Raw genomic sequence first — 230,686 nt, forward strand, 5'->3', positions numbered from 1 at the left:
CTGACCACCGTGCACCAGGACATCAAGGCGAAGGGGCGGGCCGCCGCCGCGGCCCTCACCGCCGCGATCGCCACGGCGCGCGCCGACGAGGTGCCCCCGCTGGAACACATCGTCCTCCCCGCCGGGTTGGTGGTCCGGGAGAGCACCGCGCCGCCGGCCGCCTGACGGAACCGGCCGCTCCGGCGGGGCGGGCCGGCCGCCTCCGGCATGACGGGCCGGCCGCCTCCGGCACGATGGGCCGGCCGCCTCCGGCACGATGGGCCGGCCGCCTCCGGTGCGGCGTGCCGTGGATCACACCGGAGGGCATCCCCGGTGCGCGGCCCGGCCCGGCGGCGAGATTCGATCCCGGTCGGCCGCCGGCGATCCGCGTTCGACACGATCGGGAGCTAGCTTAGGTGCGTGACGGAACTTTCCCAGGTCCCACCGACCCCGCCGGCCGGACTGCCCGGCACCCTCGGCGAGCTGCGTGCCGCAGGGCACCGCTACCGGACGGTCAAGCAGGAGCTCCGGGACAACCTGCTGGACCGGCTCCGGTCCGGGCAGCCGCGTTTCCCCGGCATCGTCGGCTACGACGAGACCGTGCTGCCGGAGGTGGAGCGGGCCCTGCTGGCCGGGCACGACATGGTGCTGCTCGGCGAGCGCGGCCAGGGCAAGACCCGGCTCATCCGGGCCCTCGGCCAACTCCTCGACGAGTGGACCCCGGTGATCCGGAGCTCCGAGCTGAACGAGCACCCGATGCACCCGCTCACCCCGGCGTCCCGCCGGGCGGTCGCCGACGTCGGCGACGAGCTGCCGATCGGCTGGCTGCACCGGTCGATGCGGTACGGCGAGAAGCTCGCCACCCCGGACACCAGCGTCGGCGACCTGATCGGTGACGTGGACCCGATCCGGGTGGCCCAGGGGCGTACGCTCGGCGACCCGGACACGATCCACTTCGGGCTGGTACCCCGGACCAACCGGGGCATCTTCGCGGTCAACGAACTGCCCGACCTGGCCGAGCGGATCCAGGTGGCGCTGCTCAACGTGCTGGAGGAACGGGACATCCAGGTACGCGGCTACCAGCTCCGGCTGCCGCTGGACCTGCTGCTGGTGGCGAGCGCCAACCCCGAGGACTACACCAACCGGGGTCGGATCATCACGCCGCTCAAGGACCGGTTCGGCGCCGAGATCCGGACCCACTACCCGCTCGACCTGGACCTCGAGCTGGACCTGATCCGGCAGGAGGCGGCACTGGTCGCGGCCGTGCCGGAGCACGTGCTGGAGGTGCTGGCCCGGTTTGCCCGGGCGGTGCGGGAGTCCCCGGCCGTCGACCCCCGCTCCGGGGTCTCGGCCCGGTTCGCCATCGCCGCCGCCGAGACCGTCTCGGCCGCGGCGCTGCGCCGGGCCGGGCTGCTCGGCGTGGCCGGCCCGGACGGGCAGCCGGCCGCCCCGGCCGACACCGAGCCGGTGGCCCGGGTCGGCGACGCGGTCTCGGTGACCAGCACCCTGCGCGGCAAGGTCGAGTTCGAGAGCGGCGAGGAGGGCCGGGAGATCGAGATCCTCGGTCACCTGCTCCGGACCGCCACCGCCGAGACCTTCCGGGCCCGGCTGGCCGGACTCGACGTCTCCGGCTTCACCGCGCTGGTCGCCGACGGCGCGATCGTCGAGACCGGCGAGCTGGTCGGCCCGACCGAGCTGCTCCGGCAGGTCGGCACGGTGCCGGGGCTGGCCAAGGCGCTGGACCGGCTCGGGCTCGGCGACGCCCCCACCCCGGCCGAGGCGGCGGCCGGCATCGAGTTCGTCCTCGAAGGACTGCACCTGACCCGCCGGCTGGCCAAGGACGTGACCGACGACGGCCGTACCCGCTACGGCGGCCGCAGCCCCGACGGCGGCGGCCGGCACCCGGGAGGCGGCGGTCGCGATCCCGGTGGCCGCTCGGACCGCGACGACGACCGGGCCTGAGCGTGGCCGGCGGAAACCGTTTCCGGTACGGCTCCTGGCGCGGCGGCCCCGACCCGCTCGCCCCGCCGTACGACGTCCGGGCCGCCGTCGACTCGGTCGGCGCGGAGGTGCTGGGCGGCGGCAGCCTGCGCGAGGCGCTGCGCAACCTGCTGCGGCGCGGGCCGGAGGGCCGGGGTGGCCTGAACGACCTGGTCGCGCGGGCCCGGCGGATGCGCCGGGAGGCGCTGCGCCGGGGCGACCTGGACGGCACGGTGACCCGGGCGCAGGCCCTGCTCGACCAGGCGCTCGCCGCCGAGCGGGACGAGCTGCGCGGCCGGGACGACGACGATGCCCGGTTCGCCGAGGCGGTCCTGGACAACCTTCCCTCCTCGACCGCGCGTGCGGTCGAGGAACTCTCCGGCTATCAGTGGGCCAGCGACGAGGCCCGCGCCGCCTACCAGCAGATCCTCGACGGCCTGCGCCGGGACGTGCTGGAGCAGCGGTTCACCGGGCTGCGCGACGCGATGCGCGGCGCCGCCGACCCGGGCGCGCAGCGGCAGCTCGCCGAGATGCTGCGCGACCTGAACGACCTGCTGGCCCGGCACGACCGGGGCGAGGAGACCACCGACGCGTTCGCCGAGTTCATGCGGCGGCACGGCCAGTTCTTCCCGGAGAATCCGGAGACGGTGGAGGAGCTGGTCGACGTGCTGGCCCGCCGGGCCGCCGCCGGGGAGCGGCTGATGCGCTCGCTCTCACCGGCCCAGCGGGAGGAGCTCTCCCGGCTGATGGAGTCCTCGCTCGGCCCCGAGCTGGCCGGGCAGCTCTCGGCGCTCGACGCCAACCTGCGCTCGCTCCGTCCCGACCTGGCCTGGGACCGCCGGGAGCGGGTCCGGGGCGACCAGCCGCTCGGCTACGGCGAGGCGGCCGGGGCGCTCGGCGAGATCGCCGACCTGGACGACCTGCTGGACCAGCTCGGCCAGGAGCATCCGGGGGCGACCCTGGACGACATCGACGTCGACTCGGTCCAGCGGAACCTGGGCCGGGACGCCGCCGACGACGTACGCCGGCTGCGGGAGCTGGAGCGGGAGCTGCGCCGGCAGGGCTGGGTGACCCGGGGCGCCGACGGGCTGACCCTGAGCCCGAAGGCGCTGCGCCGGCTCGGTGGCACGGCCCTGCGCCGGATCTTCGCCGAACTGGCCGCCGGCCGGCAGGGACAGCACGACCTCCGCTCGGCCGGCGCTGCCGGTGAGGTCACCGGCGCCTCCCGCCCCTGGGCGTACGGGGACGAGCAGCCGCTGGACGTGGTGCGTACGGTGGCCCGGGCGGTCCGGCGCGGCGGTGCCGGGGTGCCGGTGGCGCTGGCGGTCGACGACTTCGAGGTGGTGGAGACCGAGCGGCGCGCGTCGGCGGCGGTGGCGCTCTGCGTCGACCTCTCCTTCTCGATGATCTCCGAGGGGCGCTGGGGGCCGATGAAGCAGACCGCGCTGGCCCTGTCGCACCTGGTCGCCACGCGGTTTCCGCAGGACGCGCTGCAGATCGTCGGCTTCGGCCGGGAGGCGATGCCGCTGACCCAGCAGGAGTTGGCCGGGGTGGAGCCGGACATGGTGCAGGGCACCAACCTGCAACACGCGCTGATGCTGGCCGGCCGGCACCTGCGCCGGCATCCCGGCTCCGAGCCGGTGGTGCTGGTGGTGACCGACGGCGAGCCGACCGCGCACCTCGATCCGGAGTACGGCGGCGGGGTCTTCAACTGGCCGCCGCTGCCGGAGACGATCCAGGCGACGGTGGCCGAGGTGGACAAGCTGACCCGGTACGGCGCGACGATGAACCTCTTCATGCTCGGCGAGGACCCCGGGCTGCGCCGGTTCGTCGACGCGGTGGCCCGGCGCAGCGGCGGTCGGGTCTTCACGCCCGACCTGGACGACCTCGGCGAGTACGTCGTCTCCGACTACCTGCGGACCCGACGCGGCCGACGCGGTCGCTGACCCGGTAGCCGGCCTGGGAGCGTTCCCATACTCCGGGACATGACGATCTAGGGATAGTCGGCAGCATTACCGTCCTGTTAACCGATGGGAGTGAATATGCTGCGACGTCAATCCTTGGGGCGGCTCTGCCTGGCCGGCGCGGCCGCCGTACTCGCTCCGCTCGTCGCGTCCGGCACGACGCAGGCGGCCGGCACGGCGCCCGTACCCGACAGTGTCGCCGTGGCGGCGGTGCCGCCGCTGGACCAGCTCACCGTCAGCACCACCCAGGTCGCCTTCGGCCTGCAACGCCCGACCGCCATCACCGCCCCCGACGACGGCAGCGGCCGGCTGCTGATCGCCGAGAAGCAGGGGACGATCCGGGTCTACCACCCGGAGACCGGGCTGGCGGCCGACCCGCTGCTCGACATCCGGGACCGGGTCGACACCTCCGGCAACGAGCGCGGCCTGCTCGGCCTGGTCACCACGGCGGACTTCGCCCAGACCCGCACCCTCTACGTCACCTACACCGCCCTGCCGGAGGGGACCGTCACGCTCTCCCGGTTCACCCTGGACACGGCAGGCCAGTCCCCGGTCCCGCCCGGCGGCGAGCAGGTCGTGCTGACCCAGCCGCACGCCGAGTACTCCAACCACAACGGCGGGCACGTCGCGTTCGGCCCCGACGGCTATCTCTACTGGAGCATCGGTGACGGCGGCGGCTCCGACGACGTCCTCGACTCGGGGCAGAACCTGGACACCCTGCTCGGCAAGATCCTCCGGCTCGACGTGAGCCGGTCCTGCGACGGGCGGCCGTACTGCGTACCGGCCGACAACCCGTTCGTCGGCACCGCGAACGCCCGGCCGGAGATCTGGGCGTACGGGCTGCGCAACCCGTGGAAGTTCTCGCACGACCTCGGCGGGGACGGCTCGCTCTGGATCGCCGACGTCGGCCAGGGCACCTTCGAGGAGATCGACCACCTCGGGGCGGCGCAGGCCGGCGCCAACCTCGGCTGGTCCTGCCGGGAGGGGCCGCAGGTCTTCAACCCCGACCGCTGCCAGGCCGGCGCGGAGTACGTCGAGCCGGTCTACTCGTACCGCACCTCCACCGACGGCTGCGCCGTGATCGGCGGGTACGTCTACCGGGGCGAGGAGTACGCCGACATCGCCACCGGCACCTACCTGGCCACCGACTACTGCTCCGGCACGGCGTTCGTGGTCCGGCCGCCGGCCGGCCCCGGCGGGGCGTACCAGACGCGGGCGCTGACCGAGCTGACCATCCAGCCGACCAGCCTCGGCCAGGACGCCAACGGTGAGCTGTACCTGGTGAACGACCTGCCGGGCCAGCTGCACCGGATCGAGTTCGGCAGCACCGCGACCCCGCCGGCCACCTGCCGGATCAGCTACCGGGTCGACCAGCAGTGGGGGACCGGCTTCAACGCCACGGTCACCGTCACCAACATCGGCGTCCAGCCGGTCAGCGGCTGGACGGTCGGCTGGACCTTCCCGGCCGCCCAGCGCGCGAACACCTTCTGGAACGCCACCGGCAGCCAGCAGGGCGCGGTCGTCACCGCCCGAAACGCCAACTGGAACGCCGACATCCCGCCCGGCGGCACGGTCCAGTTCGGCTTCCTCGCCTCGAACACCGGCGCCAACCCGGCGCCGACCGCCTTCACCCTCAACGGCAACACCTGCGCCTGAGGTGTTAGGAAGGGCCCCCGCTACAACAGAAAACGATAAGCGGGGGCCCTTCCTTACGCTTCGGCCGTCGGCAGGTTGACGGAGTATTGTCGGCAACCCGACAGATCACTACTTATTGTTACGACATCATTACTCTATGAATGGTGGTGCGCTAACCCTGGTGGTCTCCGGGCCGGTCCCCGGCAGCGAACGCGGCGACGCCGAATCGGCCTCCGCACTGGCCCGGGAGCTGCACACCCGGACGATCCTGCACGTCGCCCGGCCCGGCGCGGACGACTCGCCGGCTGCAGCCCGCTCAGGTCTCGCCGACCCGGCCGGTGACATCGGGCCCGGCCCGCTCGGCCGCAAGGGTGGCGGCGCCGGGACCATGGCCGAACTGGTCGTGACCGGTCTCTTCTCGGCCACCACCGTCGCCGCGCTCGCCCAGGTCGCGGTCGCCTTCGTCGAGCGGGGTGCCGCCCGGCGGATCGTCCTGCGGGACGGCCGGCGCAGCCTGACGATCAGCGCGCCCCGCGAGGAGACCGAGCAGATGGTTGTCGAGTGGCTCGGCGTACCACCGACACAGAGCGGCGCCGGGTCCGGTGCCGACTAGCCCGCCGGCCGGCCGTTACGCGCTGCTCGTCGCCGTCGGCGAGTACGACGACCCGTCGCTGGACCAGCTTCGGGCCCCCGAGCAGGACGTCGAGCGGCTGGCGGCGGTGCTGGAGGACCCGTCGGTGGGGAACTTCACCGTCCGTACGTTGCAGGACCCGGCCGACCACGAGGTACGCCGGGAGATCGAGGACCTGCTCACCGACCGGGTCAACGACGACCTGGTGCTGCTCTACTTCTCCTGTCACGGCATCGTCGACCCGTTCCACAGGTTGTACTTCGCGGCCGCCAACACAGACCGGACCAGGCCGGCCAGCACCGCGATCTCACGCTCCTTCGTCAACGAGCAACTGGAGGCGTGCCGCGCCGCCGCGAAGGTCCTGGTCCTGGACTGCTGCTTCGCCGGTGCGTTCGCCGAGGGCTTCAAGGGAGCGCCGCAGGGTGCGCTGGACGGCCAGGTCGGCCGCGGGTACGTGGTGATCAGCGCCTGCGACAGCTACGAGTACGCCTTCGAGTCCGACGGCCTGGTCGAGTCCGCGCCGCGCGGCTCGATCTTCACCGACGTCCTGTTGGAGGGGCTGGCGACCGGCGGTGCCGACCTGGACGGCGACGGGCGGGTCGGGGTCGACGAGCTGTTCCGGTACGTCCACGACGGGGTGGTCCGGCGCCGGCCGGACCAGAAGCCGAAGTGGAGCGCGTACAACGCCGAGCCGCACATCTACCTGGCGAGCGTGCCGGCGGCGCCACACCTGCCGCGCGACCGCGAGGCGGTGCCGGGGGCGGTGGCCAAGGCGGCGGGGGAGGCGGCGCCCCGGCCCACCAACCACAACCGGCACCAGGCGGTCGTCGCCCGTGGCTTCCGGGCCGGCGCAGACCTGGTGCGGCGCACCTTCGGCCCGCTCGGCCGGCGGGTGCTGGTGGAGGACGCCTCGGGGGCGTACCACGAGCTGTCGGACGCCGCCGGTGTGGTGCGGCTCTTCACCGCGTACGACACCCGGGACGCGATCGGCACCAGCTATGTCCGGGAGCTGGTGGAGGGGGTACGGCACCGGGTCGGCGACGGCGCGACCACCACCGTGGTGCTGGCCCAGGCCATGATGGACGGCGCCACGGCGGCGCTGCGGGCCGGTGCGAACCCGGTGGCGCTGTGCCGGGGGATCGAGGCGGCGGCCCTGGCGGTCCTCGCCGAGCTGGCCGACCTGGCGGTGCCGGTCGAGACGAAGGAACAGCTCAGGATGGTCGCCACCATCGCCTCCGGCGACGAGGTGATCGGCGACCTGCTGGCCACCGCGATGGAACGGGTCGGCAAGGACGGTGTGGTGATCGTCGAGGAGAGCAACCTCTTCGGTCTCGAACTCGAGCTCACCCGGGGCACCCGGGTCCCGGCCGGGCATGTCTCGCCGTACTTCGTGACGGACTCGGAGGGAGCCGAGGCGGTGCTGGACGATCCGTCGATCCTCATCGTGGACCAGCGGCTCTCCGCCGTACCGGAGTTGCAGCCGCTGCTGGACGAGGTCGGCAGGTCGGGCCGGCCGCTCGCGGTCTTCGCCCGGGACGTCCGGGACGCCGCCCTCACCGCGCTGATCGTCGGCAAGATGCGGCACACCCTCGACTCCGTCGCCGTCCGGCTGCCCTGGGCGGACGAGGAGCGGTGCACCGTCATGGCCGACCTGGCGCTGCTGACCGGCGCGCAGGTGGTCGGCGAGGCCGAGGGTGGACTCGCGGCGGCCACGGCCCGGGTACTGGGCGGCGCCCGCAAGGTGATCACCACGCGCCGGGACACCACCGTGGTGGACGGGGCGGGCGATCCGGAGCTCGCCCGGCGCCGGGTGCAGGGGCTGCGGGTCGAGCTGGCCCGGCTCGGGGGAGAGCACGGCCGGGAGGTGCTGCGGGAGCGGCTGGCCCGGCTGGGCGGCGGGGTCGCGGTGATCAGGGTCGGCGAGTCGACCGAGGGACAGTTGAAGAAGCGCAAGCGGCAGATCGACGACGCGGTACGCAACGCGAAGGCGACGGTCGAGTGGGGACTCGTCCCCGGTGGCGGCGCGGCGCTGCTCACCGTGGCCGGTCGGATCGGTGGCCGGCTCTCCGGCGGCGGTGACGAGGCGCTCGGCTACGCGGTGGTCGTCGACGCGCTGGCCGCGCCCTACGAGGAGTTGCTCCGCAACGCCGGACGGAACCCGGTGGACGGGCCGGCCGATCTGCGCCGCCGGGGCCCGGGAATCACCTTCGACGTGGTCGCCGGCGAGTACGTCGTCGCGCTGGACGCCGGGATCGTCGATGCGGCCGCGACGCTGCGCCAGGCCGTCACCGCCGCGGCCGGGGTGGTGACCCGCTACCTGATGATCGGTTGATCAATCCCGTGATTTGTGGATCGCTTGGTCGGTGGGTCGGGCTGGCGGGTAGCCGGCGCCGGGAAGTCCCGACGCCGGCCCCAGCCCATGCTGCTACGTGGTGCCGCCGACGTGCAGCAGGTCAGCGAGCCTCTCGGCTACCGGTGCCGCCTCCAGGTGCAGCCACGACACGTTCAACCTGTCGTCACCGAGCACGGCGAGCAGGATGTCGTCGCTCACCCCGTACACCGTGAAGTAGCCCTGGTGGCTGTGTACCGTCAGTTCGCGCAGCGGACCCTGCTGGAGGGTCATCCCGCACTGCCGGCCGAGCCCGAAGGTGGTCGCCGCGAGCGCGGCGAGATCCAACGGCTCGGGGCCGGCGGTGAGATCGTGCCCCAGCAGTTTCCCGTCGATCCTCGCCAGCACGGCACCCCGTACGCCGGGCACCCGGTCCCGGAGCGCACTCAGCTCGGCGTGCAGTGCCGACTGTCCGGTGCCGCCCGGCTGTCCGGTGCCGGCGCGGTCCGGCGGCCGGCCGGCGGGGCCGGATCGGTCGAGCGCTTCCTCCGGCAGGATCTCCTCACCGCCGCTGTCGAGGCGTGCGCCGGGATGGCGGCGGGGCAGCGGGGTGTCGGACGGCTCCCCGCCAGCCCTCTGGAACTGGGTCACGGTCAGCACCGGTCCTCGATCTCTTGTGCGTGACGCACGACGGATGCGAGGTGGACGTGGGGGCAGGCCGGAGCAACGCGACGGAACGGATTCTCGCCCGCGCGGGAACTGAGCGACCGGATCAGGTGGTGGTTCGCCACTGACAGCGCCTCCATTCTGGGTGTGAACGTCACTGCCCGTAGTGCCGTCATGGCGGGACGGCGTGTCAGGGCTGCGGCCGGTCTGACGCGCGAGTGCTCCTGCGGAAAAGAGGGTCGCATGCCGGGGTGCAAGTTGCATCTCGCGAGACAGGTATTTGTCTGTGCAGCTAACTTACTGTTGACCCGTCCGCGATGGAACAGGGCGATACGACCGATGTTGCGGCCCATGGCCGGTCGTTCTGCGCACCACACCACTGCGCACAGTGACCGAAACTGAGTGTGACTGCACGTGGCGTCTGCAAACCACAAATGCACGTGCGCTTCCCAGGTCATTGCTGGGACGCCTGTGGACGGCACCGGGACGCTGTGTCAGAGTGCAAGGTAGGGACATTTACGAATTCAACTGCCTGATGCGCTGACTGCGGGGAGAAGCGCGGTGCTGTCCATCATCGCCGGACGTGGAACGGTTGAGCGACGTTGATACCGCTCGGAGCGGGGGCGCTGCTCGAGTACCGGGTGACCGACGCGATGTCGGTCTGTGCCGGCGTGGTGCGCGTGGCCAGGTTCTTCTTCGCCCTCACCGACCCCGACCCGCCGACGTGCTGGCACTGGCAGGCGAACGCCCGGGACGACAACGGCCTGGTGGGGGCGACCGACGGCGCGGTACTGGTCCGCACCGGCTGCGGCGGCGGCTGGGTCAACCTCACCGTGGAGCTGCACGCCGAACGGCCGACGGTCGAGACGGCCGGCTGGGACGACGCGGTCGAGGTCTCCTACCGGACCCTCGTCGGCCAGTCACACGTCAGGTCGGCCCGGGGAGGCGGCACCGACTTTCCCCGGATCAGCTTCCGGGGGCCGGGCAGTTACCGGATCCGGGTGCATGCCCGGGGGCGGCAGCTTCCGGTGGGCCGGACCGCGGGTGACCGGGCGGAGGAGTATCTGCTCCAGGTCTGGCCCGCTCCGGCCGGGCGTACCCAGATTCTCCGGAGAGCCGAGGACTGACCGCCGGGCTTTCGTCACGGCATGCGCCGGATTGGGCGCACGGCGGCTTCCGTGCCGGGCCCGTGCCGGATCCGGGATTGCCGGACGGATTGTCCGACGGTGCGGCTCGGGCGTGCGACATGCTTCGCCTGTCGGTCCGCCGCGCGACCCGACGCCCGGTGGGCCGCCCTCCACCGGGCGTGGCGGCGGACCGGCGGGGCCGGCCGGCGTCGCGGTGCCGCCGACGGCCGACCCCGCAGAGGCCCCGGGGCGGGCGTCCGCAGTCCGGCCGTTACCTTCCCCCGTAGCTGGCGGTCGGCCCAGCCCGCCCCGGTGCCAACGTCCCGAGCCAACTCCTCGGCCCGAGCCGACTCCTCGGCGGAATGCCACGAACGGCCACTGCCATCCGGCTGATCACACGTCCTGAAGGGGCCGCGGCAGGGGCGTGAACGTCTGGCGGGCCCGTAGGGTCACCGAGAGGTCAAGGTTTGGTTATTGAGGATATCCAGCGGGTCCGTGCGTGCTATACGGTGACCGGGTGAGAGTTGAGCGGCACTGGTGGAACGGCGATCGGGGTCCGCGCTCACGGCGCGACGTCTACATTCGTACGGATGGGCAGCGATGGGAAGTCGAGGCCCAGGTCGGGGGCGCCCAAGGGCGCTCGAAGGTGCAGCAGTGTCCCGGTGAGGCCTCCGCGCGCATTCTCGCGGACGCCTGGCTCGGTGGGCGCTCGGGCTGGCGCGAGATGGTGCTCTGAGTCGACCGCCGTCCGGGCCGGTCGCGCAGAGCTGTCTCGCGGCTCCGTTTCGGGAATTCACGAGGCAGTGCCGAGCCGGGGGTCTGAGTGATCCCTCGGCGCGCGGTTGTGCGCCCGTTCCGGCGGCCTGAGATCTGGTCGGACTTGTGGTGCCGTTACCGGAAGCGGTTCCGGCACCCAAGGCACTTTCCGCGATCTGCCAAAGAGTCGTGATCTGATACCCACTTTGGTTGCGCCGAGTTACTATTTAAACACTCATGGTGATCAATGTCTTGATGACGATCAGCGGGGTGAGGTTCGTGGCGCGGGACCTTGGCGGGCGATCGGACGGTAACGGGCGGCGGATCGGGGATCTCGACCGCAGCCTGCTGCTGCACTGCCGGACCAATCAGGTCACCCAGGCGGCCGCGGCGGCCGATCGGGCCGGTGCCGGCCTGGTCGTCACCGTCGACCGCGGCAACCTGCGCGGCTGCCTGGGGCGGGCCCGGCACCTGCTGGAGGTGGACCACTACCGGCGTCCGGTGCTGCTCGACGCGGCCCGGTATGCCGGCGACGGCCGGCTGCCCGCGGCGGCCCCCTTCGACCAGCGGTGGATCGACTGCCAGCGGGACCTCGGGCTGCCGGTGCTGACCGACTCCGGCTATCTGGCCCGCGACGACACCGCCGGCCTGGCGGGGATCCTCGAACGGGCCGCCCGGCTCGGCGACGCCATCGCACTTCTGCCGCTGCACCCCTGCTGGCTGGCCGACCGGATAGCCCGGCAGATCCTCATCCGCTACGTGTCGGCGGTCGGCGTGCCCGTCGCGGTCGTCGCCGAGGAGCCGGCGAACCCGTTCAGCCCGGACGACATCGTGCCCGGCCTGCTCGAGCTCCTCGGCTGCGGCGTGCCGGTACTCGTGCTCCGCGCCGATCTGCCGGCGCTCGGTGCGCTCTGCTCCGGCGCGACCGCCGTGGCGATCGGCACCGAGCCGACGCTCCGCCGCCTCGGCCCGCGCCGGCCCGCCGGATACCGGCCCCCGGCCGTGCTCTCCCGCTCGTCGGTGCTGGTCCGGCAGTGCCTGTCGTACGCCTCGATGGAGGAGATCGAGGCCACCATGCGCCGGCATCCCGACATCGGCCTGTGGCACTGCGACTGCGCCACCTGTGCGGGACGGAACCTGAGCTGGCTGGTGAACCGGCCCGACGCCGAGCGGGGCGGCACGGCGTTCCGGCACTCCGTCGACGTCCTGCACGACCTGCGCGCGGAGCTGACCGGGGCGACCGTACCGCTCAACGAGTGGAGCTGGCGGGCCCGCTGCGCCGCCGCCGCGTCCCGACGGCGGCAGGTCGGTTGGGATCTCGTGCCGATGCTGGACCACTGGCAGGCGGCGATCGCCCCGCCGACCGCCACCCGGCCGCCCACCCCGCGCCGGGCCGGCACCGCGATCCGGTTCTCCCGGTCGACGAAACCCCGCTCGGCGGCCTGATCGGGGTCGCCGACCCCGCCCTCAGGCCAGCGCCATCCGGGCCCAACGGCTCGGGCTCAGCGTCAACACCCGGAACGGGCAGTTGCGGTCGGTCAGCAGCGTGTACGCCTCGATCGCCCGCTCGGCGGCGTCCTGCGCCTGCTCCGCGGGAGTCATGCCCCGGCCACGGTTGCGGAACAGCGCGCCGTAGAAGGCGGAGCAGAAGACCCCGCTCTCGTGCCAGCCGATCTGTGCCGAGGTGCCGATGTAGGTGACCTCGTCCTGGAGGCAGTCCCGCACCGCCTTCTGCCAGGCGCCGGTGCCGGTCCGGCAGCCGTCGGCGAGGATCGCGTGCGCCGAGATCCCCCGGCCCCGGGCCGCCGCCTCCTCGCCCAGCGCCTCCAGCGAGATCTTGGTCCGGCCGTCGCTGCTGGCGAAGGTGGGTGTGCTGCTGTGGTCGCCGTGCGCCATCACGTGCAGGACGTCGCAGGAGGCGGTGAACGCGGTCAGCACGGTGTCCGGGTCGCGGGACCGGACGAAGTCGATGTCGACGATCGGCTGCTGGTGCTCGGCGTTGATGTTCTGCAACGTGGACTGCACGAACGTCATCGCCGCGTCGAACGACGAGTCGAGCCCGATGTCCAGCAGGCTCACCCGCTTCGCCCTCATCACCATGGCGAACCTCCCCCGGATGCGATCATCCACGCTACCTCCGACACGCCAGCCCACCAGCGCGGCGTAACCCCACCCCGGCGGCACCCCATGCCGATGGCACCCCACCCCGGCGGCGGTGCGACCGGCGCTCAGTCGACAAGCGCGGCGTAGACGAGTTGGCGCAGCTCCGGGCGGAGCGGATGGGTGCTGGACGGGACGAGCTGGGCGAAGAGCAGCGCGGTGACCTCGTCGACCGGGTCGATCCAGAAGGCCGTACTCGCCACGCCGCCCCAGTAGAACTCGCCCGGGTTGCTCGGCGTCCGGCTCGGCACCGGATCCTGCACCACCGCGAACCCGAGCCCGAAGCCGATCCCGTCGAGCGTCGTCTCGGCGAACCCGCCGGTCGAGAGCTTCCCCAGGTCCTGACCCTCCGGCAGGTGGTTACGGGTCATGAACCTGACCGTACGCGGCCCGAGCAGCCGTGCCCCGTCCAGCTCGCCGCCGCGGAGCAGGCACTGGGTGAACCGGTGGTAGTCGGCCGCGGTGGAGAGCAGGCCACCGCCCCCGGAGAGCAGGGCCGGCTCCTTCAGCGCGAACGAGCCGATCTCGTCGTACCGGAGGGCCCGGCCGGTCACCGGATCCGGCGCGTAGCAGGCGGCGAGCCGGTCGGCGTCGGTGCCCTCGGCCCACCAGACGGTGTCGGTCATGCCGAGCGGGCCGAAGATGCGCTCGGCGAAGAAGTCGTCAAGGGACTGGCCGGAGACCACCTCGATCAGCCGGCCGAGCACGTCGGTGGCGACCGAGTAGCCCCAGGCCGTGCCGGGCTGGAAGAGCAGCGGCAGCCGGGCCAGCCCGGCGGTGGCGGTGGCGAGGTCGAAGTGCGGCGGCGGATAGAGCTCGAACCCCGCCGCCCGGTAGAGCCCGTCGACCACGGAGGTCTGCAGGAAGCCGTAGGTCAGCCCGGCGGTGTGGGTGAGCAGGTGCCAGACCCTGATCGGCTCGACCGCCGGCACCGTGTACGGCTTCGCCGCCGACCCCCGGTCGTAGACCCGGACGTCGGCGAACTCCGGCAGCCAGCGGCCGATCTCGTCGGTGAGCTGGAGCCGCCCCTCCTCCCAGAGCATCATCGCGGCGACCGAGGTGACCGGTTTGGTCATCGAGTAGATCCGCCAGAGGGTGTCGGACTCGACCGGCAGCCCGGCCTCCCGATCCCGCATCCCGTACGTCGAGGCGTGCGCGATCTCGCCGCGCCGGGTCACCACGATCTGCCAACCGGCCAGCAGACCCGCGTCGACGTACCGGGCGAAGTGGGTGTCGACCCGGGCCAGCCGCACCGGGTCGAAGCCGACCTGATCAGGGTCGACGTTGCGCTGGAGGCTCATTCGCGGAACCCTACTGCGGCTGCGGAAAGCGCGGCAACGTCCCCCCGGGCCGGCATGCACGAAGGCGTCAGACCGTCCGGCCCTGACCCGCCCGGCGCCAGTACTGCCGCCGGCCCTCCTCCCGGACCACCACGCCGAGCCGGGCCAGCTCGGTCCGCAGCTCGACCGCGTCCGCCCTGTCGTTCCTGTCCAGCGCCCGTTGCCTGGCCCTGAGCAGCGGGTTCGCCCCGGGAGGCAGGTCCGGGCCTCCGTCGGTCCAACGCCGGTACTCGGCCCGGAACGGGTCGCCGTCGGCGTACCACCGGTAGCCGTACGCCTCGAAGGCGGCCCGGAGCCGGTCGGCCGGCAGGTCGGACGACTCCCGGACCAGCTCCTCGGCGGCCGGCCCGAGCAGGACGAGCCGGCTGCCGTCCCGGAACGCCCCGGTGATCCCGTCCCGGGCGATCCGGCGGGTGACGTCGTCCCGGACCAGGGTCACGCCCTCCCCGGCGACGGTGACGGTCAGCCGCTCGGCGGCGGCGACCGCGGCGACGAGCAGGCCGCCGAGCGCGCCGAGGAGCAGCGCACCCCCGGTGGCCCATGGCTCGTCGACCGCGTCGATCAGCCTGAACGGGCCGCGCATCGGCATCCAGCGCAGTGCCGCCACCCAGCCCGCCGAGGACCGCACCAGCCAGAGAAGCGCGGCGCCGAGCACCGGGAAGAGGAGCCAGACCAGCACCACCAGCCCGGCCGGCTCGGCGACCACGATCGCCCCGCCGGGCCCCGCCCCGCCGGCCGGCCGGGACGGGTCGGGGGGTGGGGGTGTTCCGGCGGGCACCTCAGGAGACCTCGCGGCGGAGTGTGCGGACCAGGCCGCCGACCAGCGGCGCCAGCACCCAGACCCCGACCGAGACGCCGAGCCGCGCCCACTCGCCGGCGCCGAGCTCGCCGGCGTCCGGCGGCTCGACCAGGGCGGCGGTGGTGATCCCGGTGTCCAACCACTCGGCGGCGCGGTGCAGCCGCTCGATCGTGCCGCCAAGGGTGGACCAGGCGATCGGCAGCACCAGGGAGAGCACGATCGCCAGCGGAGTGCTCTGGAACAGCAGACCGAACGCGATGCCCAGGGCCACGTTGACCATCTGGAAGACCGCCGCGCCGACGAACACCAGCGGGTCGGTGGCCCAGCTCCCGCCCTCGCCGGTGAGCCCGGCGAGCACGGTGCCGAGCGCCGCCGTCGCCGCGCTGGCGAGTACCGAGAGCAGCGCCGCGACCATCCCGGCGCCGAGCTTGGCGACCACCACCCGGTGCCGCCGCGGCACGAGGGCGAAGGTGGCCAGCGCGGTGCGCTGGGAAAACTCGCTGGTCACCAGCAGGATGCCGAGGACCGGCAGCAGGATCCCGACCGGAAACTGGGCGAGCGCGAAGAGGTTGCCGAACTGCTGGTCACCGTCGGGAGCGACGATCAGTATCACGGTGACGATCGCCGCCGCCACCAGGCCGATCGTGATCAGCAGCCAGTAGCCGGCCCGGGTGTCGGTGAGCTTACGCAGCTCGACCAGGGTCAGCCGGAGCAGCGTCGGGCGCTCATCGACGCGGTCGTCGGCCGGATCGTGTCGGCGGTCGCGGCTCGGTCGAGCCGGTGCGGAGGTACCGGCGGTCATGTCACGGCCTCGCGGACGGAGTCGCCAGCGGTCAGGGACAGGAAGATCTGTTCCAGGCCGGCGCTCTCCGCCGGCCGCAACTCCAGCAGCGGCACGCCGTCGTCGGCGGCGGTCTGCCCGACGGAGCCGGGCTCGGCCCCCACCAGCAGCCCGCCGTCGGTACCCGCCCGCACCGGCAGCCCGGCCCGGCCCAGCGCCGCCCGCAGCGCCTCCAGGTCGCGCGCCCGGACCAGCGTGCCCGTGCCGGCCAGCAGTTCCTCCCTGCTGCCCTGCGCGACCACCCGGCCGGCGCCGATCACCACCAGCCGGTCGGCCACCGCCTCGACCTCGCGGAGCAGGTGCGAGGAGAGCAGCACGGTGCCGCCCCGGTCGGCGAAGTCGCGCAGCAGGCCGCGCATCCAGTAGATGCCCTCCGGGTCGAGGCCGTTCGCCGGCTCGTCCAGGATCAGCACCCGGGGGTCGCCGAGCAGCGCCTGCGCCAGGCCGAGCCGCTGACGCATGCCCCACGAGTACGCCCGGACCCGCCGCCGGGCCGCGACCGCGTTCAGCCCGACCTGGTCGAGGCACTCGTCGACCCGCCGCCGGGGCACCCCCATCGTGTCGGCCGAGACGCGTAACGTCTCCCGTCCGGTCCGCCCCGGATGCTGGGCGCCGGCGTCGAGCAGCAGCCCGACCCGCCGGCCCGGATTCGGCAGCCGCCGGTAGTCGACGCCCTCCACCCTGGCGACGCCGCCGGTCGGTCGGGTGAAGCCACAGATCATCCGCATCGTGGTGGACTTGCCGGCCCCGTTGGAGCCGAGGAACCCGGTCACCGTGCCCGGTTCGCAGTCGAAGGAGACGTCGTCGACCACGGTGTGCCGGCCGTACCGTTTCGTCAGGTGCTCGACGCTGATCATGCGGTAGAGCCTGCCCGGGCCGGCCGGTCCGGCGCTGCGGCCCGCAGGCCATGCCCGCCGACCATCGGCCAGTTTCCGGCGTCGACTTTGGTTGGTATCCGGCCCGGTCGCCGCTTCGTACAGTTGACCGATGACCGGTGTGCTGGCGCGGCCTGAGCATCCCTGGCTGCTGCCGGCCACCCTGACCGCCGATCCGGCCGTCGACCGGCGCCGCCCCCGCCGGTCGACCCGGGACTGGATCGTCGACACGCTCTGCTTCCTGATCGCCTTCGGCTATGCCCTCGTCGCCTTCTGGGACGTGCTGCGCCCGCAGCCGACGCTGGTGGCGGACCGGGCCGACTCGGAGCTGGCGGTCGCCGTCGACGCGGTGATCACCACCGGGCTCTGCCTCGGGCTCTGGGCACGCCGCCGCTGGCCGGTGGCGCTGGCCGTCGCGGCGCTGCCGGTGGCGCTCTTATCCACCCCGTCCGGGATCGCCACGCTGGTCATCCTGCTGACCCTGGTGGTGCACCGCCCGTTGTCGGTCGCGGGTCCGCTGGTCGTGGCGCATCTCGGGGTCGCGGTGCTCTACGAGTACCGGAATCCGGACCCGGACGGCGGGCCGTGGGTCGGGATCCTCCTCAGCCTGGTCCTGACCGCCTCCGTCCTCGCCTGGGGGATGTTCATCCGGGCCCGGCGGCAGCTCGTGCTCTCCTGGCGGGACCGGGCATACCGGGCCGAGGCCGAGCAGCGGCTGCGGGTCGAGGCGGCCCGGCGGCTGGAGCGGACCCGGATCGCCGGCGAGATGCACGACGTACTCGCGCACCGGATCTCCCTGCTCAGCCTGCACGCCGGGGCGCTGGAGTTCCGGCCCGACGCGCCGCCGGAGGAGATCGCCCGGGCCGCCGGCGTGATCCGGACCAGCGCCCACCAGGCACTGCAGGACCTGCGCGAGGTGATCGGCGTGCTCCGCGAGGACCCGCCCGAGTCGGGGACACCACCGGAGACCGGGACACCACCGGAGACCGGGGCGGGGCAGCGGACCGGGGGGCCGGAGCGGCCGGCGGAGGGGGCGCCGGTCTCCGCCCGCTGGGGTTCGGGTGACCGGACCTACCCGCCGGATCCGCCGTACCCGCCGGTGCCGGTCCCGTCGACCGGGCACGCCGCCGGGCCGGGCGCCGTGTCGCTTGGCGGGCCGGGCGCCGTGTCGGTGGGCGGGCCGGGTGCCGTGTCGGCCGCGCCGGGGCCGCCGCCGAGGGCACCCGAGCGGCCGCAGCCGACCCTGGACGACCTGCCCGCGCTGGTGGCCGAGTCGCGGGAGGCGGGCATGCGGGTCGACCTGCGGACCGAGTTGACCGGTACGGGCGTCGCGCCGGCCGGGGTGGGGCGGGGCGCGTACCGGATCGTGCAGGAGGGGCTGACCAACGCCCGCAAGCACGCTCCGGGGACCGTCGTCACGGTCACTGCCCGGGGGCGGCCCGGACTCGGGCTCACCCTCGAGGTGCGCAACCGGTGGCCGGTCGGCCAGCCGCCCGGTCCCGGCATCCCGGGCGCCGGTACCGGGCTGGTCGGGCTCACCGAGCGGACCGCCCTGCTCGGCGGGTGGCTGGAGCACGGGCGTACCGAATCGGGGGACTTCCGGCTCGCGGCCTGGCTCCCGTGGCCGGCGGCGTGAGCGGCCCGGCCGCCGGCACCGAGCCGGTACGGGTGCTGATCGTCGACGACGACGCGCTGGTCCGGGCCGGGCTGTCGATGATCCTCGGCGGCGTGCCGGAGCTGCGGGTGGTGGGCGAGGTGGCGGACGGCACCGAGGTGCTGCCGGCGGTCGCCGCGCACCGCCCCGATGTCGTGCTGATGGACATCCGGATGCCCCGGATGGACGGGCTGGCCGCCACCGAGGCGCTGCGTCGGCTGCCACACCCGCCCGAGGTGCTGGTGCTGACCACCTTCGACGTCGACGAGTACGTGCTCCGTGCACTGCGGGCCGGGGCGAGCGGCTTCCTGCTCAAGGACACCCCGCCGGCCGAGATCGTCGCGGCGGTCGGCCGGGTCGCGGCCGGCGAGGCGACGCTCTCCCCGACGGTCACCCGCAAGCTCATCGCGCAGGTGACCGGCTCGGGTACCTCGGGCCGGCGGGACGCCGACCTCCGGCGGGACCGCGCGGTACGCCTGCTCGGCGGGCTCAGCGACCGGGAGCGGGAGGTCGCGGTCGCCATCGGCCAGGGCTGGTCCAACGCCGAGATCTCCGCCGCGCTCTTCATGAGCGTGGCCACCGTGAAGGCGTACGTCTCCCGGCTGCTGACGAAGCTGGGGTCGACCAACAGGGTCCAGGTGGCCCTGCTCGTGCACGACGCCGAGCTGCTCTGAGGCGGAGCCGGGCCTCGGACTCCCCGCTGCCCGGTGCGCCGCCGCCCGGTGCCCTGCCGCCTGCCGCCGGGCTCCCTGCCGCCGTGCCCCCTGCCGCCGGGCTCCCTGCGCCCGGTGGCCCTGCCGCCTGCGTCCGGTGCCGGGCGGCTCCGGCGGTCAACGCTCGCGCAGACGCAGCGCGTCCAGGCCGCTGGTGTCCACGACCGGGCCGCTCTCGCGCATCCGTTCGGCGACCTGGTGCCACCGCCCGGCCTGCCGGACGCAGATGTCCTGCGTCTCGTCGCCGCGCAGCGGCTCGCCCCGCAGCTCCATCCCGGCCAGCCGTCGCCGGGCGCGCAGGCTGCCGTCTCCGGCGTGCTCCGCGAGGGTCTGGTGGATGGCGTTGAGCCTGCGGTCGACCAGCGCGATGTTGTGCCGGGCCAGCCGCTCGATGTTCTCCTCGGCCCGGCTGCCGTCCCCGACCAGCCGTTCCGAGCCGGCCAGGCAGAGGTCGTCGTAGCGCGGGATCGACGGCGGGAACCGGGCCTCGGCGATCCGGACCGGGTCGACCGCCGCACGCAGCAACCGGATGAACTCGGCCCGGTCGCGCCAGTAACGGGCGTGGTCGAGGGCGATCCGGCCGAGGACGTCCCAGGTCTCCGCGTCCAGGTCGAGCCAGCGGATGAGCTGGTGCGGGTCGGCGGTCTGCGGCGGCAGGGCCCGGTCGTGCCAGGTCTGTTCGAGCAGGACGGCGCCCTGGCAGAGCAGTTCCTTGGCGTACGCCGACATCCGGGAGTTGATCACCTTGTCCGGGCGGGGGAGCACCACCCCGAGGCTCGGATACACCTCCTCCTCGAAGTATCCGAAGTCCTGCAACCGGCGCAGCGGGGCCAGGTCGGGCTCGCTGCTCAGGATCCACCGCCGCAACCGGTCGGCGGCGACCCCGCTCTCGGTGCAGGCCAGCGCGGCCCGGAGCTGCTCCACGGCCTTCGCCACCAGCGGCGCCACCGGCGGTGGCAGCGGATGCGGGCTGGCTTCCACGGGATGGTCCGGCCCCGAGTGGCCGTCGCCGCCGGGCGCGGACGGTGCCGTGATCGGCCAGCGGTACCAGCGGGGTGGATGGGCGGCCAGCGGCAGCGCGTCGGTGATCAGCCGGCGGCCCCGCCACAGTGCCCGGCCGGCCGCCGAGAGGTGTGCCGGTGCGGGCCGCTCCGGTTCCGGGAAGTACCCCTTCAGCGCGAAGCCGTAGGTGCAGGCGGCGTTGTAGAACTCGAAGGAGCCGGGTGGCGGTGCGGGCCAGCGGCGGCGCTGGGCCCGCCGGATCGCCCGGTCCAGCAGGACGCCGCCGCAGGGCCACTCCCGGCTCAGCGGCCCGGCCCGGATGCGCGGACCGCGCCGCCACCAGCCGGCCAGGCAGCCGCCGTCGTCGAACGGCCCGACCGGCGGGACCCGCCCGGCGCGGTGCAGGGGTTGCCAGCCGGCGGCAGCCCAGTCGTGCCACGCCCTCGCCAGCCGCAGCGGCGCCCAGACGTCCCGGAGCAGCAGCAGCGCCGAGCGGGTCACCTCGGAGCGGCTGGTCCGGACGAACCAGGCGAGCACGCTGTCCTCGCGCAGCCGGTACAGCTCCTGCGCCGCCGCGATCTGGAACACCACCTGGGTCGCCTCCGGAAACCCCCGCAGCACCCGGCGCAGCCACTCCCTGGCGGACTGCTCGCCGGGAGCGTCGGCAAAGGTCACCACCACCGGCCAGTACCGGTCCACGAAGGCCTTCTCCAGGCGTTGCCGCATCTGCCGGCGTACCTTCTCCCGGTCGCCGACGCCGTCGGACCTGAACCACTGGTGCACGGTGCGCTCGGTGTAGGCGAGGGTGCAGGCGTACTGGTAGCGCAGCCGGATCGAGTCGGGCCGGCGGCGCAGGTGGCGGAGCGTGCCGAGCAGGTGCCGGCGCGGGTCGCGGAGCCGGTCGGTGCGGGTGGTCCAGACGTGGTCGTCGTACCAGCCGCCCTGCTCGCGCAGGACCAGCGCCGACTGGTACGTGTCGAGCGCGTCCAGGAAGAGCCCCATCTCCTCCTGCACGCTCGCCACCATCACCCGCAGGTCCGCGTTGAACGGGTCGAGCCTGAGTGCCTCGGCGTAGTAGCGCAGCGCCTCGTCGAACTGCCGCCGGTCCTGCAGCTCCTTGCCCTTGTCGTAGGCGGCGAAGAGCGCCGCCGGCAGCTCCCGGCCGCACCAGTTCCGCCACGGCGCGGCCCGGCCCAGCCGGGTCACCGGCAGGATCGTCGCCAGCACCCAGTACGCGGCCCGCCGGGTCGCCTCCTCCCAGGTGTTGCCCCACTGGGTGGTCATCGCGCTCCGGCCGCCGCCCAGGAAGGAGGTGACGGTGGCGGAGACGCCGTAGCGGGGTTCCTGGGCCCGGACCTGGAGCACACCCGTCACCCGGTAGCCGATCCTCGGCCAGAGCCGGGGAAGCATCTGGAGCAGCAGAACCAGCGGGTTGCCGCTGCGCGGGTCCACCCCGCCGGCGACGTCGAGGAAGGTCTCCGGCGGCGGGTCGGCCGGTCCGGCGTACGGGGGGTAGATGTGCGTCTCGGAGAGCCGCTGGCAGAACTGGCTCCGGAGGTCGTCGACCGGGCCACTGTGGTCGGGGGTGGCATCGGTGAACTCCTGCACGTCGACGGGGCCGGGACGGTAGGCGAGACGGACCCGGCGCCGGTGCCGCCAGGCGGCGAAACAGATCAGGGCCAGTGCCACCAGGCCGAGGCGCTGCCGGGCCGGGTGCGCCCCGTCGCCGCCGAGCAGGACGGCGATCCCGTCCAGCGGGCTGAGCAGCCAGGTGTCGGGGCGGCCGGCCCGCAGGTGGGTGCGGCCGACCCAGATCAGCGCGGCGAGCAGGGCGAGGCTGGCGACGATCTGCGCGGCGAGCGCCCGTCCGGGTCGGGGCACCGGCAGCGCGGCGGGCGCGGCCCGGGACTCTCTGCCGATCCGCCGGGGCGTTGGCTGCTCCCACTGCGCGGACCGTTGGATACCGTGCGACGTTCTTCGTGCTCGATGAGGCATCTCGGCCACCGCTGGATCCGCTGGATCGGCTCGCTCCCCGCCCGCAGCTCCAGGCTACGGAGCGTAATATCGCCACCGGACCGAAATGCCGGATTTCCCAGCCCAAGGTGCAAGGAAGGGCCCCCGCATATCGCTTTCTGTTGTAGAAGGGCCCCTTCCTAACTCACCTGGGAGAGCTGGCCGGGTGGGCTGGCGTAGCGGGAGCGCATGGCGGGGCCGGCGGCGGGGCCGGCGGCGAAGACGAAGTCGTCGCCGTCGAGGCGGCGGCCGGTGAGCCGGTCCACCACCACCGGGTCGGCCTCGACGCCGGTGGCCCGGTCCACCAGGATCATGCTGCGCTCCTCGGGCCGGAGCCGGGAGTTGCCCCAGGCGGCGAGCGTGACGACGACCGGGCGGAGGCTGCGGCCGAACTCGGTGAGGAGGTACTCGTAGCGGTCCGGGCGGGTCTGGTAGCGGCGGCGTTCGAGCAGCCCGTGCTCGGTCAGGGTCTTCAGTCGGCTGGTCAGGATGCTGGACGAGATGTTCAGGTTGGCCTGGAACTGGTCGAATCGGGTGTAACCGTCGAAAGCATCGTGCAGGATCAGCAGGGTCCACCACTCGCCGACGTGTCCGAGCGCCGTGGAGAGCGGGCACTCCCGGTCCTCGAGTCTGATCTTGCCGGCCACCGCGTCTCCTCCCGTCGGGCCCGTTCCCGAGTCGGTGCTAAGGTCGAAGCCACTTGCTTCTAGTTCGAAAGTAACCCGAGGAGGCCGATCATGACCAGTACCACTTCGACTCCCGAGATCATCCGCCGATACTTCGAGTACGCCTCGCGGCCGGACGCCGAGGCGTACTTCGGGTTGTTCGCGGACGACGCCGTGGTGGAGGACGAGGGAAAGGTCTATCGCGGCATCGCCGAGATCCGGCGCTGGCGGAGAGAGGTGCCACTGGTCAGCTACGAGATCACCGATGTGGAGGAGACCCCGGCCGGCACGGTGGTGACCGCCACCATCACCGGGGACTTCCCGGGCAGCCCTTTCGCCGGCCTCCGCTTCCGGTTCGAGGAGTACGAGGACGCGGCGATCCGGCGGCTCCGCATCGCCCCCTGACCCGCGCTATCCCCTCGTCGCGATCCTGCGGACCCGCTGGCACCGGCTCCGACCGGGGTGGTGCCGCGGTGCGGCCAGCGCAGGGTGAGGTCGGGCCGCCGGCACCGGTGGCCGCCCGCGCCGTCGGCTACGCCTCGTCGTGCAGCGCCGCCGCCTGGCTCTGCCGGGGCAGCCGACGGGTGGCGGCGACCGCCTCGGCGAGGTCGTCCACGGTCCGCCAGACGGCGGGGTCGACCCAGTAACCGGAATGCCGGGCCGCCACCGGGGCCGGCTGGCCGTGGATGTACCAGGTGCTGACCGGGTCCGGCAGTTCCACGTCGATTTCGGCCGGCTCCCGCCCGGCCGGGAATACCCGGCCGCCGATGTAGTCGGTCCGGTAGTAGAAGTTCCGCCAGGCGTGCAGCGCCACCCCGGGGGCGCCGCCGGTCGGGGTGAGCCGGCCGAGCACCCGTTCCCCGAAGTACGCGGGAAAGGCCCAGCCGTACAGCGTGGACAGCGGTGAGCCGAAGGTGACCAGGGCGACCACGTCGCCGTCCGGCCGGTTCTGCCGTTGCAGCAGCGCGGCGGCGGCGAGCACCGTGCCCTGACTGTGCGCGGCCAGCACCACCCGCCCGCCGCTGTCGTGGATCCGGCAGAGCCGCTGCTGCAACTCGGGGACGGCCCGTTCGGCGTACGAGGGCGGGGCCAGCGGATGGTAGGCGCGCGGCCAGAAGGTGAGTACGTCCCAGAGCACACCGATCCGACGCCGGCTGTGCAGGTTTCGCCAGCCCCTGCGGAGTACCAGAATGATCATGGCCGGGATGGTGGCCGCCAGATAGCTGCCGACGGTGATCGTCCACTGTGTTCCCCAGGGGAGGATGCCGAAGGCCCAGTACCGGACCTGGAGCACCACCAGCAGGATGGCGCAGAGCACGGCGATGGCGGTGAGCAGCTTGTCGACGTCGCGGGGCAGCCGGGCGAAGCGCCGGGCGCGGGCGATCCGGGCCTCCCAGCCCCGGCCGAGCATGCTCCGCCAGACCCGGAGGACCCCCCGCCCACCCGGGGCTCCCGCGACCACGGTGCTGCGCTGCCAGCCCGGCTCGGTCTCCGGTCGCGGCGAGTGCTCGCGGTACCAGGCCCGGATCCGCTCCCGCTGCACCCGGTCCGCTCCGGCCCGCCAGTAGCGGACCAGTTCGTAGCCGGCGAAGACCAGGATCAGGCCCAGCGGCACCAGGGTCAGATAGGGCACCAGCCGGCCGACGACCGGATAGAGGTAGATCTCGGCCCGCTCGGTCGGCCCGGCCGGCAGGTGCACGCGGGTCGACACCTCGGCCGTGATGCCGGCGATCCGGGTCATCATGCTGACCAGCACGACGTTGAGCGCGAAGACGCTCAGGGCGAGCGCCACGAACGGGCCGAAGACCACGAACGTGCCCCGGCGCCAGCCGCCCGGCACCACCGCCGCGAGCACCAGCAGCAGCGTGCCGGAGACCCCGCCGAGGGTCAGCCCCGCCACCTCCCGCATCCCCGGCAGATAGCCGAACGCCTGCCGGTACGCCGGTTGCCCGACCGCGAACCAGCCGGCGCAACAGACTGCCGCGACCGCCGCGACCAGCAGTACGGCCGGCACGGCGACCGGGCAGCGCTCTGCGGCGACGAAGGCCGCGGCCCCGAGCAGCACCAGTACGGCAAGGGCCAGCGCGACCTGGGCCAGGGCGGGGGTGTGCACCGGGGCGCCGGCGACGCGTGCCGATTCCCGTACGGTGTGCCCGAGGACGATCGCGACGAAGGCGAGCCCGGCGGCGATGTGCAGGTGACCCTGTTCGAGAGCGCCGCGCCGGCCGTCCCAGAAACCCGGATCGGCGAGGCCGATGCCGCACCGAGCCGCCCGTCTCCGCCCCGACCCGCCGCGGCCCGCCGCCCCCGCGAGATCGGCCGGCCCGGTCAGGTCTGCTGCTGCGAGGTCTGCTGCCCCTGCGAGGTCTGCTGCCCCTGCGAGGTCTGCTGCCCGGGTCGGTCCGGCCGGCTCGGTGAGGTCAGGGCTGACCCGCTCCCCGGCCGATCCGCGGGGCCCGTTCGCGGCCGGCGGGGCCAGAGGGCTGGTCGACTCGTAGCGGGCGATGGTGCGCAGCGCCAGCACCGCCAGCAGGATGACCATGGCGAGCGGTAGCAGCGTGCCGGCGAGGATCCGCCGGGCCGGATGGTCGGCGAGCAGCGGGTGGTGCAGGAGGCGTACCGGCCAGGCGTCGTCGGCACAGCCGGGCTGCCCGCCGCACTGGTAGCCGAGCAGCTCCATCCCGGTCATCGCCACGATGAGCAGGAGGTTGAGGGTGAGCCCGAGGGCCGCCCAGCGGACCGCCGCCCGGTGCAGCCGGAACAGCACCGGCCGCTGGTGGGTACGCGGGCTGCACATCCAGCCGGCCACGTTCGCCAGTGCGAACGGGAAGAGCAGCAGCCAGAGCACCCGGGCGCCGCTGCGCGAGGTCAACCCGCCCCACGAGTACGCCTCGACGTGCCGGCCCGGCAGGTCGGCGGTCCGGTAGAAGCCGGCGATCCGGTCACCGGAGACGTGCTGCGGGGCCGCGTCGCCGAGCAGGTCCTCCGGCGTCGTGCCACCCACCCCGTGCAGCCGGAGCTCGGTCACTCCCGTCAGGTCGGCGGCCGGCGGGACGAGCCCGGACGGGCGCGGCACCGGGGAGGTGTCGTGGCGTTGCAGCGGCATGGCGTACCCCTCTGGTCGCTCTGGGGTCCGCGGCAGATGGTGGTCCCGCCCGTCGGCTCGGCTGCGGCGCTGGCGGGACACCCGGAACGGGGTTCGGATCCTGGCACGACGGGTTCGGATCCTGGCACGTCATCGTGCTTTGCCCTGGTCAACGCGCCCGGTCCGGGCGACGACACGGCCCGCCGTCATCCCGATCGGGTGCAGCGGCACGGCCGGGCGTGCCCGCCTCCGGCCGGGCGTGCCCGCCTCCGGCCGGTGCGGCGGTGCGGCGGTGCGGCGGTGCGGACTACCTACACTGGGTCTCATGCCGATGCGGGGAGAGCTCGTCGAGATCGGGTCCGAGGCGGAGCTGCGCGAGTTGCTCGGCGAGCCGATCCCGAGGGCGGTGACCAAGGAACGGGTACGGCTGCACGAGATCGACCGCGAGTGGCTGGCCGCCTCGCCGTTCTGCCTGGTGGCCACGGCCGACGCGGCGGGCAACTGTGACGTCTCTCCCAAGGGGGACCCGCCCGGTTTCACGCTGGTCCTCGACGACACCACCATCGCCCTGCCGGAACGGCCGGGTAACCGGCGGGCGGACGGTTTCCGCAACATCCTGGCGAACCCGCACGTCGGACTGATCTACCTCATTCCGGGCCGGGGCGAGACGCTGCGGATCAACGGCCGGGCCCGGCTGGTGCGCGAGGCGCCCTTCTTCGACCAGATGGTGGTCAAGGGGCACCGTCCGGTCCTGGCCCTGGTCGTCGAGATCGAGCAGATCTTCTTCCACTGCGCCAAGGCGTTCATGCGCTCCGCGCTGTGGCGCCCGGAGACCTGGGATCCGGAGGTGCTGCCACCGCAGCCCCAGATCGTCAAGCGGGTCCAGCAGACCGAGGAGACGCTGGAGGAGTTGGAGCGCTACTACGGTGCCGACTACGCCCGCCGGCTCTACCAGGGCTGAGCCCCGCCCGATCAGGAGAGCAGTCGCGCCACCGGCAGCCGGCGGATCGAGGCGTCCAGCACCTGCGCGGTGTGCGCCAGCCCGATCCGCCCGCCGCCGACCCGGGGCAGTGCGGCGGTGATCTGCATCAGGCAGCCGGGGTTGGCGGTGACCAGCAGTTCCGCCCCGGTGGCCAGGACGTCCCGGGCCTTCCGCTCGCCGAGCCGGGCCGCCGGCTCAGGATTCAGGATGTTCCATATCCCGGCCGAGCCGCAGCAGAGCTCCGGGTCGGCGATCTCCCGCAACTCCAGGTCGGGAATGGCGCGCAGCAGCTCCCGGGGCTGGTTGCGGACACCCTGGGCGTGCCCGAGGTGGCAGGCGTCGTGATAGGCGACGCTGACCGGCAACGGATGCCGCCGGGCGACCGGACCGAGTTCGACAAGGATTTCGGAGAGGTCGCGGACCCGGGCGGCGAAGTCGGCGGCCCGGCCGGCGTACTCCGGGTCGTCGGCGAGCAGGTCGCCGTATTCCTTGAGTGACGAGCCACAGCCGGCGGCGTTGACCACGAAGTAGTCGATGCCGGTGCCGGCGAAGGCGTCGAGCAGTTCCCTGGCGAACCGGCGGGCCTCCGCCTCGCGTCCGTTGTGCACGCTGAGCGCGCCGCAGCAGCCCTGCCGTGCCGGGTCGAGTACCACCTCGCAGCCCTCGGCGGCCAGCACCCGGGCGGTCGCCGCGTTCACCCCGGGGAAGAATGCGCTCTGCACGCAGCCGGTGAGCATCCCGACCACCGCCCGGCGCCGCCCGTACGCCGGCACCCGGTCGGGCGGTTTCGGTGCCCGGGTCAGCCGTGGGGCCAGCGACTCCAGGGCGGCGAGCGTCGGCGCCAGCCGGGCCAGCAGCCCGGTCCGGGCGACCAGTGCCCGCAAACCGCTGGCCTGGTACGCCCGCAGCGGCCCGCGCAGCAGCCGCAGCCGCCCCGGATAGGGGAAGAGCGCGAAGATCGCTGCCCGTAGTGCCCGCTCCCGGGCCGGCCGGCGGTGCCGGCGCTCCACCTGCTGCCGGGTGCGCTCGATCAGGGTGTCGTAGCGCACCCCGGAGGGGCAGGCGGTGACACAGGACATGCAGCCGAGGCAGGCGTCGAAGTGCCCGACCATCTCCTCGGTCAGCGGTTCCCCCTCCAGCCCCTGCCGGATCAGGTGGATCCGTCCCCGGGGCGAGTCCATCTCCTCGCCCCACAACACGTACGTCGGGCAGGTCGGCAGGCAGAATCCGCAGTGGACGCAATCGGCGACCAGCTCGGCCGGCGGCGGCCGGTGCCCGTCGAACGCCGGCCCGGCCACCGGTCCGCCGGATGCCGGGTCGCCGGATGCCGGGTCGCCGGATGCCGGGCCGCCGGACGCTGGGCCGCCGGACGCCGGGCCGCCGGACGCCGGGTCGCCGGACGCCGGGTCGCCGGGGGTCGAGTCGCCGGGTGCCGGGCCGAGCAGCCCGAGCACGTCCCGGGGTGCGCGGGCCGGTCGCGTGCCGCCCGGCTTCGGCAACTCTGGCGACGGCATCAGATTCCTCCCACGAAGCGTCCGGGCGCCAGCCGCCCGTCGGGATCGAACTGCGCCTTGACCCGGCGCATCAGTTCAAGCCCTTCCACCGGGCCCCACAGGTCGACCCGGTCCCGCACCGGCCCGGGGGCGGTCAGCACCACGGCGTGCCCGCCGGCCTCGGTGGCCGCGCCGCGCAGTTCCTCGACGACCCGGGCCACCCGGTCCGGACGGGCCGCCGCCGGCAGGCCGGCGTAGAGGACGCCGGTGCCGGCAGAGCCGCGTACCCCGATCGGCATCTCGTGCCGGTCGGCCGCCGCCCGGGCGGCGGCCAGCAGGTCCGGTACGCCGGAGAGCACCCCGGTCAGCTTGAGCCCGGTGTCGCCGGGCAGCCACGGATACCGCCCCCACCAGGGCGGCGCCGCCCCGGTGCACACCGCGCCGGCTCCGAGCAGCCGGGCGGCGGCCGCGGCCCGGCCGGCGACCCCGGCGGGGGTGCCCTCCAGCAGCAGCACGGTCTCGTGACCGCCGCCGGGCGGCGCGTCGACCTCCAGCGCGGTCGGTACCAGTTGCGCCCGGAGGACTGTGGCGAGCAGCCGGCCGACCCGCTGGGCGCCGCCGCTCCCGGGATCCACGGTGCGGCACCGGACGTACGCCCGGGCGGCCGGCACCGGGTGCAGCCGGAAGACGCACTCGGTGACCAGGCCGAGGGTGCCGTACGCCCCGGTCACCAGCTTGCCGAGGTCGTAGCCGGCGACGTTCTTCACCACCTTGCCCCCGGCGTGCGCCACCACCCCGTCGGCGCGGACCATGGTGACCCCGATCAGCAGGTCCCGGGCCGTGCCGTAGAGCATCCGGCGTGGTCCGCTCCCGTTCACCGCGACGGCGCCGCCGACCGTCCCGCCGAGTGGGTCGTCCAGCCCGAGCTGCTGGCCGGCGGGGGCGAGCCTCCGTTGGAGTCCGGCGATCGGGGTGCCGGCCCGGACCACCACGATGAGGTCACCGGCGGCGTGCTCGACCACGCCCGCCAGCCGCCGGGTCTGCACGATCAGGTCGAGGGTGCGCGGCGGGTTGCCCCAGTCCGACCTGCTGCCGCCGCCCTGGAAGACCACACTGAGCCCGAGCTCGGCGGCGGCCCGGAGCAGCGCCGCCGCCTGCCCGGTCGAGGCGGGCGCGCCGACGAACCGGGCCGGTACGCCGCCGACCACGTCCGCCGGCCCGGCCAGGCGCACCGACCCGGCCACGTCCGCCGGCCCGGCCAGGCGCACCGACCCGGCCACGTCCGTCGGCCCGGTCGGGCGCACCGACCCGGCCACGTCCGTCGGCCCGGTCGGGCGCACCGGCCCGGCCACGTCCGCCGGCCCGGCTAGCTCCGTCGGCCCGGCTACGTCCACCGCCTCGGAATCGGCGGCGCCGGAGGTCTCCGCGATCGCGGCCCGCAGCGCGTCGAGCTGTGCGGTGGTCGTGTCGGCGGGCTGCGGCATGGCTCAGAACACCTCCGCGAGGCCGGCCTCCTGGAGCGGATGCGCACCCCTGTGCCGGCCGGGCACCTCGCCGCAGAGCCGGGGAGTGGGGAAGATCTTGCCGGGGTTGGCCAGCGAGCGCGGGTCGAAGGCGCAGCGCAGCAGCTGCATCGTCTCCAGATCGTCGTCGGTGTACATCCGGGGCAGGTACTTCGCCTTGTCCATCCCGACACCGTGCTCCCCGGTGATCGACCCGCCGTACGCGACGCAGAGGTCGAGGATGGCGCCGGAGAGTTCCTCGGCCCGCTCCGCCTCCCCCTCGACGGCGTCGTCGAAGAGGACCAGCGGATGCAGGTTGCCGTCCCCGGCGTGGAAGACGTTCGCCACCCGGATGCCCCGCTCGGCCGCGAGCTCGCCGATCCGGCGCAACACCTCCGGCAGCGCCGTCCGGGGGATCACACCGTCCTGCACGATGTAGTCCGGGCTGATCCGGCCGACCGCCGCAAAGGCCGACTTGCGGCCCTTCCAGAAGAGCGCCCGCTCGGCGTCGTCGGCGGCGATCCGGATCTCGAACGCGGCATTGTCCCGGCAGAGCCGTTCGACCTCGGCGAACTGCGCCTCCACCTCGACGGCGGGGCCGTCCAGCTCGACGATCAGCACCGCGCCCGCGCCGGCCGGATAGTCGCAGTGCACCGCCGCCTCGGCCGCCTCGATGGCGAGCGCGTCCATCATCTCCACCGCCGCCGGCACCACCCCGGCCGCGATGATCGCCGAGGTCGCCGCACCGGCGGCGTCCGTGCCGGGAAAGGCGGCGAGCAGCGTACGCACCGACTCCGGCAGCCGGACCAGCCGCACGGTGACCTCGGTGGCGATCCCGAGCGTCCCCTCCGAGCCGACGAACGCGCCGACCAGGTCGTAGCCGGGGCTGTCCGGCGCCGGACCGCCGAGCCGGACCAGGTCGCCGTCCGGGGTGACCAGCTCCAGCCCGAGCACGTGGTGGGTGGTGAAGCCGTACTTGAGGCAGTGCGCGCCGCCGGAGTTCTCCGCCACGTTCCCGCCGATGGAGCAGATCTGCTGGCTGGACGGGTCGGGCGCGTAGTAGTAGCCGTGCGGGGCGGCGGCCCGGGTGACCGCCAGGTTGATCACGCCAGGCTCCACCACGGCCCGCTCGTCGGCCGGAGCGACCTCCCGGATGGCGCGCAGCCGGGAGGTGACGATCAGCACCCCGTCGGGGTGCGGCAGGGCACCGCCGGAGAGCCCGGTGCCGGATCCCCGGGCCACGAAGGGCACCCCGGCCGCCGCGCAGGCCCGGACCACCAGGGCGCACTCCCGCGCGCTGTGCGGCAGCACCACCAGCGCCGGCACCACCCGGTACTGCGCCAGCCCGTCGCACTCGTAGGTGCGCAACCGGGCCCGGTCGTCGATCACCTGCTCGGCGCCGAGCGCGCCGCGCAGCTCGCCGGCCAGTCTCTCGATCGTCGCTGTGGCCATCGCCGACCTCCGGTTCCGCCTGGCGCGGTCGATCCTGAAGCGGGGCAGTGCTCAGAGCAGCGGGCAGTGCTCAGGGCATTCGTTCGTAGGCGGGCAGGGTGAGGAAGTCGACGAAGTCGTCGGCGACCGCGACCTCCATGAACAGGGCGCGGGCCTCGGCGTACCGGCCGGGGTCGTCGCCGAGCCCGCCGACCTCCTCGTCGGCGATCCGTTCGACGAGCTCCCGGGTCACCCGGGCACCGGTGTCGAGCGTGACGTCGTTGTGCAGCCACTGCCAGACCTGGGACCGGGAGATCTCGGCGGTGGCGGCGTCCTCCATCAGGTTGAAGATGGCGACCGCGCCGGAGCCGGCCAGCCAACTCGCCAGGTACTGGATCCCGACGCTGACGTCGTTGCGCAGCCCCGCCTCGGTCGGCGCGCCGGGGGTGGCGGCGACGTCGAGCAGGTCGGCGGCGGTCACCCGTACCTCGTCGCGGGTCCGGTCGAGCTGGTGCGGCCGGTCGCCGAGCACACCGTCGAAGACCTCCCGGCAGACCGGCACCAGGTCGGGGTGGGCGACCCAGGAGCCGTCGAAGCCGTCGTCCGCCTCCCTGGTCTTGTCGTCCCGGACCTTTGCCAGCGCCGTCTCGTTGACCTGCGGGTCGCGCCGGCTCGGGATGAACGCCGCCATCCCGCCGATCGCGTGTGCGCCGCGCCGGTGACAGGTCCGGACCAGCAACTCGGTGTACGCCCGCAGGAACGGCGCGGTCATCGTCACCGCGTTGCGGTCCGGCAGCAGGAACTCGCTGCCCCGGGTGCGGAACTTCTTGATCACGCTGAACATGTAGTCCCAGCGGCCGGCGTTCAGCCCGGCGGAGTGCTCGCGCAGCTCGTAGAGGATCTCGTCCATCTCGAACGCGGCCGGGATGGTCTCGATCAGCACGGTGGCCCGGATGGTGCCGCGCGGGATGCCCAGCCACTCCTGGGCGGCGCCGAAGACGTCGTTCCAGAGCCGCGCCTCCAGGTGGCTCTCCAGCTTCGGCAGGTAGAAGTAGGGCCCGGAGCCGGCGTCGAGCTGCGGCCGGGCGCAGTGGAAGAAGTAGAGGCCGAAGTCGACAAGGGCACCGGCGATGCGCTCGCCGTCGACCAGAATGTGCTTCTCCGGCAGGTGCCAGCCGCGCGGCCGGACCACGATGGTCGCCAGGTCGCCGTCGCGCAGCCGGTAGTGCCTCCCCTCCGGCGTACGCAGCTCCAGTTTGCCGGCGATCGCGTCCCGGAGGTTGAGCTGCCCCTCGACGACGTTGCGCCAGAGCGGGGTGTTGGCATCCTCGAAGTCGGCGAGCCAGACCTTCGCACCGGAGTTGAGCGCGTTGATGGTCATCTTGGCGTCCGTCGGGCCGGTGATCTCGACCCGCCGGTCGACCAGCCCGGGTGCCGGCTCGGCGACCCGCCACTCGCCGGAGCGGATTTCGGTGGTCTCGGGGAGGAAGTCGAGGGTGCCGCCGGCGGCCAGCGCCGCCGCCCGCTCGGCGCGCCGGGCCAGCAGGTCCCGGCGGCGGCCGTCGAACGACCGGTGCAGCCGGGCCAGGAAGTCGAGCGCCCCGGGCGTGAGTATCTCCTCGTAGCGGTCGCTCCGCGTCCCGGTGACCTGGACGCCCTGCGGCAGGTTCATCGCCGACCTCCTCGTGGGTGATCTCCTCAGGGTACGGCGCGCGGGGCCGTCCGGCCCGTTACGACCGACCGGTACACCGGGGCGCCCCGGGTCTCCGGCCGCTCGCTCAGCGGATCGCGCCACCGTTGGCCCGGCAGGTGTCCCGGACGTGCCAGAAGTCGCTCAGGTAGTCGTCGTGGATGCCCCGGCCCATGACCCGCAGCATTGCCTCGTCGGCCTGGCGCAGGGCCGAGACGTTGTAGTTGTGGCTGCCGGTGAAGACCCGGGGCACGATGTCGTCGTCGTACGCGCCGTCGATCAGCATGTACTTGTTGTGCGTGCGGATGTCCCGGCCCGGCCCGACGTTGTAGTTGCACCTGGTGAGCTGGACGTTGCTGCCCAGCGCATTGAGCACGCCGCTGTTGGCCTCGCTGTAGACGACGTCGACCCAGCAGCCGGCGTTGCGCAGCGCGGTGAGCCGCCTGGCCACCTCGGGCCGGTTGAACGAGTACATGTTGACCCGTACGTCGGTCTGCCGCCGGGTGCCGTTGTCGTCGTAGGAGCAGGAGTGCACGGTGTCGAGGACGCTGACGATGGTGTCGGTGGCCGGGTCGCCGACCGGCTGGCCGGAGCGCTCCCGCCGGGGGAAGAAGTAGGCCCGGTAGGTCGAGCCGGTCGGGGTGCCCCGGTAGTAGTTGTTGTTCCCGCCCGAGGTGTGCCGGTAGGACCGCAGGTCCGCGAAGTAGCTCCGGTACGCCTGGTACGTCGTGGCGTCGCTGAAGGTCAACCCGTTGTTGTACGCCTCGTTCGCGTCCCACCAGCCCAGGTTGGCCGAGCCCTGGAAGACCACGTTGGAGACGGTCGAGCCGTTGTTCAGCACGATGCTCGAGGCGGTCAGGAACTTGTTGTGGTTGTACGCCGTCACCGAGGAGTCGGTGTAGTCGATCCGCCGGGTGCCGATGCAGCCCCGGTCGGCGCCGGGGAACTGGTCGGAGCAGTGCACGATGTAGGAGGCGGCGGTGTCGTCGTTGCCGAGCACCGGCAGCAGCCGCTGGTACGGCCGCTGGCTGACCTGCTCGTGGTCGAGGATGATTTTGACGCGTACCCCGCGCTGGTGCGCGTTCAGCAGGCGTCCGGGCAGATCCGGCGTGCTGGCCGAGTCGGTGACGTCGGTGACGCCGAACCCGAACCAGGACATCTGGATCTCGCCGCCGGCCGGCACCCGGTCGATGATCCGGGCGAGCTGGATGAAGATCGCGTTCTGCTGCGCGGCCGACCCCGTCGGCCGGTTGAAGACCGCGTCGTTCATCGTCGGATCCGGCTCGGCGGCGCCGGCCGGACCGCCACCGCCCACCGCCGGTACGCCGAGCGTGCCGGCGGCGAGCATGAAGACGAGTGCCGAACGTGCGACCGATCGCGGCGAAAATCTACACATCCGCATGGCTAGATGATGCCATCCCGGTGTGACCGACGGAACCTCCGTTTCCGGAAGGGATCCGCCGCCGCCCGGAGTTGACCCGGAGGTGAGCGCTCGGGACGTCGACGTGGTGGTGAGTCCGGACGTCGACGTGGTCTCGGGTCGGGACGTCGACGTGGTGGTGATCGGCGCCGGTCAGGCGGGGCTCTCCGCCGGCTACTTCCTCGGCCGGGCCGGATTCGCCCCGGAGACCGGCTACCTGCTGCTCGACGGCGGCGCCGGGCCGGGCGGTGCGTGGCGGGACCGATGGCCGACGCTGCGGATGTCCGCCGTGCACGGCGTGCACGACCTGCCCGGCCGGCCGCTCGGCGAGGTCGACCCCGACCGGCCCGCCGCCGAGGTGGTCTCCGACTACTTCGCCGCGTACGAACGGGAGTTCGCTCTCCCGGTGCGCCGCCCGGTCAACGTGACCTCGGTGCACGACCTGCCCGACGGCCGGCTCGCGGTGCGCACCGACGCCGGGCGGTGGCGTACCCGGGCACTGGTCAACGCGACCGGCACCTGGCGGCAGCCGTTCTGGCCCTACTACTCCGGGCAGGAGACGTTCGCCGGCCGGCAACTGCACACCGCCGACTACCGGCACCCGGCGGAGTTCGCGGGCCGCCGGGTGGTGGTGGTCGGCGGCGGCACCTCCGCGCTCCAGTTGCTGGACGAGGTCGCCGCGGTGGCCGCCGAGACCCGCTGGGTGACCCGGCGCCCACCGGAGATCGCCGACGGCGCGTACACCCCGGAGTGGGGCCGGGCCGCGGTGGCCCGGGTCGACGCCCGGGTCCGGGCCGGCCTGCCACCGACCAGCGTCGTCGCCGCCACCGGTCTGATGTGGACACCGCAGCTGCGCCGGATGCGGGCCGAGGGTCTGCTGCGCCGGCTGCCGATGTTCGACCGGATCACTCCCGACGGGGTCGTCTGGCCCGACGGCAGCGGATTCGCCGCCGACGTCATCCTCTGGTGCACCGGTTTCCGGGCCGTGCTCGGCCACCTCGCCCCGCTCAAGCTGCGCGCCCCCGGTGGCGGCATCCTGATGGACGGCACCCGGGTCGTCGCCGACGAGCGGATCCACCTGATCGGTTACGGGCCGTCGGCCAGCACGATCGGCGCCAACCGGGCCGCCCGCGCCGCCGTACACGATCTTGCAAGGAAGGGCCCCCGCTTATCGTTTTCTGTTGTAGCGGGGGCCCTTCCTAACACCTCAAGCGCCGAGCGTGGCGCATAGCACGCCCCGCCGGGCGGCTCACCGGATTTGACGAATGAGGGTGGAAGCGGCAACGTAGGGCAAGTACGGCCCGTCGCGCCAGGTCGATGACCGCTGGGTGCGGCGGATACCGGCCGTACCCAGGCGTCAGCCCGGTCCGCCCACACGTGGACCAGACGAGTGGGCTGGCTACATGACCGATGGCCGCCGTGATGTCCGAAGGCCCCAGCTGGCCTGACACGGGTGCCCGGTGTACGCCCGCCGGATGGGCGCACGGGCCGCACACGAAAATCCACGAGGAGTCTCCATGCTCACCATGACCGAGAACGCCGTACTCGTGATCCGGGACCTGACCGCGCAGCAGGAGGTGCCGGACGGAGCCGGCCTGCGCATCGCCAGCGACCTCAACGCCGGGTCGCTCAACCTCTCCCTGGCCGCGAGCCCGGCCCAGGGCGACCAGGTGGTGGACAGCGACGGGGCGCGGGTCTTCCTCGACCCGCAGGCCGCGCAGATCCTCGACGACAAGTCGCTGGACGCCGCGGTCGACGCGCAGGGCGCGGTGCAGTTCGGCTTCGCGGAACAGGGCCCGACGGCCACCGTCTGACCCACACCCGCAGGCACGCCCGGCACCGGGCCGCCCACCGGATGGGAATGACCGAGGGCGGCCCGCTCCCGGTCCGGTACAGTCCAGCCGTGCATCGCTGCTTTCCGATCACCCCGCCCCCGTGCTCCTGAGCGGGGCGACAACCCCGGCGTGTCGTGCCGATCCGGCCGACGCGCCGTCCCCTACTGGGTGATCCCGGGCTCGTCCCGCTTCCGCGACCGATTCCCCCTCTCGTCGCAGGAGCGCGAACCCTCATGCACACCTCCACTGCACCGCTGGCCGCCGCGCGCCGCCGCTCCGGTGCCGGTCTCTGGTTTCTGATCATCTCTGGCACCTTGTGGAGCACCGGCGGAGTGACCGGCACCCTGCTCCGGCAGGACACCGGGCTCTCCCCGACCGCGGTGGCCGGCTACCGGCTCGCCGTCGGTGGGGCCCTGATCGTGGGCCTGCTCGCCGTCGCCGGGCGCCGGCCGCCGCGCGGCCGGGCGGCCTGGCGCCGGATCGCCTGGTACGCCGTACTGGCCGCCGTCTACCAGGCCTGCTATTTCGGCGCGGTGTCGTTGACCTCGGTCAGCCTCGCCACGCTCGTCACCATCGGCGCCGCACCGATGCTCGTCCTCGCCGTGGAGGCGGTCACCGGCCGGCGCCGGCCGGACCGCTCGACGGCCGCGACCTGCGCACTGGCGGTCGGCGGGCTGGTCGCGCTGGTCGGACTGCCGGCCGGCGGCTTCGGGCCGCTCGCGGTGCTCTCCAGCACGCTGCTGGCGCTCGTCTCCGCGGCCGGGTTCGCCGCGATCACCCTGCTCGGCGCCAGACCCGTGTCCGGACTGGACGACCTCGCCGGTGTCGGGTACGCCTTCACCGTCGGCGGGCTGTTGCTGGTCCCGGTGGCCGCCGGTACGGGCGGGCTCGGCTTCGACCCGGCTCCGGCCGCCCTCGGCCTGCTGGTCGCGCTCGGGACCGGGCCGACCGCGCTGGCGTACCTGCTCTACTTCCGGGGGCTGCGTACCGTCCGGCCCGGCACCGCCGCGCTGCTGGCGCTGCTGGAGCCGCTGGTCGGTGCGGTACTCGCCGCACTGCTGCTCGGTGACCGGCTCGGCCCGGTAGGCGTGTGCGGCGCGGTGCTCCTCGGCGTGGCGGTGGCGCGGGCCGCCCGGCCTAGCCGCGCCGGCCTAGCCGCCGATCCGGCCCAGCTGCGCGGTCGGGCGTCCGTCGGTCCGGCCTAGTTGCGCGGTCGGGCGTCCGTCGGTCCGGCCTAGTTGCGCGGTCGGGCGTCCGTCGGTCCGGCCTAGTTGCGCGGTCGGGCGTCCGCCGACCCGTTCCCTGCCCGCGACCGGTCGGGCAGGGAACGGACAGGCACCACCCGATGCCGCCGGCCGCCGATCGGGCCGTCTTCCGGGGTGGTGGACCGGGTCGGGTCGGTGAGCCGGACCAGTTCCGGCAGGACCAGGCCGAGCGGGGCGTCGACGGTGAGTTCCGCGTAGTCGTCGCCTCTGGTCGGACCCTGGTTGACGATCACCACGGGGATGTCGAGCCTGGCCGCCCGGATCACGAACCGGCGGCCGGACATCACGGTCAGGGAGGAGCCGAGCACCAGCAGCAGGCGCGCCCGCTCGACCAGATCGAAGCAGGCTCGGACCCGGTCCGCCGGCACGGACTCGCCGAAGAAGACGACGTCCGGCTTGAGCATGCCGCCGCGACACGCCTGGCAGTCCACGGTCCGGAAGTCGTCGACGACCGCGTCCGGCAGCTCGACGTCGCCGTCCGGGTTGAGGGCGTCGGAGCGGGCGGCGAACCGGGGATTGGCGGCCCGCAGTCGGCGGTCCAGCGCCTCCCGGTCGGTGATGTCACCGCAGCCGAGGCAGATCACCCGGGCGAGGCTGCCGTGCAGCTCGATCACGGAGCCGGCGCCGCCCGCCTGGTGGAGCCCGTCGACGTTCTGGGTGAGGATCCCGGCCAGCAGGCCGCGCCGATCGAGCTCGGCGACGGCCCGGTGCCCGGCGTTCGGGGTGGCCCGGGCGATGGTGCGCCAGCCGAGGTGGCTGCGCGCCCAGTACCGGCGCCGGGCCAGCGGATCGCCGACGAACGTCTGGTACGTCATCGGGGTGTGCCGGCGCAGCGCCCCACTCGGTCCCCGGTAGTCGGGAATGCCCGATTCAGTCGAGATGCCGGCGCCGCTGAGCACCACGACCTGACCGCCGGTCAGGAGGTGCGCCAGCGGGGCGTACGCGTCGGCGTTCCGGTTCTCCACCCGTCCATGCTGCCTCGTGGCCCGCCGCAGCGGCGAACCGGCCGGATCACCGCACGATCGTGCACCCGGTGCCGGGGGCGACGGTGAAGTCGCCCGGCGCGGTGAAGGTGCCGGTCCATCGGCCGGAGAAGTCGAAACTCTGCGCGGCCGGCGGATTCGCCGGTGTCCCGTCCCAGGGGAGCGAGGTGATGCTGGCCCGGGTGCCGCTGCGGACGACCGTCGCGTTCCAGACCTGCGTGATGTAGACGTTCTGCGCGATGCTGAACCGTACCGTCCAGTGCGGCACCGGTGTGGGGCCGGACCAGACGAGTGTGCCGTGCACCGAATAGCTGCCGTACTGGTTGACGGCGATGGCGACGGTGCAGCGCCAACCGGGGGGTGCCGGCTCGATCGGCGGGGTGCTGAAGGTGAGCGGCTCCGACAACGGGCTCATCGTGTAGCCCGAGTCGACCAACGCGGCGGCGCGTACCGCCACCGTGTATTCGGTGCCGGGGGTGAGCGCGGTGAAGGTGACGGTGTTGAACGGCATCGAGGAGAAGCCCTGCCACTCGCCGTCGACCAGCCGCAGCATCGAATACCGGAAGACCGGGCCGTCCGGGCGCGTCCAGGTCAGGGTGGCGCCGGTCGGGGTGATGCCGGTGGCCACCGGCCGCCCGGGTGGTGGAAGCGGGATCAGCGGGTCGGCCTGCGCGGGCACGGCCGGCAGGACCAGCAGGGCCACGGCGAGGGTGGCGGTGTGCAGGAGGGCGGGCAGCTTGCGTCCGGGCATGGCGAGACCTTTCTGAGCGTACGACTGCTCCAGCGCCCGGACCCAATTGACAACTATCAAACTCTTCCCGCCCCGTGCTGTCCAGGGTCGTTGTCCTCGATCGGACAGACGTACTAAGTGTGGTCAAACGTTGACGGAGAGTAATGTCGACTGCGGGTAGGTACCGCCCCCGGGGCTCACCACCACTCGCCGTGGCCACGCCCCGCGATCCCTCGTCCACACGGGCCGAAACAACCGGTCCGAGCAGCAAGGAGCACCACCATGTCCGAGAAGAGCGAGGCCCCGCAAACGGCGGTCGAGGAACAGCCACCCGCCGCCGTCAACGAGCTGCCCGCCGAGGGCATCGAGACGGACGGTGTGGACGTCGCGGCCGTGCCCGCCACCGCCGCCGGACTGCCGGCCACCGCCCAGGGCCACTTCGCCGTGGTGAACGCGAACGGAACGCTCGCCCGGGGCTTCGGGGTGGTCTCGTCCTCCCGCATAACCACCGGCCAGTACCAGGTGGTCTTCATCCAGCCCGTGGCCCGGTCGGCCTTCATCGCCACCCTCGGCCTGACCGGCAGCGTCGGCGGATCACCACCCGGCGAGATCGCCGTGGTCGGCCGGGCCGGCAACCCGGCCGGGGTCTTCGTGCAGACCTGGAACAGTTCCGGCGTGCCCGCCGACCGCTCGTTCCACCTGCACGTCTCGTCCTGAGTCGTACTCACCCGGGGCCCGGCCGGCGCGCCACCGGCCGGGCCCCGGAGGGCCGGGCGGCACCGCCTGGCCCCGGTCCCCGCGGCGCGGCCCGGCGCCGCGGGGACCGACCATCCCGACGGACCTGGGCGCGGCGACCGACCTGAGCGCGACGACCCGACGACAGCGGGCGGCGGCGACCCGACACGAGCCGGGCGGCGGCGACCCGACACGAGCCGGGCGGCGGCGACCCGACAACAGCGCGTGGCGACCTGACGAGAGCGGGCGGCGGCGACCCGACACGAGCGCGTAGCGGCCGGCAAGAGCGCGTGGCGGCCGGCAAGAGCGCGTGGCGCCGGCAAGAGCGCGTGGCGGCCGGCAAGAGCGCGCGGCGCCGCCGGTGAAAGTGGCGTCGCCGCGCTCTGGCCGTCTCCCGTCCGCGCAGCCCAACGGCGGTACGCCAGCGGGGACCTGGCTCGGCCGGCCGGCCGTCGTGGCCGTTCCGGCTAGTTGTGGGGTTTCCCACCGGGCCCGAAAGCAAACCCGACACGGCGTCCGGCCCTGGTAAGGCGCCCCGCCGCGTCCCGACGGGCCCAAGGGTCACTCAGGTCACAGTCAGCGGGGAATCATTGCCCCGGATTCGGGGTAAGAATTCGGTCATGGAGCACTTCACCATCGCCACCGTCGCACAGGAGAGCCCGGACTTCCGCCGGGTGCTGTGGACCGGCAAGCACACCCAGTTGGTCATCATGACGATCCCGCCGGGCGGCGAGATCGGCGAAGAGGTCCACGAGGACATCGACCAGATCCTCACGTTCGTCAGCGGCACCGGCGAGGCCCGGGTCAGTGGCCAGACCCGTCAGGTGGCCCAGGGTGACCTGGTGGTCGTGCCGGCCGGGCGGAAGCACAACTTCGTCAACACCGGCCCCAACCCGCTGGTGCTCTACACCATCTACGGCCCCCCGGAGCACGCGGACCACGCGGTGCACCACACCAAGGAGGAGGCCGACGCGATGGAGGAGGCCGGCAGGGACGAGCCGCCGACCGGCTGACCGGCGCTATCGCGGTTGATCCGCGAGAAGGTCCAGGGTGAGCGCGGCGGTCCAACTGAACGCCGGGGAGCCGATCCCGGCGCCGGTTCCGGGATGGAAGTACTCGTAGTACCCGGAGTGCCGGACCAGGTGGAGCAGGGCCGAGCGGAGCGTCTCGGCCAGCCGCTCCTGGCCGTGCGTCCGCAGCCCGAGGCGGAGCAACCAGTTGACGTTGAACCAGACCGGGCCGCGCCAGTACCGCAACGGGTCGAAGTCGGCGGCCGACCGGTCGTAGCTCGGCACCGGCATGCCGGCGTCGATCCCGAACCGGGCCGACCCGATCGCGGAGACCACGCCGGCCACCTGCGCCGCCGGCAGCTCGGGCAGGACCAACGGCAGCAGACCGTTGACGCACCGGGCCGCGCCGCGCCGCCCGGTGCGGACGTCCAGGGCGTGGAACATGCCGGTGGCCGGGTCGAAGAGCCGTTCCGCGAGCTGCCGGGTGATGGCGCGCGCCCGCTCCCGGTGCGGCGCCGGGTCGGCGCCGACAACCTCGGCGATCCGGGCCAGCGTCACCTCGGCCATGCCGCGCAGCGCGTTGAAGCCGGGGCACTCGACCAGGAACGGATGCCGCGCCCCGAGTTCCGCGTCCCGGTAGCCCCCGTCCCGGTAGGACAGCGCGATGCTCAGGTAACGGGCGTAGTCGTCGTCGGTCGGGCGGTGCTCCGAGGAGACCACCTGGATGTCCCGCCGGGCGTACCGGTGCAGCACCTCGACCGCCAGCGGTACGGCGGCGAGCGCCTCGTCCCAGGCCGGGCTGTTGTCGAGCCCGGACTCCCACGGGTGCACGATGGCGGCGAGGCCGGCCCCACCGACGTCCCGGCAGGTGGTCAGGTATTCCTGTTGGGCGACGAGGCGCGGATAGAGCCAGCGCAACTCCTCGGCGGCCGCCTCGCCCGGCGTACGCCGGTAGACCGCCCAGGCGCCGACGGCATGCACGGGCGGCTGGACGATCCCGCTGCTCGGCCTGCCCGACCCGACGCCGTTACCCGGCCACCCGCCTCCCCCAGCCGGCGTCCCGCCCCCGCCAGCCGGCGTCCCGGCCGCGCGGCCCGGACCCGCACCGTTGCCGTCCTCCGCTACCGGACCCGTGGCGTACGGGGTGCCACCGGTCCAGAAGGACGGGCCAGGAAAGTAGTCGCGTTCGGTGATCCCGGGATCGAAGACGATGTGCGGGACCCGCCCGTCCGGCCACTGCGCCTCGAAGAGGCTGCGCAGGTCCCGCCAGGCCCGCTCCGGCGCGACATGCGCCAGCCCGATGCCGATGAAGCCGGCGTCCCAACTCCACTGGTGCGGATAGAGGGTGCGCGAGGGCACCGTGTGGGTCCCGGTCCAGTTGGCGTCCAGGATCGCGGCGGCACCGCGCCACGTCTGCGCGTCGGCGTCGCCGAGCTGGCGTGGCAGGTCGGGGGACTCCGTCGATCCGGTCGCCCGGACGTGCTTCGCGGCGTGAGACATAACCAGTCAACGCCTACTGCCGGCGCACCGTCGTTGTCAAATTTCGGTCCGTCCTGCGGCCTGCCCGATCCGCCCCGCGACCTGCCCGCGGCCGTTCATCCGGCCACCGGCAGGCTGTCCACGTCGACGGTTTCCGGATATTTCAGCCCGGCGCCGGTGTTGAGCACCACCACCCGCTCGTCGGAGCGGAGCCAGCCGCCGGCCCGCAGATGCCTTACCGCGCTGAGGCAGGCGGCCCCCTCCGGGCAGAGCAGCAGCCCTTCCTGCGCGCCGAAGTCGTGCAGGTCGGCGAGGATCGCCTCGTCGTCGACGGCGATCGCCGTGCCGGCGGTGTCCCGGAGCGCGTCCAGGATCAGCTCGTCGCCGAGCGGCGCGGGCACGTTGATGCCGAAGGCGAGGGTCCAGGCATCGGCCCACGGCTCGGCGCGGCGTGCCCCGGCGCCGAAGGCGCGCACGATCGGGGCGCAGCCGGTGGACTGTACGGCGACGAGCCGGGGGAGGGTCTCGCCGATCCACCCGAGTTCCCGCATCTCGTGCAGCGCCTTGTGGATGCCGATCAGCCCCACCCCACCCCCGGTCGGATAGACGATCACGTCGGGCACCTGCCAGCCGAGCTGCTCGACGATCTCGTACCCCATGGTCTTCTTTCCCTCCAGCCGGTAGGGCTCCCGGAGGGTGCCGACGTCGAAGATCCCGCCCTCCGGCGAGCCGGCCGAGGCGGCGATCAGCTTGCCGGCGTACCGGCCGGCGTCGCTGATCAACCCGTCGATCAGGTACAGCTCCGCGCCGGCGGCCAGGCACTCCCGGCGGGTGATGGTCGGCGCGCCGAGTGGCATGGCGATGGTCGCCCGCAGCCTGGCCCGGGCGGCGTAGCTGGCCCAGGCGGCACCCGCGTTTCCGTTGGTGGGCATGGCCACGTGCCGGATGCCCAACTCACGGGCGCGGGAGACCCCCACCGCCGCGCCCCGGGCCTTGAACGAGCCGGTCGGCATCAGCCCCTCGTCCTTCACCAGCAGCCCGGGTACGCCGACCGATTCGCCGTACCGTGCCGCCGGCAGCATCGGGCTCCACCCCTCGCCGAACGTGGTGACGTGCCGGTCGTCGGCGATCGGCAGCAGTTCCCGGTAGCGCCAGAGATCGGCCGGGCGTCCCGCCAGCGCGGCCGGGCTCACCGCGTCGCGTACCCGCGTCAGGTCGTAGCGGGCCAGCAGGGGCGAGCCGCACGAGCAGAGGTTCTGCGGGCGGTCCGCGTCGTAGGTGCTGTCGCAGCGCGGGCAGTGCAGGTGCGTCAGGTACACCGGGCGGCCTCCGATCGGTCCCTCCCATGATCCCGGCCGGGCCACCCCCTCGCGCGGCAAACTCCGGCCGATCGGGTCACTCTTTCGGGCCCCTGCCGTCCCGCACCGGGCCCGCTCCGCCCGGTCGGGACGCCGCCGGGCGGCGGACCCGCCCCGCCGCCCCGCCGGTCGCCACCCCCGCCCGGCCCGCCGGCCCGGGTCGTCCGGAACAGCACGTAGCGCCCGGAGACCCGCCCGCCACGCGCGTGGTGCTGCTGGATCACGAACCGGCCCCCGGGCTGCCCGCCGGCCGGTGCCGGCGTAGGCTCCCGGGCCGCCCGGCTGCGGCACCGGCTCGGGGGTACGCGCCGTCGCGTCTGCGCCGGTACTCGTCCAGCGGATCCGACATGCCGTTCATTCTCCGCCCACCCGCCGCCGGAAGCCGGATTCCGGGATGCATGGGTGCCGCCGTACCCGGGTAGAAGCCTGACATGACGTCTGCGATCGACCAGCCCACCGTCCAGCTGCCCAGCGAGGTCCGGATGCCGATGCTCGGCTTCGGCACCTGGCAACTCAGCGGCCGGCGCGCGTACGAGGCCGTCCGGGAGGCGCTCGACGTCGGCTACCGGCATCTCGACACCGCCACCATGTACGGCAACGAGGACGAGGTGGGCCGGGCGATCCGGGACAGCGGGCTCTCCCGGCAGGACGTCTTCGTCACCACGAAGCTGCCGCCGGAGCGGGCCGGTCGGGAGCGGGAGACCATCGCGGCCAGCCTGGCGGCGCTCGGCACCGACTACGTCGACCTCTGGCTGATCCACTGGCCACCCGGACGCGACCGGGCCAGCATCGCGAGCTGGCGGGAGCTGCTCGCCGTCCGGGACGAGGGGTTGGCCCGGGCGGTCGGGGTGAGCAACTACGACACCGGCCAGCTCGACATGCTCGTCGAGGCGACCGAGGAGGCCCCGGCGGTGAACCAGATCCGCTGGGGTCCGGCGCTCCACGACCCGCGCCGGCTCGACGAGCACCGGGAGCGGGGCGTGGTGCTGGAGGGATACAGCCCGTTGAAGACCACCGACCTGCACGATCCCGTGCTGGCGGAGATCGCCCGGGACCACGGGGTGAGTACGGGTCAGGTGGTGCTGCGCTGGCACATCGAGCACGGGGTGGTGGTGATCCCGAAGTCGGGGACCCCGTCGCGGATCAGGGAGAACTTCGATGTGTTCGGCTTCTCGCTGAGCGAGGGCGAGCTGCGCCAGCTCGACGCGATGGGCCGGTGACTTCGGCGCGTACCGGGATGGGCCGGTGACCCCGACGCGTACCCGGGGACGCTGAGCCGGCCGGCACCCGCTCTCCGGTACGCCGCCTCGGGTCGTCCGGTCGCCGACGGTTACCCTGGCCGGCAACCGCCGTCGGGCGTCGCCCGCGCGTCCGGCCCGCGCGTGCCGCTCCGGCCGGACCGCGGGCCGTCGGGGACCCCGGGCGGCGCCAGAGGAGGTGCGGGGTGTACGACCAGTTGTTCGGCGGAGGCTTCGGCCAGCCCGGGCCGGGAGAGGGCGGACCGGCCGACGGCGGACCGGAGCCGGACTTCGCCACCTGGCTGCTCTATCTCGACCGGGCCGAGGATCCGGCCTGGCTCGCCGGCCTGGCCCGCTGGTGGCACGACGAGACGTGCCGGTTGCTGCTGCCGTTCGTGCGTCCGGCCGGCGCCGCCGCGCCGTCGACCTCGCTGACCGCGTTCGAGCAGGACGCGACCGGACGGGGCCGGCGCCGCCGGCCAGGTCGGTGGGTGGACGGGCTGACCGCCGACTGTGCCCAGCTCTCGGCCCGGTGGTTCGATGCCGCGCCGGGTGCGATCGCCTCGGAGCTGGACGTCTTCCTCGACCGGTTCGCCGGGCGGCGGCACGTCCGGCTACAGATCTCGATCGGCTTCGAGGGGCGGTCCGGAGGGCTGCCACTGGTCCTGCCGGCGCTTGTGGAACTGGCCCGGCTGGTCGGCGACGCCACCGATCCGGCGTACGGCGAGATCGTGGTGAATGCCGGCCTGGTCGCTCCGGCGACGATGCTGGACGCCACCCTGGGCCGCTCGGCGGAGGAGTCCGCCGAGCAGAGCCGGGGTCACCTGCGTGGCTACGAGTGGGTGACGGTCTGCCCCCGGGAACTCGCCGCCGGACTGGGCGGGGCGGACCGGCTGCGGGCGTCCGGCGCGTTCGCCGAGGTACGCCCGCTGTCGCACGGCGGTCTGCTGCTCCGGGCGACCGACGATCCCGCCGACTACCGGGCGGACCGGGTCAGGGGTGCGTTCCGGGCCCTGGCTCCGGTGCTGCCCCCCGGGCTGCCGGGCGCCCTGCCCACGGTGCCGCCGGCCGGGTCGGCGGTGCTGTCGGCGGTGCCCGGGGTGCTCGCCGGCGACCCCGGCGGGCACGACCTGAGCCGGGTGGTCTTCGCCGATCCCCGGACCCTCGACCGGCACCTTCCCGGCCAGCGCCTCAGCCTCGGTCCCGGCCTGGCCGGTCGCTGACCGGGCTCCTGCCACCGGGGCGGTGGCAGGAGCCCGTGAATCGTCGGGCCGGAGCCCCTGATCGTCCAGCTCGGGGTCAGGCCCGGCTGCAGGCCGAGCCGTTCAGGCTGAACGAGGTCGGCGACGCGTACGTGCCGTTGAACGTGCCCTGGTAGCCGAAGGAGGCCGTGCCGCCGGGCGCGATGGTGCCGTTCCAGCTGATGTTCCGGGCGGTCACCGTGGAGCCGCTCTGCGAGACGGTCGCGTTCCAGGTGTTGGTGACCTGCTGCCCGGAGGGCAGGTTGTAGGTGAGTGTCCAGCCGTTGATCGCGCTGGAGCCGGTGTTGGTGATGGTCACCGACGCGGTGAAGCCGTTGTTCCAGGAGTTCGCCGTGTAGGCGACCCGGCAGGAGCTGCCGCCCGGCGGGTTGGTCGGCGGGTTGGTCGGCTGGCCCGTGGGCGGGTTGGTCGGCTGGCCGGTCGGTTGCGGGTTGCCGCCGCCGTTGACCGAGGCGGAGAAAGAGTTCACGGCGAGACCGGTGCCGCCCTGCCACGGCTCGAAGCCGGCCTGGATGCTGGTCAGGTACCACGAGTTCGTGATCGCACCGCGGTTGCGCACGTCGTTGATGAAGTCCAGCACGCTGAAGCTCCAGCTGGTGATCGGCGACGGTGCGAGGTACGACACCACGTTGTTGCCGCCGTTGTTGCCGCGCCACACGTCCCAGGTGCGCCCGGCGACGGTGGCGGTGCCGACCGAGGAGCCGATCGGCTGGATCGAGCCCTGCCGGTTGAACCAGATCATGATCTCCATCTGGTTGACGCCGTCCCGCTTGGGCGTGGGGTCGAGCCAGATGTCGTAGGAGGCGTTGTAGGTGGCGCCGCTCACGTAGGTGTAGTTGATGCTGCTGTTCGCGCTGCTGATCTGGCTCACCTGCATCGGCAGGTTGGTGCCGGGCGAGCAGTTGGTGTAGTGGCAGCCGAGGAAGACCGAGGGGTACGACACCGGAGCGCCGCTGGTGTTGCCCTGGCCGTCCTGGCGGGTGACGGAGAAGCCGGTGTCGGTGACGTTGATGCACTGCTGGGCGGTGGTGCCCCAGCGGTTGTTCTGCACCACGTACCGGCCCTGGATGGTGGTCGAGCCGTACTGCTCGCAGATCTGGACGTCGGCCTGGGCGGGGCCGGCGGTGGTGAGTACGGCGATCGTGCCGGTGACGAGCAGACCGGCGAGCGCCGCGAAGACGGGGACGGGACGTCTCATGATGCTCCTTGGGCGTGGTGGGTGTCCGTGGAGTGGTGCGGGTGCCGCGAGGTGTCGGGCGTGCGGCGGGTGATGCCGGGGGGAGCGCTCCCATGGCAGCTAGAGACACATTTACATGCTTCAAAACGGAACGCAACTCCGGCGGCAGCCGGCCGGACCCTTCGTGCCGATCGGGCGGGTTATGGCGGTTGAGTGGTCGGGCTGAACGGCGTACCGGAATCGGGCCGGATCGGTGACCGCCGCGACCGGCCGGCGGCGACCGGCCGGCACGGGCCCCCGGGTCAGGCGCCGGCGAGCAGGGTGCGGGCGGCCCGGACCTGGCGGACGGCGCCGTGCAGCGCCGCGACGATCCGCTGCTCGCTCTCCCCGTCGAGCCGGGTGGCCGGCACGGAGAGGCTGATCGCGTCCACCGCCGGGGAGAGCAGCGGCACCGCCATCGCGAAGCAGACGATGCCGTCGGTGTTCTCCTCGCGGTCGACCGCGTAGCCCCGGTCGCGCACCGTGGCCAGCTCCGCGTGCAGCAGCTCCGGGTCGGTGATCGTGTTGCGGGTGAGCGCCGGCAGTGGCCAGCTCAACAGTCGGTCGACCGCCTCGTCGGCGCGCTGCGCCAGCAGTGCCTTGCCGAGCGCGGTCGCGTGTGCCGGCAGGTGACGGCCGATGGCGCTGTACAGCCGCAACCGGTGCACCGACTCGCGTTTGGCCAGATAGACCACGTGCGGGCCGTCCAGCCGGCCCAGGTGCACCGTCTCGCCGAACTGGCCGGCCAGGTCGTCGAGGACCCCGGCGAGCAGGCCGGTGGCGTCGTCCGCCTCCAGGTAGGCGGCGCCCACCTGGAGCGCCCGGACACCCAGGCCGAACCGGGTGCCGGTGGCGTCGGTCTCCACCCAGCCGCGCTGGATCAGCGTGCGCAGCAGGCCGTGCAGGCTGCTCTTCGGGATGCCGAGCGCGCGGGCCAGCTCGACCAGGGAGCGGCGCCGTGGCGAGTCGGCCAGCGCCTCCAGTACGTCGAGGGTGCGGCCGGCGGACTTCACCGGCTGGAACGCCTCGACCGCGGCCCCGGTCGTGCCCGTCGTCATGGCGGCCACTCTAGCCGCCTTGACAGCATCGCGGAGCGCAGTAGGGTCAGCTATGTGACCAGCGTTCAAGATGATGAACAAATCGGTGGCGTGACGGAGACGATCGCCGCGACCCGGATTCTGCCGGTCGTGGTCCTCGAGGATGCGGCGTCGGCGTCGGCGCTGGCCGCCGCGCTCACCGAGGGCGGCCTGCGGGCGATCGAGGTGACCTTCCGGACGGCGGCCGCCGCCGACGCCATCCGGGCGATGGCGCAGCGCCCGGACCTGCTGGTCGGCGCCGGGACGGTGCTGACCCCGGCCCAGGTCGACGAGGCCGCCGACGCGGGCGCCCGGTTCGTGGTCAGTCCCGGCTTCTCGCCGGCCGTGGTCCGGCACTGCCAGGAGCGCGGGCTGCCGGTCTTCCCCGGCGCCGCCACGGCCACCGAGATCCAGATGGCGCTGGACGCCGGGCTCGACACGGTCAAGTTCTTCCCCGCCGAGCAGCTCGGCGGGGCGGGCATGGTCAGGGCGCTGGCCGCACCGTTCCGCTCGGTCCGGTTCATCCCGACCGGCGGGGTCAACACCGGCAACCTCGGCGACTACCTGGCGCTGCCCGCCGTGCTCGCGGTCGGCGGCACCTGGATGGTCGCCCCCGCCCTGCTCGCCGCGGGCCGGTGGGACGAGGTGACCCGGCTGACCGCCGCCGCCGTCGCGGCCAGCCGCGCCGCCGGCTGAGCCCCGCACCGCACCGCGGTCCCGTCCCGTGGTCCGGCCCCGGCCCCGGCCCCGGCCCCGGCCCCGGCCGCCCGGCTCCGGCCCGACCCCGTCGCCGTCATCTGAAAGGTCCGCCCCATGTTGACGCTCCGCCCCGCCGACGACTGCCGCTTCGACCTCGTCTCGCTCGGCGAGGTGATGCTCCGGCTCGACCCGGGTGAGGGCCGGGTCCGCACGGCACGCAGCTTCCGGGCCTGGGAGGGCGGCGGTGAATACAACGTCGCACGCGGGCTGCGCCGGTGCTTCGGGCTGCGTACCGCGCTGGTCAGCGCGTTCGCCGACAACGAGGTGGGGCGGCTGCTGGAGGACCTGATCCTCACCGGCGGCGTGGACACCAGCTTCGTGAAGTGGCTGCCGTACGACGGGATCGGCCGGACCGTGCGCAACGGGCTCAACTTCACCGAGCGGGGTTTCGGCGTACGCGGTGCCGTCGGCACCTCCGACCGTGGGCACACCGCCGCCAGTCAACTGCGGCCGGAGGACGTCGACTGGGAGCACCTCTTCGGCACGCTGGGCGTGCGGTGGCTGCACACCGGGGGCATCTACGCCGCCCTGTCGGAGGTGGCCCCGGAGACGATCGAGGCGGCGATGACCGCCGCCCGCCGGCACGGCACGGTCATCTCGTACGACCTCAACTACCGGCCCAGCCTCTGGAAGGCGGTCGGCGGCCAGGACCGGGCGCAGGAGGTCAACCGGCGGCTGGCCCGGTACGTGGACGTCATGATCGGCAACGAGGAGGACTTCACCGCCTCGCTCGGCTTCGAGGTGCCCGACACCGACGAGGCCCTCGCCGAGCTGGAGGTGGCGAACTTCCAGCGGATGATCGAGGCGGTCACCAGGGAGTACGACAACTTCCGGGTGGTGGCGACCACGCTGCGCACCGTACGCAGTGCCACCGTCAACGACTGGGGAGCGATCGCCTGGTCCGCCGGGAGCGGCTTCGTCCAGGCGACGCACCGCCCCGGGCTGGAGATCCTCGACCGGGTCGGCGGTGGCGACAGCTTCGCCTCCGGGCTGATCTACCAGCTGCTCACCGGCGGCGACCTGGCCACCGCCGTGGAGTACGGCGCGGCACACGGCGCGCTCGCCATGACCACCCCGGGTGACACCTCGATGGCGAGCCTGAAGGAGGTCGAGGCCCTCGTCCGGGGAGCCGGCGCCCGGGTCCAGCGCTGAGCCGCCGGCCAACCCGGCGACCCGGCATCCTCCGGCGGCCGGGGTCCCCCGGCTCCCGGGTCACCTTGGTCGATCTTGTGGCCGATGCCGGTGACCTGGCCGTGACGGGGGCGCATCCGATCGGATCTTCCGCTGAGGGAATCGCGCGGAGTAGTCTCTTGCCTTCAACGCGTGTCGATCCCTCCGGAGGCGTCAGTTGGCCGGATCCAACCTGCGCATTCTCGTCGTCGGCGCGGGGATCGCCGGCCTGGCGGTTGCGCGTACCCTCCGGCTCGCCGGCTTCCGTCCGGAGGTGACCGAGCGGTCGTCCGGAGGCGGCGACACCGACATCGGCATCTACCTGCCCGGCAACGCCGAACGGGCGCTCCGGGAGATCGGGTTGGCCGATCCGGTGCGACCGCTCGGCCAGGTCATCCGGCGGCAGCGCTTCGCCGACGCGCGCGGCTACGAACTCTGCGAGGTCGACCTCGGCAGGCTCTGGGCGGGCGTCGGCGAGTGCCGGGCGCTGCCCCGCTCCGACCTGCACCGGGTGCTGCTCAGTGGCGCCGGCGGCGAGGTGCGGTACGACACCCAGGTGCGCGGCCTGGACCTCACCCGGGACGCCGTCACGGTCACCTTCGCCGACGGGCGGCAGGCCGAGTACGACCTGGTGGTCGGCGCCGACGGCCGACGCTCCGCGGTACGCGCGCTGGCCGCCCTCGGCGGCCCGGCCCGCCCCGCCGGGCAGGTCGTCTACCGCAGCATCGTGACCGGTGGCCCGCTGCTGGCCGACTGGACCGGGCTGCTCGGCGAGCGGGCCGCGTTCGTCGCGGTGCCGATGGGGGCCGGGCGGCTGCACTGCTACGCCGACGAGGTGGGCACGGCGCTGCCGGCCGACCCGCTGGCCCGGGTACGCGAGCGCTTCGGCGGGTACGGCGGCCCGGTCCCGGCCATCCTGGACGCGATGGACCAGGTGCAGGTGACCCGCACCGACGAGGTGCAGTTGGGCTGCTGGTCCCGGGGCCGGGTGGTGCTGGTCGGCGACGCGGCGCACGCCACCGGGCCGACGCTGGCCCAGGGCGCCGCGATGGCCCTGGAGGACGCGCTGGTGCTGGCCCGGGCGCTGGACCGGTCGGCGACCGTGCCCGAGGCGCTGGAGAGCTACGAGAGCCGGCGCCGCCCCCGGATCAAGTGGGTGGTGGACCGGACCCGCGACCGGGACCGGACCCGGGACGTGCCGCCGCCGTTGCGCGACCCGGTGCTGCGGGACCGGGGCAACCGGATCTTCCAGGAGCACTACCGGCTCCTGGTCGCCCCGGCCTGAGCGGTCGGGAATCGGGGTGCCGGGCGGCCGGGCCGGGCGGCGCGGACGGGTCGGGCGTACCCGACGCGGGACCCCCCGCCGCCGGGGACTATTCTGCCTGCGAGGTACGGCTCGCAGATCAACAGCGCGTGCCGAGTGGGACTAACGAGAACCGGAGGCCACTCGTGACCACCGTCGCACCCAAGCCGATCGTGACCCGGCCCTGGCCGGTCCACCAGCCGGTCAAGGGCTCGGCACTCACGCGGCTGCTGCGTACGACGGACGCGAAGCAGATCGGGATCATGTATATGGTCACGGCGTTCGCGTTCTTCATGATCGGTGGCCTGATGGCGCTGCTCATGCGTGCCGAGCTGGCCCGGCCGGGGCTCCAGTTCCTCTCGGCGGAGCAGTACAACCAGCTCTTCACCATGCACGGCACGATCATGCTGCTCTTCTTCGCGACGCCGATCGTCTTCGCGTTCGCGAACTTCGTGGTGCCGATCCAGATCGGCGCGCCGGACGTGTCGTTCCCCCGGCTGAACAGCTTCGCGTACTGGCTCTATCTCTTCGGCGGGACGCTGGCGCTGGGCGGCTTCTTCACCCCGGGCGGGGCGGCCGACTTCGGCTGGTTCGCGTACACCCCGCTGAGCAACATCGAGCACTCGCCCGGGGTCGGCGCGAACATGTGGATCGTCGGCCTGGCCATCTCCGGTCTGGGCACGATCCTCGGTGGTGTCAACATGATCACCACTATCCTCACGCTGCGGGCGCCCGGCATGACGATGTTCCGGATGCCGATCTTCACCTGGAACATCCTGGTCACCAGCCTCCTGGTGATCATGGTCTTCCCGCTGCTGGCCGCGGCCCTCTTCGCGCTCGCCGCCGACCGGATCCTCGGCGCGCACGTCTTCGACGCCGAGACCGGCGGCCCGCTGCTCTGGCAGCACCTCTTCTGGTTCTTCGGCCACCCCGAGGTCTACATCGTCGCGCTGCCGTTCTTCGGCATCATCAGCGAGGTCATCCCGGTCTTCTCCCGCAAGCCGATCTTCGGCTACAAGGGTCTGGTCGGCGCCACCATCGCGATCGCGGCGCTCTCGATGAGCGTCTGGGCGCACCACATGTTCGCCACCGGCCAGGTGCTGCTGCCGTTCTTCTCGTTCCTGAGCTTCCTGATCGCGGTCCCGACCGGCATGAAGTTCTTCAACTGGATCGGCACGATGTGGCGCGGCCAGCTCAGCTTCGAGACGCCGATGCTCTGGTCGATCGGCTTCCTGGTCACCTTCCTCTTCGGCGGCCTCACCGGCGTGCTGCTGGCCAGCCCGCCGCTCGACTTCCACGTCTCCGACTCCTACTTCGTGGTGGCGCACTTCCACTACGTGCTCTTCGGCACCATCGTCTTCGCCGTCTACGCCGGCATCTACTTCTGGTTTCCGAAGATGTTCGGCCGGATGCTGGACGAGCGCCTCGGCAAGGTGCACTTCTGGCTGACCTTCATCGGCTTCCACACCACGTTCCTGGTGCAGCACTGGCTCGGCGCGGAGGGCTTCCCCCGGCGGTACGCCGACTACCAGCCGATGGACGGCTTCACCACGCTGAACACGATCTCCACGATCGGCTCCTTCGTCACCGGCATCTCGACCCTGCCGTTCCTCTACAACGTCTGGAAGTCGTACAAGTCCGGCCCGGTGGTCGAGGTCGCCGACCCGTGGGGGCACGGCAACTCGCTGGAGTGGGCGACCAGCTCGCCGCCGCCGCTGCGCAACTTCGACCGGATGCCCCGGATCCGCTCCGAGCGGCCGGCGTTCGACGCCAAGTTCCCGGAGCTGGCGGCCGGCGGACAGTCGCTGGCAGGGCCGCCGGAGGGTGGCGCGAGGCCGCTCACCAGCGAGTCCGACCACGGCGCCAGCTACACCGAGGACGCCGCCAGCAACATCGACCAGCGGTAGCGGTCCCACGACGGTCACGCGCGGTCGGTGCTCAGTGCACGCTCCGGGCCGAGGGCGGAGCCGACCACGACCGCCGCCCGGCGGCGGCGCAGCTCGACCGGGAGGACGGCGAGCGCCAGGAGGACGCCGACCAGGCCGGTGGCGGCGAACCCCCAGGCTGGCGCGGAGGCGTCGATCACCGCACCGGCCAGCGGCGCGCCGAGGGCGATGCCGACGGTGATGGCCGAGTTCTGTAGTCCCATCGCCTCGCCCCTGGCCCCGGACGGCACAAGCTGGCTCACCGCGTGGGAGCTCGACGCGAGAGCCGGCGCGCAGAGCAGCCCGGCCGGCAGCAGGGCGAGACCGAGCGACCACCACTGCGCACCGCCGAGCCCGACCGGGATCGTGCAGACGCCCAGCAGCAGCACGATCGCCAGCGGTGGCACCGGCCGGGTCACCATGCCGTACATGAAGCCACCGACCATGGAACAGAGGGCCCAGACCGCCAGCACCACACCGGTCCAGTGCACCTGGTCGGCGGCGCGGAGCACCGCCACCACGGCCACGTCGGTGCCGCCGAGCACCAGGGTGGCGGCGGCGCTGACCACCAGTAGCCCGACCAGCCGGGGAGTCAGCCACTCCCGGCGGGGCGGCGCCCCGGACGGCGCGGCGGTCGTCCCCCGCCCGTCCCGGACCGGCGCCGCGGCCGGAACCCGTTCGTCCCGGACCGGCGCCGCGGCCGGAACCCGTTCGTCCCGGGCCGGCGCGGCGGCCGGAGCCCGCTCGTCCCGGACCGGCGGGTCGAGCCGGAGCAGGGCCAGCCCGGAGAGCGTGATCCCGGCGCCGACGACGAGCAGGGTGGCCTGCGGCGACACGCTGGTCGCCAGCAGCACCGCCACCGCCGGCCCGATCATGAAGGAGAGCTCCAACCCCATCGAGTCGAGCGCGTACGCCGGCCGGCGCTGCTGCTCCGGCACGAGCGCCGCGATCGACTGCCGGATCACGGAGAAGACCGGCAGGGTCAGCAGGCCACCGAGCAACGCCCCGGCCAGCAGCACCGGGTACGGCATGAGCGGCGCGCCGAACCAGAAGGCCGCCTCGGCGAGGGTGGTGAGCACGAGCACCGGCCGCAGCCCCCGGCGGTCGATCAGCCGGCCCAGGATCGGCGCGCCGAGCGCGGAGCCGACCGTCATCGCCGCACTGGCCAGCCCGGCCGCCGCGTAACCGTGCCCGAGCCGCGCCACCACGTAGAGGGTGAGCGCCAGCAGCGTCATGGTCTTCGGGACCCGGATCAGCAGGGCGAGCAGCATCAGGGGCCGGACGCCGGGCAGCGCCAGTGCCTCCCGGTAGGGCGTGAGCTTCATCAGGGTGTTACACCTCCCCGACCATCCTGCCGGCCCGATGCGACATCCCCGATCAAATTACCGGCTCAGCCGGCGCCGACCCGGGGCGTCCCGCGCAGGGTCACCCCGGCCTCGCGGAGCATCTCCAGCGCCGCATCGGTCGTGCCGGCGTCGACCCCGGCGGTCAGGTCGAGCAGCACCGTGGTGGCGAAGCCCTCCCGGGCGGCGTCCAGCGCGGTCGCCCGTACGCAGTGGTCGGTCGCGATCCCGACCACCTCGACGCTCTCCACGTCGTGCCGGCGGAGCCAGCCCGCCAGACCCTCGGCGCCCTCGGCGTCCTCGGTGCTGCCCTCGAACCCGGAGTACGCCGCCGCCCACTCGCCCTTGCGGAACACCGCCTCGACCCGGTCGGTGGAGAGATCGGGGTGGAACTCGGCGCCATCGGTGCCGGCGACGCAGTGCCGGGGCCAGGAGTCGGCGTAGTCGGGCCGGTCGGCGAAGTGCGACCCGGGATCGATGTGGAAGTCCTTGGTTGCCACCACGTGCTCCCACCGGCCCGGCTCGGCGGCGAGCAGCCGGGTGATCCCGGCCGCCACCGCGCCGCCGCCGGCCACGGCGAGGGAGCCGCCCTCGCAGAAGTCGTTCTGCACGTCGACGATGATCAGTGCTCGGCTCACTCTGCCACCTCTCCTCCACCGGTTGGGCGGGGGCCCTTCCTCTACAGAATGCGATAAGCGGGGGCCCTTCCTCACCCCTGTATCGTGACCGGGATGGTCGGGTCACCGGCGGAGAGCTTGAGGCCCTCCCAGGGGATGGAGATCAGGCACTGGCGCAGATGCTCGCGTGACTCGGCCAGGGTCGGCAGCGGCTCCGGCTCGCCACCGGTGACGTACCGTCGCTGCAACGCCCGATCTCCGGGTCGCGGCTCCGGCTCACCCTGCGAGACCACGACCTCCTCGGTGGCGGTGCCGCTCGGCTTGTGCCGCCGGACGGCCACCTTGCGCCCGCCCACCGTCGCCTTGTGCTCGGAGCGCTTGACCACGGAACGGCCGTCCACCTCGACAAGCTTGTAGACCAGGCCGGCGGTCGGGGCGCCGGAACCGGTCACCACCGCGGTGCCGGCGCCGTACATGTCCACCGGCTCGGCGGCGAGCGCCGCGATGGCGTACTCGTCTAGGTCACCGGAAACGATGATCTTGGTGTCGGTGGCACCGAGCGAGTCGAGGAGTTCCCGCGAGTGCTGGGCCAGCACCGAGAGATCGCCGGAGTCGATCCGCACCGCCCGCAGGTCGGGCCCGGCGACGGCGATCGCGTTCCGGATGCCCTGCGCGATGTCGTACGTGTCGACCAGCAGGGTGGTGCTCTTGCCCAGCGCCGCGACCTGCGAGGCGAACGCGGCGGACTCGTCGTCGTGCAGCAGCGTGAAGGCGTGCGCGGCGGTGCCGGCGGTCGGTATCCCGTAGCGCGCCCCGGCGGCCAGGTTGGAGGTGTAGCCGAACCCGGCCAGGTAGGCGGCGCGGGCAGCGGCCACCGCCGCCTCCTCGTTGGCCCGCCGCGAGCCCATCTCGATCAGCGTACGGCCACGGGCCGCGGTCACCATCCGGGCCGCCGCCGCCGCGACCGCCGAGTCGTGGTTGAGCACCGACAGCGTCAGCGTCTCCAGGAGTACGCACTCGGCGAAGGTGCCCGAGACGGTCAGGATCGGCGAGCCGGGGAAGTAGAGCTCGCCCTCGCGGTAACCGACGATGTCGCCCCGGAAGCGGTAGTTCGACAGCCACTCGGCGGTCGGCTCGTCGACCACCCCGCTGTCCCGGAGGAAGGCCACCTCGGCGGCGCCGAAGCGGAAGTCCGCGACCAGCTCGACCAGCCGGGCGGTGCCGGCGACCACGCCGTAGCGGCGGCCGGTCGGCAACCGGCGGGTGAAGACCTCGAAGACGCAGTGCCGGTCGGCGGTGCCGTCCCGGAGGGCGGCGCCGAGCATGGTCAGCTCGTAGTGGTCGGTGAGCAGCGCGGGGCGTGAACTGTGCACCAGGCCAGCCTAAGCGTGCCGCCGCGCCGCCGTCTCGGGTCGTCCGTCACTCCGCACCGGCCCGCCGCTGGCGGTCGGCGTTCCCTCCGCCGCCGGTCTGCGTTCTCCTCCACCACCGGTCGGCGTCACCGCCATGTCCGGTCGGCGTCACCGCCATGTCCGGTCGGCGTCACCGCCATGTCCGGTCGGCGTTACCGCCATGATCGGTCAGCGTTCGGCCTCGCCGTCCGGTTCGGGAATGGCCTTCAGCGCGGGCCAGAGTTCGCCGCGACCGGCCACGCCGAGCTTGTTGTAGACCCGCTGGAGGTGGTTTTCCACCGTCCGGGTGGAGATGTAGAGCTGCTCCGCGATGTTCCGGCTGGCCAGGCCCCGGGCAGCCAGCCTGGCGATCTGCCGTTCCCGCTCGGTCAGCGCCGGTTGGCGCACCGACAGGGCCGGCGTACGCAGCACGTCGCAGCGCCGCAGCAGCGCGGCGAGCCGCAGGTTCGCGTCGTGCGACCGGTTCGACCGGGCCGCCCGCAGCCGGAGCACCGCCCGGCTGGTCGCCTCTGCGGCGAAGACGTTGAGGTCGAGTTCGGCGAAACTCTCCGCGACGGCGAGCAGTTGGTCGCCGGAGTGCGCGTACTCGGCACGGGCGTGCCGGGCCAGCAGCGCCGGCAGCGGACCGTCCACGGTCTCGCCCAGCTCGGTGAGCCGCTGCGCCACCGTTCGTCGCCGGCCGGTGACGGTCGGCTCGCCGATCTCGATGTCGGCCCGGCCGAGCCGGACGAGGTCGTGCAGGGCCAGTACCTCGTGCCCGGCGAAGCCGTCCGCCTGCAGCCGGTCCACCAGGTCGCGGAGGGTGGCGACGGCGGTGGCATGGTCGCCGGTGGCGGCCTGCACGGTGGCCCGGGCCTGTTCGAGCCAGGGATACAGCACCGCCATCACGGCGCTCTGCGCGCGGTCCGACTCGGCCATCGCCCCGGCCGCGGAGTCGATGTCGCCGCGCATCGCCGCCGCCTGGGCCCGCTCCGCGTGTGCCAGCCCGGCGAAGACCCGACTGGTGGCGAGGACCGCGCAGGCGCCGAGGCTGGTCCGCAGCGCCTCGCCGGTCTGGCCGCGCAGCCGGGCCGCCTGGGCACGCAGGATCGAGAGGTAGCCGGAGCCGAGCCGGAAGTCGCCCGCGTCGGCCAGGTCGGCGAACTCGGCGGCGACGATGGCGTCGATGCCGGCCAGGTCGCCGGCGAGCGTCAACCGGGTGCCCCGGGCCAGTTCGAGGGCGAGTTGCAGGTAGGGCATCTCGCCGCGCCACTGTGCGGCCTCGGCCGCGACCCCCTCGACGGCCCGGCCGCTGAGCGCCAGCTCGCCCCGGGCGGCCTGGAGGTGCGCGATGGTGCACCGGGCCAGGCTGCGCGCGGCCACCGTGGCGGCCGGCCGGTCCAGCACCGAGCGGCTCAGCCGCAGCGCCTCGGCACACTCCAGCCGGTGCAGTCGCATGATCGCCTCGAAGGCGACCACCCGCGCCCGGTCGGCGGGATCGGCCAGCCGTTCCGCGTCCGCCGCGATCTCGGCCACCGTGGACTCGCGGTTGAGGCCCCAGTACGACACCATGCCGCGTACGGTGAGCCATCGGCTGCGCCGCTCGTCGGAGGTGATCTGGTCGGCGACCGAGTCCAGCACCTGGATCGCCTCCTCGGCCTGGTCACCGAACATCAACAGGGTGGCCAGCAACTCGGCGGCCTGGTAGCCGCCACCGGTCTCCAGCGCGGCCCGGGCCAGCCGGCCGGCGAGCGGCACGTCGAACTGGCTGAACGCCTGCGCGCCCGCGCGGAGCAGCAGGGCAGGATCCTGTGCGGTCCCCGAGTCGAGCCGCCACACGGCGACCCGGAGCAGGTCGTCGCGGCGCCGGGTGCCGGCCTGCTCGACCAGGTCGGCGAGGTGGGCGTTGAGCCGGCGGGCGCGGGTGACCGGGCATCGCCGCCGGACAACCTCGCCGTAGAGCGGGTGGCCGAGCCGGACGTCCGAGCGGCGGTCATGGGTGACGACCTGGATCAGGCCGCGTTCCTCGGCGGTTTCCACGCTGGAGCTGTCGGTCGCCCGGTGCAGCAGGGTCAGCCCGATCGGCTCGCCCATCGCGACCAGTTCGACCACCGCGCGTACGCCCGGGTCGAGTTGGCCGATCCGGGTGTCGATCAGGTCGTCCAGGGTGGGCGAAAGGTGACTGCGCCCGGTCCACCGCCAGACACCGTAGGTCCGGTTCAGTTCCCGGCTGGCGTGCGCGGCGATGACCAGCTCCCGGAGCATCAGCGCGTTTCCGGCGGAGAGCCGGTGCAGCCGCTCCGCCGACGGCGCGTCGATCGGATCGCCCAGCATGGCGGTGAGCAGGTCGTTGCTGTCCCGCACGGTCAACGGGGCCAGCTCGGCATGGTCGACCAGGTCGTCCGTCCACAGCGCGCGGATCGGTAGCGGCACCGGCTCGCCGCTGCGCAGCGTGCCGAGCACGGTGGCGTTGTCGGAGCGGGCGATCAGGTAGACCAGGGCGGCCGAGGAGGGGTCGAGCAGGTGGGCGTCGTCGATGCCGATCACGATCCGCCGGCCCGCCGCCTGCTGGTGCAGCGCGTCGACGGCCCAGCGCATGATCCCGGGCGGGGCGAGGCCGACCGGCTGGTCGGCCGGAAGCACCTGGGCGAGCCCGCCGAACGGAATGCCGGCGGTCGCGATGTTGGCGGAGGCGGACCAGACGGCGCAGCCGAGCGCGGGCAACTCCGCCAGGGCCTCGCAGAGCAGTCGGCTCTTCCCGACTCCGGCCGTGCCGCTGAAGAAGATGCCGCGGCTCCCCGGACCGGTGGCGGCACTCAGCAACCGGTTGAGTTCATCCGTTCGGCCAACGAAGCTCCACCGCCCCATCGGGGCAGCATATAGACCGTTTGCCGACCGCGCGCGCCTGGTGACTGAATGAATTTGAGTAGCTGGCCGAGCATCCATGAGTATCGTCGATCCTCGTAGCGTGTGGATATCGACACGTAGCGTTCCCATATCCGGCGGGACCTCAGTGGAGTCGCACCGGTGAAGTCGTACCGGTCGAGCCGCCGCCAGCGGGTCCGGCCGGGGCGTTGCGGTCATCCGGGAGGTCCGGAGCGTTCCGGTCACACGGGAGGTACAGACGGCGATGGAGTTTCGCTCGCTGCCCGCCGTCGGGGCGTCCGGGCCGCCCGGCGACCGGACGACCCGACGCCGGGCGGGCGGGGAGCCGGCGCTGGTCGAGTCCACGCCCGACGAACCCCTCGCGGTCGTCACGGTGGGGCCCTCCGCCCGGGACCGCCGGGCCGTTCTCGCCGGGCTGCTCGGGGTCGCGGCGCCGTCCCTGCGGGTGCCGGACGGCAGCTTTCTGGTGATCGACTATGCGTCCACCCCCGGTGGCGCGGCCTACGTGCCCGGCCTTCGGTCCGGTCGGGAATTCCGGCCGGAGCCGGTCGGTGCCGGCCCCGCTCTGGCCCGCCCGCCACGGCGGGTCGAGCTGACCCTGCCCGATCCACTGCTGCGCCACTTCTGCCTGGTCGACGCGCCCGACACCGGGACCCTCGGCGTGGCCGGCGTGCGGGTGGTCCGGGACGCCGTGCGCCGAGGCGGCGCGCTGCTCTACGTGCTGCCCGACGACCAACCGGTGGCCGCCGCCGACCTGGACCTGCTGGCCGAGGTGGCGGACGAGGCCGCGATCTTCCTCGTCGGCACCCCGGGCACCGGCGGCTCGCCGGTCGGCCGTGCGCCCGCCGGGGGTGATCCGGCCGGGCCCGATCCCGCCGGGTGGGAGACGGACATCCTCCCGTCCGCCGTCGAGGATCTCGCTACCGCCTGTGGCGATCTCGCCTGCGCCTCCGGCGGCCTCGGCTGCACCCGCGGCGACCTCGGCTCGACCCGCGGCGATCTCGGCTGCGCCTGCGGCGATCTCGGCTGCGCCTGCGGCGATCTCGGCTCGACCTGCGGCGGCCTCGGCTGCGCCTGCGGCGAGGGCGGTGAGCCGTCGGTCGGCTGGGTCGAGGATCGCCGTGCCGCCCTGGTCGCCGCGGTGCCCGGCCTCGCCGGAGTGCGGTGGCTCGACCTGGATCCGGCCGCCGCCGACACCGCCTACCTGCGCCAGGCCATGAAGGACTGGGCCGGCACGGAGGGGCTGCGCCGGGCCAGCCTGAGCCCGCCGGTCGCGCCCGGTGCCACCCGGACGGTCCCGGTCGCCCCGGCCGCGCACGCCGCCGACTGGGCGGAGCGGTTGGACCGGCGCGCCCGGGGTCTCGCGCACCGGCTCCGCCGGGACATCGCGCTGGAGATGGCCAACATCCACCTGCGCTGCGTGCGCGAGGTGGTCAGCGGTGCCGGCGTGCCGAGCCTGCCGGCGCTGCTGGACCGGGAGGTGGAGGCGCTGTCGCTGGAGGTGGTCGCCGCCTGCGACGCCGGGGTCGACAAGATCCTCGTCGAGTCGCTCGGCCTGGTCCTCGGCAGCGCTCCGGACGAGGGCGTACGGCTGCGTGCCGCTGCCGCCGTCGGCTGGGGCCTCGCCGACGACCGGAGGGCCCGGGACTTCGACCGGGTGTTGCTGATCCGGGAGACCGGCGAGGTCGAGACGGTCTACGGGCTCGGCGCGGTCGGTGCGCTCGCCGGTTATCCGGGCGGCTCCGGCGGCAGCATCCTGCCCCCGCTCGGAGTGGGCCTCTCCGGCGGCTGTTACCAGTACTGGCGGAACCCGGCCTGGGCGGACCCGACCCGGGCCCGGTCCTGGTTGCGTCGGGCGCTGCGCGAGACCGAGGTGGAGCTGTGCCGCGAGGTGTCCCGGCGGTTCGAGGCGATCGCCTGCTCCCTGACGGGCGTGCTCGCCGACGCGATCCGGCACGGCCGGCTGCTCGCCTGATCACCGCCGGTTCGTATCCGGGCGGCGTTCCGGTTCCTCGCAACTCCTTCGTCGGTGGCACGATGGGGGGCATGGCGGCTCCACAGGTGGCACCGGTCGACGCGCCGGAGACCGACGACGTGCCGGTCGCCGACCGGGCATGGGTGACGATCGTCTGGGACGACCCGGTCAACCTGATGTCGTACGTCACCTGGGTGTTCCAGAAACTCTTCGGCTACAGCCACGAGAAGGCCGAGAAACTGATGCTCGACGTGCACCACAAGGGCAGGGCGGTGGTCTCCAGCGGCGCCCGGGAGCGGATGGAGCACGACGCGTCCCAACTGCACGCGTACGGGCTGTGGGCGACGGTGGACCGGGCGTGAGCACGTTCCGCAGGCAGGGCGAGCACTGCGTCGCCACCTTCGCCGCCGACGAGGTGCGGGTGCTCCGCAAGGTCGCCTCCGAGGTCGTCGGCCTGCTCACCGACGGTTTCGACCACGCCGATCCGGTCGTCGGGCGGCTCTTTCCCGACATCTATCCGGAGCGCCCGGGTGACTCCGCCGAGTTCCGCCAGTACACCGAGGGTGATCTGAAGACCGGCAAGATCGACCAGGCGGGTGCCGTACTCGCGGCACTTCCCCCGGCCAGCGGCGGCGAGGTACGCCTCGACGCGGAGGCCGCCGAGGCATGGCTGCGGGCCCTCAACGACGCGCGGCTGGCCATGGGCGTACGGCTGGACATCTCCGGCGACACCGACCTCGGCGACGAGCTGGACGAGGCGGTCATGCACGACCCGACCTCGACCCGGGTCTTCCAGCTCTCCATCTACGCCTACCTCGGCTACCTCCAGGAGTCCCTGCTCACCGCCCTCACCGACTGAGCGCCTCGGGTGAAAGGCGGGGGCCCTTCTTATCGTTTTTTGTATAAGAAGGGCCCCCGCCTTTCACCCCAGGGCGGCCAGCTCGGTGGGGTCGAGGTGGAGTTCGGTGGCGGCCACCGAGTCGCGGATCGTCTCCGGCCGGCTCGATCCGGGGATCGGGATCAGCCGGGGCGAGCGGGCCAGCATCCAGGCCAGGCAGACCCGCTGCGGGCTGACGCCCCGGGCGGCCGCGACCTCGGCGAAGGGTGCGAACCGGTTGCCCAGTTCGGCGGCGCGGGAGATCCCGCCCAGCGGGGCCCAGGGCAGGAAGGCCAGCCCCAGCTCGTCGCAGAGCGCCAGCTCCGGCTCGGAGCTGCGGAAGGCCGGCGAGTACTGATTCTGCACCGACACCAGACGGTCGCCGAGGATCTCCCGGGCCTGCCGGATCTGTTCAGGATTGGCGTTGGAGATCCCGGCCATCCGGACCTTTCCGGCGTCGACCAGGTCCCGGAGCGCGCCGATCGTGTCGGCGTACGGGACCCTCGGGTCGGGGCGATGGTGCTGGTAGAGCCCGATCGCCTCCACCCCGAGCCGCTTGCACGACGCCTCGCAGGCGCTCCGCAGGTAGTCGGGGGAGCTGTTCAGGGTCCAGCTTCCGTCGCCGGGCCGCAGGTGCCCGCCCTTGGTGGCGACCAGCACCCCGGAGGTGTCCCCGCCGTAGCTGGCGAGCGCCCGGGCGATCAGCGACTCGTTGTGTCCGACCTCGTCGGCGTGGATGTGATAGGCGTCGGCGGTGTCGATCAGGGTGACACCGGCGTCGAGCGCGGCGTGGATGGTCCGGATCGAGCGCTCCTCGTCCGGCCGCCCCTCGATCGACAACGGCATGCCGCCGAGACCGATCGCGCTCACCTCGGTCTCTCCGATGCGGCGTGAGATCATCGGACTTCTCCTCCCCTCGGGCATCCGGGCGGCGGCGCTTCCCGCCCCGGTCCCGGTTCGACCCGGTCCAGGGGCATCCGGAGCGTCCGAGCTGCCCGGGTGCCCCACAGAGATCTACTCTTCCCGCCCCGGGCCGGCGCCGCCAGTCGGGCGGGGCACGTGAGGTCGGCCACTCGGGCCGGCGGCGGTCGGCCGCAGCCGGTCGGCCGGAGAGGCGGTAGGCTGGGGCCTGTGCTGAGCATCGACCGGTCGATAGTCGAGGCGATCGTCGCGCACGCCCGCCGGGACCATCCCGACGAGGCGTGCGGCGTGGTCGCCGGTCCGGCCGGCGCCGACACTCCGACCCGGCACATCCCGATGGTGAACGCCGCGCGATCCATGACGTTCTACGAGTTCGACTCGATGGAGCAGTTGCGGGTCTGGCGGGAGATGGACGATCGCGACGAGGAGCCGGTGGTGATCTACCACTCGCACACCGCGACCGAGCCCTATCCCTCCCGCACCGACATCTCCTTCGCGGGAGAGCCCGGCGCACACTACCTGCTGGTCTCGACGCGTGATCCGGAGACGGAAGAGATCCGATCGTTCCGGATCGTGGATGGAGTGGTGACCGAGGAGCCGGTCCGGGTCGTCGACGCCACGGTGGACCCGAACGCCGTCCAGTCCTACATGTTCGGGCAGAGCCCGGCGACGGTCGACTACGAGTGTTCCGGCCGCTGACCTCCCCAGCTCAGCAGCCGCTTCGTAGTCAGTTCCCCACTCCGTCGTCTTCCAAGGAGCACAGCATCATGGCCATCGAGGTTCGCATCCCCACCATCCTGCGCAGCTACACCGGCGGCGCCAAGGTCGTCGAGGGGTCCGGCGACTCCCTCAACGACCTCCTGTCCGACCTGGACGGCAAGTACTCCGGCCTGCGGGGCCGGCTGGTCACCGAGCAGGGCACGCTGCACCGCTTCGTCAACGTCTACGTCAACGACGAGGACGTCCGATTCCTGGGCGCGCTCGACGCGAAGCTCTCGGACGGGGACACCGTCACCATCCTGCCGGCCGTCGCCGGCGGCGCGTTCGGCTTCGCGGCGGCAGCCGCGATCATCGGGCACGGTGCGGCGGCAGCCGGGGTCGGCGGGCACGGTGCGGCGGCAGCCGCGATCATCGGGCACAGCGCGGCGCCAGCCGGGGTCGGCGTGGCCGGCGCGGCCTCGGCCGCCCGCTGAGGAGGCCGCCATGGCGCGGTACGAGAGCCTGCTCGACGCGTGCGGCGGCACTCCGCTGGTGGGGTTGCCCCGCCTGTCGCCGACGGTGCCCCACGGGGCACCGCCGGTGCGGCTCTGGGCGAAGCTGGAGGACCGGAACCCGACCGGCAGCATCAAGGACCGCCCGGCCGTCTTCATGATCCGGGAGGCGGAGCGGGCTGGCCGGCTCCGTCCCGGCGACACCATCCTCGAACCGACAAGCGGCAACACCGGGATCTCCCTGGCCATGGTCGCGAAGCTCCGGGGCTACCGGCTGGTCTGCGTGATGCCGGAGAACGTCTCGGCGGAGCGGGTGCAACTGCTCCGGATGTACGGCGCCGAGATCATCTTTTCGCCGGCTGCCGGCGGCTCCAACCAGGCGGTGGCGACCGCCAAGCAGATCGCCGCCGAGCATCCCGACTGGGTGATGCTCTACCAGTACGGCAACCTGGGCAACGCGCAGGCGCACTACGAGACCACCGGGCCGGAGCTGCTGCACGACCTGCCGACGATCACGCACTTCGTCGCCGGGCTGGGCACCACCGGCACCCTGATGGGGACCGGACGCTACCTGCGGGAGAAGGTCGACGAGATCGAGATCGTCGCCGCCGAGCCCCGGTACGGCGAGCTGGTCTACGGGCTGCGCAACATCGACGAGGGCTACGTCCCGGAGCTGTACGACGCCAGCGTGCTGACCCGGCGGTTCTCGGTCGGCACCCGGGACGCGGTGCTGCGTACCCGGCAGATGGTCGAGGTGGAGGGGATCTTCGCCGGCTTCTCCACCGGGGCGATCCTGCACGCCGCCCTCGCCGTGGCGCACGAGGCGGTCAGGTCCGGCCGGCGGGCCGATGTCGCCTTCGTGGTCGCGGACGGCGGCTGGAAATACCTCTCGACCGGCGCCTACGGCGGCACCCTGGCCGACGCCGAGGACGCCCTGGAGGGTCAGCTCTGGGCGTGACCTGCCGGTCCGGGCCGCCGTGACCCAGGGTGGCCCGGGGCAGGCCGGACGGTATCCCGACATGCCCGCCGAAGGTGACGGAACGTAACGGTAGGGGCCGATTGCGGCGTCTGGGCTGTACCGGGCGAGGTCGCCCCAACCGGTTGTCACGTTGGCGACAACTGTTCCCAGATCTTTCTTGTGCCCAGGTGTCGCGGCGTAGGCTGCGCACCGTGACGGACCTACCGGCATTGATCGCTTCCGCATTGGTCGGCGGGCTGTCCGTGACCATCAGTAATGGCGGGGCGACCTGATGCGATTGACCATTCTCGGCTGCGCCGGGAGTTTTCCCGGGCCCGAATCGGCCTGTTCCGCCTATCTCGTCGAAGCCGACGGCTTCCGCCTGCTGCTCGACTTCGGCTCGGGCTCGCTCTCCGCCCTGCAGCGGTACGTCGGGCTCAAGGCGGTGGACGCGATCCTCCTGACCCACCTGCACGGCGACCACATTCTCGACGCGGTCCCATACATCGTGGTGCGCCGCTACGCACCTGACGGCCCCTATCCGCCGCTGCCGGTCTACGCCCCGAGCGGCGCCCCGGACCGGCTCGCCAGCGCCTACAGCCTGGACGAGGGCGTGATCGACGACGTCTACACGTTCTACGGCCTGCAACCCGGGACGTTTCCGATCGGGCCGTTCTCGGTGACCGTCGACCGGGTCAACCACCCGGTGGAGACCTACGGCGTACGGCTGGAGCACGGCGGCCGTTCGCTCTGCTACTCCTCGGACACCGCCCCCTGCGACTCGCTGCTCCGGCTGGCCCACCGCGCCGACCTCTTCCTCTGCGAGGCGAGCTACCTCGACGGGGTGGAGAACCCGCCCGACCTGCACCTGACCGGGCGCGAGGCGGGCGAGATCGCCACCAAGGCGGAGGTCGGGCGGCTGCTCCTCACCCACCTGGTCGCCGCCTGGGGCAGCGAGGCGGTGACCCACGAGGCCGCGCTCTCCGCCTTCGCCGGCACGGTGGAGATCGTCCGCCCCGGCGCCCGGTACGACCTGTAGCCCGGCGACCTGCCGCCGGGCCTCGGCGCCGGCACTCCCTTCCCGTCGGCAGTGGTCGGGGCACCCTCGGTCGGGGCGATCCGGCGAGCACATAGGCTGCGGGGATGGCGCGACCTGACGGGCGGCGGCCCGACCAACCTCGACCGGTGACCCTGACCCGACGCTGGAGCATCCATCCGGAGGGATCCGTGCTCGTCGAGTTCGGCGACACCCGGGTGCTCTGCACCGCGAGCGTCACCGAGGGGGTGCCGCGTTGGCGCAAGGGCTCCGGCCTCGGCTGGGTCACCGCGGAGTACTCGATGCTGCCCCGCTCCACCACCACCCGCTCCGACCGGGAGAGCGTCCGGGGAAAGATCGGCGGGCGTACCCACGAGATCTCCCGGCTGATCGGCCGCAGCCTGCGGGCCTGCATCGACCTGAAGGCGCTCGGCGAGAACTCGATCGTGCTGGACTGTGACGTGTTGCAGGCCGACGGCGGCACCCGGACCGCAGCCATCACCGGTGCCTACGTGGCGCTGCACGACGCGGTGAGCTGGCTGGCCGAGCGGAAGGCGCTGGCCGGGAAGCCGGCGACGGTGATGCACCGGTCGGTCGCGGCGGTGAGCGTCGGCGTGATCGACGGCGAACCGCGGCTCGACCTCAACTACCTCGAGGACGTGGCGGCCGAGGTCGACATGAACGTGGTCTGTACCGGCACCGGTGACTTCGTCGAGGTGCAGGGGACCGGCGAGGCGGGCGTCTTCGCCCGCGAGCAGCTCGACGCGCTGCTCGACCTCGGGGTGCTCGGCTGTGCCGAACTGACCGACGCCCAGCGGAAGGCGCTCGCCGGATGACCGAGGTGCTGCTCGCGACACGGAACACCAGGAAGCTCGCCGAACTCCAACGGATCCTCGACCACGCCCTCGGCGCGCAGCGGATCCGGCTGCTCGGGCTGGCCGACGTCGCGCAATACCAGGAGGTCCCGGAGACCGGGCTCACCTTCGCGGAGAACGCGCTGCTCAAGGCCCGCGAGGGCGTCAAGTGGACCAACCTGCCGACGATCGCCGACGACTCCGGGCTGGCCGTGGACGCCCTGAACGGAATGCCGGGGGTGTTCAGCGCCCGCTGGTCCGGCCGGCACGGCGACGACCGGGCCAACCTGGACCTGGTGCTGGCGCAGATCGGGGACGTACCGGACGAGCACCGGGGAGCGGCCTTCGTCTGTGCGGCGGCGCTGGTGCTGCCGGGCGGCAAGGAGCACCTGGTCGACGGCAGGCAGCCCGGACGGTTGCTGCGGGCGCCGCGCGGCGAGGGCGGCTTCGGGTACGACCCGATCTTCGTCGGCGACGGCCAGGACCGGACCAACGCCGAACTCCCGCCGGAGGAGAAGGACGCGGTCAGCCACCGGGGCAAGGCGCTGCGGGCCCTGGCCAAGGTGATGGCCAGGGCCCTGTAGTAAGCGCCGGTACGCCGCCTGGGTCATAGGACGCTATCCGGAGCCGGCCGCCGCGGTCTACCGGCAGACCCGACCACGACTCTCGGTCGACGGCACCGATTTCGACGACGGCGGGGCCGAGGAGGCGGCACCGGAGCGGGCGTTCCAGTTCTCCGGCGGGCGGCTCCTGCTCGCGGTCGTACCCCTGAATATCGCGTGCTTCTCTGCCTGCTGGCGCAGTTCCTCTGACGAGCCGCCGCGCGGTCAGAGCCGGATCTCCCGGCCGGGCCAGCGGGCTCGCAGCCACCGGTCGTGGCTGGCCACCACGATCGCGCCCGGACCGCTCCCCAGCGCCTCCTCCAGTTCGTCGGCGAGCCGGGGCGAGAGGTGGTTGGTCGGCTCGTCGAGCAGCAGCAGCTCCGGCGGGTCGGCGACGAGCAGCGCGAGGGCGAGCCGCCGCCGCTGGCCGACCGAGAGTTCGCCGACCGGCCGGGCCAGGTCGCGCGGGGCGAGCAGCCCGAGAGAGCGCAGCGGTACGGTCTCGGCCCGGGTGGCGCCGAGCACCTGCTGGTAGGTGTCCCGGACCGTACGGTCCGGACGGTCGAAGACGGTGTCCTGGGCCAGCAGCCCGACCGTCAGCCCGCTGCGCCGGTGCAGCTCGCCGCCGGCCGCCAGCCGCCCGGCCAGCACCGCGAGCAGGGTGGACTTGCCGGCACCGTTCGGCCCGGTGACCAGCAGCCGGTCCGTGGCCTGCAGGTCGAGGCGGTCGAGGCACAGCCGGCCGGGGACCCGGACGTCCCGCATCGACAGCAGGATCCCGTCCGGAGACCTGCTGGCCAGTCCGGTGGCCCGGAACCGCAGCGGCTCCGGCGGCTTGCGCACCTGGTCGCGTTCCAGTTCGTCGAGGCGGCGGGTGGCGTTGCGCACCCGCCGGGAGATCTGCTGCTGCACCCGGCCGGTGGTGTGCCCGTACCCCATCTTCTCGCTGTCCCGCCGCGCCCGGCCCGGCGCGACCTGGTGCGCGGTCACCGCGACCGAGTGCCGCAGCTCGGCGAGTTCCTCCTGCTCCTCGACGAAGCGGCGCTGCCAGCGTTCCCGTTCGGCACGCTTGTCCGCCTGGTAGTCGGTGTAGTTGCCGCCGTACCGGGCCGGGCCGTCGACCGACGGATCGAGGTCGATCAGGTCGGTGCAGACCGCGTCCAGGAACGCCCGGTCGTGGCTGGCCAGCACGACCACCCCGGGAAGGTCGCGGAGTTCTTCCTCCAGGAAGGTCGCGGCGTCGTCGTCGAGGTGGTTGGTGGGCTCGTCGAGCAGCAGTGCGGCCGGGCGCCGGACCAGCAGCGCCGCCAGCGCGAGCCGGCCCCGCTGCCCGCCGGAGAGCGAGCCGAGGGGCCGGTCGTGCGCCAGCTCCCCGAGGCCGAGCCCGGCGAGGACGATCCCGGCCCGCCGGTCGGCGTCCCAGGCCGCGTGCTGCTCGGCACGGTCGAGCCGGTCGCCGTACTCGGCGAGCAGGTCGGGATGGCCGGAGGTGTCCTGCGGGGTGTCGGCGAGCGCCTGGCTGAGCCGGTCGAGCTCGGCGAGATCCTCGCGGGCCTCCCGGAGTGCGTCGTCGAGCACGTCGGTGATCGTCGACATCGGCGCGAACGGCATCTCCTGGTGCAGGAAGCCGAGGTCGGGCGGCCGGACCACGCTGCCGCCGTCCGGCTCGTCGGCTCCGGCGAGCAACCGCAGCAGGGTCGACTTGCCGGCCCCGTTCTCGCCGATCAGGCCGATCCGCTGCCCGGGAGCGGCGGTGAGGGAGAGACCGTCGAGCACCCGGCGGTTACCGAGGGTGCGGACAAGATCGTGCGCGAGCAGAACTGACAGGGACATCTGACACCATCGATAGACGAATCGAGCCTTTCACCCGCCGGGCGGTGCCTCGGTCGCGGGCGCGGAATGGTGTCAGCGGCTCACATCGCGTTCAACATATCCGGCGGCTGGTCCAAGCTGCAACCGGATCCGGAACTTCGGGGCGGTCGCCGCGGTCAGGTCCCGCCAATCGTGGTGGTGTCGGGCCGGGTGGGCTGTTTCCGGAGGGTGAGCGCGTCGGCGACGACGATGCCGAGCAGCACCACCAGGACGCAGGCGGCGACGGCGAGCGGCGGCAGATGGACCATCAGCGGTGACATCGCGATCAGCACGCCGAGACCGACCAGCCAGGGCCGGACGACCCGGACGAGGACCTCGTAGCCGAGCAGGGTGCGGCCGATCAGGAAGAGCGCCGGACCGCCGATGATCACCATCACCCAGCCCCACGGCGTGTCGTCGACCGGGTTGCGGATCACCAGTTCGTCGCTGACCGTGGTGAGGACGACCCCGGCCACCATGACCAGATGGGCATGCCCGGCCCAGGTGGTCTCCCGGCCCGGGTCGGCGGAGCCGACGATGGCACTGCCGAGCTTCTCCCTCGTCCGGTTGAAGTAGATCCACCAGAGCAGCACGGTGGTGGCGAAGGAGACGAGGAACGCCATCCGCTCCCGGAGCCCGTCACCGGTGTTCAGGATCGTCCTGGCGGTGATCACCACCGTGTCGCCGAGGGCGATGATGATGAACTGGCGGTACCGCTCGGCCAGGTGTTCGCCGGTGGTGTTCCACTCCCAGTCCGGGGAGCGGCCGAGCTTCGGGGTGGGCCAACGCAGGACCGGCCCCAGATAGTCCACGCCCAGCGCGACCGTCCAGAGCACCACCCGTGCTCCGCCGGGGACCAGCGCGCCGGCGAGCCAGATCGTCCCGGAGAGGCCGAACCAGAAGATGCCGCGCAGCGGCCGGTTGTGCAGTCGGTGCCGGTGCAGGATCACCGCGAGGACGACGCTGCGGAAGAGGTGGATCCCGACGTAGGAGGAGGCGAAGAGCAGGGCCTGCCCGTCGAACGCCTCCGGCACCGCGGTCGACATCATCAGGCTGCCGAGCATCATCGCGATGACCAGCAACTGGACCGGGGATCGGCGGGAGTCCAGCGTGTCGGTCGCCAGGTTGGTGTAGGACCAGACCCACCAGGTCGCCAGCAGCAGCAGAAGCGTCTGGTACGCGCCGAGCGGATGCAGGTTCGTGACCAGCGCCTCGCCCAGGCGGGCCAGGATGAAGACGAAGGCGAGATCGTAGAAGAGCTCCACGGCGGTGGCCCGCTGTGGCTGCCCGGGATCGCGGATCAGCGCCGAGAACCTGCCCGTCGTCATCCGCAGCCCGATCCTCCGCTCCACCGACGAGGCGGACGACCAGTGGCTTGACCTGCGGGTACGGCCGCCAGCCGCTGCCGAAGCAGTCGTACCACGCCGGCGGCACACCGATCCGGGATTTGCCGGTTGCCGACCGTGGCGGGGCGTCTCCGTCCCCGCCCCGCCAACCGCAGAGGTGACTAGCCCAGCGGGCCGATCTCGGCCTCGATCGCGGCGCGCAGCTCCGGCCCGGCGACCACCGCCCGGGCCGCCTCGATCACCGGGGCGAGGAAGATGTCCGGCCCCGGATCGCCGGCCACCTCCGTCAGCGCGGCCAGCGCCGCCCGTCCGGCCGGGGAGGGGGTGAGCGGGGCCCGCAACTGCAACCCGCGTACGCCGGCCAGCAGCTCCACCGCGAGCAGGCTGGTCAGGTTCTCCAGCACCGTACGCAGCTTCCGGGTGGCCGCCCAGCCCATCGAGACGTGGTCCTCCTGCATCCCGCTGGTCGGCAGCGAGTCGACCGAGGCGGGTGCGGCCAGCCGCCGGTTCTCCGCGACGATGCCGGCGGCGGTGTACTGGGCGATCATCAGCCCGGAGTTGACCCCGGCGTCGGGGGAGAGGAACGCCGGCAGCTCCCGGGAGCGGGTGACGTCGAGCAGCCGGTCCACCCGGCGCTCGGCGATCGCCCCGACCTCGGCGGCGGCGATCGCCAGGAAGTCGGCGGCGAAGCCGAGCGGCGCGCCGTGGAAGTTGCCGGTCGACTCGACCCGGCCGTCCGGCAGCACCACCGGGTTGTCCACCACCGAGCGCAGCTCCCGGGCGGCGACCTCGTCGACGAAGCCGAGGGTGTCCCGGGCCGCCCCGGCGACCTGCGGCGCGCAGCGCATCGAGTACGCGTCCTGCACCGCGTGCGACAGGTCGTCCCGATGCGAGTCCATGATGGACGACCGCTGCAACAGCCGGTGGATGTTGGCCGCCGAGACCGCCTGCCCCGGATGCGGGCGGATCGCGTGCAACTCGGGCAGGAACGGCCGCTCCGAGCCGAGCATCGCCTCGATCGCCAGCGCCGCCGTCACGTCCGCCATCGTGCAGAGGTGGCGGGCGTCGGCGATCGCCAGCAGCAGCATCCCGAGCATCCCGTCGGTGCCGTTGACCAGCGCCAGCCCCTCCTTGGCGGCGAGGGTGACCGGGCGCAGCCCGGCGTCCCGCAGCGCCGCCCCGGCCTCCCGCCGACCGCCGTCCGGGCCGAGCACCCAGCCCTCGCCGAGCAGCACCAGCGCGCAGTGTGCCAGCGGGGCGAGGTCGCCGGAGGCGCCGAGCGAGCCGTGTTCCGGCACCCACGGGGTGATGTCGGCGTCGAGCAGGTCGGCCAGGGCACGGGCCAGCTCGGGGCGTACCCCGGAGTGGCCCAGCGCCAGCGAGCGGATCCGCAGCAGCATCATCGCCCGGACCACCTCGCGGGGCATCGGCGCGCCGACCCCGGCGGCGTGCGAGCGGATCAGCGCGTGCTGCAACTCGGCCCGCCGCTCCGGTGAGACGAAGGTGGTGGCCAGCGCGCCGAAGCCGGTCGAGACGCCGTAGACCGGGCGGCCGGTCTGCTCGATCCGGTCCACGATCGCCCGGCTGGCCGCCATGGCGTCCACCGTGGACGGATCGAGGGCGACGGTGGCGGTGCCACGGGCGACCGCCAGCACGTCGGCCGGGGAGATCCCGGTCGGGGTGACGGTGACGACGGGACGGGTCACGGTAGACATTGCGGTACTCCGTTGTGCAGGACCTCGCGGACCAGTGGAACCCCCGGCCGGTAGGCCAGGTGCAGATACGACGGGGCGTCGAGGAGGACCAGGTCGGCCGGCACCCCCGGCCGGAGCACCCCGGCGTCGTCGCGGCGCAGCGCCCGGGCGCCACCGGCGGTCGCCGCCCAGACCGCCTCCGCCGGGGTCATCCCCATCTCCCGGACCGCCAGCGCGACGCAGAACGGCATCGACGAGGTGTACGACGACCCGGGGTTGCAGTCGGTGGCCAGCGCCACCGTCACCCGGGCGTCCAGCAGCCGCCGGGCGTCCGGGTACGGCGACCGGGTGGAGAACTCCGCCCCGGGCAGCAGCGTCGCCACCGTCTCCGACATGGCGAGCGCCTCGACGTCCAGATCGGACAGATGCGTGCAGTGGTCGACGCTGGCCGCGCCGAGCTCGACCCCGAGCTGCACCCCCGGCCCCGGTCCGAGCTGGTTGGCGTGCACCCGCACGCCGAGCCCGGCGGCCTGCCCGACGGTGAGGATCGCCCGGGCGTGGTCGGCGTCGAAGGCGCCCCGCTCGCAGAAGACGTCGATCCACCTCGCGTACGGCAGCGCGGCCCGGAGCATCGGCCCGCAGACCAGCCCCACGTAGTCGTCGGGGCGGTCGGCATACTCCGCCGGCACGACGTGGGCGCCGAGGAACGTCGTCTCGGCGGTGAACTCGGCGGCGATCCGCAGCGCGCGGGCCTCGTCGGCGACGCTGAGCCCGTACCCACTCTTGATCTCGATCGTGGTGCTGCCCTGCCGTAGCGCCTCGGTGCGCAGCCGCCCGACGGTGTCGCGGAGCCGGTCGTCGTCGGCGGCCCGGGTGGCGGCGACGGTGGTCCGGATCCCGCCGCCGGTGTACGGCTCGCCGGCCATCCGGGCGGCGAACTCCGCCGCCCGGTCACCGGCGAAGACCAGGTGCGAGTGGCTGTCCACGAAACCGGGCAGCACCGCCGCGCCCCCGGCGTCGATCCGCCGGTCGGCGGCGGGCGCATAGCGCGCCGGCCCGATCCAGGCGACCTCGCCCTCCTCGACCAGCAGCGCCGCCCTGCGGCGGATGCCGAGCGGACCGCCCTCGCCGATCCCGGCGACGTTCGTCACCAGCTCGCCGATGTTGTCGATCAGCAGGTTCATCGCGCCATCCTCACGCCGCCGTCCTCATGTCGTCACCGCCCGGATCGCCGCCGTCCTCATGTCGTCACCGCCCGGATCGCCGCCGTCAGCTCGGCCGGTACGTCGAGCGTGCCGTGCCGGCCGTCCCGGACCACCTCCCGGCCGTCGACGAGCACGTCGGTGACGTCCGCCGCCCCGGCCGCGAAGAAGAGCCCGGCCGGCGGCACCCCGGCGGTGCGGGCACTGTCCAGCCGGACCGTGACCAGGTCGGCCCGCGCCCCCGGCGCCAGCCGTCCGGCGTCCGGCCAGCCCAGCGCCGCGTGCCCGGCGGCGGTCGCGGCGCGCAGCAGCTCCGCCGGGGCGAAGTGGCCCCGGGCCAGCGTCGCCAGCCGGGCGTCGAGCTCCATCGCCCGCGCCTCCTCGAAGAGGTCGACCACGGCGTGGCTGTCGCTGCCGAGGCTGACCGGGCTGCCCCCATCGGCCAGCTCCCGGGCCGGGCCGATCCCGTCGGCCAGATCCCGCTCGGTGGTCGGGCAGAGGCAGACCCCGGTGCCGCTGCCGCCGAGCAGCTTCCGGTCGGCGCCGGTCAGATGGGTGGCGTGCACCGCCGTCGTGCCCGGCCCGAGCGCGCCCGCGCCGGCCAGCAGCCCGGCCGGGGTCGTGCCGTGGTACGCCAGACAGGCATCGTTCTCCGCCGGCTGCTCGGAGAGGTGCACGTGCAGCGGGGCACCCCGGCGGGCGGCCCAGCCGGCCACCTCGGCGAGCTGGTCGGCCGGGACCGCCCGCACCGAGTGGATCGCCGCACCGACCCGGGCGTGCGGGCCGGCCGGGACGAAGGCGGCGGCCCGCTCGGCCCAGCGCACGGCGTCACCGTCACCGAACCGCAGTTGCGGCCCGGTCAGCGGCTCGCCGGCCACGCTGGCGGTGAGGTAGCAGGTGTCCAGCAGGGTCAGCCGGATCCCGGCCTGGACGGCGGCCTCCACCAGCGCCGCCGACATGGCGTTCGGGTCGGCGTACCGCACCCCGCCGGGGCCGTGGTGCAGGTAGTGGAACTCGCCGACGCAGGTGATCCCGGCGAGCGCCATCTCGGCGTACGCCGCCCGGGCGAGTGCGAGATAGCTCTCCGGGTCGAGTCGGGCGGCGACGGCGTACATCGTCCGCCGCCAGTCCCAGAAGTCGCCCCGGCCGCCCTGGCCGCGCCCGCGCAGCGCCCGGTGGAAGGCGTGCGAGTGGACGTTGGCCAGCCCCGGCAGGGTCAGCCCGGGCAGCCGTCGCGCGTCCGGCGGCGCCGCCACCCCGGGCGTGACCGCCGTGAACCGGAGGCCGGTCAGCTCGATCAGCACATCGGCGTCCGGCTCGGGACGGTCGGGCAGCCAGGCGTACTCGGCGTGGTAACGGGTCCGCACCCGGCCCGGCCGGTCGAGAACGCTCGTGCTCGGGTCGGGGGCGGTCCGGCTCGGGTCGGGGGTGCTCATCCGGCGGCGGCCAGTTCGGTGAGGAGGTCGGCCAGCCGGCGTACGCCCTCGGCGCAGTCGTCGTCCGACGCCGACTCGGCGGGCGAGTGCGACACCCCGGTCGGGTTCCGCACGAAGAGCATCGCGGTCGGCACGTGCGCGGCCAGGATCCCGGCGTCGTGCCCGGCGGCGGTCGGCAGCACCGGCACCCCGTCGGCGAGCACCCGGCGGAACGCCGTGACGAGTCCGCCGTCGAACTCGACGGGCGGGCTCAGCGACTCGCGGGTGAGGTCGAGGGTCGTACCGTCCCGGGCGGCCCGGTCGACGGCCCTGGTGCGGACCGCCTCGACCAGCGCCTCCAGGGTGGCGTCGTCGGCGGCCCGGGCGTCGAGCCAGCCGCGGACCCGGGCCGGGATCGCGTTCGTGGCGTTCGGCTCCACCTCGACCCGGCCGATCGTGGCGTGCGCGCCGCGCAGCCGGGCCTCCTTGTTCGCGGCCAGCACGGTGAAGGCGTAGGTCAGCATCGGGTCGCGGCGGTCGGCCATCCGGGTGGTGCCGGCGTGGTTCGCCTCGCCCGCGAAGTCCAGCCGCCAGCGGCCGTGCGGCCAGATCCCGCTGGCGATCCCGACCGGCGCACCCAGGTCGGCCAGGGCCCGCCCCTGCTCGATGTGCAGCTCGACGAAGACGCCGATCCGGTCCAGCAGCTCGGGCCGGGCTCCGGCGGGCCGGCCGCCCATCGCCTCGGCCAGTGCGGTGCCGTCCCGGTCGACGAGCCCCGCCGCCCGGTCCGGGTCGAGCGCGCCGCTGAGCAGCCGGGACCCCAGGCACGGTACGCCGAACCGCGAGCCCTCCTCCTCGGCGAACGCCACCACCCCGACCGGCCGGCGGAACTCCCGGCCGCTCTCGCGCAGCGCCCGCACCGCCAGCAGGGCGCTGACGATGCCGAGCGGGCCGTCGTAGCCGCCGCCGTACGGCACCGAGTCGAAGTGGCTGCCGAGCAGCACGGCGTCGCCCCGCTCCGGCGGCGGCCCGTACCAGGCGAAGAGGTTGCCGTTGCCGTCCGCCTCGACGGTGTGCGCCCCGTCGGCCGCCGCCACGCCCCGGAACCAGCCCTCCAACTCCCGCACCGCCTCGCCGAAGCCGTACCGCAGGTAACCGCCACTACCCGCGTCCCGCCCCACCCCCACGATCTCCGCCCAGAGCCGGGTGAAAGGAGGGGGCCCTTCTACAACAGAATCCGATAACACGGGGCCCTTCCTCACGCTTCGGCCATCGGGACGCGGAGGGCGTTGCGGGCGGCGGTCCCGGTGGCCTCCGGGTAGCCGGCGTCGATGTGCCGGAGTACGCCGGTCGCCGGGTCGTTGGCCAGGACGCGTTCGAGTTTCTGGCGGGCCAGCGGGGTGCCGTCGGCGACGCTTACCTGCCCGGCGTGGATGGAGCGGCCGATGCCGACCCCACCGCCGTGGTGGATACTCACCCAGGAGGCCCCGCTGGCGGTGTTGACCAGGGCGTTGAGCAGCGGCCAGTCGGCGATCGCGTCGGAGCCGTCGGCCATCGCCTCGGTCTCCCGGTAGGGGGAGGCGACCGAGCCGGCGTCGAGATGGTCCCGCCCGATGACGATCGGGGCGCGCAGGTCGCCGCTGGCCACCATGTCGTTGAAGCGGACGCCGGCCCGGTCCCGCTCGCCGTGGCCGAGCCAGCAGATCCGGGCCGGCAGGCCCTGGAAGGCGACCCGTTCACCGGCGAGCCGGATCCACCGGGCCAGCGACTCGTTCTCGGGGAAGAGGTCGAGGACGGCCCGGTCGGTGGCGGCGATGTCGGCCGGGTCACCGCTGAGCGCCGCCCAGCGGAACGGCCCCCTGCCCTGGCTGAACAGCGGCCGGATGTACGCCGGTACGAAGCCGGGGAAGGCGAACGCCCGGTCGTACCCGCCGAGCTGCGCCTCGCCCCGGATCGAGTTGCCGTAGTCGAAGACCTCGGCGCCGCCGTCCTGGAAGCCGACCATCGCGGCGACGTGCTTCGCCATCGCGGCCCGGGCCCGTTCGGTGTACTCGGCCGGCTTGCTCCGGGCCAGTTCCGCCGCGTCGGCCAGCTCCACGCCGTCCGGTACGTAGGAGAGCGGGTCGTGCGCGCTGGTCTGGTCGGTGACGATGTCGATCTCGACGCCGCGGCGGAGCAGTTCCGGGAAGACGGTGGCGGCGTTGCCGACCACGCCGACCGAGAGCGGCCGGCGGCCCCGCTTCGCCGCGAGGACCTGGTCGAGGGCGGCGTCCAGGGAGTCGGCGACGGTGTCGAGATAGCGGGTACGCACCCGGCGGGCCAGCCGCTCCGGATCGACGTCGACGATCAGGCAGGCGCCGCCGTTCATCGTCACCGCGAGCGGCTGTGCCCCGCCCATCCCGCCGCAGCCGGCGGTCAGCGTCAGCGTGCCGGCGAGCGAGCCGTCCCCCGTGCCGTCCCCGTCGGCGTTGCCGGCGGTTCGTCCCCGGGCGAGCTTGGCGGCGACGGCGGCGAAGGTCTCGTAGGTGCCCTGGAGGATGCCCTGGGTGCCGATGTAGATCCAGGATCCGGCGGTCATCTGGCCGTACATGGTCAGGCCGAGCTGTTCGAGGCGGCGGAACTCCGGCCAGGTGGCCCAGTCCCCGACCAGGTTGGAGTTGGCGATCAGCACCCGGGGCGCCCACTCGTGGGTCCGCAGCACCCCGACCGGCCGGCCCGACTGCACCAGCATGGTCTCGTCGTCGGCGAGGGTCCGGAGCGTCCGGACCAGCGCGTGGTACGACGGCCAGTCCCGGGCCGCCCGTCCGGTCCCGCCGTAGACGACCAGGTCGTCGGGGCGCTCCGCCACCTCCGGGTCGAGGTTGTTCATCAGCATCCGCAGCGCCGCCTCCTGGGGCCACCCGGCGGCGGTCCGGGTACTGCCACGGGCGGCGCGGATCGGCTCGGGCATGGGGCGACTCCTCCTGCGACGGAACGGTGCGACGGCGGTGTGTGCTGTGCTGCGGATCGGGTGCGACGGCGGTGTGTGTTGTTGTCAGGGGCGTCGGTTCGCGCCGTGGCGGTCACACGACGAACAACTGGCGGCGGGCGGCGGACTGCTCGAACTCCTCCAGCCGGCGCTGCGCGTCGGCGGGCGCGGCGTCGCAGATCGCCTGGAGCAGCACCATCGACAGTGCCATCGGTGCGGCGTGCAGGTCGAAGACGAGCTGTGCGCCGACCGCGGCCGGCAGGACGATGTCGGCGTACTCGGCGGCCGGGCTGACCGCCGAGTCGGTGATCACCACGACCGACATTCCGGCCTCCCGGGCGTCCCGGAGCGCGTCCAGGGACTCCCGGGGGTACCGGGGCAGCACGATGCCGAGCAGCGCGCTCGCGCCGGCCGCCCGGGCCTGCTCCAACCGGTCGGTCAGCAGCGTCCCGCCGGAGTCGAGGACCCGCACGTCCGGATGCACCTTCGCCGCGAAGTACGCGAAGTATCCGGCGAGCGGGGCGGCGGCCCGCAGCCCGAGGACGACCAGCGGCCGGCTGCCGGCCAGCATCGTCCCGGCGGCGGTCACCCCGTCCCGGTCGGCGAGTTGCGCGGCGAGCCGGTCCAGGTTGTCGGCCTCGGCGCGGATCGCCCGCTGCATCTCGTTGCCGGCCGGGGCGGCCAGATCGGGGCGGCCGTAGCCGGAGGCGGCGATCTCCCGCAGTCGGCGGCGCAGCGCCGGATAGCCGTCGTAGCCGAGTGCCATGGCGAACCGGGTCACCGAGGGCTGGCTGACCTTGGCGAGTTCGGCGACCTCGGCCGCGGAGAGGTAGGCGGCGGAGGCGGCGTGCTGGACCAGGCTGTGCGCGATCCGTCGCTGGGTCGGCGTCAGCCGGATGCCCTGGAAGAGGTCGAGCACGCGGTCCGTCGACGGTGCCGCGATGACAGCGCTGTCATTCACAACAAGACTGTATGCATAAAACATTTCAGAGGGCAATGGGACACCACGAACGGGGTGCAGCTTTCCCTGACCACGGTCGGCCGCGAGCGCCGGGGATCGACAGGTGGCCGCTGTGGCATCGTGAACGACATGCGGCTGGTCTCGCTCCACACGTACCCGGTCAAGGGCTGTTACCGGCGCGACCTCGACGAGGCCCGGGTCGAGCCGTGGGGCCTAACCGGCGACCGGCGCTGGATGATCGTGGACGAGGACGGGATCGGCGTCACCCAGCGCCAGGCGACCGGCCTGGTCGCCATCCGGCCGGAGCTCCGCCCGGGCGGGCTGCTGCTGCGCGCCGCCGGCCGGCCGGAGCTCGCGGTGGCCGATCCGGTCGACGGCGACCCGGTCGCCGTACGGGTGCTGTCGAACCTGCCTCCGGCCCCGGGCCGGCTGACGGATCCGGCGGCGGACGACTGGCTCTCCCGACTGCTCGACCGCAAGGTCCGGCTGGTCTGGCTCGGCGACCCGACCGCGCGCCCGATCCCGGACAGCCACCTCGCGGACCCGGCCGACCGGGTGAGCTTCGCCGACGGCTACCCCCTGCTGCTGACCAACCGCGCCTCCCTGGACGCGCTCAACGCCTCGCTGCTCGAGTCGGGCAACGTCGAGGCGCCGCTGCCGATGACCCGGTTCCGGCCGAACGTGGTGGTCGGGGGAGCGGTGGCCTGGGCCGAGGACGACTGGACCGGCCGCCGGCTCCGGATCGGCCCGGTGACGTTCCGGGTGGCGAAGCCCTGCGGCCGCTGCCTGGTCACCACCACGGACCAGGAGACCGGGGTACGCGGCCACGAGCCCCTGCGCACCCTGGCGAGGTACCGGCGGATCAACCGGCAACTCGTCTTCGGCCAGAACCTCGTGCCGGTGCCGGCACCCGGTTCGTCCGGTCCGGTCGGCACGCTGACCGTGGGTGACCCGGTGGAACTGCTGCCCTGATCCCGCCCGGCCGTGCCATCCGACCCGGCCGGGTCGGCGGCGGTTCGCCGATCTTGCGGAAGCCGCGACGGCTCGGGCAACATCCCCCGGGTGATCGAGGCACCCCTTCCCGGCAGCAGCGACGAAAGTGCTCCGGCGGCTTCCCCGGCGCGCGACGACCACCGGAGCCGGCGACCGCGCGGCGGCCGGCTCCCGCGTCGGCGACCACCGGGCCGATGGCTGGCGGGCGGGTTCGCGGCGGTGCTCGCCGCCGTCCTCGGGCTCGTGCTCGCCTGGCAGTTCTCCGACTCGGCCGCCTGCGCCGCCGCGCTCGCCGGACCGCCGGTGGACCGGGCCGCGCCACCGGCCGCCGGGACCGTCTACAAGGGAAAGGCGTCGCACTACGACGGCGGGAACTCGGGCGGGAACTGCTCGCTGCCCGGCCCGCCGGCCAACCGGCTCTACGTGGCGCTCGGCTCCGCCCAGTACGCCGGCTCGGCCGCCTGTGGCAGTTTCCTCGACGTGACCGGCCCGAAGGGCACCGTACGGGTGATGGTGCTGGACCGCTGCGCAGGCTGCACGGATGGCAAGATCGACCTTTCCCGGCAGGCGTTCGCGAAGATCGCCGACCTGTCGCAGGGGATCGTCCCGGTGCGCTACCGGGCGGTGGTCGACCCGCCGTTGTCCGGCCCGCTCACGTTCCGGCTCAAGGGCGGCGTCTCGCAGTACTGGTTCGCGGTGCAGGTGGGCGAGCACGGCAACCCGGTGAAGTCGCTGGCGGCGAGGAGTGCGGGTGGGAGCTGGCGGGCGGCGACGCGCGGCTCCGACAACTACTGGGTCGTCGACGGCGGGCTCGGCCGGGGGCCGTACTCGATCCGGGTCGTCGACGTCCACGGACACGAGGCGGTCGCCACCGGGATCCGGCTGGCGCCCCGGCAGGTGCAGCGGAGCACGGTACGGATGTACGACACCACCCCGGCGGGTGCCGGCACGCCGACCCCGTCGCCCCCGGGCGCCGGTGCCACCGCCGCCCCGGGCGCATCCGCGACGCCGTCGCCACGCACGTCGGATCCGGGTACGCCGACCGGGGCGGGCGCCTCCGGCGAGCCGGTGGTGGGTGCGGCCGGCGCCTCGGTGCCGGTCGGCTGCGACTGATCCCCGCGCGCCGGCCCCGCCCCGGCGTACCGTCCCGGCGGCCGGATCTGGATCAGGTCAGCGACAGCCACATCTGGATCTCGTCGCGGTCGTCACCCGGCCCCACCCGGAGTGCGCCGGGCAGCCGGCCGACCTCCCGGTAGCCGAGCTGGCGGTAGAACTCCTCCACGCCCCGGCCGTCCCGGACGGTCAGATGGAGCGCCTCCCAACCGATCTTCCGGGCCAACTGCTCGGCGTGGCGCAGCAGGGCCCGACCGAAGCCGTGCCCCTGCCGGTCCGGTCGCACCATCACCCGCTTCAGCAGGCACCAGTGTGCCTTGAGGTGGAACCGGTTGTCGGTGAAGAAGAGCAGCGCCACCAGCTCGTCACCGTGGTGGCCGACGAGCAGCCGGTCCGGTCCCCGCACCGCGTCCGTGAGCGCGGCCAGCGCGAGCGGCCGGACCTCCTCCTCGGTGACCGGGCCGACGAACCCGACCGCGCCACCGGCGTTGGTCACCGCCGTCCAGAGGCTGACGATCTCGTCGCGCAGCTCGGCGGTCAGCGGGGGATCGAGTTCGAAGCGGATGCCCACACGGGCCATCCTCGCGCGCCCGTCCGGTGCTGCCGCTGCCCCGCGCGCCGGGCGTGACGGTGCTAACAGCATCCGCCCCGGACAGCGGGGTGGGGCCGACCGACGGTGCCGGCGGCGTCGAACCGCGCCGAGCCGGGGCGACCGCGCTGGAGTTGGGCGACCGCGTCGAGTTGTGCGGGAGAGGGGAGTCGAACCCCTACGCCCGAAGGCACAGGAACCTAAATCCTGCGTGGCTGCCATTACACCACTCCCGCTCGGCGCAAAGTCTAGACCGCCGACGGGCTCAGTCCAGGCCGAGGTCCCGTCGAAGCTTGGCGACGTGCCCGGTGGCCTTGACGTTGTAGAGCGCCCGCTCGATCCGGCCCTCCTCGTCGATGACGAAGGTCGACCGGATCACCCCGGTGATCGTCCGCCCGTACGACTGCTTCTCGCCGTACGCCCCGTACGCGGTGAGCACCGCCGTGTCGGTGTCGGCGACCAGCGGGAAGGTGATGGCGTCGCGGTCCCGGAACTTCGCCAGGGTGGCGGGGGAGTCGGGGGAGATGCCGACCACCTCGTAGCCGGCCGCCTGCAACGAGGCGAGCGAGTCCCGGAAGTCGCAGGCCTGCGTGGTGCAGCCGGGCGTCATCGCCCTGGGGTAGGCGTAGAGCACGACCTTGCGACCACGCAGATCCTTGAGCGAGAGCGTGTCGCCGGTGTCGGTGGGCAGCGCGAAGTCGGGCGCGGGGTCGCCGGCTGCGAGGCGGATTGGCGAGGTCATGGCGATGACCCTATCGCCAGGTGGACCGGAGATTGCGGTTGGCGTACAGCTCTTGCAAAATGTTGGCAATAGCCATGGTCGGCTCCTACGCTGGGCCGGCTGGCGGGGCGGATCCCGCGCCGGCATTCAAGGGAGGTGGCGTGGAAAGCCTGGCAATGCACATCTCGAACGGGATCGTCAACGGTCCCGTGGCCGCGGCGTTCGGGGCGTTGGCCCTGGTGGCGCTCGCGTTCTGCGTGTTCCGCAGCCGGCAGGACCTGGACGACCGGCTGGCGCCGATGGCCGGCCTGGTCGCGGCCTTCATCTTTGCCGTGCAGATGCTCAACTTCCCGATCTTCACGGGAGCGGTCAGCGGTCACCTGCTCGGCGGGGCGCTCGCCGCGATGCTGGTCGGGCCCTGGGTCGGGGCGCTCTGCGTGGCGGTGGTGCTGATCGTGCAGTCGCTGATCTTCGGCGACGGCGGGGTGGCGATGCTCGGCCTCAACATCACCAACATGGCGCTGATCGCGGTCGCGGTCGCGTACCTGCTGATCGCGCTCCTGCTGCGAATCCTGCCCCGGACCGCGAGCGGGCTTGCGGCGACCGCGTTCGTCGCCTCCGTGCTCAGCGTCCTGGTCGCCTCGCAGGGCTTCGTCCTGCAGTACTGGCTGGGCGGCACCACCGACCTCGGCAGCGGCCTCGGCGCGCTGGCCGGGACGCTGGCCGGAGCCCACCTGCTGATCGGCATCGGCGAGGGCCTGATCACCGCGACCACCGTGGTGACGGTGGCGAAGGTCCGGCCCGACCTGATCTACGCCCTGCGCTCGCTGCGGCCGCTTCCCGCCGCCGGCCAACTTCCGCTCACCGGAGGTGCCCGATGACCACCGGAGCGAGCCGGAAGACGAAGCGCACCGGGATCTTCATCCTCGGCGGCCTGCTGGTCGCGCTGATCCTGGCCGGGGTGGTCAGCAACTTCGCCTCGGCCCATCCCGACGGTCTGGACTCGTCGCTGCGCGAGGGCTGCACCTTCGACGCCGACGACAACATCACCGGCGGTAGCTGCCCGGCGCAGGAGAGCAGGGACCACGAACTGGCCGACTCGCCGCTTGCCGACTACGGGATCAGGGGCGTCGACAACTCGTACCTGTCGACCGGGCTCGCCGGGGTGCTCGGTGTGCTGATCACCTTCGCCGTCGGCGGTGGCCTGTTCTGGCTGGCCCGGCGCCGCGGGACCGACGCGCCGGAGAGCGGGGCCGACGACCCGGTCGCCAGCACGGCCGGCGGAAGCGACGGGAGCACCGGCGACGGGAGCACCGGCGACGGCAGCACCGGCGACGGCAGCACCGGCGGCGGGCGGACCGGCGGCGACGACGCCATCGACAACAGTGCCGGCCTCAGCGGCCGGAGCGGGTAGCGAGGACCACGGATGGGAGCCGGTCACGCCCACGTGCTCTACCGGGACCGGACGTCGCCGGTGCACCGGCTGCCGCCCGAGGTCAAGATCGCGGCGATGGTGGTCTTCACCATCGCCGTGGTCGCCACCCCGCGCGAGGCGTTCTGGGCCTTCGGCGGCTATCTCGTACTCGTGCTGCTGGTGGCGGCGGTGGCCCGGATCGGGCTGCGCTGGCTCGCCAGCCGCTCGCTGATCGAGCTGCCGTTCGTCGTGTTCGCGTTCGCGCTGCCCTTCCTCGGCACCGGCGAGCGGGTGAGCTGGCTGGGGCTGGAACTCTCCGTCGACGGCCTCTATGGCGGTTGGAACATCCTGGCCAAGGGCACCCTCGGGGTGCTCGCCTCGCTCCTGCTCGCCGGCACCACCACCATGCGGGACCTGATCCTCGGGCTGGACCGGCTGCACTGCCCGCAGATCCTCACCCAGATCGCCGCCTTCATGCTGCGCTACCTCGACGTCCTGGTCGGCGAGGCGCGGCGGATGCGGGTGGCCCGGATCTCCCGGGGCGACGACCCCCGGTTCGTGTGGCAGTTGCGCGGCTTCGCCGCCGGCGTGGGCGCGCTCTTCCTGCGCGCCTTCGAGCGGGGCGAGCGGGTCTACCTGGCGATGGTCTCCCGGGGCTACCAGGGCCGGATGCCGGAGGTCTGGCTGGGCACCGGCGCGGCCACCGCCCGGCACTGGCTGGTGGCGGCGACCGTGCCGCTCGCCGCCACCGGCATCGCCGCCGCCGCGGTCGTGCTGGGATGATCGGGTATGTGCAGAGCCCTTCCGCCGCCGACCCGCCGTCGCTGGACGTACGCGGCGTGCGGTTCAGCTACCCGGACGGTCAGGTCGCACTCCGCGGCGTCGACCTGACCGTGCCGCGCGGCGAGCGGATCGCCCTGCTCGGCCCGAACGGCGCCGGCAAGACGACGCTGGTGTTGCACCTCAACGGGATCCTCTCCGGCGGTGACGGCACGGTCACCGTCGGCGGGCTGACGGTGGACCGGGGCCGGGCCACCCTCGCCGAGATCCGCCGCCGGGTCGGCATCGTCTTCCAGGATCCGGACGACCAGCTCTTCCTGCCCACCGTCGCCGAGGACGTGGCGTTCGGCCCGGCCAACCTGGGCCTGCGCGGCGCCGAGCTGGCGGAGCGGGTGACCGAGGCGCTGGACGCGGTCGGGATGGCCGAGCACCGGGACCGGGCGCCCCAGCACCTCTCCTTCGGCCAGCGCCGCCGGGTGGCGGTGGCGACCGTGCTGGCGATGCGTCCGGAGATCCTCGTCCTCGACGAGCCCTCCTCCAACCTCGACCCGGCGGCCCGGCGCGAGTTGGCCGGCATCCTGCGCCGGCTGCCGGTGACGCTGCTGATGGTGACCCACGACCTGCCGTACGCGCTGGAGCTCTGCGACCGGTCGGTGATCCTCGACACCGGCCGGATCGTCGCCGACGGGGCGACCGCCGAGATCCTCGCCGACGCCGACCTGCTCGCCCGGCACCGCCTGGAGCTGCCGTACGGCTTCGATCCGGCGGTGGCCGCCCGGCAGCTCGCCGCCAACGGCTGATCCGCTGGCCAACGGCTGATCGCTGGCCAACGGCTGATCCGCCCAGACAGCGATCCGGTGGTGGCCGGTACCGCCCGGCACGCCCTCGACGCACTCCGCCGGTGACGACCGGCCGCGTCAACCGCTGGACGCCGGCTCGTCGGTGTGCCGGAGGGACGAGCCGGCATCGCGCTCGTCCGCCGTCAGGCCGACCGACCAGCGGCGGGCCGGTGACCGACCGGCTCCGGCGGCGGCATGGGCGGTCCCGGCGGCGGCGGCATGGGCGGTCCCGGCGGCGGCGGCATGGGAGGTCCCGGGGGCCGTGGCACGGGGTGTCCCCGACGAGCGGCCGGCGGTCCGCAGCCGCAGCGCGCCGGCCGCGGCGAGCCCGCCGCCCACCGCGATCGCCACCGCGATCAGGATCCGGGCCGACGTCGCCGGCCAGGGCAGCGGAAGCACCGATCGCAGGAAGACCGCCGCGTTCGTCACCCCGGTGAAGAGCGCCAGACAGGTGCCGGCGAGGGCAAGCGCGAAGTCGCCGGCCGGTCGACGGGTCAGCGCGTACGCCCCGGCGGACAGCGCGGCCAGGCCGGTGAGGGTGGGCCAGAGCTCTCCGGTGACCAGCCCGAGCAGCATCCCACCGGGCCCGGCGTCGGCGCCCCGGGCCAGTGCGAAGCCGAGCGCCGCCACCCCGCCGATGCCGGCGAGTACGGCCAGCGCGACGGTGGCCCGCCGTCCCGGCCGGGACGCCCTGGGCAGCAACCCGAGCGCCCCGATCGCGAGCGCGCCGAGCAGGCTGGCACTCCACCAGGGCAGCGGGTCGGGTGGCGGCAGCCAGTCCAGCGTGCCGCGCAGCTCGATGGGGCGGAGCCCGTCGCGCAGCGGCACGACCCAGTCGCGTACCCGGTGCGACCGGCCGGGGTCGGCGGCGACCGCGGCCGGCGGCGCCTCCTCCAGCCAGCGGGTGCGCTGGTCGTGCCAGCGGACCACCGGCCCGGTGCCGACGCGCCGCCAGGAGGGGGGCCGGGCCGGGTCGGCCCCGGCGGGCAGGGCGGTGTTCCCGGCCAGGGTCCGGTTCAGGTACGTCGCCGGGGAGGCCGTGTTCTCGTAGACGCCGTCGGGGCGGATCTCCAGGTACGGCTCTCCGGCGTAGCCGAGCACCTCGATCGTGCGGCCGGACCGGTTCTCGAGTTCGAGTCGGGCGCCACCTTCCACCACCCGTACGCTCAGCCCGGGCACCTCGGGGCGCAGGCCCGTGATCGCGGTGCGGTAGTTGGTGCCGTCCGGGGCGTCGGCGGCGTGCGCGGTGGCCGGGGTCGCGGCGCAGAGCACGCCGAGCGCCCCACCGACCAGGGCCAGCCCGAGCCGGCCCGGCCACCGGGGATGGCGGGGCCAGCCGGCCCGGCCCGGCCATCCGGCTCGGCGCCGGTCACCGGTGGACGGGTGGCTCATCCGCCGGCCGCCGCCACCGCCGCCGTGATCGCCTCGGCGCTCGCCGCCACCCGGTTGCCGGCGACCAGCACGGTGGGCGTGCCGGTGACCCCCGCCCGGGCCGCCTCCTCGGTCACATGCTCGGTCCACTTCTCGAAGGTATTCTCCTCGACGCAGTTGCGAAAACTGTCCCGATCCAGCCCGACACTGCTGGCGACCTCGACGAGCTGCTCGTCGCTGAGCCCGGGACCGCCCTCGGGCGGCTGCCGGTCGAAGAGCGCCTCGGCGTACTCCCGGAACTTGCCGCTCTGCGCGGCGCAGCCGGAGGCGGCGGAGGAGCGGGTCGAGTACTCGGTGCTGGAGAAGCGGTCGAGGAACGCCACCGGGTGGTAGGTGACCCGGGCCTTCCCCTCGGCGACGAGCCGGTCGAGGGTCTCGCCGGCCTGCTCCTCGAAATCCCGGCAGATCGGGCAGATGAAGTCCTCGTACACGTCGACGTTGACCGGGCCGGAGCCGACCACGATGCCGGTGCCCTCCGGATTGGCCCCGGCGGGCGGGGTGAAGTCCCCGGCGTCCTGGGCGGTGGAGACGCCCCAGCCGATCAGGCCGGCGATGACCAGCACGACGACCGCGCCCACCGAGGTCCAGAGCGTGCGCCTGCGGCGCCGTTCCCGGGCCATCTGTTCGCGTACGACGCGGGCGGGGCGGCGCTGCCCCTTCCGGTTCCGGTCAGTCATCGTTCTCCTCCTCCGGTGTGTCCCGACCGAGCGCCGCGTCCACCGAGATCGGGGTACGGGGCCAGAGCAGCAGGAACCCGGCGAGCACCAGGAAGCCGAGATCGCGCAGGATCTCCGTGCCGTACGTCGGCTCCTGACCGGCGGCGAGGTCGCCACCGCTGCCGAAGCAGCCGCAGTCGATGGAGAGGCCCCGCGCCCAGGCCGAGACGATGCCGGCGATGAAGATCACAAGGAGCGCGGCGGAGATCCCGGCGGCCAGCCGGGTGGCGAGGCCGAGCAGCAGAATCAGCCCGAGCGCCAGCTCCACGAAGGGCAGGGCCGCGCCGATCACCACCGCCAGGTCGTACGGAAACAGCTGGTACGCGTTGACCGCCCGGCCGGAGGCGGCGAGGTCACCGATCTTGGAGCCGCCCGCGACCAGCCACACCGCGGCGAGGCCGAGCCGGGCCGCCGTGCCGATCCATGGTCGGAGAGCCGGCCATCGGCTGCCGCCCGTGGCCGGAGTCTTCGCTGTCTTCCGCTCAGTCACAGTCATTTAGTCGTCTTGATCGGTGGGAGGGTTCCGCCTCCGGTGTGGCGTCGGTCATCGGGTCGCGTCGGTCGCCCGACTCGCCGTTGCCCGGTGAGATCATGCTCACCTACGGTACGCGGGCATTGCGACACCATGCCGGCATTACCGGGCATAACCCCCGGCGCACCGTCGCGGGTCCCGGAACCACGGGAGCGGCCGGTGGCGGTACCGCCGAGCGAGACCCGTCGGTGGTCCGCGCCGATCTGGCCGGGTCCGGGAACTTTTCCGGATCGGGGACCGACTACCCGTCTGTGCGAAGTGGCGGTAGCGGCCTCGGTCATCGGCGCGTCGGCGATTCCCGGGTCGGCGGGGCGGCCGATCCGGGCGTGATGTCGGCGGTCGGGGTGGCCGGAGCGGGGTGGGCGTGACCCGAGGTCGCGTACGCCCCTCGTCGTCGGCCACGATTACGAGCATGATTCCTGCGAATCGCCGACGGCTGGCCCGGGCCGGCGCCAGCGTCGGCCTGCTGCTGGCCGCCCTCGGCCTGCTGCTCGGCCCGGCCGCCCCGGCCAGTGCGCACGCGGTGCTGGTGAGCAGTAGTCCGACCGCCGACGTGGTGCTGCCCAACGCTCCCGCCGAGGTGGTGCTCACCTTCAGCGAGACCGTCCGCGAGGTGCCGGGCAAGATCCGGGTCCTCGGCCCGGACGGTGCCCGGGTGGACCGGGGTGACCCGACGTTCAACGGTGCGGTGATCACGATTCCCGTCGATCCGGACGGGGCGCGGGGCAGCTACCTGGTCAGCTACCGGGTGATCTCGGCCGACAACCATCCCGTCGCCGGTGCGTACACCTATTCGGTCGGTGCCCCGTCCACGCCGCCCACGGACACCGGCACCGACGAGGTGAACCCGGTGGTGGGTACGGCGGTCGAGGTCTTCAAATACCTCGGCTACGCCGGCCTGCTGCTCCTGGTCGGTCCCGTGATGGTGCTCAGCCTGCTCTGGCCCCGGCGCCTGGACCGGGGCGGCCCGGGCCGGCTGATCTGGTCCGGCATCGGGCTGATCGCGCTCTCGACGGTCGGCGGGCTCTGGCTCCAGGTGCCGTACGCCACCGGCGCCGGGCCGTTCGCGGTCACCGGCAGCGGGCTGAGTGACGTGCTCGGCAGCACCTTCGGCGCGGCCCATCTGGTCCGGCTCGGCATCCTGGCCGCGGCGGCGATCCTGCTCCGTCCCCTGATCACCGGCCGGGCCGGCCGGGGTGACCACATCCTGCTCACCGTGCTCGGCGTGGTGGGCCTGGGGACCTGGCCGATCGCCGGGCACCCGGCGGCCTCGCCGGTGCCGGCCGTCTCGGTGGTCGTCGACGTCGTCCACCTGGCCGGCATGGCGGTCTGGCTCGGCGGGCTGGTGATGCTCGGTGCGTTCCTGCTCCGTTACGCCAACGACCGGGAACTCGACGCGATCCTGCCGGTCTGGTCGCGCTGGGCCACCGTCGCCGTCTCCGCGCTGCTGCTGGCCGGAATCGTCCAGGCCCTGATCGAGGTCAGTACGCTCGACGCGCTGGTCTCGACCACGTACGGCCGGCTGATCATCGCCAAGGCGGTGCTCTTCGCGGCGGTTGTCGCGATTGCCGCGTACTCCCGGCAGTTGGTCCGGCGCCGGCTCCTCCCCGACGGCCCGGACCCGATGTACGACCCGGCCGAGCCGTACGACCCGGACGGGCCGGACCCGGCGGACGGCGGTTACCGGCCGGGCGTCGACGACGGTGGTGACAGCGACGGCGACGGAGACGACCGCGACGGTGACGCCCGTGACCGGCCGGGTCCGGTGGAGGGCACGGCGACCGGACCGGACGGGCCCGACGAGGTGGTCGGGCGGGGCGGCGGAGCCGGCCGATACGGATCCGGCACAGTGCTGGCGGCCGGCGGCGGCACCGTGGCCGGCGCCACGGCGGTACTCGTCGCCGATCCCGCCCCACCGGTCACCTCCGGTCGGCGGCTGCGCCGCGCGGTCTGGGTGGAGCTCGCCATCACCGCGGTCGTGCTGGCGCTCTCCGCCGTCCTGGTGCAGACCCCACCGGCCCGCACCGCGGGCGAGTACGGCGACGGCGGCGGAGCGGGCTACTACTCCACGACGTTGACGAGCTCGCTCTACTCGCTCCAGGTCGAGGTGGACCCGGCGGAGACCGGGATCAACTCCGTCCACCTCTACGCGTACACGCCGGACAACAAGCCCTTGCCGGTGGTCCAGTGGCGGGCCACGGCGGCCCTGCCGGAGCAGGGCGTCGAGCCCATCGAGATCGCCCTGCTGCCGATCGCCGACAACCACGCCATCGGCGAGATCAGCCTGCCGACGGCGGGCAACTGGGAGCTCAGTTTCACCGTCCGGATATCGGACATCGACCAGGCCACGGTGAGCAGCACCGTGCCCATCACCTAGAGAGGTACGACATGATCCGTCACCGTCGGGCCGCGCGCATCGCGGCCCTCGCGCTCGGAGCAGCCGTGATCGGCGTGTTCGGGCTGGCCTCGTCGGCGTCCGCACACGTCACGGTGAACCCGAGGGAGGCGACCCAGGGCGGTTACGGTCGCGTGGCGTTCCGGGTGCCGACCGAGAGCGACACCGCGTCGACCGTGAAGCTGGAGGTGACGTTCCCGGAGGACGCGCCGCTCGCCTCGGTCTCCACCATGCCGGTGCCCGGCTGGACGGCGACCGTCGAGAAGCGCACGGTGGATCCCCCGGTGGAGGTGCACGGCAGCCAGGTCAGCGAGGTGGTTTCCAAGATCACCTGGACGGCGGCGTCGGACGTCGGCATCAAGCCGGGCGAGTTCCAGGAGTTTCCCGTCTCGATGGGGCCGCTGCCCGAGGCCGACCGGCTCGTGTTCCGGGTGCTCCAGCACTACTCGGACGGCAACGTCGCCCGCTGGATCGAGCCGCCGGCCGCCGACGGTAGCGAGCCGGAGAACGACCCCGCGCCGGTGCTGAAGCTGATGCCGGCGGCGTCCGAGGGCGGCGCACCGGCGACCGGTGGCCCGGACGTCGTCGCGGAGCCCGCCGGCGCGGACGACGACGAGGACGCGGGAAATTCCGCCGCGCTGGGCCTGGCGATCGCGGGCCTGGTCGCCGGCCTCGCCGGCCTGGCGCTGGGCGGGCTGGCGTTCGCCCGTACGCGCAGGCAGGACACTCCGCCGGCCGTCTGACCCGGTACGCCGTCCCCGCACCACCGGGCAGCTCCTTCGCTGGCCCGTCGGCACCACTGCCGACGGGCCAGCGGCGTTTTCGGGCAATAATCCGGTGTTTATGTGATTTAGCTCGGTATGGTCTGCGGGTACTGCGGCTCCCGCCGGCACGGGGACATCGTCGTCGGCGGGTACGCGACCGGAGAGAAAGAGACGCGCATGCGCTTCGTACGGCTGATCGCCGGGATACTCGTGCTCGCGATCGGGCTGCCGGTGCTCCTTGCCGGCGCCGCACTGTGGACGGTGTCGCAGCGGCGTGGCGACGATGGGGCCTTCGGCGGCACGCTGGACCCGATCGCGACGGATGGACACGCCGTCGTCGTACCGGACCTGGCCGCACTGCTCGGCCGGGACGCGCCCTTCCTCCCCACCGCCCGGAGCGGGTTGCGGCTCGTCGCCCGTACCGGATCGGAGCCGGTGTTCATCGGGCTCGGGCCCGCCGCCGAGGTCGCCGCGTATCTCTCGGGCACGTCGCAGGCCCGGCTCGACCGGGTCAGCGTGACCCGGGGCAGCCTGCCGGTGCGGATCGGCCCGGCCGAGGCCCCCGATCCGGCGACCGAGCACCCCGAGCGTCGCGGGCTTCCCGAGCGTCCCGGGCTCTCCGAGCGTCCCGGACTTCCCGGACTTCCCGGCGAGCAGGATCTCTGGCTAAGCAGCGGCGTCGGCGCGCTGGACCTGCCCGCCGACGACCTGCGAGGTCGCCGGCTCAGCCTGGTCCTCATGCGTCCGGACGGAAAGGCCGGGGTCGCCGCCGACCTGCGGGCCGAGGTACGCGTCGGTTGGCTCGATCCGGCCGGCTGGGCCCTGCTCGCCACCGGAGGACTGCTGGTGCTGCTCGGCATCGTGTTGCTGGCCAGGCCGGTGCGCCCCCGCGAGGTCGTCTTCGTCGTCGCACCCGGCCAGGTGCCGGCACTCGCGGCCCGGCTCGGCGTCGCCGCCCTGGACGAGATCGGAGACTCCACGGACCCGGCCCCACGGCCGGCGCGGGATCGGGACGGCACCGTGCAGGGCCACGACGGCGCTGCCCAGGAGCAGCCCGACCTCGCTGTCCCGCCGCCGCGCGAGGCGGCGGTCCGGAAGCGGGACGGGGGCACCACGGCTCCCACCTCTCCGGCCGTACTCCGGGTGACACCGCTGGTCCGGCCGGCAACCCTCGCGGACGTCCTGGCGCCCTCGGACGGTGGGCGTGGGCGGGCGGCGTCCCGCCCCAACCCGCCGGTACGCCCGGTCTGGCCGCCGCTGAACCCGCCGACCAGTTCGTCGACCGGTGCCACGACGCCCGCGCGGCACGCGGCGACGCACGGTGCCGGTCGTGCTCCCGCGCCGGCACCCGCTCCCACACCGGCGCCAGAACCACCGCCCACTCCGGTGCCGGCACCCACGCCGACGCCACCGTTGCCGGTGCCGGCCCCGCCGATGCCCGGGCCATCCAGGCCGGCGCCCGTACCGGCAGCCGGCGGGACCGACGATTCGACGGGTACGCCGCCGCACATCCCGCCGCACACTCCGCCGCCGGGGTCCGCAATCATCCCGCAGCCGGCCGCACCGGTCATGCCGACGCCCGTCGCGTCCAGCGTCCCGCCGCCGGCCGAGCCCGAGGGCGGGTGGCCGATCCGGCAGATCCCACTGCGCCCGGCCATCCCCGGATCGGCGTCACGCGGCGCCGCGGTTCCACTTCCGACCCGCGCCGCCGTGTCCCACAGACAGGGGCGCGGGCCCACGTACGAGGTGCCTGCCGTCGAGCGTCGGCCTGCGGTGGCGGTGCGCCACCCGGACGCCCCGGCCCTGGAGCCGACGCGACCGGAGGCCGTGCCGGCGCGCTCGGAGGGCCTGCCGAACCGGTCGGCGCCAGGGTGGCCTGAGGCCGCCGAACCGATCACCGGAGGGCGTGCCGGTACAGCGGGCTGACGACGGCCGCCCCGACGTCCCGCTGGGCGCCGCCTCTGCTCCTGACCACTTCGGGTCCTGGCAGCCCTCGGGGGCAGGCGCCTGGCACCCTGCCTGCGCGGACCCGACTCCCGGGCCGGCCGGGCAGCCTCCAGCAGGGGACGGGGTGGCAAGTGGCCCCCCGCGCTGCCGACACGGGGGGCCACTTTCACCGGGGGATCGGTGTACCGAAGGGACGTTTTAGGTGTTGTCCCTAGATTAGCCCCATGCTGGGCTAGTAGATAGATCTGTCCATTTGGCGCAACTTCTGCTACTGCCGGATGCTTGGTTCATGTTTTGCCGCCTCGCTGGTCGCGGGCACGCCCGATGACCCGCGTCGGATCGGCAGGACGACCAGCAGGAGGAGGGCGAAGAGCACGTAGAGGTTGCGCAGCAGGAACTCCCCGGGCGTGTCCGTCCGGTCGAAGGTGCGTCCCCAGTCGTAGTAGGAGACCACCCCGTACACGATCACGGCGGTGACCACGGCGGCCAGGGAGAGCGGGGCGACCCTGCGGCGGCGCCCGGACGCGCCGGCGGCCGGATCGGGCGGCCGGAGCCCGGCGTCGACCAGCACCACCACGGCGGGGACGAACCAGTACGCGTGGTGGGTCCAGGTGATCGGGCTCACCAGCACGGCGACCAGCCCGGTCAGGGTGAGACCGGCGACCTCGTCACCGGCCCGGGCCGCGCGGGCCGCCCGCCACAGGCCGTAGGCGGCGACGGCGACCGCCAGCGCCAGCCAGAGTGCCTGGTTCGGCCGCTCCGGGGTGGTGAAACGGTTGAGCAGCCCGAACAGCGACTGGTTTCCGGTGTAGTCGGGCCGGCCGACCCGGTCGGTCAGCCAGAGCTCGTGGGTCCAGAACCGCCAGGAGTCGCCGGGGGCGATCGCCGCCGCCAGCAGCGTCGCGCCGGCCGCGGCCGCGCAGGAGACCAGTGCCGCCCGCCAGCGCCGGGTGACGAGCAGATAGACGATGAATATGCCCGGATAGAGCTTGAGCGCCGTCGCCAGCCCGATCCCCACGCCGGCCCAGCGCGAGTTCCGGGGTACGGCGAAGAGCAGGTCGGCCAGGACCAGCACCACGAGCAGCATGTTGATCTGACCGAAGCCGATGGTCTCCCGGGTGCTCTCCACGGCGAAGGCGAGCGGGACGGCGAGCCCGGCCGCGAACCACCGGGACACCCCGTGCCGGTCGGCGACCGACGAGACGAGCCACCAGGTGGTCACCAGGAGGGCCAGGATGGTCAGCCCGGTGAAGAGGACAATCGTCAGGTTGACGTGCAACGCGGCGAAGGGGCGCAGCAGCAGGGCGGTGAACGGGGGATAGGTGAAGTACAGCTCGCCCTGCAGGGAGTCGGCCTGCACGTAGTCGTAGAGCGGGTTTCCCTCCGCCCACCACCGCATCGCGCTCATATAGATCTTGAGGTCGTAGAAGTGGTGTGGGGTGCCGGCCAGATAGAGCAGCGGCACCGCCGCGGCGACCAGTGCCACGACGACGAGCTGGCGTGCGGTGCGGCCGCCGGGATCGTCCTGGTTGCTGGCGGGCGGCGCGGAGGGATCGGCTGGCACGAAAGAACCCTAGCGGGCCGATCTGTCCGCAGCGTTGAGGCGCGGGTCCCGGGGCTGCGCGTAGTCTGATCGTCGTGGCTGATCTTCTCGTCTGGGTCGACTGTGAGATGACCGGGCTCGACCTCGGCAAGGATGCTTTGATCGAGGTCGCCGCGCTGGTCACCGACCGTGATCTCAACGTGCTCGGGGAGGGCGTGGACGTGGTGATCCACGCCGACGAGCAGGCGCTGGCCGGGATGCCGGAGATCGTCCGGGCGATGCACGAGCGGTCGGGGCTGACCGAGGAGGTGCGCCGGTCGGCCGTGAGCCTGCGCGAGGCCGAGGACCTGGTGATGGACTATGTCACCGCGTTCGTCAAGGATCCCCGGACGGCACCGCTCTGCGGCAACTCCATAGCCACCGACCGGGGCTTCCTGGCCCGGGACATGCCCCGGCTCGACACCCACCTGCACTACCGCATGATCGACGTCTCGTCGATCAAGGAGCTCTGCCGCCGCTGGTACCCCCGGGTCTACTTCGGGCAGCCCGCGAAAGGGCTGGCCCACCGGGCCCTGGCCGACGTCCGGGAGAGCATCCGCGAGCTGGAGTACTACCGGCGGACGATCTTCGTGCCGCTGCCCGGCCCGGACGTCGACACGGCCAAGGCGATCGCCGCCGAACTCTGAACCTCGGCCGTGCCGGGGTCGTGCCCTCCTCGGTGCCACGAATGTGGCCGGCGGGGCTACCCGTCACCGGCCCGCCGTCGGAGGCGTAACCCGGTCGACGGCGCAGGACAGGATATGGCTATCATTGGTCGTCGCCCCGCCGGGTCTGCCGACCCGGTGATGGTGGACGCTCAGATCTTCAACTGAACATGGTGGCTGTAGCTCAGTTGGCAGAGCACCGGGTTGTGGTCCCGGGTGTCGTGGGTTCAAATCCCATCAGTCACCCTGCCAGCGGATCTCGTTGGTCCGCACAGATCGAGGCCCCCTCCGTCGGAGGGGGCCTCGATCGTCGTAGACGGTCTCCGCCGTGGTCGTCCCGGCCTGTAGCCGGTGGTCGTCCCGGCCTGTCAGCCGGTGACGGCCGGCTCGGTGCTCGGTGTGGCCGTCGTCTCGCCGACCGGGATCGCGCTGCCGTCGACGTAGTCGTCCCAACTCATGTTCCAGTCGGTCCAGCCGTTGCCGTTCTGGAGCTTCCGCTCGGTGCCCTTGACCACGATCGGGTCGCCGACCCGGGTCTGCTCGAAGAGCCACTTCGCGTTCGCCATGGACATGTTGACGCAGCCGTGCGAGACGTTCGTACGCCCCTGCGAGGCGACGGACCAGGGCGCGGCGTGGATGAACTCGCCACCCCAGGTGAGCCGCTGGGCGTACTCGATGTCGGTGACGTAGCGGTTCTCCGGGTTCGGGTCGTCCCTCGTGTCGAAGACGGTCTTCTTGAGCTTCTCGATGACCACCATCGTGCCGCTGGAGGAGGGGGTGCTCTTCTTGCCCAGGCTCACCGGGATGGTCTTGATGACCTTGCCGTTCTTGGTGACCGTCATCTTCTTGGACTTGTTGTCGACGGTCATGATCACTGCCGGCCCGGTCTTGATGTCGACGGTGAGGTCGGCCCTGCCGTACCAGCCGTCGCCCATCGGCAGCCCGCCGGCCTGGATCTTGTAGAAGATCTTGCTGTTCGCCTTCCAGTAGGTCTTCGGGCGGAAGCGCACCTCGGTCGGGCTGACCCAGTGCCAGATGCCCTCCTGGGCCGGGGTGGCCTTGACGGTCATCCGGCGCTGCACGTCGTCCCGGTAGTCCTCCGGGATGGCCCGGCCGAACTTGACGATCAGCGGCATGCCGACCCCGACCGTCTGGCCGTCGCCGAGGAAGCTGGTCACCCGGACCTGGTTCTTCGGCTCGGCCATGGTGGTGAAGGTGTTGGTCACCGTCGCCGGCCTGCCGTCGTCGCCGGTCGCGGTCACGGTCGCGGTGTACGTCGTACCGTATTCGAGCGCCTCCTCCGGGAGCCATGTCCCGGCGGGGGTGAGGGCGCCCTCGACGGCCTCACCGGCCGCGTTCTTGAGCTCGACGGTGGTCTCGACGGCGTCCTTGCTGCTGAAGGTGATCTCTGCGGCGGCGGGGACGTCCTTGGCGTCCGCGGCCGGCGCGGTGATCTCGGCGGCGGCCTTCGGCTTCTCCTCGGCCTCGCTGCCACCCTGGAAGGACGGGCCGCCGCCCTTGTCACCGTCGCCCGTGCAGGCGGTCGCGGTGACCGCAAGGGCGGCGGCGAGCAGGACCGAGGCGAGCATCCGGAGCGGCGCAGGTCGGCGCCGCGTCGCGAAACCCCGGCCGGAGGTACGACGGATCAACTGATCTCGGCCTGCTTGCATGATCCCCTCACAGTGCTGGTTTTCCCACAGCTCTACCCACTCGGTCCCCGAAACCATCCTCTTTCACAGACGCTGGTGAGCAAGTTTTCGTTTCCCGCCGTGCGGTAGAACACCATCAGGCAGGGGCGATTGGTCCGTTAGCGTCGTGAATGTCGGTGGCGCTTCCCGGGCCGTCCCGTCAGGTGCCGAGGTCGGCCGGGACCGGCAGCGCGCTGCCCTTGACATACTCCTTCCAGGGCAGGTTCCAGGCCGTCCAGCCGTTGCCGGCGGCCAGCTTGCGCTCGGTGCCGCTCACCGTCACCGGGTCACCGGTCTTGGTCTTCTCGAAGAGCCAGCGGGCGTGCGCGGTGGAGACGTTGACGCAGCCGTGCGAAACATTACGCCGTCCCTGGTCGCCCACCGACCATGGTGCGGCGTGGATGTACTCCCCGCCCCAGGTCAGGCGCTGGGCAAAGTCGATATCGGTTACGTAACGGTTCGCCGGGTCCGGGTCGTCGCGGGTGTCGAAGACCGTGGACTCCTTCTTCTCCATCACCACCATGGTGCCGCTGGAGGAGGGGGTGCTCTTCTTGCCGAGGCTCACCGGGATGGTCCGGACCAGCTTGCCGTCCTCGAGGACCGTCATCTTCTTGGTCCTGTTGTCGACCTTCATCTCGAACCGACTGCCGATCTTGGCGGTCGCGCTGCGGTCCACGTTGCCGTACCGGCCGTTGCTCAGCGGGATCCCCTCCAGGCCGATCCGCACGGAGAGCTTCGTGCCCGGCTGCCAGTACTCCGGCGCGCGGTAGTAGGCCTGGGTGCCGTTGGAGACCCAGTGCCAGGCGCCCGGCTGCGGCGGGTCGGACTCGACGAACATCCGCTGCTGCACCTTGGCCCGGTCCTTCTTGGGGATACCCGGCGAGAACTCCACCACCACCGGCATGGCCACGCCGTAGGTCTTGTCGTCGAAGAGGTAGAGGCCGGAACCGATCGTCGACTTCGGCTTGGCCATGGTGGTGAACGAGGTCGTCCTGGTCTCGGTCTGCCCGGACGGAGAGGTCGCGGTGACCTGGGCGGTGTATGTCTTGGCATACTTCAGCGGCGCCGCCGGCACCCAGGAGGACCCGTCCGGCCGCATGGCACCCTTGACCGCACCGCCACCGGCGAGGGTCAGGGTGACGTCGTCGATCGTGCCACCCTTGACCCGGGTGCCGATCTCGACGCTGACCGGCTGCTTCTTGGCGCCGTCGGACGGGGTGACCGTGAGGTCGATCGGCTCGGCCGGCGGTGCTGGCGTCGTGCTCGGGTCCGCCGCCGCGCCGTTGCCCCCCACGAACTGCGGTTTCTCCTCCGCCCCGCCGCCACAGGCCGCCATCCCCAACGGCGTGGCCACCGCGAGAGCGACGATCATCGCCCAGTTGCGCGTGCTCCTGCCCATCCCCACCTCGGTCCACTCGAATCCCGGGAGACATCGTGCCCTATCGCGGCCACAGTTATGACCCCGGATGCCGAAACTTATGGGTAGATTGTCCGAGTTGCCTGGGTCGGCGATGGTCACGGTGGCCGGAAGGGGAACTGGTTGGAGCCCTTCGGCGGGCGCGTGTTAGGGTTTCTCCCGTTGTCAGCGAGCGCCGCTAGCTCAACTGGCAGAGCAGCGGACTCTTAATCCGCGGGTTCGGGGTTCGAGTCCCTGGCGGCGCACCAACGATCAAGGCCCTGACCTGGCGCTACTGTGCCGGTCGGGGCCTTTTTCGCGTATGCCGGTGGCGGGTGGTCGCTCGGTGGGTGCTCGGGAGCCGTTAAGACGCCCTCACGCTCTGAACAGGGAGCGGTGTCGGTGGTGGGTGGTGGCCCGTCTCCCGGCGGGACCACCGTCGAGCAGCATGACAGGCCTCGGGTCGTGGTCACCGGCCCCTGGTCGGCCGATGGCGCCGTCCGCAACGGCACAGAGGTCGATGAGTCGACCGGCCGCTCACCCTGGCCGGCTGGCCGCACGGCGCGCGGGTAATCGTGCGTCGGGACGATCACCCGCGCGCCGCCCCAGCTGTCGCTGTTTTGAAGAACGCGACAGCGGGCGTTACACCGCATTTGCCACCAACACCAACGTCGCCGTCCTGCAGTCGCTGGGAAGCCGGCTGCCCCGTCCAGATCGTTATGGTCAAAGATGCTCTGGTCGGCCCCGGCAGAGACGCCAAAAGGTCGTTATACGCCGGGCGCCCACACCAGCACTATACGCATCATCGTATCGGCCACCGCCCCGCACTGCCTGGTCCGACCAAAGCGGCTCCGTCGCCCGTGCGAACCCAACATCTCGACGACCCCGGTTTCATATTAGATGAATGCGCGCCTGACTCGTGAAACCCACATCATGACGGTTTCATGGTCACCTTTCTTGATGAGGCGCATATGCGAAAGGCGGTTGCGGATCGGAATAACGTCTTGAGCGAACCGCTGCCATGACATATTGTCGAATTTTAGCCCGCCGAACGCTGATGACTGTACAATCTCGAGCAGTTCGCCTAATGAAAGCCATTCGATTGGATCTCGTAACCCCCCGACGCTGGTTGCCGTGACGTTCACGTCATTGCGTGCCCTCTCCAGTACTCGGGAAGCCAGATCGCCATGCAAGACTTGCCTGCGCCACCGACTTCCAAACTTAGAAAGGGCCGCTCGCCGGAGGTGGCAACGAATGGTCCGCTCAATGAACCAAAGGCCGTCCGAGACCTGAGCAAGTTCCTTCTGCGGCTCAACTACGTCAGCAAGGACGTCCGCAACGGCTTCTGAAAACTCGTTTAGCCGTTGCGGAACCACGAACTTCGGGCTTGTGCCTTCGACGTATGCAAGTCCCGCCCCTCGAAGTGCCTCGAACTCTCGAGGCTCGAGAAGATCTAGGAATTCGATGCGAGACTCCACTTCGAACAGCACATGATCTAGAGCGGCCAGTACTCCAACGCCTATTTCCTGAAGTGCATCCCGAAAAACAGTCGTAATCTCTGCCTCGATTCCGAATCCTATGCCAGGGAGTGGGAATCCAGGAGAAGCGCGTCCTTCATCTGTGCATTCGTTTTCTTCCAGGAGTGGTATGCAAAAGAAGGAGGCGTCCTCAATTAGCGAGCTGCCAACGGTGGGGAAGTAGGAGACACGGGGAACGGTCGACACCAAGCAGACCTCGATACCCCTATCGAGCTCCTGATCAACGCGTTGTCGAAGTTGGCCAATGGTCAATTGGCCAACGATTCCGGTAGGCGCAAAGCGCTCAACTTCGACTATGATCAAGGGACCTTGACGGGCATCATCGTTGGGAGCCTCACTTGTGAACTCTACCGCTGTCACAACCGAGCCGCCGAGGCTAGTCACGAGGAGCTCTCGAAGCGGCGTGAAAGTGGCGCCAAGCTGTGCAAAGACGAGTTTGTGACGTCGCAGACGCGACCGAAGGGTTTCCGCACGTATAGCTGCAGCAGGTTCAATTCGTCCGATCATAGCAGGTGCAACACCGGAGTAAGCTCGTACGCGTCATCGGTCTGCTGCACTAATCCCAAGCTAATCAAGTGGCCAAGGGCCAGCGGTGCTGCTTCGGCGATTGTAGGGAATTCCGTAGGCTCTTCCCGAAGAATCTCTAGCAAGTACGCCTCATCTTGATAGTAGCGTTTGATGTGGTTGAGCATCTCTTGCATGTTGCCTGCAACGAGCCGTCGCCATGGTTCAAGTGCACGTAGAACGTCAGTTCGCCGGATCTGCCTGTGAAAAACGTCAACGGGCAAGTCTTGAACCACGGTCGACGCCAAGTGCCGGTATAGGAATGCGTGTCCCCCGGATGCATCAAAAAGCGCTTCAAGAGCGCCGCCATCGATACTTATGCCCATTTTCCTACCGACAGAGTTAGCTAGGTCATCGGCCTCGTGGCGCTCGAAAGGTGCCAGGAAATTTGCCTTGGCCCAAGAGAAGAGTGGGTTGGGGCGTCCATAGAGTCGGCCACTTTCGATAATAGAGCTCGTTAGGCCAGAGAGTAGAAACGTGAAGTTGCCGTTCTCTTGCACCAGACTTCGTAGTACGCCAAGGAACTGTGCTATGGAGGTCATGTCGCCTTCCGCGACATCAATCCGGTCAGATGGCGTTAAATACTCGATCTCGTCCAGCATGAGCACAACCTTCACGTCCTCGCTGTTGAGGCGGCGCAAGATCGTCTGAAATCCGCGCTTAAACTCGGGAAGGCTAAAATTTGAAGGTAATGCGGTTAACTCTTGGCTTCTGAGTTCGCGACTCCTTAGCTGCGAAAGCAGATCATCAACCAGATCCTGAAGAAGGTCGGGAACGGGGTCTGCGGGCGGTGAGGGTAGGCTCTCCAGATCCCTCAGGACAATGATCGTTTGCTTATTATCCAGGGTTTGAGCCAGCTCGAATAGAACACTTGTCTTCCCGGACTTCCTTAGTCCAAATAGTCCGGTGACTCGCTGACTTCTTACGTCTTCGCGGAGGCTTTGTAGGAGCCTTCGTCGGCCGAAAAACCGTTCGCCGCGGACTGGGGTGGTTTCGTAGAATAGGTCTCGCGAGAAGATATAATCCCGGAAAAGCGAAATGAGCGAGATTGGGTCTCCGTTTCCTGGTAATTCGAGGGGTATTGCCAGGAAGTTTCCGGAAGACCAATCGTCAAGTTTTTCTCGTAGTCGCTCGTCTGGTGCCCAGAAAAACATCATGTCTGGTGTTACTTCGCGCGGGAGATTCGACAGGGATTTCTTGGCGGCGTTGAAAGTCCTAATCTGCAAATCGCGATATGGGCTATAGAAGAAGAGAACTTCTCTCGTGAGTCCGAAGGCGGCCTCGATGGCGCCACTGAAGCGCACTAGGGCGATGCCGCACTCCTCTGATCCTGATGGTCCGCCCACTCTCGCGAACACGAATTGCGACCCTAGGGCGGCTAAGGACGTCTGGTGATCGACTGTGACAGAGAACTGTTGTTTCAGGAGGGTGAGATGGTGCAGGACATCCGGATGGGTTGATGCGCGCACCGCGCCGGATCGCCAACCTGAGTGCCCAGCTTGTGCTTGTGTTGCCCGAGATATGCCTGCGGGATGCCCCATGGCCTCTCGCACCCTCAAGATCGTCGAGCCTTCAAGAGTGCTCGAAGCACTCTTTGCAAACTCACCCAGATCTGCGAGCTTCCTTAGTAAAGTTTGCGACGATATGCCGAGCTCCTTGGCAAGCTCGTGCACTCGAACTCTCAACTGAGCCCACCCTCTCGAGGAGGTGAGGCAAATTGGGCACTGCCCCAAATGCGGTATCGACGATGTCCCACCTCGGAGGGTCTGGTCGAGATGAAGACTCGACAGAGACTAGCGACAGTGAGGAGCTTTCGCTAGCGCTCTCAGGCGTCGGGGTGCGTCGGCCCGCTACTTGATCCTGCTTGGCATTTCGTCCCAGACATGACTATTTGGGTATTGTTGTACCCGAAAGCGACCTCGTCAGCTCATCGAGATAGCGGCTGTGAATTACAACCTCAAGATCTGCGGTGGTAAGAAGGCCATAGCTCTCGAGGAAGCTGCTGCGGAGGTCCGGGCGCATAGGCCAGACGCGGGTGGCGAGGCGTACGAGGTCGCGGGCGGGCAGGTCGTAGCGGCTGTGCTCGAAGTCGATCAGATGAACGACGCCGTCGTCGTAGATCATATTGCGGGGCATGAAGTCGAGGTGGCATGGCACGGTCGGTAGCGGGGCGAGGTCTTGGAGGGCTCGCATGTGGGCGCGTACCTCGGCTCGGTAGCTGGGCGTAATGCGCGCTCCGGCTTGGTGGAGCCAGTACTCGGCGCGTTCGGCGAGCCAGGCTGTCCAGTCCGGCTCCAGCCGCGGCGGCCGGGCGTCGTGGAGCGTCCGCAGTAGCTGCCCCACCTGGCGGTAGGCGTCTCGCTCAGCCTCGGGATTGAGCTTCCGCTGACTGAGTGGGATACCTGGCAGGGCGGTGATGACGATCGCGGGCGGATCGTCGGTTGCCGCGAGTAGGCGGGGCGCCCGGTCACCGAGGGCCCTGACCCAGGTCCGGTAGGCGTGTACCTCCTGCGTGTGCCGCTTATGGCTGCGATGGGGTTTCACGATCACCTCGCCGTGCTCTGCGGTCGAAGCACAGAGCACCTGAGGCCCGGCATGGCCTGGGTGCCACGTGACGGGTACCGCGTCTGTGTCGAGGAGACGCCGGCAGAGTTGCAGAAGATCGGTGGTGCTCATCGTCAGAGTTCGATGTGGCGGGTGTCGTTGTGGGTGACGAGTTGCCAGATGGTGCGGCCGAACCGGTTGGTTGGGCGCTGCCATCGGGTGACTGAGGCGTGGTCGGTGACGAAGCCGAGCCGTAGGCAGGCGTTGTGGGGGAGTGCGAGGAGTAGGTGGTTGGCTGCCTCGATGGTCTCGCCGTGGGCGGCGATGAGGATCTTTTCGCCGTCGTGCCGGGCGAGGATCTTCTGTAGGGCTCTGGTTGCCCGGTCGAGGTACTGGTTCCAGGTTTCGGACCCGTTGGCGTACGGCATGTCCGGGGAGTGTTGTGGCGGACCCTGAAAGGCGGTCTTGATGTCTGCCCACGGACGACCGTCGGCATCACCGTGGTCGACACCGCGAAGGTCCGGCTCGACGTTGGCTGGCACGCGGAGTGCCTCAGTGATGATCTCGGCGGTTTCTACCACCCGACGCCGAGGCGTGGAGTAGAAGACGGAGTAGGGGCGGCCATCCTGTTCCGCGGTCAGCCGGGCAGCGAGCTGGGTGATCTGATGGCGACCCTGGTCGGTCAGTCCGGTGCAGCCGCGTTCGCCGCCGACGATTCCGGTGACGTTGCAGGCGGCTTCGCCGTGGCGGGCGATGACGAGTTCGGTGGTTGGGGCCATCGGTAGGGCTCCTTCAGGGCGGTCACGTCGGTGTGAACGGGTCGGGCCAGGGTCGGACGGTGGGCCACGGGTGCCGGTATCCGTTGGTGCCGAGGTACCGGACGGTCAAGAGGTGGTGCATTTCGGCGTACTGCCGCAGCTCGTCCAAGTCGCAGAGGTTCGGCGCGATCGCCGCTCGGTATGCATCGACGCAGCTCATGAGGGTCTGCTGGCAGAGTCGGCCGTACGTCATCGAGGCGGTGACGAGCAGGCCGGCCAGGTCGTAGCCGAAAGGGGCGAGGGTGAGGTCGTCGAAGTCGACGACGGCGACGTTCTCTCCCTCAACGAGGTAGTTGCGGACGTTTGGGTCCTTGAAGAAGGCCGCGGGCCGGCCGGGCCGGTCGAGGACGGTGTCGAGCGCGGCCAGGTCTACGCCCGTGAGACGGGCGGTCCGATGCAGCGCCTCCCGACGCGGCCCGGTGAAGTCGGGAAGTACCAGCCCGGTCGACGTGGCGTGGGGTTGGTCGAGGCGCGCGGAGTGCAGCTCTCTCCGGTACGCGGCGTTATGCAGCCGACCGAGCGCGGACGCCACGCGAGGCAGATCGGACACCTCGGGTGTCCGGCCCGGCAGTCGCTCGAAGGCCAGGTGACGACTCGTCCGTCTGACCAGATGCGGGAGGCGGACCCCGGACTTCAGCGAAGTGAACCAGGCGTAATGGGCCGCCGCTGCCGAGCAACGTTGTGGGTCGTCGTACCGCTTGAGGAAGAGGTTACTGGTCATGGCCGTGCTGCCAGGGCGTAGCTGACGGTGGACCGGGTCGGATACGGCGGCGCCGGCAGCCGTTTCCGGAGGATCGCGGCCAGGTCGGCTGGCCCGCCCACAGGGTGGATTCTGTATTTCGGGGTCGTGGCGAGGTATCGGGCGAGGTGCGTGGCGTCCGCGAACTCGAAGACGTGCTGCTCGTGCAGGACATCGAGCACGGCGAGATGAGTGGCGGCGATGTTGACCAGGTTGCCGCTGTGGAAGCTCTCGTAGAGGCTCGGCTGGCTGACAGCGTCGGGGTCGAGGTTCGCTGCTTGGACGAGATGATCGAGTTCGGCGTAACTGTCCAGCGACTTGGTCACCAGGACGGCGACACCCCCGGGACGGAGGCAGCGGGCGATCTCCGCGACTACGGCGGCCGGCGTGGTCGAGTGATAGAGACAGAACGCGGCTACCGCCGCGTCGGCCATCGAATCGGGCAACGGTAGGTGGTGGAAGTCGGCGCAGACCGTCGAGCCGACCTCGTCGGCCTGGGCCAACCGGGTCTGGACGGTGTTCAGCAGCGCGGCCGAAGCGTCGACCGCGATAAGCCGTCGAGGGCGGAGACCGGCAGCGATCCGGAGCGTGGTGGTGCCCCGCCCGCAGCCGATGTCGAGCACGACCGCACCGGGCGAGGTCCGCTGGGCGAGCAGGTCCACGACGACTTGGGCGGCGTTTCGCCCAACGATCTTGGCATGGTGTAGCGCGCGGGTGCGTTCCGCGAGCCGGTCGTCGGTGCAGTACAGGTCGCCGTGGACCAGCGCGGGGTCGAGGAACGGGTTAGCCGACACCGGCCGCCTCCCGTCCCGGCCCGGTTACGTCATCGGCTGGGCCTGTTGCCGTAGCCGGTCGACCAGTCGGTTGGCTTGCCTGCGGCTGCGCAGTGAGATCAGTCGGACGTGCGGCCCGTGTTCCCGGATGAGGGTCTCGACCCGGGGCCGCATGGTGCGTCGGTAGCTGAGGATGTAGCGGACGAAGTTCCAGGTGATCCGGTCGTAGACGCCGTCGGCCTGGTGCTGGCCGCCCCGGTAGCGCCAGCGTCGTTGAGCGATGCCCCAGAGACAGGTCAGGGCGGATAGGTCGAGGAAGATCACGGTATCGGCGGCGGCCAGCCGGATGGGTAGAGTGCCGGCGTAGTTGCCCTCGATGACCCACCGCTCGCTGGCCACGAGCTTCTCCTGCTGGGCAGCGAACTCGTCCTGGGGCAGCGGGTTCCACTGCGCGTCGTAGTAGATCGAGTCGAGGTGGGTCAGCGGCGCGTCGAGGATGCGGGCCAGTTGCCGGGCGACGGTGGATTTGCCGCTGCCGCCGCAGCCGATGATGGCGATCCTGTCCATGGTCCTCCAGGGTAGGCGCGGGACGGGGTGATGTCGGGCGGACACGGCGGCTCATGACGGCACCCGGTCCGAATGACGCAGAAGATGGTCGAGTACGTCGAGTTGGGCGGAGAGCCGGAACGGGGCGAGGCGGCGCAGGCAGTCGGCGATCAGGTTGGTGTGGTCGTTGGTGCCGGCGATTTCGGCAAGCCAGCCGACCCGGTCCCGTACGTCGGTGGCATTGGTGACGTGCAGACTCGCCGGTACGAGTCCGGCGGCGCCTCGGACGGTGGTAGGCAGGAGCGGGGCGCAGCCGGCGAGTATCGCTTCGAAGATCCGTTGGGTGATCTGGCCGACACGGGCGTAGCGGTCGGGTAGCAGCAGCACGGTGGCGAGGGCGTTGGCGTGGATCTCGGTGACCTGCGGGAACGGGACCCGGCCGATGAAATTGAGATCGGGCCAGCGGTTGGTGTCGGGCCACTTGCCGGCGATCAGGTGGGATAGCTGCGCGGCAGCGGGAGCGAAGAAGGTGTCGAACGCGTCGTCGCGGTCGTACTGGTTGCCGACGTATACCAGTGGGGTCGGTCGGGGATGGGCTGCGAGTGCGGCGGGATTGGCGGTGTCGATGGCAGCGTCGGCGATGGGGAAGAGCAGCGACACCGTCCCTGGGCTCGGGTGCAGCGCAGGCTCGCAGATCGTGACGTGGTTGAGCTGGCGGAGCGAGGCATGCGGGTCGAGCTGTCGGTCCTTGTCCCAAATGATCGTCGGGATGCCGAGTTTGAGGGTGTAGTGGGTGCGGAGTTCGGCTTGCCGGTGTAGGTCGCAGGTGTGGCCGGGCCGGCCGCAGGGCATGGTGTTGCGGCCGGGAATGGGCCAGCGCCACTCGAGAAACAGGACGTCGATGTCGGGCAGGCCGGCATCCCACCGATAGGGCTCGGTGAGGTTGTTTCCGGCTTCGTCCAGGTCGCGGTTGCGCTGGAGGAACATGATGTCGTGGCCGGAGTGGCGTAGTCCGTCGATGAGTGTGCGGCGGTGGCTGCGTCCGCCGTCGGGGGTGTCGAGGATGCCGGGGCCGAGGAATCCCCAGAAGCTGTAGCCGATCAGCACTTGGTCACCCACCAGCCTTCGATGAGCAGAGCGTCCAGGCCGGTCGCGGTGAGGCAGGCCAGCGCCATATCCGGAGTACCGCAGATTGGTTTGCCCTTGACGTTCAGCGACGTGTTGATCAGGACTGGGTGCCCGGTGATCTGGCCGAACGCGGTCAGGACGTCGGCGAGGAGCGGATGCTGTGCGTGGGTGATGGTCTGCACCCGAGCGGTGTCGTTGGCGTGGACGATCGCGGGTAGGACAGTGCGGGTCAGGTCGGTGACGGGGGCTGCGATGGACATGTATGGCGAGGGTTGACGCAGCTGGACGTAGTCGGCCGCCTTGTCAGCGAGGATGACCGGGGCGAACGGCCGGAACGGTTCGCGGAACTTCACGGTGGCGTTGAGCCGATCCACGACGCCGGGTGAGAGGGGTGAGGCGAGGATCGACCGGTTGCCCAGCGCGCGTGGCCCGGCCTCCAACGGGCCGGCGAAGAGTCCGACAATCGCCCCACTGGCGAGCCGCCGGGCAAGGTGGTGGACAGGATCGTCCAAGCGTTCGGCGGCCAGGCCGGGGCGCGGTTCGTTGTGCAGGGTCAGCTTTGGGTACGCCGGGCCGAGGTAGCAGCGCTGTTCGACGCCGGTGGGTGGCCGGCCGGTGGCGTCGAGCCAGGCGGCTGCTGCCGCGCCGATTGCGGTGCCGGAGTCTCCGGGCGCGGGCGGTACGTGCACCTCGTCGACGATGCAGGCTCGGGTGATGAGTCCGGCGGCGACGCAGTTCATCGCCACTCCGCCGCCGAGGCAGAGCAGGCCGGATTCGGTGAGCCGGGTGGCTCGCCGGGCCAGGTGCAGCATCACCTGCTCGGTCCGTTCCTGGAGTGCGGCGGCCAGGTCGGCGTGCACGAGTTCGACCGGTGCGCCCGGCAGGCGTGGCGGGCAGGTGGCGGCTGCGAATGCCGGTGTGGTCCGGCCGTACCGGCTGGAGAGCACCCGCAGCGGCAGCAGGGTCGGATCGAGGGTGAAGCCGTTCTGGGTGAGGCGGATCGCTCGGCTCATGAGGCTGTGGAAGCGTTCCGGGTTGCCGAGCGCGGCCAGTGCCATCACCGTGCCTTCCTCGTCGCCCCGACGCCAGCCCAGGTGCTGGGTGACGGAGCCGTAGGCGTAGCCGAGCGATGCGGGGTCGTCGACCGCGTCGTGCAGGACGAGTCGGAAGGGCCGTGCGTCGTGCTGTGCGGCGTGCCAGATGGTGGTGGTCTGAAGTTCGCCGAGGCTGTCCACGATCAGGACGGCCGCGTCGTCCACCCCGGCGGAGAGGAACGCATAGAGGGCGTGCGCGCGGTGGTGCTGTATCGGGCGGAGCCGGGCGTGTGGAAACCGTCGGGACAAGTCTCGCATCCTGGCCTGGTAGCGGCGGCGGACGGTGAGGAAGCTGCGAGCACGGGGCACCGCCCGGGCGCGAGTCACGGAAGCGGCCAGGTGCGCGGGCAGTTGACCGAGCGCGGGTAGGTAGCGGCGGCCGTCGAAGTTGTACGCGACCGTCGTCACCTGGTCTGCGGTCAGCCCGGCCTCGGCCAGCAGCCAGGCGACGGCGTTGGACGGGTACGCCTTGCTGTGCTTGACCCCGTCGAGTCGCTCCTCTTCGGCGAAACCGATCAAGTATCCGTTGACCAGGAGCGCGGCGGCCGAGTCGTGTGTGTACGCGCACAGGCCCAGCACGACGTCGGCGTGGCGGCTGTCCGGTCGCGCCCTCATCCTCGTGCGTCCTGCGTGGCTGTGGCGACGGCCGGGGCGAGGTGGTCGTACCAGCTTGAGAGGGCGTGGCCGAGTGGGTCGGGGGTGGCGGCGGCGAGCTTCCGCGCCTGGTCCCGGTCGCCTGCCTTCCAGGCTCGGTAGCTGCTGAGGGTCCGGCCGAAGGCGTCCCAGGTCGGCCCGTCTTCTGAGTCGGTGGCGCCGAAGATCACGCGTTGGAGAAGGGTGTCCAGGTCCGGCCACGACACGGTGACCGGCGCCAGTTCGGCGTCGCCGGGCAGACCGTGCAGGCAGGCGGCGGCGGCTTCGGTGTTGTTGGCATAGAGGTGCAGGGAGTCGACGTGGTGGTGGTATTCGCCCAGGTCGACGCCGAGCCAGCCGGCCATCAGCTCCTGAATCAAGGTCGTGGTGAAGATGTCGTAGGGGAAGCCGAGCCACAGGTCCTGGCTGCGCATGCTGGTGTGCATTTCGAGCCGGCCCTGGCGGATGAAGAAGCGGTAGCCGAGGGTGCAGGGCACGTCCCGGTATCCCCGGTGGTCGCGGGACGGGTCGTACAGCTGGATCACGGCTCGCCGGGTGTCCTGGTCGGCGTGCAGTTGGCGTCGTACGGCGTCGAGTTGGTCGACCGTGGCGTCGAGCTGGTCGATCCGGCCACCCCATCGACGCAGTCGTGGGCCGTAGGCGCCTTGGAGCATACCGTCGTCGGCGTACCGGCGGAGGTTGTCGTTGTAGTCGAAAATCCATGGGTCGTCCGAGCCGGAGAGAATCCACAGCGCCTCGGCAACGGCGAAGGCCGGGTTGATCACGCGGGCGGGTGGTACGTGGACGATCCGTCGTCGGGGATTCGTCAGGCAGAGGTGGGCGCCGATGACCTCGGTGGTGGCGTGGTCGCGTGGGGATGCGGCGTGACCGTTGAGTAGTACGGCCTGACAGGCGGCGGTGAAGAGTTCGCTGGCCGAGTCGGCGGTGAGAACGATCATGGGTGGGCTCCGTTGCGGGGTTCAGGAGGTGAAGGTGGCGAGCCGGTCGCGGGACAGGTCGACCAGCCAGGCGGCCTGCCTGGCGAGTCCCTCGTGCAGGCCGACGGTGGGCCAGTAGCCGAGCAGCCGGCCGGCGCGGGTCAGGTCGGCTGCGGTCGCCGGCACATCGCCCGGCTGGGCGTTCACGACCTTGATCGGTACCTGCCGGCCGGTGACCTTCGACGCCTCGTCGATGACGCCGCGCATGGACACGCTCGCGCCACCGCCGACGTTGACGACTGTCGCCCGGACGTCGAGATGAGCCGCGGCGATGGTCGCGGTGACGACGTCGCTGATGTAGGTGAACTCACGGTGTTGACTGCCGTCGCCGAAGAGGGTCATCGGAAAGCCGGTGTAGGCGGAGAACAGGATCCGACCGATCACCATGTCGGGTCGCTGTCGAGGCCCGTACACGGTGAAGTAGCGGAGTGCGACGACGCTGAGTTGGCTGTCGGGGCGGCGGGCGTAGGCCAGGCAGAGGTGCTCGGCGGCGAGCTTGCTCACGCCGTACGGGGAAATCGGACAGGTCGGGTCGTCTTCCCGACTCGGCCGGTTCGTCGGGCCGTAGACGCTGGACGACGATGCGAAGACCAGCCGTCCTACGCCCTGCCGGACGCACGCGTCGAGGAGTCGATGGGTGCCGAGGACATTGGTCTGGGCGTAGTCGAGGAAATCGCTGCCCCAGGATTGACGGACGCCGGGCCGGGCGGCGAGGTGGAAGACGGTTTCACAGCCCTTCACCACGTCGTCGAGGTGATCGGTGGCCAGGTCCAGGTGGCATGGCGTGAACGACGGGTCGGAGACTGCGGCGGCGAGGTTCTCGTCCGCGAGGGCGTGCTCGCCGAGCCGGCGACGGTCCAGGCCGATCACCGTCACGCCTCGGGCCAGTAGCGCGTCGACGAGATGCGAGCCGATGAAGCCGGCCGCCCCGGTCACCAGGACTCGGAACATGGATCGTCACGCCTCCTTACGTGTGCTGCGTTCGAAGATCAGCCGCCAGGCGTGAGTGAGCAGGGGAGGATCGACCGCCGGAACGCATGCCCGACCGATCGCGGTCCGGCGGCTTCTGCACTCCTGTCCGCCAGCGCCGTTGGCAGCCGTCATGGCGCCGTTGCGGGAGAGGTAGACGGTTCATCGCCGTGCCGCCTGCATGCCGGCTCGGTGGTAGGGGGTGTGCCGGCGGTGCGTGCCGGAGGCGATCCGCTCGCGGCCGATGTGGCGGACCCGCCGGGGGGACAGCGGGTCCGCCACCGCAAGGCTGCGGGTGGGAGCAACCCGCCGGTCACCCGCCCGCGCAGCCCTCATGGCAGTACGCAGGCGAGGAGACAGCCTCACGACATTGGAGCCACGAATCACCGCCGCAACCAGGCGCGGGCCCGAGATCGTCTTGTCGAGTCTGATCAACGTGTCCACGATCTGCCCCCTGAGCTGTAGGCGATTCGGGCTGGCCGCGTAGCCGCCGTCGGGCGGCACCGTTCGAGGCTCGGCAATAGCGAACCGTCTTGGGCGGTCGGCCGGTACCGTCCACTGCCCGTCCAATCGCAACCAGGTAGTGACGACCCGTAGCCAGACTGGCTAGCGTGATCTACGTCGATTGGCGATGCCCGGAGGTGTTCGATGGCGGAGCGGCGCTATCCCCCGAACCGGCGGCTCGCGTGGGAGAGACTCCAGCGCGGGTGGTCGTACGAGGAGATCACCGAACGAATCCGTAGTGAGATGACCCGCGCCGGCGAGACCGACACCGGGCTGAACGCCAACACCGTCCGACGCTGGGAGATCGGCGAACGGTGGCCGGACCCGCGCTACCGCAAACACCTCGTCGCGATCCTCGGCAAGCCAGCGAGCGACCTCGGCCTGCTCACCCCCGACGAGCTGGCCGTACGCCCGGAGGCGGAAACACTGCACGAGTTCAGGAGGTTGTGGGACATGCTCACCGGGAACGACAACGGCAACGGCTGGGACCGCGCGTCCGTACTACGCGCCCTCGTCGGCGCCGGCATGCTGCCCCTGGTCGCGCCACTGCTGTCCCTCGACCCCGACGCCGCGCAGGCCGACGGCAAGATCGTCGACCCGGACGCGTACCGGCAGATCGTGCGCTACCAGCGGGAGCTGTACTGGACCAGCCCGACCCGGCCGCTCTACGAGGCCGCCTATGCCCACACCCAGCTCGGCATCGGGCTCCTGCGCGCAGCCACCGGCACCAGCCGCGCCAGCCTCGCCAGCGCCCTCGCGGAATCCGCGCTGCTCACCGCCCGGCTCGCCTTCTTCGATCTCAGCCAGCCCGCCATCGCCGAGCGCTGCTACGACGTCGCCCTCGCCGCCACCCGCGACGCCGGCGACCACGCCCTGGCTGCGGCTGTTCTCGGCCACACCGCCTTCATTCCCGCATTCGGCCACGACCCAGCCGGCGCCCGCCCGCTGATCGACGCAGCCATCCAACACACCTGGCACGGAGTCAGCCCCATGGTCCGTTCCTGGCTGCACTGCGTCGCCTCGGAGGTGGAGGCGCGGGCCGGAGCGGCAGCTGCAAGCCGCCGTCACATTGACCTGGCGGCAGGGGCGATCGACGGCGACTCCACCCCGCCCGAATGGCTCGACTTCTACGACAACGGCCGCCTGCACTCCTTCGCCGGGTACTCCGCTCTCGCCAGCGGCGACCATCGAGAAGCCGCCGGCCAACTCGACCAGGCGCTCGCCGGGCTCACCGGCACCAGCGCGAAGCAGCGCAGCGTCGTCCTCGCCGACCTCGCCACCGCACACGGTAGTGACGGCGACCAGGCCGCCGACTACCTCAACCAGGCCGTCGACGCCCTGCACACCGACTGGTACGGCACCGGCCTCGACCGGGTCCGCGCCGTCCGGCCCCTACTCGGCGACAGCCGACACGGTGCCCAGCTCGACGAACGCATCGCCGCTCTCGCCGCCGGCCGAGCGGCTCTTCCTGGTTAGCCGGCCGACTCGTTGTGCTTGCGGACGAGGTCGGGCAGCTCGGCCAGCGAGTCGAGCTGGAACAGGCAGCGGTCGCTGACCGCCCTGTCGTCGAGGATGTACCCCCACGGGCCGCGACGGACCAGGGCGGTCGCGATCCCCGCCTCCTGCGCCGGCCGGATGTCGTTGTCCAACCGGTCGCCGACGTAGAGCACCTGACCCGCCGGGCAGCCCGCCTCGGCCACCACCCGTTCGAAGAACGCCGCGGACGGCTTCTCCACACCCCAGCCGTCCGACGTGCCGATCACGTCGACCGGCAGGTCCAGGGCACGCAGGATCGTCTCCGCTCGTGCGGTCTGGTTGCCGGCCAGGCCGACCCGCAGCCCCGACTCGCGCAGCGTGGCGAGGCACGGTCGGGCATCCGGGTACAGGTCCTCCTCGGTGAACGACTCCGGCTGTCCCGCCGCCGTGCGGCGCTCCCGCTCCACGGCCAGGTCGAACCCTGGCCGGAACACCTGAAACGTCTCCCGGTAGTCGAGGCCCCGAGCGATCACCGCCCCGAAGACGGCTGAGAAGGTGTGGCGCGGTACACCGAGCCAGTCCGCCCAGGTCCCGTACTCCCGGGACTCATCGACAATCGTCTCGCCCACATCGAAGAACACGCTCGCGATCACATCTCGATTGTGCCCCTGGATACGCAGGGTGATCTATGGGGGTCTGCGTGCCCGGAGGTTGCCGGTTGCAGCCGGGGCGGCCGGGCGTCCCGCGACGACGGAAGGACAAGCGGACGGAGCATCGCGGAAAGTTGGCACATCTGGGTTCTCCGGAATCTGGGCACCGCCGTCGGACCACGGCGTACTCGCCCGGACGGATCGATGCGCCCCTGCACGATCATTGTTGCCGGTGATGCTCGTGAGCTGGATCGCAGCAGCTGAATGGTCTTGACAAGGAAGCTCGGCCGAGGGGTACTGGATGGACGTTCCCCGTGCGGCGGTCTTGATCGCCGGGCTACAGAGGTCGATGGGTGGGCGCTCCGTAGGAGCGCTTGCTTTTCGTGCTGAATCCGTGTGAGCGGGTCGGCGACGGGTGTCGAGCGAGCTACAGGAGGGCTGAGATGAAGGATCTTCTCCCGGCGGGTTGAGCCGAAGCCCTACCCGGCCGCCGCGGTGTCGCGCGGCTGTAGGAGTCTCCTGTCACGGACTGTGACAAACTCAGGCGCCGGTGCGACCGCCAATCGTCCTGTCCAATGCTGGACAACTAACTTTGCTTTGGCTCTGCCGTGCGGTAGTGCAGGGTGGCGGTGAGGAGCCGGTCGGCGAGGGTGAGCACGGGCCGGTGGGCAGTACCCGGACCCGAGGATCTGCGCGATACGTGCGCTGGCTTGTGCGGCGACGTCGAGACTGTACGAAGACGACCGGTGCCCGCTTTGTATGATCGACCTGCGGAAGAGCCCGGCCGCCCGCGGACTCGCCGAAGATGGTCACGTTACCGGGTCGCCGTCGCGGCGGCCCTGATCGGGAACGTCGCCTGGTCACCTCGCAGGTGCAGCTTCAGTCATCAAACTTCCGAGACCTGATGTCCTTGACGACCTGGCCCGATTTCATGACGAGCTTCACCCGGTCCGGATCCGAGAGCACGGCCGGATTGACAAGGGGATCGCCGTCGACGGCGATCAGGTCAGCCAGCTTGCCGGACTCGACGGAGCCGAGGTCGACGTCGATACCCATGATCTGCGCGTTGCCGAGGGTCGCGGCGCGCATCGCCGCCTTGAAGCCGATGACGCGCGACTTCAATTCGACCTCCAGCGCCCGGCCGGCCTGTTCGGCACCCAGCAGGTCCGACCCGGATCCGATGCGCACTCCCGCCGCCAGGGCGAGACGCAGCGCATTTGCCATCGCCTCGCCGACGCCGGCGAGCTTGTCGAGCACCTCGGCGCTCAGCCCCCAGGCATCGCTGCGCTCGCGCATCACCGCGACCACCATGAACGTGGGTACCAGCGCCGCGTCGTGACTCGCCATGAGCTGCGCGGACGGCTCGTCGAGATGGGTGCCGTGCTCGAAGCATCTGACTCCGGCCGCAAGGCCCCGCCGGATGGCCTCGACGTTGTGGGCGTGTGAGGTCACGTAGGTGCCGCGCGCCTCGGCCTCCCCGACCGCCGCCCGCAGTTCGTCAACGGTGAAGTGGACGTCTGCGGGGCCGTCGGCGAAGGAGACCACGCCACCGCTGCCATACACCTTGAGCTGCGTCGCGCCCCGTCGCAGGGCGGTCCGCGCCGCGAGCCGGACCCCGTCGGCGCCGTCGCACACCAGTGCTCGCTGGAACAGGCCCGGTATGCACAGCGCGGCATCGGTCATCCGGTACGGCGTGTGGCCGCTGCCGTGGCCGCCGGTCTGGGCGAGCGCCGGCCCGGAGGGGAAGATTCGGGGTCCTCGCACGAGGCCCGCGTCGACCGCCTGGACGATGCCTCCGTCGAGACCGGCCAGGTCGCGGGCGGTGGTGACGCCCGCGTCGAGGCACAGCCCGCAGTTGCGGAAGATCCCGGCCGCGATGCTGGCCGCCGACAGCAGGCCGTCGTCGCGCATGGCCGCGACTGGTAGCGCCTGCCCGAGGTGCGTGTGGGCGTCGATCAGCCCGGGCAGCACGAAGTAGTCGGACAGGTCCAGGTCAGGGTCGTCGCCCGGACCCGGGTGCGCGGGCCTGGGCGAGATCTCCCCGAATCGTTCGCCCTGTACGGCGATGATGACGTTGCGCTCGGGCTCGCCACGGGTGGCGTCGAACAGTGTCCCGGCGCGGATGGTGTATCCCACTGGATTCTCGTTCTGGTTCAGTCTGTCCGGGAGGGGAACTCGAACCGGCCGCGGTCATTGTGCTCGTACGGCTGCGACTCGGTGTTCGGCGACTTTTCCAGAAGCTCGATGATGTAGTGCACGACCGGCGCGTCGCCGATGTTCCGGAGCCGGTGCGCGGGCAGCGGGGCCGTGGTGCCGACGGTGCGGAAGAGCACGAAGCCGGGCACGGGCTCGGTGATGATGCCCCAGTCGGCGTCGCCCGCCTCCTGCCCCTGCAGGGTGCCGTCCTGCGGATACAGGATGATGTGGTCGTGATGGTGCTGGTGGAATTCGCACTGCTCACCGGGTTGCAGCGTCATCTCCCAGACGCGGACCCGCGCGTTCTCGTGCAGGATCACCCCTCCGACGGCGGGTGAATAGGTCTGCTCGCTCATTTCTGTTCTCCTTCGGTCTGGTTGGCGTCGGGTGTCAGTCGAATACCACGGTGCGGTTGCCGTTGAGCAGCACCCGGCGCTGGCAATGCCAGGTGACGGCGCGCGCCAGGGCGACGCGTTCGGCATCGCGTCCCGCGGCGACGAGGCCGTCGGGTGAGAGACGGTGGTCCACTCGGACCACCTCTTGTTCGATGATCGGGCCCTCGTCCAGTTCCGGGGTGACGTAGTGCGCGGTGGCGCCGACGAGCTTGACGCCCCGGTCGTAGGCCTGATGGTAGGGGCGTGCACCCGCGAAGCCGGGCAGGAACGAGTGGTGAATGTTGATCGCTCGTCCGTCGAGGCGCTTGCAGAGGTCGTTGGAGAGGATCTGCATGTAGCGCGCCAGGACGACGAGCTCGATCTGGTGGGCCTCGACGAGCCTGAGCAGCTCGGCTTCGGCGGCCGGCTTGGTCGCCGTCGTTACCGGAAGGTGCACGAATCGTAGGCCCGCGTCCTCGGCCAGCGCGCGAAGGTCGGCGTGGTTCGACACCACCAGGACCGGTTCGGCGGGCAGCGAGGCGCTGCGCCACCGATAGAGCAGATCGGTGAGGCAGTGGTCGAACCTGGATACCATGATCAACACGCGGGGCCGCCGCGACGCGTCGTACAGCTGCCAGTCCATCTGAAACGCATCGCCGGTCGGGGTGAAGGCGGGGCGGAGCCCTTCCACCGTGATCCCGGCCGGCGGTCCGGTGAAGCCGGTACGCAGGAACACCTGGCCACGGGCGGTGTCGTCGAACTGCTGGTGCTCGCTGATGTCGCAACCGTGCTCGACGACAAACGACGTGATCGCGTGCAGGATCCCCGGCCGCTCGGGGCACCGCACCGTCAGCACGAACTGGGAGTCCGCGGGCGCACCATTCACGAGCGGGTGTCCCGGTACTCGGCGCAGGCGTCCAACAACCACGCCGCTATGTAGGCCGCGTAGGAGGACTGGACCAGCAGCCGGAATTCGGTCGCCGTGTCGTCCCGGACGAGCAGCACGACGCGGGCGAGGGCGAGCAGCGTCTGCGCACACGTCCCCGCCGGGCTGACGCTCGGGTGCAGGTCGATCGAACACCCGCGGGCGAGCACCTCGGACGCCAGCGGCCCCGAGAGGTCCAGGGTGGTCCGCTGGGCCGAGACGTCGACGATCGCGCCGGCATCCGGGCCGACGGCGGCGCGCAGCGACCGCGCGAGCTCCGGCCGGCCGGCGGGCGGGGCGAGGACGAGCCACTCGCGTGGACTCATCCAGAGCACGGCGATGTCCGGGGTGGCCCGGTAAGTGCACGGCGTCGTCGGAAGCGCCGTTCCGAGCACCCCGGCGACGGCCTCGGCGGCCGGGCCGTCGCCGAACAGGTGCAACGACAGCTGCGTCAGCGGCCGCACTTCGCGCAGGGCGATGCCGGCGGGCATCCGGGCGAAGGCCGAGGTCCACTCCTCGAGCGGGCTGCGGGCGATGATGAGATCAGCCGTCACGGCGGGTGTTCTCCTTGTCGTACAAGACCCGGTCGGTGACCGTGACCGGGATGACGGTGTCCTGCACCGGCGCGTAGAGCGTCTCGCCGATCCGTTCGGATCCGCCGCGGACCAGCGCCAGCGCGAACGAGCGGTTCAGCGCGGCACTGTGGTAGCTGGAGGTGACGTGGCCGAGCATCGGTACCGGCGGGTCGGGCACGACGCTCGTCGCGATGAGCTGAGCGCCCTCGGGCAGCAGCACCCGGGGGTCGGCCGGGAGCAGGCCGACGAGGCCCTTGCGGTCGGGGCGCCGGTTGTCCGGGCGGGCGAACGACCGCCGGCCGATGAAGTCGGGTTTCTGGTCCGACACGGCCCAGGCCAGGCCGAGGTCGTGGGGTGTGGTGGTCGCGTCGCTGTCCTGGCCGATGATCGGGAAGCCCTTCTCGGCGCGGAGTACGAGCGTCGCCTCCAGGCCGTAGGGGGTGATCCCGAACGGCTCCCCCGCGGCGAGCAGCGCCTCCCACACGGACTGCGCGTGCCAGGAGGCAACGCTGACCTCGTAGGCGAGTTCGCCGGAGAAGCTGATCCGGCTCAGCCGGGCCGGCACTCCCACGACCTCGGCGTCGCGCCAGGTCATGTGGGGGAACGCCCCGTTGGACAGGGCGAGCCCAGGTGCGACCGCGGCGAGCACGTCCCGGGAGCGCGGGCCGGCCAGGGGGAAGGTTGCCCACTGCTCGGTCACCGCCGTCAGGCTGACGCGCAGGTGCGGCCACTCGGTCTGCGACCACTCCTGCATCCAGTCGAGGACGTGTGCGGCACCGCCGGTGGTGGTGGTGAGCAGATACTCATACTCGGCGATCCGTGCGACGGTGCCATCGTCGATGATGACTCCGTCGAGACCGCACATCACGCCGTAGCGGATGCAGCCCACCTTCAAGCTGCTCATGAGGTTGGTGTACATCAGGTCGAGCAGGGCCGCCGCGTCGGGCCCGTGAACGGCGATCTTGCCCAGCGTTGAGCCGTCGGTCAGCCCGACGCGCTCGCGCACGGCCAGGCACTCGCGCGCGGTCGCGGCCGTCATGTCCTCGCCCGGCCGCGGGTAGTAGCGGGGCCGCCTCCACTGCCCCGCGTCCTGGAGCACCGCGCCGCGGGCGGTGTGCCACGCCTGCAGCGGCCCGGCCCGGACCGGGTCGAACAGCTGTCCCCGGTCTCGCCCGGCGAGCGCGGCGAACGCCACCGGCATGTACGGCGGGCGGAACGTGGTCACGCCGAGCTCCGCCACATCGACGCCGAGGAACCCGGCCAGCACACCGGTGCTGAGCATGCCTGAGGTCTTTCCCTGATCATGTGCGGTGCCGATCGTGGTGTAGCGCTTGACATGCTCGACCGAGCGCATACCCGTCCCGGCGGCGCGCAGCACATCGGCCACGGTCGCGTCGCGCTGCAGGTCGACGAAGGCGGTCGCACCCCACGCCTCGTCATCGGGATCGGGTACCGACCACAGCACCTGAGCCGCAGCTTCCGGCCCGGGTGCCGGTGCGGTCGGCAATGTCGCCTCCCTGCCGCTGCGCCCGAGCGTGCTGAGCGCCGCCCACGCGGCCGCGGCCCCGTCGCGCAGGCAGCCGTCGAGCGTGAACACGCCGTTGGCCGCGCCAGCGGCCCGGACGGTGGGCCGGGGGTCCGACGGAACGAGTGCACCGATCGCCGGGGCGTAGCGCAGCGCGCCGCCGGCGTGGCTGAACAGGTGCACCGCCGGGTTCCAGCCGCCGGACACCAGCAGCAGGTCGCAGGCGATGCCGTCGCGCCGGCCGCTCGGCTTCCCGTCCGCCCAGCCGACCACGTGCGCGGCGGTGATGCGGGACCGGCCGGTGGTGCCGATCACCACCTGCCCGGGCCGGGTCTCGATGCCGCGCCGCTGGCACTGCGCGACCCAGGCGGCCGGGGCGGCGGCGCGAGGATCGATCACCGCGGCGACCTGCGCCCCGGCGTCGGCCAGGTCGATCGCGGCGGCATAGGCGCTGTCGTTGGTCGTGAACACCGCCAACCGCCGCCCGGCCAGTACGCCGTACCGGTTGAGGTAGCCGCGGGCGGCGGAGGCGAGCATGATTCCTGGTCGATCGTTGTCGGCGAAGGCGATCGGCCGTTCGTGCGCCCCGGTGGCTACGATGACCTGCCGGGCCCGGATCCGCCAGACGCGCTGCCGCGACATCCGTGCCGGGGCGCAGGCACCCAGATGGTCCGTGCGTTTCTCCAGCGCCAGCACGAGCCCGTCGTAGTAGCCGAGCGCGGTCGTGCGCGGCAGCACGCGGACCAGCGGATGCGCTGCCAGCTCCGCGACCACCCGGTCGGCCCAGTGCGCCGCGGGAGCGTCGTCGAGCGTTTCGGCACCGCCGAGCAGGGCTCCGCCGGCCGCTGGTTGATCGTCGACCAGCATCACCCGTACGCCCGCGCGTGCCCCGGTCAGCGCGGCGAGGAGCCCGGCCGGCCCGGCGCCGACGACCAGCAGCTCGCAATGCGCGTGGGTCGCGTCGTAGCGGGCCGGGTCGGCGTCCGGCGACAGCCGGCCCCGTCCCCGCAGGCCGCGCGCGATCAGCCCGTCGTACAGCTCGATGGTGGTCGCCGTGAGCATTGGCTCGCCAAACGGCTGCTCGATCTGGACGAGGGCGTTGGGCTCCTCGGCACCGGCGCCGAAGATGCCGCGCGGCCGGCCGTACCTGATGCTGGTCCCCACCAGGTGCACTCCGTTGGCCAGCAGGGCCGAGGCCAGCGTGTCGCCGCGGCGGCCGGTGTAGTCCTGACCGTCATAGCGGAATCGCAGCGTCTCGCCGGAAACGACCCGGCCGCGGCCCGGTACCCGCGGCGCCGCCGTCATCGAGCCGCATCCGTCGCGCGTGGGCCGCCGGGGGCCGCGCCGGTCAGGGGCGGTGCCGCCTCGGCCGGCCGGTACACCGCGAGGATCTCGTACGTCACCGTGTCGCGCACGACGTTGAACCACTGACGGCATCCCGCCACGTGCAGCCACCGCTCGGCATGCGGCCCGCTCGGGTTGTCCCGGAAGTACAAGACATGCGCCCACTGCGCGTCCGTCAGCCGCGACGGGTCGGGCGGGTACGCAAGATGGGCCTGACCTCCGTAGCGGAATTCCACCTCGTCGCGGGGCCCGCACCACGGACACTCGATCAGCAGCATCACACCACTCCACAGAACTGATTGCGCCGGTCGGATGGTCAGTGCGCGACGCCCGCGACACCGGCCGCGCCGTGCTCGGCGATGAGCGCACCGGTGGTGAAACGCTCCAGCGTGAACGGCTCGACATACGGGTGGGGCGCGTTGTGAACAATGGTGTCGGCGAGACACCAGCCGATACCGGGCGTGGCCTTGAAACCGCCGGTCCCCCAGCCGCAGTTCAGATACAGCCCATCGACGTCGGTCAGACCCACGATCGGCGACGCGTCCGGTGACACGTCGACGATGCCCGCCCAGGTGCGCAACAGATGCGCCCGGGCGAACACGGGGAACAGTTCCACCGCGGCGGCCATCTGCCGCTCGATGATGTGGAACGCTCCCCGGCGGCCGTACCCGGTGTAGGCATCGATGCCGGCTCCCATGACGAGTTCGCCCTTGTGTGCCTGCGACACGTACACGTGCACGGAACCCGACATCACCACCGTCGGATGTACCGGTTCGAGCAGTTCCGACACGAGCGCCTGCAGCGGATGGCTCTGTAGCGGCAACCGGATGCCGGCCAGGCCGGCTACCACCGAGGTGTGCCCGGCCGTCGCCAACGCCACCTTCTCCGCCGATATCGCACCCCGGGTCGTCTGTACCCGCATCACCCGACCCCGATGGACGTCGATGCCGGTGACTTCACAGTTCTGTACGAGATCCACTCCCAGGCAGTCCGCCATCCGAGCGAAGCCCCACGCCACATGATCATGCTTGGCGATGCCGGCCCGCGGCTGGAACGTCGCACCGTGAACCGGATAGCGAATGTCCTGAGACAGATTGACGATCGGACAGACCTCCGCGATCTCGTCCGGCTCCAGCCACTGCGCGTCGATGCCGTTGAGCCGGTTCGCGTAGACCCTCCGCTTGCTCTCCTGGACGTCCTGCACGTTGTGCGCAAGTCCGAGCAGCCCGCGCTGGCTGAACAGCAACGGATACTCGAGCTCCTGCTCGAGCGTCTCCCACAGCTGCAGCGAATGCTCGTAGATGCGGGCACTCTCGTCCCATAGGTAGTTCGACCGGATCACCGCGGTGTTGCGGGCCATGTTGCCGCCTGCCAGCCACCCCTTCTCGAGCACGGCGACATTGCGGATGCCGTGCTGCTTCGCCAGGTAGTAGGCGGTCGCCAGGCCGTGCCCGCCACCGCCGACGATCACGATGTCGTACGACGGCTTCGGGTCCGGATTGCGCCACAGCAATGACGCATGCTCAGGCAACTCGCTCACGAGCGCGCTCGAGCGCCCCACGCTCCGGCCTCGGTCTCCGGACATCGCCACCGCCTCGCACTCATGGGTCGGCCATCAGGCTCACCAGGCCAACGTAGCCAGGCGGGTCTGCCGCAGATAGCTGAGAAACGTCAAAAAGAGAGGTAGCTGTTTTTGTCAAATCAATGAGACTAGCCTGGGTCCGTGATCGCGGACCTGCAGCAGCTCGTCGACAGCGTGGGCGACCGCCTCGGCCGATCGGTAGCGCTCGACGACTCCAACCTTCACATTCTCGTCACAACGACGCATCCGGGGGAGGTCGATCAGGCGCGGGTCGAGTCGCTCGTGCGCCGGGCGTTCCCGAAGGCATTCCTCCAGTATGTCGCCAGCGTCGGGGCCTGGGAGTCTCACGACATCTTCACCCTGCCCGCACGGCCGGAACTCGGCCTCGCCATCGCGCGGATCGGGATTCCCGTGCGATACGAGAACTCCCTGCAAGGTTTCCTGTGGCTGCTGGAATCGGAAGGGCCCCTCAGCGAGGCACACGCGGACCTGCTGCGCGAGACGGCCGACGACGCGGCGCTCGTGCTGCACCGCCGGTTCCTGCTCGGCGAGCTCGAGCGCCGCCGGGAGCGGGAACTCGCCCGCGATCTGCTCACCACTGACCCGCAGCTGCGCTGCGAGGCGGCCGCCAGCCTCGTCGACGAGGACCTGCTCGCCGCCGGGCCCGTCGCCGTGCTCGCCGTGACCATGCCGCACCCCGCCGCGGAGCCGCTGGCCGACAAGGACCGGCTGGCCATCGCCGTGGGGCTGGACCGGGCGCGGCGGCGGCTTCCGGCGGGCCACGCCATCCAGCTCGAGCGGCCCGATCACGGCGTGCTGATCGTGTCGCACCTCGGTCCGAGATCCGAAGCCGGACTCACCGACCTCGGCGCGATACTTCGCGACACCGTCGTCCGCGAGACCGGACGGGCGCGGCCGGAATGTTGGGTCGGCATCGGAGACAAGCGCAAGGCGCTCGCTCACTGCCATGCCTCCTACGTCGAGGCGAGGAGGGCCGTCGCCGTCGCCTCGGTCGTGCGTGTGCTCGGCAGCGTCGTGCGCCATCGGCAGCTCGGGGTCTACAGCCTGCTCGCCCGGGTCGCCCCCGAGGATCTGCGCCTCAGTCTGCACCCCGGGCTGCACAAGCTCCGCGATCACGACTCCGGCAGCGACGGCCTGACGTCAACGCTCGAGACTTTCCTCGACAACGCCGGCAGCGCCAAACGCACCGCGGAGCTGCTGTGCATCCAGCGCGCCAGCCTGTACTACCGGCTGCGCCGCATCCAGGAGATCGCCGAGGTCGACCTGGACAACGGCGAAGACCGCCTCGCCCTGCACCAGAGCCTCAAGATCGCGCGTTTGCTCGGCTTCTCCGCGGCGCGGTGACCGCCGCGACGAGCCCATTCTGACGGGTCGCGGCCCCGCCGGCACAATATAGAAGTTCGGCGACCCTGGCCTGTCCACGACCCACCTCACCGGCACGCTCACCTCGATGGTCGCGCACCTGGCTCGCCGCCGTCCGCCGCGCGCCGGCACGTCGGCCGCCCGCACGACTGGTGCGCGAACCGACCCGGCGCCACGGCATGACGCGCGGCCCGCCCTCGACGGCCACCTCCACTGCCGTGTCCGCATCTCCAAGACCATGTCTGCGCTGCCTCGGCAGTGGTGGGTCGGGCAGCGGTGCGGAGCGATGGCTTTGTGGTGCATCGGCTGTTCACCGAACCACTGCTCGGCGCGCACCTCCTCCGCGGCCTCCGCCTTGGTCGCCTCGTCCACGGACACCAACTCGCGCAGGATTGGCCTGTGGCGGGCTCTGGGGCGTTCGCGCATGAGCAGGTCGCGGTGGTGCAGGACCCCGGCACGGCCGCGGTCCAAGCCGCCATCTAGATGCAACGCCGTTCAGTTAGGGCAGTGGTTGGTTGGTCAAGGGTCGTTGGTGATGACATCGATGCTGGTGGTGGCCTTGTAGGTGCGGCGATCGATGTTCGGTCCGCGGGCTTGGTACTTGGAGTTCGAGCGTTTGATCATGCGGCTCTTGGTGCGGATGCGGCGTTCGGGCAGCAGGTTGGCCAGGACACGTTCGCCGATGGCGCCGACCAGGTCGATGACGGTGTCGGCGATGACGCCGGCGGCGTGGACGACTTGGTCGCGGGCGGCGTTGAGGGCGGTGGTGAAACTGGCCCGGTCCGGGTCGAGGCCGGGCTGGCTGTCGGTGGCGTCGACCATGGCGGTGCGTAGCAGTTGGTAGACGATCAGCAGGGCGTGGATCTCCTGGTCGACGCCGTCGGGGGTGCGGGCGCGTAGGACCCGGCCGCCGAGGATGGTGGATTTGAGTTCCAGGTAGGCGGTCTCGATCTCCCATCGCTGGTGGTAGAGGGTGACGAGGTCGGCGGCGGGGTAGCGGGACGGGTCGAGCAGGGTGGTGATGAGCCGGTAGTCACCGATGTGGCTGCCGGTGGTGGTGGTGATGCTGATTCGGGCCTCGATCACGCGGACGTGTCGGCCGCCGATGACTGATAGCCAGGATCCGTCGCGGTAGCGGTGGATCAGCGGGAGTCTGCGGCCGGTCTTGCAGCGGATCAGCAGGTTCGCTCCGGTCGCGGTGAAGGCGGTGATCAGGTCGGCGGCGCAGTAGTTGCGGTCGGCCAGTAGCAGCATCCCGGCGCGTAGGCTGCGGGCGAGTCGCTCGGCTTGGGCTGTCTCGCCGGTGGTGCTCGGGTCGAACACGGCGTCGATGACCGTACGAGTGCCGCAGGTCAGCAGGGCGCTCAGCCGCAGTGTCGGGTAGCCGGAGCCGCCGTTGTTGCACCGGTGTTTGACGTAGCGGTGCAGGTTGGCCGGCGAGTCCGCGACAGTGATCATGGTGCCGTCGATGACGACCGGCAGCAGGCCCCGCCACCACACGGTGGCGACGGCGCCGGTGGCCGCAGGCCCTCGTAGCAGGTCGAACAAGGCCCGCAACGGGGCCGGGCCGAGTCGTTGCCGGGCTTGGCGTAACGCGCTGCCGCTGGGGTCCGGTACCGGTAGCCCGCGCAGGCCGGCGACGAGTTTCGCCCACACCTGCCGGTAGCCGCAATCGGCGAACAGACAACCGGCCAGCAGCAGATACACCACGACCCGGGCCGGCAACAGGCGGACCCGTCGCTGCGTACGCCGGGTCGTGGCCAGCACATCATCGACCATCTCGAACGGCACGAGGCGGGTCAACTCACCGAGATGACCCGCCGCGAACGGTCCGGCAGCTACCGTGACCGTCCGTGTTATGGCAATCTGATCCACCGAGCGGGGTTCCTGGTTCGGGTTGTCTTGGAGTGACAAACCTTGATACCGGAACCCCGCCTCTCATTCCCTGATCAACACACCCCTTGACCAGCCCCACCCACGCCTAACTGAACGACGTTGCATCTAGATGTCGTGTTGGGACGTCGAGTTCGACCCGCCCGGCCCGGTCCACGTCGAGATGCCGAGTTCCGGCAGCGGGCGGGTGAGCTCGTCGGGAAGCGAGCGGTTCAACACTGCGGTCACTCTGAACGCATCCTCGTGGCCGAAGTGGCGGCTGACCGTGAGAAGCCTGACAGACGGATCATCGATTGCCACCGAGCGGTGCAACTGCTCGGCAAGTTCGTCAACGAGTGATTGCACGTCTTCGTCGGCCATCGCGTACCTCCCGGGGTGTACGCCTCACAGGCGGACACCGAGTTTGTGCAGTGCGAATGCCAGCCATTCGGTCTCTTGCGCGATCTCGACCTCGACGGGTGTCGCCCAGCCATGCCCCGCGTCTTCCCAGATGTGGAGCAGGATCGGCGCGGTCCCTGCCTGCGCTGCCTGCATCCGGGCGGCCCATTTCCGGGCCTGCCACGGCGGGCATCGCGGATTGTTGGCGCCGGCGTCGACGTACACGGCGGGATAGTCGGTTTCCTCGCGAATGAGGTGGTACGGCGATATCGACATGAGGTGCGCGACGCCGTCCGGGTCGGCCGGCTCTCCGAACTCCCGTGCCGTGACGCTGAGATACGGAGACCGGAACGCGCCGAGGAGATCGGTGATCGGTACCCGGGGAACTACTACCCGCCACAGCGATGGTCGCTGGGTCACCGCGACGCACGCGGTGAGTCCTCCGTTGGAGAAGCCCGTCAACCCAAGCGCGGAACTCGACGTGGTACCGCTCGTGATGAGGTCCTCGGCGACTGCGTAGAGATCGTCGTAGGTGTTCTGCTTGCGGTCGCGGCGCCCTCCGTTCCACCAGGCGAGGCCGAACTCTCCTCCGCCGCGCAGGTGTGCGTGCACGTAGGTCCCACCTGCGTCGACGATCACCCCCGCCTGCACCTGGTAAACCGGCGAGAGACCAACGTTGAAGCCACCGTGTGCGTAGACCAGCGTCGGCCGATCCGGCCGTTCGGCCATGTCGGACCGCGAGACGACGTGGTACGGGACGCGAGTCCCATCCGCCGACGTGGCCCACCGGTCCTTCACGGTCACGCCGTCGAGCCGTACCGCGGGTTCGCGCAGCACGTCGAGCCGGTTGGTGGAGCGGTCGTGCCGATAGACACCCCACGACGCCGTGAAAGTCGCGAACGGAAAAACGAAGTGCTCCTGGCCGGCGCGAGCCACCAGTTGCATCAACGGTTGCGCCTGCTCGCCGATCGCACCCTTGCCAGGAAGGTCCAGACGGCACACCTCGGCGCCGTCCGGCGAGATCACCCGAACGCGCGAGTAGGTGTCGACCCACTCCGACACGTAAAGCTCATTGCCCACGCGGGTCGCGCCGCGGATGACCGCATCCGACTCTCCGACGATCTCGCACCACGTTTCAGGATCGGCCGGAGCGACGGAATCCATCGCGACCGAGACCATCCGTCCTCGGTCGGCGCCGACCGTCGTCACCGCGACGTAGTCATCGCCGACGATGTGTCCGTAAAACGCGCTGTCCGCCACCGTGACGAACGGCCGCCACTCCCGTTTCGGGGCGGTCAGGTGGCAGCGAGCGAGGGCAACGGGTGCGCGCCGGCCACCCACGGCGGTCGCCCAGCGTCCATCGTCGGAGATCTGGACGAGGATGTACTCCCGGAAGCCCTCCGGCAGCGGGATCTTCTCGGGCTCCGTGGCGGCAGATTCCCCGAGCCGGTGGTAGAAGACCTTCTGCCGAAAATCGGACAGCGGACCGACGAGGGCCAGGTAGAAGAATCCCGTGCAGTCGGGAAGCCACCCGACACCACCGACCCAGCCGTCGTGCAGGACACGTTCAATTGTGTCCGGGAGCCGCGCCCCGGTGCGCACGTCGTACAACGCGATCTGGTTGTGTTCGCTCCCGTCCCGGCAGATGCCGACGGCCAGGACTTCGCCGTCCGGGGACGGTGCGAACCATGGCAGGGAGGGCGGCTCGGAGCCAGGTTCCTCTGCCGGAAATTCCGCGACGATCCGTTCATCCCGGTACGGCTCGCGCCCGACCACGACGCGGGTCACGCCCGCCACGACCTCGGACCGGAACCATCCGGACTTCGTCTGAACCGGAACGTCGGCGAACCGTGGGGCCCGATGCCGCAGCACCGACTCGCGCACCGCGTCCAGCTGTCCTTCGCCCCGCACGTAGCCTGCCGCCAGCGCTGCTTGTTCCGCCTGCCACTGGCGGGTCTCTTCGCTGTCGAACTCCAGCCAGCGGTAAGGATCTGGAATCGTCGATCCGGCGAACTCGTCGACAGCGTCACAGACACGCGTCAGCGGCCGGGTGTATTCGGCATCGGGCCCCATCGGCGCGCTACTGACCAGCCGTGACCGGCTGGAGCATCTGGTTCCGTGCGACGATCGCTTCCTGCGTGGGTGGCACGAGAAGCGCGGCACCACCCTCGACAGTGCCCTGGGCGAATTCGACATAAGGCCGCATGCGGGCCTCGTATCGCGGGAACGCCGCGACGTGATCTCCATCCGAACGCTCGAGTTCCTCGGCGAGGAACTGAGCCCCGGTCATCGCCAGGGACGTGCCCCGGCCCGCGAGGGGGGACGCGCAATAGCCGGCATCGCCCACGAGCGCGACTCGCCCCCGGTGCCAGGTGGGCATGTGAATCTGGCTGATCGAATCGAAGTAGATGTCGGGATCGGCGCGCACCGCGTCGAGGATCGTCGGAACCCTCCACAAACGACACTCGGCGAACCGGTCGAACAGGACTTTTTTCTGCGCTTCGACGTCGCGGTAGTCGTAGTCGATGGGATCCGACGCGAACATCAGGATCCCGATTGCCTTGTCCTTGAACCGGCCGATGCCGGCCAGGCGCCCGGGATAGTTGTACATGGGATTGATCCGCTCGGCTTCGGCATCAGCCTCGTCCGGCATGTCGGCGATGGCGACGTAGACACCGAGATGCCGGATCCAGTCCTGCTCCGGTCCGAACACGAGCCGCCGCACCGCCGAGTGCATACCGTCGGCGCCGAGGACGAGATCGTAGCTCTCCGAGTTGCCGGAAGCGAACCCGACATCCGCCCGGTCGTCGTGCTCGGTGATCGAGCTCACCGACTCGCTCAGCCGCAGGTCCACGGTTTCGGGCAGCGCGTCGGCCAGGATCCGGGCCAGGTCCTCGCGGTCGATCTCGATGTCGTCGGACGAATCGCCGATGTCGTCGGGCAACCGGCCAATGGCCGTGCCGTTCTCGTCGACGAAATGCACCTGCTCGGTCATGCGGATCCGCGCGTCGCGGACCGCGGGCAGGATGCCCATTTTCTCGGCGACCTCGATCGCGTCGCCGCGGATGTCGATGGGCGAACCGTTGCCCCGGAGATGATCGGCCAGCTCGACGATCGTGACGTGATGACCTCGTATCCCGAGGTCATATCCGAGTGAGAGACCAGCGACGCCCGCGCCGGAGACAAGAATTCTCATGCGTACTCCACAACAGTGAGGATGAGCTGGGACTCTTACCGTGCTGGCCGCGACGGGTGGGCGAGCACGAAATCGCGGAGCAATCGGGCGGTTTCTTGTGCGAACTCCACCGTGATTCCGTGGCGCGCCCCTTGAATCACCTCCAGCCTCGCCCCAGGGATCGCGTCGGCGATCTTCTGTCCGATCTCGGGACGGGCCGCGGGATCATCCTCGCCGTAGATGAGCAGGGTGGGCGCCGCGATCTCGGGTAGGCGATCGGTGACGTCGAAGCCTGGGATCGCGCCCAGTCGTCGCGCATCCGCCTCCGGTGAGCGGTGGACCAATATCGACATGAGTTCGGCCACCAACTTCTCGTCGGCTTGCCCGCGTTCGGACAGGGCGAAGGCGAGCATCGGCGCATCGCGCTGCGACGGCGACAGGTCGATGATCTCGGAGGCCATGGATGCTTGCATGGCCGAGGCGCTGGAGACGGTGGCGCCGACCGTCAACGATTGCACGACGTCGGGCACCGAGACCGCGACCTGCAGGGCGATGAGGCCGCCGAACGAGGATCCGAAGATGTGCGCTCGTTCGTACCCGAGTCCCCTGATGAGGGCGGCGCAGTCCTCGGCCAGGTCGGGGAAGCCGTACGGGTCGGGCGGGTTGACCGACGCTCCGGAATCGCGCTGGTCGTAGGCGATCGCACGGATGCCGTCACCGAGCAGGGGCCGGAACGTGTCGTACTGGATGTGGGTGCTCTCGCCGCCGTGCAGCAGGATCACCGGCTCGCCGGCACCGGACTCCGCGTAGGCGATCTCGATCTCGCCGGCCTTCACCGTGCCCAGTGACGTGGTCACGCCTGCTCCCCGGAGTTCCCGCCGATGAACGTCCCGCGACCGTTGGTCTGCCCGAGCAGGCGCTTCTCACTCGGCGATCGCTCACTGATCAACTCGATGATGTTGTGCGTGACCGCCGTGTCACCGACGTTGCGGATGCGGTGCGGGGTGAGGGGTTCCGCGGCGCCGACCGTCTGGAACAGCACGAAGCCCGGCTCGGCCGTCAGCGAGATCTCCCAGTCGCGGTCGCCGAGGTTCTGTCCCACGGCCTGCCGGCTGTCCGGCCACAGGACCACGTGGTCGTTGTCGTGCTGACGGAGGTCGAGCATGCCGCCCGGCTCCAGCGTCATCGACCAGACGCGCGCCCGGTCGTTCTCGAACACCAGGGCGTCGCCCGAGGCGCTCGGATAGGTGGGCCTCACAACGCTCACATCCTTAAAGAGACCGATAGTCTCTTCAAGGTACCCTCGATCCACCGAGGTGTCCACCGAGGGACAGATGGGAAGATCAGAGGCGTGCCGGAGAACGTGGGGACCACAGAGACGACCGAGGCCGGCACGCGACCGGCAACCCGACCGGGCGGCCGTAACGCTCGGGTGCGGTCGCAGATCCTCGCGGCGACGATGGAGCTCGTTGCCCGAAACGGCGTGGCCGGCCTACGCTACGAAGAGATCGCCGAACTCGCCGGCGTCAACAAGAACAGCGTCTACCGCAACTGGCCGGACCGGATCGAACTCGTCAGCGACGCGCTGCTGCAGCACGCAGGAGATTCTGCACCCCTCCACGACACCGGCAACCTCCGCCGCGACCTGGTCGACTTCTTGATGGCGTTATCCGAACGCCTGTCGAGCCCGATCGACCGGGCCCTTCTGCAGGCCACCATCGCGGCACCCCGGAACACAGATCTTGACAAGGCACTCCGAGCTGCCTACGACCAACGACTCGCCACCGTCCGAAGGCGATTCGACAACGCCGCCGAAAAGGGCGAGATCCCCCCTGTCGACAGCTACTTTTTCACCGAACTGCTATCCGGCCCGGTGTTCCTCTACATCAACCGCCGACGCCACCCCTTCAACCGCGAGGTAGCCGAGAAAATCGTCGATATCGTCCTCGCCGGCATCCACGCCACCACGCCGGACGGTCCGATCGGCTACACGGGCAAATGAAGGGTTCCGGGTCACGTTGTCGGCTCTGGCGCGGAAACGGTTGTCGAGGTGACCTCCCAGCTGGGCTCGGGGCGGTAAGCGCGCTATAGGCTGCCGCGCATGAACGCCCCGGCACCACCCACGACGGAATCCGGCTGGGTAGAAGACCCCGCCACCGCACCGCATCTCGTTTTGTGCGGTCCGATCGGCCAGCGCACCGAAGGCCCGGTGACGGTGGACGGACGCAGGGTGCTGGCGCTGCCGCCCGACGGCGACTCCGGTCTGGTCAGAGCGGTCGACCTGGCCACCGGCACGGTGCTGCCGGATCGTTCGCTGCTGCGGTACCAGCGGCATGAGGTTCTGGCGCTCGGCGCCGGCCGCCCTGCTCGCGACGTCGGGCGCGCAACGCGACACCGTCGTCGTGCGCGACGCGGTCACCGGATCGCCGGTCGGCGTGCCGATCCGTCTGGAGCGACAGACCAGGTCGCTGACGCTCGCGTTGGCTGACGGACGGCCGGTGGTGGTCACGACGGCCACGAGCCTCGCGGTCTGGGACGTGTCGACCGGCGCGCTGGTCGTCCGACACGACCGCCTCTGCGGCCGTCACTTCGTGACGTACCAGGGTCGCCTGCTCCTGGTGGCGGAGGTGACGGCGACGTCGCTGCGGCTGTACGACGTGCTGACCGGCGAGCCGTTCGGGCACCCGCTGCCCTGTGACTTCTCGATGAGCGTCTACCGGCTGACGGGCCTCGAACACGACGGCCGGCTGCTCATCGCGTTCCTCGACTCGCACGCCGACACCAGGGTCTCGCTGTGGGACGTGACCGCCGGCGAGCATACGGTGGAGGACGTGATCGTAGCTCCGTCGTCACGCACAGGGCGGAACCAACAGTCAGATCTGGCCGAGATCGACCTCGACGAAGAAGGGCGCGGTCAGCTTCACGACGCCGGTGAAGATTTCACCATCGCGGTAGCGTCCGATCGCCGGGTCAAGAACGTACGTGTAGACGAGAGGCGCCCCGGTCGCGGCCTGCTCAACACGCCAATAGAACTGAATACCAACCCTCGCGTACTGATCAGCCTTGACGATCCGGTCGGTCGTCTCCGACCCGGGCGAGACCACCTCGACCACAAGAAGTACATGCTCGGGTCGTGTCGGAGTGACGTCGATGGTGTCCGCCCGGTAGACCGTCACATCAGGACGACGGTTGTTCAGCGGCACGTCCTGGAGCCGGACATCGAAGTCGGTGTCGGCGTTCCAACCCGGCCCCGCGGCGGCATCCAAGGCGTTCGCGAGAAGCCTGGCCAGGCGGTTATGCCGCTTGGAGGCGCTCGGACTCACGAGGACCATCCCATCCACGATCTCGATGCCCGCACATTGCTCTTCTGTCCACGTCGCGTATTGCTCGGCCGTGACCTGCTCATGCATCCAGGCCGGCGCGACCATCTCGACAGTCATACACACCTCCTGAATCGTGGCCGGCTACCAATCTCAAGATACCGTGGCTCCGGCGACAAGCAGGCATCTCGGACCATCTGTGTCGATTTGCTCCGATTGGACCAGCGGCTACGCGCCCATCATCGGCTCATCCGAACGTCGACGACCGACGCCGATGTCATCGTCGGTGACGAGCGCTACGCGGCAGATGTGCGCTTGCGGGCCGCGACCAGCTCTTCGACGAGGTCGCCGCCGACCCGCACCTGTTCCGCGTTCGCAATCCGGCAATACGCCCAGCTCCTCGTGCTCTCAGCCCTCCGCGCCTACCTCGACCAGGCCGAGGTGCCGCCCGGATGGCTCCGGGTGCTGACCGACGAACGGCTGCGGCCCGCCCGTCCCCGCGGCGTGCTTGTGGTCTTGCCCAAATCATCTTAGTCATTAAGATAACCGCATGGGCATATCGACTGACTTCTCGGTGGCAATCGCCGGCGCCGGTCTCTCCGGCCTCTGCCTCGCCCAGTACCTGATGCGTGCCGGCATCGACGTGCACGTCTACGAGCGGGACCCGGGCCCCTTCGTCCGGCAGCAGGGCTACCGGATCATTCTCGACGGGTACGGGCTGAGGGCGCTGCGCGAGAGCCTGCCCCGCCCGCTGTACCGCCTGGCGCTGGCCACCGGCGACGAGCCCGGCGGGCACCTGCGTTTCACCGACAGGCGGCTGCGGGACGCGTTCACCATCACGTTCAAGGACGAGCCGCACGCGACCCGCCAGGTCGACCGGTTGACCCTGCGGTCGATCCTGATGTCCGGGCTGGACCGGCGCATCCACTACGGCAGGGCCGCGGTCGCCGTGGACAACGGCGGCCCGGGAAGGCTGCGGCTCCGGTTCACCGACGGTGAGGCCGTCGCGGCGACCGTCGTCGTGGGCGCGGACGGCGTCGGCTCGGCACTGCGCGAGCAGATCATGCCGGACGCGGGCCCGGCGAACACCCCGATGGCGGGCATCTACGGCCGGTCGCCGCTGCGGCGCAACGGCGCGAGCGTCATCCCGGACGCGCTGCGGACCAGTGGGGTGCTGGCCATCGCCGACCAGCCGGGCCGTGCCTTCTTCTTCACCTCCATGCGGTTCGGTGAAAGCCCGCGGGAGGCGTTCGCGCGCCTGGCCCCGGGCAGCTATGCGCCCACCGGCGACGACTACGTCATGTGGGGGCTGCTGCTCCGGCAGGAGGAGGTGCCCATCGGGGTCCGCGGGGACCTGCTGGCGCTGCGGGAGCTGGCCGCCGGGATGAGCATGGACTTCCACCCGCTCATCCGGCGGCTGGTCGACACGGCCGAGCTGGACGCCACGGTGCTCAACCTCTTCGCCATCGGCCGGCGCCCGCGCCGGTGGGCGGTGCCCCGGGCGACGATGATGGGCGACGCCGTGCACGTCATGCCGCCGTTCGGAGCTCACGGCGGCAACACCGCGCTCCGCGACGCCGCCCTGCTCGGCCGCAGGCTCGTCAAGGCCCGGGCGAGCGGCACGCCGGTGGAGGAGGCGATCGCCGGCTACCAGGACGAGATGGTGCCGTACGCCTTCCGCGCCGTCGACACCGCCGCCGGGCTGATGCGCCGCCTCACCGGGGGCGCGGCGGCACCGCACTGGGTGCTGACCCGCGTGTTACCGCGGCTGCACCGGGTCACCGTACCGGAGGCATGATTGCCGCATGTCCCACGAGCCGGTCCGGGCGTCCGCGATCGCCGACCTGATGCGCGCCGGTCGGGAGACCTCGCGGCTGTCCATGGTGTTCCGGTACGCCATCGCGGACCGGCTGGGCCTCACCGTGAGCGACCTGGAGTGCCTGGACTTCCTGGCGGACGTCGGATCCGCCACCGCGGGGCAGGTCGCCGAGCGGACCAACCTCACCACCGGGGCCGTGACCAGCATGCTCCGCCGGATCCAGCGGGCCGGCTATGTCACGGTCGACCGCGATCCGGCGGACCGGCGGCGGGTGATCGTCACGCTGCGGCCGGAGCGGGCTGCCGAGTTGGAGCGACCGTACGAGCGGTTCGCCGAGCGGGCGGAACGGCTCATCGAGGGCTACAGCGTCGACGAGATCATGCTGCTGGTCCGGCACCATGACCGCATGCAGGCGATGTACCTCGCCGAACTGGACCGCCTGCGCAGCGGCGACGCCGCACATCTGTCGGCATGAGGCGGCGTCGCGTGGCTGACCGCGTTCCCGGTCGCCACCGGACGGCAGACCGTGGCGGCGAGCCGCCCCGGTTCAGCGTTTCGCCGCCCCGCCGTCGGAGGCTGGCCGGACCCGCTCGAACCGTACCCGGCTCAGCCAGCCCGGGAGGTCACTGAGCACGTACAGCTCGCCGTGCACGTCGACGTCGATCGCGGTCGGCTGGGTGGGGAAGTTGCCGATCGTGGCGGACTCGTAGCCACCCGTCGGTCTGGGGCGCACGGCGAACGCGAGGGTCGAGCAGTAGTCGCTCGCGACGTAGGTCCCCCACGCCTCCGGGGTGGCGGACCCTCGATACACCACACCGCCGGTCACCGAGCAGCTCTCCGTCATGAAATGTTCGTACTCGAAGACCGGGTCCGTGTACCGCACACCCGGCCGGCATTGCTCCGGGTCGAACACCGGTGTGCCCTCTCGGCAGGACCAGCCGAGGTTCGCCCCACCCTGCCACGGACGAATGTGGTTGACCTCCTCGACCAGGCCCTGGCCGACGTCACCGATCCACAGCGAGCCGTCGACCGGGTCGACGGTGAACCGCCAGGGGTTGCGCAGCCCGTAGAGCCAGATCTCCGGCCGCGCGCCGCGCGTGCGGACGAACGGGTTGTCGAAGGGCACGCAGTAGGGCTTCGCCCCGCATGCGCGGTTGACGTCGATCCGCACGATCTTGCCGAGCAGGGTGCCGAGGTCCTGACCGGCCTTGAACGGGTCGTTCGCGTGGCCGCCGTCGCCGAGGGACCAGTAGAGGTAGCCGTCGCGGCCGAACGCCACCTGTCCGCCGTTGTGGTTGCCGTACTCGGCGTGCTCCTGGGTGAGCAACACCTGCAACCGCTCAGGGGCGCCGATGGGCACTCGCGCCAGGGTCAGCGCGCCGGCCGGCAGGCTCGTGTAGGCCACGTAGAGCATCCCGGTCCACGCGAAGTTCGGCGCAGGTGTGATGCCGAGGAGGCCGCGCTCGTTGTCGGACGTGTCGACCCGGGCGGTCAGGTCGAGCACCGGCTCGGCCGCCAGGCCGGTGTCGGGGTGGTAGGCGCGGACGGTGCCGTTCTTTTCCACGATCAGCATCCGGCCGTCGGGCAGCCCGGTGAGCGCGATCGGACGCCGTAGACCAGAGGCCACCTGTTCGGACACGACGGTCAGCTCGGCGAGTGGCACCGTACGGATGTGGGAAGCGTCGGCCGCGGCGGTGCTGGTCACCGATGCCGGTGGCAACAGGAACGCAGACAGGACCAGAACGAGCAGCCCGGCCGGCATGGCCGCCGGGCGACAGCGCCGTCGCGACATGTTTCAGCTCCTCGAACAGTGGAGGTGGAGGACGCGATCTGGGAGCGCCTCCACCGTACATCGATCCTTGCCAATATCCAATCTGCCTCCGTGCCGTCGCCGTAGGACCGGAACAGGCGCAGGCGAACCGATCGATGCCGCGACTGCCGCGGGCGCTTCGCGAAACGCCTTCTCGGTCTCCGTTCGTTACGCTGCTGGACATGGCGGCCCATGAGACTCTCGGCGTCGACATCGGCGGGACGAAGACCCACCTGGGGGTGGGGGCCGGCCGGGACCTGGTCCACGAACGCATCGTCCGGACCGACGACTGGCGTAGCCCATCGCGACAGCGGGATGCGGCGGCCCTGCACGACATGGTCCGCTCCTGGTGGGGGGAGCAGGCGGCCGGCTGGCCGCTGGTTGTCGGTGCGCGCGGTTGCGACAGCACCTCGCAGTGCGAGGAGTTCGCCCGGGACCTCGGGAAGTATTTCAGCGGTCCGGTGCGGGTGGTCAACGACGCCGAACTGCTGGCCCCGGCGGTCGGGCTGCCCACGGGCATCGGCGTCGTGGCCGGCACCGGTTCCATCGCGGTCGCCCGGGACACCGCCGGTCGACTCCTCACCGCCGGTGGTTGGGGCTGGGTGCTGGGCGACGAGGGTAGCGCCGCCGGACTGGTCCGCGCGGCCGTACAGGCGGTCCTGGGTGCCCGCGACCGGGGTGAGGCGCCGGGGCTGCTCGGCCAGCGGCTGCTGGCGAGTTTCGGAGTGGCCGACGAGCCGGAGTTGGCCGCCGCCCTGTCGACCGCGCGGTCGGCCGGGTGGGTCGGTGGGCACGCGGTGGAGGTGTTCCGTGCCGCGGACGAGGGCTCGTCGCTTGCCGCGCGGGTCGTCGCGCAGGCCGCCTCGGAGCTCGCCGGCCTGGTGGACAGCCTGGTCGACCGCGGGGTCGCGGCCGACAATGTGGTGGTGGCCGGCGCGGTCATTCTCGCCCAGTCCCGGCTGCGCGACCTGTTCACCGCCGCCGTCGAGGCCAGCCGGCCCGGCGCCACCGTACGCATGCTCGACCGCCCGCCGGTGCTCGGTGCCCTCGCCCTGGCGGATGCGCTCTGAGCCTGGCGGAGGTGGTGCGAGCCTGGCGGAGCGTTGCCCGGGGGCCGCGCCGCTAGCGGGAGCGGTGGGACGGGATGACGGGCTGGCCCTCCTCGGAGAGGGCCGCGACCGAGTCCAGGTGGGCCTCCATGGCGGCTGCCGCCGCGGCGCCGTCGCCGGCCACGATGGCGTCGAGGATGCGCTGGTGCTCGACGTCGGCCTGCTCCGCGCGTCCCTCGATCTTGGTGAGGGTCAGGGCCTGGTCCTGCAGCACCTGTCGCAGGTCGCCGACGAGCAGCTCGAAGAGCGGGTTGCCCGTCGCGGCCGCGATGCCGATGTGCAGGTCGGCGTCGATCTCGATCCGCTTGCCCGGCTCGGGCGTCGCGCCGAAGCGCTGCACGAGCTGCTGCAGCTTCTTCAGGTCTGCCGCGGTCCGCCGCTCGGCCGCCAACCGGGCCGAGGGGACCTCGAGCGCGCGGCGGATCTCGCCCAGTTGCGCCGGGAGGTATCGCCCCATCAGCAGCCGCGAGCTGAGGTGGTCGGAGGCGACGAAGGTGCCCTTGCCGGCGTGTGAGCGGGTCAGGCCGAGGGCGTTGAGGCTGTGCAGCGCCTCCCGGATGACCGATCGGCTCACCGAGAACGACTGGGCGAGCTCCGCCTCCGAGGGCAGCCGGTCGTTGACCGCGTAGTGACCGGACTCGATCAGCTCGATGAGCTGCGCACGGACAACTTCCGACGCGCGACGCTGCTCCACTGGCCTGATGGTCACGGCAGCACCGTACCGGTCTGACTGTCTGACAGCAACATTTGCTCCACTCAGCGCACTCGTAAGATCACGTTCCGATATGGTACGTCAGCCATGCCGTCGTGCACGGATTGCCCGGCGCGACGTGCAGAGCGGCGTCCTCGACATCGATTATGATGCCCGCGATGGTGCACGTCCGCTCGGGCTCCGGCACATCCGCGTTGAGGTGCTGACATACGCTGTTCGGCTCGAACGTGTGGTCCGCGAGCGTCGCCTTGAGCGACTCGATGGTGTGGTCGCGCCTGTCGCGCAGGTGCTGGTCGATCGCCCGTAGGCGGTCGACGGTGTGCTTCTTGCGCGCGAGATAGACGTCGCGTTCGGTGAGGTCGTCGGCCAGGAAGTGGTTGGCGTGCGTCAACACCCCGCCGGTCGGCGAGAGTCGCTGGAAACCGCCGGACACCGGTGTCGTCTCGATGTCCGCGCAGAAACCGTCGCGGTCAAAGATGAGGTAGTTGGCGGAGATCGCCCGGTCCGTGTCGACGATCCGGTCGGCCGCCTGGCGGCCGGAGTCGCTGTCCAGCACCGACCGCAGCAGTACGTGGTACGGCACCGCGGCGGTGCCCTCGGAGTGGCTGCTGATCAGCGTGTTGGTGCAGAGTCCGACCCCCGCGGAGTTGAACCCCACCTTGGCCAGCAGGCCGGCCTCGACGACGGTCATGAAGTCGGGACCGTCGTCGCGGTGCACCTCCAGCACCACCGAGGTCTGGCGGGCGTGCTGGATCCAGTCCCAGTTCTGCCCGGCGATGAGGGTGCGCGTCCTGGTCGCCTCCGGCGTGAGGCAGAAGGACGTGCACTCCAGCGGTGCGGCCGAGCCGCCGTCGCCGAACATCATCTCACTGCGTGTGTTGAGCGCCACCACGTCCTCGAACTCGAGGTTGGCACCCTCGGCGATCCCGGCGAGCTCGTCGGCGATCGCGGGGGAGAAGTCGGCGATGACCGGCAGGAAGCCGCGGGCCCGCCGTTGGACCTCCGGCCAGGACCAGCCCTGGTAGTGGTCGAAGACCCGGGCGTAGCCGGCCATCGAACCCTCGATCTCGCGCCGCGCGAGGGCTCCGTACGCCCGGCCCCGCTCGCGTGGTGGTCCGCTGACGCGGTAGTGCGGGAACGAGTGCGACTGGCTCACGGACATCCTCTCTGCAGGACTGCCAGGCCATCAGGCTGCCGGACAGGTTGGGGTAGGTTCCCCCCTTGCGAGTCCCGGGCAATCTAAGCACGATGTCTGGCAGCCAGACAACCGGTCAGCCAATGACCCGTACCGGAAGGACGACGTATGCCGACAGCCCTGGTGGCGGGCGGAGCAACCGGGATCGGCCGCGCGGTGGCGCGCCGCCTCCTGGCCGCGGGGTGGCACGTCCAGGTGAGCGACATCGCCGACGACGCCGCGCGGGAAGGGCTGGCCGACCAGCCACCGGACCGCTACTCCGTCTCGCACTGCGACCTCGCCGACCCGGACGGTGCCGCAGCCTCGGTCTCCGCCGCCCTCGGCCTGACCGGCGAGCTCACCGCCGTCGTGGTCTGCGCGGGCCTGCTTGTCGAACGCGAGCTCGCCGACTTCACCGTCGAGGAGTGGGACCGGACCATGGCGTTGAACCTTCGGGCGCCATTTCTGATCACACAGTCCGCTGCCCCGCATCTGGCCGCGTCGGGTGCGGGGCGGGTGGTGCTGACCGGTTCCACCGCGGCGTTTCGCGGTGGCGGCGGATCGTTCGCCTACGCCGCCTCCAAGGGTGGGCTGGTCGCCCTGGTGCGATCGCTCGCCGTGGCGCTGGGTCCCGCCGGTGTCTCCGTCAACTGCGTCTGCCCGGGCTGGATCGACACGCCGTTCAACGATCCGTACTGGAAACGGGTCGGCCGGGATCGCGCGCAGGCCGAGCGTGACCTCGTCGCGCGGATCCCGCGCGGCGTCCTTGGACAGCCCGACGACGTCGCCGGCCTGATGGCGTTCCTTGCGTCGCAGGACGCGGGCTACATCACCGGGCAGTCGTTCGTCGTGGACGGTGGGCTGCTGGCCTCCTGAGTGCCGGAGGGTCGGCGGGCCGGGTCGCGCGGGCACCGGCCCGGCAGAGGGGCGCGGGGTTCCTCGGCGGAGGGCGCGGGTTCGCTCGCGCTGACAGGGGCTCGCGTTGACAGAGAGGGTACGTCCATGTCTCGACAAATCATGACAATCGACTACGAGGATGCGCGGCGGGTGATCGCGGCGGTCCTCGCCGAGGCCGCTGGTCGTGGGGTCGCCATGGCGGTCGCGGTGACCGACCCGGCCGGCGACCCGATCGCGACCGCCCGGATGGACGGCGCCAATGCCGTCGCGCTCCGGCTCGCCGTCGACAAGGCGTACACCGCAGTGGCGTTCGGCGCTCCCAGTCACCACTGGGCCGAGGCCACCGCGCCCGGTGGAGCGGACTGGGGGATGGCCAACGCCGCCGGCGGCCGGATCCTCGTACTCGCCGGTGGCCTGCCGATCCGGGCCGATGGCGCCGGCGGCGCGGTGATCGGTGCGGTCGGCGTGAGCGGGGCGGCGCCGCCGGTGGACCTGGCCTGTGCCGAGGCCGGTTGTGCCGCCTTGGACGGTGACTGAGCCGAGGCCGGTTGTGCCGCCCTGACGGTGACTGAGCCGCCGGTGGCCGGCCGACCGTGCGCCCTGGCGAGCTGACCCTTGCGTCACGGCGGGCCGAGTCGATAACTTGTCAGGCAAGTGGACAACCGGATCGCCGGACTTCCAAGTCGTTGATCCAACACGCTGAGGAGTCGTGCATGTCGTTGACCGGAAGGACCATCGCCGTGCTGGCCGCCGAGGGCTACCAGGAACTCGAGCTGTGGTACCCGGTGCTGCGGGCGCGTGAGGCGGGGGCCGACGTCACGGTCGTGACCTCCGAACCCGACGGGGTCACCAGTCACCTCGGCTACCCACTGATCCCGGTCGGCCGGCACGACGAGCCGGGCCTCTTCGACGCGGTCGTCGTCGCCGGCACGGTGACCGGGGAGCCGGCACTCTCCGACGCGCAGACGGCGTTGCTGCGGGCGGCCTCGGCCGCCGCCAAGCCGGTCTACGCCGTCGGCAGCGCCATCGGCGTCGAGGCTGCCGCGGGCGCGCGGCCGTTCGCGTCCGCCGACGCGCTGCCAGAACTGATGAGCACCCTTGTTCGCGAACTGTCCCAGTGAGGTGAAGGCATGCCCAGCGAGGTGAAGGCATGAAGGTGTTGCGCACCGTGCTCGGCGACGTTCCGGCCGAACGGTCGGGGCTGATGCTGTCGCACGAGCATCTGCTCTACGGCTACCCGGGCGCCGAGCTCGATCCCCGGGCGGCCCTGGACTACGACGCGGCGGTCGACTTCGTCTCCGCGCAGGTCCGCCGGGGGAAGGAGGACCACGGCTACGGGACGATCGTCGACATGACCCCGCCGGAGGTCGGCCGGTATCCGAAGTTCATGGCCGACGTCGCGGTCAAGACCGGCATGAACGTGGTCGCCATCACCGGGTTCTTCCCCGAGCGGATGGGGATCCCCTACTACTGGCGGCGGCAGACGGTCGAGGAACTCACCGAGTTCTTCGTCAGCGACCTCACCGAGGGCATGGTGTTCGCCTGGCACAGGACGCCGTACCGGGCCGGTGCCATCAAGATCGCCACCGGGCAGGAGAGCGTCACGCCCCGACCGAGTCCGCTCGGCCCCAACGGTCGGCACATCCACGAGATCGAGGACCGGGTGATCCGCGCGGCGGCCCGGGCGGCGACCCGGGTGGGCTGTGCGATCAACACCCACATCGACCCGATGGACTTCGACGTGACCAACCCGCTGCGCGAGCAGCTGGAGATCCTGCTGGAGGAGGGGATGGACCCGGGCAAGGTGATCCTCGGCCACGCGTTCGTCCCACCGCAGCTCGGCGCGATGCGCGAGGTGCTCGACATGGGCGCCAACGTGCAGCTCGACCACGTCGGCATCCCGTGGCGGATCAGCAGCGCCGAGGAGTTGGACGAGGCGATGGCCGTCGCCCTGGTCGAGCTGCTCGACGCCGGGTTCGGCGACCGGATCACGCTGTCGTTCGACCGCTGGTTCATGAACCCCCGGGCGGGTGTCACCGAGCAGGACCCGCAACTGCTCAACGAGAAGGTCGACCTGAGCTACATGTTCACCAGCTGGGTCCCGCGGCTGAAGTCCAAGGGCGTCACCGACGAGCAGCTCCAGAAGATCATGGTGGACAACCCCCGCCGGATCTTCTCGATCGAGGTTCCCGACCCCGTGGCCGCCTAGCCACGTCCGAACGCGGCCGGCCGACCGCTGGCGTCGCCGCCGCCATCGAGCAGAGAGCGGAGCAACCGTGGACGTTTCCAGGGCCCGGGTGGCCGTGTTGTGCGAGAACCAGTACCAGGAGCTGGAGCTCTGGTATCCGGTGCTCCGGCTGAGGGAGGCCGGCGCGACCGTCGTGATCGTCGGGCCCGCCCGGGGCGAGGTGTACGCGAGCAAACTCGGCTATCCCGCCGTCGCGGAGGTGGCGATCGGCGAGGTCACGCCGGACCACTTCGACGCCGTGGTGGTGCCCGGCGGGTTCTCGCCGGAGTACCTGCGGCGGAACAAGTCGATGGTCGACTTCGTCCGGGCGAGCGTGACCGAGGAGAAGCCGGTCGCGGCGATCTGCCACGCCGGCTGGCTGCTCGCCACGGCGGACGTCGTCCGGGGCCGCCGGGCCACGTCGGTGCCGACCATCCGCGACGACGTACGGCACGCCGGTGCGACCTGGCTCGACGAGCCGGTGGTCCGCGACGGCAGGCTGCTCACCGCACAGCTGCCCAACGACCTCCCGGCGTTCCTGGCCGGCGTGCTCGACTTCATCGCCGAGGCGGAGGAGACGGCCCGGCCGCCGCTGCCGGACTACACGCCCAGCTCGGCGGTCTACCGCGGTCCGGCGCTGCTCAAGAACCGCGCGGCCGGACCGGGTTCGGCCAACTACCGCGCCTACGCCGAACTCGGCTGACCCGCCCGGCCCGCCGTGCGGGCACCCGCACCGACCAGAAGGGACCTTCGTGAACGTCGACCTGCCCCTCGCCGAGCTGCGCGGCTTCACGTACGACGAGCCGGAGCCGCCCGACTTCGACGACTTCTGGCGCCGCACGCTGGCGGAGCAGGCGGCGTTCCCGCTGGACCCGGTGATCACCAGGATCGACCACGAGTTCGCCACCGTCGACGTCTTCGACGTCGAGTTCTCCGGTTACGGCGGCGCCCGGGTGAAGGGGTGGCTGATCCGGCCGGCCGGGATCGACGGGCCGCTGCCGGCGGTCGTGGAGTACCTCGGCTACGGCGGTGGTCGCGGGCTGCCGATCGAGTCGTTGGCGTATGCCTCGGCCGGCTTCGCCCACTTCGTGATGGACACCCGGGGCCAGGGCGGCACCTGGCGCACCGGAGACACCCCGGACCCGGCCGGGACGCCGCCGGCCAACCCCGGCCACCTCAGCCGCGGCATCCTCGACCCGGAGGGGTACTACTACCGGCGGCTGTACGTCGACGCCTACCGGTTCGTCGACGTGGTCCGGGGTGCCGAGGGGGTCGACCGGGACCGGGTCGTCGCCACCGGGCGCAGCCAGGGCGGAGCGCTCTCGGTCGTGGTCGGCGGCCTCCGCGACGACCTGGCCTGGATCGCACCCCAGGTCACCTTCCTGGCAGCCTTCCGCCGTGCGCTCCAGGTGACCGAGCAGGGACCGCTCGGCGAGCTGAAACGCTGGCTCGCCGTCCACCGCACCAGGGCGGACCGGGCGTTCGCCACCCTGGGCTACTTCGACGCGGTCTACTTCGCCCGGCGCGGGCGCTGCCCGGCGTCCTTCTGCGTCGGTCTCGGCGACGTCGTCGCGCCGCCGTCCACGGTCTTCGCGGTGCACAACGACTATCCCGGCGACAAGCGGATGACGGTGTGGGAGTTCAACGGTCACGAGGGCGGCGGTCCCGAGGACCAGATGCGGGTCATCCGCGAGGTACGGGCACTGGGGACCGGCAGGTGACGAGCCATCCGCCGGGGCCGGTCGACCTCCACCAGCACGCGATACCGCCGGGATACGTCGCGCGGCTCACCGCGATCGGCGTACAGGCCCAGCCCGGGATCCCGTTTCCGGAGTGGGACCGGGCCCGGTCGCTGGCGGCCATGGACGACCTCGGCATCGCGGTGGCGGCGATCTCCACCGCCTCACCGGGCTACCACTTCGGCGACCAGGACTTCGCCACGACCCTGGTGCGGGAGACCAACGACGAGCTGGCCGGGATCGTCGCCGGTTCGCGGGGGCGGTTTCTCGGCTTCGCCGCCGTGCCGCTCCCCGGCGCCGACGCGGCCGTGGCGGAGCTGCGCCGGCTCGCCGAGGTCCCCGGCTTCGTCGGCGTCAGCCTGCTGACCAACTACGCGGGCCGCTACCTGGGCGACCCGGGCTTCGACCCGCTGCTGGCCGAGCTCGACGCGATGCACGCGATCGTGCACGTCCACCCGACGCTTCCGCCGTGGTGGGCGGAGGGCGCCGTCGACCTGCGGCCGTCGTTGCTCGAGTACGTCTTCGACACCAGCCGGTCGCTGATGAACCTGATGCTCTCCGGGGCGGTCGACCGGTTCCGCCGGATCTCCTGGATCTTCTCGCACTGCGGCGGCGTGCTGCCGTACATCTCGCGCCGGTTGGAGATCGCCGAGCCGCTTCCCGAGCTGGCGCGCGTCGACGGCGTCCTGGCGACGATGGCGCGGCTGCGGTACGACTCGGCGCTCTCGGCCAGCAGGGCGGGGCTGGGTTCCCTGCTCACGATCGCGCCGGCCGACCGGCTGGTGCTGGGCACCGACTATCCGTTCGTCGACGCCGGGACGGTCCGCGAGGAGTTCCGGCGCCTCGACGGGTTCGCGGAGGTCGGCGGAGTGGCCGGGCTCGGTGCGAACGCACGCGCGCTGGTCGGGCTGGACACCCGTACGGCGATCACGATCTCACGGGTGTGACCCGGCCCGACGTCAGGTGGGGCCGGACAGGGTCCGGACAAGGGAAGGAATCGATGGGGTGAGAGCGGCGCGGTTGTACGGAGTTGGCGACCTGCGGGTCGAGGAGGTCCCCGACCCCCGACCGAGGGCCGGGGAGGCGCTGGTGCGGATCCACGCGTCCGGTGTCTGCCCGAGTGACATCCGCAGTTACACCGGGGTCAGGGCGACCAGGGAGCCGTGGACGCCGGGTCACGAGATCGCCGGCGTCATCGTCGCCCTCGGCGCCGACGCTCCGGAGTCCCCGGCCGACGCTCCGGAGTCCCCGGCCAGCGCGGCGGAGTCCCCGGCCAGCGCGGCGGGGGATCCGGGCAGCGCGGTGGGGCCGTGGGCGGTCGGTGACCGGGTGGCGGTCGACTGGCGCGGGGTGTGCGGCGTCTGCCGGCAGTGCGAGCGCGGCGCGGCCAACTTCTGCCGGAACGTGGTCTCCTATCCGATCGCCGGCTTCGCCGACCTCACCACGATGCCGCTACGGCAGCTACGTCGGCTGCCGGACGAGGTGTCCTTCGAGGCGGCGAGCTTCTGCGAGCCGCTCGCCTGCGTGCTCAACGCCCACCGGGCCGTCCCGGTCGGGCTCGGTGCCGACGTGCTCGTCGTCGGCGCGGGTCCGATCGGTCTGCTGCACACCCAGGTCGCGGCCGGCCGGGGGGCCCGGGTGATCGTGCTCGACCGGCTGGCCGACCGGCTCGACGTCGCCCGCACCTGCGGCGCACACGACGTCGTGGTGGCCGGCGACGACGGCGGCGCCGCCGAGATCCGCGAGCTCACCGAGGGGTACGGGCCGGACGCCGTCATCGTGACCGTCGGCATCCCGTCGGTGATCCAGACGGCGCTGACGATGGCGGGAAAGAACGCGACGGTCAACCTCTTCGCCGGGACCCATCCCAAGGGCACCATCGCCGTGAACCCCGACATCCCGCACTACGACCAGGTCGCGATCAACGGGAGCCACGACTTCACACCGCACGACTTCAGCACCGCCCTGCGGCTGCTGAGGTTCGGCATGGTCGATACCGCGCCGCTGGTCAGCCACCGGTTCGACCTCGCCGACATCACCGAGGCGTTCGAGACGACGCGGGCGCAGACCGGCCTCAAGTCGATCGTCGTCGCCGGCTGAGCCGGGCCGGCCGATCGAGGGAACAGCACGCAATCGAGGGAACAGCACATGACACTTTCTGCCGGGCCCGTACCGGGTCCGCACACCTTCCCCGAGCACCTGCCGGCCTGGCCGCGGCGCCGGATGCACCACGTCTTCGCACCCGACGGGAGGGCCGTGGTCGCGGCGCTCGACGCCGGCCTCAAGTACGGCGTCAAGCCCGGCCTGGGCGACGCCCGGACGGCGGTCCGCCGGATCGTCGACGGCGGAATCGACGCCGTCCTCGCCGGGATCGGCTTCGCCCGTGCGACCGCCGGCGAGTTGGGCGGGCGTGGCCTGATCCTCGCGCTCGACAGCGAGATCCCGTCGGCCGGCTACGGCGTGGAGCAGGCGGTGCGGTACGGCGCCGACGCGCTGGAACTGAAGGTCTTCCCGGGCAACCCGGAGCGGAGCCTGCTGGGTGAGCTTCGGGAGCTGGCGGCGGAGGCGGACCGGTGGGGGATGCCGCTGATGGCCGAACCGATCCCGGTCAGCTTCGCGGCCACCGAGGCGCACACCGTGCCCAACGTCGCCAACGGCGCCAGGATCTCGGCCGAGGCCGGGGCCGACTTCGTCAAGGCGCAGTTCGTCGGCACGGTCGAGGAGTTCGCCGAGGTGGTGGCGACGTGCCCGGCGCCGCTGCTCGCGCTCGGCGGCCCGGTCAAGCCCACTCCTCGCGACGCGTTGCAGCTGGCACACGACGCCGTCTCGGCCGGCGCGCGCGGCGTCGTCTTCGGCCGCAACATCGTCGAGGCCGAGCGGCCCGATCTCATGGTCGCCGCGCTGGTGGAGATCGTGCACGGCGGTGCCACGGTGGACGCCGCGGCCAAGCAGCTCAACGCGGCGCTGTGACCGACCCGGTCGCCACCCCGGGTGGGCAGGCCGCTGTCGTTCCGAGCGGGCGGGCCGCCGCCACCCCGGGCGGGCAGGCCGCTGTCGTCCCGACCGGGCGGACCATGGTGGCGGCGGTGTTCCACGGCGGCACCGACATCCGGATCACCCGGGTGCCGGTGCCGGCGGTCGAGCCCGACGAGGTGCTCGTCGAGGTCGTCGCGGCCGGCATCTGCGGCAGCGACCTGCTCGCCTACCGGGGCCTCGGCCCGTGGCAGCACGATCCGGCGCACCCGGACGGCGACGGGCACGAACTGAGCGGACGGATCGCCGCGGTGGGAGCCGCCGTGACCGGCTTCGCCGTGGGCGACCGGGTCGCGGTCGAGCCGATCCACCTGCTCAGCTGCGGTCACTGCGCGCTGTGCCGGGCGGGCCGTGGCCATCTCTGCGCCGAGCGGGGGATGCGGCACGGCGTGCCCGTGCACAGCCGAGGGTTCGCCGAGTACGACGTGGCGCCCGCCAGCCAACTCCACCCGCTCCCGGACCACGTCGGGCTGGCCGAGGCGGCACTGCTGGACTGCTACGCCTGCGGCGTACACGCCCTGCATCTGGTGGCGCTGCCGCCGGGTGCGCCCGTGGCGGTGCTCGGCAGCGGGGCGATCGGCCAGACGCTCGGCCAGCTGGCCCGGGCCGCGGGGCACCCGGTGAGCCTGCTCGGCCACCGCGCGGCAACGCTCGACGTCGCGCTCGGTGCCGGTGCCGCCAGTACCGTCTGGGACACCTCGACCGCCGCCGGCCGGCGGGCCCGGGACGCGGCCGCCGGGACCTTTCCGGTGGTCTTCGACGCCGCCGGCAGCGGCGGGTCACTCACCGAGTCGCTGCGTCTCGTCACGCCCGGCGGCGAGGTGGTGGTGCTCGGCGTCCATCCCGGACCGCCGGGCGTCGATCCCCAGCTGGCGTACCGGCGCGAGGCGACGCTGCGGTGGTCGAACAGCTACGGCGCCTGCCTCGACGGCGTGCCCGACTTCCGGCGCGCACGCGACCTGCTCGCCGAGGGGGCGGTCGACGCGGCGGCGCTGATCACCCATCGTCTTCCGCTGGCCCGCCTGCCGGACGGCTTCCGCACCCTCGCCGATCGCGACGCCGGGGCGGTCAAGGTGATGGTCACGCCCGGTGGCGGCGGGACATGACGAGCGGGTCCGGGCCGGCACTCGTCGTCGACCAGGGCACGAGTTCGGTGAAGGCGGCCCTGGTCGACAGCCATGGTCGGGTGCTGGCCCGCGCCCGCGCCGCGACACCGGGCCGGCGCGGTCGCGACGGCAGCGTGACCGGCGCGCCCGAGCAGTGGTGGCGCAGCGTCCGTGCGGCTGTCGGCGGCCTGGGCGAGCTGACCGGGGTACGGGTGGTCGCCGTCACCAGCTTCATGCACACCCTCGTACCGTTGCTCGCCGATGGCGGAGCCGGGAGCGTGCTCCTGCCCGGCGACCGGCGCGGTGCCGCCCACGAGGCGGAGTTCGACGCCGGCTCGGCGGGCGGCCGGGCGGCGCTGGCCCGGCTCGCCGCCTGGGCCGACCTCGGTGAGGGCCGGCTGCGGGCCGCGCTCCCGGTCAAGGACTATCTGCGGTACCGGCTCACCGGAGAACTCGGCAGCGACCCGTACGACGCCGGCGGCGCCGGGTTGGTGGAACCGACGAGTGGGCTCCAGGTGACGGCCGCTGCCGCGCTGCTGGCCCGGCTCGGTGCGGAGCCGGTGCCGCTGCTGGCGCCGGAGGCGGTGGCCGGCACGGTGACGGTGGACGCCGCGGCCGAGACCGGCCTGCGCGCCGGCACGCCCGTGGTCACCGGCAGCGGCGACTGGCTGACGGTGTGCCTGGGCGCCCAGGCGGCCTTCCCCGACCGCGGTGTGCTCTACGCCGGCACCTCGGCGGCGTACGGCGGGTTCGCCGACCCGGCGGCGTTGGCCGGGCTGCGTGACGTCGGCTGTCTGGCGGTCGCGGTGGGCAGCGGCGCCGTGCTGCACTGGGCGGCCGGGCTCTTCGAGCCGGCGCGCGGCGACGTGGCTGGCCTGCGCGGTGACGTGGCTGGCCTGCGCGGTGACGTGGCTGGCCTGCGCGGTGACGTGGCTGGCCTGCGCGGTGACGTGGCTGGACTGTTCGCACTCGCCGCGGCGGCGCCGCCCGGCGCCAACGGCGTACGGTTCGTGCCCCGCACGCCGCTACCCGGCGGCGGCCGCGAGGCGGTCGTCGGAGAGGGCGACCTGACCGGGCTCTCGCTGGCGACCGACCGCGCCGATCTGGCGCGTGCGGTCGTCGACGGTGTCGCGGTCTGGGTGGGCGACCAGGTCGGCCGGGTGCTCGACGCCCGGCCGGTGGACGAGGTGCTGCTCTGCGGCGGCGGTGCGGCCGGAGGTGGCTTCGCCGGGCTGCTGGCCGACGTGCTCGGGCGCCCGCTCACCGTCGCCGCCGAGACCGATCTGGGACTTGTCGGGCTGGCCCGGCTCGGGTTCGCCGGGATCGGCGAGGAGGTCGCGCACGATCCGGTGCGTGCGGCGACGGTCGCCACGCCCGACCCGGCACGCCACGCGGTGTACGCGGCACTGCGCGCGTAGCGCGCCAGATCGTGACCGGACGTCGCCGTGCCGGCGCGAGCTGGTCGACCGCGCCTCGGCCGATGGGACGAACGAGAGCGGCACCGGTGTGCCGTGGACGCGATCGGCGTGCCCGCGATGACGATCAGCTGGGCAGACCCCCTTGCGGAAGTTCCACGTCAGGGCCAGGATGAGGGAACTTGTCTGGCAGCCAGGCAAGCAGATAGCAGTACTGGCACCGACTCCAATAGTCAGGACCTCGACGGTGACGTGAGGGAGGAGATCCCGTGGCTAGGTGGAAGTGGGGTATGGCGGCGGCGATGGTCGGCGCGATGGGTGCGGTCGTCGGATGTTCCGGGCAGTCCGGATCGTCCGGGGAGAGCACGCTCGATGTCTGGTTCAACGACCCGGGCACCGAGCTACAGCCGGTGATTCAGAAGGTGATGACCGACTTCGAGTCGTCGCATGACGGTGTCAAAATCAACCTGCGGTTTGTCGGCGGCGCGGACACCCACCAGCAGTACGTGACCGCGGTGGCCGGCGGTGCCCCGCCCTGCGTGGCGCAGCTCGGCAACACCTGGACACCCGAGTTCGCGGACATGGGCGCGCTGGCCGAGGTGGATCTCGCCCTCGACGAGGCCAAGCAGCAGTACGTCGGATCCATGGTGGACAGCGCCACCATGGACGGCAAGCTCTACGGCTATCCCTACAACGTCGGCAACCGCGCCTTCGTCTACCGCAAGGACCTGCTGGAGAAGAGCGGCCTACAGGTGCCGAAGACCTGGGAGGACGTCCGGGCGGCCGCCAAGAAGCTCGACGCCGACAACAAGGCCGAGGGCATCGCCGGATTCGGCGTCATGGGCGGCGAGATCTGGCAGTTCGTGCCGCTGGTCTGGAACTGGGGCGGCGAGATCGCGGTCAGGGAGGGCGACACCTGGCGGGCGACGATGAACTCGCCGGAGGCCAGGGCGGCGTTCGAGTGGTACGCCACGCTCCTGACGGTCGACAAGCTGTCACCGCCCGACGCGGCCAACTGGGTCGCCGCCGACGGCACCAAGGCGTTCGCGCTCGGCAAGGTGGCGATGGGCATCTACGCGAGCTTCCAGCTCAAGTCGATGCTCGCCCAGTCGCCGGACCTGAAGGACAAGGTCGGCGTCATCGAACTGCCGGTGGGGCCGGGCGGCAACAACGACACGTTCGCCGGCGGCAGCAACCTGGTGGTGTTCGAGGACTGCCCGGACTTCGACGACGCGATGGCACTGGTGCGGCACATGGCCGAGCCGGCCAACGTCATCGGATACACCAAGGGCATCGGCATGCTCCCGGCGTCCCTGGCCGGGATCGAGCAGGAGCAGACGTCCGGCTCGTTCGCCGATCCGCTCTTCAAGCCCTTCGGCGACCAGGCGAAGCACACCCGCTACGTGCCGGCGGACCCGAGCTGGGGACAGGTCGAGGGCAGCGGCGCGATCGTCAACGCCATGCAGGCGCTGATGGGCGGCAACTCCGACGTCAACAGTGTGATGGAGGAGCTGAACACCGAGATCAACGAGGCGTTCGGCAAGTGACCGTAGACGTGGCGTCCCGGCACCGGGCGCGGCTCAGACTCGTCCCGTGGCTGCTCATGGCCCCCTCGATGCTGGGGATCGTGCTGGTCATCGGATATCCCTTCGGGCAGACGGTATGGCTGTCGCTGCACGAGGGGAGAGGGCTGCGTACCGGTGCCTGGGTGGGACTGCAGAACTACGTCGACATGTTCACCGACGGCCAGACCCAGGCCGCGTTCGTCCGTACCGTCGTGCTGACCGCGGTCACGGTCATCGGCTCGATGGTCGCCTCGCTGCTCATCGCGTTGGTGCTCAACTCCGGGCTGCCCGGGATGAAGCTGCTGACGATCCTCGTCGTGCTGCCGTGGGCCATGCCGAGAGTCTCGGCCGCGATCCTCTGGAAGTGGGCCTTCGACTCACAGTACGGCGTGGTGAACTGGTTGTTCAGCTCGCTCGGCCTGGAGCGGTTCGACGGCTACGGCTGGTTCAACAGCGGGACGTCGGCGCTGGTCGTGGTCTCCGTCGCGATCATCTGGGCGAAGATCCCGTTTCTGACCATCGCGATCCTCGCCGCGCTGAAGTCGGTCCCCGGCGACCTCGTGGAGGCGGCCCGCCTCGACGGAGCGTCGGCGCTCAAGGTGCTGTTCCGGATCAAGCTGCCCGTGATGCGACCGGTGATCATCGTGCTCTTCGTGCTCGCCACCATCCAGGCGTTCCAGGCGTTCGACCACATCTTCGTCATGACGGTGCCGCCCGGCGGCCCCAACCACTCGACCGAGATCCTGTCGCTCCTGACCTATCTGGAGGCGTTCGCCTTCCTCGACGGCGGCATGGGCGCGACGCTGGCGATCATGACCTTCGCCGTGCTGGCGGTCGTCACGGCCCTGTACGTCCGGCTGCAACGGGAGGATGCCGCATGAGCCTTCTCTTCGCCCGGGACAGGTACCCGAGCCGTCGCGTGCAACTCGCGGGACGGGCCCTGGGCCGCTTCCTCCTCGGCCTGGTGGCGATCGCGATCGGGCTGGTCAGCATATTCCCGTTCTACTGGATGTTCCTGACCTCCATCAAACCCGAGCCGGAGATCTTCACCGTCACACCGCAGTTCTGGACGCTCGACCCGACGCTGTCGCGGTACTCCGTCCTGCTGCAGGGGGCGATCGGCCAGCAACTGCTCAACTCGGTGATCATCGCGTCCGGCGCCACGGCCGGCTCGGTGGTCCTCGGGATGATGGCGGCCTACGCGCTGTCCCGGTTCGCGGTACCGGCGAAGTCGGTGATCGCCGTGGCGCTGCTCGTGGTGCAGATGCTGCCGTCGATCGTCGTCGTCATCCCGCTCTTCACCGCGTACCGGAATCTCGGCCTGCTCAACACCTACGCCGGAGTGATCATCGCGCACGCCGCGCTCTCGCTCGCGCTGTCGGTCTGGCTGATCCGCGGCTTCCTCGCCGGCATCCCCAAAGAGTTGGACGAGGCGGCGCTGGTGGACGGCGCCAACAGGTTCCAGGCACTGGTCCACATCATCGTCCCGCTGGCACTGCCCGGGGTGGCGGTGAGCGCCATCTTCGCGTTCATCACCTCGTGGAACGAGCTGCTGCTCGCCATGACGTTCCTGCAGCGGGAGTCCATGAAGACGCTCCCGGGCGCGTTGCAGCAGTTCAGCAGCCAGAACGGTACCGACTGGGGCGGCATCATGACCGCGAGCACGATCTTCGCGTTGCCGGTGATGGTCTTCTTCGTACTCATCCGCCGCCACCTCACCACCGGTGCGGCGGTCGGGGCGGTCAAGGGATGAGCCCGCTCACGACCCGGGTTGCCGCCGGCCGTCCCGCTCCGCGTCCGCCGGCCGGCGGCGGCCTCCGTCGAACGCGGCCAGCACGGTCACGGGTACGGCATGGTCATGCGGTTCGCTGACGGGCGGGCCCGGCAGTTCGGGCCGCTCGGTCACGTCGCCGGTGAACTGCCGACGCGGCTCGCCGGGCTCACCGGGCCGTGGCGGGCCGCGAGCGGCTGGATCTGCACCGGGATCGGCGCGAGCGCGGCCGTCGCCGACGCGGTCGCCGACCGGTTGCGCCGCAACGGTGTCGCCGCGGTGAGCCTGCCACCCGGCGACGCGCCGGGGCTGGCCGCCACGGTCGGGTGGCCGGTGCTGCTGGTCTCGCAGAGCGGCCGCAGCACCGAACTCCTCGCCACGGTCGAGGCGCTCCCGACCGGTCGGGGACTGGCGCTGACCAACGCCGCGGACCCGCCGCTCGCGGCCGTGGCGGCCGAGGCGGTGGACGTCGGCGGGCTCGCCGACAGCCGGGCCTCGACGGTCGGGTTCGCCGCGCTGCTGCTGGCCGGCCACCTGTTCGCCGACTGGTGCACGGGCAGCCCGCCGGGGCGCGGCTGGGCGGCGGAGGTCGCCGCGATCCCGGCCGCGGCGGTCGCGTTCGGCGACCGGCTCGCCGGCACGGTGACGGATGCTCCCGGCACGGTGACGGTTGGCCCCGGCACGGTGACGGATGCCGCCGGCTGGGCCGCGCTGGACGTCGTGGCCGACCCGGACTGGCTGGCGGCCGCCGAGTACGGCACGCTGATGATCCGCGAGGTCGGCCGGATCCGGGCCGGGGCGCTGGAGACCCGCCGTTACCTGCACGGCCCGATGGAGTCCGCTCCGGGCGGGCTCACCGTGCTCGTCGGCGGCGACCGGCTCGACCGGGTCGCCGACCAGCTCGCCGCCGGCCCCGCGCCCGCACCGGTGCTGCGCTGGTCGGTGACCATGTCCGGCGGACGTACGGCGGTGCACGTCCCGGACTCGGGGCTGCCGCCGCTGCTGCTCGACTCCGCGGCGCTCGGCCCGCTCGCCGGCCAGCTGCTGGTCGGCTACGGCCTTCAGGAGATCGCCCAGCGGGTCGCGGCCCGCCGGGGCGTCGATCCCGACGAGTTCGTCTACGACCAGGACGACACCAAGCTTCGTACCCCGGATGCGCCGGCAGCGCCGCCGGCCCCGTTGTCCACCATCGACGAGAGGAAGTCGAACTAGATGGATCCCATGAAGATTGCGGTCCTCGGTGCGGGAAACATCGCGGTCCAGCCGAACGGCGTCCTGCCCAACCTGCACCACATCCCGGAGAAGGCGGTCGTCACCGCGGTCGCCGACCCGGTGGAGGAGAAGGCCAGGGACGCCGCCACGAGATTCGGCATCCCCAGGTCCTTCACCAGCCTGGACGACATGCTGGACTACGGCGACTTCGATGCGGTGGTCAACCTCACCCCGATCCCGGTGCACGGCGAGACCTCGCTGAAGATCCTGCGGGCGGGTAAGCACCTGACCACCGAGAAGCCGGTCGCGGTCACCATCGACGAGGCCGACGCGCTGGCCGAGGCGGCAAACGCCAACGGGCTCAGCGTGGTCTGCGCGCCGCCGAACATGCTCTACCCGACCCGGCGGGAGGCGCGCCGGCTGCTGGCCGCGAACACCATCGGCCAGCTCTGCTTCGTCCGGCACCGGAGTTCCGGCCCCGGCCCGGCCGCCGGTGCCTGGCCGAGCGACCCGAGCTGGTTCTACCAGAAGGGCTCCGGCCCCATGTTCGACATCGGCGTCTACAGCATGCACGAGGTGCTCGGCATCCTGAACCGGCCGGCGAAGCGCGTCTTCGGCTTCTTCGGCATCACCGAGGCGACCCGGACCGTGCCATCCGGCCCGGTGCGCGGCCTGACGTTCCCGGTCACCGCCAACGACAACAACCTGGTGCTGCTCGACTTCGGCGACTCGGCGTTCTGCGTCATCGACGGCACCTACAACGTGTGGTCGGCCAGGTCGCCGCGGATGGAGATCTTCGGTCGGGAGGGTGTGCTCAACATGTGGCGCAACCTCAACGAGCCCGAGGGCCAGCAGCTCGAGCTCTACCGGGTCGACCACGAGCACGGTACCCGGGGATGGTTCGACGTGGACATCCGCGACCTGCAGTTCGCGCAGCAACACGTGAACAACCTCAAGCGCGCGCTGATCGTCGAGCACCTCGTCGACGTGGTCCGGGGGACCCGGCCGAACGAGCTGACCCTCGACGTCGCCCGGCACGCCCTGGAGATCATGCTCGCCGCCGAGCAGGCCAGCACGACCGGTCAGGCGGTCGAGCTGACGACGTCGTTCACGCCGGCCGAGTTCGACCGGGGTGTGCGGGACGGTGCGCTGATCCATGGCTGACCCGCGCCCGCTCCGGATCGGCGTGGCGGGGCTGACCAGCGACCACGTGTGGTCGCTGGTCGGCTCGCTGCGGAGCCTGCCCGCGGTCGACGTCGTCGCCGTGGCCGAGCAGACGGCGGCACTGCGGGAACGTGCCGGGCAGGTGGTGCCGGGCGTCGTCGGGTACGAGGACCCGGAGGCGATGCTGACCGTCGAGCGGCTGGACGCCGTCCTGGTCTGTGCCGAGAACGCCGCCAAGCCCGGCATCGCGGTCGCCGCCCTGCAACGCGGCGTCGCCGTCTACCAGGACAAGCCGCTCGCCGCCACGGGCGAGCAGGCGGCGGTCATCGCCGACGCGGTCCGGCGTACGGGCGGGCTGTTGATGTGCGCCTTCCACACCGCCTTCGACCCGCTCGTCGACGAGGTCGGGCAGCTCGTCCGGGACGGTCTGCTCGGCACCGTCCAGTTCGCACGGGGCCTCGCCGGTCACGCCGGGCTCAGGGCGACGGGGGTGTCGGACGACTTCGCCGCGTGGCTGACCGACCGGTCGCGCGGTGGCGGGGGATCCTTCGTGGACCAGGCCGGATACCTGCTGACCACCCTCGTCTGCTATCTCGGCCCGGTCGACCGGATCAGTGGCTTCGCCGCCACGGTCGATCCGGACGTCCCACCGGAGATCGAGGACAACACCGCGGCGATCGTGCGGCACGCCGGTGGTGCGCTCGCCGCGGTCGACACCCGGTGGGGGCAGGTCGGCCCGACGCCGCTGCGCTACTCGTTCCACGGCACGACCGGGACGCTGAGCGTGTACGCCGACCGGTACGAGCTGGTGACGACGGCGGAGGTCGGGCCGGTCGGCTGGGAGTCCGTCGCCGCGCCGTCGGGCCTGACCGGCTGGCGCTCGGTGGTGACACCCCGGGCCAGCTACGACGACGAGGCGGCGCACTTCGTCGCCGCGCTGCGCGACGGGACCGCGCTGCGGCCGACGGTCACCGCCGCGTCGGCACTGCACGTGCAGCGGGTCATCGACGCCTACTACGAGTCGGTCAGAACCGGCCGGGCGGTGACCGTCGCGTCGCTGGCGGCGCCGCCGCCCACACCGCACTGATCGAGGGAGTTGAGCCGTGCCGGTCAACGCCGATGTGGTCAACCAGGACCTTGCCACCGTCGACCCGGACATCGCGGCGGCGCTCGCCGCCGAGGAGGACAGGCAGCGATCCACGCTCGAGATGATCGCGTCGGAGAACTTCGCGCCGATCTCCGTGCGGCAGGCGCAGGGGGCGGCGGCCACGAACAAGTACGCCGAGGGCTATCCGGGACGGCGCTACTACGGCGGCTGCGAACATGTCGACGTCGTCGAGGCGCTGGCGATCGCACGGGTGAAGGCACTCTTCGGGGCGGCCCACGCCAACGTGCAACCGCACTCCGGCGCGCAGGCCAACACGGCGGCGTTCCTCGCCCTATTGCGGCCCGGCGACACGATCCTGGGCCTCGATCTCGCGCACGGCGGCCACCTCACACACGGGATGCGGCTGAACTATTCCGGGCGGACCTACCGGGTGGCGCCCTACCACGTCGGCCGGGACGGCCGCATCGACATGGACGACGTGCTGCGGCTCGCCGAGGAGCAGCGACCGAAGCTGATCATCGCCGGCTGGTCGGCGTACCCGCGCGTGCTCGACCTCGCGCGGTTCCGGGCGATCGCGGACCAGGTGGGCGCCCTGCTCATGGTCGACATGGCGCACTTCGCGGGGCTCGTCGCCGCCGGCATCCATCCGAACCCGGTGCCGTACGCGGACGTCGTCACGTCGACGACCCACAAGACCCTGGGCGGCCCGCGAGGTGGGTTCGTCCTCACCGACGACCCGGGCATCGCCAAGAAGATCGACACCGCCGTGTTTCCCGGCCTGCAGGGCGGACCGCTGATGCACGTGATCGCGGCAAAGGCGGTGGCGTTCAAGATCGCGGCAGGGACGGAGTTCAGGGACCGGCAACGGAGGACGGTGGAGGGCGCCCGCCTCCTGGCGGACCGCCTCGGCCGCCCGGACGTCACGGCGGCCGGCGTCGACGTCCTGACCGGCGGCACCGACGTCCACCTCGTCCTGGTCGACCTGCGCCGCTCCGCGCTGGACGGCCGGCAGGCCGAGGACCGGCTCCACGACATCGGCATCACCGTCAACCGCAACGCCGTCCCCGGCGACCCGCGACCACCCATGGTCACCTCGGGCCTGCGCGTCGGCACAGCCGCGCTCGCCACCCGCGGCTTCACACAACCCGACTTCCGGGAGGTGGCAGAGATCATCGCCGCCGCGCTGCGACCCGATTCCAGCCAGGGCGGTTGCAAGTTCCGGGGTTGTGTGGCTGGTCGGGTTGTGACCGGTTGGGGTGGATAGCAGGGCAGGCACGGGATTCGTGATCATTGTGGTGTCGAAGCCAGATGATCACGAGGTGGCCCGTGCCTGCTGTTGCATCTTCTCCTATCCCTGCCGTGTTGGTGAAGCTGGGGCGGCTGGACATTGGCCGGATAGCCGACCTTCGCCCTTACCTCGATTCGGTGCCCGACCCGCGTTCCCGGCGGGGCCGGTGGTACTCGCTGACCGCGGTCCTGCTGGTGTGCGCCTGCGGGGTCGTCTCGGGCGCGAAGAGCATCGACGAACTCGCCGAGTGGGGCCAGCGGGCCTCGACCGCGTTGCTGACAGTCATCGGGATCCGCGTTCATCTGTTCAGATGGCGGCGCGCTCCGTCGTCGGCCACGATCGGCCGGGTACTGGGGGCTGTTGACGGTGACGCCTTGGACCGGGCGGTGTGCGCCTACCTGGCCACCCGGCATCGCGCCGCCACCGAGGAGCCCACCCAGACGCCGTCGCCGTCTCGGCGGCTGCGCGTGATCGCCGTCGACGGCAAGGCACTCAAGGGATCAGCCCGTCTCACCGCGACCCGCCGGCATCTGCTCTCCGCGGTCACGCACGGCACCGTCGTGACCCTGGCCCAGGTAGAAGTCGGCGCGAAGACGAACGAGACCACGCACTTCCAGCCGCTGCTGGCCCCGCTGGACCTGGCCGGCACGGTCGTCACCTTCGACGCCCTGCACTCGGTCAAGGCGAACGTCTCCTGGCTGGTCGAGGACAAGAAGGCCCACTACATCGCCGTGATCAAGACCAACCAGCCGACCGCCCACAGCCAGCTCGCGGCCCTACCATGGCGCGACATCGCAGTCCAACACACCACCTCCGAGACCGGACACGGACGCCGCGAGTCCCGCTCGATCAAGACCTGCGCCATCGCCGACGAACTCGGCGGAATCGCCTTCCCCCACGCCCGACTGGCCATCCGCGTGCACCGCCGGCGTAAGCAGTCCGGCACACGCGAGACCCGCGAAAGCGTCTACGCCGTCACCAGCCTCGACGTCCACCAGGCCAGCCCCGCCGACCTGGCCACCGCGATCCGCGGGCACTGGGCAGTGGAGAACTCCTCACACCACATCAGAGACGTCACCTTCGCCGAAGACGCCTGCACCATCCATACCGGAACCGCACCCCGCGCCATGGCAGCCCTGCGCAACCTCGCCATCGGCGTACTGAAAACCCTCGGAGCCCACAACATCGCCAAGACCACCCGAGCGATCCGCGACGAACCCCAACGAGCACTCCCCATCCTGGGCATCACCAATAATCTGGACACTCACGGAACTTGAACAAGCCCTGGATTCCAGCTCCGCCACGGCCGACGACCTCCGCTCCCGCGTCTCCGCGCTGGCCGGACGACATCCGCTCTACGACTCGTCGTGGTCGGCGGCGGCATCGAGCATTCGGTAGCGCGCCGGCTGGCGTCGGCCCGTGACCGTCGCGGACCTACGCGCCCGCTGGGACCATAACCGAGTCTCAAAGGGCTTTGTGGCTCCCTTCGCCCATGAAGGCCCTTACCGCATCCCGAATTGCGTCAGCGTGAAGATAGATATCATCAATAGAGTCGATCAGGTGGCGAGTCTCCGTCTTGTTGGCGTCAAACGTGCCAACGTACTTCCGGGCCTTTCCGTTAAAATGCAGTCGGGCGACGGGCTTACGGTTATTGTCGTCGAGGATGACCGCGAAGTATGACTTGGCATCCCGTCCCACAATACGTTGGGGTTTGACCTCGCTACATGCTATCGCCTTGATGATCTGATAGCCGGTGAGTTCTTCGAGCGTGGTTTCCACCTCTGTGTCACGGGCGACATCGCTGAGCGCGACCTCTTCGCTCTCTAGAACTTCGGCGGGTGCCTCGGCAGCCTGCTTGGGAAGGTTCGCATAGAGTGCGCCCTTCAGCCGTTCGTTGACTTGATCTCTGACGAACTGCGAGGCAGCCTTGGCGACGAGTGATCTGAACTGCTCGCGCCTCTTCTGAGTGAGCGAACCCTCGTACACTTTCGTGGCGAAGAACCTGACCCACTCGTCCTCAGGCTCCTTGAACTGCGCCGCCATCGAACGCTTGATCTGACCGACATACTTCAACTCTTCGGCCGCACTGATGATCGAATCAAGATCGAACACTTCCTTCGTGAGCTTACGTAGTTCCGGTAGAAGGGCGTCGTCGACATCTTGTAGGTCCAGTACGAGGAAGGGCTTGGCGTCCATTTTGTTGGGCGCGTCCAGGTCGGTGTAGAAATGGTAAACCTGTCCGTTGGTGAGGACGGCGATCCGCGCATTAGTGACGGAGAAGTACCGATAAAGCTGAGACGCGTGTTCAATTTTCAGGGAGTCGCGCGGCTGCTTGCATTCGATGAGGATCTGCACCTCGCCGGCTCGCATGATCGCATAGTCGACCTTCTCGCCTTTCTTGACCCCGACGTCGGCGGTGAACTCCGGTATGACCTCTAGTGGATCGACACGGCCGTTTCATGATCGATAGTGGCGTTGAGTGACGATGCCCGCGTTGGCGTGTCGGATATGGACGAAGCTCCGTTGAGTCCAGGTCTTTCCACAGATCTGGTTCAAACGGAGCTTCGTCGTGCCGCAGTCTGCCACCCTCATCGCCGATCCGTCGCCCGTGCCGCTGCCCGAGGACGTCTCGTTCACGCCTTCGTGTCACGGTCTGCTCGATCTGCTGCTCGCCGTCGGCGACGGCCGGTCCGACCAGGGCCGTGATCATCCGGTCGCGGTCGTGCTCGCGCTGGTCGCGGCGGCCACGGTCGCCGGCCTGAAGGGCTACACCGCTATCAGCGGCTGGGTCGCCGACGTGCCTGCTGAGATCCTCGACAGCCTGTATACGCGGGTCGAAGCCCGCCCCGGTGCACGACCGTCACGCTCGACACTGTGGCGGGTATGCACCGACACCGACGGCGATGTCCTGGACGCGGTGATCGCCGAATGGACCACCGCCCAGCGCACCGGCACCGGCACCGGCACCGGCGAACAGGATTCCACCAGCAGCGATACACCGGCACAGATCCGTCTGGACGGCAAGACCGTACGCGGCGCCGTCGACGCCGACGGCGAGCAACTGCATCTGCTGTCCGCCCTGGCCGGATCGCCCGGCCCGGACCCGGCCGCCGTCATCATCGCCCAGGCCCCGACCGACGGCGCCAAGACCCGCGAACCAGAGACCGCCCGCGCCTTGCTGGAGACCCTCGATTTGCGCGACGCGACCGTCACCGCCGACGCCCTGCATACCGTCAAGGCCACCGCCGAGCTCATCCACCAGCAAGGCGGCCACTTCGTGCTACCGGTCAAAGAGAACCGGCCCGCGCTGTTCGATGCTCTCAACGTCCTGCCCTGGGCCGACACGCCGATCGGTTACGAGAGCACGGAAACGGGGCACGGCCGTACCACCCGCCGCACCATCCGGGTCCTGCCCGCCCCGCCCGGCCTGCCGTTCCCCCACGTCAGCCAGGTCTGGCTTATCGAACGCTACGTCACCACCGGCGACGGCAAGCAGTCCGCCGCCGCGCAACTCGGTGTCACCAGCCACCCCGCCGAGGCCGCCGGCCCGACCGAGATCGCCGCGTTCAACCGCGGCCAGTGGACCATCGAATCCCTGCACTTCATCCGCGATACCTGCTACCGCGAGGACCACTCCCGCGTGCGCACCCGCTCCGGCCCACGCGTCCTCGCCTCGCTACGCAACCTCGCCATCAACGCCCTACGCCTGGCCGGCCGCACTGATATCACCGAAGCCACCCGCTGGGCCAACCGCGACATGACCAGGCCATTCACCATCCTCGGCCTCACCGGATGATGTTGAAACGGCCGTGAGTGGATCGAAGACGTCGTAGCCGAGGATCATCGAAATGAACGGCATGACGAAAGCATTTTTGGCAGCTTCTTCCGTCTGAATCGCGTCCCGCTGATTCCGGACCTTTGTGGCGAGCGCGGCGACCCGTTCACTGAACTCCATCAAGTAGACTCCCTGTTCTGAGTAGGTGAAAAGGCGCCGTGTGCTGCCGGTATGCCCTGCTGTTGGTGATTCGGAAACGCAGGGCAATGACCGGAGCCTGTAGTGCCGTAGTCGACTGCGCTGGCGGAGGTGGGGGTGCTCGATGCCTTTCGGTGCACCGAGGGTCAGCCATGCGAGTCCTCGGACGTTGGCGGGGCGCTGCACGTCACCGATGGCCACGACGTGGGGGGTGGGCCAAATGCGCGGCGACTGGCCCGCACGGCCAGGGTGGCGAGGGCGGCGTTGGCGCCACCGCCGATCACCGCGCCGATACCGAACGGTGCCACTCGACCGAGAACGATAATTCCCTGCTTGGTGCCGTACTTTGTGACGAAGTGCTTCCCCAAGATCCGGTTGATCTGACGCAACGTCTCGACAGGCACCTTGGCGACAACCTGACGCCCCCAGTGCTGCCCCGTACGCTCAGCGACCTTGGTGATGGTGGCGGAGCCGGACCCGCCGAGCATAATTCCCATCACGATCGTCCGGCGGCGCTCGATTTCGTCGATGTGAACCCCGTGGACTTCGGCGACCGAGAGCGCGAAGACGGCGCTCAGCTCAAGAGATGAAAGAGCCTCGCCCGCCGAGAGTGCCAGTGCGACGCCCGTGCCGACGCCGGGCGCCGCCGCGGCTCCGCCAACTGCCGCACCCGTACCGGTCAACGCGCTGACGTACATCCGCTCCAGATTGCGGATCACCTGTGCCGGCGTCGCAGCTGGATTCCGCTGGCGGGCCCGCACGATGTTTTTGCGCACCAGCGGGCCTTGGACGGCGATCGCCTTGTCCACGAGGTCGAGGACTCGCTGCCCACGTACGGCTGCTTCCGGAGCCGGTCCATCGTGGGCGTCTGTTGCCATGTCTTGAACTCCTTGAGCCGTCGCGTGCCCGCTGGGTTCCCTATTCGACCAGCCGAGCGAACGCTGCGCCAGACCGTTGAACGGTGGACGCCGTACTGTCCGCGTGTTCCATCGAGGACAGCCGCACGGCCACACCTGCCGAGCTTCAGGTCGAACTTGTCGCGGAGTAGGCCCGTTCCGGCGAGGACGAAGGCGCAGCTCGCTGAAAGACTCCATTGCCGATCCGGTTTGATCATGAGGGCTATTGGTCAGTCGCCGAACTACGGGGAAGATCGTCCGGCACGAGGGGCTGTGTTGCGAGCTCACGGCCGGCACTGGACCGGACGAGCGCCCCTGCCGCTGGTGGGTTGACGCCGGGATCGTGGAATCGATAGCATCGCCGGTTGCGCTCAGTGGACATCTAAGGAGACGTCGTGGCGCTGGACAGTCCCAAGCTTCAAAAAGTCCTGGAAGAAATCAAGATTGGTGTGATCCAGCTTCCCGACTTCCAGCGTGAGTGGAAGTGGGATGACCAGCGAATACGCGAGTTGATCGCCACGGTGACCCTGGACTATCCACTCGGCGTCGTGATGACCTTGGAAACCGGCGGCTCGTCGCCGTTCCGGGCACGCCCGCTCACCGGAGCGGAGGACGCCGGCAGTGTGACCCCGGGCCTGCTGCTTCTCGATGGTCAACAACGGCTGACCTCGCTGTTCCAGTCGCTGCACCTCACCCGACCGGTTCGGACGGTCGACGACCGGAACAAGGAACTCAGACGTTGGTACTACGTCGACATCCTCAAGGCCGTCGGCTCACCTGCGGACAGGGACGATGCCATCGTTTCCGTGCCCGAAGACCGTGTACTGCGCTCGGACTTCGCACGCAGGGTGGACCTTGATCTCCGCAGCACCGAGAAGGAGTGTCGGGCCGCTTACTTTCCGCTGAGCCAGGTCTTCGACGGTGACAAGATGACGGCCTGGCAACGAGAGTTCGTCAGGATGGACGACGGCAACTGGGACCTGTGGGCCCAGTTCCAGCAACAGGTGCTGAACAACGTCGGGTCCTTCCAGATTCCCATGATCAGGCTCGGTGCCTCGACCACCAAGGACGCTGTGTGCTCGGTGTTCGAACGGGTGAACACCGGCGGTGTCCCGCTGAACGTCTTCGAACTGCTGACCGCGACCTACGCGGGTGACCAGGACTACGAGCGTGAGCACGAGACCTACTACCGGCTCCCGGACGTGTGGCACGACATCAAAAAGAGGCTGGCAACCTCCTATCCCGTCTTCGGGCGCCTCGAGTACGGCCTCACCGACGGGCTCAGCAGCAGCGACTTCCTTCAGGCTGTCACGCTGGTCGTCACCTGGGAACGAAAGCAGAACAGGCGCGCGGCCGGCGTCGCCTGCAAACGGCGCGACCTGCTGGCCCTGCCGCTCGACGACTTCCGTCGCGTCGCGCCGCAGGTCGCGGACGCGTTCGAGTGGGTGGGCGAGTTCCTGCACCGGCAGTGCATCGTGCGCTCCGCCGATCTGCCCTACCGGACCCAACTCGTGCCCTTGGCGGCGGTCCGGGCCATCCTTGGTGAGAAGACTGACGAGCCGGAGCTACTGGAGCGCATCGTGCGCTGGTACTGGTGCGGCGTCCTCGGCGAGATGTACGGCGGGTCGACGGAGAGCCGGTTCACCCGGGACGTCGAGCAGCTCATCGCGTGGGCACAGGGCTCGGGAGGCACACCTGACACGATCACCGAAGCGGCCTTCCTCTCCGACCGTCTTGACAGCCTGACGACTCGGAACAGCGCCGCCTACAAGGGCATCTACGCCCTCCTGATCAAGCAGGGGGCGATGGACTGGCATCACAGCGAGGCGCCGTTGACGCCTGGAACCCTGGTCCAGAACTCAGTCGACATCCACCAGGTCTTTCCGAAGGCGTGGTTCGCCCGGCACTCCGGTCAGGACCGGCGCGGCAACTCCATCGTCAACAAGACTCCGCTGTCGTACCGCACCAGCAGGAGCATGACCGGCTCGCCTTCGGCGTATCTCAAGGTGCTGGCACAGGAGTCCGGCACCCGGCCTGAGTGGTTCGACGATGTGATCGCGACTCACCTGATCGACCCTGCGACGCTGCGGCACGACGACTTTGAGAGCTTCTACGCCGACCGCTCCAAGCGGCTGCTCGAGCTGGTGAACGAGGCCATGGGCAAGCGCACGGTCTTCCGCGACCAGGCGGATCGGTGACGACAGTGACCGCGCAGCCACCCACGCCGCAGCAGATGACCGCACTCAAGGGCAACACGTTGCCGGTCTCCAAGCTACTCGCCATGTTCGGTGTCCGTGTACGCAACCACCAGACAGTCCCGGCCATCGTCGACGCGTTGCGGGAGGCCGGCCTCGACACCGTCCCGTCCTTCACCACCTGCAATCTCGGGGCAACGGTGTTCGTGGTCGCCGCAGAGCAGACGGACGTGACCGAGGCGGATGCCGAGGAGGAGGACTTCCGGCCTGGAGCGCTGCCGCAGCAATCGCTCAAGATCAAAGACGTTCCCTCCGCCCTTGCCGGAGTCGACTCCGTCCCGTCGACCGCACCCCTGCACCACGCCATCCACATGATGCGGCAGAAGAACTATTCCCAACTGCCCGTCATCGACGGAACTTCTCATCTCAAAGGCGTCATCACCTGGAGTTCTGTCGCCGCCTGCTACGAACAGGGAAAGGCGCCCAGCCTCGGCACCACGATGCTGACGGAGGATCTTCCGGTCGCCGAAGTTCATCAGGCACTTTTTTCTCATCTGGCAGCGGTCGCCGAACACGGCTACGTCCTCGTCCGGAGTAACAGCGGCAGCATCGAGGGCATCATCACCGGTGCGGACATCACCGGCCGCTTCCACACCCTTGCGCAGCCGTTCTTCCTGGTAGGGGAAATCGAGTTCAGGCTCCGCTGCTGCCTCGGACCCAAGCTGAACGGAGAGCCGGTCCGGGCTATCCAGCCGAAGAACAAGGCGACCGGGGAGATCTCGGACCTGATGTTCGGCGACTACCTGAGGTTGTTGGACGGCGACCAGCCGAACAGGGCGTTACGGGCCAGCGCCGACCAGAACTGGGTCACCCTCGGCTGGACCGGTGTGAACCGGGCACACTTCGTGTACCAACTGGATCAGGTGCGGCGCATCCGCAACCGGATCGCCCACTTCGACGACACGCCGCTCGTTCCACAACAGATCGACGAGCTCATGCAGTTTTCCGGCCTGCTCAAACAGTTCTTGTAGTTGACGATCGAGGACGTCATAAGGCGTTCCATGCTGGGGCGTGGGCTGACGGGCTGACGTTCATCATCGCGTGGCGTCGGTATCTCCGGCTGCGTCACGTTCCTCGGCGAGGCGGGTCAGGATGTCGCCGATCTCCTGAGATTCCTCGTGGTCCGGCCCGTACACCACGAGGAGATCTTCGTGCAGCGGAACGAGTTCGGCCTCTGCCTGCGCGACGTCCCGCTCGGCGAGCAGCAACATGGCGATGTCGCGGCGCAACTCCAGCGCGGTACGGGAGGCATCGCCCTCGACCGTGCGTACCTGGGCCAGGACCTCACGGAACTGTCGCAGTGCGGTCGTGGACTGGCCGAGGTTGGCCCGGCAGAGTGCCGCCTGCCGGAGACAGGCCATCGCCTCGTCGCTGTTCGGCCCTCTCGTCCGGGCGAACGCTTCGACGAGGGCGTCGAACTCGGGCAGCGCCTCGCGGAAGTCTCCACCGATGACGAGGATCGCCGCGCGGCGCTGGCGTAGGTGCAGCACGCGCGGGCTTTCCCGCCCCAGTGCGGCAGCGGCCGGCTCGATGACCCGGCGCAGCGCTTCGGCGGCCTGGGTGTAGCGGTCGTCGTCGAGCAGGTCGTTCGAGTACGCGACGGCCTCGTCGATCAGGTCCCGCAGCGCCGTGCCGGCAGTGCTGCCCGACGGCTGCGGGAGGACCGACGGCGGCGCCGGCGCGGCCGACCCGTGCGGGAGAGGAACTGGTTCGCCGCGTGGGCGGGGGGCGTTGGGGCGACGGTAGAGCAGTGTCGGGTCCGGCGCACCCGCCGGCTGGGCCACCGCCGACGGCACGGCACCGGGCAGCGGGAGAAAGGGCAGCAGTTGCTCGTACACCTCGTAGGCGTCGCCCGGCCGCTGTTCCGGCGCCTTGGCGGTGAGCCGGAGCACCAGCTCTTCGATCTCCTCGGGCAGGTCGGCGCGGAGTGTGCGTAGTGGCACGGGGGCCTGGGAGACGTGCTGGAGCATGAGCCGGAACGCGTTGTCACCGTCGAACATCGGTGTGCCGGCGAGCAGTTCGTGCAGCACGCAGCCGAGGGCGTAGAGGTCGCTCTGCGGGGTTATCTGGGCGCCCCGGACCTGCTCGGGCGGCATGTACCGATGGCTGCCGAGGACCTGGCCCGTCACCGTGAGCCGGGTGACGTCGGTACGCAGGATCGCGGCGATGCCGAAGTCGAGCACCTTCACGGTGCCGGTCTCGGTCACCAGCACGTTCTCGGGCTTGAGGTCACGGTGCACGACGGGGATGGCATGGGCGTGCGAGAGCACGGTGCAGATCTGCGCGGCGACCGCGACGGCCCAGCTGACCGGCAACGGCTGCCCCGGGGCGAGGTAGGCCCGAAGTGACGTGCCGGGCACGTACTCCATGACCAGGTAGACCCGGTCGTACGACTCGTCGAGTACCGCGTCGTAGACCTGCGGCACACCGTGGTGCTGGATGCGGGCCGTGACCCGGGCCTCCCGGCGGAAGCGTCTCGCGAACTCCTCGGCGGCTTCGGCCGAAGTGATCACGTCGGTCCGGATCAGCTTGACGGCTATTTCGCGGTCGAGCACGGCGTCGTAGCCGCGCCAGACCTGGCCCATGCCACCGGAGCTGATCTGCTCGACCAACTCGTAACGGCCGGCGATCGGCTCTGGCCGCACTGCCACCCCTCCAGCATTCGGCTACGTCCGCTGCGGGGAACAGTCTTCCCGCCGGCACGACAGCAGTCCAGAGCCGCCGGGTCACGCACCGTAGACGGGTGGCCCGTTTCTCCGGCCGATGGTGGACGTCAGGCGGCGTCGTCCGTCACGCCCTCCTGTTGCCGGATCATGCGCCAGGCGGCGCTGCGGGCGCTGCGGTTGAGCGAGCTGCGGAAGTCGCGGTCGGGTCCGAAGTACTTCCGGCCGAGGTCGGCGACGGTATCGAAATGGTCCATCATCTTCTCCTCGAAGACCGGCTCGAAGACGTGGCCGAAGTTTTCCTCGTCGTCGTTGGCGACGGCGGCGAGCCGTACCTTCGGATCGGCGACCGCCTCGTGGAAGGCGGGGACGACGTCCTCGTCGGTGAAGCTGGTGCCGAACCGTTCGTTGAACCGCTCGATCAGCTTGGAGAGCAGGGACTTCTCCGGCTCCTTCGCACCGCCGGCACCGTCGCCGAAGCCCGGCATCTCGGCCGGACCTTCCGGGTTGAGGCTGATGTCGTGCTCGCCGGTCTGCTCCACCCGCAGGTGACTCAGGTCGACCTCGCCGATGTCGACGCCGCCGTCGCCGAGCCGGGGCAGCTTGTTGAGCAGATGCCGGCCGTAGAGGTAGAGCCGTTCGAGGTCCGGGTCGGCGTAGGGGACGATCTGGGCGAGGAAGCTGTATTTGCGGACGTAGTCGTTCAGGTCGGCCCGGAACGCTTCGGCGCCGTCCCGGTCCTCCTCGTCCTCGCCGTGCAGGAGCGCGGCGAAACGCTCGACGGCGGGGGCGAGGTGCCGGTACAGCTCGGCGTGCAGCTTCGCCCATTTCGCGGTGTTGCCGGCGGCCTGCTCCTCGGCCGCCAGGTACGCCTCGACGAACGCCCGCATCTCCGCCTCGACCAGCAGCGGCCGGGACATCACCCGGCTCTGTGCGGTGTAGAGCAGGTTCGGGTCCGAGGGCAGGGTCTCGGCCTCCTCGAAAAAGTCCCGGAATGCCTTCTTGATCTCCTCGGCGTCGTTGACGAAGTCCAGCACCGCCAGGTCACCCTGACTCTTCCGGTCCGCGGTGCGGTTGAGCCGGGAGAGGGTCTGCACGGCGGAGATGCCGGCGAGTTTCTTGTTGACGTACATGGTGGTGAGCAGCGGCTGGTCGAAGCCGGTCTGGTATTTCTCCGCGACCACCAGGATCCGGTATTCGCGCTGGCCGGCGGTGGTGCCGGCGCGGGCGCTCCGGTCGTCGGCCCGGACGTAGCCGAACGCCTTCGGCAGGGACTTCTCCGGCAGCCCGCCGTTTTCCCTGGACTCGGTGATGTCCTCGTCGTCGTAGCGCAGCGTGCCGGAGAACGCGACCAGGACGCCCGGGTCGGGGTAGTCACGGTCGCCGAGATACCGCTTGATGGCCCGGGACATCTGCACCGCGCTCTGCCGGGAGGCGGTCACGACCATGGCCTTGGCCCGGCCGCCGAGCCGGCCGGCGGTGTGCGCCCGGAAGTGTTCGACGACGATCTGCGCGTGCTGGGCCACGGTGGAGGGATGGGTCACCGCGTAGCGGGCGAGTTCCTTGTTGGCCTTGGCGGAGTCGACCTCGCGTTCGTCCGGCCCCTTGGTGATCAGCTTCCAGTAGGTGGCCCAGGTGGCGTAGTTCCGTAGCGGGTCGAGGATGAAGCCCTCCTCGATCGCCTGGCGCATGGAGTACGTGTGAAACGGGTGGTATTTGCCGTCCTCGCCGAGGCTGCCGAAGAGTTCGAGGGTCTTGTGCTTCGGCGTGGCGGTGAAGGCGAAGTAGGAGAGGTTGCCGCTGTGCTGCCGCCGCCGGGCGCCGGCCGTGAGCTTGTCGTCGGTGGTCTGCGGGCCGGCGGCGCTGGTGGCGCCCGCGTCGTCGGAGTCGGCGTCGAGGCCGAGGTCGCGCAGCACCCGGCGGACGTCGGTGGCGGCGTCCCCGGACTGCGACGAGTGCGCCTCGTCCACGACGATCGCGAACCGGCTGCCCCGGATCTCGGTCGGGCTGCGCCGCAGGTAGTCGACCAGGGCGGGGAAGGTCTGCAGGGTGACCGTGACGATCTTGCCGGTTTCCTGGGAGAGCGCCTTGGCGAGCTGCTCGGACTTGGCTCCGTAGTTCTCGTCGATCGTCACCACGAGTCCGGCGGTCTGCTCGAAGCTGCCGACGGTGTCCCGGAGCTGGGCGTCGAGGTTGCGTCGGTCGGTGAGGATGACGATCTTGTCGAAGACCGGGGTGCCGGGCCGGAGGCCGGCGGCGCGCGCGTCGGGGTCGAGCGCCGCCGGATCGGTCGGCGTGTGCAGCGACGAGAGCCGGTGCGCGAGCCAGGCGATGGTGTTCGACTTGCCCGAGCCGGCCGACGCCATCACCAGGTAGTTCTGCCCGGCGCCGTGCCGGGCGGCGTGCGCGGTCAGCTGCTTCACCGCGTGCCACTGGTGGTAACGCGGGAAGATTACAACCCTTCGGGTACGCCCGTCCACGCCCTTCTCCTGGTGCAGGTGGGCGAAGCGTTCCAGCAAATCGAGCCAGTTGTCCCGCTGCCAGATCTCCTCCCAGAGGTAGGAGGTGGCGTACCTGCCGAACTCGGTGGCGGGCGGGTTGCCCTTGCCGCCGAAGCGTCCCGGTCCGGCGCTGCCGGTGTTGAACGGCAGGAACCGGGTCTTGGTGCCCCGGAGCTGGGTGGTGACGAAGACCAGGTCGGGATCGACCGCGAAATTCGCGATCACCCGGCGCGAGAAGATCAGCTCGGTCGGGTCGCGCTCGGTCCGGTACTGCTCCTTGGCGTGCTCGACGCCGGAGCCGGTGAGCGGGTTCTTCAGCTCGGCGGTGGCGACCGGGATGCCGTTGAGGAACAGGGTCAGGTCGAGCGCGTTGCCCCGGTCGGCCTGCTTGGTCGCGTACGCCAGCTCCCGGACCACCGTCAGCCGGTTGCGCCGGTAGTCGGCCAGGATCGCGTCCGACTCGACGAACGACGGCCGGAAGTAGGCGAGCAGGATCCGAATCCCGTGGTCCTTGACGCCCTTCCGGAGCACGTCAAGTAGCCCGTCGCTGGCGATCGCCTGGTCGAGCCGCTTGGCGAACCCGCGCTGGGCGTCGGCCGGGTCGCCGCCGTAGTAGGTGACCAGGTCCGCCCACTCGTCCGGCTGGGTCGCCCCGATGAAGGTGAAGAGCTGATGGGTGTCGAGGCCGAGTTCGGGCCGGTAGTCGGCCCTGCCGCCCTCCGTCCAGCCGTTGTCGAGCAGGGCCGCGACGATCGCGTCGCCGAAGGCCCGTTCGTGGTGGACCGCCATCTCGCCTCCCGCACCAGGCCGAGTGCCCGCCGGACTCCCGCTGGAGCCTACTGCGCCGTGGCCATCCGGGGCGTTGCCCGGGCGTCGGGAGGCCGGCGATCTGGCTTGCGGGGCCTTGACCCGGTCCGGCACGCTGAGTCCGATGTATTGACGGACGGCGATGATCTCGATGCTCCGTGTGTCTGTCGGCGGTCCGCTGCGGCTGTTGCCTGGAGGGACGGGGGCGTGCTTCGGATGTATGGGGATCCGGACGAGTTGGATCGGCTGGCGGGTCGGCTGCGGCAGCGGGCCGTCGAGGTCCGGGAGCGGGCGGCGGACCATGAGCGGCGGGGGCAGGCGGCGCGGTGGGTGTCGGTGTCGGCGCAGGCGTATCGGGATCAGGTGGGCCGGGACCGGGTGCGGGCGGACCAGGTCGCGGACGAGCTGGACGCGGTGGCGGATGCGGGGCTTGACACACGCCCAGGAGGTACGGGAACTGATCGCGTTGATCGCCCGGATCGAGGAGCAGGCCAGGGTGTGGTTCGCCGGGACCGCGGAGCGGATGAGGGACCTGGCGCCGCTGGTCGGCGGCCCGTTGCTGAGGGCTGCGATGGAGGCGCCGTGGGCGGGCTGGCCGGTGCGGCCCGGCAACCTGCCGGCCTCCGGCGACCGGCGCTGGCTGGAGGTCGGCGACATCCTCCGGGGCAGGGGAGTGCTCTAGGTGGGCGCCGACGGTCAGGTGCTGCCGGCACACCGGCTGGTGCTGACCGCTCCGGAGTGGACACTGCTGGTCCGTCGCACGGGGCTGGCTCCGCCGCCCGGGCTCGACGTCTTGGACGAGCCGGAGCCGGACCTCCTGCGCGCCGCCGGGCAGGCGTTGGCCGCCCGGGGCGTGGTGAGTGCCGACGACGATCCGCTTGAGTGCCGGCCGGCGGAGGAGGTGCTGGCGAACCTGGCGATCTTCGCGGCCGCGCGGGTGGTGATCCGGGTCGAGGCGTCGGTCGGGGGGCGCTCGGTACGGGCGGTGGCGGCGGTGGCCGGGCCGGCGGGTGCGGCCCTGGTCGGGCTGCCCGACGGTGCTGTCGAGCTGTCGATGTTCGAGGCGGTGGCGCTCGGGCGTGAACTGGTCCGGGTCGTACCGGGGGAACGGGACCTGGCGGGGGCGGCGGGACGGCTCGGCCGGGCGCTCGGCGGCGGCGGGTCGCGGGTGTCGGGGCGGCTGCCGCTGGCGGCGCTGGCCGACTACACCCGCTCGGGTGACCTGGCGGGGGCGGCCGGGCGTGCGGAGGCGGCGGCGGCGTTGGGGTTGACGGCGGTACAGGTGCGGCTGGTCGAGCAGGTACGGGCGCGTACGACCGGGGTGTTGCGGGTGCTGGTGGGCGGCCGCAGCGGGGCCGGGGTGGGGGTGGCGCAGGTGGTCTGGCTGGCCACGGAGGGCGGCTGGCTCGGGCTGCGTCCGGAGCCGGATGGTTCGGGCCGGCGGATGGTGTCGGTGCGGCCGGTGGCGCGGGAGGAGATCGGGGTGTGGCTGGCGCCGTACCTGGGACAGCTTGTGGAGGGCGGCGATGGGTGATCCGGAGTTCCAGGTCAGCGGCGGCGCCGGTGGGACGGGTGCCCGGTACGAGGACATCGGCCTGCTGGCCCGGCAGAGCGACGACCTCGCCCGCGACCTGGCCGGGATCGGCGTGCAGGGGCACGGCATGCTCGCCGATCCGGACCTGGTGGCCTCGGCGGTGCTCCACCCGGACGGGTTCGCCAGGATAGAGGCCGGCCTGCTGCGGGCGTTGGACGGCCCGCAGGGGTTGACCGCGCTGTCGGTCGGGTTCGGGCAGCGGGCGATCGCGCTGCGGACCGTCGTCGCCTCCTACCAGGCGGTCGACGAGGAGCGGGCCCGGACGATCGAGACGCTGCGCTGGGCGCTCGGCTACGGGCTCGGCACCGGAATCAAGGCGGGCGTGCTGGGGCCGGTGACGCTGCTGCCGTTGGCGCCGTTGGCCGCCGCCGGGGCGCTGGTGGCCGACGACGTCGACTGGGAGCAGATGATCACCGACCATCCCGGGATCGTCGACACCCTGGTCGGGCTGGGTCCGGGGTTGATCAGCAGCGTGCCGGGTGCCCCGATGGTCGGCGACGTGCCGGGCGCGGCGGACCTGCTCGGCGAGTTCTACGACGACGGCACCTGTTCGGTCACCGTGCCGGACGTGAACGGGACCGGCACCAACATCGACACCTCGCGCGACGAGATGACCACCCCGCCGCAGGGCTTCGGTGACCTGATCGCCGGCCTCAACTACCGCAACGGAGAGTCCGGCGCTGGTGAGCCGGACCAGATCGACGTACGGGTGATCACGCATCCGGACGGCAGCACGGCGTATGTGGTCGACATCCCCGGCACCAAGGAGATGAACATGCCGTGGGATTCCGACAGTCCGTTCCTCAACGACATGGGCACCAACGTGCACGTGCTCGGCGGCGACACCACCTCCCGGCAGCACGCGATCGCCGAGGCACTGCGGATGGCCGGGGCGGGCACCGACGACCCGGTGATGCTGGTCGGGCACAGCCAGGGTGGGATGGTCGCCGCCCAGGCCGCCCAGGACACCGCTACCGGCGGCTTTCCGTTCAACGTGACGCACGTCGTCACGGCCGGGTCCCCGATCGGCAACACTGAGGTGCCGGCGGGTGTGCAGGTGCTGGCATTGGAGAACGCGCGCGACATCGTGCCGCACCTCGACGCCACCGACAACCCGGACCGGCCCCACCACACGACGGTCACCTTCGACGACCAGAACGGCTCCATCGGCGACAACCACGGCACCGGCTCGGCGTACCTGCCGGCCGCGCACGCACTGGACCGGAGCACCGATCCGTCGGTGCAGGCGTACCGGGACAGCGCTGGCGCGTTCCTGAACGGCGAGGCCGTCGAGTCGAAGGTTTATGAACTGCACAGGGTGCACTGATGCGAGTCGACAGGAGGACGCCGACGATGCGGTGGTCGAGGGGGTGCCAGGCGGTCCGTGCGGGCGGGCTGGCCGGGGTGGCCACGATCATGCTTCTCGCTGTCGCATCCTGTGGCGGGCTGGCGGATTCACCCGAGGAGCGGGCGGAGTCTGATGCGATCGCCGCCGAGATTCAGGAGGCGCTGGCGGCACGGCGCGAGGTGGTCAGGGTGAAGGTCGGGTACCAGAACAACATAAGCAACTCCGCGAGCGCATCCGTGACCGCGACGTTGAAGGCCGGAGCCGACTTCGGTCCCTTCCTCGACGAGGCCGTCCGGCTGGTCTGGCTGAGCAGGCTTGACCCGCTCAGCTCGATAAGCGCCTCTGCGATCGACGCCGAAGACAAGCAACGCGGCACCACCCGTCACCTGACTCTTGACGACAGGGCGGAACTGGAACGCAAGTACGGGCCTCGGCCGCCACGGTAGTCGTGACCCGGCCACCAGGTGGGCCGAGTCAGGTCGCTGACAGCGGGTCGGCGAATCCTTCATGAGCATGTTTGCAATACCACTGTGGCGGGGGGTCCCTGGTGCCGACGAAGTGGCGAAGGCGCGTCCGTAGCCCTCTGCCTCACCCAGAGCACCAGGTCTACCTGCTCGTCCACGTCCTCCTGTTCGTCGTCGGTCTGCTCGTTGCGCAGCTCGACGGCCAGATCTGGCTAGCCATCGGCACGTCCGTCTCGGCGACTGGCATCTGTGGTTGGGCGATCTTTCTCTGGTTGCGGATCACCGAGCAGAGTACGCAGGGGCAGCGGCGAATCCAAGGGCTCGGCCTTACCGACGCCTTCCCCGCGCGATCGGTGCCCATCCGTCCCGAGTACGAGCGTCGGTTCGTATCCGCCCGTCAACAGATCGACTTCCTGGGATTCGGACTCCGCGCCTTGCGGGAAGACTTCGGCGACCAGATGGACACCTGGTTACGGAGGGTGCCGATCCGGATCCTGCTTGTCGACCCGGATGCGCCGACGCCCGGCTGGAGCTATGCCTACCAGCGTGACGTGGAGGAATCCAACAGCCCGGGTTCGATCGCCACTGACGTGGTCAACTTCCTACGGGCGATGGAGCCGGTCAAGAACCGATTTCCGGAACGGCTGCACATCCGGCTCTACACGTGCCTACCCGCCATCAACGTGTGTCGGATCGATGACGAGATCTTCTGGGGACCGTACGTGCTCGGCGCGCAGAGCCGCAACACTCCGACCTTCGTCGTGTCGCGTACCGGCCCCCTGTTCGATGTGCTGCGCAGCCACTATGAACAGATCTGGACGGATTCCCGCTACTCCCGGGATGGATTTCAGCGGACGGAGCAGGGCTTCCGGTCCGTCGTGATCCAGCAGGCCCTGCCCGACCAGTCCGACTATCGAGGAAGAAGCACATGAAGGTTGATCTGGACGCCCACCACCAGGACTCGAACGTTCGCCCCGCCGTCGGCGTCGGCGTCATGATTCGCCGCGACGACAAGGTGCTGCTGGGCAGGCGTCGCGGCGCGCACGGTGCCGACACGTTCGGCTGGCCCGGTGGAGGGCTGGCCTTCGGCGAGTCGCTCGCCGATGCGGTCCGCCGGGAAGCGATGGAGGAAGCCGGAGTCCGGGTAACCGGAGTTCCTCGCCTGGTGTGCGTGAGCAACGTCGTAGAGTACGGCCGCCACTATCTGGATCTGGAGTTCGAGGTGACCGAGTTCTCCGGCGAACCGATGGTGCGCGAGCCGGATCTGATCGAGAGCTGGCAGTGGTACCCACTTGACGGGCTACCCGCACCCCTGTTCAAGCCATGCCAGCTCGCTCTCGCCTCGCTGAACGACGATCGGCTACTCAACGATGGCTAACCGGACCGGACGCGTCTGGACGGTACTCGGCGGTCTGCACTTCGACCTCGCGGCAACCATCGAGCGGCAGTGGCTGGTCGACCACACCGACCGCGACGGGCAGACCTGGACGGATGTCCGTACCGAACTCGGTGGCGTGGGCGGCAACATGGCGCGTCACCTGCACGACGTCGGACAGCCGGGGGCATTGATCGCGGTCGTCGGCGACGACGACATCGGACAGCTACTGCTCGGACGGGCCCGTATGGATCTACCCGGCGTGGAGGTGCACCCGGTGGTCGTTCCCGGTGCGCACAGTGGCGTTGTCGCGCTTCTCCACACCGTCGGGCGGGGCGACCGGAAGCGACTCGTCGTCGGTCCCGACCGGTCGGCCGTCGACGTGGTCGAATACCAGCATGTCGACGCGATCCTGCACGCGCTGCGCCGGCAGTCCGCCGAGCTGATCCTCGACGGCTATGTCCTGCGCTGTCGGGTCGCCGGCTGGGTGGACGCCTTGCAGCGGTTCCGGGCGGACGGCTGGCGGACGCACCTGGAGCTGGTCCCACACGACCTGGGGCATGAGGTACGCGCCGCCGCGCTCGCCGCGGTTGTCGCCAGCTGCGCGACGCTGTCGACGAACATGAGCACCATCGAACGGGTACTCGATCTGCCGCCGCTGTCCGCGTCGGCGCTGCCCTCGGACCGGGCGGCCAGGCTCGCGGACAAGGCCGGCCGGATCCTGTCCGGCAGCGGGGCCCGGATCCTGGCTCGATTCGGTCGCGGCGACGCGCAGCTCTGTCTCCGGCTGTCCGAGGGGTCGGAGCCGGAGCTGTGGTCGTATGACCTCGATCGTGCTCGATGTGGCAAGAGCACCCAGGACCGGCTTCTCGTGCACGAGCTGACCGGCGCAGTCGAACTTGTCGGGGGGCGCCGGCTACCGCTGTGACAGATGGAGGAGGACCGACGATGCGGGTCGAGGTTGTCGCGCCGAGTCGGGTGCATTTCGGACTCGTCTGGATGACCGACGGTACGCCTCAGGTCTACGGCGGGGCCGGCCTGACGCTGTGGCACTGCAAGACCTGGGTCGAGGGCAGCAGGACCACGTCCGGCACCGTCAGCGTGACCGGCGGCTCGATCGAGGCGCGGGCCTTCGTCACGGAGCGGCTCACCGCGGCCGGGCTGGTCGGGGTGCGGCTGGCCATCCACGAGGCACCCCAGGATCACGTCGGCCTGGGCTCGAAGACCACCGTGGCGTTGGCCTGCGCAGAAGCCGCCTGCCGCCTGCTCGGTCGAACGGTGACCCGGGAGGAGCTCGTACGCATCACGGGCCGCGGCGGCACCTCCGGCATCGGCGTCAACGGCTACTTCCTCGGCGGCTTCCTGACCGACCGCGGCCACCCCAGGGCCGCCGTGACCGCCCTGGCCCCGTCGTCGGCCAGCCAACCTTCGGCGTCTCCGCCGGTAGGGCAGCGGTTCTCCTGGCCGAGTGCCTGGACGGTCAGCCTCGTCCGGCCCCCTGCACAGCAGGGTCTGCACTCCACCGCCGAACGCGACTTCTTCGCCAGCCAGTTGCCACTGCCGCTCGGCGAGTGCCAGCAGGCGGCAGTGGCATTGCACCAGGAGTTGCCGGCCGCGATCGTGGACGCCGACTTCTCCCGCCTGCGGGCGGCGCTGCGGCAGAGCCGGATGGTGGGGTTCAAAGCCCGGGAGGTGGAGATCCAGCCCGTCAGTGCCGGCCTGCTGCGATGGCTCGACAAGCAGCCGGAGGTGGCCGCGACGATGACGTCGCTCGGTCCCACTGTCGTCGTCATCACCCGATCGCGTCGACGACGATTGGACCTGCCGGCCTTCACCGAGGGGTGGACGGTGGCACGCGGGCTCGTGGCTGATTCCGGACGCCGAATCACGACACACCCGGCATCCTTGCGCTGATAGGCCGCTGACGGGGTCACGCGAGGGTCAGGCCGATGGTGGCGGCGAGTCGGGTGACGTCGGCGGGGGCGGGGCCGGTGCGGAGTACGGCGGTCAGTGCGGCACGGGCGGCGGGCCGGGTCCGGGTCTCGGCCGGGGCGATGCGGTCGGCGATGACGAGGGCGCGTCCGGCGGCCTGCGGGTCGCCGGCGTCGAGGTGGGCGCGGACGATGTCGATCAGGTGGGCTGCCCGGTGTTCGGCGGACAGTCGGGGCCAGCCGGCACCGGTGGTGGCGTGCTGGTGGGTGCTGATGGCCTGCTGGCTGTTGCCGAGCTCGGTGGCGATCAGGGCGCGGGCGAGGTCGACGGTGGTGGGGCCGAACCCGAGGTCGCCGTCGTCGGGGCGCGGGTGGTCGCCCAGGGCGGTGCCGAGCCGGGCGGCGCGGTGGGCGAGGTCGCGGGCGGCGGTGGCGTCGGCGCAGGTCGCGGCGGCGATGGCGGCCTCGGTGAGCAGGGTGCCGGCCAGGGCGAGATCGTGCGGTGGGGTAGCCCGGGACGGCGTCGGGAGGAGACGGTGCGCGGCGGTGATGGTGGCGGCCATCGCGAGCCGCCCCCGGTCGAGCGCCCGTAGCGCCTGGGCGAGGGGGATGGCCGCGATTGCGGTACGCCGAGGGTCGCCTCCGGTGGCGGCCATCGCCCGGTCGGCGGCGAGCCAGGCCAGGTCGGCGGCGTCGAGTTTGACCAGGGTCTGGGTGGCGAGGCGGTAGACGCGTACCAGAAGATCTGCGGTGTGTTCGGTGCCGGCGGTTGTCTCGGCGTGCCGGATGTCGGTGAGCAGGTCGGGGAGGAGCCGCATCACCTGTGGGTGGTGGGCGTGCCGGTAGGCGGCCCAGGCGTGCTGCAGGCGTCGGTCGAGGTGTGCCGGCGGTGACGGTGGCTGGGGTGGCTCATCGGTGGGGGTGGGGTAGCAGGCGAGGGCGGCGCGGACGCGGTCGATTGCGGCGGTGAGGCCGGTGATGGGTACGCGGTGGGTTTGGCGGGGGAGCAGGACTTCCGGGTCGACGCCGAGGACGGCGGCGACAGCTTCGATGACGGAGAGCCGGTCGAGGGTACGCACACCGCGCTCGACCTTCTCGACCCAGCTCTTCGATCTGCCGAGTCGGTCGGCGAGGACCTGTTGGGTGATGCCGAGTCGGGTGCGGAGTTGGGCGACCCGGCGTCCGATCGGGAGGTCGGGGCTGGCGGGCGGGTCTGGTGCGGTCATCGGGCTGTCGTGCGGTGGATGGCGTGGGTGGACTCGCCGCAGCGCGGGCACCAGCGGGACTTGACCCGGAACGCGAAAAGGCCGAGGACGAAGCCGGGGAGCAGGCCGCCGAGCGCGATCAACGAGATGCGGAGAACCACGATCACTCTCACCTTCTGGCGGGGCCGGAGGCCGGGCGTTGCCGCGCCCAACCTCCGGCCGTCCGCCCTGACCGAGGGGAGTCAATAGAAGTACTCGTGTACACAAGTTTACGGCGCGATTCGGGTCTGGACAGACGGCTTCAGAAGCTGCGGAAAGCGACCAATCTTGCTAGGCGGGCAAATGGTAGTGCAGCACAAAGGCTGCCGCGTCCATCACGGTGTCGCACACCTCGACCGGCCGACCGTCGGCGATTGCTGTCCGGACCAGATGTAGGACTGGTGAGCCTGGAGGGAGCTGCAACAGCCGCGACTCCTCGCTGGTCGGCATGCGGGCCACGATCTCCTCGTCGTACCGCTCGAAGGTCATGCCCTGGTCTTCCATCCGGGCGTAGATTCCGCCTGGTCCCGGGTTTGGTTCCTCGATCGGGGTCCCTGCCGCGACGCTCACCGGGATGTAGGAGGTTGCCGTCTCGACGGGCTGCTCGTCGGTGAAGTACCGGCGTCTCCGTATGGCTACTTCGGAGCCAGCTTCGACTCGAAGGCGTGCAGCCGCTTCATCCGGTATCGGACCTCGCCCGACGTACAGCACCTCGACCCGGAACTCTCGATCGTTTGCCTCCATGTCCACCGTAAAGGCTGCCTTGCCCTCGGCACGTCGTGTGAAGCGGTCGGAGCCGAGCCGCTTGACCGGTGGCCGTCGGCGGACGAACCAGCCACGTCCATGCTCCGAGACCACCAGACCGTCGGTCACGAGTACGCTCAGCGCACGCCGAGCCGTGACGCGGCTTACCCCGTACTCCGAGACAAGCCGAGTCTCGGACGGTAGTTGCGCCCCAGGCCCCAGGTCGCCCCGCTCGACCGCCGCCCGGAGCTGGTCCGCGATCTGCCGGTACACGGCCCGATCGCTCGCTGGGTCGATCCGATCCCTCATCGCCGGCCCCATCGGGTGGTATACACGAGTCGTTTGGAGAACTCTACCGACCCGGGGAGTAGGCGATGGCAGCCAGTTCGCGGCACTCTGTCAGCGTCGCGGCCGTCATCGTCAACGACGACGACCAGGTCCTTGTGACCAGGCGTCGGGACAACGGCCACTGGGAGCCTCCAGGCGGTGTCCTCGAACTTGCTGAGTCGATCCTCGACGGGCTACGACGCGAGGTCCGTGAGGAAACCGGCTTGGAAATTCAACCCGAGCGGCTGACCGGCGTCTACAAGAACATGCAACTCGGAATCGTCGCGCTCGTCTTCCGCGCCCGCGTGGTCGGCGGTCAGCTCCGTGAAACCGAGGAAACCACGCGGGCTGAATGGTGGAGACGTGAAGCCATCATAGGCCGAATGGACGAGGCGTATGCTATCCGCGTGCTCGACGCGCTGAACGATGCTGGCCCAGCCGTACGCGCTCACGACGGTATGTCTATCCTCCAAGGGAAGGAACCTCGAATCAACTGACGGAACCGGCGGCCTCAACCTCAATCCCCGAGATCCAGCCACGGAGGTTGAAGCAGTATCCATCCAAGCGTCACGTCTGATTGTGCTTGCTCTTACTCCTCGGGTCCGTCCTCTTCAGCATCGGTGAGAGATGCCAAGGTTTCCAAGGCGAGATCCCATAGCGAGCCTTCGCCTGCGACGTACCAACGTGAAGGTCCCTGCGCGGCAACGGGGGCTTTGCTCCACCCAGCCATTTGCCACATGCGCTGTACGAGTCCCGATGGCGAATACCGCTTACCGTCGGCAGACCATAGGAGAGGGCGTACACGTTGGTTCACCCATGTCGCGCTGCCACGGCTGGGATCCTCGGCAAGCCAACCAGCCATCGCATCCTTTTCTGGCTGACTGGGTGCCCGATAGGTCAGAGTTGTGCCATCGGTCAGCCGCCCGGCATCGATGAGAGTGGGAACGGCGTTCGGGCGGCGTTGCTTCGGAACTCTCTTTATCGGACGGTAGTCCGCCGGCATGTCCGGCACCGGAACACCTCGCTGCAAGTCCGACAGTACAAGACGGACAAGCGTGCGGCATCGCTCAGTGTTAGCGAGCGTGCTTGCGACGATTGAGTTCTGGCCGAACTCGGCGTCCAGGTGATGGACGAGCCAGCCAGAAGCACGGTCGACTGCGTCCGGTACCTGCGCAAGCACGGCGTCCCAGTCGGTGTCCGCGTCGTCGATGCCATCAAGGTCCAAGTACTGAAAGACGATATGTGCGATGAGACGATTGCCGCGTTCCACAATCGCTTCCGCCCGCGCTTGGCGGGTCTTTGCCGTACGGTGAAGCGTCTCGTCGATCTCGCGGAGAACTAGGACCGTGCGCCAAATCTGGTAGGCCGAGGGCGGGTCCTGCGCATTGAACAAGAGTTGATAGGCGCCCTGTGTGCCTTCCTCCCAGAGCAGTTCGCTCCCGCGCTTGGCGCGGATCGCAAGCTCAGGATTTCTGTGCGCGCAGGCAAGCGCTATCGCTGCCCTGAGCACTGAGCATCCACTGTCGGGCGTCGGTTCTGGCTCTCCGCGCTTCACCATGTAAGTCTTCTGCAGCGAAAGGGCGAAGTCTTCCTTGATAGCGGCTTGGACGGGATCGAGAGCGACAAAATCCCGTCGCTCAACGCGGTTCTGCGTGTTCGTTGCAGTAGTCACCGCTTCCGCGAACCCTGGTTGACAATTCCGCAGCGAAATTACCCGTACGCTCACGTAACCTTCGGCTGCGGCTCCGCTGTCCTTCCGTGAAGCCGCATAAATCGCGTGAACGGTCTGTGCACCGTTTACTACACTGGCGCCATTTAAGTGCAGATCGACGGGGCTGCGCGCAGATCGGCTGAAGTATTGTGGTTCCACTTCATCGCACAGAATTGTGATCCCGTTGTTGAAGTACCAGAAGTTATATGGCTCGCTGATGAGCGTGTCCGTCAGGCCCTGATTCACTTGAGTGAGACCGAGTGGTTTGCGAATATTGCGATCGAACAGGCGGTCTCCGTGTGCCTCGTACCATTGCGCGACCTCCGCGACTGAGACGGTGCCCTGGAACGCCTCGTATGGCTCGGTGATCCGGATCCAGTCCTCCATCTTCGCTGCCAATTTAATCGAGGGCTCCGCAAAATCATTCCGCACCACCTCCCATACATCTCGCGCCAGGTAGGTTCGGTGGTCAAGCATCGTACCCAATTGGTTGAATTCGTCCTGCGCGTCGCTAAGCCGCCGTACAACGTCATCGGCGAGAGGATCGGTCCGCATAAGCGCCGGTACGAGTGTGATTCGAGCACGCGAGTTGGCTAGGACGGAGGCGACCTGGTCTGCGAGGTTCTGAAACTTGATGTTGAACCGATCGAACCGGCGCGTGTCGATCTGAACCAAGCCGTCGACGAACTTTAGGGCATCTGCAACCCCAAATCCAGCCTTACCGGCGTCACTCCATTTGGACTGGACCAGCCATAAGTGCGACGCGCTCTCGTCAGTCGCTACCGCGTCAATACCGATGTCATCCCGGCCGTCAATGACGGCACTGGCTGCCGCTATACTGTCACAGCCTGTCAAGTCCCGAACTACCAAGGCCGCCAGTGCTCTAGAAAGAAACGCCTGGTCGCGACTCCTATCCGATTTGTCCATGACATCATCGACACTAATCAGATTACTGAACTCACGCTTAAGCGCATCCTGTACGTGGCGAATCTGTGTTCTCAGCGTCGCTCCGTGTCGCGCTGCTGCCTGCCCCACGCTAATCTGACCGCCTAACTGTCGTCCGTTGCGCTAGCCCGTCAAAATTGATGAAACGATAAGAGTCCGCGCCCAATCAGCCAATAATCCCGTCTGACTGGCCTGCCGTCGATGTATCGGTTTGTTTTGTAACTGCTGCCGTTATCAGGGCGTGTCGCCGCTCAGCGAGCAGTTCTAGTTGGCGCTTGAGCTTTCCTATCGTGCGTGTGATCGTGCTGTGCCGTTGCTGAAGATTGTGGACAATTTTGCGTTGGTGGGCCACAGGTGGCAACGGGATGGGAAAGTTCAAAATCTTGCTGCTACTGGTGGATGCTAAATTTGTTGTCCTTGATCCGGTGCTTTCGAAGTACGATCGGCCGTGCAGTGTCTGCGTCATAAGGGCAAGGTAGTGGGTGTCGAGTCGATCGGGATCAGGTCGCAGTGCAAAGACGTGATTCTGATGCAAACAGTCTCGAATTTGTCCATCCCAGACAGTGCCACGACCCAGCTTATCGAGGTCGCCGCCTTCGGTCATGAGAACATCGCCAGGTCGAAGGGTGCTTCGAATTGCCATTGATTTCGGAACGGTAACTTCCGTGATTGATGACAAGTCAATGTAGCCAGCTTGAACATTGGCAACACGCAAGTATGGGCGAGTTACGGATGTCCCGTCGTCCTCGCGTTTGCCATCTATGGTGATGCCGCTTTGGAGCCGGCAGATATAGCCGAGTCGAACTAGGGGTCGATCGCGTTGCGTCGGTGGTAGCCAGGGCCAGGGCGGCATTCGAGCACTGTTCCGTGTTATGCCAGGGATAAGCGTCTCGGACACCTCTGCGTACCATCGCTCTTCGAGTGCGGTGCATTGTTGTAAGCGGTATTCGATGAGACGATTGAGGCGGGTAGTCTCGGTGTCGAGGAAGCTGGCGATTCGCCGCTGCTCGGACAAGGGGGGTAGGGAGATGCGAAGGTCTCTAAGAAACTGGTCCGGCACGCGCTGTTGACCTGCCACCCCGTACATCTCTGCCTGTCCTAGCCGGAGGAACGCATGAGTGTGTGTTAAGTACAGAAGGAATCGTGGGTCAATGGTTCGCCCGGGACGCACGACATGGAGTTCGGTGCTGCCCGCCCCAACCGCGTTGTGTAATCCGGAAATAAGAACTGACCGGCTCGCCTCAAAAGTTGGCGTAATCTTTGGGACTAGTACATCGCCGTTTTGGAATCTCGTATATCCGGTGCTGACGGCCGACTTAGTGCGTCGCTGAGTGGTGTCCAGCCGGTCGCCCGGCCAGACGGACTCCATCGGCATAAATGTCAGCTCGTCATCAAAACTCAGGTGGTCGAACGCGGGCGTCGGTGGGTTTATTTGTGCTATGTGACGCAGGCGTACGGTCGTCACTTCGTCACCTCGCCCAGCAGCGCCTGAATCTCGGCCTCAAGTGCCTTCAGCTCGGTGTCGATCTCGGCCAACGGCCTCGGCGGCTTGTACACGTAGAAGTGCCGAGTAAACGGAATCTCGTACCCGATCTTGGTTTTGGTGTGGTCGATCCAGGCGTCCGGGACGTGGGGCAGCACCTCGCGGCGCAGGTATTCCTCCACGTCCTCGTGCAGCGGCACGTTCTCGTAGTCGCGCAGGTCGGTGTCCGGCTCCGGCTCGCCCTTGACCATCTGCACCTCGCCCTCCGGGTCACGCACACCCAGGACCTCCCGCAACGCCTTCTGGAACGGGGCGCCGCTCGGCCAGAGCACCCCGGCCTCGGCCATCGCCGACCGGACCACGTCCCAGGCCGCCCGCTTGGTGCCCCACGACCGCCCGACCAGCGGCTTCAACGCGGTTTCGAACGCGTCGACGTCCAGCGCCTTCCCGATCGGCTTCGAGTCGCGTACCCGGATGAGGGTCTCCTCGGTGACCTCGAAGCGGAGCTTGAGCGGCCGTTCGACGGTGATCCGGCGATAGCCGAAGTCCTCGTTGGCGAAGACCTTCACCTTCTGGTGCTGCGGGTGCTCCGGGTCGGCGGCGGCGTGCAGCGCCTCGCCGTAGAGCCGGGTGATCTCCTTGATCTGCTCGTCCGTCAGGTACTTCCGCTTGTCGCCGAGCGACTTGCGCATCTTGGCGAAGTAGTCCCGGGCGTCCAGCAGGACCACCTTGCCCCGGTGGTCGGGCAGCTTGCGGTTGGTCAGGATCCAGAAGTACGTCGAGATGCCGGTGTTGTAGAAGAGCTGGTCCGGCAGCGCGACGATCCCCTCCAGCCAGTCGTTCTCCAGGATCCACTGCCGGATCCGGGACTCGCCGGACTCGGCCGCCCCGGTGAAGAGCGGCGAGCCGTTGAAGACGATCGCGATCCGGCTGCCGCCCGTGCCGTCCTCGTTGACCAGCTTCATCTTCGAGATCATGTGTTGCAGGAAGAGGAGCGAGCCGTCGTTGATCCGGGGCAGGCCGGCACCGAACCGGCCGCTCTCGCCGAGCTGCTCGTACTCGCGCTCGATCTCGTCCTTGACCTTCTTCCACTCCACCCCGAATGGTGGGTTGGCCAGCAGGTAGTCGAAGCGCTTGCCACGATGCCCGTCGTCGCTGAACGAGTTGCCGAACTTGATGTCCTCGGGATCCTGGCCCTTGATCATCATGTCGGATCGGCAGATCGCCCAGGACTCCGGATTCAGCTCCTGGCCGAAGACCCGCACAGTGGCGGCCGGGTTCAGCATCTTGATGTGCTCCTCGGCGGCGGAGAGCATGCCGCCGGTGCCGCAGGCCGGGTCCATGACCGTCCGGGCCACGCCCGGCACGCTGAGCGCGTCGTCGTCCGGGGCGATCAGCAGGTTCACCATCAGCTCGATGACCTCGCGAGGGGTGAAGTGCTCACCGGCGGTCTCGTTGGACTGTTCGGCGAAGCGCCGGATCAGCTCCTCGAAGACGTACCCCATCTGGTGGTTCGAGACGTTGACCCTGGGCTGACCGCGGTCGTCGAGCAGGATCTCGCCGGTTTTCGGGTCGCGCTGGACCGGGTCCAGGTCCAGGTCCGCGAAGCGGCCGACCACCCGGTAGAGCAGGTTCGCGCCGTCGAGCCGGCGGATCTGCTGCGGAAACTCGTAGCGGTGCAGCACCTCCTGCGCGTTCTCCGAGAACGCCCCGACGTAGGCGAGCAGGTGCTTCATGGTCTGGGCCGGATCGGCGGCTACCGACTTCAGCGTGTAGCCGCTGATGTTGTAGAAGCTGTGCCCGGCGGCGCGGCGCAGGAACCGGGCCACGTCCACATCGTCCCGGCCCTCGAACCTCTGGTACGTCTCCCGCACCTTGTCCCGGGTCGGCGCCAGCACACACTCCAGCCGGCGGAGCACCGTGAACGGCAGGATCACCTTGCCGTAGTCGGACTGCTTGTAGTCGCCGCGAAGCAGATCGGCGACCGACCAGGCGTGGTTCGCCAGCTCGGTGTGCTTCCTGGTGCTCAACGGGGTCCTTCCGAAATGCCGTCGGGTGGGAGCAGGGCGCCGCCGGTGAGGCCGGCGGCCAGGGTGCGGGCGGTCTCGTCGGCGAGCCGGTTGGCGAGATCCGCCGCCGTCCGCATCGCGTGGAGCTGGCGGAACGCCCGGCCGTACCGCCGCTGTTCGGCGAGCGGGAGCAGCGGGATCCGCAGCCGGCGCGGATCGACCCGGACCACGCTGGTGCCGGACGACGCCGCGCTCAAATTGTCCTCGGCGGAGAGGAATCCGGCGAGGAACCACGGGTCGAGTCGGGCCGGATCCGGCCGAAGGAGGTGCAGGGCTCGGCCGAGCAGGCAGCCGGCATCCCCGGAATCGGCGACCCGGGCGGCGCCGGCACCCCCGTGCAGCAGTTCGGGGAGGATGACGTCACCCGGCCGGATCTCGACGTCCTCTCCTGCGGTCTCGTCGTCGGCGGTGCCGGAGGCGGGCCGGCGGGACGTCACATCCCGGGCGGTGAGGACGCGCGCCCCGTCGGGCCCCGGCCCGGCGGGTGAGGAGCCGCGGACCACCACCGGGGCGCGGAGCAGCGTCAGCGCCTCACCCCGGAGCAGGTCGGCGACGCTCGCGGTACGCCAGGAGACCGCCTCGGCGCCGGCCGCCGGCCAGGGCTGCCCGCCGCTGAGCGTCGCCAGGCCGCTCGCCGCCCGCCGCAGTCGGCCACGCAGCTCGTACGCCAGCTCGGCAAGCTCGTCGGGCTTGGCCGGGACCGGCGCGGCCCGGACGTGTCGGGTCGGAGTGAGGTCCACCGCCTCGTCGAGCAGGTCGACGACCGGCACCGCCCGCGCCGTGCCGGGGATCGGCTCGAAGGTGTCCGGCTGCCGGTCGAAGTCGTGCCAGGCGTCGAGCACCGCGTCACGCACCGTGGACCAGTCCGACCCAGGGCGCCCGCCCGCCCCGTCGGCGGTGCGTCCGGGCTCCGGGGCGGCGGCGTCCAGCATGAGCACGGTCGACGGCAGGGATGCCTGCGGGTGCGGCCGTTCGAGCAGCCACAGGTGCAGGCTGATGTGCAGCGGTTGGGCGACCCCGACCGGCAGCGCGAGCACGGCGCGCAGCGCACCACCGCGGACCATCTCGGCCCTGATCCGGCGGCCCGACGGCCGGAGGGCGGGACCGGGTGGCATCAGCAGCACCGCGCGTCCGCCCGGGGTCAGGTGTGCGAGGCAGTGCTGTAGCCAGGCGAGTTCCGGCTCGCCCTTCGGCGGTAGACCGAACAACCAGCGCGGGTCGTAGGCCAGCTCCTCGTGGCCCCAGTCGCGCTGGCCGTAGGGCGGCGCGCAGAGCACGGCGTCGGCGACCAGCGCCGGGAACGCGTCGTGCCGCATGCTGTCGCCGACTTCGACCTGTTGCCGTCTGGCTTCGACCTGTGGCCTTGTGGCTTCGGCCTGGATCGCCAGCCGGGCGGCGGCCTGCGCGGCCACCGCCGGCACGACATCCTGGCCGTACACCTCGGCCGCACCGCGGGCGGCGGCGGCCAGCAGCAGGCTACCGCCGCCACACGCGGGGTCGAAGACCTTTTCCGGGTACGGCTCGCCGGGGCCGGCGAGGAGGTCGGCGATCAGGTCGGCCACCGGCTCCGGGGTCAGGTACTGGCCACTCGCCTTGATGTCATTGAGATCGCCCTCGGCGAGCACGTCGACCGTCCGCGCCGGCCCCTCCTCGGCGACGCAGCGCAGCAGCGCGCGAAGTAGCCCGACTTCGGTGGCGTGGTAGGTCAGGTTTCCGGTGCCGGGGATGCCGGCGGCGTGCGACCGGGCTGTCCGTGCTGCCCATCCGGGCAGCCGGTCATCGGGAAGTTCGACGGCTTTCCGCACTGTGTCGGCAACGCGACTTCCGGCGACGACGAGCGGGAGGAGTCTGCTGCGGTGTGCGACGTCGGATGCGGAGGCACGCAGGGCGGTGCGCAGGTCGTCGGCTGAGGACGCTGCGGGCAACTGACCGCGTGTGGCGAGCCAGGCCCGCACCGCCGCCAGGTCGTACGCCGGGCTGTTCTCCGTGCCGCCCGTCGGGGCGGGGAAGTCCGGGTGCCGTCGACGCCAGTTGCTCACGGTGGCACGGGTGACGCCGGCCAGCCGGGAGATCTCGGCGGCGGTCACCTGGCTGGGCTGTGGCATGGGCGTCCTGTTCGGTCGTCTGCGCTGCTCGTGCGCACACATTACACGACCGCGAGAGCGTGTGAACGCTTTGACAGTGCTTTCACTTGACAGTGGTGCTACGGTGTTTTCAGTGACGGCAGCCGGCGGTCCCGCTCGGCCGCCGCTGATCTCCCCTGTCCGCGTACCGGACGGGCCTCTCCACCCCCGCACGTGGATGACGTCTCGTGTCCGTCACCGCCGGCCACGGCCGGTGACGCGGACCCGTCACCCCCACCCGTGATGAGGAGGCACGACATGACAGCCGACCCGCACACCACCGTCGACCAGTTCATCCTCGATCACCTCGACCAGGCGGCCCTGCCCGCGACCGCCGAGGACCTCATCGTCGCCGCCCTGCTCGGCGACGAGGAACTCGACGCCGTCCTCGGCGGTACGACCCCGCGGCGGCCCCAGGCACCCGAAGTGGACGGCGAGCCCGCCGAGCCGATCGGCACCTACCTCACCGGCATCGAGGTGACCGGGTTCCGTGGCATCGGACCCACCGCCACGCTGAGCCTGCACCCCGGACCGGGGCTGACGATCGTCACCGGCCGCAACGGCTCCGGCAAGTCGAGCTTCGCCGAAGCCGCCGAGCTCGCCCTCACCGGTGACAACAAGCGCTGGGCCGGCCGCGGCAGCATCTGGCAGCAGGGCTGGCGCAACCTACACGCCGGCGGCGAATCCCGGATCCGGGTGAGGCTCGGGATGGAAGGGCAGCGCGACGGCGCCGTGGTGGAGTGCCACTGGCCCGGCGACGCCGGCCTGGGCGAGGGCACCACCTTCCTCCAGGCCACCGGCCGGCGCCGCCAGTCCGTTGCCGACCTCGGCTGGGACAGGCCGCTGGAGCTCTATCGGCCCTTCCTCTCCTACTCCGAACTCGGTGGGCTCATCGGCGGCAGGCCCAGCGAGATGTACGACTCGCTGCAACGCATCCTCGGCCTCGGCCGGCTCGTCGAGATCGAGACCATGCTGAAGGCCGCCCGGCGGGGCATGGACCAGCAGCGCAAGCAGGCCGGGGAGAGCCTTCCCGCGCTGCGGGCTGTGCTCGCCGAGCACCCGGATCCGCGTGCCCGGCTCGCCGAGCGGGCTCTTGCCGGCCGGACCGCCGACCTTGACCAGCTTGACGCCCTGACAACCGGCGACGAGACCGCCGACGAGGCGATCGTCGTACCGCTGCGCCAGCTCGACGTCCTGCACCTACCCGACCGGGACGAGATCTCCGGCAGGGTCGAGCGGCTCCGCGCCGCGCTGCACCAGATCGACGACCTCGCCGGCACTCCGGTCGACGAGGCCAGGACACTCGCCGGGCTGCTCCGCGACGCACTGACACACCGCGCCGCCCATCCCGACCAGCCTTGCCCGGTGTGCGGGGGTCGCACCCTGGACGAGGCGTGGGCGGCCGACGCACAGGCACAACTGCACCGGCTCACCCAGCGGGCGGAGCACCTCGAGGCCGCGTACCGCGCCGAACGCGAGGCGCGGGCGGCGCTGCGCCGCGCGGTGCCCACGGCGCCTCCGGTGCTCGCCCTCGACCTGGGGAGAGAGCAGGTCAGCACCGCCGACCTCCGGGCAGCCTGGCAGAGCTGGGACACGCTGCTCGGCACAGCCGACTCCGGCGCGATCGTCGCGTCGGCGACCAGGACGGTCGGCACGCTGCTCGACGCCCTGGCACCGGCGCAGGCCGCCGCCCGCGCGGCGCTGGAGCGTCGCCGGCAGGCGTGGCAGCCGGTCGCCGACCAGATCCGGAGCTGGATCGACACCGAGCGTGCCAGCCGGCACGCCGCCGAGATGTTCAGGGCCCTGAAGACCGCGGTCGGGGAACTCCAGACGATCGGGGCGACGATCCGCGACGACAAGCTGGCCCCGATCGCCGCCGAGGCCACCGGGATCTGGAACATCCTGCGGCACGACAGCAACGTCCAACTTGGCGCGATAAAGCTCGCCGGGACCGGCAATGCCCGCCGGGTCGACCTCGACGTGCAGGTCGACGGCGTACCCGGTGCCGCTCTGGGCGTGATGAGCCAGGGTGAGCTGCATTCCCTCGCCCTGGCCCTCTTCCTTCCGCGCGCCACGATGCCGGAGAGCCCGTTCCGGTTCCTCGTCATCGACGATCCCGTGCAGTCCATGGACCCGGCAAAGGTCTACGGTCTCGCCCGGGTGCTCGCCGAGGTCGCGAAGCACCGGCAGGTCGTCGTCTTCACCCACGACGACCGGCTGCCCGCCGCGGCCCGGCACCTCCAGCTCGACGCCCGGATCCTGGCGGTCAGCCGGCTCGCCCGGTCACGCGTCACCGTCACCAGCGGCGGCGACCCCGCCCAGCGCTACCTCGACGACGCCCGTGCCATCGCCTGCGACGAGGTGATGGCCGGTACCGTGCAGACGACCGTCGTCTGCAACCTGGTCCGGGACGCGATCGAGTACGCCTGCCACGAGCGGATCCGGATCCGAGGATTCCGCACCGGCACCTCCATCGCCGACGTGGAGGCCGCGATCGGCGAGGCGCAGGGTCTGCGGTCGACGCTCGCGCTGGCCCTGCTCGGCGACCGCAAGCGCCTCGACGAGCTGAACGCGGAGCTGAACCGACTCGACTCGGCCGCGACCCGGGTGGTCCGCGCCGCGAACACCGGCACCCACGGCGGTCCCACCGCCAGCCTCAGCAGGTTGGTCGACGACGCGCGGCGCGTGGTGCGGAGCCTGAGCCGGCCATGACTCCGCAGCAGCTTCTCGACGAGGCGGCCGACCTGCTCGTCCGACCCAGACCGTGCATGCGTCGGTGTTGGCAGCGCGGCTGCGCCTGCCTCACCCGGCTCGCCCTCGAACAGGGACTACGCCGTTACTGGGAGGGAGCCGCCCCGAGCGTCGGGCATTGTCCCATGCGGCACCAGCTCCTGGCGCTGCCGTCCTTCGCGGGGGCTCCGACGGCCCTGCTCGCCCGTACCGCGTGGCACGGGCTCTCCCGGGCGATGCACCACCACACCTACGAGCTGGCGCCGACCCTCGCCGAACTCCGCTCCTGGCATCACGACGTCGGCATCCTGCTCGACCGGTTGACACCACCGAATTCATGAGTCGTGTTCGCAACCAAGCCCATCCGATCCCACTGTCGGAAACAAGCGTATTGACCAGCCTTTCGGAAGCCCTATTCTGGAGGGCTTTGCCTCCGGCCGGTGGTCCGGCGGGATCCCTGCGCACACCACATCACATCAGACGACGGAGACGAGATGATGCTTGATCAACCGGATGCGCTCAGCCTCGTCCGGCAGGCCGCGAGTCGGTGGGCGGACCGACTGATCGACTTCGGCCCCCGCAACACGCTGCTCTATTTCAAGGAGCGGCAGGCCAGCACGCTCGACCTCGCCGGAGCGGTCGAGGACGTGACCGCCGACCTGCTGCGCGGGCAGAAGGTGCGGCTGCGGGCGCTCTTTCCGGACCAGGACCGGCACAATGCCGCCTGCACGACGGCTCGCGGGCTCCGGCGCAAGCTGGTCGAGTTGGATGAGGAGCAGGGCATCCAGGCCGGCTGGGTGGCCCGTGGCCTTGTCCGCATGGTCGGGTCGTACACCCGGGGCTCGGTGCGGATGCAGCCGCTCCGGGCACCCCTGATCCTGCACCAGATGGCGTTGGAGAGCCGGACCGCGACCGAGAACGATTTCACCCTGGAGCTGTCCGAGTCGCCCGAGATCAACCCCGTCCTGCTCTACGCGCTCGAGCGGCAGTACGGCGTGGAGGCGGACATCGGCGCGCTCGGTGACCGGCTGACCGCGATGCTGGCCGAGACCCCCGATCCGGGGCAACAACTGAACACCGCGTACGAGCTGATCGCCAAGGCGGTGGCACCCAGCGGCATCTCCCTCCAGCTCGAACCGGCGGTGCTCGCCGACGTCTTCAGCTTCGACAAGCTGCCCATGGTCGAGGACCTGCGTACCTCGGCCGAACTGCTCGCGCTGCACCCCGTTGTCGGGGCGATGGCGGGAGACCAGACCTCCCGGCAGGGGCTGCGTACCCAGCCCGCATCCGAGCCGAGTTCCAGCGCCGACCGGATCGACCCGGCCAACGAGTTCCTGGTGCACGACGCGGACTCGTCGCAGCAGCGTGTCATCGACGCCGTGCTCGCCGGGCGGCACGTGGTGATCGAGGGGCCACCCGGCACCGGCAAGAGCCAGACGATCGCCAACATCATCGCCTTCATGGCGGCGATGGGCCGCAGCGTGCTGTTCGTCTCCGAGAAGCGGGCCGCCATCGAGGCGGTGATGAACCGGCTCGGCGACGTCGGGCTCGACAACCTCGTGTTCGACCTGCACGACCGCAAGATCAGCAAGCGTCAGGTGGCGGAGCGCATCGCGAGGGTCCTCGTCCAGGCCGGAGCCGAGCCTCCGGTCGAGGCAGCCGAACTGCACCACCGGCTCCGGCACCGTCGCCACGCGGCCCAACGACACCCGGCGGAGCTGCACGAGGTCCGGCAGCCCTGGGGTCTCAGCGCGTTCCAGGTCATCGAGAAGCTGCTCGCCCTGCCGACCTTCGACGTGAGCCGGTACAACCTGCGGGCAACCAACCTCCGCCAGTTGGACCGGAACACCATCGAGCTGGCGCGGGAAGACCTCCGGGCGTATGTGGACAGTGGTGGCCTGCGGATCTGGCGTGGGGAGTCGCCTTGGGCGAAGGCCGCGATCCACACCCCCGACGACGTCGCCGGAGTCCTGGTGCACCTCGACCAACTCGCCGCCGGCGCGCTACAGGACGCACAGCAGCGGATCCGGGAGCTCGTCGACCGGGCCGGGCTGGACGTCCCCGACAACCTCGCCGCCTGGACGGAGCTGTTCGACCTGCTCGGCGACGTGGACCGCAGCATCGCCAGTTACGGTCCCGATGTCTTCGGCCCAGGTCTGGACGACTTCGTGTACGCGGTCGCGCCGAGGCGACTCCGGCCGCACCGACCGGAACCGATCGGCCTGCTGCGCCGGCTGCGCCTGCGCCGCGAACTGCGGCGGACCTGCCCCGCCGCGCCACGGCAGCGTTCCGAGATCTATCGGGGTCTGGTCGCCGCGACGGACCAACGGGAGCGGTGGCGGAAGCTCAGCCGGCGGGACGGTGCACCGACCGCGCTGGCCGGCGCCGATCTCTGCATGTCCTCCTTCCTCCGGGTGCGCAACCATCTCGCCGCCGTCGCCGCCTGCGCGCGTATCGACGGCCTCGACCGTGGGTCGGCAACCAGCGCGTCCAGCACCGTTGCCGACCTGGCAGCCGACCGCGACACCCTGTTCCGGATGCCGGAACTCAACAAGCGGCAGGAGCGGCTCCGCGCACTGGGGCTCACACACCTGCTCAACGATCTCGCCACCCGGCGGGCGTCGAGCGCCGAGGCGGCCGACAGGCTGCTCTACGCCTGGCTCCAGGTCGTCCTCGACGAGATGCGGATGCGGGTGCCGTACCTCGGTCAGTTCGTCGGCAAGCAGCATGCCGCGGTGGTCGAGGACTTCCGGGTGGCGGACGGCGAGCACATCGGCTCGACCGCCGCACGGGTCCGCCGCAACGTCGCCGTCAACCTGCGCAAGGTCCGTGACGCCCATCCCGACCAGAACACCCTGGTACGGCAGCAGGCGGCGAAGAAGAGCCGGCACCTGCCGCTGCGGAGGCTGCTCGGCGACGCCCCGGAGGTGCTCCTCGCCGCCTTCCCATGCTGGGCGATGTCGCCGCTCGTGGTCAGCCGCATCCTTCCCGCCACGCAACTGTTCGACATGGTGATCTTTGACGAGGCGAGCCAGATCGAGCCGCACGACGCCGTCGCCTCGATCATGCGCGGCAGGCAGCTGGTGGTGGCCGGCGACCCGAAGCAGCTACCGCCCACGCCCTTCTTCCGGCGGTTGATCCAACAGTCGGCGTCCGGCGACGACGAGGAGTTCGTCGAGGAGAGCCTCGACGACTACGAGTCGGTCCTCGACGTCCTGGGCGGCCTGATCTCCGACCGATACCGCCTGACCTGGCACTACCGCAGCCGTGACGAGCGGCTGATCGCATTCTCGAACGTCGAGATCTACGACCGGTCCCTGGTCACCTTCCCCGGCGTACGGGTCGACAGCCCGCTGCGGCACGAGGCGGTGGACGGTCGGGTCGTTCCCGGCCAGGGGTCCTCGCCCGAGGAGGTCGACCGGGTCGTCGAGCTGGTCCTGGAGCACGCGGAGCAGCGTCCCGACGAGAGCCTCGGCGTCATCACCATGGGACAGAAGCACGCGCTGCGGATCGAGGGCGCGCTGCGCAGCCGGCGTCGGGAACACGAGCACCTCGACGACTTCTTCTCGCAGGACCGTGCCGCGAGCCAGCGCTTCTTCATCAAGAACCTGGAGAACGTCCAGGGCGACGAGCGGGACGCCATCATCCTCAGCATCGGGTACGCCAAGACCCGGGACGGGCGGCTTCCCCTGCGGTTCGGGCCGCTCAACCAGGAGGGTGGCGAGCGGCGGCTGAACGTCGCGGTGACCCGGGCGCGCAGCCGGATGACGGTGGTCAGCGCCTTCTCGCACCACGACATGGACCCGAGCCAGACGACGGCGACGAAGAACCGCGGCCCCGAACTGCTGCGCCGCTATCTCGAGTTCGTCGCGCTCGACGGCGACCTCGGCGCGCGACAGCACACCGGAGTCGAGCTGAACGGCCTCGAACGCAGCGTGCTGCATGCCGTACAGCAGCAGGGCATTCGCGCCGTGCCCCAGTGGGGGGTGTCCGGGTACCGGATAGACCTGGCGCTGGCCCATCCGGAGCAGCCCGGCCGGATGGTGCTCGCGGTGGAGACCGACGGCCACACGTACCACCGGGCACACAGCGCCCGCGACCGGGACCGGCTGCGCCAGCAGCACCTGGAGCGGCTCGGCTGGGAGTTCCACCGGATCTGGTCGACCGACTGGTACGTGGACCCCGCCGCTGAGACGGCTCGGCTCGTGGCTCGGTGGAAGCAGGCGGTCGACCTGGCCGACCGCGCAGACAGGCTCCAGACGGCTCCAGCCGAACCGACTCGGACGGCCCCACCGCCGCCGCCACCGCCGACCTCCCACCGAGGCCCGCGCCCGATGATCCCGACTGGCCTCCGAATCACCGAGTACACCCGCGAGCAACTGGTACGGCTCTGCGCGTGGTTGTTGAGCGACCAGCTTCAACGGGACCGGGACGAGCGTCTGCAGGAGGCCATGACGGAACTCGGATTCCGTAAGCGGGGCTCCGTCATCATCCACCGTCTGACCGAAGCACTCGAGATCGCGCAGAGGCGCGCCGACCGGGAGGCCTACTGATGCTCGTCGTCGACCCGCTGACCCTGGAACGGGTGGCACGCCTGATCTGTGACATCGACGGTCCGTACGAGCGGACCGGGGCGCAGACCGAACGGTTCCTGCACCGGGTCCGCTGGCCCGGCGACCCGCAGTACGACGGCTCTCCACGGGTGCCCTGGCTCACCGAGATGCTGGTCGCGCACGTCGACGACAGCGCGGCACTCGACCGGCTATTCTGCCGGATCTGCGACCCGCTCGAATACGACGGAGGGCTCGAGGCGGCAGAGCCGGTTGCCGAGGAACTCAACCGGATCCTGGCGCCCGAGCGGCTGACCGTCAGCTACGTCGGCGGCCGTCCGGTGCTCGGGCAGCTGGATCAGGCGGGCGAGGCTCCCCTGTATGGGCAGCCGCCAGATCTCCGGCAGCGGATAGGACGGCTCGCCGGGCACGGTGACGGCAGCACCGTCGGCATCCTGATGGCCCGTGCCGACGAGGCGTCGATCTGCCAGAACAACGGCGCGTTCGCGTTGGCAATCATCGGTATCGGCAGCTTCGTGGAGGGCCTGCTCCATGCGATCGTCGTGCGGCACGATGCGGGCGCCCGTACGGGTGGCCTCGTCGATCGACGGGGTCGCCGGATCCCCATCGACCGTGTGAGCCTGCATCTCCTGTTGGATCACGCCCACCAGCGGAAGTGGATCCAGACGGATGCCAAGGACTTCATGGAAAAGGTCCGCGACTACCGCAATTTCGTCCACCCCCGCCACCAGGCGCAGTACGGGCTGGTGCCGGATCTGGACACCGTGCGGATGTGCTGGGCCCCCGTACATGCCCTGCTCAACGACCTGGAATCAGCGCTGTTGACGGACGATCCGGGTGCCAGGTCGGACTGACCAGGGCGATCTTGTACGCGGATGACCGTCTGTTCCACGGAGTTGCCCGCGGAGTCCGTCACCGTCGCCCGCAGCGAGACGAACCCGGACGTGTTCGGGTGCCGCACCGAGACGGTCCGCGTCCTGCCGGATCCCGAGACCCTGGCGTCGCGCCACGACCTCCCGTCGTCGGTCGAGTACCGCACGGTCACCGTGCGTACCCTGCCGGGCGTCGAGCCGGGCTGGGCCGCGAGCGTCGCCGGGAACGTGAAGGTCCTGCCCGCCCTCGCCGCGTTGCCGTCATCGAGTGCCGGGCGAAACGACACCGTCCAGAGTGGAAGTCTTACCGGCGTGCCGCCGCTCGTGCTGCCGGAGCGGAACGTCCAGACGGCGGTGACCAGGGTGGAGAGTTCTGCCGGCGGCATCGGTTCCACCCGGCCCTCCAGCCGGAAGGTCGACCGGGTGGCCGGTACCGTCACGTCGGGCCAGGGCCCGTCGGTGCTGTCGGCGATGACGGTGCCGTCCCGGCGGAGCGCGTACCGTGGAGTGGCGTTGGTCCATCCGGAGTGGCCGAAACCGTCGCCGATGATCGTCTGGTCCAGATGGATGGTGTTGCCGGTCCGGTGCACGCCGTCGGACGGCACCAGCAACGCCGAGTACGACGGGCCGAGCACGGGCTCGTTCCATCCCTCGGTGACGGTGGTCCCCGCGCGGTAGGCGCGTGGTGCGCTCTGCAACGAGATCGTCGAGGTGCGCGAGGCCGGATGGTGGTCCCCGAACGTCGAGAACCAGCGCAGGCCGGGGGCGGCGCTGTAGTACTTGGTGTGGGTGAAGGGCAGGTCGAACGGGATCGCGAACTGGCCGATCCAGCGGCGCTGGTCCCCGAAGGACGGGTACGACGTCTTGTTTCCCCGCGTGTCCGGGGCGCTCTCGGCGAGTCGGGCGTCGACCCGCGCCAGCGAGGCGGTCGAGTAGGTCCGGGTGAATCCGGTCGGTACGTACTGGTCGAACCGCTGCATCAGGTGGTAGCTGCGGGGCGAGTTGACGAAGTCGCCGCCCGGTCCCGGGGCGGCCAGGGTGACGTTCAGGAAGCTGGTCAGCCCCGGGGTGCGTTGCCCAGGGTCGACCTGACCGAAGGCGAGCGGCCGGCCGCCGTCGAGCAGATTGCTGTACGACCGCGTGTTGCCGGCGTTGTCGCGCCACCAGTAGCCCAGCTCCACGCTGAGCGTCCGCTCGCTCGGGTCGCCGGTGACGTCGACGTCGACCGGCCGCCCCAGCCGGGCGTCGAGGGTGATGGTCCGGTCGCCGTCGATGCGTACGCTCGGGTTGACCAGCACCGTCTGCCGGGACTCGAAGTCGGCCGAGTCGGTGATCCAGGACTGCAGGAGGTACGTCCCGGCCCGGATGTACCGGGTGATCGGTTCGCTCTCGGTGCCGAGGAAGTAGTCCTCCCCGCCGTCCAGGGAGAAGAGGATCGTGCTGCGTTCACTGGTCGGCTCGCCGACGCTGTTGAGGTGCCGGAAGGTGACCTCCCCACCGGCGACGGCCCGATCCACCGCGTACGGGGTGACGACGCGTACGCCGCCGTCGGCGGTCGCCGTGATGGTCCCGCCGTAGTGCCCCTCCGGGCCGTCCCGCGCGGTGTCGGCGGTGAATCGCACGGCGGCGCTGCCACCCGCGGGCACGGTCACCGAGGAGGCGTCGAGAGAGAACATCCCGGCCGGCGCGGCCGAGCCGTTCGGGTCCCGGGTCGTCAGCTCCAGGCTCAGGGTGATGGCGGAGGTGCCGCTGTTCGTGTAGGTCACGGTGCGGTCGAGCACCGGGTCGTCGTGGTGCGGATGCTGCTGACGGCCCAGGCTGAGGCTCGGCGGGTCGGCGAGCAGCCGCTGGTCGTACCCGCGGGCGACGTCGAGCAGGCCGGCGCCCTGTTCGAAGATCGGCGTCGGGTCGTGGGGCTGGGCCGAACCCAGCAACGCCGACTTGAGCTGTGTCCCGGTCCACCCCGGGTTGCGCTGGGCGAGGATCGCGGCCGCGCCGGCCACGTGCGGCGCCGCCATCGACGTACCCTCGTTCGCCACGTAGGACTCGCCGGGTGGTGTCGAGGGTGCGGTGGAGCTGGCCGCCGCGGTGATGCTCACCCCGGGTGCGGTCAGGTCCGGTTTGATCGCGGTGTCGCCGATGCGCGGGCCGCGGGCGGTGAAGTAGGGCAGCAGGCCGTCGTCACCGACGGCACCGACCGACAGCGCCGCGTCGGCGGTGCTGGGGCTCTCCACCGTCATCTCGCCGGGACCGCGGTTGCCGGCCGAGACCACGAAGAGCGTGCCGTGCTGCGCGGTGAGCGTGTTGACGGCCTGCTCCATGGGGTCGACGCCGACGGTGTCGAGCCCGCCGAGGCTGAGGTTGACCACGTCGGCCCCCTGCTGCGCGGCCCACTGCATGCCGGCGATGATCGCCGACTCGGGGCAGTTGTTCGAGGCGCCCGCGGTGCAGACCTTGCCGTCGAGCAGCGACGCGCCGGGGGCCACCCCCCGGCGGGCGCCGCCGGACGCCGCGCCGGTGCCGGCGGCGATCGAGGCCACGTGGGTCCCGTGGCCGAGCAGGTCGGCGTCGGCCTCCGAGGTGAAGTTCCGCGCGGCGACGACCCTGCCCACCAGGTCGGGGTGGGTGGCGTCGATGCCCGAGTCGAGCACGGCGATCGTCGCCCCGGTCCCGTCGTAGCCGGCGGCCCAGGCCGTGGGCGCACCAACCTGTGGCACGCTGCTCTCCAGGTGCAGGCTCAGCCTGCGGTCCAACCACACCTGCCCGATCTCGGCGTGCAGCTTCCGCCGGCCGGCGCCGGTGGTGACCTCGGTGGTGAGCTCGTGCCAGAGCTGCGCCGCCGTGGCGGACGACGACTCCACCGCAGCGCCGCCCACGCTGCGCAACTCCCGGGCGAGCCGCGCGCCGCCCCTGGTGAACCGCCCGCGCGCCGCGGCACCGTCGCCGTTCCTGCCGTACGTCACGATCAGCGGCGGTGCCCCCACGCCGGCTGTCGTAGCCGTACGCGGAGAGCGCGGTCACGTCGAACAGGTTCCGGTCGAGCTCGCCCCGGGCCAGCAGGTCCTCCGCGTCGGAGGGTACGACGTGGACGTGCCCGTCGGTGTCGCGGTAGGTGGCGAAGGTGATGCCGTACCGTCCCTCGCCCGGCTCGATACCGACCGCGCCGGTGGGGTTGAGGGTCACCCGGTCACCGGTGATGAGCACGAGCTCCCGGGCCAGGTCGCCATCGCCGGCCACGCCGACGCTCGCCGGCCCACGTCGATCGCGTCGGGGCCGGCCGCACCGGTCGTCGACGCTGTACCGGCTCCCGGGCCGAAGCCGGCGGGGAGCAGCGAGCCGACCAGAACAGCCGCCAGCATCCCGCGCCACGGCCCTCGTCGAGTGCGCATGAATCCTCCCGTACGCCGTGCACGTGCCTTCGCCCGTGGTCAGCGACCCGTGGTCAGCGGAACGGAAGCGATGCCACGGTGGCGGTCCTCCCGACCCTGCCAACGTAAGCCGTCGTGAAGCACGGATGGTGAACGAGCCGTGTCGATCGCCGACTGTCCCAAATTGATCTCCACCTCGCTGCCGCGACGCCAACCGTCGGCACGGGGCGAGCGCCCGGCGCGGCGCAGCCCGGGGCGACGAAGGGCAGTCCCGTGATCCGGCGATGACGAGCCGTCCGGACGTGCCGTGCCCTGCTACAGGCCGTGTGCCTCGCGGATGCGCCTGAGGAGCGGCTCCGCGTAAGGAGCCAGTTCCGCCCGCAGCGTCTCCGCCTCCAGAGGTGTCACCGTGACCAACGGATCGAGGTGGGGCCGGGCGCGCAACCACTGGTGGCGCCGACCCGGTGCCGGGTGACTGGCAAGCATGGACGCCGCGTCGCGGATGGTGAGCTGGCGCAGGGCCTCGACGTCGCCGGCTGCGCGGGCGCGGGCATGGGTCAAGAGGTCGCGCCACTCGGCGGCAGCCCGACCATCGGCGACGTTCGGATGCAGCAGACCCTTCATGCGGGTCTCCAGCAGCGCCAGGACGTCGAGCGACTCGAGCGCGGCACGGTGACCCGCGGCGCGGGCGGAGATCAGGTCGGCGTGCGTCTCGGTGCGGCGTCGCTCCGCGGCGCCGATCAGATGCAGGCCGAGGTGCAGCGTCCAGAACAACCAGGACAGCGCGCCCATCACGAGCTGCAGCACACTGAAGATCAGCGCCAGCACGCCCGCGAGCCCGCGGTCGGCGGCGTCACCGGGCGGGAGCGTGGTGAGCCGGGCCAGCCGGCCGAAGACGGTGAGCGCGGGCATGGTCGCCAGCGCGCGCAGCGAGTCGTCGTGCTTGAGGTGGCCGAGCTCATGGCCGATCACGGCGACCTGCTGCTGTTCGTCCAGTGCGAGCAGCAACGGTACGCCCAGGCGCAGTACCCGGGTGCGCCGCAGCCCTACCACCGCGACGGCGGCGTTCCAGTCCAGATCCGCGACGATCACGTGCGGTCGGGGTGCGTCGGTGGCGTCCGCGACCCGCCCGACGAGCGCGGACACGGCCGAGTCCGCGGGCACGATCCAGCCGTTGGCGACGGCCCGCTTGCGGCTGCCGAGCCGCGGTCGGAGCGTCGCGGCGAGTCCGATCAGCGCAAGCCCGAGCAGGATCGGCGGCAGCAGCCCGCCGGTGACGACCAACCACACGCCGACGCCTGCCGTTGCCAGCAAGCCGATCGTGAGCAGCGCGGAGACGACGACCAGCGCGACGAAGCCGACGGTCGCGCGGCGGGAGATCTCATGCTCGCCGAGCGCGGCCAGGGCCCGGCCCGCCCGGAATCCGGCCCGCCGATCGAGGCCGACGACCAGTCGTCGGGCCCAGATGCCGTTGACCGGTGGAAACGTATCGAGATTCCACTCGCAGCGTCCGCACCACGGTGTGGTGTCCTCGACGGCGAGCAGGTTGCCCCCACACTCGGGACAGGATTCCGGCACGGCGGTATTAGACCATTCCGCTCGTCAAGCGAGCGCGCGGCCCAGACGATCCATCCGCCCGGGGGCGCGACGCACGGCTGCACGGCTCGACCGGCGCGCCCTCCCACCGAGCACCGGACGGCCCGATCCGGTCGGCCTGCCCCGGTCGGCCTCTGCCCGGTGTCCGTCGGACCCGGCATGATGACGCGGTGGACCGCAACCGGGTGCCGATGCTGGACGTCTTCCGCTACCCCAGGGGAGCCAGCCCCATCGAGGTCGAGGTCGACGGTTACCCGAACTACCACCACATAACCGCCGCTCCGGGCCGGGACCTGCCGAGGTTGATGCTGGAGCGCGGGATCAACCCGGCCGCGATGGTCCAGGCGCCGGACGAGCGGCGCCGGCCCGTCATCACCATCCGGTCCAGCCCCTGGAAGGCGGGGCACGCGACCAACCCGTGGCACGACGAGTTCGACCTGGACCACGGGCACGTCCGCTACTACGGCGACCACAAGCCGGATACCATCGGCCTGCCCGGTGCGACGGCGGGCAACCGGGCGTTGCTGGAGGCGTGGCGACACCACGCCGGGACCAGCGCATACGAGCGGTCGTTGGCGCCGCCGTTGTTGCTGTTCCGGTCCGCCACCGTGCTGCGCGGTGGGCGCCGGGTGGTGAAGGGACACGTCGAGTTCTGCGGTGTCGCGGTGGTCGAACGGTTGGAGCACATCGTCCAGCGCGATCCCGGCGGCGGCCGGAGCTTCCCCAACCTGGTGCTGGACCTCGCGGTGCTGGATCTGGCGCCGGCCGGCGACACCCTGGATCTGCGCTGGATCGACGACCGGCGGGACGCCTCGCTCACCACCGAACAGACCCACCGGTTCGCGCCGGCGTCCTGGCTACGCTGGGTCGACCAGGGGCGGGCCGCCATCCCGCGGGTCCGACGCCGGGTCGTCTCGTCCCGGGTGAGAACCGCCGACGAACAGTTGCCGGCCAACCCGGACGACATGCGGGTGTTGCGGCGGCTCTATCACTTCTTCGACGGCCGAAAACACGCCTTCGAACTGCTGGCCGCCCGGGTGGCCGCCCAACTGCTGGCCGGTTCGGGTGCGATGTACCGGGATGGTTGGCTGACCCGGGCCGGTGGCGACGGCGGGATGGATTTCGTCGGGCGGTTGGACGTGGGCGCCCCGGGCAGCAGTACGCCGCTGGTCGTGCTCGGTCAGGCCAAGTGCGTGGCACCCAGCAGTTCGATCAGCCCGGACCAGGTCGCCCGGGTCGTCGCACGGCTGCGGCGCGGCTGGATCGGCGTCTTCGTCACCACCGGCACCTTTTCCCGCCGAGCCCAGATCGAGGTGATCGACGACCAGTACCCGCTGGTGCTCGTCGGCGGCCGAACGCTTGTGGAACAGGTCCTCCGGATGGCGGCAGCCGACTACGACGGTGACCTGGACGCGCTGCTGCGCTCCGTCGACACCGGGTACGAGGCGGCTGTCGCCCACCGGCGGCCGGAGGAGATCCTGTTCGGATGATCCCTGCCGTGCCCGCGCGTCCTCGTACTGCTCGGAACCGGTTGCGGGCGGGCCGCGGTGAGGCCCGCCCGCGGTTGTGGCTACGTCACAGTCAGCCGATGCCGACCTGCGACCGGATCTGGCGGGCCATCTCGGCGTATCCCGCGCCGTTGGGGTGGAACGTGTCCGAGGTGGTGGGGAAGGAGATGTCGGCCGCCCAGCGCAGGTGGTCGGGCGAGCAGACCCGGTGCCCGCGGAAGGCGTCCAGGGTGTTGACGTATCGCACCCGGGAGTCGCCGGTCAGGAAGACCGCGGTGGCGATGGCGGTGTTGATCTGGGTGGCCGCCTCGTAGACCCTCCTCAGTTCGGCGTCGCTGAGGAAGGTGTTGACGATGCCACAGTTACCGGAGTCCCGCTGGAAGTCCTGCGGGTCGCCCGGGTTCGGCAGGACGGCCGGATAGCCCAGGACGATCAACCGCCCGTCGGGTCTCATGCTGCCCATGATGAGCGCGTATGCGTTGCTCAGCCGGGCCTGTATCGCGGACAGGTCGGCCGGGGTCAGCAGCGGGGCGTCGGCGCAGTAGCCGCTGAAGCAGCCGGACAGCCGGTCGGTGAAGCCGAGGTCGTTGCCGCCGATGGTGATGGTGGCCAGCCGGGTCCGGTAGGGGCTCACCCACTGCAACTGCGGCGTTCCGGCCTCGGGTTGCGGGTTGAGCAGGTGTTCCAGGCGGGCGCCGCTGCACGCTCTCAGGTTCGGCCGGTCGATGGGCAGGCTCTGGCCCCGGTCGCCGAGCGGTAGCCGGCCGGCGATGAGCTGCCAGGAGTAGGTTTCGGTGCTGCGCCGGCAGTCCGGTGCGGAGATCGGGTCCACGTTGGTGGGCGCGCCGTTGCCCGACGAGTAGGAGTCGCCGAGCGCGGTGAAGCGGATGACCGGTGGCGCCAGCCCGGTGTTGAACGCCCCGGTACCGAGCACGACGTGCAGGGTGAGGCTGCCGAGCCCTTCGCAGAGCAGGTAGCGGAGGCCGGGGATGGGGTTGCACGCCGCCCAGGGGGCGGAGGCCATCAGGTAGAGCTCCAGGATGACCTCGACCTGCCGGCCGCCGTCGTACAGGTCGCCCTGCACCTCGAAAGCGCCGTAGCTGGCCCCGTAGCTGCCGCTGACCGCGAACTCCGTGCCGACGTAGCCGATCTCGCCCTCGTAGTACGGGCTCCAGTCGACGGCGGCGGAAATGCCGTACATGTACTCCAGGAAGAAGTTGCACTGCACGTCTGCGGTGTAGATCGTGTCGGAGTAGGGACCGATCGTCCCGTCCTCTCCGACGTAGGTGTTGCCGTAGATGCTCGGCGTGCAGGTGTAGTCGTTGACACCCGACGTCGAGTCGGTGCCGGAGCCACCGGGAAAGGCGAGACCGACCCCGCTCGCCTTCCCGGCCCCGGGAAGCGCCTTCGGCTTGGTGGGCTTCAGCTCGGACGTGAGCGGGGCGATCTTCGTACCGTTGCCGGGCAGGACCCTCGACTGTGGAAGCTTCGTCGCCGGATCGAAGACGTCCTCGGGCCGCTTCGTCGGGTCGGCCTTGCCGGCGGGTGCGATCCGACTGCTCCGCTCCTCGGGCGCCACCGGATCGGCCTGTACGGGGTGCGCACTCACGACCGAGCCGCAGAGCACCGCCGCCACCGACACCACCGACAGGGCCAACCTCGATCGCCGCCGTGACCACCGTTTCCCGAACGTCGTCACTGCTACCTCCCCAGCTTGATCGATCGGCAAATGCCGTCGAGGAAGGCTCAGCGTAGGAAGCGGTCCGGGCGGGACACATCCGTGAAAATACGCAAACACGGGTGGAGAGGATCGGTAACCCTCCAGGCATTCCGCAATCCTGCCCGGGATTCCGTATCCGGTTTGTCAGACGTTTCTCGACAACATTCGAACCTCGGGCGCGTGGCATCGGACGGCGGCCGCTCGACGTGCCGGGCCGGTGGCTTGCGGGTCTTGACCAGGTGCGGCACTCTGGGCGAGGCGTATCGACGGACGGCGATGATCTCGATGCTCCGTGTGTCTGTCGGCGGTCCGCTGCGGCTGTTGCCTGGAGGGACGGGGGCGTGCTTCGGATGTATGGGGATCCGGACGAGTTGGATCGGCTGGCGGGTCGGCTGCGGCAGCGGGCCGTCGAGGTCCGGGAGCGGGCGGCGGACCATGAGCGGCGGGGGCAGGCGGCGCGGTGGGTGTCGGTGTCGGCGCAGGCGTATCGGGATCAGGTGGGCCGGGACCGGGTGCGGGCGGACCAGGTCGCGGACGAGCTGGACGCGGTGGCGGATGCGGGGCTTGACACACGCCCAGGAGGTACGGGAACTGATCGCGTTGATCGCCCGGATCGAGGAGCAGGCCAGGGTGTGGTTCGCCGGGACCGCGGAGCGGATGAGGGACCTGGCGCCGCTGGTCGGCGGCCCGTTGCTGAGGGCTGCGATGGAGGCGCCGTGGGCGGGCTGGCCGGTGCGGCCCGGCAACCTGCCGGCCTCCGGCGACCGGCGCTGGCTGGAGGTCGGCGACATCCTCCGGGGCAGGGGAGTGCTCTAGGTGGGCGCCGACGGTCAGGTGCTGCCGGCACACCGGCTGGTGCTGACCGCTCCGGAGTGGACACTGCTGGTCCGTCGCACGGGGCTGGCTCCGCCGCCCGGGCTCGACGTCTTGGACGAGCCGGAGCCGGACCTCCTGCGCGCCGCCGGGCAGGCGTTGGCCGCCCGGGGCGTGGTGAGTGCCGACGACGATCCGCTTGAGTGCCGGCCGGCGGAGGAGGTGCTGGCGAACCTGGCGATCTTCGCGGCCGCGCGGGTGGTGATCCGGGTCGAGGCGTCGGTCGGGGGGCGCTCGGTACGGGCGGTGGCGGCGGTGGCCGGGCCGGCGGGTGCGGCCCTGGTCGGGCTGCCCGACGGTGCTGTCGAGCTGTCGATGTTCGAGGCGGTGGCGCTCGGGCGTGAACTGGTCCGGGTCGTACCGGGGGAACGGGACCTGGCGGGGGCGGCGGGACGGCTCGGCCGGGCGCTCGGCGGCGGCGGGTCGCGGGTGTCGGGGCGGCTGCCGCTGGCGGCGCTGGCCGACTACACCCGCTCGGGTGACCTGGCGGGGGCGGCCGGGCGTGCGGAGGCGGCGGCGGCGTTGGGGTTGACGGCGGTACAGGTGCGGCTGGTCGAGCAGGTACGGGCGCGTACGACCGGGGTGTTGCGGGTGCTGGTGGGCGGCCGCAGCGGGGCCGGGGTGGGGGTGGCGCAGGTGGTCTGGCTGGCCACGGAGGGCGGCTGGCTCGGGCTGCGTCCGGAGCCGGATGGTTCGGGCCGGCGGATGGTGTCGGTGCGGCCGGTGGCGCGGGAGGAGATCGGGGTGTGGCTGGCGCCGTACCTGGGACAGCTTGTGGAGGGCGGCGATGGGTGATCCGGAGTTCCAGGTCAGCGGCGGCGCCGGTGGGACGGGTGCCCGGTACGAGGACATCGGCCTGCTGGCCCGGCAGAGCGACGACCTCGCCCGCGACCTGGCCGGGATCGGCGTGCAGGGGCACGGCATGCTCGCCGATCCGGACCTGGTGGCCTCGGCGGTGCTCCACCCGGACGGGTTCGCCAGGATAGAGGCCGGCCTGCTGCGGGCGTTGGACGGCCGCCGTTGGCGCCGTTGGCCGCCGCCGGGGCGCTGGTGGCCGACGACATCGACTGGGAACTGCTCGTCACCGACCATCCCGGGATCGTCGACACCCTCGTCGGACTGGGTCCGGGGTTGATCAGCAGCGTGCCGGGTGCCCCGATGGTCGGCGACGTGCCGGGCGCGGCGGACCTGCTCGGCGAGTTCTACGACGACGGCACCTGTTCGGTCACCGTGCCGGACGTGAACGGGACCGGCACCAATATCGACACCTCGCGCGACGAGATGACCACCCCGCCGCAGGGCTTCGGTGACCTGATCGCCGGCCTCAACTACCGCAATGGAGAGTCCGGCGCTGGTGAGCCGGATCAGATCGACGTACGGGTGGTCACGCATCCGGACGGCAGCACGGCGTACGTGGTCGACATCCCCGGCACCAAGGTGATGAACATGCCGTGGGATTCCGACAGTCCGTTCCTCAACGACATGGGTACCAACGTGCACGTGCTCGGCGTGCTTTTCGCTGTCGCAGCCTGTGGCGGGCTGGCGGATTCACCTGAGGAGCGGGCGGAGTCGGATGCGATTGCCACCGAAATTCAGGAGGCGCTGGCGGCACGGCCGGACGTGGTGAGGGTGAAGGTCGGGTACCAGAACAACATAAGCAATTCCGCGAGCGCCTCCGTGACCGCGACGTTGAAGGCCGGAGCCGACTTCGATCCCTTCCTCGACGAGGCCGTCCGGCTGGTCTGGCTGAGCAGGCTTGACCCGCTCAGCTCGATAAGCGCCGCTGCGATCGACGCCGAAGACGAGCAACGCGGCACCACCCGTCACCTGACTCTTGACGACAGCGCGGAGCTGGAACGCAGGTACGGGCCTCGGCCGCCGAGCTAGGCGTGGTGGGCTGCGGTCACCGGCGGGTCAGGGCGAGCCTTCACCGGCCGGCGTGGAGCTCGGCAACGACGCGCTCGGCACCGTTGAATCAGATCCATGAAGCGGAGCGGGTCGTGCAGATTCGCGGCGTCGACACGCTCGACAGGCCGGTCTGGGCCGACGACTCCCGGAGCCTCCCTCACCCGGACCCGTCCGGATCGGTACTGCATCGGCCGGTCGTGTCCGGTTTTCGGGCACGACCGAAGACATCGGCGCTGCCCCACCGCCCGCAGACGTCGAAGAGGGTGATCTCGCCGATCTCCGGCGGTATCAGGGCCCTGCTCTCCAGATGGTCGGGATGCGGCGCCAGGCCGAGGAGGGTGCGCAGCAGCGACAGCACCGCGCCCGCCGACCAGCCCTGCGGGCTGTTGGCGGTGGGGTAGCGGACCGGGTAGGTCGTCAGGGCGCGGTCGTAACCGGTGAACGCCTCCGGCAGGCGGCCCTGGAAGTACGGGGCCGCGTCGAGTATCGACTGCGCGATGGTCGACGCCTCGGCGGCGAAGCCGTAGCGGCGCATACCCTCGGCGATGACCGAGTTGTCGTACGGCCAGACCGTGCCGATGTGGTAGCCGACCGGGTTGTGGTTGGCCTCGCCGGTCGCGAGGGTTCGCACTCCCCAGCCGGAGAAGAGCCGGGAGCCGAGCAGGTGTTCGACAAGTGCCGGGGCGCGGTCGGCGTCGACGATGCCGCTCCAGAGCAGGTGCCCGATGTTCGAGGTCAGCGCGTCGACGGGCGTACCGTCGACCTCGCGGGCCAGCGCGTAGTAGCCGCGGTCGGCGAGCCAGTAGTCCCGGTTGAACCGGTCCCGCAGGTCGGCGGCCTGCTCTTCGAGGCGGTGCGCGTACGCCGGGTCGTCCCAGAACAGCCGGGCCATCCGCGCGCCGCGCCGCTTGGCGTCGTAGGCGTAGCCCTGTAGCTCGCAGGTCGCGCGCGGCCAGCCGGGCCGCCGTCCGTCGGCGTAGCAGATGGCCGGTTCGGACTCCTTCCAGCACTGGTTGGGCGGCTCGTCGGGCCAGCGGGGCCGCTGGTACCAGAGGTAGCCGTCCCCGACGAGGTCGCCCCACTCGTCGATCCAGTCGAGCGCTCTGCGCGCCTCCTTCTCCAGTGTCCGCACCAGCCCGACGTCACCGGTCCACCGTTCGTACTCGTCGAGCAGCACCACGAAGAGCGGCGTGGCGTCGGCCGAGGCGTAGTAGTAGAGGTACGGCCGCTCCTCGAAGGCCGCCCCCTCGTTGAAGCGGAGCAGATGGATGATCTTCCCTGGCTCCTCCTCGCGGTGGTCGTCGAGCTTCGCGCCCTGGTCGGTGGCGAGCAGCCGCAGCGTGTCGGCGGCCAGGCCGGGCAGGAACGGCAGCGTCTGGAGGCTGGTGAAGATGCACTGCCTGCCGATCGCGATGTTGAGGTACGGCAGCCCGGCGGCCGGGAGCTTCCCCCGGCCGGTGATGCCCGGGTTGGCGAGCGCGGCCAGGTCGATCAGGCTGCGCCGGTAGGCGGTGACGAGCGGGCCGTACCCGGTCTCCAGCCGCGGCGCCGCCGCGATCCAGGCGTCGAGCTCGTCCCGCATCCCCTCCTTCATCTCCCGCAGGGATCGACCGGCGCCGGTGACCTCGGCACCGCTCGACGCCCGGATGTCGGTCGTCACCTGGAACCGGGTGTTCCAGGCGCCGTGCGGTGCGAGCCGGGCGGTGAAGGTCATGCCGCCGGAGTCGATCCCGGCCGGTTCGGTGCTGGTCCGGACGATCGTGGCGCGCCGGAAGCGCCCGCGCAGGTATTCCAGCTGTAGCTGGCGGTCGCCGATGGCGTGCCGGAACTCTCCCTCTCGCGGGACGGGCGGGTTGCCGAGCCGGTTGACGTCGAGGAAGTCACTGGCGACCTCGAGCCGGATCGTCGCCTCGACCGGCTGGTCGGTGTGGTTGAGAACCGTGACCTCTTCGTCCATCCCGGCCACGGTCGAGCGATGGCGGATCACCGACTGCGTGGAACTGACGTAGTGCCTCGGTTCTCCGGGCACCAGGAAGAAGCGCGCCTCGAAGTACTGGAGATCGTCGACGGAGAGCGGGGTGAGCCGGTTGCCGTCCACGGTCACGACCCATCTGGACAGGAACCGCGTGTCCAGGAAGTAGAGCCCGTCCGGTTCGCCGGGAGCCGGGTCGACATCCCCGTTCCGGGCGCTGACGATGAAGGTCAGGCCCTCCAGGATCGTTGTCCGCTCATCTTCCATGGGCTCCGCCCCCGGCTCCGGCGGCCCTGATCGGCCCGACGGAGCCGGGTGGCCCGGGCAGGAGACGCTCGAAGTAGATCAGTACCTCGGGAGAGCCCCGGTAGGTGACGTCGTTGCGGAGCGTCGCGGCGACCGGGTTGGCGCCAAGGACGAGCCGGTCAAAGATCGACTTTTCGGTCGATATGATGCAGTCCGCGTCACGGTCCGCCTCCCGGGACACCGCCACCTCGCCTTCCCGCAGCGTGACGTACCAGTGCTCGGTGCGCTCGGGGCGGCTCAGGTCGAGACGGACCGTCGCGGCGATCCCCTGCGGCAGCAGGTGTGCCCGACGCTGCGCCTCACCCGCGAAGAAGTCCGCGGTCGGATCCGCCATCAACCCTCCCTGACGAGGTCGGCCCACGGCCGGGGCTCCCGTCAGCCTCGCGTGGGATACCCGGTCAGCCTCGCGCGCCGTGCGGTGGTCCTGCCTCACCCCGATCGGATGAATCGGCCGGGCCGGACCGTCGACTGTTCCGCCTGCTCCGTCGGCCGGAAGGTCGGCAACCTCCACAGCGGCGGTGCGCCGGTCTGCTCGCCGGACATCGACCGGGTCGAGGTCCCGCGCACGGCGGGCTGAGCGCGGGTACGCGCGGGGCCGCACACCGCGACTCCGGCCGTACCCGTCGCGCCCGACCGAGTTCGCGGGGCAAATTCGGTTGCCGTCAGGCGTCCGTCTGATGAGGTGGGAGCGTGACCTCCGACCCGGACACCGTTCCTGCCCCGGATAGACGTCTCGTCGACGGGAGTGTCGTGCGACGTCTGATCGCCAGGCAGTTCCCGCACTGGGCCGGGCTCCCCGTGCGGCCGGTCGGCAGGGGCTGGGACAACCAGACCTTCCGGCTCGGCGACCGCATGTCGGTGCGGCTGCCCACCGCCGCGGAATATGCGCTGGCGGTGGAGAAGGAACACCGATGGCTGCCGGCGCTCGCGCCACGGGTGCCGCTGCGGATCCCCACGCCGCGGGCGAAGGGCGAGCCCGACGAGGGGTTCCGCTTTCCCTGGTCGGTGTACGAGTGGATCGACGGCGATCCGGCCGGCATCGCCCCCGTCGCGGACCTGACCGGGTTCGCGGTCGACCTGGCCGCCTTCCTCGTCGCGCTGCGGCAGGTGGATCCGACCGGCGGGCCCGAGCCGGGGCTGCACAACTGGTTCCGAGGCGGGCCGTTGCAGGTGTACGCCCCGCAGGCGCGGCGGGCGATGGAGATGCTCGACGGCCGGATCCCCCGGGACACCGTCACGGAGATCTGGTACGCGGCGCTGGGCGCGTCCTGGGAATCCGGGCCGGTGTGGTTCCACGGCGACATCGCCCCGGGGAACCTCCTGGTCCGGGACGGCGTGCTGGCCGCCGTCATCGACTTCGGCACCTGCGGTGTCGGCGACCCCGCCTGCGACGCGGCGATCGCCTGGACGTTTCTGTCCGGAGCGAGCCGCGAGGCGTTCCGGACGACGCTCGACGTCGACGCCGGCACCTGGGCGCGCGGGCGGGGCTGGGCGCTGTGGAAGGCGCTGATCATCCGTGCCGGTGCGCCGCACGCCGCCCATGCCACGGCGGTGGAGGCCGAACGAGTCATCGGTGAGATTCTCACCGATCATGCGGAGTCCGGCTGAATCGACCGGACGAGTTGTCAAGGCGGAAGCCGAGGGCCCGTCATCCCGTGGCGAGCAGGCTCCGGATCCGCTCCCGCTCGCGGGCGTAGCGGCGCCGGCCGACCAGCCGCAGCACGACGCGGGCGGCCAGCGGTAGCTTGTCCAGGAAATGGCGGCGCTCCTCCTCCGACGCGTGGTCGAGGACAGCGCAGAGCCCGAGCAGCCGCTGGGCCGGCGGGATCAGGCTCATCGCGTGGGCGCCGACGGCCTCCCACTCCTCGACGGTGAGGTGCTCCCGCACCAGCGGCAGGACGTGCTCCTCCTCGTCGTCGAGGTGCGCGACCAGCGCCCGGTGGTGCGCCTCCAGCGCGAGGGCCAGCCGGTCGCGGGCCTCCGGGGCCGCCGACCGGCTCCAGTCGGCCAGGGCGAGCTCGATCTGCGCGAAGGTCTCGTCGATCGTCCCGTGCTGCTCCGTCATCAACCGCACCAGGTCGGCGCCGAGCCGGGCCCGTTCGGTCAGCAGGGGCCAGATGAGATCGTCCTCGGCGGTGTGATGGTGGTGCAGGTTGGCGGTGTAGGCCGTCACGCGCGCGGCGACCTCCTCGGCGCGACCACGGTCGCCCGCCGGCACCGCCCGGACCAGCTGGGGCAGCAGGACCGACTGGCTGCGGAAGACTCGGTGGACGAGCACCATTTCCTGGGTGAACGGGCGGTCGGGCGTGGTCACGCGATGACTCCTTGCGGATCGGCTGGGCATACCGGCCAAGTCGAGCAGCCGGGGATAGACGCGGGATCGACACCGCGTAGACGAGCGGACCGGGGCGGGGGTCAGCGGGAGCCGGCGGGGCGGTCGAGTCGCGGAGCACAGCTCGATCGGCTCCCGGACCGTCCCGGTGATCGGGGCGTCCGGATCGCCGCCGAGCAGCAGCTCGACCGCGCGGGCGCCGAGCCGCACCAGCGGCATGCGTACGGTGGTCAGCGGCGGCGCCAGATGGGCGGCCAGCGGCAGGTCGTGCACGGCGATCACCGACACGTCCCCGGGCACCCGCACCCGGAGCTCCTGCACCGCGTGCAGTGCCCCGGTCGCGGAGGCCACGTTGGCCACGGAGACGGCGGTGGGCGGCTGCGGGAGCCACCGCAGCCGGGTCATCGCCGTGGCCCCGCCCTCGGCGGCGACGACCTGCGGCGGCGGATGGTGCGGCGGTGGTCAGGGCGTCAGCAGGAGGCGACCGCCGACCCCGCCCAGCGCGATCCGGCGGTGTGCTTCGGCGGCCTCGGCGAGAGGCAGGGACTGGACGGGGATGTCGACCAGCCCTTCGGCGATGGCCCTGAGGGCGCCTGCGGCGGCGGGGCGGGCCTGTTCGGGGTGGGCGGGCAGGTAGTAGCCGGCCGCGAAGCCGAGCACGGCGAGGTTGCCACCCCAGAGGGCGTTGCTGGGCACGGTGTGTTCCCAGTCGCCACTGGCGTTGCCGACCAGCAGCATCCGGCCCATCGGCGCCATCACCCGGAGGCTGTCGGTGCGCAGTTGGCCACCGACCGGGTCGACCACGACGTCGAAACGCCGGTCGCCGACCCATCCGACGAGGTCCTCGGCGGCGACGATCTCGTCGTAGGGCAGGGCGGTGGCTCGCGCGCCGGCCAGCGAGGCGCGGCGCACCGTGCCGACCACCCCGGCGGCGCCCAGGGTACGGGCGACGCCGGGGAACGCGGAGGCCAGCCCGCCCACGGCCCCGTGCACCAGCACCCGCTCGCCCGGCCCGAGGTGTGCGACCTCGGTCAGCGCCAGGTAGGCGGTGGCGGCGTTGGGGACGGCCGCCACCGCGAGCGCCGGGTCCACTCCGGTGCCCGCCAGGCTCGCGGTCATCGCGGCGTCGACGACGGCGATCGACGCGTAGCCGCCGTCGGCGCCGGTGCCGGAGAGGGTCACCACCGGTTCCCCGACCCGGAGGTCGGTCACGCCCGCGCCGAGCGCGCGGATCGTGCCCGCCACCTCCAGGCCGGGCACGTACGGCGGCTGCGGCAGGCCCGGCCGGTCCCGGTAGAGCCCCTGCCGGACGTAGACGTCGATCAGCCCGACGGCGGCGTGGCTGACGTCGATCGCCACCTGGCCGGGGCCCGGGACCGGGTCCGGCAACTCGGTCAACTCGAAGACCTCGGGATCACCGAAACGTGTGACGACGGCGGCTCTCATGAGGTGCTCTCTCCCCCTGTCGGTGGATCGCGACGCGCCGCGCCCGGCAGCCGTCCCGCTTCAACGCAATCCAGTTGCGTTACGCCGACGCTAACACGCTCGGGACGGCTAACGCATGCGAAGTGCGTTACAGTCGGCGCATGGCTCGCCGCGCCCGTACCCCGGAGGCCAAGGCCCGCCGCGCCGAGGACCTGCTGGAAGCCGCCCGGTCCCTGGCCGCGGAGCGCGGCGGCGTGCGCCATGTCACGTTGGCGGCCGTCACCGAGGCCGCCGGCCTGCATCCCTCCGCCGTCCGGCGCTACTTCGCCAGCAGGGAGGAACTCCTGCTCGAACTCGCCGAACGCGGCTGGTACCGGTGGCGCGGGATCCTCGCCGAGGAGCTGGCCGGCGACCGGGGCCGCACGCCGCCCGAGACCGCCGCCGCCGTCGGCAGCACCCTCGCCGCGCTGCCGCTCTTCTGCGACCTGCTCACCCACGTGCCGCTGAGCCTGGAGGGCGAGGTGGGCATCGACCGCGCGCGCCGCTACAAGACCAGGTCGTTCGAGGCGTACGACGCCATCGTCGACGCCCTGACCACGACCGGCACGATGACCACCGGCCAGGTGCGGGACCTCGTCACGGCGGCGCTGGGCCTGACCGCCAACCTCTGGCAGCTCGCCCACCCCACCCCGACCCTCGCGAGGCTCTACGCCGAGGAGCCCCGCTGGGCACACGCCGCCCTCGACTTCGAGGCGCGCCTCGTCCGCCTCCTCCAGGCCACCGCGACCGGGCTCGCCGGAGGCGGCGGGCCGCAGGCGTGACCGCTGTCGCCCGCGGATGAGGTCGGGACATCCAGGGGGCGTCGAGGCGGCGTACGATCCGTTCCGTCGTCGCGACACGAGCCGGCCTGGAGCAGCCGATGATCACTGATGCAACGCTCGCCCGCATCGACCAAGGGGTGCAGCTGCATCATCAACAGGGCCAGCGTGAGGCCGCGCGCGACCTGTTCGCACAGATCTGGGACGAGATCGGCGGGGAGCGGGGCGATCCTCTGCACGTCTGCGTCCTCGCGCACGCGATGGCCGACGTGCAGGACGACGTCCACCAGGAGCTGGTCTGGGACCTTCGGGCGATGGCGGCGGTCGAGCTGCTCACCGATGGCCGGGTCGCCCAGGCCGGGGTGACGCTGCCGGTGGCCGGTCTGTATCCGTCGTTGCACCTCAACCTGGCGGAGTGCTACCGCAAGCTCGGCGATCTCGACCGAGCCCGCGACCATCTCCGGCGTGCGCGGGCGGGGATCGGCGTGCTCGGCGACGACGGGTACGCGCAGCTCATCAAGGGCGGTCTGGAACGGCTGACGGAGCAGTTGGCCCCCGAGTAGGCGTGGGTGCCGGTGTGCGGCTCCCGGGGCCACGCCTCCGGTGCGACTCCGCCGGCCCGCGTCGACCCGACGTCGGCCGGTTGTCGACGGGGCGGTGCTGGAGTTGCCGTGTGTCGACGGCACGTCCCGGTGCCGGCGTCAGCCGGGAACGTCCCGGAACGAGAGGTGCGGTGGTGTCCCGTGGGTGAACCCTCTGTCGTACCCCGGTCGCTGCGGTGGTGACCGGAGGCGAGCCGGCGGTCTTCGTGCTGGGCACCGGGCGCTGCGGGTCGACGATGGTGTCGGAACTGCTCGGCCGGCATCCGGCGATACTCAGCCTCTCCGAGTTCTTCGTCCTCTTCTCCGACATGTCGAAGAACCTGGCCCGGCTCTTCCCCGGCCGGGTGGTCGACGCCGCGTACTTCTGGTCACTGCTGAGCGAGCCGCAGCCCTTCCTCCGCAGCAGTCTGCGAAACGGCGTCGTGGGCAGCGAGTTCCGCTATCTGCACCGGCCCGCCCGGCGCTTCGAGGTCGACGCGGAGGTCCCGCCGATCCTCCTGGTCGCCCTCTGCCTGCTCTCCGACGACCCCGAGGCCCTGTACGACGAGGTCGAGCGATTCGTCACGACCCTGCCGCCGGCCACCACTCCGGTCCACTTCCACCGGCTCATCCGGTGGCTGCGGCACAGGTTGGGGCGCGGCGTGTCGGTCGAGCGCTCCGGTGGCTCCATCGCGTTCGCCCGGACGTTCGCCGAGGCGTTCCCGCAGGCGAAGTTCGTGCACGTCGTGCGGGACGGCCGGGCGGTGGCGATGTCGATGCGCCGGCAGCGCAACTTCCGGCTGGTTTACGTGCAGGCGCAACTGCGCCGGACGCTCGGGCACAACCCCTTCGAGCCGAGTGATCCGTCCGAGCTGAGTGATCCGTCCGAGTCGAGCGCACAGGACGGGCTCGCGGCGCTGAGCCCGGAGTTCCGGAGGCTGCTGCCCGGGAACTTCTCCGCCGAGGCCTTCGAGCGGCTCGACATCCCACCGGCGTTCTTCGGTGCGTTCTGGTCCGGCCAGCTCGCGCCCGGCTGCGCGCTGCTCCGCGAACTCCCCGCCGACCGGGTCCACACCGTCCGGTACGAGGAGATCCTCCGGCGGCCGGCGGCCACGCTCGGCGAGCTGGTCCGGTTCATCGGCGTCGACCCGCTGGACGGGAACTGGCTGTCGGCGGCGTCCGCCGGCGTTCGCCCGCCGGGGCCACCCCCGTGGCGGGACCTTCCCCCGGCGGCGCTGGAGGCGCTCGTCGAGGCCACCGCCCCGGGCTTCGCCGCCCTCGGCGGTCGCTACGAACCCTGACCCCCGACGCCCGCGCCGCTGCCCTGGGAGCGACAGCGACTCCCGGTCCTCCACGTTCCAAACGGCTCACAAGTCCTTCGCAAGCGCCCCGTCGGACGCTTGCGCTGACCGGAGTCGACGAAATGCGCGGAAGGGCCGTCGTGCTTGATCTGGTGCGCTGTCCGGGCCCCGCCGGGCCGGCGCCGACACGCCCCGGCCGTCGCACACCCGGTGGGCATCCGTGGGTGCAGCCCGGCGCGGAGGTGCGTGGTGTCTGACCGCATGTGGTTCGCGCTGCTGGGACCGGTCACCGCGCGACGGGGCCCGGTCGAGGTCGACCTGGGGTCACCGCAGCAGCGGGTGGTGCTCGCCGCGCTGCTGCTCCAGCCCGGTCTCCAGGTCTCGACCCAGCATCTTGTCAGCGCCCTGTGGGAGGCGGACGCGCCGCGCTCGGCGGAGGCGACGGTACGCACCTACGTGTACCGGCTGCGGCGTGCGCTGGCGTCCGGCGGGGAGCAGAGGCAGCTGATCAGGTCGGTCGGTGCCGGGTACGCGATCGACGTCCTCCCCGACGAACTCGACCTCGCCACGTTCCGGCGACTCCTGGCCTCGGCGGAGGAGGCGCGCCGGGCCTCTGATCTCACCGGGGCGGCGGATCTGCTGCGGCGCGGGCTCGCACTCTGGAACGGGCAGCCGCTGGCCGGGCTGCCGGGCCGGCACACCGAGGTGAACCGCGCGAACCTCGGCCGGCTGCGGCTCACCGCGCTGGAGGCGCTGCTCGCGATCGAGATCGATCTTGGCGCGTACGTCTCGGCCGCCGATCAGCTCGCCTCGCTCGTCGCCGAGCACCCACTGGACGAGCGGTTCCGGCGGCTGCTGATGCTCGTGCTCTACCGGTCGGGCCAGCAGGCCGAGGCGCTCGGGGTCTACCAGGACACCCGGAACGTCCTCGCGGCGGAGTTGGGGGTGGATCCCGGCCCGCAGTTGCAGGCCCTGCACCTGCAGATCCTGCGCGCCGATCCGGTCCCAGCTCCTACGGTCCCGCCTCCTGCGGTTCCGACGGATGCGGTGCCGCCTCCTGCGGTCCCGCCTCCTGCGGTCCCGACGGATGCGGTGCCGTCGCCTGCGGTCCCGACGGATGCGGTGCCGTCGCCTGCGGTGCCGACGGATGCGGTGCCGTCGTCCGCGGTGCGGGCGGTTCCCGCTCCGCCGGCGCAGCCGCCTGCCGAAGAGGCGACGCTTGCCGAGGAAGCGACGCTCGCTCGGGCGGTGCCGGTGTCCGCCGGGGTGAGCCCCGCACAACTGCCGGCGGATCTTCCCGACTTCACCGGGCGCGGCGCCGAGCTGGCGGAGCTCGACGCGCTCCTGCCGGCGGAGGGCCGGGCGTCGCCAGCGATGCTCACCGCCACGATCCACGGCATGGCGGGGACCGGCAAGACCGCCCTGGCGGTCCACTGGGCCCACCGGGTCGCCGGTCGGTTTCCCGACGGCCAGATCTATCTGAACCTGCGCGGCTTCCATCCCTCCGGCACCGCGATGGAGCCGCTGGAAGCGCTCCGGGTGGTCTTCGACGCGCTCGGCGTCGGCCTCGGGCAGCTTCCGGTGGGGCTGGACGCCCAGGCGGCCAGGTACCGGAGCCTCCTGGCGGGCCGGCGGCTGCTGATCGTGCTGGACAACGCCCGCGACGCCGACCAGGTGCGCCCGCTGCTCCCCGGCGCGCCGGGCTGCCTGGTGATCGTCACCAGCCGGCATCAGTTGTCGAGCCTGGTCACCATCGAACACGCCCGCCCGGTGGCCCTGGACGTGCTGGCCGACGCCGACGCCCGCAGGTACCTCACCGGGCGCCTCGGGCGTCGCGCCGGCACGGCCACGCGGCACGACATCGACGTCATCGTCGGGCGGTGCGGCCGGCTGCCGCTGGCACTGAGCATCGTCGCCGCGCGTACCGTGCTCAACCCGCAGTGGTCCGTCGCGGCGGTCGCGGACCAGCTCCGCGCCGACCACGGCACCCTGGACTCGTTCGCGGACATCGACCCCGCCATCGACCTGGGCAGCATCTTCTCCTGGTCGTACGAGCGACTCGGCCCGCAAGCGGCCCGGACGCTGCGCCTGCTGGCCCTGCATCCGGGGCCGGACACCGCCCTGGCGACGGTGGCCAGCCTCGCCGGGGTGCCGGTGCGGGGGGCGCGCGCCCTGGCGGAGGAACTCGTGCAGGCGAGCCTGACCCGGGAGCACGGGCCCGGCCGCTACCTCCTGCACGACCTCGTGCGCGCGTACGCGGGAGATCTCGGGCACCGGCTCGACCCGGAGGGTGAACGGTGTGCCGGGCTGGGCAGGATGCTCGACCACTACATCCACACGGCGCACCAGGCGGTGCGGTTGCTCGGGCCGCAGTGGGAGCTGGAGCCGCTGCCACCGCTGCCGGACGGGGTGGCGCTGGCGCACCTGCGGGACGCCGACTCCGCGCGGGGCTGGCTCGCCGCCGAGCACCACGCCCTGGTCGCGGCGGTCCAGCTCGCGGCCGAGCACTCGCTCGACGTTCACGTCTCGCGACTCGCGGCGACGCTCTCCGACATCTTCCAGCGGCACGGACACTGGCGGGACCAGGTCACGGTGCAACTGCTCGCCCTGCGGGCCGGCCGCCGGCTCGGCGACCCGGGCGTGCAGGCGACCGCGCAGCGGAGCCTGGGCAGCGCGTACGCCCGGCTCGACCGGCCGGAGCAGGCCCTGGCGAGCCTGTCGGAGGCGCTTGTCATCTTCGACGGGCTCGGCGACCGGCGCAACCAGGGGCGTACCCATCGCGTCCTCGCCTACCTGCACGGGCAACAGGGCGGCTACGAGTTGGCGCTCCGGGAGAGCCAGCGGGCGATGGAGTTGTACCGGACGGCGGAGGACAGGGTCGGCACGGCGAGCGCACTCAACGACTGCGGGTGGTGCCACGCCATGCTGGGCGACCACCGCGAGGCGCTGGCGGCCTGCCGGCAGGCCCTGCGGCTCTTCCAGGAGATGGGCAACGCCGACGGCGAGGCGAGCACCTGGGACAGCCTCGGTTTCATCAACGCGAACCTGGGGGACCGGGCGGCGGCCGTCGACGCGTACCACCGGGCGCTGGAGATCTTTCGCCGGCGCGGGGACCGCTACAACGAGGCGGAGACGCTCGCCCACCTGGGCGACTGCCATCACGCCGGTGATGACGCGCCGGCCGCGGTCGGGGCGTGGCGGCAGGCGCTCGAGATCCTGGAGCGCCTCGAGCATCCGATGGGCCGGCGGGTACGGGCCAGACTCCAGGAGGTCGAACGCTTCCTGGCCCGCGCGGCGTAGCCGGGGGCCGGCGGTGCCCAGCCGGTCGGCCGGGCCGGCGGTGCCCAGCCGGTCGGCCGGACCAGCGGTGCCCAGCCGGTCAACCGGCCAGCGGTGCGCGGAGCCGGCCGACGTGCCGGGCGTACCGGCGGTGGCCGACCGCCCGCCACGCCAGCCGGGCCGGCATCGGCAGGTTGCCGAGGAGCGACCGGCGCTGCCCGGCGGTCGCCTCCTCGAGCAGCGCGCCGAGCGCGATCGTCGCGTTCCGGCGAGCCATCCCGGTACGCGCACGATCGGCCGCCGCGTCCCACTCCGGCACGGTGAGGTAGTCGGCAATGAGGTCGAGCACGAGGTGCTCCTCGCCGTCGAGGTGTGTCAGCAGCAGCGCCCGGTGCCGGTCCAGGCCCTCGGCGAGCCGTTCGCCGAAGACCGTCGCCGCGGTGTGCCGCCACGGTGGCAGCAGTGCCGCGATCCGGACCAGGGTCTCGTCGATCCGCCGGTGCTGCTCCTCCATCTCGAGGACGAGTTCGGCCTCCAGGTCGAGCCGCGCCAGCAGCAGTGGCCAGATCAGTTCGTCCTCGGTGTCGTGATGGAGACGCAGGATCTCCGCGTACCAGAGGTAGTGTTCCGCGATCTCCTCCGCCCGGGCGACGTCGCCGTCGGGCACGGCCCGGACCAGCCGCGGCAGCAGGCCGGACTCGCGGCGGAAGATCCGGTGGACGAGCAGCATCCCGCCCGTGTCGGGACGGCCCGCGACATTCGGGAAGACCACGCTGCACTCCTTCGTGAGGCGACGACTGATCCGCACGGACCACCATGTGCCGCGCCACTTGGCCGGAACTTGCCCGCGACTTGCGGACGTAGTATTTGCGCAATGGTGCGTCTGCGGGTGCTCGGGCCGATCGAGGCCGACGTGCGCGGCCAACAGATCGACCTGGGCGGTCCGAAGCAGCGGGCGGCGCTGGCGCTGCTCGTCATCGGCCGGGGCGAGGCGGTCTCGATCGACCGGCTCATCGAGCAACTGTGGCGGGGCGAGCCGCCGCCACGGGCGATCGCCTCGCTGCAGGCGTTCGTGTCGAACCTCCGCCGGCTGCTCGAGCCGGACCGCCCGCGGCGGGCCCCGGCCACCGTACTGGTCACCGTTCCACCGGGATACGCGTTGCGGCTGCCGGAGGACGCGGTCGACGCCTGGCGCTTCGAGCGGGCGGTGCGGCAGGCCCGGGAGGCCCCGCCCGGACAGGTCCGGCAGCTCCTCGACGAGGCGCTGGGCTGCTGGCGGGGCGACGCCTACGCCGAGGTGGCGGACGAGGCATGGGCCGCCGCCGAGATCACCCGGCTCACCGACCTCCGGCTGGCGGCGCAGGAACTCACCATCGGGGCCGCGCTCGGGACGGGCCGGACGCTCGACGCGATATCCCTGGCGGACGCCGTCACCCGGGCACATCCGCTGCGTGAGGAGGGCTGGCGGTTGCTCGGGCTCGCGCTCTGGGCATCCGGCCGCCAGGCCGACGCCCTCGCCGCGCTGCGGCGCAACCGCCGGATCCTCCGCGACGAACTGGGGATCGTGCCAGGACCGCCGCTGGTGGCGTTGGAGCAGGCGATCCTGACGCAGCGGATGGAGGTGCTGCACGAGGCGGCGCCCCCCGGCGCGGGGCCTGGGCAGCCGGATCCGCTGGCCGGGCCCGGTCGCCGCGAGCCGGATCCGCTGGCCGGGCCCGGTCGCCGCGAGCCGGATCCGCTGGCCGGGCCCGGTCGCCGCGAGCCGGATCCGCCGGCACGCGACGCCGAGATCTTCGTCGGCCGGGAGAAGGAACTCCGGACGCTCAGCGACGTCGCCGCCACGGCCCGGCGCGGCGGGGCGACCGTACTCGTCACCGGCGAGGCCGGGGCCGGCAAGTCGGCGCTGCTGACCCGGGCACGGCGTGACCTGGAGGCCGACGGCTGGACGGTGGTGGTCGGCCGCTGCCCGGAGTTCGAGGGAGCCCCGCCCGCTTGGGCGTGGGTGGAGGCGCTGCGGATGCTCGCCCGGCTGCTGCCGCCGGCCGACCCCGCTCCGCTCCGCCCTCTGCTGGCCGACCCCGCTCCGCCCCGTCCCCTGCCGGCCGAGCCCGGAACGCGACCGCCGGCCAGCGCCCTGCCCGCCAGCGTCCCGCCGGCCAGCGCCCTGCCCGCCAGCGTCCCGCCGGCCAGCGCCCTGTCCGCCAGCGTCCCGCCGGCCAGCGCCCTGTCCGCCAGCGTCCCGCCGGCCAGCGCCCTGTCCGCCAGCGTCCCGCCGGCCAGCGTCCTGCCCGCCAGCGTCCTGCCCGCCAGCGTCCCGCCCGCCACCGGGGCCCCGTCGGCGGCGGGCGGCGACGACGCTGCCATCGGACGCTTCCTGCTGAACCAGGCCGTCGGTGGATGGATCCGGGCCGCCGCCGCGGCCAACCCGCTCGCGATCGTGATCGACGACCTGCACCGGGCGGACAGCGAGACCCTGGCCCTGCTGGAAACGGTGACGGATCTTCCCGGCGCCCCGGTGCTGGTGATGACGGCCCACCGGCCCACCGAGGTCGACGACGCCCTCGGCGAGACGCTCGCCGAGATCGCCCGGCGCACGCCGTACCGGCTGGCGCTCACCGGGCTCGGGCCGTCCGACGTGGCGACGCTGGTGGCGGCGGTCTGCGGCGGGCCGGTCGACCGGGACACGGTGGCCCGGCTCGTCGACCGCACCGGCGGCAACCCGTTCTACGTCGGGGAGAGCGCCCGCCTGCTGGCGAGCGAGGGTGCCCTGGTGGCAACCTCCGACGTGCCGCAGGGCGTACGCGACGTGCTCCGTCGGCGCCTGGCGCGGTTGCCCCGGCCGGCCGTCGCGGTGCTGCGACTCGCCGCCGTCGTCGGCCGGGAGGCGGACGTCGACGTGCTGGTGACGGCGGCGGAGACGGACGAGGACGGCGTCCTCGACGGCCTCGAGGCGGGGCTCATCGCCGGGCTGCTCACGGAACCGGCGCCGGGCCGGGTCAGGTTCGCGCACGCCCTGGTCCGGGACACCCTCTACACCGACCTGACCAAGCTGCGCCGGAGCCGGATGCACACCCGGGTCGCCGACGCCGTCCAGCGGCTCCGCCCCGACGACCTGACGGCGCTGGCACACCACCACGCGCTCGCCGGGACCACCGCCACGGCGTCCCTCGCGGTCGAGTACGGCGTCCGCGCGGCGGACCTGGCACGGCAGCGGTACGCCCACGACACCGAGGCCGAGCTGCTGGAGCAGGCGATCGGGGCGTTCGTGCGGGTGCCCGTGCCCGCCGACGACCGGGACGAGCGGTTGATCGAGCTGTTCGGCAGGCTGCTGCGGGCACAGGTCCGGGCGGGCACACTGCCGGCCGCCCGCCGCACCCGCCAGCGCGCCCTCGACGTCGCCGAGCAGGCCGGCCGTACCGACCTGACGGCCGCCGCCTTCGTCGCCTGGACCGAACCGACACCCTGGTCGACCCGGTTGTACGGCTCCGTCGACCACGGCACGGTCGCGGTACTCGAGCGCCTGCTCGACCGGGACGACCTGGATCCGGAGACCCGCTGCCGGCTGCTCAACGTCTTCGCCGCCGAGCTGGACGGCGAGGACGACCCGCGGGTCGCCGTCGCGGCCGAGGAGGCGTTGACGATCGCGCGGCGGGTCGGCGATCCCAGGCTGCTCGCGGCGACCCTGGTGGTCGCGGCGAAGTTCGTGCCGTGGGAGTTGTTCCAGGAGCGGCGCGCGAAACTCACCGTGGAGCTCCGCACCCTCGCGCAGACGCACGAGATGCCTGCCTACCGGTGGGCCTGCGAGCACATCGACGGGATGATCGCCGGTGGTCGCGGTGACGCGGCCGGGGTACGCCGGCACGCCGAGGCCGCGCTGCGGATCGCCCGCCGGTACGGGATGGCGCAGCCGGAGGTCGTGCACCGGGCCACCCTCGCCATGCTGGACCACGCGCAGGGGCGCTTCGACGAGGCGGAGGCCCGCTACGACGACGTACGCGACCGGATGTCCCGGTACGGCTCGCTGCACAGTTGGCGGCTGCACGCGTTCGCCATCTGCACCATCCGGTTCAGCCAGGGCCGGCACGCCGAACTCGAGCCACTGGTGCGGGCGCTCTACGACGTGGTGGGCCCGATCGCCGGTGACGCCCTGACGATCGTCCTGGCCCGGCAGGGCCGTCTCGACGAGGCCCGGAAGATCCGGCGGGCGGTGCGGGTGCGGCCCGACGCCTTCCACGGAATCCTCGCGACGCTGCGTGCCGAGACCGCGGTGCTGCTCGGGCAGCACGGGGCCGCGCCCGAGCTGATCCGGCGCCTGCTGCCGCTGCGCGACCAGGTCGCGGGGGCGGCCAGCAACTCGGTGGTGCTGCGGCCGGTCGCACACGCCCTCGGCGACCTGTACCGGCTGGTCGGCGACGACCGCGCGGCGGAGCGCGAGTTCGCGCACGCCGTGCAGGTCGCGCGTGGCTGGGATTCCGCGCACTGGATGGCGGCGGCGCGCTCCGCGATGAGCGCGACCGCCGCCCAGCCGGCGGTACGGGAATAGCGGCGACTGTCCCGGGCGCGGCGATCACCCCGGGCGGAGGGTCAACGGAGCCGTACCGGCAGTGCGGTCAGACTGTTGACGATCATCGAAGGGCTCCGGGTGAGGGTCTCGGCGGGCTCGCCGAGCCGGAGCGCCGGGAACCGGTCGAGTAGTGCCCCGATCGCGATCTGCCCCTGGAGCCGGGCGAGCGGCGCGCCGAGACAGTAGTGCAGGCCGTGCCCGAAGGCGAGGTGGGCGCCGGCCGGGCGGGTGACGTCGAGCCGGTCCCCGCCGGGAAAGCGGGCCGGGTCGCGGTTGGCGGCGAGCAGCGAGATCATCACCAGCTCGTCCGCGGGGATGGTGACGCCGCCGACATCCACCGGCTCGACGGTGAGGTACGGCAGCGTGCCCTGCACCGGCCCGTCGTAGCGGAGGAGTTCCTCGATCGCGTCGGCGAGCCGGTCCGGCTCGGCCCGCACCAGCGCGAGCTGGTCGGGGTTGGCCAGCAGCGCGAGGACGCCGTTGGCGATGAGGTTCACGGTGGTCTCGTGCCCGGCGAACACCAGCAGATACACCATCGAGGTGAGTTCGTCCCCGCTGAGCCGGTCCCCGCCGTCGCGCGCCGCGATCAGGTCGCTGAGCAGGTCGTCCTCGGGACTCCGGCGCTTGCGCGCGATCAGCTCGCGGGTGTATCCGTGCAGTTTGCCGGCGGCCGCTGCGGCCACCTCCGGGGAGACGATCCCGGGCGCCATGAGCGGCACGGCCCAGCCCCGGAAGTCCTCCCGGCCCTCCTCCGGGATGCCGACCAGCTCGGTGATCACGGCGATCGGCAGCGGGTACGCGAGCGAGGCCACCAGGTCGGCCTCGTCGTCGCCGTCGAGGGCGCCCAGCAGTTCAGCGGTCAGCGCCCGGATCCGGGGCTCCAGCGCGTCGATGCGGCGCCGGGTGAAGGCCTGGGCCGCCAGCCTGCGCAGCCGGCCGTGGTCGGGCGGGTCGGCGGTCAGCATGTGGGTGTGCAGCCCGCGCGCCACGTCCGGGGGGAGCCTGCTGCCGGGCGGTGACCACCGGGCCCGTGCCTCCCAGCCGCCCTTGACCAGTCGTGGATCGGTCAGCAGGCTCCGCGCCTCCTCGTGCCCGGTGACCAGCCACAGTGGTACGCCGGTCGGCATGGCGATCCGGTGGACGCTGCCCGCCCGGGCGTACTCGGCGTAGATCGCGTGCCGCTGGCCCTCGCCGGTCGCCGTGAACGGGCTGGCGATGCTGTGGCTGCCGGTGGGTGTCGACATCTCTGCTCCTCTCCCGGAGGACTCCAGCGTGGCCGGCGCCGCTCGGCGCCGCGTCGACGCCGGATAGACGCGCGGGCCGCCTGCCCCGTCCCGCGCGGTGGAGTCCCGTTCCGTGGGTCGGGGTCCTGTCATGCGGGCCACGTGGTGTCGAGGGCCGTCATGCGGGGTCGAGTTGGGCCAGGAGGAAGTCGACGACGGCCCCGCGGGTCTGCACGGCCTCGGGCATGTCCGGTTCCCAGTGGTATCCGTGCCACATCCCCTCGCCGACGAGCAGGCGCGACTCGACACCGGCGGCGTCGAGCTTCCAGAACTGCCGGGTGGCGTCGCTGAGGTTGAAGTCGCGGGTGCCGGTGGTGAGCACCGTGGCCGGGAAGTCGGCGGGGTACTCCGCGTAGACCGGGGAGAGGCCGGGCGCCTTCAGGTCCTCGCCGGGTGCGTAGAACTTCTCGGGAACGCCGACCCGGATGTTGGTCACCAGGCTGTCCCGGCCGTTGTTGGCGACCACGCTGTCGCCGACGCCGGTGAGGTCGGTGCAGGGGGTGAAGAGGGCTATTCCGCTGATCATCGGTAGGCCCTGTTTCTTCGCCTCAAGCAGCATGGAGAGCAGGAGGTTGCCCCCGGCCGAGCTGGCGAAGGCGACGACCTGACCGGGGTCGCGGCCGGCGACCAGGGCGCGGTAGACGGCGAGGATCTCGTTGACGGCGACCGGATAGCGGGCCTGCGGGGCGAGGGTGTATTCGACCGAGTAGACCGGCATGCCGAGCTCCTGTGCCATCAGCAGCCCGACCCGGTCGCGGCTGGTTCCGAGCACGAAGCCGCCGCCGTGCACGTTGATCGCGATCCGGTTCGCGTTCTCCGGCCGGACGTTCGGCGGCGTCACCACCGTCACCGGTACGCCCGCCAGCACCGTCTTGTCGAGCCTGAGGTCGAACCGGTCGATGAGCCGGTCCTCGACCACCGTCTCCTCGGCGACGAAATCCTGCTGGCTGTCCCGGACCACCTCCTCGGTGGCGACATAGGGAACGGCGAGGTCGGGGATGGTCAGCGTCGTGGCGTCCTCGAGGTGGGCGGCGGCCTCCTCGCTGATCGTCGCCCGCTGGACGTCGGTGATCCCCAGGGGCTGGTTGCCGTAGTTCGTCGCGACGACTCCCGCCGTGCCGCCGACGGTGAGCACGAGTGCGGCGGAGCTCCAGAGCCACCAGCGCCTGCGGCGTGGGCGCCGGGGTGTCTCGTCCGTTGCCTGATCCGGCATCTGCACATTCCTCCGTCGGTGGTCGAAGTCGGCCGGGGTCCGTCTTCCAGGTTAACGGACAGTCGGGCTCTTAATAAAGGACCGGCTGGCTGTTAGATTCCTGGGAATGTGGACGGGATCGTCGGCGGGCCGTAGGGAACCGCTGGTCTGATACCGTCGGGCGGTGGTCGAGATCTCCACCGGCTTCCAGCGCGCGCGCCGGCCCGAGCAGGTGGAGGCCCGCCGGAAAATGATCCTGGAGACCGCCCGCGCGATGCTGCGGGAGCAGCCGGTGACCGAGATCAGCCTGCGCGAACTCAGCAACCGGGTCGGTCTGGCACGGTCGAACGTGCTGCGCTACTTCGACAGCCGCGAGGCCATCTTCCTGGAGATCATGGACGAGACCTGGCGGGCCTGGCTGGCGGCGGTCGAGGAGCGACTCCGCGAGCCGGCTCCGCCGGACCGGACACTGCCGGACCGGATGCCGCCGGACCGGACGCCGCCCGGCCGGTTCGGCGCGGAGATCCGGGTCGCGTCGATCGTCGCCGAGACCGTCGCCGCGCAACCGCTGCTCTGCGAACTGATAAGCCTGATGGCCGGCGTGTTGGAGCGGCACATCTCGCTCGACTGCGCCCGCGACTTCAAGCGCCGTGCCGCGGTCAACAGCACCCGGCTCGCCACCCTGGTCCGCGCGGAGCTGCCGCAGCTGTCCGAGGCCGCCGCCGGCCGGTTCGCCGGTGCGGTCTTCATCGTCGTGGCCGGGCTCTGGCCGTACGCGACCCCGACCGAGACCGTCGTCACGGTCATCCGGGAGATGGGTGCCACGCACCCCGGCGAGACCTTCACCGAAGACCTCCGTGACGGCCTGATCACCCAGCTCGTCGGCCTCACGGTCCGCGAGGCCGGCTGAGCACCGCCCGGCCGGAAGCGGCGTCACCAGGCCTGGTCACCTCGCAGAGTCGCGTCCGCCCCGCCGTCGCAGTAGATGACCTGGCCCGTCACGTGGGTGTTCTCCGGGCTTGCCAGCCAGGCCAGCAGTCCGGCGGGGACGGCCGGCTCGGCGACCCCGTTCAGCGGGCTGGGCGAGACCTGCTCCAGGATCGCCCGCTCGGACGGCGTGGCGAGGATGTCCCGGGTCATCGCGGTCAGCACCACGCCGGGGCCGACCGCGTTGAGCGGGATCCCGGCACCGGCCCACTCCGGTCCGGCCGCCGTGCGCCGTACCCAGCGGGCCAGCGCCACCTTGCTGGCGGTGTAGACCTGCGAGCCGGCGGTGAAGACGGCCCGCCCCTCATCGACCAGGGTCCGGGCCCGGTCGAGCGCGGCGGGTTCGTCGCCGGCCAGGCACGCCGACACGAGGGCCTCGTCGGCCGGGGCGATCGCCGCGATGGAGGTGACCGCGACCGCCCGGGGCGCCGGCGCGGCGGCGAGCAGCGGGCGCAGGCCGGCCAGCGTCGCCACCATGCCGAAGTAGTTGACCGCGATCGGGGTGGTGTCCGGCTCCGCCGTGCCGGCCACCGCGACGACGGCGTCGACACCGCCGATCCGTCCGGCCTCCGCCACAAGGTGCCGGCGGCCGTCAGGCGTGCCGAGGTCGGCGACGATCTCCGCGTCCCGGCGGTCGACGCCGATGACCCGGTGCCCCTCCTTCGCCAGCCGCTCGGCGGTCGCCCGCCCGATGCCGTCGGCCACACCCGTTACCAGGTACGTTCTCATCGCTCTCTCTCCCTCACGGATCGCCGGAGCCGATCGTCCCCACCGGGGATAGCTGCCCGCTCGACAGCCGATGGACGGCCGCGACGTCGGCACGCCGGAGTGGCCCGGGACGGCGGCCGGAGGGCGGTGTGGTGTGACGCGGGTCATGGCCGGTTTGAAGACCCGCAGGTGAACCGGCATCGTCTCGCCGGTTGTGAGACACGATCCGCCGGCGGCCAGCGAGGAGGACCCGGTCCGCCGCATCGCGCGCGGTGACGCGGCGGCGTTCGAGGAGCTCTACCGCCGCACGTCACCCCGGCTGGCGGTACGGCTGCGTCGGCGCTGCGCGGACGAGGAGATCCTCGCGGACGTGCTGCAGGCAGGAGACCTATCCGGCGGTATGGCGCGCGTCGGGGTCCTTCGCGGCGGAAACGGTCGACGGCAGTGCCACCGGGTGGCTGTGGACGGCCTCGGCTACGTGCTCTGCGGTCCGGCCGGCCTCGGCCTACCCGCGGGCCCGGGAAACGGGCGGCGCTGAACGGACCATCGACAGCCTCGGCAACACGGCGGCCCACACGGCCCTGCGACCTGCGCTCGAAGCCCTGCTGGCCTGGTCGGCGTTGCGCGCCGGGAGCTCCGCGGCGGGCGGCGACCAGATGTGGCGAGATTTTCCGGTACCCCGTGCAACCCCGGCCGCCGGAGCTGCCGTCTTCCCCCCGACGGAAGGAGCGAAGACTGGTGAAGCAGCCCGACGAGGAGGAGTTCCGGCAGTTCGTCGCGGCCAAGCTGGAGGCGCTGCGCGGCCTGGCCTTTCTGACCTGCGGTGACTGGCAGACCGCCGACGATGCCGTCTCCACGGTCCTCAGCAAGCTGTTCGTCCGCTGGTCCAGCGTCGACCGCCCGTACGCGTACGCGTGCCGGATGGTGATGCGGGCGGTCGTGGACGAGCGGCGGCGCCCCTGGCGCAGGGAACGGACGGTCAGCCCCGAACTGCTCGACCGCCCGCAGGTCGACGAGTCCGAGACGGTCGACGAGAGGCTGCGCGTGCGGGCCGCGTTGCTGAGCGTACCGCGCGGGCAGCGGGCCGTGCTGGTGCTGCGCTTCTACGAGGAACTGAGCGTGGAGGAGACGGCGGAGATGCTCGGCCGCAGCGTCGGCACCGTCAAGAGCCAGACCGCTCGCGGTCTCGCCGCCCTGCGGGCCGTGCTCGCCGCCCAGGACGTCCCGACACCGAGCACCATCTAGGAGACAACGTGAGTGACATGCGTCAGTTGTTGGAGATCGCCAAGTCCGATTCGCCGCCCGCGCGGATGACCGTCGACGACATCGTCGTCTCCGGACGGCGCCGGGTGCGGCGTCGCAGACTCGGCAGGAGTGCCGGCGCGGTCGGCGGCGCGTCGATGGCCGTGGCCGCCCTCGTGCTGGCGACGACGACTCTGCTTCCCGAGGGGAGCGGGCCCGGCGATGCGGCGGCCGTCGGCGGCCCGGCCGCCGTGCCCGAGGGGGCGAACGCGGCAACGTCCGGCCTGACCCACACCTTCACCGGGTACGAGATCGGCGACTACCGGGTCGTGGATTCAATGCAGGTCACAGCCGGCTACCAGAGCACCGCCATCGAGCGGTCGAACCTGGACGTCGGTGACGGGCCCACCATCACGGTGCACGCCGGCACCCTGACCGTCTACCGGCCCGGTGTCTTCCGGCCCGAGCGGTTCAGCTCCGGCAGCCGCGTCGTCGTGCAGGGCCGGGAGGGGTACGCGACCACCCTGGGTGTCGAGATGCAGTTCGGGGACGCCC

At 71.3% G+C, this 230,686-nt stretch carries 190 protein-coding genes, 3 tRNA genes and 5 pseudogenes (2 of these 198 only partly in view); 102 read left to right on the top strand and 96 right to left on the bottom strand.

What is annotated here, in order from left to right:
* From ACN27G_RS01735 to groEL, 6 genes are all read left to right on the top strand, one after another.
* On the top strand, positions 1 to 165 hold the end of the coding sequence (locus tag ACN27G_RS01735; protein WP_421491017.1) for a LacI family DNA-binding transcriptional regulator. 885 nt of this gene lie to the left of the window's left edge; the window shows 165 of its 1,050 coding nt (coding positions 886–1,050); its start codon lies beyond the left edge, outside the window; its stop codon occupies positions 163 to 165.
* A 234-nt stretch (positions 166 to 399) separates the two neighbouring features.
* Positions 400 to 1,941 (top strand): magnesium chelatase, encoded by a 1,542-nt coding sequence (locus tag ACN27G_RS01740; protein ID WP_421491018.1) that lies wholly within the window; start codon positions 400 to 402, stop codon positions 1,939 to 1,941.
* A 2-nt stretch (positions 1,942 to 1,943) separates the two neighbouring features.
* Positions 1,944 to 3,905 (top strand): hypothetical protein, encoded by a 1,962-nt coding sequence (locus ACN27G_RS01745; RefSeq protein WP_421491019.1) that lies wholly within the window; start codon positions 1,944 to 1,946, stop codon positions 3,903 to 3,905.
* 96 nt (positions 3,906 to 4,001) lie between these two features.
* Positions 4,002 to 5,579 carry a PQQ-dependent sugar dehydrogenase gene (locus ACN27G_RS01750; protein ID WP_421491020.1) on the top strand — a complete coding sequence of 526 codons (1,578 nt, stop codon included), beginning with the start codon at positions 4,002 to 4,004 and terminating at the stop codon, positions 5,577 to 5,579.
* A gap of 136 nt (positions 5,580 to 5,715) precedes the next feature.
* Positions 5,716 to 6,171 carry a hypothetical protein gene (locus ACN27G_RS01755; protein ID WP_421491021.1) on the top strand — a complete coding sequence of 152 codons (456 nt, stop codon included), beginning with the start codon at positions 5,716 to 5,718 and terminating at the stop codon, positions 6,169 to 6,171.
* Positions 6,161 to 8,521, top strand: a complete 2,361-nt coding sequence (groEL, locus tag ACN27G_RS01760) for a chaperonin GroEL (protein ID WP_421491022.1) — start codon at positions 6,161 to 6,163, stop codon at positions 8,519 to 8,521. Before ACN27G_RS01755 ends, groEL begins: the two co-directional genes overlap by 11 nt.
* A gap of 93 nt (positions 8,522 to 8,614) precedes the next feature.
* On the opposite strand, the gene ACN27G_RS01765 is transcribed toward groEL, so the two are convergent.
* Positions 8,615 to 9,169, bottom strand: a complete 555-nt coding sequence (locus ACN27G_RS01765; RefSeq protein WP_421491023.1) for a roadblock/LC7 domain-containing protein — start codon at positions 9,167 to 9,169, stop codon at positions 8,615 to 8,617.
* A 617-nt stretch (positions 9,170 to 9,786) separates the two neighbouring features.
* Here ACN27G_RS01765 and ACN27G_RS01770 point away from each other — a divergent pair.
* Both ACN27G_RS01770 and ACN27G_RS01775 read left to right on the top strand, forming a co-directional pair.
* Positions 9,787 to 10,311: a hypothetical protein gene (locus tag ACN27G_RS01770; RefSeq protein ID WP_421491024.1), complete on the top strand. Its 525-nt coding sequence runs from the start codon at positions 9,787 to 9,789 to the stop codon at positions 10,309 to 10,311.
* 993 nt (positions 10,312 to 11,304) lie between these two features.
* Entirely contained in the window at positions 11,305 to 12,513 is a 1,209-nt protein-coding gene (locus ACN27G_RS01775; RefSeq protein ID WP_421491025.1) for a hypothetical protein, read from the top strand.
* A gap of 21 nt (positions 12,514 to 12,534) precedes the next feature.
* Here ACN27G_RS01775 and ACN27G_RS01780 read toward each other — a convergent pair whose 3' ends face one another.
* The 5 genes from ACN27G_RS01780 to ACN27G_RS01800 all read right to left on the bottom strand — a co-directional run bounded on the left by ACN27G_RS01780 (position 12,535) and on the right by ACN27G_RS01800 (position 17,064).
* Positions 12,535 to 13,197: a hypothetical protein gene (locus ACN27G_RS01780; RefSeq protein ID WP_421491026.1), complete on the bottom strand. Its 663-nt coding sequence runs from the start codon at positions 13,195 to 13,197 to the stop codon at positions 12,535 to 12,537.
* 98 nt (positions 13,198 to 13,295) lie between these two features.
* Positions 13,296 to 14,528 carry a serine hydrolase domain-containing protein gene (locus ACN27G_RS01785; RefSeq protein ID WP_421491027.1) on the bottom strand — a complete coding sequence of 411 codons (1,233 nt, stop codon included), beginning with the start codon at positions 14,526 to 14,528 and terminating at the stop codon, positions 13,296 to 13,298.
* A 67-nt stretch (positions 14,529 to 14,595) separates the two neighbouring features.
* Positions 14,596 to 15,345, bottom strand: a complete 750-nt coding sequence (locus ACN27G_RS01790) for a YqeB family protein (RefSeq protein ID WP_421491028.1) — start codon at positions 15,343 to 15,345, stop codon at positions 14,596 to 14,598.
* 1 nt (position 15,346) lies between these two features.
* Positions 15,347 to 16,168, bottom strand: a complete 822-nt coding sequence (locus tag ACN27G_RS01795; protein WP_421491029.1) for an ABC transporter permease — start codon at positions 16,166 to 16,168, stop codon at positions 15,347 to 15,349.
* The gene (locus ACN27G_RS01800) at positions 16,165 to 17,064 is read right to left on the bottom strand and encodes an ABC transporter ATP-binding protein (RefSeq protein WP_421491030.1); all 900 of its coding nucleotides are present in this window, start codon (positions 17,062 to 17,064) and stop codon (positions 16,165 to 16,167) included. Before ACN27G_RS01800 ends, ACN27G_RS01795 begins: the two co-directional genes overlap by 4 nt.
* Positions 17,065 to 17,194: 130 nt before the next feature.
* Between ACN27G_RS01800 and ACN27G_RS01805 the strand changes: the two genes are divergently transcribed.
* The gene (locus ACN27G_RS01805; RefSeq protein ID WP_421491031.1) at positions 17,195 to 18,718 is read left to right on the top strand and encodes a sensor histidine kinase; all 1,524 of its coding nucleotides are present in this window, start codon (positions 17,195 to 17,197) and stop codon (positions 18,716 to 18,718) included.
* Positions 18,715 to 19,410 (top strand): response regulator transcription factor, encoded by a 696-nt coding sequence (locus ACN27G_RS01810; protein ID WP_421491032.1) that lies wholly within the window; start codon positions 18,715 to 18,717, stop codon positions 19,408 to 19,410. Before ACN27G_RS01805 ends, ACN27G_RS01810 begins: the two co-directional genes overlap by 4 nt.
* A gap of 156 nt (positions 19,411 to 19,566) precedes the next feature.
* Here the strand turns inward: ACN27G_RS01810 and ACN27G_RS01815 are convergent, their stop codons facing one another.
* Both ACN27G_RS01815 and ACN27G_RS01820 read right to left on the bottom strand, forming a co-directional pair.
* Positions 19,567 to 22,446: a tetratricopeptide repeat protein gene (locus tag ACN27G_RS01815; RefSeq protein ID WP_421491033.1), complete on the bottom strand. Its 2,880-nt coding sequence runs from the start codon at positions 22,444 to 22,446 to the stop codon at positions 19,567 to 19,569.
* A gap of 158 nt (positions 22,447 to 22,604) precedes the next feature.
* Positions 22,605 to 23,111: a winged helix-turn-helix transcriptional regulator gene (locus ACN27G_RS01820; protein WP_421491034.1), complete on the bottom strand. Its 507-nt coding sequence runs from the start codon at positions 23,109 to 23,111 to the stop codon at positions 22,605 to 22,607.
* A 90-nt stretch (positions 23,112 to 23,201) separates the two neighbouring features.
* Between ACN27G_RS01820 and ACN27G_RS01825 the strand changes: the two genes are divergently transcribed.
* Positions 23,202 to 23,534 (top strand): nuclear transport factor 2 family protein, encoded by a 333-nt coding sequence (locus tag ACN27G_RS01825; RefSeq protein WP_421491035.1) that lies wholly within the window; start codon positions 23,202 to 23,204, stop codon positions 23,532 to 23,534.
* Positions 23,535 to 23,661: 127 nt separating this feature from the next.
* On the opposite strand, the gene ACN27G_RS01830 is transcribed toward ACN27G_RS01825, so the two are convergent.
* Complete coding sequence (locus ACN27G_RS01830; RefSeq protein ID WP_421491036.1) at positions 23,662 to 26,235, bottom strand: hypothetical protein; 2,574 nt, start codon at positions 26,233 to 26,235, stop codon at positions 23,662 to 23,664.
* 310 nt (positions 26,236 to 26,545) lie between these two features.
* Between ACN27G_RS01830 and ACN27G_RS01835 the strand changes: the two genes are divergently transcribed.
* Complete coding sequence (locus ACN27G_RS01835; protein ID WP_421497200.1) at positions 26,546 to 27,175, top strand: pyridoxamine 5'-phosphate oxidase family protein; 630 nt, start codon at positions 26,546 to 26,548, stop codon at positions 27,173 to 27,175.
* Positions 27,176 to 27,186: 11 nt separating this feature from the next.
* Here ACN27G_RS01835 and ACN27G_RS01840 read toward each other — a convergent pair whose 3' ends face one another.
* The 5 genes from ACN27G_RS01840 to ACN27G_RS01860 form a co-directional block, all read right to left on the bottom strand.
* Positions 27,187 to 28,710 carry a heterodisulfide reductase-related iron-sulfur binding cluster gene (locus tag ACN27G_RS01840; RefSeq protein WP_421491037.1) on the bottom strand — a complete coding sequence of 508 codons (1,524 nt, stop codon included), beginning with the start codon at positions 28,708 to 28,710 and terminating at the stop codon, positions 27,187 to 27,189.
* The gene (locus ACN27G_RS01845; protein WP_421491038.1) at positions 28,710 to 30,173 is read right to left on the bottom strand and encodes an FAD-binding protein; all 1,464 of its coding nucleotides are present in this window, start codon (positions 30,171 to 30,173) and stop codon (positions 28,710 to 28,712) included. Before ACN27G_RS01845 ends, ACN27G_RS01840 begins: the two co-directional genes overlap by 1 nt.
* A 3-nt stretch (positions 30,174 to 30,176) precedes the next feature.
* Positions 30,177 to 31,643, bottom strand: a complete 1,467-nt coding sequence (locus ACN27G_RS01850; protein ID WP_421491039.1) for an FAD-linked oxidase C-terminal domain-containing protein — start codon at positions 31,641 to 31,643, stop codon at positions 30,177 to 30,179.
* Positions 31,644 to 31,713: 70 nt separating this feature from the next.
* On the bottom strand, positions 31,714 to 33,294 hold the full coding sequence (aceB, locus tag ACN27G_RS01855; RefSeq protein ID WP_421491040.1) for a malate synthase A: 1,581 nt from the start codon (positions 33,292 to 33,294) through the stop codon (positions 31,714 to 31,716).
* Between the two features lie 106 nt (positions 33,295 to 33,400).
* Positions 33,401 to 34,714: a phospholipase D-like domain-containing protein gene (locus tag ACN27G_RS01860; protein WP_421491041.1), complete on the bottom strand. Its 1,314-nt coding sequence runs from the start codon at positions 34,712 to 34,714 to the stop codon at positions 33,401 to 33,403.
* Positions 34,715 to 34,796: 82 nt separating this feature from the next.
* Between ACN27G_RS01860 and ACN27G_RS01865 the strand changes: the two genes are divergently transcribed.
* The 3 genes from ACN27G_RS01865 to ACN27G_RS01875 all read left to right on the top strand — a co-directional run bounded on the left by ACN27G_RS01865 (position 34,797) and on the right by ACN27G_RS01875 (position 37,772).
* On the top strand, positions 34,797 to 35,963 hold the full coding sequence (locus tag ACN27G_RS01865) for an NAD(P)-binding domain-containing protein (protein ID WP_421491042.1): 1,167 nt from the start codon (positions 34,797 to 34,799) through the stop codon (positions 35,961 to 35,963).
* Between the two features lie 286 nt (positions 35,964 to 36,249).
* On the top strand, positions 36,250 to 36,546 hold the full coding sequence (locus ACN27G_RS01870) for a HesB/IscA family protein (protein ID WP_421491043.1): 297 nt from the start codon (positions 36,250 to 36,252) through the stop codon (positions 36,544 to 36,546).
* Positions 36,547 to 36,800: 254 nt separating this feature from the next.
* The gene (locus ACN27G_RS01875; protein WP_421491044.1) at positions 36,801 to 37,772 is read left to right on the top strand and encodes a DMT family transporter; all 972 of its coding nucleotides are present in this window, start codon (positions 36,801 to 36,803) and stop codon (positions 37,770 to 37,772) included.
* 62 nt (positions 37,773 to 37,834) lie between these two features.
* On the opposite strand, the gene ACN27G_RS01880 is transcribed toward ACN27G_RS01875, so the two are convergent.
* Both ACN27G_RS01880 and ACN27G_RS01885 read right to left on the bottom strand, forming a co-directional pair.
* Positions 37,835 to 38,797 carry an NAD-dependent protein deacetylase gene (locus ACN27G_RS01880; RefSeq protein WP_421491045.1) on the bottom strand — a complete coding sequence of 321 codons (963 nt, stop codon included), beginning with the start codon at positions 38,795 to 38,797 and terminating at the stop codon, positions 37,835 to 37,837.
* A 46-nt stretch (positions 38,798 to 38,843) separates the two neighbouring features.
* A complete protein-coding gene (locus tag ACN27G_RS01885; protein WP_421491046.1) occupies positions 38,844 to 39,566 on the bottom strand; it encodes a cellulose binding domain-containing protein in 723 nt (240 codons plus the stop codon).
* Between the two features lie 261 nt (positions 39,567 to 39,827).
* Between ACN27G_RS01885 and ACN27G_RS01890 the strand changes: the two genes are divergently transcribed.
* Both ACN27G_RS01890 and ACN27G_RS01895 read left to right on the top strand, forming a co-directional pair.
* On the top strand, positions 39,828 to 40,262 hold the full coding sequence (locus tag ACN27G_RS01890) for a hypothetical protein (protein WP_421491047.1): 435 nt from the start codon (positions 39,828 to 39,830) through the stop codon (positions 40,260 to 40,262).
* 638 nt (positions 40,263 to 40,900) lie between these two features.
* The gene (locus tag ACN27G_RS01895; protein ID WP_421491048.1) at positions 40,901 to 41,293 is read left to right on the top strand and encodes a cupin domain-containing protein; all 393 of its coding nucleotides are present in this window, start codon (positions 40,901 to 40,903) and stop codon (positions 41,291 to 41,293) included.
* A gap of 6 nt (positions 41,294 to 41,299) precedes the next feature.
* Here the strand turns inward: ACN27G_RS01895 and ACN27G_RS01900 are convergent, their stop codons facing one another.
* Positions 41,300 to 42,790 (bottom strand): MGH1-like glycoside hydrolase domain-containing protein, encoded by a 1,491-nt coding sequence (locus ACN27G_RS01900; RefSeq protein WP_421491049.1) that lies wholly within the window; start codon positions 42,788 to 42,790, stop codon positions 41,300 to 41,302.
* Positions 42,791 to 42,885: 95 nt separating this feature from the next.
* Positions 42,886 to 44,088 (bottom strand): threonine synthase, encoded by a 1,203-nt coding sequence (locus ACN27G_RS01905; RefSeq protein WP_421491050.1) that lies wholly within the window; start codon positions 44,086 to 44,088, stop codon positions 42,886 to 42,888.
* Positions 44,089 to 44,558: 470 nt separating this feature from the next.
* On the opposite strand from ACN27G_RS01905, the gene ACN27G_RS01910 reads away from it, so the two are divergent.
* Complete coding sequence (locus ACN27G_RS01910) at positions 44,559 to 45,347, top strand: aldo/keto reductase (RefSeq protein ID WP_421491051.1); 789 nt, start codon at positions 44,559 to 44,561, stop codon at positions 45,345 to 45,347.
* A gap of 224 nt (positions 45,348 to 45,571) precedes the next feature.
* On the top strand, positions 45,572 to 46,588 hold the full coding sequence (locus tag ACN27G_RS01915; RefSeq protein ID WP_421491052.1) for a hypothetical protein: 1,017 nt from the start codon (positions 45,572 to 45,574) through the stop codon (positions 46,586 to 46,588).
* Between the two features lie 76 nt (positions 46,589 to 46,664).
* Here ACN27G_RS01915 and ACN27G_RS01920 read toward each other — a convergent pair whose 3' ends face one another.
* Complete coding sequence (locus tag ACN27G_RS01920; protein ID WP_421491053.1) at positions 46,665 to 47,825, bottom strand: GH12 family glycosyl hydrolase domain-containing protein; 1,161 nt, start codon at positions 47,823 to 47,825, stop codon at positions 46,665 to 46,667.
* A 281-nt stretch (positions 47,826 to 48,106) separates the two neighbouring features.
* A complete protein-coding gene (locus ACN27G_RS01925) occupies positions 48,107 to 48,901 on the bottom strand; it encodes an IclR family transcriptional regulator (protein WP_421491054.1) in 795 nt (264 codons plus the stop codon).
* Between the two features lie 90 nt (positions 48,902 to 48,991).
* Here ACN27G_RS01925 and ACN27G_RS01930 point away from each other — a divergent pair, with 90 nt between their 5' ends.
* The 4 genes from ACN27G_RS01930 to ctaD all read left to right on the top strand — a co-directional run bounded on the left by ACN27G_RS01930 (position 48,992) and on the right by ctaD (position 54,058).
* Positions 48,992 to 49,615 carry a bifunctional 4-hydroxy-2-oxoglutarate aldolase/2-dehydro-3-deoxy-phosphogluconate aldolase gene (locus ACN27G_RS01930; protein ID WP_421491055.1) on the top strand — a complete coding sequence of 208 codons (624 nt, stop codon included), beginning with the start codon at positions 48,992 to 48,994 and terminating at the stop codon, positions 49,613 to 49,615.
* Between the two features lie 117 nt (positions 49,616 to 49,732).
* A complete protein-coding gene (locus tag ACN27G_RS01935; protein ID WP_421491056.1) occupies positions 49,733 to 50,830 on the top strand; it encodes a sugar kinase in 1,098 nt (365 codons plus the stop codon).
* A 196-nt stretch (positions 50,831 to 51,026) separates the two neighbouring features.
* Positions 51,027 to 52,133, top strand: coding sequence for an FAD-dependent monooxygenase (locus tag ACN27G_RS01940; RefSeq protein ID WP_421491057.1), 1,107 nt, complete (start codon positions 51,027 to 51,029; stop codon positions 52,131 to 52,133).
* Between the two features lie 164 nt (positions 52,134 to 52,297).
* Positions 52,298 to 54,058, top strand: coding sequence for a cytochrome c oxidase subunit I (ctaD, locus tag ACN27G_RS01945; RefSeq protein ID WP_421491058.1), 1,761 nt, complete (start codon positions 52,298 to 52,300; stop codon positions 54,056 to 54,058).
* Between the two features lie 14 nt (positions 54,059 to 54,072).
* Here ctaD and ACN27G_RS01950 read toward each other — a convergent pair whose 3' ends face one another.
* From ACN27G_RS01950 to ACN27G_RS01965, 4 genes are all read right to left on the bottom strand, one after another.
* Positions 54,073 to 55,401, bottom strand: a complete 1,329-nt coding sequence (locus ACN27G_RS01950; protein WP_421491059.1) for an MFS transporter — start codon at positions 55,399 to 55,401, stop codon at positions 54,073 to 54,075.
* A 65-nt stretch (positions 55,402 to 55,466) separates the two neighbouring features.
* A complete protein-coding gene (locus tag ACN27G_RS01955) occupies positions 55,467 to 56,057 on the bottom strand; it encodes an isochorismatase family protein (RefSeq protein ID WP_421491060.1) in 591 nt (196 codons plus the stop codon).
* Between the two features lie 71 nt (positions 56,058 to 56,128).
* A complete protein-coding gene (locus tag ACN27G_RS01960; RefSeq protein ID WP_421491061.1) occupies positions 56,129 to 57,409 on the bottom strand; it encodes a nicotinate phosphoribosyltransferase in 1,281 nt (426 codons plus the stop codon).
* Between the two features lie 207 nt (positions 57,410 to 57,616).
* A complete protein-coding gene (locus tag ACN27G_RS01965; RefSeq protein ID WP_421491062.1) occupies positions 57,617 to 60,295 on the bottom strand; it encodes a LuxR C-terminal-related transcriptional regulator in 2,679 nt (892 codons plus the stop codon).
* A gap of 262 nt (positions 60,296 to 60,557) precedes the next feature.
* Here ACN27G_RS01965 and ACN27G_RS01970 point away from each other — a divergent pair, with 262 nt between their 5' ends.
* The 3 genes from ACN27G_RS01970 (at position 60,558) to ACN27G_RS01980 (ending at position 63,147) form a co-directional block, all read left to right on the top strand.
* Positions 60,558 to 62,288 (top strand): hypothetical protein, encoded by a 1,731-nt coding sequence (locus tag ACN27G_RS01970; protein WP_421491063.1) that lies wholly within the window; start codon positions 60,558 to 60,560, stop codon positions 62,286 to 62,288.
* A gap of 71 nt (positions 62,289 to 62,359) precedes the next feature.
* Positions 62,360 to 62,650 (top strand): ATP-dependent Clp protease adapter ClpS, encoded by a 291-nt coding sequence (gene clpS, locus ACN27G_RS01975; protein WP_421491064.1) that lies wholly within the window; start codon positions 62,360 to 62,362, stop codon positions 62,648 to 62,650.
* Entirely contained in the window at positions 62,626 to 63,147 is a 522-nt protein-coding gene (locus ACN27G_RS01980; protein WP_421491065.1) for a DUF2017 domain-containing protein, read from the top strand. Before clpS ends, ACN27G_RS01980 begins: the two co-directional genes overlap by 25 nt.
* 63 nt (positions 63,148 to 63,210) lie before the next feature.
* On the opposite strand, the gene ACN27G_RS01985 is transcribed toward ACN27G_RS01980, so the two are convergent.
* Positions 63,211 to 64,065: an aldo/keto reductase gene (locus ACN27G_RS01985; protein WP_421491066.1), complete on the bottom strand. Its 855-nt coding sequence runs from the start codon at positions 64,063 to 64,065 to the stop codon at positions 63,211 to 63,213.
* Between the two features lie 231 nt (positions 64,066 to 64,296).
* Here ACN27G_RS01985 and ACN27G_RS01990 point away from each other — a divergent pair, with 231 nt between their 5' ends.
* The 6 genes and pseudogenes from ACN27G_RS01990 (at position 64,297) to rdgB (ending at position 68,729) form a co-directional block, all read left to right on the top strand.
* A complete protein-coding gene (locus tag ACN27G_RS01990; RefSeq protein WP_421491067.1) occupies positions 64,297 to 64,785 on the top strand; it encodes a Mov34/MPN/PAD-1 family protein in 489 nt (162 codons plus the stop codon).
* 68 nt (positions 64,786 to 64,853) lie between these two features.
* A pseudogene (locus tag ACN27G_RS01995) lies at positions 64,854 to 65,162 on the top strand (MoaD family protein); the annotation flags it as partial.
* Between the two features lie 127 nt (positions 65,163 to 65,289).
* Entirely contained in the window at positions 65,290 to 66,255 is a 966-nt protein-coding gene (locus tag ACN27G_RS02000; protein ID WP_421491068.1) for a PLP-dependent cysteine synthase family protein, read from the top strand.
* Positions 66,256 to 66,547: 292 nt separating this feature from the next.
* Positions 66,548 to 67,294: an MBL fold metallo-hydrolase gene (locus tag ACN27G_RS02005; protein ID WP_421491069.1), complete on the top strand. Its 747-nt coding sequence runs from the start codon at positions 66,548 to 66,550 to the stop codon at positions 67,292 to 67,294.
* Positions 67,295 to 67,398: 104 nt separating this feature from the next.
* Entirely contained in the window at positions 67,399 to 68,127 is a 729-nt protein-coding gene (rph, locus tag ACN27G_RS02010) for a ribonuclease PH (protein WP_421491070.1), read from the top strand.
* Positions 68,124 to 68,729: an RdgB/HAM1 family non-canonical purine NTP pyrophosphatase gene (gene rdgB, locus ACN27G_RS02015; protein ID WP_421491071.1), complete on the top strand. Its 606-nt coding sequence runs from the start codon at positions 68,124 to 68,126 to the stop codon at positions 68,727 to 68,729. Before rph ends, rdgB begins: the two co-directional genes overlap by 4 nt.
* A 243-nt stretch (positions 68,730 to 68,972) precedes the next feature.
* Here rdgB and ACN27G_RS02020 read toward each other — a convergent pair whose 3' ends face one another.
* The 8 genes from ACN27G_RS02020 to ACN27G_RS02055 all read right to left on the bottom strand — a co-directional run bounded on the left by ACN27G_RS02020 (position 68,973) and on the right by ACN27G_RS02055 (position 80,184).
* Positions 68,973 to 70,580: an ABC-F family ATP-binding cassette domain-containing protein gene (locus ACN27G_RS02020; RefSeq protein ID WP_421491072.1), complete on the bottom strand. Its 1,608-nt coding sequence runs from the start codon at positions 70,578 to 70,580 to the stop codon at positions 68,973 to 68,975.
* Positions 70,581 to 70,735: 155 nt separating this feature from the next.
* Positions 70,736 to 71,926 (bottom strand): low temperature requirement protein A, encoded by a 1,191-nt coding sequence (locus tag ACN27G_RS02025; RefSeq protein ID WP_421491073.1) that lies wholly within the window; start codon positions 71,924 to 71,926, stop codon positions 70,736 to 70,738.
* A 179-nt stretch (positions 71,927 to 72,105) separates the two neighbouring features.
* Positions 72,106 to 73,659: a histidine ammonia-lyase gene (hutH, locus tag ACN27G_RS02030; protein ID WP_421491074.1), complete on the bottom strand. Its 1,554-nt coding sequence runs from the start codon at positions 73,657 to 73,659 to the stop codon at positions 72,106 to 72,108.
* Positions 73,647 to 74,822 carry an imidazolonepropionase gene (hutI, locus tag ACN27G_RS02035; RefSeq protein WP_421491075.1) on the bottom strand — a complete coding sequence of 392 codons (1,176 nt, stop codon included), beginning with the start codon at positions 74,820 to 74,822 and terminating at the stop codon, positions 73,647 to 73,649. Before hutI ends, hutH begins: the two co-directional genes overlap by 13 nt.
* Before the next feature lie 56 nt (positions 74,823 to 74,878).
* Entirely contained in the window at positions 74,879 to 76,276 is a 1,398-nt protein-coding gene (locus ACN27G_RS02040; RefSeq protein WP_421491076.1) for a formimidoylglutamate deiminase, read from the bottom strand.
* The gene (locus ACN27G_RS02045) at positions 76,273 to 77,502 is read right to left on the bottom strand and encodes an allantoate amidohydrolase (RefSeq protein WP_421491077.1); all 1,230 of its coding nucleotides are present in this window, start codon (positions 77,500 to 77,502) and stop codon (positions 76,273 to 76,275) included. Before ACN27G_RS02045 ends, ACN27G_RS02040 begins: the two co-directional genes overlap by 4 nt.
* A gap of 11 nt (positions 77,503 to 77,513) precedes the next feature.
* Entirely contained in the window at positions 77,514 to 79,205 is a 1,692-nt protein-coding gene (gene hutU / locus ACN27G_RS02050) for a urocanate hydratase (protein ID WP_421491078.1), read from the bottom strand.
* 112 nt (positions 79,206 to 79,317) lie between these two features.
* Positions 79,318 to 80,184, bottom strand: a complete 867-nt coding sequence (locus ACN27G_RS02055; RefSeq protein WP_421491079.1) for a MurR/RpiR family transcriptional regulator — start codon at positions 80,182 to 80,184, stop codon at positions 79,318 to 79,320.
* Between the two features lie 129 nt (positions 80,185 to 80,313).
* On the opposite strand from ACN27G_RS02055, the gene ACN27G_RS02060 reads away from it, so the two are divergent.
* Positions 80,314 to 81,156 carry an MOSC domain-containing protein gene (locus ACN27G_RS02060; RefSeq protein ID WP_421491080.1) on the top strand — a complete coding sequence of 281 codons (843 nt, stop codon included), beginning with the start codon at positions 80,314 to 80,316 and terminating at the stop codon, positions 81,154 to 81,156.
* Positions 81,157 to 81,246: 90 nt separating this feature from the next.
* A complete protein-coding gene (locus ACN27G_RS02065; protein ID WP_421491081.1) occupies positions 81,247 to 82,290 on the top strand; it encodes an expansin EXLX1 family cellulose-binding protein in 1,044 nt (347 codons plus the stop codon).
* A 52-nt stretch (positions 82,291 to 82,342) separates the two neighbouring features.
* Here the strand turns inward: ACN27G_RS02065 and ACN27G_RS02070 are convergent, their stop codons facing one another.
* The 3 genes from ACN27G_RS02070 to bcp form a co-directional block, all read right to left on the bottom strand.
* A complete protein-coding gene (locus ACN27G_RS02070) occupies positions 82,343 to 82,861 on the bottom strand; it encodes a GNAT family N-acetyltransferase (RefSeq protein WP_421491082.1) in 519 nt (172 codons plus the stop codon).
* Between the two features lie 173 nt (positions 82,862 to 83,034).
* Positions 83,035 to 83,115, bottom strand: a tRNA-Leu gene (locus ACN27G_RS02075).
* Between the two features lie 29 nt (positions 83,116 to 83,144).
* Positions 83,145 to 83,621 carry a thioredoxin-dependent thiol peroxidase gene (bcp, locus tag ACN27G_RS02080; RefSeq protein WP_421491083.1) on the bottom strand — a complete coding sequence of 159 codons (477 nt, stop codon included), beginning with the start codon at positions 83,619 to 83,621 and terminating at the stop codon, positions 83,145 to 83,147.
* A 140-nt stretch (positions 83,622 to 83,761) separates the two neighbouring features.
* On the opposite strand from bcp, the gene ACN27G_RS02085 reads away from it, so the two are divergent.
* From ACN27G_RS02085 to ACN27G_RS02100, 4 genes are read left to right on the top strand one after another with little or no spacing between them, the layout of a single operon-like run.
* Positions 83,762 to 84,481, top strand: a complete 720-nt coding sequence (locus ACN27G_RS02085) for an energy-coupling factor ABC transporter permease (RefSeq protein WP_421491084.1) — start codon at positions 83,762 to 83,764, stop codon at positions 84,479 to 84,481.
* Positions 84,478 to 85,014, top strand: coding sequence for a PDGLE domain-containing protein (locus ACN27G_RS02090; protein ID WP_421491085.1), 537 nt, complete (start codon positions 84,478 to 84,480; stop codon positions 85,012 to 85,014). The genes ACN27G_RS02085 and ACN27G_RS02090 overlap by 4 nt, the downstream gene beginning before the upstream one ends.
* Positions 85,015 to 85,026: 12 nt before the next feature.
* Positions 85,027 to 85,797 carry a cobalt ECF transporter T component CbiQ gene (gene cbiQ, locus ACN27G_RS02095; RefSeq protein WP_421491086.1) on the top strand — a complete coding sequence of 257 codons (771 nt, stop codon included), beginning with the start codon at positions 85,027 to 85,029 and terminating at the stop codon, positions 85,795 to 85,797.
* Positions 85,794 to 86,594 carry an energy-coupling factor ABC transporter ATP-binding protein gene (locus ACN27G_RS02100; protein WP_421491087.1) on the top strand — a complete coding sequence of 267 codons (801 nt, stop codon included), beginning with the start codon at positions 85,794 to 85,796 and terminating at the stop codon, positions 86,592 to 86,594. The genes cbiQ and ACN27G_RS02100 overlap by 4 nt, the downstream gene beginning before the upstream one ends.
* Positions 86,595 to 86,711: 117 nt before the next feature.
* Here the strand turns inward: ACN27G_RS02100 and ACN27G_RS02105 are convergent, their stop codons facing one another.
* Genes ACN27G_RS02105 through ACN27G_RS02115 form a run of 3 tightly spaced genes read right to left on the bottom strand, consistent with a single transcriptional unit; the run spans position 86,712 to position 89,276 of the window.
* A complete protein-coding gene (locus tag ACN27G_RS02105) occupies positions 86,712 to 88,025 on the bottom strand; it encodes a hypothetical protein (RefSeq protein ID WP_421491088.1) in 1,314 nt (437 codons plus the stop codon).
* A complete protein-coding gene (locus ACN27G_RS02110) occupies positions 88,022 to 88,741 on the bottom strand; it encodes a DsbA family protein (protein ID WP_421491089.1) in 720 nt (239 codons plus the stop codon). Before ACN27G_RS02110 ends, ACN27G_RS02105 begins: the two co-directional genes overlap by 4 nt.
* Positions 88,734 to 89,276 (bottom strand): MauE/DoxX family redox-associated membrane protein, encoded by a 543-nt coding sequence (locus ACN27G_RS02115; protein ID WP_421491090.1) that lies wholly within the window; start codon positions 89,274 to 89,276, stop codon positions 88,734 to 88,736. Before ACN27G_RS02115 ends, ACN27G_RS02110 begins: the two co-directional genes overlap by 8 nt.
* Before the next feature lie 439 nt (positions 89,277 to 89,715).
* On the opposite strand from ACN27G_RS02115, the gene ACN27G_RS02120 reads away from it, so the two are divergent.
* The 3 genes from ACN27G_RS02120 to ACN27G_RS02130 all read left to right on the top strand — a co-directional run bounded on the left by ACN27G_RS02120 (position 89,716) and on the right by ACN27G_RS02130 (position 94,397).
* Complete coding sequence (locus ACN27G_RS02120; protein ID WP_421497201.1) at positions 89,716 to 91,689, top strand: copper resistance CopC/CopD family protein; 1,974 nt, start codon at positions 89,716 to 89,718, stop codon at positions 91,687 to 91,689.
* An 11-nt stretch (positions 91,690 to 91,700) separates the two neighbouring features.
* Positions 91,701 to 92,450 (top strand): YcnI family protein, encoded by a 750-nt coding sequence (locus ACN27G_RS02125; protein ID WP_421491091.1) that lies wholly within the window; start codon positions 91,701 to 91,703, stop codon positions 92,448 to 92,450.
* 198 nt (positions 92,451 to 92,648) lie between these two features.
* Positions 92,649 to 94,397 (top strand): hypothetical protein, encoded by a 1,749-nt coding sequence (locus ACN27G_RS02130; protein ID WP_421491092.1) that lies wholly within the window; start codon positions 92,649 to 92,651, stop codon positions 94,395 to 94,397.
* 289 nt (positions 94,398 to 94,686) lie between these two features.
* Here the strand turns inward: ACN27G_RS02130 and ACN27G_RS02135 are convergent, their stop codons facing one another.
* Positions 94,687 to 95,982, bottom strand: a complete 1,296-nt coding sequence (locus ACN27G_RS02135; protein WP_421491093.1) for a glycosyltransferase family 87 protein — start codon at positions 95,980 to 95,982, stop codon at positions 94,687 to 94,689.
* Between the two features lie 68 nt (positions 95,983 to 96,050).
* On the opposite strand from ACN27G_RS02135, the gene orn reads away from it, so the two are divergent.
* Positions 96,051 to 96,647, top strand: a complete 597-nt coding sequence (orn, locus tag ACN27G_RS02140) for an oligoribonuclease (protein WP_421497202.1) — start codon at positions 96,051 to 96,053, stop codon at positions 96,645 to 96,647.
* A 191-nt stretch (positions 96,648 to 96,838) separates the two neighbouring features.
* Positions 96,839 to 96,911: transfer RNA gene (locus ACN27G_RS02145), tRNA-His, on the top strand.
* Positions 96,912 to 97,033: 122 nt separating this feature from the next.
* On the opposite strand, the gene ACN27G_RS02150 is transcribed toward ACN27G_RS02145, so the two are convergent.
* Together ACN27G_RS02150 and ACN27G_RS02155 are read right to left on the bottom strand one after the other, a co-directional pair.
* Positions 97,034 to 98,335: an Ig-like domain-containing protein gene (locus tag ACN27G_RS02150; protein ID WP_421491094.1), complete on the bottom strand. Its 1,302-nt coding sequence runs from the start codon at positions 98,333 to 98,335 to the stop codon at positions 97,034 to 97,036.
* A 178-nt stretch (positions 98,336 to 98,513) separates the two neighbouring features.
* A complete protein-coding gene (locus tag ACN27G_RS02155) occupies positions 98,514 to 99,752 on the bottom strand; it encodes an Ig-like domain-containing protein (protein WP_421491095.1) in 1,239 nt (412 codons plus the stop codon).
* Positions 99,753 to 99,942: 190 nt separating this feature from the next.
* On the opposite strand from ACN27G_RS02155, the gene ACN27G_RS02160 reads away from it, so the two are divergent.
* A tRNA-Lys gene (locus ACN27G_RS02160) sits at positions 99,943 to 100,018 on the top strand.
* Positions 100,019 to 100,645: 627 nt separating this feature from the next.
* Here ACN27G_RS02160 and ACN27G_RS02165 read toward each other — a convergent pair.
* From ACN27G_RS02165 to amcA, 13 genes and pseudogenes are all read right to left on the bottom strand, one after another.
* Positions 100,646 to 101,647, bottom strand: coding sequence for a hypothetical protein (locus ACN27G_RS02165; RefSeq protein ID WP_421491096.1), 1,002 nt, complete (start codon positions 101,645 to 101,647; stop codon positions 100,646 to 100,648).
* Between the two features lie 143 nt (positions 101,648 to 101,790).
* On the bottom strand, positions 101,791 to 103,209 hold the full coding sequence (locus tag ACN27G_RS02170) for an AAA family ATPase (protein ID WP_421497617.1): 1,419 nt from the start codon (positions 103,207 to 103,209) through the stop codon (positions 101,791 to 101,793).
* Between the two features lie 234 nt (positions 103,210 to 103,443).
* Positions 103,444 to 103,524: pseudogene (locus ACN27G_RS02175) on the bottom strand (translation initiation factor IF-2 N-terminal domain-containing protein); the annotation flags it as partial.
* A gap of 214 nt (positions 103,525 to 103,738) precedes the next feature.
* The gene (locus tag ACN27G_RS02180) at positions 103,739 to 104,527 is read right to left on the bottom strand and encodes a phosphotransferase enzyme family protein (protein ID WP_421491097.1); all 789 of its coding nucleotides are present in this window, start codon (positions 104,525 to 104,527) and stop codon (positions 103,739 to 103,741) included.
* Positions 104,528 to 104,529: 2 nt separating this feature from the next.
* Entirely contained in the window at positions 104,530 to 105,174 is a 645-nt protein-coding gene (locus tag ACN27G_RS02185) for a histidine phosphatase family protein (protein ID WP_421491098.1), read from the bottom strand.
* 22 nt (positions 105,175 to 105,196) lie between these two features.
* Positions 105,197 to 105,934, bottom strand: a complete 738-nt coding sequence (locus ACN27G_RS02190; protein ID WP_421491099.1) for a phosphotransferase — start codon at positions 105,932 to 105,934, stop codon at positions 105,197 to 105,199.
* Positions 105,931 to 106,746: a class I SAM-dependent methyltransferase gene (locus ACN27G_RS02195; protein ID WP_421491100.1), complete on the bottom strand. Its 816-nt coding sequence runs from the start codon at positions 106,744 to 106,746 to the stop codon at positions 105,931 to 105,933. Before ACN27G_RS02195 ends, ACN27G_RS02190 begins: the two co-directional genes overlap by 4 nt.
* 24 nt (positions 106,747 to 106,770) lie before the next feature.
* The gene (locus ACN27G_RS02200; protein WP_421491101.1) at positions 106,771 to 107,292 is read right to left on the bottom strand and encodes a topology modulation protein; all 522 of its coding nucleotides are present in this window, start codon (positions 107,290 to 107,292) and stop codon (positions 106,771 to 106,773) included.
* A 51-nt stretch (positions 107,293 to 107,343) separates the two neighbouring features.
* Complete coding sequence (locus tag ACN27G_RS02205) at positions 107,344 to 108,390, bottom strand: hypothetical protein (protein ID WP_421491102.1); 1,047 nt, start codon at positions 108,388 to 108,390, stop codon at positions 107,344 to 107,346.
* Positions 108,372 to 110,108: a carbamoyltransferase gene (locus tag ACN27G_RS02210; protein ID WP_421491103.1), complete on the bottom strand. Its 1,737-nt coding sequence runs from the start codon at positions 110,106 to 110,108 to the stop codon at positions 108,372 to 108,374. The genes ACN27G_RS02205 and ACN27G_RS02210 overlap by 19 nt, the downstream gene beginning before the upstream one ends.
* On the bottom strand, positions 110,105 to 111,085 hold the full coding sequence (locus ACN27G_RS02215; protein WP_421491104.1) for a thymidylate synthase: 981 nt from the start codon (positions 111,083 to 111,085) through the stop codon (positions 110,105 to 110,107). Before ACN27G_RS02215 ends, ACN27G_RS02210 begins: the two co-directional genes overlap by 4 nt.
* A gap of 21 nt (positions 111,086 to 111,106) precedes the next feature.
* The gene (locus ACN27G_RS02220) at positions 111,107 to 112,075 is read right to left on the bottom strand and encodes an NAD-dependent epimerase/dehydratase family protein (RefSeq protein ID WP_421491105.1); all 969 of its coding nucleotides are present in this window, start codon (positions 112,073 to 112,075) and stop codon (positions 111,107 to 111,109) included.
* Between the two features lie 6 nt (positions 112,076 to 112,081).
* Positions 112,082 to 112,243, bottom strand: a pseudogene (gene amcA / locus ACN27G_RS02225) (multiple cyclophane-containing RiPP AmcA); the annotation flags it as partial.
* A gap of 498 nt (positions 112,244 to 112,741) precedes the next feature.
* On the opposite strand from amcA, the gene ACN27G_RS02230 reads away from it, so the two are divergent.
* Positions 112,742 to 114,073 carry an XRE family transcriptional regulator gene (locus tag ACN27G_RS02230; protein ID WP_421491106.1) on the top strand — a complete coding sequence of 444 codons (1,332 nt, stop codon included), beginning with the start codon at positions 112,742 to 112,744 and terminating at the stop codon, positions 114,071 to 114,073.
* Here ACN27G_RS02230 and ACN27G_RS02235 read toward each other — a convergent pair.
* The 8 genes from ACN27G_RS02235 to ACN27G_RS02270 all read right to left on the bottom strand — a co-directional run bounded on the left by ACN27G_RS02235 (position 114,070) and on the right by ACN27G_RS02270 (position 123,202).
* A complete protein-coding gene (locus tag ACN27G_RS02235; RefSeq protein WP_421491107.1) occupies positions 114,070 to 114,726 on the bottom strand; it encodes an HAD family hydrolase in 657 nt (218 codons plus the stop codon). The genes ACN27G_RS02230 and ACN27G_RS02235 overlap by 4 nt on opposite strands.
* 876 nt (positions 114,727 to 115,602) lie before the next feature.
* The gene (locus tag ACN27G_RS02240) at positions 115,603 to 116,859 is read right to left on the bottom strand and encodes an amidohydrolase family protein (protein WP_421491108.1); all 1,257 of its coding nucleotides are present in this window, start codon (positions 116,857 to 116,859) and stop codon (positions 115,603 to 115,605) included.
* 17 nt (positions 116,860 to 116,876) lie between these two features.
* On the bottom strand, positions 116,877 to 117,275 hold the full coding sequence (locus ACN27G_RS02245; RefSeq protein ID WP_421491109.1) for a hypothetical protein: 399 nt from the start codon (positions 117,273 to 117,275) through the stop codon (positions 116,877 to 116,879).
* A gap of 34 nt (positions 117,276 to 117,309) precedes the next feature.
* Entirely contained in the window at positions 117,310 to 118,179 is an 870-nt protein-coding gene (gene purU / locus ACN27G_RS02250) for a formyltetrahydrofolate deformylase (RefSeq protein ID WP_421491110.1), read from the bottom strand.
* On the bottom strand, positions 118,176 to 118,772 hold the full coding sequence (locus ACN27G_RS02255; protein WP_421491111.1) for a sarcosine oxidase subunit gamma: 597 nt from the start codon (positions 118,770 to 118,772) through the stop codon (positions 118,176 to 118,178). Before ACN27G_RS02255 ends, purU begins: the two co-directional genes overlap by 4 nt.
* On the bottom strand, positions 118,762 to 121,623 hold the full coding sequence (locus tag ACN27G_RS02260; protein WP_421491112.1) for a 2Fe-2S iron-sulfur cluster-binding protein: 2,862 nt from the start codon (positions 121,621 to 121,623) through the stop codon (positions 118,762 to 118,764). The genes ACN27G_RS02255 and ACN27G_RS02260 overlap by 11 nt, the downstream gene beginning before the upstream one ends.
* Positions 121,620 to 121,940 carry a sarcosine oxidase subunit delta gene (locus tag ACN27G_RS02265; RefSeq protein WP_421491113.1) on the bottom strand — a complete coding sequence of 107 codons (321 nt, stop codon included), beginning with the start codon at positions 121,938 to 121,940 and terminating at the stop codon, positions 121,620 to 121,622. Before ACN27G_RS02265 ends, ACN27G_RS02260 begins: the two co-directional genes overlap by 4 nt.
* A gap of 38 nt (positions 121,941 to 121,978) precedes the next feature.
* The gene (locus ACN27G_RS02270; RefSeq protein ID WP_421491114.1) at positions 121,979 to 123,202 is read right to left on the bottom strand and encodes a sarcosine oxidase subunit beta family protein; all 1,224 of its coding nucleotides are present in this window, start codon (positions 123,200 to 123,202) and stop codon (positions 121,979 to 121,981) included.
* A gap of 183 nt (positions 123,203 to 123,385) precedes the next feature.
* Here ACN27G_RS02270 and ACN27G_RS02275 point away from each other — a divergent pair, with 183 nt between their 5' ends.
* Entirely contained in the window at positions 123,386 to 124,609 is a 1,224-nt protein-coding gene (locus ACN27G_RS02275; RefSeq protein WP_421491115.1) for a PucR family transcriptional regulator, read from the top strand.
* A 537-nt stretch (positions 124,610 to 125,146) separates the two neighbouring features.
* On the opposite strand, the gene ACN27G_RS02280 is transcribed toward ACN27G_RS02275, so the two are convergent.
* The 6 genes from ACN27G_RS02280 to ACN27G_RS02305 form a co-directional block, all read right to left on the bottom strand.
* Positions 125,147 to 126,502, bottom strand: a complete 1,356-nt coding sequence (locus ACN27G_RS02280) for an IS4 family transposase (protein ID WP_421491116.1) — start codon at positions 126,500 to 126,502, stop codon at positions 125,147 to 125,149.
* 126 nt (positions 126,503 to 126,628) lie between these two features.
* Positions 126,629 to 126,880, bottom strand: a complete 252-nt coding sequence (locus ACN27G_RS02285; protein WP_421491117.1) for a hypothetical protein — start codon at positions 126,878 to 126,880, stop codon at positions 126,629 to 126,631.
* Positions 126,881 to 126,904: 24 nt separating this feature from the next.
* The gene (locus ACN27G_RS02290) at positions 126,905 to 128,971 is read right to left on the bottom strand and encodes a prolyl oligopeptidase family serine peptidase (protein ID WP_421491118.1); all 2,067 of its coding nucleotides are present in this window, start codon (positions 128,969 to 128,971) and stop codon (positions 126,905 to 126,907) included.
* Positions 128,972 to 128,978: 7 nt separating this feature from the next.
* Positions 128,979 to 130,094, bottom strand: coding sequence for an FAD-dependent monooxygenase (locus tag ACN27G_RS02295; protein ID WP_421491119.1), 1,116 nt, complete (start codon positions 130,092 to 130,094; stop codon positions 128,979 to 128,981).
* Positions 130,095 to 130,129: 35 nt separating this feature from the next.
* A complete protein-coding gene (locus ACN27G_RS02300) occupies positions 130,130 to 130,930 on the bottom strand; it encodes an alpha/beta fold hydrolase (RefSeq protein WP_421491120.1) in 801 nt (266 codons plus the stop codon).
* Positions 130,927 to 131,397: a hypothetical protein gene (locus ACN27G_RS02305; RefSeq protein WP_421491121.1), complete on the bottom strand. Its 471-nt coding sequence runs from the start codon at positions 131,395 to 131,397 to the stop codon at positions 130,927 to 130,929. The genes ACN27G_RS02300 and ACN27G_RS02305 overlap by 4 nt, the downstream gene beginning before the upstream one ends.
* Positions 131,398 to 131,424: 27 nt before the next feature.
* Here ACN27G_RS02305 and ACN27G_RS02310 point away from each other — a divergent pair, with 27 nt between their 5' ends.
* Together ACN27G_RS02310 and ACN27G_RS02315 are read left to right on the top strand one after the other, a co-directional pair.
* Positions 131,425 to 132,075, top strand: a complete 651-nt coding sequence (locus tag ACN27G_RS02310) for a TetR/AcrR family transcriptional regulator (RefSeq protein ID WP_421491122.1) — start codon at positions 131,425 to 131,427, stop codon at positions 132,073 to 132,075.
* Positions 132,076 to 132,174: 99 nt separating this feature from the next.
* The gene (locus ACN27G_RS02315) at positions 132,175 to 132,561 is read left to right on the top strand and encodes a hypothetical protein (protein ID WP_421491123.1); all 387 of its coding nucleotides are present in this window, start codon (positions 132,175 to 132,177) and stop codon (positions 132,559 to 132,561) included.
* A 385-nt stretch (positions 132,562 to 132,946) separates the two neighbouring features.
* On the opposite strand, the gene ACN27G_RS02320 is transcribed toward ACN27G_RS02315, so the two are convergent.
* On the bottom strand, positions 132,947 to 133,513 hold the full coding sequence (locus ACN27G_RS02320) for a Uma2 family endonuclease (protein ID WP_421491124.1): 567 nt from the start codon (positions 133,511 to 133,513) through the stop codon (positions 132,947 to 132,949).
* A gap of 430 nt (positions 133,514 to 133,943) precedes the next feature.
* On the opposite strand from ACN27G_RS02320, the gene ACN27G_RS02325 reads away from it, so the two are divergent.
* Both ACN27G_RS02325 and ACN27G_RS02330 read left to right on the top strand, forming a co-directional pair.
* Positions 133,944 to 135,191, top strand: a complete 1,248-nt coding sequence (locus ACN27G_RS02325; protein ID WP_421491125.1) for an FAD-dependent oxidoreductase — start codon at positions 133,944 to 133,946, stop codon at positions 135,189 to 135,191.
* A gap of 7 nt (positions 135,192 to 135,198) precedes the next feature.
* Positions 135,199 to 135,687, top strand: a complete 489-nt coding sequence (locus tag ACN27G_RS02330; protein ID WP_421491126.1) for a MarR family transcriptional regulator — start codon at positions 135,199 to 135,201, stop codon at positions 135,685 to 135,687.
* A 72-nt stretch (positions 135,688 to 135,759) separates the two neighbouring features.
* On the opposite strand, the gene ACN27G_RS02335 is transcribed toward ACN27G_RS02330, so the two are convergent.
* Positions 135,760 to 137,004: a PQQ-dependent sugar dehydrogenase gene (locus tag ACN27G_RS02335; protein WP_421491127.1), complete on the bottom strand. Its 1,245-nt coding sequence runs from the start codon at positions 137,002 to 137,004 to the stop codon at positions 135,760 to 135,762.
* A gap of 200 nt (positions 137,005 to 137,204) precedes the next feature.
* Here ACN27G_RS02335 and ACN27G_RS02340 point away from each other — a divergent pair, with 200 nt between their 5' ends.
* Positions 137,205 to 138,092, top strand: a complete 888-nt coding sequence (locus ACN27G_RS02340; protein WP_421491128.1) for a BadF/BadG/BcrA/BcrD ATPase family protein — start codon at positions 137,205 to 137,207, stop codon at positions 138,090 to 138,092.
* 52 nt (positions 138,093 to 138,144) lie between these two features.
* Here the strand turns inward: ACN27G_RS02340 and ACN27G_RS02345 are convergent, their stop codons facing one another.
* Positions 138,145 to 138,840 (bottom strand): FadR/GntR family transcriptional regulator, encoded by a 696-nt coding sequence (locus ACN27G_RS02345; RefSeq protein ID WP_421491129.1) that lies wholly within the window; start codon positions 138,838 to 138,840, stop codon positions 138,145 to 138,147.
* Positions 138,841 to 138,904: 64 nt separating this feature from the next.
* Positions 138,905 to 139,999, bottom strand: coding sequence for a C45 family autoproteolytic acyltransferase/hydolase (locus ACN27G_RS02350; protein WP_421491130.1), 1,095 nt, complete (start codon positions 139,997 to 139,999; stop codon positions 138,905 to 138,907).
* 147 nt (positions 140,000 to 140,146) lie between these two features.
* On the opposite strand from ACN27G_RS02350, the gene ACN27G_RS02355 reads away from it, so the two are divergent.
* The 19 genes from ACN27G_RS02355 to ACN27G_RS02445 all read left to right on the top strand — a co-directional run bounded on the left by ACN27G_RS02355 (position 140,147) and on the right by ACN27G_RS02445 (position 159,819).
* Positions 140,147 to 140,893, top strand: a complete 747-nt coding sequence (locus ACN27G_RS02355) for an SDR family NAD(P)-dependent oxidoreductase (RefSeq protein WP_421491131.1) — start codon at positions 140,147 to 140,149, stop codon at positions 140,891 to 140,893.
* A gap of 141 nt (positions 140,894 to 141,034) precedes the next feature.
* On the top strand, positions 141,035 to 141,451 hold the full coding sequence (locus tag ACN27G_RS02360) for a GlcG/HbpS family heme-binding protein (protein WP_421491132.1): 417 nt from the start codon (positions 141,035 to 141,037) through the stop codon (positions 141,449 to 141,451).
* 176 nt (positions 141,452 to 141,627) lie between these two features.
* The gene (locus ACN27G_RS02365) at positions 141,628 to 142,035 is read left to right on the top strand and encodes a DJ-1/PfpI family protein (RefSeq protein WP_421491133.1); all 408 of its coding nucleotides are present in this window, start codon (positions 141,628 to 141,630) and stop codon (positions 142,033 to 142,035) included.
* A gap of 29 nt (positions 142,036 to 142,064) precedes the next feature.
* Positions 142,065 to 143,123, top strand: coding sequence for a phosphotriesterase family protein (locus ACN27G_RS02370; protein ID WP_421491134.1), 1,059 nt, complete (start codon positions 142,065 to 142,067; stop codon positions 143,121 to 143,123).
* Between the two features lie 67 nt (positions 143,124 to 143,190).
* Positions 143,191 to 143,844, top strand: coding sequence for a type 1 glutamine amidotransferase domain-containing protein (locus ACN27G_RS02375; RefSeq protein ID WP_421491135.1), 654 nt, complete (start codon positions 143,191 to 143,193; stop codon positions 143,842 to 143,844).
* A gap of 49 nt (positions 143,845 to 143,893) precedes the next feature.
* Positions 143,894 to 144,862, top strand: a complete 969-nt coding sequence (locus ACN27G_RS02380; RefSeq protein WP_421491136.1) for an acetylxylan esterase — start codon at positions 143,894 to 143,896, stop codon at positions 144,860 to 144,862.
* Positions 144,859 to 145,827 carry an amidohydrolase family protein gene (locus tag ACN27G_RS02385; RefSeq protein WP_421491137.1) on the top strand — a complete coding sequence of 323 codons (969 nt, stop codon included), beginning with the start codon at positions 144,859 to 144,861 and terminating at the stop codon, positions 145,825 to 145,827. The genes ACN27G_RS02380 and ACN27G_RS02385 overlap by 4 nt, the downstream gene beginning before the upstream one ends.
* 58 nt (positions 145,828 to 145,885) lie before the next feature.
* Positions 145,886 to 146,980: a zinc-dependent alcohol dehydrogenase gene (locus ACN27G_RS02390; protein WP_421491138.1), complete on the top strand. Its 1,095-nt coding sequence runs from the start codon at positions 145,886 to 145,888 to the stop codon at positions 146,978 to 146,980.
* Positions 146,981 to 147,028: 48 nt separating this feature from the next.
* Entirely contained in the window at positions 147,029 to 147,850 is an 822-nt protein-coding gene (locus tag ACN27G_RS02395; protein ID WP_421491139.1) for a class I fructose-bisphosphate aldolase, read from the top strand.
* Positions 147,847 to 149,019 (top strand): zinc-dependent alcohol dehydrogenase, encoded by a 1,173-nt coding sequence (locus tag ACN27G_RS02400; RefSeq protein ID WP_421491140.1) that lies wholly within the window; start codon positions 147,847 to 147,849, stop codon positions 149,017 to 149,019. The genes ACN27G_RS02395 and ACN27G_RS02400 overlap by 4 nt, the downstream gene beginning before the upstream one ends.
* Positions 149,016 to 150,437: an FGGY family carbohydrate kinase gene (locus tag ACN27G_RS02405; RefSeq protein WP_421491141.1), complete on the top strand. Its 1,422-nt coding sequence runs from the start codon at positions 149,016 to 149,018 to the stop codon at positions 150,435 to 150,437. The genes ACN27G_RS02400 and ACN27G_RS02405 overlap by 4 nt, the downstream gene beginning before the upstream one ends.
* Before the next feature lie 266 nt (positions 150,438 to 150,703).
* On the top strand, positions 150,704 to 151,981 hold the full coding sequence (locus tag ACN27G_RS02410; protein WP_421491142.1) for an extracellular solute-binding protein: 1,278 nt from the start codon (positions 150,704 to 150,706) through the stop codon (positions 151,979 to 151,981).
* Positions 151,978 to 152,880, top strand: coding sequence for a carbohydrate ABC transporter permease (locus ACN27G_RS02415; protein WP_421491143.1), 903 nt, complete (start codon positions 151,978 to 151,980; stop codon positions 152,878 to 152,880). Before ACN27G_RS02410 ends, ACN27G_RS02415 begins: the two co-directional genes overlap by 4 nt.
* The gene (locus ACN27G_RS02420; RefSeq protein WP_421491144.1) at positions 152,877 to 153,752 is read left to right on the top strand and encodes a carbohydrate ABC transporter permease; all 876 of its coding nucleotides are present in this window, start codon (positions 152,877 to 152,879) and stop codon (positions 153,750 to 153,752) included. Before ACN27G_RS02415 ends, ACN27G_RS02420 begins: the two co-directional genes overlap by 4 nt.
* A 105-nt stretch (positions 153,753 to 153,857) precedes the next feature.
* Positions 153,858 to 154,982 carry a hypothetical protein gene (locus tag ACN27G_RS02425; protein ID WP_421491145.1) on the top strand — a complete coding sequence of 375 codons (1,125 nt, stop codon included), beginning with the start codon at positions 153,858 to 153,860 and terminating at the stop codon, positions 154,980 to 154,982.
* 9 nt (positions 154,983 to 154,991) lie between these two features.
* On the top strand, positions 154,992 to 156,146 hold the full coding sequence (locus ACN27G_RS02430; RefSeq protein WP_421491146.1) for a Gfo/Idh/MocA family protein: 1,155 nt from the start codon (positions 154,992 to 154,994) through the stop codon (positions 156,144 to 156,146).
* A complete protein-coding gene (locus ACN27G_RS02435) occupies positions 156,139 to 157,233 on the top strand; it encodes a Gfo/Idh/MocA family protein (protein ID WP_421491147.1) in 1,095 nt (364 codons plus the stop codon). Before ACN27G_RS02430 ends, ACN27G_RS02435 begins: the two co-directional genes overlap by 8 nt.
* A gap of 16 nt (positions 157,234 to 157,249) precedes the next feature.
* Positions 157,250 to 158,518 (top strand): serine hydroxymethyltransferase, encoded by a 1,269-nt coding sequence (glyA, locus tag ACN27G_RS02440; RefSeq protein WP_421491148.1) that lies wholly within the window; start codon positions 157,250 to 157,252, stop codon positions 158,516 to 158,518.
* A gap of 95 nt (positions 158,519 to 158,613) precedes the next feature.
* The gene (locus ACN27G_RS02445) at positions 158,614 to 159,819 is read left to right on the top strand and encodes an ISAs1 family transposase (protein WP_421491149.1); all 1,206 of its coding nucleotides are present in this window, start codon (positions 158,614 to 158,616) and stop codon (positions 159,817 to 159,819) included.
* Between the two features lie 187 nt (positions 159,820 to 160,006).
* On the opposite strand, the gene ACN27G_RS02450 is transcribed toward ACN27G_RS02445, so the two are convergent.
* A complete protein-coding gene (locus ACN27G_RS02450) occupies positions 160,007 to 160,972 on the bottom strand; it encodes a type I restriction enzyme HsdR N-terminal domain-containing protein (RefSeq protein WP_421497203.1) in 966 nt (321 codons plus the stop codon).
* 139 nt (positions 160,973 to 161,111) lie between these two features.
* Between ACN27G_RS02450 and ACN27G_RS02455 the strand changes: the two genes are divergently transcribed.
* Positions 161,112 to 162,338 carry an ISAs1 family transposase gene (locus ACN27G_RS02455; RefSeq protein ID WP_421491150.1) on the top strand — a complete coding sequence of 409 codons (1,227 nt, stop codon included), beginning with the start codon at positions 161,112 to 161,114 and terminating at the stop codon, positions 162,336 to 162,338.
* Positions 162,339 to 162,661: 323 nt separating this feature from the next.
* Here the strand turns inward: ACN27G_RS02455 and ACN27G_RS02460 are convergent, their stop codons facing one another.
* A complete protein-coding gene (locus ACN27G_RS02460) occupies positions 162,662 to 163,393 on the bottom strand; it encodes a hypothetical protein (protein ID WP_421491151.1) in 732 nt (243 codons plus the stop codon).
* A gap of 413 nt (positions 163,394 to 163,806) precedes the next feature.
* Between ACN27G_RS02460 and ACN27G_RS02465 the strand changes: the two genes are divergently transcribed.
* Positions 163,807 to 165,609, top strand: coding sequence for a GmrSD restriction endonuclease domain-containing protein (locus tag ACN27G_RS02465; RefSeq protein ID WP_421491152.1), 1,803 nt, complete (start codon positions 163,807 to 163,809; stop codon positions 165,607 to 165,609).
* The gene (locus tag ACN27G_RS02470) at positions 165,606 to 166,637 is read left to right on the top strand and encodes a CBS domain-containing protein (RefSeq protein WP_421491153.1); all 1,032 of its coding nucleotides are present in this window, start codon (positions 165,606 to 165,608) and stop codon (positions 166,635 to 166,637) included. Before ACN27G_RS02465 ends, ACN27G_RS02470 begins: the two co-directional genes overlap by 4 nt.
* A 63-nt stretch (positions 166,638 to 166,700) precedes the next feature.
* Here ACN27G_RS02470 and ACN27G_RS02475 read toward each other — a convergent pair whose 3' ends face one another.
* Both ACN27G_RS02475 and ACN27G_RS02480 read right to left on the bottom strand, forming a co-directional pair.
* Positions 166,701 to 168,317 (bottom strand): protein kinase domain-containing protein, encoded by a 1,617-nt coding sequence (locus ACN27G_RS02475; RefSeq protein ID WP_421491154.1) that lies wholly within the window; start codon positions 168,315 to 168,317, stop codon positions 166,701 to 166,703.
* Between the two features lie 122 nt (positions 168,318 to 168,439).
* Positions 168,440 to 171,619 (bottom strand): type I restriction endonuclease subunit R, encoded by a 3,180-nt coding sequence (locus ACN27G_RS02480; protein ID WP_421491155.1) that lies wholly within the window; start codon positions 171,617 to 171,619, stop codon positions 168,440 to 168,442.
* Positions 171,620 to 172,067: 448 nt separating this feature from the next.
* On the opposite strand from ACN27G_RS02480, the gene ACN27G_RS02485 reads away from it, so the two are divergent.
* The 8 genes from ACN27G_RS02485 to ACN27G_RS02520 all read left to right on the top strand — a co-directional run bounded on the left by ACN27G_RS02485 (position 172,068) and on the right by ACN27G_RS02520 (position 178,332).
* A complete protein-coding gene (locus tag ACN27G_RS02485) occupies positions 172,068 to 172,319 on the top strand; it encodes a hypothetical protein (RefSeq protein ID WP_421491156.1) in 252 nt (83 codons plus the stop codon).
* Positions 172,320 to 173,171: a hypothetical protein gene (locus ACN27G_RS02490; RefSeq protein ID WP_421491157.1), complete on the top strand. Its 852-nt coding sequence runs from the start codon at positions 172,320 to 172,322 to the stop codon at positions 173,169 to 173,171.
* Positions 173,164 to 174,558 (top strand): alpha/beta hydrolase, encoded by a 1,395-nt coding sequence (locus ACN27G_RS02495; RefSeq protein ID WP_421491158.1) that lies wholly within the window; start codon positions 173,164 to 173,166, stop codon positions 174,556 to 174,558. The genes ACN27G_RS02490 and ACN27G_RS02495 overlap by 8 nt, the downstream gene beginning before the upstream one ends.
* A gap of 77 nt (positions 174,559 to 174,635) precedes the next feature.
* Positions 174,636 to 175,025 carry a hypothetical protein gene (locus ACN27G_RS02500; protein WP_421491159.1) on the top strand — a complete coding sequence of 130 codons (390 nt, stop codon included), beginning with the start codon at positions 174,636 to 174,638 and terminating at the stop codon, positions 175,023 to 175,025.
* Between the two features lie 101 nt (positions 175,026 to 175,126).
* The gene (locus ACN27G_RS02505; RefSeq protein WP_421491160.1) at positions 175,127 to 175,975 is read left to right on the top strand and encodes a hypothetical protein; all 849 of its coding nucleotides are present in this window, start codon (positions 175,127 to 175,129) and stop codon (positions 175,973 to 175,975) included.
* Positions 175,972 to 176,421, top strand: coding sequence for a nucleotide triphosphate diphosphatase NUDT15 (locus ACN27G_RS02510; RefSeq protein ID WP_421491161.1), 450 nt, complete (start codon positions 175,972 to 175,974; stop codon positions 176,419 to 176,421). The genes ACN27G_RS02505 and ACN27G_RS02510 overlap by 4 nt, the downstream gene beginning before the upstream one ends.
* Positions 176,414 to 177,346: a PfkB family carbohydrate kinase gene (locus tag ACN27G_RS02515; RefSeq protein ID WP_421491162.1), complete on the top strand. Its 933-nt coding sequence runs from the start codon at positions 176,414 to 176,416 to the stop codon at positions 177,344 to 177,346. Before ACN27G_RS02510 ends, ACN27G_RS02515 begins: the two co-directional genes overlap by 8 nt.
* Before the next feature lie 20 nt (positions 177,347 to 177,366).
* Positions 177,367 to 178,332: a beta-ribofuranosylaminobenzene 5'-phosphate synthase family protein gene (locus ACN27G_RS02520; protein ID WP_421491163.1), complete on the top strand. Its 966-nt coding sequence runs from the start codon at positions 177,367 to 177,369 to the stop codon at positions 178,330 to 178,332.
* A 16-nt stretch (positions 178,333 to 178,348) separates the two neighbouring features.
* On the opposite strand, the gene ACN27G_RS02525 is transcribed toward ACN27G_RS02520, so the two are convergent.
* The 3 genes from ACN27G_RS02525 to ACN27G_RS02535 all read right to left on the bottom strand — a co-directional run bounded on the left by ACN27G_RS02525 (position 178,349) and on the right by ACN27G_RS02535 (position 180,646).
* Positions 178,349 to 179,575 carry a helix-turn-helix domain-containing protein gene (locus tag ACN27G_RS02525; RefSeq protein WP_421491164.1) on the bottom strand — a complete coding sequence of 409 codons (1,227 nt, stop codon included), beginning with the start codon at positions 179,573 to 179,575 and terminating at the stop codon, positions 178,349 to 178,351.
* On the bottom strand, positions 179,572 to 179,715 hold the full coding sequence (locus ACN27G_RS02530; protein WP_421491165.1) for a hypothetical protein: 144 nt from the start codon (positions 179,713 to 179,715) through the stop codon (positions 179,572 to 179,574). The genes ACN27G_RS02525 and ACN27G_RS02530 overlap by 4 nt, the downstream gene beginning before the upstream one ends.
* Positions 179,716 to 179,884: 169 nt before the next feature.
* On the bottom strand, positions 179,885 to 180,646 hold the full coding sequence (locus tag ACN27G_RS02535; protein ID WP_421491166.1) for a GntR family transcriptional regulator: 762 nt from the start codon (positions 180,644 to 180,646) through the stop codon (positions 179,885 to 179,887).
* A gap of 65 nt (positions 180,647 to 180,711) precedes the next feature.
* On the opposite strand from ACN27G_RS02535, the gene ACN27G_RS02540 reads away from it, so the two are divergent.
* Positions 180,712 to 181,161, top strand: a complete 450-nt coding sequence (locus tag ACN27G_RS02540; protein WP_421491167.1) for an NUDIX hydrolase — start codon at positions 180,712 to 180,714, stop codon at positions 181,159 to 181,161.
* Between the two features lie 92 nt (positions 181,162 to 181,253).
* Here ACN27G_RS02540 and ACN27G_RS02545 read toward each other — a convergent pair whose 3' ends face one another.
* The 4 genes from ACN27G_RS02545 to ACN27G_RS02560 all read right to left on the bottom strand — a co-directional run bounded on the left by ACN27G_RS02545 (position 181,254) and on the right by ACN27G_RS02560 (position 188,977).
* Positions 181,254 to 183,302 (bottom strand): AIPR family protein, encoded by a 2,049-nt coding sequence (locus tag ACN27G_RS02545; RefSeq protein WP_421491168.1) that lies wholly within the window; start codon positions 183,300 to 183,302, stop codon positions 181,254 to 181,256.
* Between the two features lie 184 nt (positions 183,303 to 183,486).
* The gene (locus ACN27G_RS02550; RefSeq protein ID WP_421491169.1) at positions 183,487 to 184,785 is read right to left on the bottom strand and encodes a restriction endonuclease subunit S; all 1,299 of its coding nucleotides are present in this window, start codon (positions 184,783 to 184,785) and stop codon (positions 183,487 to 183,489) included.
* On the bottom strand, positions 184,782 to 186,833 hold the full coding sequence (locus ACN27G_RS02555; protein WP_421491170.1) for a type I restriction-modification system subunit M: 2,052 nt from the start codon (positions 186,831 to 186,833) through the stop codon (positions 184,782 to 184,784). The genes ACN27G_RS02550 and ACN27G_RS02555 overlap by 4 nt, the downstream gene beginning before the upstream one ends.
* Positions 186,830 to 188,977: an N-6 DNA methylase gene (locus ACN27G_RS02560; protein ID WP_421491171.1), complete on the bottom strand. Its 2,148-nt coding sequence runs from the start codon at positions 188,975 to 188,977 to the stop codon at positions 186,830 to 186,832. Before ACN27G_RS02560 ends, ACN27G_RS02555 begins: the two co-directional genes overlap by 4 nt.
* Before the next feature lie 276 nt (positions 188,978 to 189,253).
* On the opposite strand from ACN27G_RS02560, the gene ACN27G_RS02565 reads away from it, so the two are divergent.
* The 4 genes from ACN27G_RS02565 to ACN27G_RS02580 all read left to right on the top strand — a co-directional run bounded on the left by ACN27G_RS02565 (position 189,254) and on the right by ACN27G_RS02580 (position 197,150).
* Positions 189,254 to 191,707, top strand: a complete 2,454-nt coding sequence (locus tag ACN27G_RS02565) for an AAA family ATPase (RefSeq protein WP_421491172.1) — start codon at positions 189,254 to 189,256, stop codon at positions 191,705 to 191,707.
* Positions 191,704 to 192,066 (top strand): hypothetical protein, encoded by a 363-nt coding sequence (locus tag ACN27G_RS02570; RefSeq protein ID WP_421491173.1) that lies wholly within the window; start codon positions 191,704 to 191,706, stop codon positions 192,064 to 192,066. Before ACN27G_RS02565 ends, ACN27G_RS02570 begins: the two co-directional genes overlap by 4 nt.
* A gap of 153 nt (positions 192,067 to 192,219) precedes the next feature.
* Positions 192,220 to 196,278, top strand: coding sequence for an AAA domain-containing protein (locus ACN27G_RS02575; RefSeq protein WP_421491174.1), 4,059 nt, complete (start codon positions 192,220 to 192,222; stop codon positions 196,276 to 196,278).
* A complete protein-coding gene (locus ACN27G_RS02580) occupies positions 196,278 to 197,150 on the top strand; it encodes a hypothetical protein (protein ID WP_421491175.1) in 873 nt (290 codons plus the stop codon). The genes ACN27G_RS02575 and ACN27G_RS02580 overlap by 1 nt, the downstream gene beginning before the upstream one ends.
* 1,907 nt (positions 197,151 to 199,057) lie before the next feature.
* Here the strand turns inward: ACN27G_RS02580 and ACN27G_RS02585 are convergent.
* Positions 199,058 to 200,152: pseudogene (locus tag ACN27G_RS02585) on the bottom strand (S8 family serine peptidase); the annotation flags it as partial.
* Between the two features lie 699 nt (positions 200,153 to 200,851).
* Positions 200,852 to 202,114, bottom strand: a complete 1,263-nt coding sequence (locus ACN27G_RS02590; RefSeq protein ID WP_421491176.1) for a M48 family metalloprotease — start codon at positions 202,112 to 202,114, stop codon at positions 200,852 to 200,854.
* Between the two features lie 188 nt (positions 202,115 to 202,302).
* Here ACN27G_RS02590 and ACN27G_RS02595 point away from each other — a divergent pair, with 188 nt between their 5' ends.
* Positions 202,303 to 203,622, top strand: coding sequence for a restriction endonuclease (locus ACN27G_RS02595; RefSeq protein ID WP_421491177.1), 1,320 nt, complete (start codon positions 202,303 to 202,305; stop codon positions 203,620 to 203,622).
* A gap of 91 nt (positions 203,623 to 203,713) precedes the next feature.
* Here the strand turns inward: ACN27G_RS02595 and ACN27G_RS02600 are convergent, their stop codons facing one another.
* On the bottom strand, positions 203,714 to 205,297 hold the full coding sequence (locus ACN27G_RS02600; RefSeq protein ID WP_421491178.1) for an SGNH/GDSL hydrolase family protein: 1,584 nt from the start codon (positions 205,295 to 205,297) through the stop codon (positions 203,714 to 203,716).
* 627 nt (positions 205,298 to 205,924) lie between these two features.
* On the opposite strand from ACN27G_RS02600, the gene ACN27G_RS02605 reads away from it, so the two are divergent.
* The 4 genes from ACN27G_RS02605 to ACN27G_RS02620 are packed head-to-tail and all read left to right on the top strand — an operon-like array spanning position 205,925 to position 208,120.
* Positions 205,925 to 206,176, top strand: a complete 252-nt coding sequence (locus tag ACN27G_RS02605) for a hypothetical protein (RefSeq protein WP_421491156.1) — start codon at positions 205,925 to 205,927, stop codon at positions 206,174 to 206,176.
* On the top strand, positions 206,177 to 207,028 hold the full coding sequence (locus ACN27G_RS02610) for a hypothetical protein (protein WP_421491157.1): 852 nt from the start codon (positions 206,177 to 206,179) through the stop codon (positions 207,026 to 207,028).
* Positions 207,021 to 207,368, top strand: a complete 348-nt coding sequence (locus ACN27G_RS02615) for a hypothetical protein (protein WP_421491179.1) — start codon at positions 207,021 to 207,023, stop codon at positions 207,366 to 207,368. Before ACN27G_RS02610 ends, ACN27G_RS02615 begins: the two co-directional genes overlap by 8 nt.
* Positions 207,369 to 207,391: 23 nt before the next feature.
* Complete coding sequence (locus tag ACN27G_RS02620; protein ID WP_421491180.1) at positions 207,392 to 208,120, top strand: hypothetical protein; 729 nt, start codon at positions 207,392 to 207,394, stop codon at positions 208,118 to 208,120.
* Between the two features lie 178 nt (positions 208,121 to 208,298).
* On the opposite strand, the gene ACN27G_RS02625 is transcribed toward ACN27G_RS02620, so the two are convergent.
* Entirely contained in the window at positions 208,299 to 210,380 is a 2,082-nt protein-coding gene (locus ACN27G_RS02625; protein ID WP_421491181.1) for a glycogen debranching N-terminal domain-containing protein, read from the bottom strand.
* The gene (locus tag ACN27G_RS02630; protein WP_421491182.1) at positions 210,370 to 210,753 is read right to left on the bottom strand and encodes an SCP2 sterol-binding domain-containing protein; all 384 of its coding nucleotides are present in this window, start codon (positions 210,751 to 210,753) and stop codon (positions 210,370 to 210,372) included. The genes ACN27G_RS02625 and ACN27G_RS02630 overlap by 11 nt, the downstream gene beginning before the upstream one ends.
* Positions 210,754 to 210,861: 108 nt before the next feature.
* On the opposite strand from ACN27G_RS02630, the gene ACN27G_RS02635 reads away from it, so the two are divergent.
* Complete coding sequence (locus tag ACN27G_RS02635; RefSeq protein WP_421491183.1) at positions 210,862 to 210,996, top strand: hypothetical protein; 135 nt, start codon at positions 210,862 to 210,864, stop codon at positions 210,994 to 210,996.
* Positions 210,997 to 211,169: 173 nt separating this feature from the next.
* Positions 211,170 to 212,027 carry an aminoglycoside phosphotransferase family protein gene (locus ACN27G_RS02640; RefSeq protein WP_421491184.1) on the top strand — a complete coding sequence of 286 codons (858 nt, stop codon included), beginning with the start codon at positions 211,170 to 211,172 and terminating at the stop codon, positions 212,025 to 212,027.
* Positions 212,028 to 212,067: 40 nt separating this feature from the next.
* Here ACN27G_RS02640 and ACN27G_RS02645 read toward each other — a convergent pair whose 3' ends face one another.
* From ACN27G_RS02645 to ACN27G_RS02655, 3 genes and pseudogenes are all read right to left on the bottom strand, one after another.
* Positions 212,068 to 212,763: a hemerythrin domain-containing protein gene (locus tag ACN27G_RS02645; RefSeq protein WP_421497204.1), complete on the bottom strand. Its 696-nt coding sequence runs from the start codon at positions 212,761 to 212,763 to the stop codon at positions 212,068 to 212,070.
* A 168-nt stretch (positions 212,764 to 212,931) separates the two neighbouring features.
* Positions 212,932 to 213,159 (bottom strand): annotated as a pseudogene (locus ACN27G_RS02650) (substrate-binding domain-containing protein); the annotation flags it as partial.
* Between the two features lie 54 nt (positions 213,160 to 213,213).
* Positions 213,214 to 214,197 (bottom strand): quinone oxidoreductase family protein, encoded by a 984-nt coding sequence (locus ACN27G_RS02655; protein ID WP_421491185.1) that lies wholly within the window; start codon positions 214,195 to 214,197, stop codon positions 213,214 to 213,216.
* Between the two features lie 140 nt (positions 214,198 to 214,337).
* Between ACN27G_RS02655 and ACN27G_RS02660 the strand changes: the two genes are divergently transcribed.
* The 4 genes from ACN27G_RS02660 (at position 214,338) to ACN27G_RS02675 (ending at position 220,176) form a co-directional block, all read left to right on the top strand.
* Positions 214,338 to 214,997: a TetR family transcriptional regulator gene (locus ACN27G_RS02660; protein ID WP_421491186.1), complete on the top strand. Its 660-nt coding sequence runs from the start codon at positions 214,338 to 214,340 to the stop codon at positions 214,995 to 214,997.
* Positions 214,998 to 215,095: 98 nt separating this feature from the next.
* Complete coding sequence (locus tag ACN27G_RS02665) at positions 215,096 to 215,557, top strand: tetratricopeptide repeat protein (protein ID WP_421491187.1); 462 nt, start codon at positions 215,096 to 215,098, stop codon at positions 215,555 to 215,557.
* Between the two features lie 218 nt (positions 215,558 to 215,775).
* Positions 215,776 to 216,876 (top strand): sulfotransferase, encoded by a 1,101-nt coding sequence (locus tag ACN27G_RS02670; RefSeq protein WP_421491188.1) that lies wholly within the window; start codon positions 215,776 to 215,778, stop codon positions 216,874 to 216,876.
* A gap of 249 nt (positions 216,877 to 217,125) precedes the next feature.
* Positions 217,126 to 220,176 (top strand): AfsR/SARP family transcriptional regulator, encoded by a 3,051-nt coding sequence (locus ACN27G_RS02675; RefSeq protein ID WP_421491189.1) that lies wholly within the window; start codon positions 217,126 to 217,128, stop codon positions 220,174 to 220,176.
* Between the two features lie 79 nt (positions 220,177 to 220,255).
* Here the strand turns inward: ACN27G_RS02675 and ACN27G_RS02680 are convergent, their stop codons facing one another.
* Entirely contained in the window at positions 220,256 to 220,927 is a 672-nt protein-coding gene (locus ACN27G_RS02680; protein WP_421491190.1) for a hemerythrin domain-containing protein, read from the bottom strand.
* 102 nt (positions 220,928 to 221,029) lie between these two features.
* On the opposite strand from ACN27G_RS02680, the gene ACN27G_RS02685 reads away from it, so the two are divergent.
* A complete protein-coding gene (locus ACN27G_RS02685; RefSeq protein WP_421491191.1) occupies positions 221,030 to 224,698 on the top strand; it encodes a BTAD domain-containing putative transcriptional regulator in 3,669 nt (1,222 codons plus the stop codon).
* A gap of 41 nt (positions 224,699 to 224,739) precedes the next feature.
* On the opposite strand, the gene ACN27G_RS02690 is transcribed toward ACN27G_RS02685, so the two are convergent.
* Complete coding sequence (locus ACN27G_RS02690; RefSeq protein WP_421491192.1) at positions 224,740 to 225,963, bottom strand: cytochrome P450 family protein; 1,224 nt, start codon at positions 225,961 to 225,963, stop codon at positions 224,740 to 224,742.
* A gap of 157 nt (positions 225,964 to 226,120) precedes the next feature.
* The gene (locus ACN27G_RS02695) at positions 226,121 to 227,215 is read right to left on the bottom strand and encodes an alpha/beta hydrolase (protein ID WP_421491193.1); all 1,095 of its coding nucleotides are present in this window, start codon (positions 227,213 to 227,215) and stop codon (positions 226,121 to 226,123) included.
* A gap of 163 nt (positions 227,216 to 227,378) precedes the next feature.
* Between ACN27G_RS02695 and ACN27G_RS02700 the strand changes: the two genes are divergently transcribed.
* On the top strand, positions 227,379 to 228,104 hold the full coding sequence (locus ACN27G_RS02700; RefSeq protein ID WP_421491194.1) for a TetR/AcrR family transcriptional regulator: 726 nt from the start codon (positions 227,379 to 227,381) through the stop codon (positions 228,102 to 228,104).
* A gap of 23 nt (positions 228,105 to 228,127) precedes the next feature.
* Here ACN27G_RS02700 and ACN27G_RS02705 read toward each other — a convergent pair whose 3' ends face one another.
* Positions 228,128 to 228,910: an SDR family oxidoreductase gene (locus ACN27G_RS02705; protein WP_421491195.1), complete on the bottom strand. Its 783-nt coding sequence runs from the start codon at positions 228,908 to 228,910 to the stop codon at positions 228,128 to 228,130.
* A gap of 193 nt (positions 228,911 to 229,103) precedes the next feature.
* On the opposite strand from ACN27G_RS02705, the gene ACN27G_RS02710 reads away from it, so the two are divergent.
* The 3 genes from ACN27G_RS02710 to ACN27G_RS02720 all read left to right on the top strand — a co-directional run.
* Positions 229,104 to 229,427: an RNA polymerase sigma factor gene (locus ACN27G_RS02710; protein WP_421491196.1), complete on the top strand. Its 324-nt coding sequence runs from the start codon at positions 229,104 to 229,106 to the stop codon at positions 229,425 to 229,427.
* Between the two features lie 200 nt (positions 229,428 to 229,627).
* A complete protein-coding gene (locus ACN27G_RS02715; protein ID WP_421491197.1) occupies positions 229,628 to 230,134 on the top strand; it encodes a sigma-70 family RNA polymerase sigma factor in 507 nt (168 codons plus the stop codon).
* 8 nt (positions 230,135 to 230,142) lie between these two features.
* Positions 230,143 to 230,686, top strand: the 5' end (the start) of a protein-coding gene (locus ACN27G_RS02720) for a hypothetical protein (protein ID WP_421491198.1). Its footprint extends 590 nt past the window's final position; only the first 544 of its 1,134 coding nucleotides appear in the window; its start codon is at positions 230,143 to 230,145; its stop codon lies beyond the right edge, outside the window.

Origin of the sequence: Plantactinospora sp. WMMB334 (assembly GCF_049179095.1) — a bacterium.
Classification (GTDB): domain Bacteria; phylum Actinomycetota; class Actinomycetes; order Mycobacteriales; family Micromonosporaceae; genus Plantactinospora.

Bases quoted from the DNA above. Each gene is read 5' to 3' on its own strand.
- ACN27G_RS01750 (WP_421491020.1), top strand. From the start codon at position 4,002: ATGCTGCGACGTCAATCCTTGGGGCGGCTCTGCCTGGCCGGCGCGGCC.
- ACN27G_RS01755 (WP_421491021.1), top strand. From the start codon at position 5,716: ATGAATGGTGGTGCGCTAACCCTGGTGGTCTCCGGGCCGGTCCCCGGC.
- ACN27G_RS01775 (WP_421491025.1), top strand. From the start codon at position 11,305: ATGGTGATCAATGTCTTGATGACGATCAGCGGGGTGAGGTTCGTGGCG.
- ACN27G_RS01785 (WP_421491027.1), bottom strand. From the start codon at position 14,528: ATGAGCCTCCAGCGCAACGTCGACCCTGATCAGGTCGGCTTCGACCCG.
- ACN27G_RS01795 (WP_421491029.1), bottom strand. From the start codon at position 16,168: ATGACCGCCGGTACCTCCGCACCGGCTCGACCGAGCCGCGACCGCCGA.
- ACN27G_RS01800 (WP_421491030.1), bottom strand. From the start codon at position 17,064: ATGATCAGCGTCGAGCACCTGACGAAACGGTACGGCCGGCACACCGTG.
- ACN27G_RS01805 (WP_421491031.1), top strand. From the start codon at position 17,195: ATGACCGGTGTGCTGGCGCGGCCTGAGCATCCCTGGCTGCTGCCGGCC.
- ACN27G_RS01815 (WP_421491033.1), bottom strand. From the start codon at position 22,446: ATGCCTCATCGAGCACGAAGAACGTCGCACGGTATCCAACGGTCCGCG.
- ACN27G_RS01825 (WP_421491035.1), top strand. From the start codon at position 23,202: ATGACCAGTACCACTTCGACTCCCGAGATCATCCGCCGATACTTCGAG.
- ACN27G_RS01830 (WP_421491036.1), bottom strand. From the start codon at position 26,235: ATGCCGCTGCAACGCCACGACACCTCCCCGGTGCCGCGCCCGTCCGGG.
- ACN27G_RS01835 (WP_421497200.1), top strand. From the start codon at position 26,546: ATGCGGGGAGAGCTCGTCGAGATCGGGTCCGAGGCGGAGCTGCGCGAG.
- ACN27G_RS01840 (WP_421491037.1), bottom strand. From the start codon at position 28,710: ATGCCGTCGCCAGAGTTGCCGAAGCCGGGCGGCACGCGACCGGCCCGC.
- ACN27G_RS01845 (WP_421491038.1), bottom strand. From the start codon at position 30,173: ATGCCGCAGCCCGCCGACACGACCACCGCACAGCTCGACGCGCTGCGG.
- ACN27G_RS01850 (WP_421491039.1), bottom strand. From the start codon at position 31,643: ATGGCCACAGCGACGATCGAGAGACTGGCCGGCGAGCTGCGCGGCGCG.
- aceB (WP_421491040.1), bottom strand. From the start codon at position 33,294: ATGAACCTGCCGCAGGGCGTCCAGGTCACCGGGACGCGGAGCGACCGC.
- ACN27G_RS01860 (WP_421491041.1), bottom strand. From the start codon at position 34,714: ATGCGGATGTGTAGATTTTCGCCGCGATCGGTCGCACGTTCGGCACTC.
- ACN27G_RS01870 (WP_421491043.1), top strand. From the start codon at position 36,250: ATGCTCACCATGACCGAGAACGCCGTACTCGTGATCCGGGACCTGACC.
- ACN27G_RS01875 (WP_421491044.1), top strand. From the start codon at position 36,801: ATGCACACCTCCACTGCACCGCTGGCCGCCGCGCGCCGCCGCTCCGGT.
- ACN27G_RS01885 (WP_421491046.1), bottom strand. From the start codon at position 39,566: ATGCCCGGACGCAAGCTGCCCGCCCTCCTGCACACCGCCACCCTCGCC.
- ACN27G_RS01890 (WP_421491047.1), top strand. From the start codon at position 39,828: ATGTCCGAGAAGAGCGAGGCCCCGCAAACGGCGGTCGAGGAACAGCCA.
- ACN27G_RS01895 (WP_421491048.1), top strand. From the start codon at position 40,901: ATGGAGCACTTCACCATCGCCACCGTCGCACAGGAGAGCCCGGACTTC.
- ACN27G_RS01900 (WP_421491049.1), bottom strand. From the start codon at position 42,790: ATGTCTCACGCCGCGAAGCACGTCCGGGCGACCGGATCGACGGAGTCC.
- ACN27G_RS01910 (WP_421491051.1), top strand. From the start codon at position 44,559: ATGACGTCTGCGATCGACCAGCCCACCGTCCAGCTGCCCAGCGAGGTC.
- ACN27G_RS01920 (WP_421491053.1), bottom strand. From the start codon at position 47,825: ATGAGACGTCCCGTCCCCGTCTTCGCGGCGCTCGCCGGTCTGCTCGTC.
- ACN27G_RS01925 (WP_421491054.1), bottom strand. From the start codon at position 48,901: ATGACGACGGGCACGACCGGGGCCGCGGTCGAGGCGTTCCAGCCGGTG.
- ACN27G_RS01935 (WP_421491056.1), top strand. From the start codon at position 49,733: ATGTTGACGCTCCGCCCCGCCGACGACTGCCGCTTCGACCTCGTCTCG.
- ACN27G_RS01950 (WP_421491059.1), bottom strand. From the start codon at position 55,401: ATGAAGCTCACGCCCTACCGGGAGGCACTGGCGCTGCCCGGCGTCCGG.
- ACN27G_RS01965 (WP_421491062.1), bottom strand. From the start codon at position 60,295: ATGGGGCGGTGGAGCTTCGTTGGCCGAACGGATGAACTCAACCGGTTG.
- ACN27G_RS01970 (WP_421491063.1), top strand. From the start codon at position 60,558: ATGGAGTTTCGCTCGCTGCCCGCCGTCGGGGCGTCCGGGCCGCCCGGC.
- clpS (WP_421491064.1), top strand. From the start codon at position 62,360: ATGGCGGCTCCACAGGTGGCACCGGTCGACGCGCCGGAGACCGACGAC.
- ACN27G_RS01985 (WP_421491066.1), bottom strand. From the start codon at position 64,065: ATGATCTCACGCCGCATCGGAGAGACCGAGGTGAGCGCGATCGGTCTC.
- ACN27G_RS02000 (WP_421491068.1), top strand. From the start codon at position 65,290: ATGGCGCGGTACGAGAGCCTGCTCGACGCGTGCGGCGGCACTCCGCTG.
- ACN27G_RS02005 (WP_421491069.1), top strand. From the start codon at position 66,548: ATGCGATTGACCATTCTCGGCTGCGCCGGGAGTTTTCCCGGGCCCGAA.
- rph (WP_421491070.1), top strand. From the start codon at position 67,399: ATGGCGCGACCTGACGGGCGGCGGCCCGACCAACCTCGACCGGTGACC.
- rdgB (WP_421491071.1), top strand. From the start codon at position 68,124: ATGACCGAGGTGCTGCTCGCGACACGGAACACCAGGAAGCTCGCCGAA.
- ACN27G_RS02020 (WP_421491072.1), bottom strand. From the start codon at position 70,580: ATGTCCCTGTCAGTTCTGCTCGCGCACGATCTTGTCCGCACCCTCGGT.
- ACN27G_RS02025 (WP_421491073.1), bottom strand. From the start codon at position 71,926: ATGACGACGGGCAGGTTCTCGGCGCTGATCCGCGATCCCGGGCAGCCA.
- hutH (WP_421491074.1), bottom strand. From the start codon at position 73,659: ATGTCTACCGTGACCCGTCCCGTCGTCACCGTCACCCCGACCGGGATC.
- hutI (WP_421491075.1), bottom strand. From the start codon at position 74,822: ATGAACCTGCTGATCGACAACATCGGCGAGCTGGTGACGAACGTCGCC.
- ACN27G_RS02040 (WP_421491076.1), bottom strand. From the start codon at position 76,276: ATGAGCACCCCCGACCCGAGCCGGACCGCCCCCGACCCGAGCACGAGC.
- hutU (WP_421491078.1), bottom strand. From the start codon at position 79,205: ATGCCCGAGCCGATCCGCGCCGCCCGTGGCAGTACCCGGACCGCCGCC.
- ACN27G_RS02060 (WP_421491080.1), top strand. From the start codon at position 80,314: ATGCGGCTGGTCTCGCTCCACACGTACCCGGTCAAGGGCTGTTACCGG.
- bcp (WP_421491083.1), bottom strand. From the start codon at position 83,621: ATGACCTCGCCAATCCGCCTCGCAGCCGGCGACCCCGCGCCCGACTTC.
- ACN27G_RS02090 (WP_421491085.1), top strand. From the start codon at position 84,478: ATGACCACCGGAGCGAGCCGGAAGACGAAGCGCACCGGGATCTTCATC.
- cbiQ (WP_421491086.1), top strand. From the start codon at position 85,027: ATGGGAGCCGGTCACGCCCACGTGCTCTACCGGGACCGGACGTCGCCG.
- ACN27G_RS02100 (WP_421491087.1), top strand. From the start codon at position 85,794: ATGATCGGGTATGTGCAGAGCCCTTCCGCCGCCGACCCGCCGTCGCTG.
- ACN27G_RS02105 (WP_421491088.1), bottom strand. From the start codon at position 88,025: ATGAGCCACCCGTCCACCGGTGACCGGCGCCGAGCCGGATGGCCGGGC.
- ACN27G_RS02110 (WP_421491089.1), bottom strand. From the start codon at position 88,741: ATGACTGACCGGAACCGGAAGGGGCAGCGCCGCCCCGCCCGCGTCGTA.
- ACN27G_RS02115 (WP_421491090.1), bottom strand. From the start codon at position 89,276: ATGACTGTGACTGAGCGGAAGACAGCGAAGACTCCGGCCACGGGCGGC.
- ACN27G_RS02125 (WP_421491091.1), top strand. From the start codon at position 91,701: ATGATCCGTCACCGTCGGGCCGCGCGCATCGCGGCCCTCGCGCTCGGA.
- ACN27G_RS02130 (WP_421491092.1), top strand. From the start codon at position 92,649: ATGCGCTTCGTACGGCTGATCGCCGGGATACTCGTGCTCGCGATCGGG.
- ACN27G_RS02150 (WP_421491094.1), bottom strand. From the start codon at position 98,335: ATGCAAGCAGGCCGAGATCAGTTGATCCGTCGTACCTCCGGCCGGGGT.
- ACN27G_RS02155 (WP_421491095.1), bottom strand. From the start codon at position 99,752: ATGGGCAGGAGCACGCGCAACTGGGCGATGATCGTCGCTCTCGCGGTG.
- ACN27G_RS02180 (WP_421491097.1), bottom strand. From the start codon at position 104,527: ATGAGCACCACCGATCTTCTGCAACTCTGCCGGCGTCTCCTCGACACA.
- ACN27G_RS02185 (WP_421491098.1), bottom strand. From the start codon at position 105,174: ATGGCCCCAACCACCGAACTCGTCATCGCCCGCCACGGCGAAGCCGCC.
- ACN27G_RS02190 (WP_421491099.1), bottom strand. From the start codon at position 105,934: ATGACCAGTAACCTCTTCCTCAAGCGGTACGACGACCCACAACGTTGC.
- ACN27G_RS02200 (WP_421491101.1), bottom strand. From the start codon at position 107,292: ATGGACAGGATCGCCATCATCGGCTGCGGCGGCAGCGGCAAATCCACC.
- ACN27G_RS02210 (WP_421491103.1), bottom strand. From the start codon at position 110,108: ATGAGGGCGCGACCGGACAGCCGCCACGCCGACGTCGTGCTGGGCCTG.
- ACN27G_RS02215 (WP_421491104.1), bottom strand. From the start codon at position 111,085: ATGATCGTTCTCACCGCCGACTCGGCCAGCGAACTCTTCACCGCCGCC.
- ACN27G_RS02220 (WP_421491105.1), bottom strand. From the start codon at position 112,075: ATGTTCCGAGTCCTGGTGACCGGGGCGGCCGGCTTCATCGGCTCGCAT.
- ACN27G_RS02230 (WP_421491106.1), top strand. From the start codon at position 112,742: ATGGCGGAGCGGCGCTATCCCCCGAACCGGCGGCTCGCGTGGGAGAGA.
- ACN27G_RS02245 (WP_421491109.1), bottom strand. From the start codon at position 117,275: ATGAGCGAGCAGACCTATTCACCCGCCGTCGGAGGGGTGATCCTGCAC.
- ACN27G_RS02260 (WP_421491112.1), bottom strand. From the start codon at position 121,623: ATGACGGCGGCGCCGCGGGTACCGGGCCGCGGCCGGGTCGTTTCCGGC.
- ACN27G_RS02265 (WP_421491113.1), bottom strand. From the start codon at position 121,940: ATGCTGCTGATCGAGTGTCCGTGGTGCGGGCCCCGCGACGAGGTGGAA.
- ACN27G_RS02285 (WP_421491117.1), bottom strand. From the start codon at position 126,880: ATGGCCGACGAAGACGTGCAATCACTCGTTGACGAACTTGCCGAGCAG.
- ACN27G_RS02290 (WP_421491118.1), bottom strand. From the start codon at position 128,971: ATGGGGCCCGATGCCGAATACACCCGGCCGCTGACGCGTGTCTGTGAC.
- ACN27G_RS02295 (WP_421491119.1), bottom strand. From the start codon at position 130,094: ATGAGAATTCTTGTCTCCGGCGCGGGCGTCGCTGGTCTCTCACTCGGA.
- ACN27G_RS02315 (WP_421491123.1), top strand. From the start codon at position 132,175: ATGAACGCCCCGGCACCACCCACGACGGAATCCGGCTGGGTAGAAGAC.
- ACN27G_RS02320 (WP_421491124.1), bottom strand. From the start codon at position 133,513: ATGACTGTCGAGATGGTCGCGCCGGCCTGGATGCATGAGCAGGTCACG.
- ACN27G_RS02325 (WP_421491125.1), top strand. From the start codon at position 133,944: ATGGGCATATCGACTGACTTCTCGGTGGCAATCGCCGGCGCCGGTCTC.
- ACN27G_RS02330 (WP_421491126.1), top strand. From the start codon at position 135,199: ATGTCCCACGAGCCGGTCCGGGCGTCCGCGATCGCCGACCTGATGCGC.
- ACN27G_RS02335 (WP_421491127.1), bottom strand. From the start codon at position 137,004: ATGTCGCGACGGCGCTGTCGCCCGGCGGCCATGCCGGCCGGGCTGCTC.
- ACN27G_RS02340 (WP_421491128.1), top strand. From the start codon at position 137,205: ATGGCGGCCCATGAGACTCTCGGCGTCGACATCGGCGGGACGAAGACC.
- ACN27G_RS02355 (WP_421491131.1), top strand. From the start codon at position 140,147: ATGCCGACAGCCCTGGTGGCGGGCGGAGCAACCGGGATCGGCCGCGCG.
- ACN27G_RS02360 (WP_421491132.1), top strand. From the start codon at position 141,035: ATGACAATCGACTACGAGGATGCGCGGCGGGTGATCGCGGCGGTCCTC.
- ACN27G_RS02365 (WP_421491133.1), top strand. From the start codon at position 141,628: ATGTCGTTGACCGGAAGGACCATCGCCGTGCTGGCCGCCGAGGGCTAC.
- ACN27G_RS02370 (WP_421491134.1), top strand. From the start codon at position 142,065: ATGAAGGTGTTGCGCACCGTGCTCGGCGACGTTCCGGCCGAACGGTCG.
- ACN27G_RS02395 (WP_421491139.1), top strand. From the start codon at position 147,029: ATGACACTTTCTGCCGGGCCCGTACCGGGTCCGCACACCTTCCCCGAG.
- ACN27G_RS02405 (WP_421491141.1), top strand. From the start codon at position 149,016: ATGACGAGCGGGTCCGGGCCGGCACTCGTCGTCGACCAGGGCACGAGT.
- ACN27G_RS02420 (WP_421491144.1), top strand. From the start codon at position 152,877: ATGAGCCTTCTCTTCGCCCGGGACAGGTACCCGAGCCGTCGCGTGCAA.
- ACN27G_RS02425 (WP_421491145.1), top strand. From the start codon at position 153,858: ATGCGGTTCGCTGACGGGCGGGCCCGGCAGTTCGGGCCGCTCGGTCAC.
- ACN27G_RS02430 (WP_421491146.1), top strand. From the start codon at position 154,992: ATGAAGATTGCGGTCCTCGGTGCGGGAAACATCGCGGTCCAGCCGAAC.
- ACN27G_RS02435 (WP_421491147.1), top strand. From the start codon at position 156,139: ATGGCTGACCCGCGCCCGCTCCGGATCGGCGTGGCGGGGCTGACCAGC.
- ACN27G_RS02460 (WP_421491151.1), bottom strand. From the start codon at position 163,393: ATGGCAACAGACGCCCACGATGGACCGGCTCCGGAAGCAGCCGTACGT.
- ACN27G_RS02480 (WP_421491155.1), bottom strand. From the start codon at position 171,619: ATGGCGGTCCACCACGAACGGGCCTTCGGCGACGCGATCGTCGCGGCC.
- ACN27G_RS02495 (WP_421491158.1), top strand. From the start codon at position 173,164: ATGGGTGATCCGGAGTTCCAGGTCAGCGGCGGCGCCGGTGGGACGGGT.
- ACN27G_RS02510 (WP_421491161.1), top strand. From the start codon at position 175,972: ATGAAGGTTGATCTGGACGCCCACCACCAGGACTCGAACGTTCGCCCC.
- ACN27G_RS02515 (WP_421491162.1), top strand. From the start codon at position 176,414: ATGGCTAACCGGACCGGACGCGTCTGGACGGTACTCGGCGGTCTGCAC.
- ACN27G_RS02520 (WP_421491163.1), top strand. From the start codon at position 177,367: ATGCGGGTCGAGGTTGTCGCGCCGAGTCGGGTGCATTTCGGACTCGTC.
- ACN27G_RS02525 (WP_421491164.1), bottom strand. From the start codon at position 179,575: ATGACCGCACCAGACCCGCCCGCCAGCCCCGACCTCCCGATCGGACGC.
- ACN27G_RS02535 (WP_421491166.1), bottom strand. From the start codon at position 180,646: ATGAGGGATCGGATCGACCCAGCGAGCGATCGGGCCGTGTACCGGCAG.
- ACN27G_RS02540 (WP_421491167.1), top strand. From the start codon at position 180,712: ATGGCAGCCAGTTCGCGGCACTCTGTCAGCGTCGCGGCCGTCATCGTC.
- ACN27G_RS02545 (WP_421491168.1), bottom strand. From the start codon at position 183,302: ATGGACAAATCGGATAGGAGTCGCGACCAGGCGTTTCTTTCTAGAGCA.
- ACN27G_RS02560 (WP_421491171.1), bottom strand. From the start codon at position 188,977: ATGCCACAGCCCAGCCAGGTGACCGCCGCCGAGATCTCCCGGCTGGCC.
- ACN27G_RS02565 (WP_421491172.1), top strand. From the start codon at position 189,254: ATGACAGCCGACCCGCACACCACCGTCGACCAGTTCATCCTCGATCAC.
- ACN27G_RS02570 (WP_421491173.1), top strand. From the start codon at position 191,704: ATGACTCCGCAGCAGCTTCTCGACGAGGCGGCCGACCTGCTCGTCCGA.
- ACN27G_RS02575 (WP_421491174.1), top strand. From the start codon at position 192,220: ATGATGCTTGATCAACCGGATGCGCTCAGCCTCGTCCGGCAGGCCGCG.
- ACN27G_RS02580 (WP_421491175.1), top strand. From the start codon at position 196,278: ATGCTCGTCGTCGACCCGCTGACCCTGGAACGGGTGGCACGCCTGATC.
- ACN27G_RS02615 (WP_421491179.1), top strand. From the start codon at position 207,021: ATGGGTGATCCGGAGTTCCAGGTCAGCGGCGGCGCCGGTGGGACGGGT.
- ACN27G_RS02620 (WP_421491180.1), top strand. From the start codon at position 207,392: ATGGTCGGCGACGTGCCGGGCGCGGCGGACCTGCTCGGCGAGTTCTAC.
- ACN27G_RS02625 (WP_421491181.1), bottom strand. From the start codon at position 210,380: ATGGAAGATGAGCGGACAACGATCCTGGAGGGCCTGACCTTCATCGTC.
- ACN27G_RS02630 (WP_421491182.1), bottom strand. From the start codon at position 210,753: ATGGCGGATCCGACCGCGGACTTCTTCGCGGGTGAGGCGCAGCGTCGG.
- ACN27G_RS02635 (WP_421491183.1), top strand. From the start codon at position 210,862: ATGAATCGGCCGGGCCGGACCGTCGACTGTTCCGCCTGCTCCGTCGGC.
- ACN27G_RS02645 (WP_421497204.1), bottom strand. From the start codon at position 212,763: ATGCCCAGCCGATCCGCAAGGAGTCATCGCGTGACCACGCCCGACCGC.
- ACN27G_RS02655 (WP_421491185.1), bottom strand. From the start codon at position 214,197: ATGAGAGCCGCCGTCGTCACACGTTTCGGTGATCCCGAGGTCTTCGAG.
- ACN27G_RS02660 (WP_421491186.1), top strand. From the start codon at position 214,338: ATGGCTCGCCGCGCCCGTACCCCGGAGGCCAAGGCCCGCCGCGCCGAG.
- ACN27G_RS02665 (WP_421491187.1), top strand. From the start codon at position 215,096: ATGATCACTGATGCAACGCTCGCCCGCATCGACCAAGGGGTGCAGCTG.
- ACN27G_RS02685 (WP_421491191.1), top strand. From the start codon at position 221,030: ATGGTGCGTCTGCGGGTGCTCGGGCCGATCGAGGCCGACGTGCGCGGC.
- ACN27G_RS02690 (WP_421491192.1), bottom strand. From the start codon at position 225,963: ATGTCGACACCCACCGGCAGCCACAGCATCGCCAGCCCGTTCACGGCG.
- ACN27G_RS02695 (WP_421491193.1), bottom strand. From the start codon at position 227,215: ATGCCGGATCAGGCAACGGACGAGACACCCCGGCGCCCACGCCGCAGG.
- ACN27G_RS02705 (WP_421491195.1), bottom strand. From the start codon at position 228,910: ATGAGAACGTACCTGGTAACGGGTGTGGCCGACGGCATCGGGCGGGCG.